This is a genomic window from Cohnella candidum (assembly GCF_003713065.1).
In the GTDB taxonomy this organism is placed as follows: Bacteria; Bacillota; Bacilli; order Paenibacillales; family Paenibacillaceae; genus Cohnella; species Cohnella candidum.
In genome coordinates this window covers 998051-1223536 of sequence record NZ_CP033433.1, presented here as the reverse complement: position 1 = coordinate 1223536, position 225486 = coordinate 998051, and the positions used below count along the sequence as shown (strand labels likewise).

The 225486-nt window shown below is 58.8% G+C and carries 237 protein-coding genes, 2 pseudogenes and 1 riboswitch (2 of these 240 only partly in view); of the genes and pseudogenes, 22 read left to right on the top strand and 217 right to left on the bottom strand.

Annotated elements, in window-relative coordinates; all coding sequences use genetic code 11:
* From EAV92_RS25030 to EAV92_RS05760, 4 genes are all read right to left on the bottom strand, one after another.
* Window positions 1-242 carry the start of an efflux RND transporter permease subunit gene (locus EAV92_RS25030; RefSeq protein WP_277424224.1) on the bottom strand. It extends 1201 nt beyond the left edge of the window, so only the first 242 of its 1443 coding nucleotides appear in the window; the start codon lies at window positions 240-242; the stop codon falls past the left edge of the window.
* Between the two features lie 40 nt (window positions 243-282).
* Window positions 283-1902 (bottom strand): efflux RND transporter permease subunit, encoded by a 1620-nt coding sequence (locus EAV92_RS25025; RefSeq protein ID WP_277424223.1) that lies wholly within the window; start codon window positions 1900-1902, stop codon window positions 283-285.
* A 146-nt stretch (window positions 1903-2048) separates the two neighbouring features.
* Window positions 2049-2417 (bottom strand): DoxX family protein, encoded by a 369-nt coding sequence (locus EAV92_RS05765; protein WP_123040181.1) that lies wholly within the window; start codon window positions 2415-2417, stop codon window positions 2049-2051.
* Between the two features lie 122 nt (window positions 2418-2539).
* Window positions 2540-4339 carry an ABC transporter substrate-binding protein gene (locus EAV92_RS05760; protein WP_123040180.1) on the bottom strand — a complete coding sequence of 600 codons (1800 nt, stop codon included), beginning with the start codon at window positions 4337-4339 and terminating at the stop codon, window positions 2540-2542.
* A 119-nt stretch (window positions 4340-4458) separates the two neighbouring features.
* Here EAV92_RS05760 and EAV92_RS05755 point away from each other — a divergent pair, with 119 nt between their 5' ends.
* The 3 genes from EAV92_RS05755 to EAV92_RS05745 all read left to right on the top strand — a co-directional run bounded on the left by EAV92_RS05755 (window position 4459) and on the right by EAV92_RS05745 (window position 5202).
* Window positions 4459-4656 carry a hypothetical protein gene (locus tag EAV92_RS05755; RefSeq protein ID WP_123040179.1) on the top strand — a complete coding sequence of 66 codons (198 nt, stop codon included), beginning with the start codon at window positions 4459-4461 and terminating at the stop codon, window positions 4654-4656.
* Window positions 4657-4780: 124 nt separating this feature from the next.
* Window positions 4781-4978: a hypothetical protein gene (locus tag EAV92_RS05750; RefSeq protein ID WP_123040178.1), complete on the top strand. Its 198-nt coding sequence runs from the start codon at window positions 4781-4783 to the stop codon at window positions 4976-4978.
* 26 nt (window positions 4979-5004) lie between these two features.
* Window positions 5005-5202: a hypothetical protein gene (locus EAV92_RS05745; protein WP_123040177.1), complete on the top strand. Its 198-nt coding sequence runs from the start codon at window positions 5005-5007 to the stop codon at window positions 5200-5202.
* Window positions 5203-5250: 48 nt separating this feature from the next.
* Here the strand turns inward: EAV92_RS05745 and msrA are convergent, their stop codons facing one another.
* From msrA to eutL, 47 genes and pseudogenes are all read right to left on the bottom strand, one after another.
* Window positions 5251-6240 carry a peptide-methionine (S)-S-oxide reductase MsrA gene (msrA, locus tag EAV92_RS05740; protein WP_123040176.1) on the bottom strand — a complete coding sequence of 330 codons (990 nt, stop codon included), beginning with the start codon at window positions 6238-6240 and terminating at the stop codon, window positions 5251-5253.
* An 80-nt stretch (window positions 6241-6320) separates the two neighbouring features.
* Window positions 6321-6983 (bottom strand): molybdate ABC transporter permease subunit, encoded by a 663-nt coding sequence (modB, locus tag EAV92_RS05735; protein ID WP_123040175.1) that lies wholly within the window; start codon window positions 6981-6983, stop codon window positions 6321-6323.
* Between the two features lie 15 nt (window positions 6984-6998).
* Complete coding sequence (locus EAV92_RS05730; protein ID WP_123040174.1) at window positions 6999-7502, bottom strand: GNAT family N-acetyltransferase; 504 nt, start codon at window positions 7500-7502, stop codon at window positions 6999-7001.
* A gap of 16 nt (window positions 7503-7518) precedes the next feature.
* Entirely contained in the window at window positions 7519-8016 is a 498-nt protein-coding gene (locus tag EAV92_RS05725; protein ID WP_123040173.1) for a hypothetical protein, read from the bottom strand.
* A gap of 65 nt (window positions 8017-8081) precedes the next feature.
* Complete coding sequence (locus EAV92_RS05720) at window positions 8082-8375, bottom strand: antibiotic biosynthesis monooxygenase family protein (RefSeq protein WP_123040172.1); 294 nt, start codon at window positions 8373-8375, stop codon at window positions 8082-8084.
* Window positions 8372-9097, bottom strand: a complete 726-nt coding sequence (locus tag EAV92_RS05715; RefSeq protein ID WP_123040171.1) for a class I SAM-dependent methyltransferase — start codon at window positions 9095-9097, stop codon at window positions 8372-8374. The genes EAV92_RS05720 and EAV92_RS05715 overlap by 4 nt, the downstream gene beginning before the upstream one ends.
* A 21-nt stretch (window positions 9098-9118) precedes the next feature.
* The gene (locus EAV92_RS05710; RefSeq protein ID WP_123040170.1) at window positions 9119-9616 is read right to left on the bottom strand and encodes an HIT family protein; all 498 of its coding nucleotides are present in this window, start codon (window positions 9614-9616) and stop codon (window positions 9119-9121) included.
* A gap of 27 nt (window positions 9617-9643) precedes the next feature.
* Window positions 9644-10276, bottom strand: a complete 633-nt coding sequence (locus EAV92_RS05705; RefSeq protein WP_123040169.1) for a class I SAM-dependent methyltransferase — start codon at window positions 10274-10276, stop codon at window positions 9644-9646.
* A 14-nt stretch (window positions 10277-10290) separates the two neighbouring features.
* On the bottom strand, window positions 10291-10845 hold the full coding sequence (locus EAV92_RS05700) for a GNAT family N-acetyltransferase (protein WP_123040168.1): 555 nt from the start codon (window positions 10843-10845) through the stop codon (window positions 10291-10293).
* Window positions 10842-11306, bottom strand: a complete 465-nt coding sequence (locus EAV92_RS05695; protein WP_123040167.1) for a DinB family protein — start codon at window positions 11304-11306, stop codon at window positions 10842-10844. Before EAV92_RS05695 ends, EAV92_RS05700 begins: the two co-directional genes overlap by 4 nt.
* A 5-nt stretch (window positions 11307-11311) precedes the next feature.
* Complete coding sequence (locus EAV92_RS05690) at window positions 11312-11884, bottom strand: DJ-1/PfpI family protein (protein WP_123040166.1); 573 nt, start codon at window positions 11882-11884, stop codon at window positions 11312-11314.
* A gap of 42 nt (window positions 11885-11926) precedes the next feature.
* Window positions 11927-12358 carry a VOC family protein gene (locus tag EAV92_RS05685; protein ID WP_123040165.1) on the bottom strand — a complete coding sequence of 144 codons (432 nt, stop codon included), beginning with the start codon at window positions 12356-12358 and terminating at the stop codon, window positions 11927-11929.
* 13 nt (window positions 12359-12371) lie between these two features.
* Window positions 12372-12908 carry a hypothetical protein gene (locus EAV92_RS05680; RefSeq protein ID WP_123040164.1) on the bottom strand — a complete coding sequence of 179 codons (537 nt, stop codon included), beginning with the start codon at window positions 12906-12908 and terminating at the stop codon, window positions 12372-12374.
* Window positions 12909-13008: 100 nt separating this feature from the next.
* Window positions 13009-13761, bottom strand: a complete 753-nt coding sequence (locus EAV92_RS05675; protein ID WP_338134397.1) for a GNAT family N-acetyltransferase — start codon at window positions 13759-13761, stop codon at window positions 13009-13011.
* Entirely contained in the window at window positions 13758-14612 is an 855-nt protein-coding gene (locus tag EAV92_RS05670; RefSeq protein WP_123040162.1) for an NAD-dependent epimerase/dehydratase family protein, read from the bottom strand. The genes EAV92_RS05675 and EAV92_RS05670 overlap by 4 nt, the downstream gene beginning before the upstream one ends.
* Entirely contained in the window at window positions 14609-15073 is a 465-nt protein-coding gene (locus tag EAV92_RS05665) for an SRPBCC family protein (RefSeq protein WP_123040161.1), read from the bottom strand. Before EAV92_RS05665 ends, EAV92_RS05670 begins: the two co-directional genes overlap by 4 nt.
* Window positions 15074-15089: 16 nt before the next feature.
* Window positions 15090-15548 (bottom strand): RidA family protein, encoded by a 459-nt coding sequence (locus EAV92_RS05660; protein ID WP_123040160.1) that lies wholly within the window; start codon window positions 15546-15548, stop codon window positions 15090-15092.
* Between the two features lie 27 nt (window positions 15549-15575).
* Window positions 15576-16187 (bottom strand): FMN-binding negative transcriptional regulator, encoded by a 612-nt coding sequence (locus EAV92_RS05655; protein WP_123040159.1) that lies wholly within the window; start codon window positions 16185-16187, stop codon window positions 15576-15578.
* A 67-nt stretch (window positions 16188-16254) separates the two neighbouring features.
* Window positions 16255-16695 (bottom strand): pentapeptide repeat-containing protein, encoded by a 441-nt coding sequence (locus tag EAV92_RS05650; protein ID WP_123040158.1) that lies wholly within the window; start codon window positions 16693-16695, stop codon window positions 16255-16257.
* 98 nt (window positions 16696-16793) lie between these two features.
* Entirely contained in the window at window positions 16794-17102 is a 309-nt protein-coding gene (locus tag EAV92_RS05645; protein ID WP_241158447.1) for an NUDIX domain-containing protein, read from the bottom strand.
* Window positions 17103-17558: 456 nt separating this feature from the next.
* Window positions 17559-18332, bottom strand: a complete 774-nt coding sequence (locus EAV92_RS05640; RefSeq protein WP_123040157.1) for a DUF1883 domain-containing protein — start codon at window positions 18330-18332, stop codon at window positions 17559-17561.
* Between the two features lie 308 nt (window positions 18333-18640).
* Window positions 18641-19315: a hypothetical protein gene (locus tag EAV92_RS05635; protein WP_123040156.1), complete on the bottom strand. Its 675-nt coding sequence runs from the start codon at window positions 19313-19315 to the stop codon at window positions 18641-18643.
* A complete protein-coding gene (locus EAV92_RS05630; RefSeq protein ID WP_123040155.1) occupies window positions 19315-19797 on the bottom strand; it encodes a TIR domain-containing protein in 483 nt (160 codons plus the stop codon). The genes EAV92_RS05635 and EAV92_RS05630 overlap by 1 nt, the downstream gene beginning before the upstream one ends.
* 262 nt (window positions 19798-20059) lie before the next feature.
* Window positions 20060-20863 (bottom strand): hypothetical protein, encoded by an 804-nt coding sequence (locus EAV92_RS05625; RefSeq protein ID WP_123040154.1) that lies wholly within the window; start codon window positions 20861-20863, stop codon window positions 20060-20062.
* Between the two features lie 666 nt (window positions 20864-21529).
* Entirely contained in the window at window positions 21530-21868 is a 339-nt protein-coding gene (locus EAV92_RS05615; protein WP_123040152.1) for a hypothetical protein, read from the bottom strand.
* A gap of 172 nt (window positions 21869-22040) precedes the next feature.
* A pseudogene (locus EAV92_RS24810) lies at window positions 22041-22814 on the bottom strand (DUF3891 family protein).
* 28 nt (window positions 22815-22842) lie between these two features.
* Window positions 22843-23547 (bottom strand): annotated as a pseudogene (locus EAV92_RS05600) (MBL fold metallo-hydrolase); the annotation flags it as partial.
* A gap of 265 nt (window positions 23548-23812) precedes the next feature.
* On the bottom strand, window positions 23813-24316 hold the full coding sequence (locus EAV92_RS05595; RefSeq protein ID WP_123040149.1) for a GNAT family N-acetyltransferase: 504 nt from the start codon (window positions 24314-24316) through the stop codon (window positions 23813-23815).
* A gap of 21 nt (window positions 24317-24337) precedes the next feature.
* Complete coding sequence (locus EAV92_RS05590; RefSeq protein WP_123040148.1) at window positions 24338-24949, bottom strand: LysE/ArgO family amino acid transporter; 612 nt, start codon at window positions 24947-24949, stop codon at window positions 24338-24340.
* A gap of 40 nt (window positions 24950-24989) precedes the next feature.
* Window positions 24990-25757 (bottom strand): GNAT family N-acetyltransferase, encoded by a 768-nt coding sequence (locus EAV92_RS05585; protein WP_338134396.1) that lies wholly within the window; start codon window positions 25755-25757, stop codon window positions 24990-24992.
* 24 nt (window positions 25758-25781) lie between these two features.
* A complete protein-coding gene (locus tag EAV92_RS05580; RefSeq protein WP_123040147.1) occupies window positions 25782-26387 on the bottom strand; it encodes a LysE/ArgO family amino acid transporter in 606 nt (201 codons plus the stop codon).
* A 118-nt stretch (window positions 26388-26505) separates the two neighbouring features.
* Window positions 26506-28065 carry an amino acid permease gene (locus tag EAV92_RS05575; RefSeq protein WP_123040146.1) on the bottom strand — a complete coding sequence of 520 codons (1560 nt, stop codon included), beginning with the start codon at window positions 28063-28065 and terminating at the stop codon, window positions 26506-26508.
* 50 nt (window positions 28066-28115) lie between these two features.
* Window positions 28116-28244: a hypothetical protein gene (locus tag EAV92_RS25020; RefSeq protein WP_277424222.1), complete on the bottom strand. Its 129-nt coding sequence runs from the start codon at window positions 28242-28244 to the stop codon at window positions 28116-28118.
* Window positions 28245-28367: 123 nt separating this feature from the next.
* A complete protein-coding gene (eutC, locus tag EAV92_RS05570) occupies window positions 28368-29222 on the bottom strand; it encodes an ethanolamine ammonia-lyase subunit EutC (protein ID WP_123043589.1) in 855 nt (284 codons plus the stop codon).
* 72 nt (window positions 29223-29294) lie between these two features.
* Window positions 29295-30656: an ethanolamine ammonia-lyase subunit EutB gene (locus EAV92_RS05565; RefSeq protein ID WP_123040145.1), complete on the bottom strand. Its 1362-nt coding sequence runs from the start codon at window positions 30654-30656 to the stop codon at window positions 29295-29297.
* Between the two features lie 17 nt (window positions 30657-30673).
* Window positions 30674-32176: an ethanolamine ammonia-lyase reactivating factor EutA gene (locus EAV92_RS05560; protein WP_123040144.1), complete on the bottom strand. Its 1503-nt coding sequence runs from the start codon at window positions 32174-32176 to the stop codon at window positions 30674-30676.
* Window positions 32149-32754 carry an ANTAR domain-containing response regulator gene (locus tag EAV92_RS05555; protein WP_123040143.1) on the bottom strand — a complete coding sequence of 202 codons (606 nt, stop codon included), beginning with the start codon at window positions 32752-32754 and terminating at the stop codon, window positions 32149-32151. The genes EAV92_RS05560 and EAV92_RS05555 overlap by 28 nt, the downstream gene beginning before the upstream one ends.
* Window positions 32751-34202 carry a sensor histidine kinase gene (locus EAV92_RS05550; protein WP_123040142.1) on the bottom strand — a complete coding sequence of 484 codons (1452 nt, stop codon included), beginning with the start codon at window positions 34200-34202 and terminating at the stop codon, window positions 32751-32753. Before EAV92_RS05550 ends, EAV92_RS05555 begins: the two co-directional genes overlap by 4 nt.
* Window positions 34203-34297: 95 nt before the next feature.
* On the bottom strand, window positions 34298-34738 hold the full coding sequence (locus EAV92_RS05545; RefSeq protein ID WP_123040141.1) for a EutP/PduV family microcompartment system protein: 441 nt from the start codon (window positions 34736-34738) through the stop codon (window positions 34298-34300).
* A 4-nt stretch (window positions 34739-34742) separates the two neighbouring features.
* Window positions 34743-35081, bottom strand: a complete 339-nt coding sequence (gene eutS / locus EAV92_RS05540) for an ethanolamine utilization microcompartment protein EutS (protein ID WP_123040140.1) — start codon at window positions 35079-35081, stop codon at window positions 34743-34745.
* A gap of 25 nt (window positions 35082-35106) precedes the next feature.
* Complete coding sequence (locus tag EAV92_RS05535; RefSeq protein WP_123040139.1) at window positions 35107-35385, bottom strand: EutN/CcmL family microcompartment protein; 279 nt, start codon at window positions 35383-35385, stop codon at window positions 35107-35109.
* Between the two features lie 6 nt (window positions 35386-35391).
* On the bottom strand, window positions 35392-36225 hold the full coding sequence (locus tag EAV92_RS05530; protein ID WP_123040138.1) for a hypothetical protein: 834 nt from the start codon (window positions 36223-36225) through the stop codon (window positions 35392-35394).
* Window positions 36226-37020 carry a phosphate propanoyltransferase gene (pduL, locus tag EAV92_RS05525; RefSeq protein WP_123040137.1) on the bottom strand — a complete coding sequence of 265 codons (795 nt, stop codon included), beginning with the start codon at window positions 37018-37020 and terminating at the stop codon, window positions 36226-36228. It abuts the gene before it with no gap.
* Between the two features lie 8 nt (window positions 37021-37028).
* Window positions 37029-37316 carry an ethanolamine utilization microcompartment protein EutM gene (gene eutM / locus EAV92_RS05520; protein WP_123040136.1) on the bottom strand — a complete coding sequence of 96 codons (288 nt, stop codon included), beginning with the start codon at window positions 37314-37316 and terminating at the stop codon, window positions 37029-37031.
* 66 nt (window positions 37317-37382) lie between these two features.
* Window positions 37383-38882, bottom strand: coding sequence for an acetaldehyde dehydrogenase (acetylating) (locus EAV92_RS05515; RefSeq protein WP_123040135.1), 1500 nt, complete (start codon window positions 38880-38882; stop codon window positions 37383-37385).
* 18 nt (window positions 38883-38900) lie between these two features.
* Window positions 38901-39413, bottom strand: a complete 513-nt coding sequence (locus EAV92_RS25015; RefSeq protein WP_206424284.1) for a BMC domain-containing protein — start codon at window positions 39411-39413, stop codon at window positions 38901-38903.
* 27 nt (window positions 39414-39440) lie between these two features.
* Complete coding sequence (eutL, locus tag EAV92_RS05505; protein ID WP_123040134.1) at window positions 39441-40091, bottom strand: ethanolamine utilization microcompartment protein EutL; 651 nt, start codon at window positions 40089-40091, stop codon at window positions 39441-39443.
* 348 nt (window positions 40092-40439) lie between these two features.
* Between eutL and EAV92_RS05500 the strand changes: the two genes are divergently transcribed.
* Window positions 40440-41753: an MFS transporter gene (locus EAV92_RS05500; RefSeq protein ID WP_123040133.1), complete on the top strand. Its 1314-nt coding sequence runs from the start codon at window positions 40440-40442 to the stop codon at window positions 41751-41753.
* A 14-nt stretch (window positions 41754-41767) separates the two neighbouring features.
* Window positions 41768-42673, top strand: coding sequence for a polysaccharide deacetylase family protein (locus EAV92_RS05495; RefSeq protein WP_123040132.1), 906 nt, complete (start codon window positions 41768-41770; stop codon window positions 42671-42673).
* A gap of 44 nt (window positions 42674-42717) precedes the next feature.
* On the opposite strand, the gene EAV92_RS05490 is transcribed toward EAV92_RS05495, so the two are convergent.
* From EAV92_RS05490 to EAV92_RS05470, 5 genes are read right to left on the bottom strand one after another with little or no spacing between them, the layout of a single operon-like run.
* Window positions 42718-43290: a GNAT family N-acetyltransferase gene (locus EAV92_RS05490; RefSeq protein WP_123040131.1), complete on the bottom strand. Its 573-nt coding sequence runs from the start codon at window positions 43288-43290 to the stop codon at window positions 42718-42720.
* Window positions 43291-43320: 30 nt separating this feature from the next.
* A complete protein-coding gene (locus EAV92_RS05485) occupies window positions 43321-43722 on the bottom strand; it encodes a hypothetical protein (protein ID WP_123040130.1) in 402 nt (133 codons plus the stop codon).
* Window positions 43723-43740: 18 nt separating this feature from the next.
* Window positions 43741-44163, bottom strand: coding sequence for a metallothiol transferase FosB (fosB, locus tag EAV92_RS05480; protein ID WP_123040129.1), 423 nt, complete (start codon window positions 44161-44163; stop codon window positions 43741-43743).
* A 27-nt stretch (window positions 44164-44190) separates the two neighbouring features.
* Entirely contained in the window at window positions 44191-44808 is a 618-nt protein-coding gene (locus EAV92_RS05475; RefSeq protein ID WP_123043587.1) for an NUDIX hydrolase, read from the bottom strand.
* A 23-nt stretch (window positions 44809-44831) separates the two neighbouring features.
* Window positions 44832-45188, bottom strand: a complete 357-nt coding sequence (locus EAV92_RS05470) for a hypothetical protein (protein WP_123040128.1) — start codon at window positions 45186-45188, stop codon at window positions 44832-44834.
* A 154-nt stretch (window positions 45189-45342) separates the two neighbouring features.
* Here EAV92_RS05470 and EAV92_RS05465 point away from each other — a divergent pair, with 154 nt between their 5' ends.
* Window positions 45343-46569, top strand: coding sequence for an MFS transporter (locus EAV92_RS05465; RefSeq protein WP_123040127.1), 1227 nt, complete (start codon window positions 45343-45345; stop codon window positions 46567-46569).
* Here EAV92_RS05465 and EAV92_RS05460 read toward each other — a convergent pair.
* Together EAV92_RS05460 and EAV92_RS05455 are read right to left on the bottom strand one after the other, a co-directional pair.
* Window positions 46540-48240, bottom strand: coding sequence for an ATP-binding cassette domain-containing protein (locus EAV92_RS05460; RefSeq protein WP_123040126.1), 1701 nt, complete (start codon window positions 48238-48240; stop codon window positions 46540-46542). The genes EAV92_RS05465 and EAV92_RS05460 overlap by 30 nt on opposite strands.
* On the bottom strand, window positions 48209-49078 hold the full coding sequence (locus EAV92_RS05455; protein ID WP_123040125.1) for an ATP-binding cassette domain-containing protein: 870 nt from the start codon (window positions 49076-49078) through the stop codon (window positions 48209-48211). Before EAV92_RS05455 ends, EAV92_RS05460 begins: the two co-directional genes overlap by 32 nt.
* Window positions 49079-49180: 102 nt before the next feature.
* Between EAV92_RS05455 and EAV92_RS05450 the strand changes: the two genes are divergently transcribed.
* Complete coding sequence (locus tag EAV92_RS05450) at window positions 49181-49816, top strand: biotin transporter BioY (RefSeq protein WP_123040124.1); 636 nt, start codon at window positions 49181-49183, stop codon at window positions 49814-49816.
* 43 nt (window positions 49817-49859) lie between these two features.
* Here the strand turns inward: EAV92_RS05450 and EAV92_RS05445 are convergent, their stop codons facing one another.
* The 48 genes from EAV92_RS05445 to EAV92_RS05210 all read right to left on the bottom strand — a co-directional run bounded on the left by EAV92_RS05445 (window position 49860) and on the right by EAV92_RS05210 (window position 105080).
* Entirely contained in the window at window positions 49860-51023 is a 1164-nt protein-coding gene (locus EAV92_RS05445; protein ID WP_123040123.1) for an iron-containing alcohol dehydrogenase, read from the bottom strand.
* Between the two features lie 157 nt (window positions 51024-51180).
* Entirely contained in the window at window positions 51181-51669 is a 489-nt protein-coding gene (locus tag EAV92_RS05440) for a YlbF/YmcA family competence regulator (protein ID WP_123040122.1), read from the bottom strand.
* A 17-nt stretch (window positions 51670-51686) separates the two neighbouring features.
* Entirely contained in the window at window positions 51687-53273 is a 1587-nt protein-coding gene (miaB, locus tag EAV92_RS05435) for a tRNA (N6-isopentenyl adenosine(37)-C2)-methylthiotransferase MiaB (RefSeq protein WP_123040121.1), read from the bottom strand.
* 95 nt (window positions 53274-53368) lie between these two features.
* Complete coding sequence (locus tag EAV92_RS05430; RefSeq protein WP_123040120.1) at window positions 53369-54541, bottom strand: glycerate kinase; 1173 nt, start codon at window positions 54539-54541, stop codon at window positions 53369-53371.
* 23 nt (window positions 54542-54564) lie between these two features.
* Complete coding sequence (gene pduL / locus EAV92_RS05425; protein WP_123040119.1) at window positions 54565-55143, bottom strand: phosphate propanoyltransferase; 579 nt, start codon at window positions 55141-55143, stop codon at window positions 54565-54567.
* A gap of 89 nt (window positions 55144-55232) precedes the next feature.
* Entirely contained in the window at window positions 55233-56099 is an 867-nt protein-coding gene (locus tag EAV92_RS05420) for a 2-oxoacid:ferredoxin oxidoreductase subunit beta (protein WP_123040118.1), read from the bottom strand.
* Window position 56100: 1 nt separating this feature from the next.
* Complete coding sequence (locus EAV92_RS05415; protein ID WP_123040117.1) at window positions 56101-57837, bottom strand: 2-oxoacid:acceptor oxidoreductase subunit alpha; 1737 nt, start codon at window positions 57835-57837, stop codon at window positions 56101-56103.
* Between the two features lie 183 nt (window positions 57838-58020).
* A complete protein-coding gene (locus tag EAV92_RS05410) occupies window positions 58021-58956 on the bottom strand; it encodes a dipeptidase (RefSeq protein WP_123040116.1) in 936 nt (311 codons plus the stop codon).
* 153 nt (window positions 58957-59109) lie between these two features.
* The gene (locus EAV92_RS05405; protein ID WP_007430104.1) at window positions 59110-59370 is read right to left on the bottom strand and encodes a stage V sporulation protein S; all 261 of its coding nucleotides are present in this window, start codon (window positions 59368-59370) and stop codon (window positions 59110-59112) included.
* A gap of 173 nt (window positions 59371-59543) precedes the next feature.
* On the bottom strand, window positions 59544-60338 hold the full coding sequence (locus tag EAV92_RS05400) for a TIGR00282 family metallophosphoesterase (RefSeq protein ID WP_123040115.1): 795 nt from the start codon (window positions 60336-60338) through the stop codon (window positions 59544-59546).
* An 82-nt stretch (window positions 60339-60420) separates the two neighbouring features.
* The gene (gene rny / locus EAV92_RS05395; RefSeq protein ID WP_123040114.1) at window positions 60421-61965 is read right to left on the bottom strand and encodes a ribonuclease Y; all 1545 of its coding nucleotides are present in this window, start codon (window positions 61963-61965) and stop codon (window positions 60421-60423) included.
* Window positions 61966-62224: 259 nt separating this feature from the next.
* Window positions 62225-63247, bottom strand: coding sequence for a regulatory protein RecX (locus EAV92_RS05390; protein WP_123040113.1), 1023 nt, complete (start codon window positions 63245-63247; stop codon window positions 62225-62227).
* Window positions 63248-63310: 63 nt separating this feature from the next.
* Window positions 63311-64360: a recombinase RecA gene (recA, locus tag EAV92_RS05385; RefSeq protein WP_123040112.1), complete on the bottom strand. Its 1050-nt coding sequence runs from the start codon at window positions 64358-64360 to the stop codon at window positions 63311-63313.
* A 309-nt stretch (window positions 64361-64669) separates the two neighbouring features.
* Window positions 64670-65923, bottom strand: a complete 1254-nt coding sequence (locus tag EAV92_RS05380) for a competence/damage-inducible protein A (protein ID WP_123043586.1) — start codon at window positions 65921-65923, stop codon at window positions 64670-64672.
* Between the two features lie 2 nt (window positions 65924-65925).
* On the bottom strand, window positions 65926-66555 hold the full coding sequence (gene pgsA, locus EAV92_RS05375; RefSeq protein WP_123040111.1) for a CDP-diacylglycerol--glycerol-3-phosphate 3-phosphatidyltransferase: 630 nt from the start codon (window positions 66553-66555) through the stop codon (window positions 65926-65928).
* Complete coding sequence (rimO, locus tag EAV92_RS05370) at window positions 66552-67880, bottom strand: 30S ribosomal protein S12 methylthiotransferase RimO (RefSeq protein WP_123040110.1); 1329 nt, start codon at window positions 67878-67880, stop codon at window positions 66552-66554. Before rimO ends, pgsA begins: the two co-directional genes overlap by 4 nt.
* Window positions 67881-68009: 129 nt before the next feature.
* A complete protein-coding gene (locus EAV92_RS05365) occupies window positions 68010-68501 on the bottom strand; it encodes a YajQ family cyclic di-GMP-binding protein (RefSeq protein ID WP_123040109.1) in 492 nt (163 codons plus the stop codon).
* Window positions 68502-68641: 140 nt separating this feature from the next.
* Window positions 68642-69508 (bottom strand): helix-turn-helix domain-containing protein, encoded by an 867-nt coding sequence (locus tag EAV92_RS24405; RefSeq protein ID WP_164472633.1) that lies wholly within the window; start codon window positions 69506-69508, stop codon window positions 68642-68644.
* A gap of 50 nt (window positions 69509-69558) precedes the next feature.
* The gene (locus EAV92_RS05355; RefSeq protein WP_123040108.1) at window positions 69559-70329 is read right to left on the bottom strand and encodes a DUF3388 domain-containing protein; all 771 of its coding nucleotides are present in this window, start codon (window positions 70327-70329) and stop codon (window positions 69559-69561) included.
* Between the two features lie 231 nt (window positions 70330-70560).
* Window positions 70561-70815: a DUF3243 domain-containing protein gene (locus EAV92_RS05350; protein ID WP_123040107.1), complete on the bottom strand. Its 255-nt coding sequence runs from the start codon at window positions 70813-70815 to the stop codon at window positions 70561-70563.
* A 99-nt stretch (window positions 70816-70914) separates the two neighbouring features.
* Window positions 70915-71649 carry an elongation factor P 5-aminopentanone reductase gene (ymfI, locus tag EAV92_RS05345; RefSeq protein ID WP_123040106.1) on the bottom strand — a complete coding sequence of 245 codons (735 nt, stop codon included), beginning with the start codon at window positions 71647-71649 and terminating at the stop codon, window positions 70915-70917.
* Window positions 71646-72932 carry an EF-P 5-aminopentanol modification-associated protein YfmH gene (yfmH, locus tag EAV92_RS05340; RefSeq protein ID WP_123040105.1) on the bottom strand — a complete coding sequence of 429 codons (1287 nt, stop codon included), beginning with the start codon at window positions 72930-72932 and terminating at the stop codon, window positions 71646-71648. Before yfmH ends, ymfI begins: the two co-directional genes overlap by 4 nt.
* A 3-nt stretch (window positions 72933-72935) precedes the next feature.
* On the bottom strand, window positions 72936-74216 hold the full coding sequence (gene yfmF / locus EAV92_RS05335) for an EF-P 5-aminopentanol modification-associated protein YfmF (protein WP_123040104.1): 1281 nt from the start codon (window positions 74214-74216) through the stop codon (window positions 72936-72938).
* Window positions 74217-74340: 124 nt separating this feature from the next.
* Window positions 74341-75126, bottom strand: coding sequence for a spore cortex-lytic enzyme (gene sleB / locus EAV92_RS05330; protein WP_123040103.1), 786 nt, complete (start codon window positions 75124-75126; stop codon window positions 74341-74343).
* A 92-nt stretch (window positions 75127-75218) separates the two neighbouring features.
* Entirely contained in the window at window positions 75219-77924 is a 2706-nt protein-coding gene (locus EAV92_RS05325; protein WP_123040102.1) for a DNA translocase FtsK, read from the bottom strand.
* A gap of 62 nt (window positions 77925-77986) precedes the next feature.
* Entirely contained in the window at window positions 77987-78259 is a 273-nt protein-coding gene (locus EAV92_RS05320; protein WP_123040101.1) for a YlzJ-like family protein, read from the bottom strand.
* Window positions 78256-79008: a ClpP family protease gene (locus EAV92_RS05315; protein WP_123040100.1), complete on the bottom strand. Its 753-nt coding sequence runs from the start codon at window positions 79006-79008 to the stop codon at window positions 78256-78258. The genes EAV92_RS05320 and EAV92_RS05315 overlap by 4 nt, the downstream gene beginning before the upstream one ends.
* Window positions 79009-79145: 137 nt before the next feature.
* Window positions 79146-80825, bottom strand: a complete 1680-nt coding sequence (locus tag EAV92_RS05310) for a ribonuclease J (RefSeq protein ID WP_123040099.1) — start codon at window positions 80823-80825, stop codon at window positions 79146-79148.
* 298 nt (window positions 80826-81123) lie between these two features.
* Entirely contained in the window at window positions 81124-81999 is an 876-nt protein-coding gene (dapA, locus tag EAV92_RS05305) for a 4-hydroxy-tetrahydrodipicolinate synthase (RefSeq protein WP_123040098.1), read from the bottom strand.
* A gap of 26 nt (window positions 82000-82025) precedes the next feature.
* A complete protein-coding gene (gene dapG, locus EAV92_RS05300; protein ID WP_123040097.1) occupies window positions 82026-83243 on the bottom strand; it encodes an aspartate kinase in 1218 nt (405 codons plus the stop codon).
* Between the two features lie 18 nt (window positions 83244-83261).
* Window positions 83262-84302, bottom strand: a complete 1041-nt coding sequence (locus EAV92_RS05295; RefSeq protein ID WP_123040096.1) for an aspartate-semialdehyde dehydrogenase — start codon at window positions 84300-84302, stop codon at window positions 83262-83264.
* 39 nt (window positions 84303-84341) lie between these two features.
* Window positions 84342-84938, bottom strand: a complete 597-nt coding sequence (locus EAV92_RS05290; RefSeq protein ID WP_123040095.1) for a dipicolinate synthase subunit B — start codon at window positions 84936-84938, stop codon at window positions 84342-84344.
* A complete protein-coding gene (gene dpsA / locus EAV92_RS05285; protein ID WP_123040094.1) occupies window positions 84935-85834 on the bottom strand; it encodes a dipicolinate synthase subunit DpsA in 900 nt (299 codons plus the stop codon). Before dpsA ends, EAV92_RS05290 begins: the two co-directional genes overlap by 4 nt.
* Before the next feature lie 429 nt (window positions 85835-86263).
* Entirely contained in the window at window positions 86264-86707 is a 444-nt protein-coding gene (dut, locus tag EAV92_RS05280; protein WP_123043585.1) for a dUTP diphosphatase, read from the bottom strand.
* Window positions 86670-87950: a M16 family metallopeptidase gene (locus EAV92_RS05275; RefSeq protein ID WP_123040093.1), complete on the bottom strand. Its 1281-nt coding sequence runs from the start codon at window positions 87948-87950 to the stop codon at window positions 86670-86672. Before EAV92_RS05275 ends, dut begins: the two co-directional genes overlap by 38 nt.
* A gap of 85 nt (window positions 87951-88035) precedes the next feature.
* Window positions 88036-89025: a polysaccharide deacetylase family protein gene (locus EAV92_RS05270; RefSeq protein WP_420888822.1), complete on the bottom strand. Its 990-nt coding sequence runs from the start codon at window positions 89023-89025 to the stop codon at window positions 88036-88038.
* 112 nt (window positions 89026-89137) lie between these two features.
* Window positions 89138-91237: a polyribonucleotide nucleotidyltransferase gene (pnp, locus tag EAV92_RS05265; RefSeq protein ID WP_123040091.1), complete on the bottom strand. Its 2100-nt coding sequence runs from the start codon at window positions 91235-91237 to the stop codon at window positions 89138-89140.
* A 182-nt stretch (window positions 91238-91419) separates the two neighbouring features.
* Window positions 91420-91689, bottom strand: a complete 270-nt coding sequence (gene rpsO, locus EAV92_RS05260; RefSeq protein WP_123040090.1) for a 30S ribosomal protein S15 — start codon at window positions 91687-91689, stop codon at window positions 91420-91422.
* A 153-nt stretch (window positions 91690-91842) separates the two neighbouring features.
* Window positions 91843-92832 carry a bifunctional riboflavin kinase/FAD synthetase gene (locus EAV92_RS05255; RefSeq protein WP_241158446.1) on the bottom strand — a complete coding sequence of 330 codons (990 nt, stop codon included), beginning with the start codon at window positions 92830-92832 and terminating at the stop codon, window positions 91843-91845.
* Between the two features lie 38 nt (window positions 92833-92870).
* Window positions 92871-93839 (bottom strand): tRNA pseudouridine(55) synthase TruB, encoded by a 969-nt coding sequence (gene truB, locus EAV92_RS05250; RefSeq protein WP_241158445.1) that lies wholly within the window; start codon window positions 93837-93839, stop codon window positions 92871-92873.
* Entirely contained in the window at window positions 93836-94816 is a 981-nt protein-coding gene (locus tag EAV92_RS05245; protein ID WP_123040088.1) for a DHH family phosphoesterase, read from the bottom strand. Before EAV92_RS05245 ends, truB begins: the two co-directional genes overlap by 4 nt.
* Before the next feature lie 59 nt (window positions 94817-94875).
* Window positions 94876-95232: a 30S ribosome-binding factor RbfA gene (rbfA, locus tag EAV92_RS05240; protein ID WP_123040087.1), complete on the bottom strand. Its 357-nt coding sequence runs from the start codon at window positions 95230-95232 to the stop codon at window positions 94876-94878.
* Window positions 95233-95265: 33 nt separating this feature from the next.
* On the bottom strand, window positions 95266-98283 hold the full coding sequence (infB, locus tag EAV92_RS05235) for a translation initiation factor IF-2 (protein WP_123040086.1): 3018 nt from the start codon (window positions 98281-98283) through the stop codon (window positions 95266-95268).
* The gene (locus tag EAV92_RS05230) at window positions 98276-98605 is read right to left on the bottom strand and encodes a L7Ae/L30e/S12e/Gadd45 family ribosomal protein (protein WP_123040085.1); all 330 of its coding nucleotides are present in this window, start codon (window positions 98603-98605) and stop codon (window positions 98276-98278) included. Before EAV92_RS05230 ends, infB begins: the two co-directional genes overlap by 8 nt.
* The gene (gene rnpM / locus EAV92_RS05225; RefSeq protein WP_123040084.1) at window positions 98592-98912 is read right to left on the bottom strand and encodes an RNase P modulator RnpM; all 321 of its coding nucleotides are present in this window, start codon (window positions 98910-98912) and stop codon (window positions 98592-98594) included. The genes EAV92_RS05230 and rnpM overlap by 14 nt, the downstream gene beginning before the upstream one ends.
* Before the next feature lie 45 nt (window positions 98913-98957).
* Window positions 98958-100055, bottom strand: a complete 1098-nt coding sequence (gene nusA / locus EAV92_RS05220; protein WP_123040083.1) for a transcription termination factor NusA — start codon at window positions 100053-100055, stop codon at window positions 98958-98960.
* Window positions 100056-100081: 26 nt separating this feature from the next.
* On the bottom strand, window positions 100082-100543 hold the full coding sequence (gene rimP, locus EAV92_RS05215) for a ribosome maturation factor RimP (protein ID WP_123040082.1): 462 nt from the start codon (window positions 100541-100543) through the stop codon (window positions 100082-100084).
* A gap of 208 nt (window positions 100544-100751) precedes the next feature.
* Complete coding sequence (locus EAV92_RS05210; RefSeq protein WP_123040081.1) at window positions 100752-105080, bottom strand: PolC-type DNA polymerase III; 4329 nt, start codon at window positions 105078-105080, stop codon at window positions 100752-100754.
* Between the two features lie 249 nt (window positions 105081-105329).
* Between EAV92_RS05210 and EAV92_RS05205 the strand changes: the two genes are divergently transcribed.
* Window positions 105330-105758 (top strand): cupredoxin domain-containing protein, encoded by a 429-nt coding sequence (locus EAV92_RS05205; protein ID WP_123040080.1) that lies wholly within the window; start codon window positions 105330-105332, stop codon window positions 105756-105758.
* 67 nt (window positions 105759-105825) lie between these two features.
* On the opposite strand, the gene proS is transcribed toward EAV92_RS05205, so the two are convergent.
* The 51 genes from proS to topA form a co-directional block, all read right to left on the bottom strand.
* A complete protein-coding gene (proS, locus tag EAV92_RS05200; protein WP_123040079.1) occupies window positions 105826-107274 on the bottom strand; it encodes a proline--tRNA ligase in 1449 nt (482 codons plus the stop codon).
* Window positions 107275-107301: 27 nt separating this feature from the next.
* Window positions 107302-108561, bottom strand: a complete 1260-nt coding sequence (gene rseP / locus EAV92_RS05195) for an RIP metalloprotease RseP (protein ID WP_123040078.1) — start codon at window positions 108559-108561, stop codon at window positions 107302-107304.
* A 93-nt stretch (window positions 108562-108654) separates the two neighbouring features.
* A complete protein-coding gene (locus EAV92_RS05190) occupies window positions 108655-109800 on the bottom strand; it encodes a 1-deoxy-D-xylulose-5-phosphate reductoisomerase (protein ID WP_123040077.1) in 1146 nt (381 codons plus the stop codon).
* Window positions 109801-109844: 44 nt separating this feature from the next.
* Entirely contained in the window at window positions 109845-110645 is an 801-nt protein-coding gene (locus tag EAV92_RS05185; RefSeq protein ID WP_123040076.1) for a phosphatidate cytidylyltransferase, read from the bottom strand.
* 4 nt (window positions 110646-110649) lie between these two features.
* A complete protein-coding gene (locus EAV92_RS05180) occupies window positions 110650-111459 on the bottom strand; it encodes an isoprenyl transferase (protein ID WP_123040075.1) in 810 nt (269 codons plus the stop codon).
* Window positions 111460-111531: 72 nt separating this feature from the next.
* Complete coding sequence (frr, locus tag EAV92_RS05175; protein ID WP_123040074.1) at window positions 111532-112086, bottom strand: ribosome recycling factor; 555 nt, start codon at window positions 112084-112086, stop codon at window positions 111532-111534.
* On the bottom strand, window positions 112087-112815 hold the full coding sequence (gene pyrH, locus EAV92_RS05170) for a UMP kinase (RefSeq protein WP_123040073.1): 729 nt from the start codon (window positions 112813-112815) through the stop codon (window positions 112087-112089).
* A gap of 74 nt (window positions 112816-112889) precedes the next feature.
* Window positions 112890-113540: a translation elongation factor Ts gene (gene tsf, locus EAV92_RS05165; RefSeq protein ID WP_123040072.1), complete on the bottom strand. Its 651-nt coding sequence runs from the start codon at window positions 113538-113540 to the stop codon at window positions 112890-112892.
* A 133-nt stretch (window positions 113541-113673) separates the two neighbouring features.
* Window positions 113674-114372, bottom strand: a complete 699-nt coding sequence (gene rpsB, locus EAV92_RS05160) for a 30S ribosomal protein S2 (RefSeq protein WP_123040071.1) — start codon at window positions 114370-114372, stop codon at window positions 113674-113676.
* A 457-nt stretch (window positions 114373-114829) separates the two neighbouring features.
* Window positions 114830-115375 (bottom strand): hypothetical protein, encoded by a 546-nt coding sequence (locus EAV92_RS05155; protein WP_123040070.1) that lies wholly within the window; start codon window positions 115373-115375, stop codon window positions 114830-114832.
* A complete protein-coding gene (locus EAV92_RS05150; protein WP_123040069.1) occupies window positions 115368-115949 on the bottom strand; it encodes a DUF6115 domain-containing protein in 582 nt (193 codons plus the stop codon). The genes EAV92_RS05155 and EAV92_RS05150 overlap by 8 nt, the downstream gene beginning before the upstream one ends.
* Window positions 115950-115985: 36 nt before the next feature.
* Window positions 115986-116303 (bottom strand): hypothetical protein, encoded by a 318-nt coding sequence (locus EAV92_RS05145; RefSeq protein WP_123040068.1) that lies wholly within the window; start codon window positions 116301-116303, stop codon window positions 115986-115988.
* Window positions 116304-116337: 34 nt separating this feature from the next.
* On the bottom strand, window positions 116338-117759 hold the full coding sequence (locus tag EAV92_RS05140; protein ID WP_123040067.1) for a DUF342 domain-containing protein: 1422 nt from the start codon (window positions 117757-117759) through the stop codon (window positions 116338-116340).
* 10 nt (window positions 117760-117769) lie between these two features.
* Window positions 117770-118558 (bottom strand): FliA/WhiG family RNA polymerase sigma factor, encoded by a 789-nt coding sequence (locus tag EAV92_RS05135; RefSeq protein ID WP_123040066.1) that lies wholly within the window; start codon window positions 118556-118558, stop codon window positions 117770-117772.
* A gap of 16 nt (window positions 118559-118574) precedes the next feature.
* Entirely contained in the window at window positions 118575-118985 is a 411-nt protein-coding gene (locus EAV92_RS05130) for a hypothetical protein (protein WP_123040065.1), read from the bottom strand.
* Window position 118986: 1 nt separating this feature from the next.
* A complete protein-coding gene (locus EAV92_RS05125) occupies window positions 118987-119481 on the bottom strand; it encodes a chemotaxis protein CheD (protein ID WP_123040064.1) in 495 nt (164 codons plus the stop codon).
* A complete protein-coding gene (locus EAV92_RS05120; protein WP_420888821.1) occupies window positions 119478-120065 on the bottom strand; it encodes a chemotaxis protein CheC in 588 nt (195 codons plus the stop codon). The genes EAV92_RS05125 and EAV92_RS05120 overlap by 4 nt, the downstream gene beginning before the upstream one ends.
* 29 nt (window positions 120066-120094) lie before the next feature.
* Window positions 120095-120562, bottom strand: a complete 468-nt coding sequence (locus EAV92_RS05115; RefSeq protein ID WP_123040062.1) for a chemotaxis protein CheW — start codon at window positions 120560-120562, stop codon at window positions 120095-120097.
* 30 nt (window positions 120563-120592) lie between these two features.
* Window positions 120593-122635, bottom strand: coding sequence for a chemotaxis protein CheA (locus EAV92_RS05110; RefSeq protein WP_123040061.1), 2043 nt, complete (start codon window positions 122633-122635; stop codon window positions 120593-120595).
* 43 nt (window positions 122636-122678) lie between these two features.
* Window positions 122679-124184 (bottom strand): protein-glutamate methylesterase/protein-glutamine glutaminase, encoded by a 1506-nt coding sequence (locus tag EAV92_RS05105; protein WP_123040060.1) that lies wholly within the window; start codon window positions 124182-124184, stop codon window positions 122679-122681.
* A gap of 72 nt (window positions 124185-124256) precedes the next feature.
* A complete protein-coding gene (locus EAV92_RS05100) occupies window positions 124257-125117 on the bottom strand; it encodes a MinD/ParA family protein (protein ID WP_123040059.1) in 861 nt (286 codons plus the stop codon).
* Window positions 125110-126555, bottom strand: coding sequence for a flagellar biosynthesis GTPase FlhF (gene flhF, locus EAV92_RS05095; protein WP_123040058.1), 1446 nt, complete (start codon window positions 126553-126555; stop codon window positions 125110-125112). The genes EAV92_RS05100 and flhF overlap by 8 nt, the downstream gene beginning before the upstream one ends.
* A complete protein-coding gene (flhA, locus tag EAV92_RS05090; protein ID WP_123040057.1) occupies window positions 126552-128585 on the bottom strand; it encodes a flagellar biosynthesis protein FlhA in 2034 nt (677 codons plus the stop codon). The genes flhF and flhA overlap by 4 nt, the downstream gene beginning before the upstream one ends.
* 103 nt (window positions 128586-128688) lie before the next feature.
* Window positions 128689-129783, bottom strand: a complete 1095-nt coding sequence (flhB, locus tag EAV92_RS05085; protein ID WP_123040056.1) for a flagellar biosynthesis protein FlhB — start codon at window positions 129781-129783, stop codon at window positions 128689-128691.
* A gap of 33 nt (window positions 129784-129816) precedes the next feature.
* Window positions 129817-130593 carry a flagellar biosynthetic protein FliR gene (gene fliR, locus EAV92_RS05080; protein ID WP_338134419.1) on the bottom strand — a complete coding sequence of 259 codons (777 nt, stop codon included), beginning with the start codon at window positions 130591-130593 and terminating at the stop codon, window positions 129817-129819.
* Between the two features lie 27 nt (window positions 130594-130620).
* Entirely contained in the window at window positions 130621-130890 is a 270-nt protein-coding gene (gene fliQ, locus EAV92_RS05075; RefSeq protein WP_123040054.1) for a flagellar biosynthesis protein FliQ, read from the bottom strand.
* A 33-nt stretch (window positions 130891-130923) separates the two neighbouring features.
* Window positions 130924-131628: a flagellar type III secretion system pore protein FliP gene (fliP, locus tag EAV92_RS05070; RefSeq protein WP_241158530.1), complete on the bottom strand. Its 705-nt coding sequence runs from the start codon at window positions 131626-131628 to the stop codon at window positions 130924-130926.
* Between the two features lie 38 nt (window positions 131629-131666).
* The gene (locus tag EAV92_RS05065; protein WP_123040052.1) at window positions 131667-132215 is read right to left on the bottom strand and encodes a flagellar biosynthetic protein FliO; all 549 of its coding nucleotides are present in this window, start codon (window positions 132213-132215) and stop codon (window positions 131667-131669) included.
* Window positions 132216-132234: 19 nt separating this feature from the next.
* Window positions 132235-132597: a response regulator gene (locus EAV92_RS05060; protein WP_123040051.1), complete on the bottom strand. Its 363-nt coding sequence runs from the start codon at window positions 132595-132597 to the stop codon at window positions 132235-132237.
* A 21-nt stretch (window positions 132598-132618) separates the two neighbouring features.
* Window positions 132619-133902, bottom strand: a complete 1284-nt coding sequence (gene fliY, locus EAV92_RS05055) for a flagellar motor switch phosphatase FliY (protein ID WP_123040050.1) — start codon at window positions 133900-133902, stop codon at window positions 132619-132621.
* Window positions 133892-134893, bottom strand: a complete 1002-nt coding sequence (gene fliM / locus EAV92_RS05050) for a flagellar motor switch protein FliM (RefSeq protein WP_123040049.1) — start codon at window positions 134891-134893, stop codon at window positions 133892-133894. Before fliM ends, fliY begins: the two co-directional genes overlap by 11 nt.
* Before the next feature lie 46 nt (window positions 134894-134939).
* A complete protein-coding gene (locus tag EAV92_RS05045) occupies window positions 134940-135422 on the bottom strand; it encodes a flagellar basal body-associated FliL family protein (protein ID WP_123040048.1) in 483 nt (160 codons plus the stop codon).
* Window positions 135419-135655 carry a flagellar FlbD family protein gene (locus EAV92_RS05040; protein ID WP_123040047.1) on the bottom strand — a complete coding sequence of 79 codons (237 nt, stop codon included), beginning with the start codon at window positions 135653-135655 and terminating at the stop codon, window positions 135419-135421. The genes EAV92_RS05045 and EAV92_RS05040 overlap by 4 nt, the downstream gene beginning before the upstream one ends.
* Window positions 135656-135713: 58 nt before the next feature.
* Window positions 135714-136538 carry a flagellar hook-basal body complex protein gene (locus tag EAV92_RS05035; protein WP_123040046.1) on the bottom strand — a complete coding sequence of 275 codons (825 nt, stop codon included), beginning with the start codon at window positions 136536-136538 and terminating at the stop codon, window positions 135714-135716.
* A 115-nt stretch (window positions 136539-136653) separates the two neighbouring features.
* Window positions 136654-137040, bottom strand: coding sequence for a TIGR02530 family flagellar biosynthesis protein (locus EAV92_RS05030; RefSeq protein WP_123040045.1), 387 nt, complete (start codon window positions 137038-137040; stop codon window positions 136654-136656).
* Window positions 137033-137515: a flagellar hook capping FlgD N-terminal domain-containing protein gene (locus tag EAV92_RS05025; RefSeq protein ID WP_123040044.1), complete on the bottom strand. Its 483-nt coding sequence runs from the start codon at window positions 137513-137515 to the stop codon at window positions 137033-137035. The genes EAV92_RS05030 and EAV92_RS05025 overlap by 8 nt, the downstream gene beginning before the upstream one ends.
* Before the next feature lie 23 nt (window positions 137516-137538).
* On the bottom strand, window positions 137539-138966 hold the full coding sequence (locus EAV92_RS05020; protein WP_164472632.1) for a flagellar hook-length control protein FliK: 1428 nt from the start codon (window positions 138964-138966) through the stop codon (window positions 137539-137541).
* A 47-nt stretch (window positions 138967-139013) separates the two neighbouring features.
* Window positions 139014-139922 carry a MotE family protein gene (locus tag EAV92_RS05015; RefSeq protein ID WP_123040042.1) on the bottom strand — a complete coding sequence of 303 codons (909 nt, stop codon included), beginning with the start codon at window positions 139920-139922 and terminating at the stop codon, window positions 139014-139016.
* A 31-nt stretch (window positions 139923-139953) separates the two neighbouring features.
* Window positions 139954-140397: a flagellar export protein FliJ gene (gene fliJ / locus EAV92_RS05010; RefSeq protein ID WP_123040041.1), complete on the bottom strand. Its 444-nt coding sequence runs from the start codon at window positions 140395-140397 to the stop codon at window positions 139954-139956.
* Window positions 140398-140409: 12 nt separating this feature from the next.
* Window positions 140410-141729: a flagellar protein export ATPase FliI gene (fliI, locus tag EAV92_RS05005; RefSeq protein ID WP_123040040.1), complete on the bottom strand. Its 1320-nt coding sequence runs from the start codon at window positions 141727-141729 to the stop codon at window positions 140410-140412.
* Window positions 141716-142558 carry a FliH/SctL family protein gene (locus EAV92_RS05000; protein ID WP_123040039.1) on the bottom strand — a complete coding sequence of 281 codons (843 nt, stop codon included), beginning with the start codon at window positions 142556-142558 and terminating at the stop codon, window positions 141716-141718. Before EAV92_RS05000 ends, fliI begins: the two co-directional genes overlap by 14 nt.
* Complete coding sequence (gene fliG, locus EAV92_RS04995; protein ID WP_123040038.1) at window positions 142551-143564, bottom strand: flagellar motor switch protein FliG; 1014 nt, start codon at window positions 143562-143564, stop codon at window positions 142551-142553. The genes EAV92_RS05000 and fliG overlap by 8 nt, the downstream gene beginning before the upstream one ends.
* A 14-nt stretch (window positions 143565-143578) precedes the next feature.
* Complete coding sequence (gene fliF, locus EAV92_RS04990; RefSeq protein ID WP_123040037.1) at window positions 143579-145153, bottom strand: flagellar basal-body MS-ring/collar protein FliF; 1575 nt, start codon at window positions 145151-145153, stop codon at window positions 143579-143581.
* An 86-nt stretch (window positions 145154-145239) separates the two neighbouring features.
* Entirely contained in the window at window positions 145240-145551 is a 312-nt protein-coding gene (fliE, locus tag EAV92_RS04985; protein WP_123040036.1) for a flagellar hook-basal body complex protein FliE, read from the bottom strand.
* Between the two features lie 54 nt (window positions 145552-145605).
* Window positions 145606-146049, bottom strand: coding sequence for a flagellar basal body rod protein FlgC (gene flgC, locus EAV92_RS04980; RefSeq protein WP_123040035.1), 444 nt, complete (start codon window positions 146047-146049; stop codon window positions 145606-145608).
* 3 nt (window positions 146050-146052) lie between these two features.
* Window positions 146053-146466, bottom strand: a complete 414-nt coding sequence (flgB, locus tag EAV92_RS04975) for a flagellar basal body rod protein FlgB (RefSeq protein ID WP_123040034.1) — start codon at window positions 146464-146466, stop codon at window positions 146053-146055.
* 248 nt (window positions 146467-146714) lie between these two features.
* Window positions 146715-147482 (bottom strand): GTP-sensing pleiotropic transcriptional regulator CodY, encoded by a 768-nt coding sequence (gene codY, locus EAV92_RS04970; protein ID WP_123040033.1) that lies wholly within the window; start codon window positions 147480-147482, stop codon window positions 146715-146717.
* 41 nt (window positions 147483-147523) lie between these two features.
* A complete protein-coding gene (gene hslU, locus EAV92_RS04965) occupies window positions 147524-148918 on the bottom strand; it encodes an ATP-dependent protease ATPase subunit HslU (RefSeq protein ID WP_123040032.1) in 1395 nt (464 codons plus the stop codon).
* Window positions 148919-149011: 93 nt separating this feature from the next.
* Window positions 149012-149554 (bottom strand): ATP-dependent protease subunit HslV, encoded by a 543-nt coding sequence (hslV, locus tag EAV92_RS04960; RefSeq protein ID WP_123043583.1) that lies wholly within the window; start codon window positions 149552-149554, stop codon window positions 149012-149014.
* Between the two features lie 81 nt (window positions 149555-149635).
* A complete protein-coding gene (gene trmFO / locus EAV92_RS04955) occupies window positions 149636-150976 on the bottom strand; it encodes an FADH(2)-oxidizing methylenetetrahydrofolate--tRNA-(uracil(54)-C(5))-methyltransferase TrmFO (RefSeq protein WP_123040031.1) in 1341 nt (446 codons plus the stop codon).
* A gap of 30 nt (window positions 150977-151006) precedes the next feature.
* Window positions 151007-153103, bottom strand: a complete 2097-nt coding sequence (gene topA, locus EAV92_RS04950; protein WP_123043582.1) for a type I DNA topoisomerase — start codon at window positions 153101-153103, stop codon at window positions 151007-151009.
* A gap of 342 nt (window positions 153104-153445) precedes the next feature.
* On the opposite strand from topA, the gene EAV92_RS04945 reads away from it, so the two are divergent.
* A complete protein-coding gene (locus EAV92_RS04945) occupies window positions 153446-153646 on the top strand; it encodes a PLDc N-terminal domain-containing protein (RefSeq protein ID WP_123040030.1) in 201 nt (66 codons plus the stop codon).
* 9 nt (window positions 153647-153655) lie between these two features.
* On the opposite strand, the gene dprA is transcribed toward EAV92_RS04945, so the two are convergent.
* The 3 genes from dprA to sucC form a co-directional block, all read right to left on the bottom strand.
* Window positions 153656-154759, bottom strand: coding sequence for a DNA-processing protein DprA (gene dprA, locus EAV92_RS04940; RefSeq protein WP_123040029.1), 1104 nt, complete (start codon window positions 154757-154759; stop codon window positions 153656-153658).
* A gap of 150 nt (window positions 154760-154909) precedes the next feature.
* Window positions 154910-155839, bottom strand: coding sequence for a succinate--CoA ligase subunit alpha (sucD, locus tag EAV92_RS04935; protein ID WP_123040028.1), 930 nt, complete (start codon window positions 155837-155839; stop codon window positions 154910-154912).
* Between the two features lie 32 nt (window positions 155840-155871).
* Window positions 155872-157032 carry an ADP-forming succinate--CoA ligase subunit beta gene (gene sucC, locus EAV92_RS04930; protein WP_123040027.1) on the bottom strand — a complete coding sequence of 387 codons (1161 nt, stop codon included), beginning with the start codon at window positions 157030-157032 and terminating at the stop codon, window positions 155872-155874.
* A 390-nt stretch (window positions 157033-157422) separates the two neighbouring features.
* On the opposite strand from sucC, the gene EAV92_RS04925 reads away from it, so the two are divergent.
* Window positions 157423-158958 carry a YifB family Mg chelatase-like AAA ATPase gene (locus tag EAV92_RS04925; protein ID WP_123040026.1) on the top strand — a complete coding sequence of 512 codons (1536 nt, stop codon included), beginning with the start codon at window positions 157423-157425 and terminating at the stop codon, window positions 158956-158958.
* 21 nt (window positions 158959-158979) lie between these two features.
* Here EAV92_RS04925 and EAV92_RS04920 read toward each other — a convergent pair whose 3' ends face one another.
* From EAV92_RS04920 to EAV92_RS04790, 27 genes are all read right to left on the bottom strand, one after another.
* Window positions 158980-159357, bottom strand: a complete 378-nt coding sequence (locus EAV92_RS04920) for a YraN family protein (protein ID WP_123040025.1) — start codon at window positions 159355-159357, stop codon at window positions 158980-158982.
* A 36-nt stretch (window positions 159358-159393) separates the two neighbouring features.
* Window positions 159394-159696 carry an EscU/YscU/HrcU family type III secretion system export apparatus switch protein gene (locus EAV92_RS04915; RefSeq protein WP_123040024.1) on the bottom strand — a complete coding sequence of 101 codons (303 nt, stop codon included), beginning with the start codon at window positions 159694-159696 and terminating at the stop codon, window positions 159394-159396.
* The gene (locus EAV92_RS04910) at window positions 159693-161522 is read right to left on the bottom strand and encodes a hypothetical protein (RefSeq protein ID WP_123040023.1); all 1830 of its coding nucleotides are present in this window, start codon (window positions 161520-161522) and stop codon (window positions 159693-159695) included. Before EAV92_RS04910 ends, EAV92_RS04915 begins: the two co-directional genes overlap by 4 nt.
* Window positions 161523-161606: 84 nt before the next feature.
* Window positions 161607-162236 (bottom strand): ribonuclease HII, encoded by a 630-nt coding sequence (locus EAV92_RS04905; RefSeq protein ID WP_123043581.1) that lies wholly within the window; start codon window positions 162234-162236, stop codon window positions 161607-161609.
* Window positions 162237-162382: 146 nt separating this feature from the next.
* Complete coding sequence (gene ylqF / locus EAV92_RS04900; protein WP_123040022.1) at window positions 162383-163273, bottom strand: ribosome biogenesis GTPase YlqF; 891 nt, start codon at window positions 163271-163273, stop codon at window positions 162383-162385.
* Window positions 163274-163343: 70 nt separating this feature from the next.
* Complete coding sequence (gene lepB / locus EAV92_RS04895; protein ID WP_123040021.1) at window positions 163344-164075, bottom strand: signal peptidase I; 732 nt, start codon at window positions 164073-164075, stop codon at window positions 163344-163346.
* A 119-nt stretch (window positions 164076-164194) separates the two neighbouring features.
* On the bottom strand, window positions 164195-164536 hold the full coding sequence (gene rplS / locus EAV92_RS04890) for a 50S ribosomal protein L19 (protein ID WP_123040020.1): 342 nt from the start codon (window positions 164534-164536) through the stop codon (window positions 164195-164197).
* Window positions 164537-164683: 147 nt separating this feature from the next.
* Window positions 164684-165454: a tRNA (guanosine(37)-N1)-methyltransferase TrmD gene (gene trmD / locus EAV92_RS04885; RefSeq protein ID WP_123040019.1), complete on the bottom strand. Its 771-nt coding sequence runs from the start codon at window positions 165452-165454 to the stop codon at window positions 164684-164686.
* A 2-nt stretch (window positions 165455-165456) separates the two neighbouring features.
* Window positions 165457-165978 carry a ribosome maturation factor RimM gene (gene rimM, locus EAV92_RS04880; RefSeq protein WP_123040018.1) on the bottom strand — a complete coding sequence of 174 codons (522 nt, stop codon included), beginning with the start codon at window positions 165976-165978 and terminating at the stop codon, window positions 165457-165459.
* A 140-nt stretch (window positions 165979-166118) separates the two neighbouring features.
* On the bottom strand, window positions 166119-166352 hold the full coding sequence (locus tag EAV92_RS04875) for a KH domain-containing protein (RefSeq protein WP_123040017.1): 234 nt from the start codon (window positions 166350-166352) through the stop codon (window positions 166119-166121).
* Between the two features lie 77 nt (window positions 166353-166429).
* On the bottom strand, window positions 166430-166702 hold the full coding sequence (gene rpsP / locus EAV92_RS04870) for a 30S ribosomal protein S16 (protein ID WP_123040016.1): 273 nt from the start codon (window positions 166700-166702) through the stop codon (window positions 166430-166432).
* A 39-nt stretch (window positions 166703-166741) separates the two neighbouring features.
* On the bottom strand, window positions 166742-168130 hold the full coding sequence (gene ffh, locus EAV92_RS04865; protein WP_123040015.1) for a signal recognition particle protein: 1389 nt from the start codon (window positions 168128-168130) through the stop codon (window positions 166742-166744).
* Between the two features lie 71 nt (window positions 168131-168201).
* On the bottom strand, window positions 168202-168546 hold the full coding sequence (gene ylxM / locus EAV92_RS04860) for a YlxM family DNA-binding protein (RefSeq protein WP_123040014.1): 345 nt from the start codon (window positions 168544-168546) through the stop codon (window positions 168202-168204).
* Between the two features lie 153 nt (window positions 168547-168699).
* A complete protein-coding gene (locus tag EAV92_RS04855) occupies window positions 168700-170208 on the bottom strand; it encodes a DHA2 family efflux MFS transporter permease subunit (RefSeq protein ID WP_123040013.1) in 1509 nt (502 codons plus the stop codon).
* 2 nt (window positions 170209-170210) lie between these two features.
* The gene (locus EAV92_RS04850) at window positions 170211-170654 is read right to left on the bottom strand and encodes a MarR family winged helix-turn-helix transcriptional regulator (RefSeq protein WP_123040012.1); all 444 of its coding nucleotides are present in this window, start codon (window positions 170652-170654) and stop codon (window positions 170211-170213) included.
* Window positions 170655-170799: 145 nt separating this feature from the next.
* Window positions 170800-171798, bottom strand: a complete 999-nt coding sequence (gene ftsY / locus EAV92_RS04845; protein ID WP_123040011.1) for a signal recognition particle-docking protein FtsY — start codon at window positions 171796-171798, stop codon at window positions 170800-170802.
* A gap of 19 nt (window positions 171799-171817) precedes the next feature.
* Window positions 171818-175390, bottom strand: coding sequence for a chromosome segregation protein SMC (gene smc, locus EAV92_RS04840; RefSeq protein WP_123040010.1), 3573 nt, complete (start codon window positions 175388-175390; stop codon window positions 171818-171820).
* Window positions 175391-175429: 39 nt separating this feature from the next.
* On the bottom strand, window positions 175430-176122 hold the full coding sequence (rnc, locus tag EAV92_RS04835; protein WP_123040009.1) for a ribonuclease III: 693 nt from the start codon (window positions 176120-176122) through the stop codon (window positions 175430-175432).
* A gap of 89 nt (window positions 176123-176211) precedes the next feature.
* The gene (fabF, locus tag EAV92_RS04830) at window positions 176212-177453 is read right to left on the bottom strand and encodes a beta-ketoacyl-ACP synthase II (protein ID WP_123040008.1); all 1242 of its coding nucleotides are present in this window, start codon (window positions 177451-177453) and stop codon (window positions 176212-176214) included.
* 78 nt (window positions 177454-177531) lie between these two features.
* Window positions 177532-177765, bottom strand: a complete 234-nt coding sequence (gene acpP, locus EAV92_RS04825) for an acyl carrier protein (RefSeq protein WP_123040007.1) — start codon at window positions 177763-177765, stop codon at window positions 177532-177534.
* Between the two features lie 109 nt (window positions 177766-177874).
* Complete coding sequence (gene fabG, locus EAV92_RS04820; RefSeq protein ID WP_123043580.1) at window positions 177875-178621, bottom strand: 3-oxoacyl-[acyl-carrier-protein] reductase; 747 nt, start codon at window positions 178619-178621, stop codon at window positions 177875-177877.
* Between the two features lie 55 nt (window positions 178622-178676).
* On the bottom strand, window positions 178677-179600 hold the full coding sequence (gene fabD / locus EAV92_RS04815) for an ACP S-malonyltransferase (protein WP_123040006.1): 924 nt from the start codon (window positions 179598-179600) through the stop codon (window positions 178677-178679).
* A gap of 37 nt (window positions 179601-179637) precedes the next feature.
* Complete coding sequence (locus EAV92_RS04810) at window positions 179638-180624, bottom strand: beta-ketoacyl-ACP synthase III (RefSeq protein WP_123040005.1); 987 nt, start codon at window positions 180622-180624, stop codon at window positions 179638-179640.
* A 10-nt stretch (window positions 180625-180634) separates the two neighbouring features.
* Complete coding sequence (plsX, locus tag EAV92_RS04805; protein WP_123040004.1) at window positions 180635-181624, bottom strand: phosphate acyltransferase PlsX; 990 nt, start codon at window positions 181622-181624, stop codon at window positions 180635-180637.
* Complete coding sequence (gene fapR / locus EAV92_RS04800; RefSeq protein ID WP_123040003.1) at window positions 181608-182213, bottom strand: transcription factor FapR; 606 nt, start codon at window positions 182211-182213, stop codon at window positions 181608-181610. The genes plsX and fapR overlap by 17 nt, the downstream gene beginning before the upstream one ends.
* Window positions 182214-182393: 180 nt before the next feature.
* Complete coding sequence (gene rpmF, locus EAV92_RS04795; protein WP_123040002.1) at window positions 182394-182567, bottom strand: 50S ribosomal protein L32; 174 nt, start codon at window positions 182565-182567, stop codon at window positions 182394-182396.
* Between the two features lie 54 nt (window positions 182568-182621).
* Entirely contained in the window at window positions 182622-183134 is a 513-nt protein-coding gene (locus tag EAV92_RS04790) for a YceD family protein (RefSeq protein ID WP_164472631.1), read from the bottom strand.
* 125 nt (window positions 183135-183259) lie between these two features.
* Here EAV92_RS04790 and EAV92_RS04785 point away from each other — a divergent pair, with 125 nt between their 5' ends.
* Both EAV92_RS04785 and EAV92_RS04780 read left to right on the top strand, forming a co-directional pair.
* Entirely contained in the window at window positions 183260-184492 is a 1233-nt protein-coding gene (locus tag EAV92_RS04785; protein ID WP_123040000.1) for a nucleotidyltransferase, read from the top strand.
* Window positions 184493-184569: 77 nt separating this feature from the next.
* Window positions 184570-185820: a hypothetical protein gene (locus EAV92_RS04780; RefSeq protein ID WP_123039999.1), complete on the top strand. Its 1251-nt coding sequence runs from the start codon at window positions 184570-184572 to the stop codon at window positions 185818-185820.
* Window positions 185821-185830: 10 nt separating this feature from the next.
* Here the strand turns inward: EAV92_RS04780 and coaD are convergent, their stop codons facing one another.
* Window positions 185831-186355: a pantetheine-phosphate adenylyltransferase gene (coaD, locus tag EAV92_RS04775; protein WP_123039998.1), complete on the bottom strand. Its 525-nt coding sequence runs from the start codon at window positions 186353-186355 to the stop codon at window positions 185831-185833.
* Complete coding sequence (gene rsmD / locus EAV92_RS04770) at window positions 186352-186960, bottom strand: 16S rRNA (guanine(966)-N(2))-methyltransferase RsmD (protein WP_123039997.1); 609 nt, start codon at window positions 186958-186960, stop codon at window positions 186352-186354. Before rsmD ends, coaD begins: the two co-directional genes overlap by 4 nt.
* A 410-nt stretch (window positions 186961-187370) precedes the next feature.
* On the opposite strand from rsmD, the gene yjcZ reads away from it, so the two are divergent.
* The 4 genes from yjcZ (at window position 187371) to EAV92_RS04745 (ending at window position 189581) form a co-directional block, all read left to right on the top strand.
* A complete protein-coding gene (yjcZ, locus tag EAV92_RS04760; protein ID WP_123039995.1) occupies window positions 187371-187469 on the top strand; it encodes a sporulation protein YjcZ in 99 nt (32 codons plus the stop codon).
* 115 nt (window positions 187470-187584) lie between these two features.
* Complete coding sequence (locus EAV92_RS04755) at window positions 187585-188370, top strand: protein-glutamine gamma-glutamyltransferase (RefSeq protein ID WP_123039994.1); 786 nt, start codon at window positions 187585-187587, stop codon at window positions 188368-188370.
* A gap of 172 nt (window positions 188371-188542) precedes the next feature.
* Complete coding sequence (locus EAV92_RS04750) at window positions 188543-188767, top strand: hypothetical protein (protein ID WP_123039993.1); 225 nt, start codon at window positions 188543-188545, stop codon at window positions 188765-188767.
* A 622-nt stretch (window positions 188768-189389) separates the two neighbouring features.
* Complete coding sequence (locus EAV92_RS04745; RefSeq protein ID WP_123039992.1) at window positions 189390-189581, top strand: hypothetical protein; 192 nt, start codon at window positions 189390-189392, stop codon at window positions 189579-189581.
* Between the two features lie 62 nt (window positions 189582-189643).
* Here EAV92_RS04745 and EAV92_RS04740 read toward each other — a convergent pair whose 3' ends face one another.
* The 6 genes from EAV92_RS04740 to EAV92_RS04715 all read right to left on the bottom strand — a co-directional run bounded on the left by EAV92_RS04740 (window position 189644) and on the right by EAV92_RS04715 (window position 194600).
* Window positions 189644-190660: a Gfo/Idh/MocA family protein gene (locus EAV92_RS04740; protein WP_123039991.1), complete on the bottom strand. Its 1017-nt coding sequence runs from the start codon at window positions 190658-190660 to the stop codon at window positions 189644-189646.
* Between the two features lie 166 nt (window positions 190661-190826).
* Complete coding sequence (locus EAV92_RS04735; RefSeq protein WP_123039990.1) at window positions 190827-191624, bottom strand: TatD family hydrolase; 798 nt, start codon at window positions 191622-191624, stop codon at window positions 190827-190829.
* On the bottom strand, window positions 191614-192408 hold the full coding sequence (locus EAV92_RS04730; protein WP_123039989.1) for an ABC transporter ATP-binding protein: 795 nt from the start codon (window positions 192406-192408) through the stop codon (window positions 191614-191616). Before EAV92_RS04730 ends, EAV92_RS04735 begins: the two co-directional genes overlap by 11 nt.
* A complete protein-coding gene (locus tag EAV92_RS04725; protein ID WP_123039988.1) occupies window positions 192405-193193 on the bottom strand; it encodes an ABC transporter permease in 789 nt (262 codons plus the stop codon). The genes EAV92_RS04730 and EAV92_RS04725 overlap by 4 nt, the downstream gene beginning before the upstream one ends.
* A complete protein-coding gene (locus tag EAV92_RS04720; protein WP_123039987.1) occupies window positions 193183-193482 on the bottom strand; it encodes a thiamine-binding protein in 300 nt (99 codons plus the stop codon). The genes EAV92_RS04725 and EAV92_RS04720 overlap by 11 nt, the downstream gene beginning before the upstream one ends.
* 32 nt (window positions 193483-193514) lie before the next feature.
* Window positions 193515-194600 carry an ABC transporter substrate-binding protein gene (locus EAV92_RS04715; protein WP_241158444.1) on the bottom strand — a complete coding sequence of 362 codons (1086 nt, stop codon included), beginning with the start codon at window positions 194598-194600 and terminating at the stop codon, window positions 193515-193517.
* A gap of 138 nt (window positions 194601-194738) precedes the next feature.
* Window positions 194739-194850, bottom strand: a riboswitch (TPP riboswitch).
* Between the two features lie 177 nt (window positions 194851-195027).
* Between EAV92_RS04715 and EAV92_RS04710 the strand changes: the two genes are divergently transcribed.
* The gene (locus tag EAV92_RS04710) at window positions 195028-196560 is read left to right on the top strand and encodes an FAD-dependent oxidoreductase (protein WP_123039986.1); all 1533 of its coding nucleotides are present in this window, start codon (window positions 195028-195030) and stop codon (window positions 196558-196560) included.
* Window positions 196561-196617: 57 nt separating this feature from the next.
* Here the strand turns inward: EAV92_RS04710 and EAV92_RS04705 are convergent, their stop codons facing one another.
* Both EAV92_RS04705 and EAV92_RS04700 read right to left on the bottom strand, forming a co-directional pair.
* The gene (locus EAV92_RS04705; RefSeq protein ID WP_123039985.1) at window positions 196618-197091 is read right to left on the bottom strand and encodes a YhjD family protein; all 474 of its coding nucleotides are present in this window, start codon (window positions 197089-197091) and stop codon (window positions 196618-196620) included.
* Window positions 197088-198359 (bottom strand): DNA polymerase IV, encoded by a 1272-nt coding sequence (locus tag EAV92_RS04700; protein WP_123039984.1) that lies wholly within the window; start codon window positions 198357-198359, stop codon window positions 197088-197090. Before EAV92_RS04700 ends, EAV92_RS04705 begins: the two co-directional genes overlap by 4 nt.
* Before the next feature lie 176 nt (window positions 198360-198535).
* Between EAV92_RS04700 and EAV92_RS04695 the strand changes: the two genes are divergently transcribed.
* Window positions 198536-199213, top strand: coding sequence for an SOS response-associated peptidase (locus tag EAV92_RS04695; RefSeq protein WP_123039983.1), 678 nt, complete (start codon window positions 198536-198538; stop codon window positions 199211-199213).
* Window positions 199214-199296: 83 nt separating this feature from the next.
* Here EAV92_RS04695 and EAV92_RS04690 read toward each other — a convergent pair whose 3' ends face one another.
* From EAV92_RS04690 to EAV92_RS04670, 5 genes are all read right to left on the bottom strand, one after another.
* Complete coding sequence (locus EAV92_RS04690) at window positions 199297-200727, bottom strand: NAD-dependent malic enzyme (protein WP_241158443.1); 1431 nt, start codon at window positions 200725-200727, stop codon at window positions 199297-199299.
* 42 nt (window positions 200728-200769) lie between these two features.
* Complete coding sequence (locus tag EAV92_RS04685; RefSeq protein WP_123039982.1) at window positions 200770-202296, bottom strand: tripartite tricarboxylate transporter permease; 1527 nt, start codon at window positions 202294-202296, stop codon at window positions 200770-200772.
* Window positions 202297-202308: 12 nt separating this feature from the next.
* A complete protein-coding gene (locus EAV92_RS04680; RefSeq protein WP_123039981.1) occupies window positions 202309-202773 on the bottom strand; it encodes a tripartite tricarboxylate transporter TctB family protein in 465 nt (154 codons plus the stop codon).
* A gap of 70 nt (window positions 202774-202843) precedes the next feature.
* Window positions 202844-203908, bottom strand: coding sequence for a Bug family tripartite tricarboxylate transporter substrate binding protein (locus tag EAV92_RS04675; RefSeq protein ID WP_123043577.1), 1065 nt, complete (start codon window positions 203906-203908; stop codon window positions 202844-202846).
* Window positions 203909-204127: 219 nt separating this feature from the next.
* Window positions 204128-204820, bottom strand: coding sequence for a TerC family protein (locus EAV92_RS04670; RefSeq protein ID WP_123039980.1), 693 nt, complete (start codon window positions 204818-204820; stop codon window positions 204128-204130).
* 267 nt (window positions 204821-205087) lie between these two features.
* Here EAV92_RS04670 and EAV92_RS04665 point away from each other — a divergent pair, with 267 nt between their 5' ends.
* From EAV92_RS04665 to EAV92_RS04655, 3 genes are all read left to right on the top strand, one after another.
* Window positions 205088-206665, top strand: coding sequence for an ATP-binding protein (locus tag EAV92_RS04665; RefSeq protein WP_123039979.1), 1578 nt, complete (start codon window positions 205088-205090; stop codon window positions 206663-206665).
* 13 nt (window positions 206666-206678) lie between these two features.
* On the top strand, window positions 206679-207389 hold the full coding sequence (locus EAV92_RS04660) for a response regulator (RefSeq protein WP_123039978.1): 711 nt from the start codon (window positions 206679-206681) through the stop codon (window positions 207387-207389).
* A 175-nt stretch (window positions 207390-207564) separates the two neighbouring features.
* Entirely contained in the window at window positions 207565-208725 is a 1161-nt protein-coding gene (locus EAV92_RS04655) for an MFS transporter (protein WP_123039977.1), read from the top strand.
* A gap of 79 nt (window positions 208726-208804) precedes the next feature.
* On the opposite strand, the gene EAV92_RS04650 is transcribed toward EAV92_RS04655, so the two are convergent.
* The 5 genes from EAV92_RS04650 to EAV92_RS04630 all read right to left on the bottom strand — a co-directional run bounded on the left by EAV92_RS04650 (window position 208805) and on the right by EAV92_RS04630 (window position 214844).
* On the bottom strand, window positions 208805-209098 hold the full coding sequence (locus EAV92_RS04650; protein ID WP_123039976.1) for a stage VI sporulation protein F: 294 nt from the start codon (window positions 209096-209098) through the stop codon (window positions 208805-208807).
* Window positions 209099-209619: 521 nt separating this feature from the next.
* Window positions 209620-211671 carry an ATP-dependent DNA helicase RecG gene (gene recG, locus EAV92_RS04645; RefSeq protein ID WP_123039975.1) on the bottom strand — a complete coding sequence of 684 codons (2052 nt, stop codon included), beginning with the start codon at window positions 211669-211671 and terminating at the stop codon, window positions 209620-209622.
* Complete coding sequence (locus EAV92_RS04640; protein ID WP_123039974.1) at window positions 211668-212519, bottom strand: DegV family protein; 852 nt, start codon at window positions 212517-212519, stop codon at window positions 211668-211670. Before EAV92_RS04640 ends, recG begins: the two co-directional genes overlap by 4 nt.
* Before the next feature lie 20 nt (window positions 212520-212539).
* On the bottom strand, window positions 212540-214360 hold the full coding sequence (locus EAV92_RS04635) for a DAK2 domain-containing protein (RefSeq protein WP_164472630.1): 1821 nt from the start codon (window positions 214358-214360) through the stop codon (window positions 212540-212542).
* Window positions 214361-214484: 124 nt separating this feature from the next.
* Entirely contained in the window at window positions 214485-214844 is a 360-nt protein-coding gene (locus EAV92_RS04630) for an Asp23/Gls24 family envelope stress response protein (protein WP_123039972.1), read from the bottom strand.
* Between the two features lie 237 nt (window positions 214845-215081).
* On the opposite strand from EAV92_RS04630, the gene rpmB reads away from it, so the two are divergent.
* Window positions 215082-215270, top strand: coding sequence for a 50S ribosomal protein L28 (rpmB, locus tag EAV92_RS04625; protein WP_123039971.1), 189 nt, complete (start codon window positions 215082-215084; stop codon window positions 215268-215270).
* 235 nt (window positions 215271-215505) lie between these two features.
* On the opposite strand, the gene spoVM is transcribed toward rpmB, so the two are convergent.
* The 10 genes from spoVM to priA form a co-directional block, all read right to left on the bottom strand.
* Entirely contained in the window at window positions 215506-215586 is an 81-nt protein-coding gene (gene spoVM, locus EAV92_RS04620; RefSeq protein ID WP_123039970.1) for a stage V sporulation protein SpoVM, read from the bottom strand.
* A 131-nt stretch (window positions 215587-215717) separates the two neighbouring features.
* Window positions 215718-216365: a ribulose-phosphate 3-epimerase gene (gene rpe, locus EAV92_RS04615; RefSeq protein WP_123039969.1), complete on the bottom strand. Its 648-nt coding sequence runs from the start codon at window positions 216363-216365 to the stop codon at window positions 215718-215720.
* Between the two features lies 1 nt (window position 216366).
* Window positions 216367-217272, bottom strand: a complete 906-nt coding sequence (gene rsgA, locus EAV92_RS04610; protein WP_123039968.1) for a ribosome small subunit-dependent GTPase A — start codon at window positions 217270-217272, stop codon at window positions 216367-216369.
* A 37-nt stretch (window positions 217273-217309) separates the two neighbouring features.
* The gene (gene pknB / locus EAV92_RS04605) at window positions 217310-219382 is read right to left on the bottom strand and encodes a Stk1 family PASTA domain-containing Ser/Thr kinase (RefSeq protein ID WP_123039967.1); all 2073 of its coding nucleotides are present in this window, start codon (window positions 219380-219382) and stop codon (window positions 217310-217312) included.
* The gene (locus EAV92_RS04600) at window positions 219379-220143 is read right to left on the bottom strand and encodes a Stp1/IreP family PP2C-type Ser/Thr phosphatase (RefSeq protein ID WP_338134395.1); all 765 of its coding nucleotides are present in this window, start codon (window positions 220141-220143) and stop codon (window positions 219379-219381) included. The genes pknB and EAV92_RS04600 overlap by 4 nt, the downstream gene beginning before the upstream one ends.
* Window positions 220144-220150: 7 nt before the next feature.
* Window positions 220151-221236: a dual-specificity RNA methyltransferase RlmN gene (rlmN, locus tag EAV92_RS04595; RefSeq protein WP_241158442.1), complete on the bottom strand. Its 1086-nt coding sequence runs from the start codon at window positions 221234-221236 to the stop codon at window positions 220151-220153.
* Between the two features lie 59 nt (window positions 221237-221295).
* On the bottom strand, window positions 221296-222792 hold the full coding sequence (rsmB, locus tag EAV92_RS04590; protein ID WP_123039964.1) for a 16S rRNA (cytosine(967)-C(5))-methyltransferase RsmB: 1497 nt from the start codon (window positions 222790-222792) through the stop codon (window positions 221296-221298).
* Window positions 222793-222959: 167 nt separating this feature from the next.
* Window positions 222960-223913 carry a methionyl-tRNA formyltransferase gene (fmt, locus tag EAV92_RS04585; protein ID WP_123039963.1) on the bottom strand — a complete coding sequence of 318 codons (954 nt, stop codon included), beginning with the start codon at window positions 223911-223913 and terminating at the stop codon, window positions 222960-222962.
* A 1-nt stretch (window position 223914) separates the two neighbouring features.
* Window positions 223915-224403, bottom strand: coding sequence for a peptide deformylase (def, locus tag EAV92_RS04580; protein WP_123039962.1), 489 nt, complete (start codon window positions 224401-224403; stop codon window positions 223915-223917).
* A gap of 16 nt (window positions 224404-224419) precedes the next feature.
* Window positions 224420-225486, bottom strand: partial view of a primosomal protein N' gene (gene priA, locus EAV92_RS04575; RefSeq protein ID WP_123039961.1) — the 3' end only. It continues 1423 nt past the right edge of the window; the window shows 1067 of its 2490 coding nt (coding positions 1424-2490); its start codon lies off the right edge, out of view; the stop codon is at window positions 224420-224422.

Genomic DNA, 225486 nt, shown 5'->3' with positions numbered 1-225486 from the left:
TGCATGCGGTTAATGAACGCATTGACGTCTTTTTTGTTTTTCAGCGATACCGACAGATTGGCGACGTTCGGTTGTTGAATATACCCTCCGCCTTGGTCGAACACGTCGTCCGCCTGCGGCGTAAACGAAGAACCGAATGTCGAGGAGTAGGAATCGACTTGGCTGTCGCCTTGAAGAACGTTTTCCACTTTCCTGACTTCCGCGTCGACGGCCGTGAGCGGACTGCCTTGAGGCAATTCCACTTGAATGGCGACTTGTCCGGAAGCCGCGCTCGGCAGCAGGTTAAAAGGGAAGCTGGGTCGCGAAAAAGACGGCAACGGCGAATACGACGAACGAGATCCCGGCAACGGTTTTCTTATGCTTCAACGATGCGGTCAGCAAAGGTTTCATGACCGGCTCGAGGGTCACGGCTTTGGACTTGGGCGCCTTCCATCCCATGAAGGCGAGTGCCGGGATGACGAGCATGGCGACCAGGAACGAAATGACGAGCGCAATGACCACCGACCAGGCGAAACCGGAATAGGACGCGCCGATAATCCCGCCCACCATCGCGATCGGAGCGTATACGGCGATGGTCGTAGCCGTGGATGCGAAGATCGCCGGGAGCATTTCTACGGCTGCGGAGGCAAGGACGCCGATAATCGGCTTTCCATCGCGCTCTTGCATTCGCCGATGCATATTATCCAGGATAACGATTGCGTCATCCACGATACGGCCCATGGCGACGATCAGTCCGGAGATCGTCAGGATGTTCAAAGTAATGCCCATCGATTTCAGAATCGCCGTTGTGGCGAGAAGAGAAATCGGCAGCGAAACCGCGATCAGAAGCGTCGAACGGACATGCCGGAAGAAGAGCAGCACGCAGAGCATGGAGAACACGCACCCGAGAATCCCCTCGCGCAGCAGGCCCAGCAAGGAAGCATTCAAGTCTCGGCCCCGGTCAAGCGTAAGATTCATGTTCACGTCGCCGTTTTTGACCTCCGCGATTCGGCTTACCCTCTCTTTGACCTGAGCCGCCACGGTCGTAATATTGGCGGAAGGCGTTTTGATGACGTTTAGCAAGACGCTCGCTTTTCCGTTCGTACGGGAAATCGTTTTGACGTCGTTCAGCGATCGGGAAATATCGGCGACCGCCGACAACGGAACGCTGATTCCGTCTTTGTTTTTAATGGGCAGGCTGCGCAACTGCTCTTCGCTCAGATCCCAGCCTTCGACTCGAACCGGGAAAGAGGCTTTCTCGTTCGCGATCGAACCCTGAAGACTCGGAATATCGGCGGCGATCGACTTGTTGAAATCGTCGACGGTCATGTTGTTTCGGGCAAGATCCTGGGTACGCAAGCTCACGACGTACCCGTTCTTCGCCCCGCCTACCGTCTGCACGTCGGAAACGCCCGGTACGGATTTAAGCTGTTTCGCGATGGCCGCCTGCACGGTGGATTGAAGGGCGATGTCGTCGATTTTCGCGTTCCCGGAAGTCAGGCTGTAGCTCAAAATGGGAAACGTGCTGTTGGTCAGGCGGGATACCGCGGGCCGGTTCGTTCCGTCCGGCAAATCCGCCTCGTTCAGGGCTTGCTTGATTTGATTTTCCGCTTTGACCATGTCGTAGTTCATCGGGTAATACAGATTCATCAGAAGCCCGCCGTCGTAGGACGTCGTCTCGATGTTGGAGATGCCGTCCGTTCTGCGGATCGCGTCCTCGAGCGGCGACTTGATATCCCGCTTGATTTGATCGGCTTGCAGGGAAGAAGCGCGCAAGGATACCATCAAAGTCGTGTTGTTGATGCCGGGGAGATAGTCCCTTTGCATTTCGATTGCGGCATACGCTCCCCACGCGACGATGAGAAGCATACAAATCAGCAGGATCATGCCCCGCTGCATGACGGCTTGCAGGATTTTGTTCATGAATGAGTCCCCTTTGCGTTGTGAATAACAGAAAGGACTCCGCGTTTGTCCGGATTGTTCATTGGCTTTTTATGGATTCGAAAAAAAAATAAAACCGGCAGCCTTATCGGCCGCCGGCTTGCTGCTGTATTCCGAACTTACCTGCTTCAACCGAACAACTGATCCAAGTCGGGCCCTTGAATCAGCAGGACCACGACGGCGAGGATCAACAAAACGACGGCCGGAACCGTATTTTTCGCGGTATCCCGGATTCGCACATGGACCAGTACGCCAACCAGCATCGTGATGCCCAGCAGGATGCCCGCCAGCGCCGGTAAGCCCTTCACCCAAATGCCCGCCAGCATCGCCGCGCCTCCGGCCAGTTCCACGATCCCGGTGATCGGGCGGAACCATTGGGGCAGCTTCCAACGATTGAAGTTGTCGACATGCATTTGCACCCCGGCGATCTTCATGATTCCCGCCATGACGAACGCGAGTCCTAACAGCGCTTCCAAAACGATGGCCAATACGTTCATTGTCCCTGCACCTCTCCCTGAAAACGAAAATTAACTGTATGTATTACGGACACAGTATAACACTTTAACTGTGTCCGCGTCTACAACAGTTAATGCAGGAGAGCGAACATTCCCTTATTCCGTTATTTCGAGCTTTGCACCCAAACGGTTTTGAAATCGATCCATCCGAACGGGCTCATCGTGACGCCCTTGATGCCTGGCTGGTACGACGTGTTCACCTTCTTGTGCGTGAGGAACATCACGTGCGCTTCTTCCCTTAATCGCGTCTCGATGCTCGCGAGGTGCACCCTGCGCGCTTCCGTGCTCGGAGCGGCAAGCGCCAAGTCGACTTGATCCCTTGCCCACCTGCGCATATCCGGATCGAGATGTTCCTTCAAATAGCTGCCGACCTGCTCGTAGGTTTCGATCTCGCAGACGTCATCCTCGGCGAAAACGAGCCCGTAGATAATGCCATCCACTTCAGAGTAATCGAACACTTCGGCCTTCTTCTTCGGGATGGACAGCACTTGGATCCGGATCCCATGTTCCGCGCAGCGCTTGCTGATCCACTCCGCGTCTTCCGCATGAACGCCGCGCGCGAGCAGCGTAACCGGCGTGCCGTCATACTCGATTTCCCGAAGGAGCTCCAGCGCGCGATTAAAGTCCGTGCTGTCCCGCCTAATCGGCGTTGAGTCGTCGGGCCGGAAGCCCTGCGCGGGATACATCCGGTCGCCGCCGAGCTCGCGGATCATCGCGTTCCGGTCGATCAACAGGTCGACCGCTTTGCGGAATTGCGGCGAGCGCTGCGGGCCCTCCTTGACCAGGTTCCAGGTCAGCATCGTACAACCTTTGCACAGGGTCTCAACCGTTTGCCAATCTTCTTCCGCCTTCGAATCCGGCAGCTCATGGTCCCACACCAGCTTCTCCCAACTTCTCCGCGAGCAATCCCCTTGGGAGTCCGGCATGAACGCGATCACGACGCCGTCCAGATGCGCCCTTCCCATGAAATAGCCGGTATGGGCGGCCATCACGAAGCGGTCCTCCGTCCATTCCGTCGCCATGAACGGACCGCTTCCCACCGGGCATTTCCAGAAACGCTCTTCATCCTGCAGCACCAGATCCCGGGGCAAAATCGAAACCGCAGCCGAGCTCATGAAGCGGTGGAAAATCCGGTTCGGCTTGCTGAGCTCGAAGCGAATCGTCCGCGTATCCACGATCTCCAGCTTCACCAGCGTACGCAGCATCCAGCTGTGGCTCTTGCCGAAGCGCAGGCGCTCGATCGTGAAAATGACGTCATCCGCCGTCAACTCGCGTCCGTGGTGGAAACGGACTCCTTTGCGCAGGTGGAATTGCCATACCGTCGCGTCGGCGTTGCATTCCCAGGTGTGCGCCAGCATCGGAAGCACCCGGTTCGTCGTGGGATCGTACTGTACCAGCCGGTCGAAAATCTGCCTGAGCATGTGGGCGTCGAACGCGTTATACACTTCCGCGGGATCCAGCGTAAGGATCGGCGTATGCACCGGCAGGCGAAGCGTATCCACTTCCCGTTTGCCGTCGGGGGTTTCCGTCCGATAGCCGAAATGCAGGTCGAGCCATTCCGAGAACCGCTCTTTCACCGAGGTTCCTTCCCCATGCGAATGAATCAGCTCGAACGCCTGCTTGTAGTCCCCGCGCTGGGCCATTTTTTGGGCGATATCGAGCAAGAGCGTGTCCCTGTCCGATCGGAAAACCAAGCGCGACCGATTGCCCCGCCCCCTTCCCGGAAGCCAGTCGATCCAGCCGTCTTCCTCCATCTTGCGAAGCACGAGCTTCACGTTCCGCGTCGTGCAATAGAGAGTGTCCGCCAGCTCCTCCAGCGTGACCTCTACGGGCGAGCCGATTGCCGACCCGCCGACGAATCGATGGTACATATCCAAATAGCGTTCAGCCGTTGCCGTCTGCATGGGTGGGTGTTCCTCCTCAGTGGAAAAAAGGGGAAATCATTTACATTGATTCTACACTTTTTATCCTCTTTTGACGAGGGCATAATTGGCAATGTAAACAAGACGGAGGTGAAAAATCCATGATCCAAAACAGCACGTACCCTATCGAAAAAATGATGCAATTCCGCCAAGCGGAGATGAACCGGAAGGCTCGTCGGGGACAGTATATGCGGGAAATCGTTCCCGATCCCCGGACTTCCGAAGTATCGTCCTCGAACTCGCGAAGCCTTTGGCAGCGCTGGTTCACCGGCAGGCGGCTCACCACTTCCTTGAAGTGATGGTCGCCTTTTTTGTTGCCGTAAACCCGGTGAAAAAAAGAGGAAATAGTTTTCATTGAGTTTACTCTTTTTATCCCCTTTTAGCTGGCGCATAATGGGATTACAGGGAAGGAGGTCATACGAAATGATTCAACACCACAACCACTACCACGTTGAGAAAATGATGCAATTCCGGGAAGTAGAGATTCAAAAAGGTTTGCGCACGCGGCATTACGCCGATCGAGCTACCTCACGTCAAACGGAACGGGATGCGGCTGCGGATTGCCCGAACCGCGGCTTCTGGCACAGATGGTTCGGCGGCAGGCGCCTGGGCACTTCCTAATCCTAAAATAGAAGGAGAAATCGAAAATGATTCAAAACCAAAGCACTTACCATATCGAGAAAATGATTCAACACCGGCAAACGGAGATGGACCGGAACATTCGCCGAGGATTGTACCTGAAGACGATCGTAGCGGACCAAGCGGTAAGCAGTGATCCGAAAGCGGGAGCGGAACGGGGATTTTGGCACAAGTGGTTCGGAAGCAAACGGCTGCACACTTCGTAGAAGTGACAGCCGTTTTTTCATGCCTATAGAAGGAGTTACAGACCTCGATTACGCTTGTTCCCCGGAATTTTCGAAAAGGCCCCGGTACGCCCCATAGCCTTCCTCTTCCAGGCGATCAACCGGAATAAACTTGAGCGCCGCGGAATTGATGCAGTAACGCAGGCCTCCCCGATCTCTCGGACCGTCCGGGAAAACGTGGCCCAGATGAGAGTCGGAAGCGCGGCTGCGGACCTCGGTTCGAATCATCCCGTGCGAGAAATCTTCCAATTCTTCGACCGAGCCGGCTTGAAGCGGCTTCGTGAAGCTCGGCCAGCCGCATCCCGAATCGAATTTATCGAACGAAGTGAACAGCGGCTCGCCCGTCACGACGTCGACGTACAGCCCATCCTCGTGGTGATTCCAAAATTCATTGCGAAACGGCGGCTCCGTCGCGTTGTTCTGGGTCACTTCAAACTGCATGGGAGTCAACTTGCTTCTAAGCTGTTCGCGGTCCTTCGGCGTGTTCCAGTGGCGCGCGATGAAGTCCGGGCGTCCGGAGCCTTTGCTGTAATATTTGTAGCGGATGGGATTTGTCTTGTAGTAGTCCTGGTGGTAATCCTCCGCAGGGTAGAACGTGCTTGCCGGTTCGATCGCAACGGCAATCGGTTTGAGGAACCGGCCGCTCGCTTCGAGCTCCCGTTTTGAAGCTTCCGCCTCTTCCCTCTGGCGCTCGTTGTGATAGAAAATCACCGGCCGGTAAGAAGGCCCGCGGTCATGGAATTGGCCGCCCGCGTCGGTCGGATCGATTTGCCGCCAGTAGATGTCCAGCAGCTTCCGGTAAGGAAAAAGCGCCGGATCGAACGTGATTTGGACCGCTTCCGCATGTCCCGTCGTCTCCGAACACACTTCCTCGTACGTCGGATTTTCTACATGGCCTCCCGTATAGCCGGAAACGACCTTCTCGATGCCCAGCATTTCATGAAAAGGCTTGACCATACACCAAAAACAGCCTCCGGCGAACGTCGCCAGCTCCAATGCTCCCTGTTGCCGATCCGTCATCTTCTTCACCTCTCGTTCTTGTCTTGCTTCTATTGTAAACGAAAACCGCTCCCCTTTCGAATTTCCGAAGGGAGCGGTCTCTATGGACATTGTTTGCGGCTGATGATGAGCAGCATGAGGAAGGACAACAGTACCGTGACACCCGCCCAGGCCCATGCCAGACTCATGTTCCCGGAATCCACGGCAATATAGATCGCGGTAGGAATCGTCTGCGTCCGGTGAGGAATGTTGCCGGCGATCATCAGCGTCGCGCCGAATTCTCCGAGGCTGCGGGCGAAACCCAGCACGTAGCCGGTAACCAGCGACCGGGATGCCAGCGGAGCCGTTATCCATCGGAACACTTGCCACTCGTTCGCCCCATATGCCCTCGCCGCTTCCTGCAGCTCGCCGTCGACTTCCTCCAGCCCCGTTTTGATCGTTCGATAGGCGAGCGGAAAAGCGACAACGACGGAAGCGATGACTGCGGCGATCCAAGAGAAAACGATCGGCTGGCCGACGAGCCATTCGTAGGCTTGTCCGATCCAGCTTCTCCTCCCCAACGCTACCAGCAGCACGAAGCCGATAACGGTCGGAGACAGCACCAAGGGAAGAAGCAGGACCGTTTCCAGCACCGGTTTGCCGAAGAACTTTGCCCTTGCCATCCCCCGCGCGGCTGCCGTCGCCAGCCCGAAGACGAGAATGCTGGAGACGAGCGCGATCTGGACGGATAGCCAGATCGGGGCGGCAAAATCGTTCCAATCCACGCCGCCGTCCCCCTTTTAGCCGACCTTCAGTCCCAAGATGACCAAATCCCGTTCCACGCCGTCCAGCACCGCCACGCCGGGCAGATGCCCCCAACGCTCGAATCCGAATTTTCGGAGCAAGCCCAGGCTTGGCTCGTTGTGCCCGAACACGAAGCCCACGAGATTCGATATCGCGAGACGCGGACACTCCTCGATCGCTCGGGCGATCAACAGCTTGCCGATTCCCTTGGAACGGTAATCCTCCGCGATATATATGCTGATCTCAACCGTCCCGTCATACGCCGGTCTGCCGTAAAAGGAAGAAAAACTGAACCATGCGGCGATTTTTCCGTCATCCTTAAGCACCCAGAGAGGCCGGCGTTCGGGATTGTGTTCGTCGAACCAGCGGCGACGGCTCTCCACCGTCACGGGCTCGAGATCGGCAGTCACCATCCGCCCCTCGATGGTAGAGTTATAAATGTCCACGATCGCCGGCAAATCCTCGGGTCTCGCGTCTTCAATGACATACTTGTCCTGCATTCTTTGATCCTTCTTTCTATTCCTTGCGGTTGCCCGATTTTCGACTATCATACCATATTGCGAGCGCTGCGAAATACCCGATGAGAATAGAAACGAGCATGCCAAGACTATAGGTCAAGTAATTGAAGTAAACCATGTTCGTATATTGATTGAACATCGACCATCCCGTGATGAGGGAATCGGGATCGCTCGGTTTGCCGCCCAGCGTGTAAAAGATGCCTTGCGCATGCATCTTCACCAGCCAGACCAGCAGGCATCCGCCGAAGAAGGCGATAATGATCCATTCCGCGAACAACTTGCCTGAGCGGAATCCCGAACGGAAAAACAGAAAAGAGAGAATGCCGAGCAAGAGGACGAATGCGAGATAAGCGGGCACGAACACGAATATCGCAAGCAAGGCCGGATTGCCGTTGCCCGACATATGTCCGACCGGGTTCGGTTTAAACGTCAGCAGGTCCACCAAGCCGAGGAGTGCGGTGCTCAGGAAGAACAACGTGGTCAGCCAAAGCAGCATTAACCGGTAACGAGCGAATGTCCCTATGACGGCTCCCCCCGTTTATTCGCTTATCTATGCCGTTATTACAGCTTGATCTTGACGTAGTGCTCCACGGTCGGGAACGGATCGTAAAAATGGTGGAGCAGCGCTTTCCACTCCTGATAACCTTCCGACTGCCGGAAACCGACCACGTGGTCGGTCAGGGTCTCCCATTTGACGAGCAGTATGTACTTGTCCGCCTCTTCGACGCATTTTTGCAGCTCATGTTCGATATAGCCATGCATGCTGGAAATGATTTTGGACGCTTGGCGAAAGCTGCTTTCGAATTCGTTGGCCATTCCCGGTTTAACGTTCAAAATCGCGACTTCTAAAATCATTGGGATTCCCCGCTTCCATTCGTAGGTTTCGTTTTCCACCAAATCCCCGTGCACTCCGGCACCACGCTCGATTGCCCTTCGCGAATCCGATCCCCAAGCTCGTCCCCGAAGAAATCCCGGCACAGCCGCTCCGCTTGCTCCTGAGAGTCGAACCGATAATCCGTCCGGATCCACCGGTGACGGAAGCCGTATTGTTCGACAAGCGCGGAATAATAGGCTGCAAGACTTTCGGGCACGGCCGGCTCTTCGTTGCCGGTTCCCAGCGTTTCGAAAATGATCGCCGCACCGCCCGGCCTGAGAATGCGGTCGATCTCGTCCATCACCCGGCGCAAATCGGTTTCCCATCCCTCATTATTCGAGCTGCCGAGGTAGCAGATGCTCCAACCGGCCGTGACGACGTCCGCCGAACGCTCTTCCAGCGGCAACTGTCTGGAGTCGGCCACCGAGACCTTCCAGTTGGACAGCCCCATGCCCGTTAGCTTGTCTGCCGCAATCCGCAGCATGTCGGCCGCGAAATCGAAGGCGGTTACCCCCCTAGCGTTCGGGGCGAGCATACAGGCTAAACGCCCGGTACCGGCGCCGATATCGACGATGTCCTTGCCCGTGACGTCCACGATTTCCTCGATGGCAGCCGAAATGTTGCCGTCCAGATCTTCCTTGCTGACGAGCAACTCGTAAGGCTGCTCGATCGATTGATGATAGGCGTCGTCATGGTTCAGCATGTATCGGCCCCTCCTTTATTTCTAACGTTTGAAATCCTTCAGTCCTTCGCGGAGGATTTCGATGCTTTCCAGCACGTCCTTCAGGTTCTCCTCCGTGTTAAGTTCGTTGCGGGCGTGCAGCAGCACGGGACGAAGCGATTCGACGGAGCGACCGAACGCGTTCATCCATTCGTACCGGGGTACCATCCACAGATGAAAATGGTGCGTCGTGTCCTCGTTATAGAAATAGTAGACATGTTCGATGCCCAGCAGTTCCCGCTGTTTCTGGCGAATCGTATGAACGAGCCAGATAAACTCGGCTTGTTCCTGTTGCGTTAATTCGTCCATCCCGTAAAAGTGTCGTTTCGAGGCCAAGATGACTAAGCCGCGGATCGGATAGGCGACGTCCTGATGCGCATGGAACAGGTCCGTCTCCACGATGACGCCGCCCGTCGGTTGGATGAGACCGCCGGTGAGCGCGCAGCTCAAGCATTCGACTTCTACCGTTCTTCCATCTGCCAATTGAATCGTTCTAGCCATGTCGATGATGTCAGCTCCCTTGTTGTTTTACGCGTCGGCCGGCTTCACGGCGATCAGGCAATTCACGTCCATCGTACCGTCTTCCGACGATTCCAGACGGATGTCCGTAAATCCCGCCTTCCGCGCGAGTTCCTTCACTTGCTCCGGCTCATACAGGGTGAAACCGTGGCGGGCGAGATCGAGCTTCTCCATTTTCTCCTTGGAACGGAAAGCAATCAGAAGCCGGCCGCCGGGTTTGAGAATCCTCCGGACCTCCTGGATATCCGAGTCAGGATTCGGCCAGAAGTAGATCGTATTCACGGTGAACACCTTATCGAAAGCACCGGTATCGAACGGGATGCGATTCACTTCGCCGAGTTTGATGTCGACTACGCCTTTACGGATGAATGCGCGGTTGCGTTTCTTCGCTTGGTCCACCATCGTCCGGGAGTAATCCACCCCCGCCATCAGGCCGTTTGTCATCTTCTCGGCGATTTCGCGCATGTATTTGCCGTTGCCGAAACCGATCTCCAGGATGCGGTCGCTCGGCTGCGGATCCAGGAACCCGATTGTAAATCGATTCATGAAGTCGTTGCCTTTGTTCATGAACTTTCCGATCAACCAGCCCATAAATCCGGTCGGCTTTCTGAAATTCCGTGCGATGGATGCTTTCAAACCCATGCTCCCAGCCTCCTCTATTCAAGCTCTTCGTTCAACAAAACCATATGGATGTGGTCTTCCCACTTGCCGTTGATTTTGAGATATTTCCGAGCGAGGCCCTCATCGTTGAATCCGAGCTTCTCGACGACTTTGAGCGAGGCGGCATTCCTCGGCATGATGTTCGCTTCGATCCGGTGGAGCTTCAAAACCCGGAAACCATAATCGGAAATGTGCTTCACCGCTTCGGTCATGAAGCCCTTGCCGTTCTCTTCTTGGTCCATTTTGTAACCGAGATGGCAGGATTGGAACGCGCCCCCGACGATATTGCTCAAACTGACGCATCCGATGACCCGCTCCGGTTCGTCCCTTTTGAAAATCCATAATTTCAGCAACTGCCCCTGCTCCATGGCTTTCGTGTCATTCGTCAGCATGCGGCGCTGCTCTTCTTCCGTAAAATAGGCCGGCGATCGCAGCGGCTCCCATTCGGCAAGAAAATGCCGGTTACGGACGACGAAATCCAGCACCGCGGCAGAATGGGACTCACCGATTGTCCGCAACAGCAGCCGGGACGTTTCCAGTTTTACGCTCATGCCAAACCCCTTCCGACGAAGTTCGCGGACGGAGGCTTGATGCCCAGTTCCCTCGACCATACGGAGAGCTGGCCGACGTGATGGATTTCATGGGCGATGACATGCCGCATCACTTCACCGTATGTACATGAGACATTCGTATTCCAAGGAACGATGAGATTATGAATCTCTTGCTCATCCGTCCAAGCTTCAACGAAGGCCAAAACGTCCGGCCGATATTGTGCCTGAAGTTGTTCCACCCGTTCCAGCGAACGGTAATCGTTGAAGTCCGGTTCTTCCGGCGAGTTACCCTTCAACGCGTCAATCCAGCTGTATTCCGCTTCGACGATGTGAAACAGCGTCTTCAGGATCGAACCTACGCCGCCTGTCCTTTCCTTCAGCAATTCTTCTTGCGGCAACCCACGGCAAAGCGCGAACCACTCTTCCCTCACTTGCCAGTTATATTGGAATAACTTGAGCATGCAGATCACTCCTGCTCCTCAAAATACAGCCCCGCGCCGACCGGTTGCACCGATTGGATTACGCGTTCCCGTGTCTTGGAATCGGTCAGCCGCTCGATGATCCAGCCCGTCAACGTAATCGCGGCCAAGCAGCCCGCTGCAGTGGACACGTTGCCTTCGTTCACGAAATCCTTTTCCACCACTTCGACGCCGAATTGTTCGAGCAGTTTCTTAGCCGTCGGATAAGTAGTCGCCTGTTTGTTCCGAAGCAATCCTTTCGCCCCGAGGATCAAGGCGCCGGAGCACATGGACGCGATCAGCTGTCTCTCGGGATCGATTTGCAGCTTCGCCAGAAAATCCTCGTCCTTCATGAGCTTGCGGGTACCGGGACCGCTCGCGATCAGAACGGCGTCCGCTTGGACAACATCGCTAAGATCGCCGTGCATCGGGATGGTAAGTCCTGCGATGGAAGTATGGGTCGACGCCGTGCCGACCAGCTTCACTTGCCAATCCTTGCGGTTTACCCGATTCAGTAAGTCCCAAGGCAAGAAAACGTCGATATCCGTGAATTCGTCAAATGCCACGATCGTAACGAGCATACGGTTTTCCTCTTCTCCATGATGATAGATATGAGTGAGTGCCTAAAAAGAGAGCATGGCGCCCCGTTCATCGAAAACGGCGGTTGGATTCCAAGCCACTTCCCACGCATTGTTCTCGGGGTCGAAGAAATAGGCGGTACGGCCGCCCCAGAAAGCGTCGCTCGGCTCGCGGGTCACCCGGCCGCCGACCGTCCGGACTGCCTCGATCAGCGAATCGACCTGCTCCGGTTGCTCCACGTTAATCGCCAGCGTGATTCCTTTGAAGCCTTGCACCGTTTCATCGGCGCTTAAGCCGGCATCATGCAGAAGTTCCTGGAGCGGGAACAAAGAGAGCAACACGCCAGCCGTCCGAAACACCGCATAGCTGTCCGAGCTGACGTCGGTTTCCGCCCACCCAAGCCGCTGGTAAAATGCGCGAAGCGACGGCAAATCCCGCGCTCCGATCGTAATTAAGCTCACTCTGGCAGGTACCATGTGCTTTGCCTCCTCAGTCATTCGCATTTTGGAATTCCAGAATGAGTTTATGGCCTTCGACCCGCGGTTTCAGTCGGATCCGGCTGAGTTTCACGTACACCTGGTCCTCATGCGCGAATAGTTCAGCACCGGGATAGTAACCTTGCATCCTTCGCAAAACCTCCGGCGGCCGGTCCGGGAACGCGAACGTATAGAGACTGCCGTCCTGGCTCAAGTAATTTCGGAATACTCTGGCCCTCATGTAAGTTTCTCCGTCCAGATGCAGTAAGGGATACGGCGTATCCGAGTCGGGATACGGGGCGATTCCCTCCGCTTCCACCGGGTATTCGAGGGAGGATTGCAGAATCGTTCTTATCTGATCGTGAGTATAGGGAACGCCCAAGGAACGATGGGTGATCCCTTCCAGAAGCTCAATGATCTTGGAAAGTCCGATCAAGAGCAAACCGCCGATGACGCTGAGCAGGATGAAAATGAGGCTTTCATCTGCAATACCGATGAAAATGCCGAGAACGAAGATTAATCCGCCGGCTATCATGAGCAATATGGCCATAGGTTCCTCTCACCTCACCCCATGTTATCACAACCGCAAGCAAGCAAAGCCCATATTCGCGCGGTTTTAGAAACCTTTTAGGTCATCCGGTCCGGTCGGTTCAGCCTAGCTTCTTCTGCCTGTACCAGTAGGTGTAGATTTCCTCATAGCCCAGCTTCTCGTAGAGTCTGACGGCGGGAGCGTTGTTCTGTACGACTTGCAGGTAACTGCGGGCGGCCCCGTTCTCCCTCGCCCATCGAAGAATATGCAAAATGAGCTGTTCGCCGTATCCCCGGTTGCGGCAGTTCGGATCCGTCACGATGTCGAGCAGTCCAACGTGCCCTTGCTCGATGACGCCGAGGCCGCATGCCACCGGGACCGAGTCCGCATACAACGTGCAGAAACCTTGGGTAAGCGGGCTGCCCGTCAGCATCTTTCTCGTCACGGCTTTGCCGTGATCGGATGTACCGTTAAACCCGGCCATCGTTTCAAGCCAGCCTTCCGTGAGCGTCTCTTCTATTGTAGCCTTCGACATGGTTGGAATCTTAATGGAGTCCAGCCGATCCAGCACCCTCACGCTTGTCGGATCCAGCAGCATATAGCCTCTGTCGGCAAGCTTTGCATCCAGGCCCGAAGGTACGAAAGGAGTAATTTTGAAAACGGTGTCTAAGCCGGCTTGGGCATACTGTTCCTCGCAATAAGCGATTTTGCGATCCCAATCTACTGTCTGCTCACATCCGCCATAAATGGCTTGAACCGAATTCGAGCGCTTGGTGTATCCCTCAGCTAATCGGAGCAGCCAACCCTCGTGCACCATTGTCCGAAGGGCCGGCCAGGCGTTTAATGAGTATTCTTCAAGGTGTCTATTCATCATGATAAACTCCGGGAGAAGCCCGTTCTCCAAGTCGGATACAACGGCTCCCAGCCGTACTCGAGGCGAGCCTTGGCGTTCGATGCGCCGCGTTCCCAATGGTTGCGGCCGGACTGAATTTTAGGTTCCGGTGCTCCCAATGCCGCTGCGTATACGGGGACCCAAACCGTCCCTTGGGCTGGCTCGTCGTCGACGATGTTCACAGTGCCGGACGGCCAATCCAAAGCTAACACGGCAGCGCGTGCCGCGTCCTCCACATGAAGGAAAGAAGTGATGCCGTCCGTGGCCGGAATTTCCCCGTGCATCGTCTTCTCCGCCATCGATCCGTCTTTGCCGTACCAAGTACCTGGTCCATAGAAGGAGCCGTAACGCAAAATCACATACTCGGGCATTTCCGCGACGGCGTTCTCCAGGGCAATGACCCCTTCCACCGTATGTTTTCGCGGCACCGGAGCTTCTTTATCCAACGGATCCTCTTCCGTCGCAGGCGTATCGCCTGGCGCATAGGCAAACGATATGCTTTGCGCGATCATTTTCTTGACGCCGGCCTCACGAGCGGCGTCCACGAGATTCCGCGTGCCTTCGATCCGAATGCGCGAATTGTCCGCGAAGTTCATAGAGCCGAGTGACGTGAGCTGATGCATGACGACGTCCGGTTGTGCCACGCGGATAATGGACAGCATCGCTTCCCGGTCCAATGCGTCAGCCGCCAGGGGGGTCGCCCCCATTTTGCGAATGAGATCCATACGATCCGGATTCCGGGTCATTCCCGTGACTTCATGCCCCGCCTGAACCAGTTGAGGGAGCAGCAACCGTCCGATCGCGCCGGCCGCTCCGGCAACGAATATTTTCATTGAGAATCCTCCTTTTCGGCCAACTCTTTCAATTGTCGATTCCGGTGCTTCAGAAACCGCCTCATATAAGTCTTCAACACGAGTCTTTCGGCGATCCTGCCCAAGATGCCCAGCGGCGCTTCGAACTCGAGCGTGTCTTTCATCCGAGTCATGCTCCCGTGCGTTTCGAATTCATGAATATGCCTCAAACGCTTGAAAGCGCCCTTCTGCATCTCGTCAACGAACATATAGGGACGCCGGTATTCCGTGATTTTGGAGGTCAACCTTTGCCGAACGCCCAAATGGGTCGCTTCGAAGGTGACCGTTTCCCCCGAGTCAATCATGCCGGATACGACACCGCCGACAGCCTTCTCCCGTGTGTGCTTCCATACGGTCCGAGTATGGACGTCTATATTTGTTGCCAAATCGAAGCACCGCTCAATCGGCGCCGCGATATCCACGTGAGTTTCCACCCTTAGCACAGGCACAACGCCTCCTTTATGGCTCGATTTGAAAGATCGAATCCACAATGATCGGCAGATTGTCGCGTACTGAGACAGCACCGAATACCGACCGCGAATGAACGCCTCTCTCTCCGAACACTTCGATCAAGAGATCGGAACAGCCGTTTAACACCTTGTGATGCTCCTCAAACTCGGCGCTCGCATTTACGAAGCCCTGGATTTTAACGGCCCGCTTCACCCGGTCAAGCGTGCCCAGCGCTGATTGAAGCACGGCCAACACTTCCAATCCGGTTTGCCTGGCGAACAGATAGCCGTCTTCCGTCGAAAACTCGATGCCCAGCTTGCCTTTCGGTTTTCCCGCCGGACCTTTCCCGGATACGAAAATCAAATCGTTCACCATGACGAAATTCGCGTACTTAGCAGCCGGGTCGCTCGCCGAAGGCAGCGTGATTTTCAATTCCTTGAGCCGATCCTCAATGGATGGTGAAGTCATATATATCCCTCCTTGAGCGGGTCTTTTTTACTGATTCAAAGTATCTCTCATCAACTTCGCGATGCCCTTCGCATTGTCGCTTGGGATCCGTTCGAGTTGCTCAATCACGCGTTCCCGGCGTTCTTTCGAATGGTTTTGGCTAAGCTTCCATTTGCCTTCGATACGGTCGATTTTCAACTTGAAACCCGCGATTCCTTGGCTCAGACCGCGAACGAAATCAAGATTCGTCTCATCAATACCGTAGCCGCTGCCTGGCTCCTCATATTGCTTCACGAGATCGTTCAAACAAGCCAGCAGCTCGGCAGGATCTTCAATCAGTTCGACGGTACCGTACACATGTACGGCGACATAGTTCCATGTCGGCACGGACTGCGGTGTCTCATACCAAGAGGAGGAAATATAGCTGTGAGGGCCTTGGAACACGGCCAAAGCCCGTTGTCCGGCGATATCCTTCCACTGCGGATTCTGCCGGGCAAAATGTCCATACAGAACTCCCGAGTTCCGATCCAGCGTCAGAGGTAGATGCGTCGCAGCCGGAGCTCCGTCATGAGTCGAAAACAACACGCCGAAACCGTGATGATCGATGAAGTCGTATAAAGTATTTTGGTCTTCCTCTGCGAAGTATTTGGGCACGTACATTCGGCATCTTCCTCCCTATCAAAAAAAGGCTGCTACATCAGCAGCCTGAGGATTGAATCTGAGCGTTCTATTTTCCTTTGAGTAACTCTTCAATTAAAATACCGTTGATTTTCAATCCCGTGATATCGCAATCGATGATTTCCATATTGGATAGGTTACAGTTGCGGAAAACAATCGGTTTATACTGGCCGTCCGGGAGATAATTGCCGTCGCCTTCTTGAGGAAGTACGACGTTCGTGAACTCCGTTCCGAACAAGTGGACGTGATCGACGACGAGATGGCTCATGTTCGCATGCTCGATTCGGGCACCAGACAAGTTCGCGTCGGACATTTTAAGCTCGGACAGATTGACGTCGCTAAACGAAACTCCGCTCATATTGGCATTGTTCACCTTCGAACCGGCCAGGTTAACGTTATCGAATATAAGCGCTTGAGCATTGACTTTATCGAATGTGGAACCAGAGATGTCTGCCATTTGTAATGCTAGCTTCTCTTTTTTCAACTCCATAGACGATGAAACCTCCCCGATTTGCGACGTTGGCTTTTCCTTTATATTCCTTTATATCATATTTCAAACTACAGGTAATCAGCTATTTAGAGCCATCCTCACCAATTGCGGATATAACCTGCTCTTCTTAAAATGTGCTCGACGGATGGATTCAAGTAGGCTATCGGTTCTTCGAGAGAAAAGTATCGCAACTCCAATCCCTCTTCATCGTTCACGCGCGGCGTACCTTCTATCCCGATAGCTTCATACACAGCCGCGACGTTATAAATTTCATCTCCATGCGGGTATCGGTAATACATATCCTTGCCGGATAAGAACGTAATGAATTTCAGCGTTTGGGCTCGCAGCCCTGCCTCTTCATAAAGCTCCCGAGCAGCGGCTTCTTCCAGGGACTCCCCAAGCTCCAACGAACCGCCGATTGTCCCCCGATCAAACTTGTCCGACCGTTTTACAACAGAAGTTGGCCCGATTCGTTGAACACGATAACGCAGGCGCCAGCCATGATGAGCGGCCGAGTACCGACCAACTTCCTTAGCTCAGAAATGTAGCACATCGCTTACTTATCACTGAGATATTCAGAGGGTAGCGTATCGAACGAACTCCGGTTTCTACTGTACTTACGCAACAAATAGAGGATTACGATCGGAACCAGGTTACTAGATAGCCGCCGAAATCCGAGTTTATATAGAGGTTAAATTCACTGAGTATACCGATGAATCCGGTTGTTGAAGTGTATTTAAACAAACTTGGCCCGCCGTGTGAATACTATGTTAAGTGAAGTATCCGACATCCTTGGAATACTTAAAACATCATTGTTAAAGAAAAACACCTGCCCTCAAAAAAATAGGACTAGGTGTACGATGTTATTGCCCCTTTATTAAGGTAGATATCTCAGTAGCAATCTCTTCAACAGTATGTGTAGCAGTACTTCTGGCTAATTTATCAGCAAGTGAAGGGCTATAATCAATTACCTCTTTTTTAGTGATGTTATGCCAAATAGGTAGAATAACCTGTTCCCCGGTAACAGCTTTTGTAATGATTCCATCTAATTCGTAATTTGTCCAACCTTTACTTATAAAATAAGGGGACAATACAACAATTCCAAATTTACTTCTTGCAAGTCCTTTATCTATCTTTCTACGAAGGCTATCACCAATTCGCAATTCAAATTCATCATACCAAACTTGTAATCCCTCATTTTGTAAAGCTAACGCCAGATCACGGACAACCTCATCTTTATCTTCAGAAGCATGCGATATAAAGACATCAAAATCTCTAACGTCATCTACAGAATTTTCGTCATATACACCTTGTCTATGAATGAGTGAAGGTACTGAAGAAAGTGGTCTATCTTGTATGGTTGGTAATGGGCTAGGGAGTACACGAACTGAAGATCTCACAGATCCCCTTAAACCATTCAGATCGACCGTTACATGCCAATTACCAGAGCTAGGAACTGTTAAGTTGACAGGTGAACGTTTAGCCAGTCCACCATAATAGCGGTGATTTCGACCATTCTTGTAATTATTATAATTGCTACTATCCATTAGCCTGACATTTGCTGCATTTCCTGATAGTGTTACTTCAACAACTTGTCCTCTTTGAAGATGCCCCATGTTGTAATAGGTATAGCTCATAATATCACTCCACGATTTTTGAAGTGGTAAAAACAGGTTATTTAAAGCTTGTCATATTTAGTGACTTATTGTCAATATTGGAATACAAGCTTTCGGGTATTTCACCTAACTTTCCTCGTAGTCACGAACCTGAGAACTTAAGTCCCAACGGGGCGGCCGCGACGCGGTTAGGTTCGCAGGGTTGTCCGCCTGAACCAGCTCCCTCGATATGCATCGAGCGGACCGAGCTGCCGTAAGGCTGCGAGAATACGGTGTTATCGGACGTAACCACTTCTTGAAATGAACAAAAAACGTCCTGTTGAAGGACGCTAAAATGACGATTTCCATTTTTCTTTAAACCATGTAATAATTTTTGTTGGATTATTCGCGGGCTTTTCATGTGAAAATCTTTTGAGTTGAGTTGCGTATTTTAGGAGTTCGGTATTTACAATCTTCATATCGTCAATCAACTCATTATAGTGAGGATATTTTTTTTGGATCTCTTGTGGTGATTTGCCTTTAAACTCTTCTTTTTGTATAGCTTCATTGTACCATTTTCGATACTTGCCTTGCCATTCAGTGAGATGAGGACGTAGACCTTTATTTATGACATCTAATGCTAAAGCGATTATTTTCTGTGCGTTCTCATTTTCTTCAATATCTTTGGCTGGCATTTCAATTAAATATTCTCTTGTAGTTGTAAAGAGTTGATACCACGAGTCATATACCTCAGAAATAATATCGTTGTCATCTAAAGGGATCGAAGCTTTTCTTGTAGAAAGTTGAACATATAGTTTCCAAGCAATATCCAGTTCTTTTTCACTAAGAGTGGCCCTATCAAGCTCTATATTTCCGAGCCCAAAAGGAGCAGACAGTGATAATTTCCCTGGATTGTATGCTCTAAAAAAATCAATAGCGAAAAAAATCAAGGAAAGAACCAAGAAAAGCAAAGCAACTATTGTCAATGAACGGTTCCCCCTTTTTTTTCGTTTCCGTTTTGCCATCAGCTGTTCCGTTGTCTCCTCGTCCTTGAATTTCTAACGAGGTGGTCTTTATCTCTATTTTGAAACGCTTCTTCGATTTTGCTAGTTAGTTGCCATGAGATATTTCCCCAGTTCATCGTGACTGCGTAACCACTATTAATATTATCCAATAATCTTGCCGGTACTTCACCGTAATTAGGAAGGTAAATACCAAGAAGCCCATTCCTAGATCTACTTCCATATGGTCTTAAAGAAGAATAAATCTCCCAATCGACCCATTTACGCTTATAAGTTTCACTTCCAATAAGCACAATAGTCACGGTCGATTCTTTTAAATGATTTTGCCTTATCAATTGTAAAATGTAGTCATCATTCGCACTATCATATGCGTCAGGTAATGAGCGATCTATCAGTGTGTCGTTGGAACCATATGTATCTCTCAGATGAGTAGCTCTTGTTTGATCATTCGCATGATGATAACTTACAAATACTTTGCGCGCCACAGAAATACCTCCAATTGGTATATTATACCTATCAATTCTACATCTACTTACATCTCCCTTCAATGGTTATGTCCGATAACGTTCCCGAGTTCACGAACCCTCACCGACTTAAGGCACGAAGTGCCGGGCGCGATGCGCTTAGTCGGTGCAAGGTTGTCGCCTCAATTCGCATCCTCGAAAACCCTCCGGCGACCAAGGGACTCGGAGAGGCCCGCTGCGTGAATGCATTGTTAGGCGATGTTCGGACAGTCAATCACTCATATTAATCTTTTATTATCCAATCCTTAGCGATCATATCTTGAACAGTAAATACATAGCCAAATTTTTTATCTACGTCTCCAGAAACTATTTTTTTTATTGTTCCATGTTCTATGTCAACAACCGGTCTTTCAACACCATACTTTTCTGAAACAAATTGACCAACAATTTGGGGTAAAACAATACAAATACTTTCTGCTCTAGAAATAAAATCACTAGTAAGTTCTAATCGATAATTGGCATCATGGACAATATTATGACGTATATTAAAAAGTGTATTTATCAGTTCATACCAGTTTTGATCAAGCTCAATCAATGAAATATGTGTAACTATTCCTTTCCTAAATAGAACAAATGGTAGTTCATACTCGCTTAGAGCCTTAAAGAAACTATTACCTTCATAAAGTGGTGAAAATGCATTCTCAGTATCCTCAAGGTTTTGAAAGTTAAAAAACTTACTTACAAACTCCCCTATTGACAATTCATTTCGAATTAGGTCATCTTCTTCAACATTAATATTATTATGTCTTATGACATCTCTAAGGAACTGCTCATCAGTGGACGCTAAATAAACAAACATATCTCTGAAATAAGTCTCCCAACAAGTTATTAATGATGCGATGTATTGAGAAACAGGAACCATTATGTAATCTTTACTCGCGTTTTTAGCTAAAATATCATGCATAAATATTACATATCTGGATGAGTTACTAATAAAGTTTTGAAGAAACTCTTCTAATGTATTTCTAGTGTTTTGTAAACTGTTTAATTCTCGGATAAGACTCTCCGAGATCTTCCGTTTCTTCATTTTTCTCTCCCTTTAGCTTAGAATTTCGCCTAATGTTCTGCGTATTCACGAACCCGAGAAACTTAAGCCCAACGGGGCGACCGCGACGCGGTTAGGTTCGCTGGGTTGTCCGCCTGATTCCGCTTCTTCGAATTGCCTCAAGCGGACCGAGCAGCCATCAGGCTGCGATGCATGAATACGGTGTTATCTGATGGATACGTCCGCCTGAAATACAATTCAAAATTCATTCTCTTTCCTTTTATTCATCTCTCGTAATATCTGATTTATATCGTCTAATGATCTTTGTATTGATTCCATTCTTTTAAGTCCTGAATACTGATTTCCTATAATGCCAGCTAATCCAACGAATAAAACCACTACAAGTAATCCAATCAAATAACATCGTCCTTTCTTGGTGTTTATTTTCATTTGGTTTTTCAAATGGTTTATCATCTTTCAATCTTTAATCGTTTTTCCACGTATCTTTCATCTAACGTCTCTCGTATTCACGAACCCGAGAACCTTAAGCCCCAACGGGGCGGCCGCGACGCGGTTAGGTTCGCAGGGTTGTCCGCCTGACCCAACTCCATCGAAATGCCTCAGGCGGACCGAGCAGCCGAAGGCTGTGATGCGTGAATGCGATGTTATATGACGTACCCTCTTCGTAGCATTGCATTTCAAATTAAATTAGTTATTAGTCGATTTCAGTAAAGATGCTATGAACTGATTTATGAAGTTTTCTATGTACTTATCATCCACTTCTTCTTTGACGTACTTCATTGTTTCAATATCGCTCCACTCATTAATCTTAAGAATTTCATTAAAACCGATATATTCTTCAAGTATAAAATAAGATTCTTTTCCATCCCATACCAATCTAATTACTGAATTTGCATTTGAGAAAGTAATGTACCTACTCCCAAAGAATTCAGGAGGGTACTGCTCTTCAATAATTTCATATCCACTTAAGAATAAAATTGAGTGTATTTCCGTCTTTAATAAATTAAATAATTCGTTGCTTGTCATATAATTACACCTTCATTTTGTAGAATTTAGGGTATGTCATATAACTAATGTTCTGCGAATTCGCACAAATAATTCTACCATATCTTTCCTCTACATTCATGAAGAATCGCTTGTCAGACAAAACAAAAGGCAGCATCCAATTCAATGGACACTGCCTTACACACTATCATTCCTACTTGCCGACAAAGCCGATCTCTTGCTCCCACCACGCCGCTCTCCAATACGCTTCCTGCAACCCTTCCTGCTTGATCAGTTCCTTCGGCACAACCTTCTGCCTCAACTTCGCCGTAAACCCGCCTACAAACGGCATAGGATCAAACCCTACCTCCGCCTCACTCACCCAACATGCAACCAACTTACCTTGACCTGCAGGTCCTAATCCTTCCGACTTGCGGAATCCGTCCACGTACCAAGGATGCTCCTCTGTCTTCGTGGCTCCAGGATTGTTCAGGCACACGTAAAGCGAGATGTCATCGCACAGCTGGAGGAGCCCGAAATGCCGCCGAACGGTATCGGCAGGCGGCAAATCGATCTTGTCCGCGATCTGCCGCTGCCGCTCATGTTCCTATGCCATGAAGCGCACAATCTCCGTTTGTTCCGGCGTATGTCCTGCCATGAAGGAGCAATAATGCATGCTGCACAAAAGTGCCGCATACTCGCTCTGCGCCTGGACTTCGTCGATGCCGAGTCGGTAGTGCGTCAACTTGGGCAACAGCGGATAGTCCATGAAGCTGAACGGCTTCGCATCACGGTCGTTCCAGATCGGGGCGTCGTCGAGCCGAATCCAGCCCCTGTCGTGTTCCCGGATCGCCAACTCAACATCCGCACGATACGCACCGTCTACGAAATACGGGTCCGTAAAATGCTTCGCAATCTCACCGGACAACAGAGCATGGTCATGCTGGGTCACCATGACGAAGCTGTCTTGAATCTCGCGAATGATCATCTTCGCTCACCTGCCTCAGCTCAGGTTTCTATTCCTTGCGCTGCGCCGCCAACTCTCGGATTTTCTTCAAATTCGCCTTAAAATCGAAACGGAACAGCCAGTCGTCGTACTTCTCCGGAATGACGGCGTTCTCTACGCTCGCATCATCCGGACCGAGCTCGGCCGCTAATCCGATCATGTATTGCAGATACTCACGAGCCCCGCGCAGTGTCTCGATCGTGCAGACATCGCCATGACCAGGCACGATCGTCTCGATGCCGAGTTCTTGGATACGATCCAGGATCTTCAGCCACTCCCACGGGTTAGCATGGCTCATCGTCAAGTGATAGCCCGACAGTACCAGGTCACCGATGATCGCCAGCTTCTCTTCGGGCAAATAAACGAACGCGTCACTCTGCGTGTGTCCACCTCCATAAGTGATCAACCGAACTGACCGCTTGCTCCCGTGCAATTGCATTTCGTCTTCGAATGTAACATTAGCCGGCGTGAGACGGGCTTCAGGCAACGTGCGCATGTATTCCCGGTCGTTCTTGACTTCCCATCTCATCTGTTCGGCGATCTTCGGGTCTTGCTCTGACTCGATCCCGCGCTCGTATTGGTCAATGGACGCATTCAACTCGTCCACCTTGGCCAAATGCTCTTTTAAGCGATCCGCGATTACAGTGGTCATGATCTCTCTAGTTTTGGCGGTCGAAATAAAACGAGCCTCGGGAGCGAACACCTGATTGCCATGCGTATGGTCGGAATGCCAATGGGTGTTAAAAACATAAGTGGCCGGACGGCCGTCAACCCTTCCGCTGCCGCGCGCAAGTCTTTCGCCGCCTGCAAGTTAATCGTCGTATCCACGACCAGCGTAGTATCGCCCAAATCCACAATCGAGGCATTGCCCAACGAACCCGAGTCAGGCACGCAGATAGCCGCAAATACGCCCGATGCCACTTCCTTCAACCGAAAATACTCCGATCCCGCGAAAGACTCTACCGTTTTGTCCATTTCTCTCATCCCTCAGCTAGCGATTTTTCCATTTCGAAAACGACAACCCTGTGCGCATGCGGATGCTCGACGATTTTATACCCGCCGTTCGGCGCGAATCCGTGCTTTATGTAAAATAACATCGCCCTCGTGTTCGGATTGTGACAGTACAGCCTCAGCCGCTTGGCACCCAACTTAACGCGTGCTTGCTCTATCATCGATTCGAGCAAAAACGCCGCGGCCCCGCCGCCCCCTCTGCTCCCGGGAGCCACGACCACGTTGCCGAGCCAGCACGACGCATCTTCCTCATTCCAGTCATACAAATTGGCATAGGCGACGACCGATCCGGATTCCGCTTCGTACACGACCGTCGGAAACCGACGTTCGGAAGCCTTCTGCCACAGGTCTTCCGGCGTCGGCGGATAAGCCGATCTTGGGCTCATGTAGAACAGCTCATCCATACTCTGGGGAAACGTACAAATCACGTCCATGTCTTCCCGCTTCAACTCACGAAACAACAAGTCCACCATGCACCGACCTCCCGCTTCCCGTCATACGATCAACCGATACAGACTCGCTAAGCCGTAGATCAACAGTACCGACCCGGACAAAAGGTTCAGCCACCGCATCGCGGTCCGGCTCACCACGCGGCGCACCATCCCGACGATTCCGCAAAGCAACAGCCACCACAGCGCCGAACCGGAGAACACGCCGGTGACGAGCTCAAGCGCCGATCCCGTATCCCCGCTCACGTTCAGACCCGCGAAAATGCCAAGGAACGAAACGATCGTCATCGGATTCGTCAAAGTGAGAAACAGCGTCGTGAAATACGTCGCCGCATACCCCCGGCCTCCACCGGAACGTATGGTCTCTCCATCTTCCACGATCGGAGCCCTGAACGTCCGATAGGCCAAATACAGCAAAAACAAAGCGCCAACCAACTGAATCCAACCGGACCGCCCCACGAGGAACTGCGTCACAACCGTCAGACCCAACGCGGCAATCGCCCCATACAAACCGTCCGCCGTCGCGGCCCCGAGTCCGGATAGAAAACCGAGCAGCCGGCCATGACTCAGCGTCGTCCGAATGCACAGCAGCCCGATCGGCCCGACCGGCGCGGCGATGGACAAACCTAGCACGATCCCTTGCAACCAAGGCGTCATCCAGTCAACTCACTCCAAGTCGCCCTCACGTAACCGAGCTTCATGCCAACCCGCTCCATATTGCGATGGTGGGCGACAAGTACGCGCATTGGCTAACGACAAGGGAGCATCCATGCTCCTCCGCGACTTCCATCCGTTTGCCCAACAACGCCCGTTGCAGCCCTTTGTTCCTAAACTCGGGAAGCGTGGCGGCAAACGTAAACGAAGCGACACCTTTTCCGATGTGCATCACGCCGACCGCTGCCGGTTGCCCCTCACACCTGGCCAGATAGAATTTCCAACCCGGACGTCCGTGCAGCACCAGGTTGTTCGCCATCACGTAAGGAATTCCATCATCGGGGAGCCCGGTTCCCCGGCAGTGGATGGCGGCGTACGTCTCGAACTCGTCGCGGCCGATCTCCCGAATCGAAATCCCATCCCCAACAGCCGAATCCGCCGCCCGCTCCTGCGGAACGGCAACCATCGAAGCGTGAAACCCCGACTGGTAAAACCCCCGCTCCGCCAGTAAACGCATGACTCGTAGATCCGCCAACCCGGGCACGATCTCGAATTGGGCTTTGCGGTTTCTCTCACGATAGAAGGTGACAATCTCGTCCAACAACCCGCCATCCAACGAACGGATGCCTTTCACCGTATTGAACGCCGGCCAAGGCATCGTGGCGCTATAGTAAGCAACAGCATCTCCGAACCGCGCCACCTCGACGCCCTCCGGATTGCCCGCCCTCTCCGTGATCGCCGCCATCCTGTCGGACATATATGCGATTTCGGACCGTTCGATTCGTTCGATGAGATCAAGCGTCGGCACCATACCGCACAAACATCCTCTCAAATTCTACAATGTCTTTACCAAATAAACGGCCGCCGCCCACATGACGATCGCGGACAGCTTGTTCAGCGCGCCGACCAGCTTGCCCGTCGGATCCTTACTGCCGACAAAATGTCCCAGCGCAGCCAGGAAGAAAAACCACATCCAAGAGACCGCGACGCACGCCCCGGTGAACGCGACTTTCTCGTAACCGGCATATTGAATCGAGCTCGTTCCGATGACGCCGATCGTATCAAGGATCGCGTGCGGATTGAGGATCGAAATCATCATCGTGTAGCTGACCAGCTTCGCGGTCGTCGCGCCCGCGTGCCCATCCTTCTTGTTCGTATCCGGCTTCGCCTTCCAGGACATGTACCCCATGTACAGCAGGAATAGCGAACCGAGCACGACCAGCACCGTTTTCATCCAGACGAAATTGAGGACGACTACGGAAACGCCGGAAACGGCGAGCAATATGAGAAGCGTATCGCAGATCCCGGCCGTAACGGAGATGGGAACCGTGCGCCCGAACCGCCTAGACGCGCCCTGCGAGAATACGAAAAAGTTCTGAACCCCAAGCGGAATAATCAATCCGATGGCCAAAATAAACCCGTGGATGAATGCCGAAATCATGTTGTCTCCTCTGCTGCCGACGATTTTACAACTCTTGTAAACTCCCCTCCGATTATAGCACGAACGCAAGCGAAAAAGCCGCCGCATAACCGCGACGGCCTTCGCCTTTAGCGAGATTTTAAGCTTGGATGTGAACGCCTCCGCCGCCGGATTTGCCTTCCAGCTCTCTTTCGCGACGAAGAATTTCGTCCATCGACGTATTCAGCGCCGCTTGCGGTCCCGGGAAATGTTTCCGGTAGTAGGCGAAGTCCATGATGATCAGCAGCACGATCATGCCGGCCAACGCGTAACCGGCCATTTCGTTCGGCGGGATGACCATGACGACGCTGATGAACACGATCCACAGCAGCGAAACGACCGCGATGAAATTGCTGTATTTGCCGAGGTGCCACGGTCCGCGGTGCTTATCCTGGAACCGTCCTTGCGCTTTGGCGACCAGCTTGAGGAAGATCGGAATCCCGTAAGCGACATACAGGCCGACGACGCTGACTGCGGTCAGGAAGGCGATTGTCGTGTACGTGGCGTCCGGATTGGCCGACTTGATGAGATAGTCGATGAATGCAAGCAAGAACGAAAGAATGACGGAAAGCCAGATGGCTTTGGCCGGCGTGCGGTATTTTTTCGAAATCTGAGCCCAATGACGGCTGCCCGGCATGCCTTTGTCGCGGGAGAACGCGTACATCATGCGGGAGAACGACGTGATCGAGGACAAGCCGCAGAACCACATCGCCAGCGTGACGAGCCACAGGATGACTTTGCCGAACGTGCCGCCCAGCGCCTCGCTGATGACGTAGATGAACGCATTGTCCGCGCCGGTCGCCGCGCTCGCATCCTTGATCGACAAGGTAACGAAGGCCAGCATGATGAAGCCGAAAACGAACGAGTACGCAACCGACGTGAAAATGCCCCATGGCGCGCGCACGCGGGGGTTGACGGTTTCTTCGATCGTGTGGGCGGAGGCGTCGAATCCGGTGAAGGTCCATTGCGCCTGTAGGAGACCGATCAGGAACGCGAACATGTACGGCTTGTCGGAGAACGTCTGTCCGACGTTGAACAGGTAATCGACGCTGTTCAGGCCGCCTTTGGTGAAGAACGCCAGCGTGAACACGAGCACCGCCACGATCGCGATGTGGTACCAGGCCGAAAAGTCGTTCAGCCGGGCCACGATTTTGATGCCGATGTGGTTGAAAATGCCGTGCGTGATCAAAATGACCGTAAACGCGATCAGCGTCGAGGTCAGCGTGGAGGTGTACCCGAAAACGCTGCCGAGCAACGGATCCGCGAACAGCGCCACGGAGTAGTCGATGCCCGCCACGATGCCGATCTGGCCGATCAGGTTGATCCAGGCCGTGTACCAGCCCCAGCGCTTGTTTTTCAGGACTGCCGCCCAGTGGTAAAGGGCGCCTGCCGTCGGAATCGCCGAAGCGAGCTCGGCCATCGAAGCCGCGACGAACATGACGAACAGCGCGACGAGCGGCCAGCCGAAGCCCATCATGCCGGGTCCGCCGTATGTAAGCCCGTGGCCGTACAGCGACACCGCGCCGGTCAAGATGGAGATGATCGAAAACGAAATGGCGAAGTTGGAGAATCCGCCCATGCTGCGCATCAATTCCTGCGCGTAACCGAATTTGTTCAGGTCCTGTTTATCCTTGTCGTGGTGATGTTGAATGGCACTCATCGGTTAACCTCCTACACGTCGAATGGAAGCTACTACGAACGAACGGCGATTCACTTGCCAAGGAAGCTTTCGTACTTGCTTTCGTCGAACTCTCGCACGCTTTTGCCCGCGACCCGCACAACGAACACCGCAAACAAACAGGTAATCGCGATCAGCACGATGCCCAGCGTCAGCTCCACTCCGCCCACCTCCTTTGCCTTACCATTTTCGAAAATAGGACAAGCTTGTAAGCGTTTGCTGAGGAATCTATGAGAAAAAGCCTCCTTCGGGAAGCTGATCTCCAAGTTCATACTTCCTGTCAACTAGATGTCGAGATTGACCCCGCTCGTCTGCTGCTCGAGCATCTTCTTCAGCACGGTTCCGATATAAGCTCCCGCTTCAACCGGAGGCGTACCGCCGCGATGGATGTTGGAGATGACCGTGCGGTCGCTCTCCACCGTTCCTCGGCGCGGACGGAAGCACATGTACGCGCTCATGGATTGCGACGACACGAGACCCGGCCTCTCACCGATCAGCAGGACAAGCACTTCCGGCTGCAGGATTTCGCCGATGTGATCCATCACCGCAACGCGGCCGCCGCGTACGAAAAACGGGGTTCCTGCGCTTAGGCCGTAAGATTGCAACGAATCCATAAGAGCTGGATATACGTCCCGCATATTGGCGTCCACCGCATTCGCGCTCAAGCCGTCGGAGACGACCACTTGGACCTGCGGCTTCATCTTGCACCTGCTTCGGATTAACTCCACGCCTTCGTCGGTGACGATTCGGCCCATGTCCGGCCGTTTCAAATAGTTCTCGGTGTTGCCGTACTTGGTGTCGACCGAAAACAGGCTGAAGGCGTCCAGCAGCGCTTGGTCGACCGTGCCGTACACGGAGTCGATGGCCGCGGCATGGTCGCAGCGGAATTTGAGGATTTCCTTCGTGAGCGGCCTCGTTCCGGTCCGCCAGACGCCGATCCTGGCGGGCGTGCTGGAGAGGAGCTCTTGCATGCCTTCCTCCCATTTGGGGTCGGGGACATGGGAACTCGGTTCGCCTTCGAAAACGGACGGGACGGGTTCAGCCGTCGCAGCGGTGACGGGCACGATTGGAGCAGTAGCAGTGGCAGTAGCAGTGGCCGGCGAGGCAATCGACGCTAGCTTCCGCTCCAGCTCAGCCATCACTTTGTCGACCAATTGATCGAGGGGTATCGTCGGGTTCGGGTTCACGCCTTCATTCCTCCCTTCGCACTCTTACATGAAGAGGGTCGGATCGCCAGCCAACTCCGTCAGGCGGCCGTTCTCCATGATTCCCATTTTCTCCAGCCACTTCTCGAAAGCCGGAGCCGGTCGTAGCCGCATCGTCTCCCGCAACGTGGCGATATCGTGGTAGCTGGTGGATTGGTAGTTGAGCATGCAGTCGTCCGCCATCGGAACGCCGATGATATAGTTGACGCCCGCTGCTGCGAGCAGAACGGCGAGATTATCCATGTCGTTCTGGTCGGCCTTCATATGGTTCGTGTAGCAGACGTCGACGCCCATCGGAATCTGCTGCAGCTTGCCCATAAAATGATCCTCCAGCCCGGCCCGGATCACCTGTTTGCTGTCGTACAGGTATTCGGGACCGATGAAACCGACGACCGTGTTGACGATGAACGGCTTGTACTTGCGGGCCAGTCCGTAGCAGCGTGCCTCGAGCGTTACCTGGTCGATGCCGTGGTGCGCTTCGGCGGACAGCTCGGAGCCTTGCCCGGTCTCGAAGTACCACAGGTTCGGGCCGGTGCCCGTGCCTTCGCGTTGGATGAGTTCATCCGCCTCGTCAAGCAAAGCCACGTCAATGCCGAACGCCGTGTTGCCGTCTTGCGTGCCGGCAAGGCTCTGGAACACCATGTCGGCGGGCGCGCCGGCGCGGATCGCTTTCATCTGCGTTTTGACGTGGGCGAGCACGCAGTTCTGCGTCGGGATCTGCCACTTCTCCATGATTTCCTTCGTGGCGACGAGGATCGCCTTCACGCTGTCCGCGGAGTCGATGACCGGGTTGATGCCGAGCACCGCGTCCCCGATCCCGTAGCTTAGCGCCTCATATAAGGAAGCCTTCATCCCCTGGATGTTGTCGGTCGGGTGGTTGGGCTGCGCACGCCCGGCCAACACGCCCCTTTGACCGATCGTGATATTGCAGTGGGACGTCACTTCCATTTTGGAGGCGGCCTGCACGAGGTCGAGGTTCGTCATCAGCTTGGCGGCCGCAGCTGCCATCTCGCTCGTGAGACCCCGGCTGATCCGCCGGATCTCATCGCTGCCGGTCCTCTGCCGCAACAGGTATTCGCGTAATTCGGCGACGGACCAGTTGCGGATTTCGGCATAGATTTTTTCGTTGACCGCCTCTTCGATCACCCGGGACACTTCGTCCTTTTCCGGCGGGAGCAGCGGATTTTCCCGGATATCTCCAAGCGTCAGGTCGGCAAGCACCAGCTTCGCCGCCATCCGTTCCTTGGCGTCCTCCGCCGCGATGCCCGCCAGCTGGTCGCCGGATTTCTCCTCATTGGCCTTGGCCATCACTTCTTTAAGGTCCTTGAATTGAAACGTCCTTCCGAAAACCGCTGTCGTCAGCTTCAAACGTCCGTCACCCCCGTTCACTTGTTGAATGCCAGCGTCTTCACGACGACCGGAACCATAACGCCCGAGATCGGTTCGCCCAGATCGACGTAATCCCCGAGCTCGACTTGCACCTGATCGATGCAGACCACTTTCGGCGAACTTCCGAACCGGCGTTCCAGCGATTGTCCCAGCGCTTTGGCGATATCGTTTTCGCAGATCGCGGCGAACACCCGGCTGTCCGGGAAATAAGCGCGGAAACCCTCAACCAAGCCGTCAGCCACGCGCTGAACCTCCGTATATCCCGCGCTTCCTAAGCCGGACAAGGCGAGCACGAACGGCGGCGAGTTTTCCCGGCCGAACAGGTTCGCGCCTTGGCTCATGATCTGCCTAAGCGAGTCGGACAACGCTTCGGGCTGCCAAAGCAGCGCCGGCGTCAGCTCCGCCTTCAGCACGGGCAGATTGCGGAGCGGGAGCAGCGAGGCGTCCAGATGGACCGTCGCGCCGCTGATTTCGGTCGTCTGCATCCCGGCGCCGATGACCGTCGCCCGGACGGTCTGTTCCGGCCGTCCGAATCGGATGGCCGAATACCGTAGCGCCTGCTCCTTCAAGGCGTGGGCGAGCAACGGCCCGACATCGCCATGTGCCGCCGTCTCGGCCAAGCTCATCGGCTTCCTTGCATCCATTAATTCCCCGACGCCGCCCGAGAATGTCCATTCCTCGATCGCAGGCATCGGCACCAACGGGTCACCGAGCAGCAGCGCGGACAGCGAAGCTCCGTCCGCCCCGGCGTAACCCGCCAAGTAATCGAGCATATCCCGGCTCATCGCCTCGCAGATTTCATGAAGCAGCGCAAAATCCGCTTTATGCCCGGCCTCCAACCGGAAACCGCAAGCTTGCAGCCATGGCCTGAGCGATGGGGATACCGCCTCCACCGTTCCGTCGCGGCCCACCTGGATCAACCGGCCGCCGACATGGAACGTAACGGTGCCGATCGGCCGGCCCCTCAAGAACACTGCCGCGTTCGCGGTGCCTCCTCCGACGTCGATGTTCGCGACGGCGCCCCGCGTCTGCTTGGAACGCTCTTCCGCGCCGGCCCCCTTGCCGGCCAGAAGCCCTTCCAAATCGGCGCCCGCCGTCGCCACCACGAAATCGCCGGAACGTTCCGCGAGCAGGTGCAAGATGTGCCGCGCATTCTTCTTGTTGGCCGTCTCGCCGGTAATGATGACGGCGCCGGATTTCAAATCCCGCGGCGTAATCCCGGCCGACGCGTACTCCCGCTCCAACAGCTGCCAGATCCGTTCGGCGTCGACTTCGTCGGTGCTCTTTAACGGCGTACTGTAAATCGGACTTTCGTAAGAGAGCAGCCGCTCCGCGATGCCGTAGCGCGGGAGGCTGAGCGCGCTCGAGGTGCGAACGAGCTTGAGCCGGCTCACGATCATCTTGGTCGTGCTCGTCCCGATATCGATGCCGACGCTCGTAATCCAGCGCTCCTCGTCCCCTCCCGAATTCGTCACGCGTTTTTCTTTTGGCTGAACCATGGCTTCACACCGTCCGACAGAATACGCTGCGCCAGCTGGGGCATCTGGATCCGCTCCGCCATACTGACTTCCCGGAGCTTGCAGTACGCCTCGTCCTCGCTCAGCGCGAGTTCTTTCATGAGCGTACCTTTGGCTTTTTCCACCAGCTTGCGATCGTCGATGGAACGCTTCAGCGCTTCGAGATCTTTTTTGAGCGACGCCATCTTCTCCCGCTGGCTGAGCGCGATTTCCACGGCCGGGATGAGATCCTCTTCGGACACCGGCTTCACGAGATATGCCGAAACGCCCGCTTCCCTCGCCTCCTGCACGAGCTCCTTCTGGCTGTAAGCCGTCAGAAGCAGGATGGACGTGTCGCGTTCCTGCAGCCGGCGGATGATCTGAGTCGCTTTGATCCCGTTCATTTTCGGCATCTTCACGTCCATGATCACGAGATCGGGCTTGAGGTTGGCGACCAGTTCGACCGCTTCCTCCCCGTTCTTCGCCTCGCCGGCCACGTGGTAGCCTTCTTCTTCGAGCATTTCACGGATGTCCAACCGGATAATCGGGTCGTCATCCACCACGACGATCGACGCACTCATGGAAGACTCTCCTCCCTCGGCAAAACTTTGGCGATCGGAAACGCAATCAGAACGCTCGTGCCTTCCGCATCCGACGTGATGCTTAAATATCCTCCCAGGTTCTCCTGAACGAGCGTCTCCGCGATTCGAAGCCCCAAGCTGTTTTTGCGCTCGCTCCCGCCGTCCAAGTCCATCCCGACGCCGTTATCCGATACCCGCAAACTCGCCATGGAATTGCTGCGGCCGATCGCGATCACGATTTCACCCGTCTCCCGTTCCCCGAACGCATGCATGACGCAGTTCTGAATGAGCTCGTTCGCGACCAGGGCCAAAGTCGTCGCCATGTCGGACGGAAGCTCCAGCATCGTGCCGACAATGTTCGCGCGGATCGCCTGGTCCGGCTTGGTCATGGATGAAATCACGTTTTTCGCGATCCGGTCGACGACGTCGTGAAACGGAATCGTCTCCACGCCCTCGTACGCCAGCATTTCATGGATGACCGCGATGCTGTTGATGCGGTTGATGCTGTCCCGGTAAACCCTCTCCACTTCCGGCAGTTTCGTTCTGCGCATCTGTAGGCGAAGCAGGCTGGACACGGTTTGCAGGTTGTTTTTGACCCGGTGGTGGATTTCCTTGATGACGGCCGATTGGATGACGAGCCGCTTATCCTTCTCGACCAGATCCGTAATGTCGCGGATCAGCATGAGCCCTCCGACGGCCCGCTGATCCCGGTAGATCGACACCGCCTTCAGAACGAAAGCCGCGCCGCCGAACTGGATTTCCTGCTCCAGGACGCTTTGGCGGTCGAGCACCCGGTCGCGCTCCAGTTTGCCGTAAAATAATTCCGTCAGGCCGGCTCCTTCCAGCGAACCCGTGTGCCCGATTTTCCGAAGCATCGCCGCCGCCCGCGGATTCGTGTACGTGACCCGTTCCGACTCGTCGAATAAAACGATGCCCTCATGCATGAGCGACTGCATGCTGCCTTCCGACATCGCGACCGTCATCAGCGTTTCGCTGAGCTGCTCCGTCGTCTCCATCAGCCGCTCCACGTTGCGCTCCTGCTCCACTTTCTCGCTGATGTCCTGCTCCATGATGAGCGCGCCGATCAGCTTGCCTTGCGGCGACCGGATCGGTACCACATTTTGCTGGATGGCGATCTGTTCCTGCGAAATCCCGCGCGAACCGACGACGGGCTGCCCCGACACCAGCGTGAACAAAACGGCCGGCTCGTTGCGCGCATAAGCCAATTGCCCGACGACTGTCGTCTTGTACAGTGACGGAAACGTAGACGGCTGCGCTTGTGCGACGACCAAGGCGGCACGCGGATCCGCGGTCGGACAATCGATGAACACGTCCGATTGGGACACGTCGGCGATCAGTTGCAGGCTGCGCGCCAAATCTTCGATGCTCCGGGCTTCCACTTCAGACAAAACCGTTTGCGAGAGGCACATTTCCGTAATCGATGCCATGGCCATCCTCCCATGGTTGTCTTACCTTCGATTGTATTGTCCCATAGGCGGCGCCATGCATGAAAGCCCTTACATGACATTTGCTTACAATTGTGCTAATTGACTAGAGTACGAAGCTTCACCAGCAATTCCTCAATGCCCGTGCCGTTCTCCGAGGACGTCGGAAAAATGTCGGCTTCCGGCAGCGATTGCCGAAGCAGCGAAACCGCCCGTTGCACGTTCGCCTGGGGATGGTCGATCTTTGTCACCGCACCCAAGGCCGGAATCGGAAACCCGCCCGCGAACCCGGGAGGAAAATAGTTGCGATCGCGGGTCGAGTCCTGAACCATCAGTACGGCTGCGGCTTCATGCGACGTGGCCATAAGCGAGCGGTAGTACAGCGGGTTCTCACTGTATTCGCCCGGCGTGTCGATGATCCAGTCGCGGTAGACGAGGCTTTGCGTTTTCACGGCCTTCTTCCCGTCGCCGAACAGCGCTTGCACCAAGCTCGATTTGCCCGTTCCGACGGCGCCGATGATCATGATTTTCTTCTTCATGCCGTTAAGACCTCGTAAGAGGTGCCGTCGAGAACTTCAGCTTCTCTTCCAGAAACGTGTTCACCGCTTCGAGTGCCATTTCGACGGCCGACACTTCGCCGACGATGACGAGGGAGCCGGTAAACCGGTCCAAATACCCGATGTCCACGCTGGCCGCCTTCGTCGCGATATCCGCGGCGATGATGGCCGTCTCCGTCGGCGTGAGCGTCAGGATGCCGATGGCGTTCGCCTGCTCGATGCCCAGCTTCGTGTACAAAACGGGGTCGGGGTTCGCGATCACGTGCGCGAGCGTCAGCTGTTTGCCGGGCACGTATTCCTGGATCACCCTTTGCTTCTGCTCCATTCCGCGCCCTCCTTCCCGAAACCCGTCATTCGGGCTCGATGCCGATTTCGTAGCTGTCGACGATGCCGACGATCATCGCGTCCACCGGCACTTGCTTGCCGCTGAACAGGATGCGGGCGGGACTGCCGCGGGAAACGATGACCTTCTCGCCGACGCCCGCGCCGATGCGGTCCGCCGCGATGACCGTCTGGCCCGATTCCCGTTCTCGTAAATCCAGCGGCTGCACGATCATCAGCTTCAGGTTGTCCATGCCTTCTTCCTTCTGGGTGGCCCATACGCTGCCGATGACTTTGCCCAGGAACATCGTTAATCACCCCTCGTCCGCGTAGTGGACGGCTATGCGTTTTTCTTTCAGCAAATCCTTGGCGAGCGGCGATACGAGCGTACCCGGTCCGATCGTCAGCCGGGTGAAGGCGGGATCCTTCAGCCGCTGCTTAACCCAATCCGCAGAAACGAGCCGGCCTTCGAAGCGGTCGGCAGCGCCCGCGGTGCGGGCAGCCTTCGCGGTTGCGTTGCCTTCTTCCGCTGCCGCCGAAGCGTCCCGTCTGCCCCAGAGCCCCACCGCGATCTCAGCCAGCTCGGCTCGAAGGCCGAACTGGGCGCCGTACATCGTAAGCTCCTGTTTGTAATAGTCGAACAGGTTCTGGTACGGCTTAGGCAGCGTCAGCGTCTTCAAAGTCCGCCGGTCGGCCCTTTTGAGGCCGGGTCCGTCCGCGCCGATGAGCACCGGCTTACCCGTGACCAAAGCCGAGAAAATGACGTCCGACAGCACCGTTCCGCGGATGCCGAGCGTCGCCCGTCCCATGTTATCCAGATCGATCTCCGGGATGACGATGCCGGCATATTCGAGCGGGACTTCCAGCGGCGCAGGCGCGAACTCGTCAACCGCGATCACCTTACCCGGTCCGCCGCTTTCGATGCGGTGCTTGCCGAGCCAAGCCGACGTTTCCCCGTCCAGGAACATCAGGTCATGGCCGACTCCCCCGTTGTGCAAAGTGATCCAATGATCCGAGTAGGCTTCGTGCGCCGTGCCGTCCCCGAACACGTACAACACTTTCGTTTTGGGCCGCCGTTCCGCTTCCGCCTGCTGCAGCGAGCCGACGATTTCGCGGACGATCGACTCTACCAGCTCTTTCATTTCCATCTATGGCTGCCCCCTTAAGGCACCCCGGATTTCCCCGTTCCGCCCGACCAGGCGGACCGCGTCCCCCGTTTTCAAAGACGCCGCATTCGCTTCGTCCGTATCGAGGTGAAGATCGAGAGAATAGTTCGGATGCACGCGGACGATAACGCCCGCGAACAGGACTTTCCGTTCCCCGAGGGATTGCACGATCAGGCTGTCGCCATTCTGAACTCCGTACTTTTGCGCATCTTCGGGAGACATGTGCACGTGGTTCCGGGCGACGATAAGGCCCTCCTGCATGACGATAACGCCTTTCTCACCCGCCACCGTGACGCCCGGCGTGCCCGCGATGTCGCCGGACAGCCGGACAGGCGGGTGAATGCCGAGAGCGAAGCCGTCCGTCCGCGAGATTTCCGCTTGCGAGGCGCCGCGGGCCGGGCCGAGCACGCGCACGCCGGTCAGCATGCCTTTCGGCCCGATCAGCGTGACGGTTTCCCGCGCGGCGAACTGCCCTTTCTGCGACAGCTCCTTCATCGGCGTGAGCCGGTATCCCGGCCCGAATAGGGCTTCCACATGCTCCGGGGAGAGATGGATGTGCCGGTTGGACACGCCAACGGGAATGTCCGCCGGCAAGACCTGCACGGAATCCCCGGCCGGGCTGGACTCGCCACTCGCCAACCGCAGCAAGGAAATTCCCCGGCTTTTCAGGAAGTCGGCCGCCGCCGGCGTCAGCCGGTCATCCGCCGCGAGCGGAAACGGATCCGGGAGACCGCCGGCCAGGCGGGCGCGCAGACTCGTCTCCGTAATCAGCGCCATAGGGCGGATCAGCCTTCAAGCTTCGGAAGGATGAATTCGATGTCCCCGTGCGGGCGCGGGATGACGTGGACGGAGACAAGCTCTCCCACTTTCTCCGCCGCTGCCGCGCCCGCGTCGGTTGCGGCCTTCACGGCTCCGACGTCGCCGCGGACCATGACCGTCACCAAACCGCCGCCAACGTGTACCTTGCCGATCAGCTTCACGTTCGCCGCCTTCACCATGGCGTCCGCCGCCTCGATCGATCCGACCAAACCTTTCGTTTCCACCATGCCCAGTGCCGCGAGTTCTCCTGCCATTTGCGTTATCCTCCTCGTGGGTGCGGGATCGTCTCTAAACGCCCGCTTCCTTGGTTATTTAACCATTTATTTGACCTGCATTTCGGAAAGCACGCTCTGCACGATTTTCAGCACTTCTTCCCTCGTGATTCCGAGTTTCCCTTGGCCTTGCAGCGCCTGTACCGCTCGGTCTGCCGCCGTCTGCACGGCGGGGGCGTTCTCCGCATCCGGCGTCTCCATCTCCTTCAACCCGAAAGCGACCCGTTTGATGTTCAGCAAATGCTGAGGCCCGATGTTGTCCGAGGTGATGTTGTTGCCGAACGATCCGCAGCCGAGCGTCATCGAAGGCTGAATGCCGGTCGTGGCGCCGATACCGCCGAACGTCGTGCCGGCGTTGACGATAATCCGGGATGCCGGCTTCTCCAGCCCGAAAGCCTCGATGATCGGCATCTCCTCGCAGTGGATCCCGAGCGTATGCCCGAGCCCGCCGAGCTCCAGCAGGTCGATGCAGCGCCGGCAGCCTTCCTGCCAATCATTCACCGTGTACAAGGCGAGCAACGGACTCAATTTTTCTACCGACCACGGATGGTTCAAGCCGACTTCCGACTCTTCCGCGATCAGCACTCTGGCGTCCGCCGGAACGGAAATGCCCGCCATGCCGGCGATGACCTGGGGGGATTTGCCGACGATGCGCGGATTGAGCCCCTTGCCGATCATGATGACCGACGCGACCTTGCGCTCTTCTTCCTCGTTCAGGAACCAAGCGCCCTGCCTTTTCAGTTCGTCGACCAGCCGAACCTTCACCGCTTGATCGACGACGATCGCCTGCTCGGACGCGCAGATCGTTCCCCAATCGAACGTTTTGCTCTGCAGGATTTGGCGGACCGCTCTCGGCAAATCCGCGCTTCGATGCACGTACACCGGCACATTGCCGGGTCCGACGCCGTAGGCGGGTTTGCCCGAGCCGTATGCCGCTTTCACCATTGCCGTGCCGCCGGTGGCGAGAATGACGTCGGTCAGCTTGTGTTTCATGAGCTCGTTACTCGCCTCGATCGAGGGCTGCGACAGGCAGTGGATCAGGCCCGGCGGCGCTCCTGCTTTCTCCGCCGCTTGCCGCATCACCCTCGCCGTTTCCTGGCAGCACCGGAGAGCGGCCGGATGCGGGCTGATGACGATGGCGTTGCGGGCTTTGAGCGCGATCATGCATTTGAAAATGACGGTCGACGTCGGATTCGTGGAAGGAATGATGGCGGCAACGATGCCGACCGGCTGGGCCACTTCCCATACCCGGCGGCTTTCGTCGCGTCGAATGATGCCGACCGTCGGCATGTCTTTGATCGCGCCATAGACGTCCCGCGCCACGAACAGGTTCTTCGCCTTCTTGTCGGCAGGCTTGCCGTACCCCGTTTCCTCCGTCGCCAGCGCGCCGAGCCGCTCCGCCTCCGCTTCCGCCGCGTCTGCCATCGCCTTTACGATGTCGTCGATCTGCCGCTGCGTCATGCGTTCCAGCTGTTTCTGCGCCGCTTTCGCTTCATGGAGGAAATCGCGAACCTCCTGAATCGCCTGCAGATCGGTATCCAGCTTCATGGGGTTCCGTCACCTCCTTCACTCGTCCTTCTGCAGCAGCAGGCGAATCAGCACCGCTTTGCCGGCCGTGCTGATCTGTCTGCCGGACAGCGGGAAGCCTGGCTTGGCACGGGCCATTCTGCGCAGTTCCTGTACCGACAAGGTATCCAGATCCGGCGATTGCTGCTGCGGCCCGGTGTCCGGTTGTTCGGCGGCAGACGCCTCCGTTGCCGTCCCCGCTGCCGGCACAGCCGACGGCTCCTTCTTCGAAGGAGGCCGGAGCATTGCCGCGATTTCGGCGTCGGGCCGTGGAATCACGTGCGCCGAAATCAGCTTCCCTACCTTGCGGGCCGCGGCCTCGCCGGCTTCCACCGCCGCTTTGACCGATGCCACGTCTCCCCACACATACACCGTGACGAGACCGGCGTCGGCTTTCTCGTAAGCGGTCACCTTCACGTCCGCCGTCTTCGCGGCCGCATCGGCCGCCGCGATCAGGGCGGGAACGCCCCATGTCTCAATCATGCCTAACGCGGATGGATAGGCGCTTTCCATTCGTCACACCCGCTTTCCCGTTTGGCGTTATTTCCTCGGCTCGGCCGCTACGCTTCTCACCGCCGCGGCAAAGGCTTCAGCCGCCGCCGTACAGGCGGATTGACTCCCTGTCAGCAAGCCGCCGGCGAAGTTCGTCTCGGTAGGCGGGCCGTAAAATTGGCACAGCCTGACGTCGGCCGCTTTCAATGCCGCATCCAACCCGAACACCGCTTCGAGAGGAGGCGCGATAAGATAGGCGAGCGGCTCCCCTTCGCGGATGCCGGCCACGGTGGATAAATAAGATCCGGTCCGCGACACGACGTGCGCGTAGTACGCATGCGTGGCTTCCTCGTTCAACGCGAAGAAGCAGGCGCCATGCTCCATCAGTTCGATGGCTGCTTCCAGCCCGCTTCGCACCTCCGCCGGCGTCTCACCCCCGAGAATGCCGATAAACTCGCCCGACAGGGGACCGGAGGCATGGGCCGAACCGGCGTAAAACGATTTCGCGTACACGACCTCGACCGCCGCTTTCTTGGTCGCTTCGTCGATCGCCGTATATCCGACGTCGTCGATGCTGGAAGTCAACAATCCCAAGCTTCGGATGCCCGGCTTCAATTTCAATTGCCGCGCCAGCCCCGCGTCCACGTTCGGAATGACGCGGACCGCGAGCGGAACGGCGCGGATCGGCGTAAGGCTCACTCCCTTCACCTCGCTGACGGATTGGACCCGAAAAGCAAAAAGACGCCCAGGTTCAACAAGCGGATTTCTCCGCTTCTCTCACCAAAGGCGCCATTGCCTTCAAGTCTATGATTTTTTGAGGTCCTTCTTCCCCTAATTTAACCGATGGGACTCGCATTTGCAAGCGCTGTCATTTAGTATCCTTTCTAAAATATATATACACGGCAGCGACGACCTCGAACAAAGATTTTTAAGAATAACTTTAACCGATACCTCGGCTTGAATAGCAGGAAAAAGATGGAATTTCGTCGAATAGGTATCCGGTAGCGCCGTATGCCGCATTTCATTAGAAGCGTGGAGGGTCATTCGATGAACAAGAAGTGGATCAACTCGTCATTCGCTTACGGACTGGGCATGTTCGCCATGATGATCCCCAGCCAGGCATTCACCAGCTTCTACAGCTATTACTACGTGGAGAAGTTGGGTCTCAGCCTCGGCTTGATTGCGCTCGCCAGGCTGATCTACGCCATCTGGGACGCGGTGAACAATCCGATGATGGGCTACTTCTCCGACCGGACACGAACGCGTTTCGGCCGCCGCCGGCCTTGGATCGCCGCCGCGATTCCTCTCTTCGTGCTGACCTTCGTCATGATTTTCTCGCCGCCCTCGGGACTGGAAGACCAAGGGCTCTTCTGGTGGCTTCTCGTCGGGCTCATACTGTTTGAAGGCGTCGCCACGATTCTGTGGGTGAACTACGGCGCCATTTTCCCGGAAATCTTCCGGGGCGACCGCCTGCGGGCCAAAGCATCCGCCGTTCAGCAAGGCTATCAGATCTTGGCGATCCTCATTGCCACCGTGCTGACCCCAATCGTGTACAAGGCTATCGGATTCTCGCAAATGTCCATCCTTTACGGCGTAGCGTTCGCAATGTTCATGCTGCTGTGCATATTAGGAGTACGAGAAGACGAAGAAGCGTCGAAAGAACAGCCGCTTCCGTTCCTGAAGGCGTTCAAGGAAACGCTGAGCAACCGCGATTTTTGGGTATTCAATTTCGCCAACTCATTCGCGCAGACGGTGAACGGCATGCTGAGCGCCGCCATTCCGTTTTATGCCAAATACGTGCTCCACATTCCGGAATCGCAGGTTTCCATCCTCATGGCTTCCGTTTTCGTATCGGTCATCCCCCTCGTCGGCGTTTGGTATCTCATCGTCCGCAAACTCGGCGGCCTGAAGGGCTGGCGCCTTTCCCTGCTTGCCTACGGACTTTCCGTCATTCCGCTCTGGTTCGGCACCGATCTGTACAGCGGTATCGCGGCCGGCGTGCTCGTCGGGTTCGGGCTTTCCGGCTTCCTCGTCAGCCCCGCCGTGCTGAGCGGGCAAATCATCGATCGCGACGCCGAGAGAACCGGACGCCGCCGCGAAGGCATCTACACGGCCGTTGCCGGCTTCATCACCCGTTCGAGCGGCCTGATCTCCGCGCTTGCGTTCTGGTTCGTCGGCCAAGTATTCGGGTACGTCAGCGGTGACGAGCCGGGGCCGGATCCGAAATCGACTTTCCTGTACCTGATTTGCGTCATTCCGCTGATTCTGCTGGCGATCTCTTACATCATTTCGTTGTTCGTGAAAGGCTACGGCCGCCCCGAAGAGCCGGGCATTTCGACATCGGGAAAACTCGAGGCGTAACGGAGGCATCGTTCATGAAGCTGCTCATCTTGAACTGCGACGATTTCGGCCAAAGCCCGGCGATCAACCAAGCGGTCATGCATCTGCTGGAAGAGAGGAAGGTTTCCTCCGCCACCATCATGACGCCTGCGCCCGGCTATGAAGAAGCCGCGGCGTGGGCGCGCAATAACAAACACGCCTCTATCGGACTTCATCTCACCTTCACGAGCGAATTCAGCGCGCTGCGCTGGCCGAGCTTGACCGGGCATCCGTCCTTGCAGGACGCCACCGGCAACATGCCGATGACGGTCAAGGAGTTCGAAATCCGGTCGGACGCCGCGGCCGTCAAGGTGGAGATTCTGGCTCAGTTCGATAAAGCCCGCAAATCCGGTCTGACCCTGACCCATGCCGATAACCATATGGGAAGCCTGTACGGCTTGGAGACCGGGCGCAGCTATTTGCCGTCCGCCCTGTGGCAGTGCTCGCGCAGGGGTCTCCCCTTCCGGCTTTTCCGCTATGTGGATCCAAACGACCGTTTTCTGGCTTCCATTCCGAACGTGCAGAAAACGGTGGACAAGGTCGTCGCCCTGGCGGATACGCTTGGCGTCGGCGTGCCCGACTACCTGCTGAGCCATCCTTTCCACGTGGAAGACGGGGAGACGTACGACTCGTTCAAGCAATCGCTGATCGACAAGCTGTACCGGCTGCCCGAAGGCGTCGTGGAAACGTACATCCACCCTGGCGTCGAAGACCCCTGGATGCTCGAAAACATCCCTCATTGGCGCAAAAGGGTTTGGGAGTACAAGCTCATGCTGGACCCGGATTTCGGCGACGCCATGAGGGATGCCGGGGTGACGCTGACCGACTACCGTTACGTGAAAGAAAACTTAAGGAGGCCCAGACTCCGGTCCGCGGCCTCCCTGCTGAGATCTCTCCTATAATCGAATCGGATAACCTGCCGGATCGGAAACTCGGTCCGGCTTTTCTATTGCGCCGCTTCTCTTTCCTCCGCAGACTTTTGCTGCTCCCATTCGTCCTTGAGGATGCTCATTTGAATGACGTCCCAGTAACGGCCGTCCCGGAAAAGCCGTTTGCGAAGGCGCCCTTCCTCCACGAAGCCGCAGCTCAAGTAGCACCGGAACGCTCTCTGGTTAAACTCGTAAACGTCGAGATGCAGCCGGTTCAAGTTCAACGTGTCGAAAACGAATTGCTGCAGCAGCCCGATCGCTTCCCTGCCGTAGCCTTGGCCGTGATATTCCTTTCTGCCGATGACGATGCCGAGCGAAGCCGCCCGGTTTCTCCAGTCGATCGCGTTCAAGTCGATCTGCCCGATGTACTCCAGCGTATCGCGAAGGCTGATGATGAAGCCCTTTCTGTCGGTCTTCCCATCCACCATCGCGTTCAGAAACGATTCCGTTTCCGTGTCGGTTTGCGGATATAAAAAGTTGTCGTACAGCGTGCCCGTGACCTCGTGATCGTTCACCCATTCGCGCATATAGGACAAATCTTCGTACCGGTACTCCCTCAGCGTAATGCGTTCGCCGTGCAGATGGCCCATTCGCTTCGCTCCCCTCGCCGATCCCGCGGTTTACCGATGCCACACGCTCTCGATTTTTTCGCGTTTGTAATCATATACGTACAGAAGCTTCGAGTCGTTCTCCGTCAGCGTCAATTTGCTGTAATACTCGGTTTTGCTTCCCGGTTGGGCGGCCGTCAGATCTTCGCTGAACCCGTGAATGACGATATACGGCACGTCACGATTCAACTCGTCGATCTTGAATTCCCCGCGGGACAGCGTTTCCGATTGATAGACGCCCACCGTCTCGACATTGTCCTTCAAATCCAGCGTGTACGTTTCCCCATTCTCCTCGTATTTCCACGTTCCCATAAAACGCTGCAAGAATTGGTCATCCGATTCGTGCGACGTGCGGCAGCCGGCCGCGAGCAACAAAACAACCGCGAGTACGATTCCCGTCAACGCGCGTTTCATGACGCCGGCACCCCCGTTTCACTCCGGATAGAATTCCATGTGGTCTTTTTCCGCGCGATAGTAATCCAGACGGTCCTGCAGGCTTCCGGTATGGAACTCGAACAGATGTCCGTCCGGGTCGCGGAAATAGACGGAACGCTTGTCCCGCTCGTCGCGAGCACGCCCCGGCAAATTCTCCGCCCCCGCCTTTTCCAGACGATCCCGAAGCGAGTCGAAATCCTCCTCCGACACGGTAAACGCGATATGGGTATAGCTGCCGTTCGTACGGCTTCGGTCGATGTCTTCCTGGTTCAGCGCGATCCATAAGCCGTTCAAGTCGAAATACGCCAGCTTGCGGCCTTTCACGAGAAGCTTCGCTCCGAACGCTTCCCGGTAGAACGCGATCGAACGGTCCAAATCCGCTACCGAAAAACAAAAATGATTCAGTCCCTGCACTTGCATCTCCCCGTCATCTCCTGTTGCGCATATTCAGTCCAGCAAGGTTTCCGCGTTTCCGGATCGGACGGCTTCGAACAGCCAGCGGATTTGCCGCTCCGTGTTCCGTTCCGTGGACAGCTCGGGCAGCTCGTCTTCCCCGAAAAAATCCACCTGCAGCGTCTCCATGCCCGATTCGGCCTTGCCGCCTGCGATCTCGCACAAAATGAACATTTTATACACGTGCCAGGGGGAAGGAGGATGATCGTGGCATTTTTTGTCCAGCACCCCGAGCAGCCGCACGGGCGTTACGTCGAACCCGGCTTCCTCTTTCACTTCCTTCGTGACGACCTCTTTCGGCGTCAGGCCGATGTCGGCCCACCCGCTGGGCAGCGCCCATGCGCCGTCGATCCGCTCGCGCACGAGCAGGATTTTGCCGTCCCGGAACACGACTCCCCGTACGTCAACCTTAGGTGTGGCATAGCCGGTTTCCCCGGCGAACAGTTCCGCGATCTTCTCGGTTTCCACTTCCGTATACTCATGCAGGATATTGACGCTGAGCTCCCTCAGCATCTGGAACCGTTCCAAATCGTAGGGGTCCTTCGAATATTCCAGTCCCGCCTGGCTGATTGCCTGAATCTGTTTCGCCCACTCCAGCCATTTCAAAGGCATGTTCTCCACTCCCCGTTCGCTCGTCACAACTTATCCGTGAATTTGCGGATCCATTCTTCCTCGCCAAGGGAACGCCATTCTTCCGCGCGGACGATCGTTTCATGCTCCAGCTTGTCCAGGTCGTGACGGCCTAATAGCGTCATGCGAAGCGTCCGGACGATGGCGCTTCCCTTGCGGTAGGAACGCAGGATGAACTTCTGCGCTCTGCCGTCCCAAGTAAGACGGACATGGCCGGAGGGACGGCTGAATATCGTATATCTCGTACCCTCTGCATGAGCGATGAAATCCTGCTTGGTGATCGCGTAACCCCGGGCTTGCAGCCGGGCGCCGACTTCTCTCTCTATTAACTCAAACGTACGCTGGGGATCAAACGCGTCCATCGTACCCTCTCTCCTTCATGCGGGGATATCTTCCATCTTATCAAAAATATACGGGAACCGGAAAAGAAGAAACGGCCCTCTGCGTCTCTATGGTGACGGATCGGGCCGTGAGGTATATAGTAGGGGAAGCGAATTTTCCGGGAGGAACGGAAGGATGTCTCAGCTTGGAACTTCAACCGAAAATGACCGGACCCGCCTGGTTCTTCTCAGCGCGGCGACTTTACTCTATTGGGCGTGCATGTATGTATACGTGCCGATCTTGACGCCATACCTGGAATATCGCGGCATTTCCGTCGGCATGATCGGCTTCGTGCTGGGCAGTTACGGCCTGACGCAAATCGCCGTGCGCCTTCCGCTCGGCCTCTACTCGGACGCCATGTCGAGAAGGAAGCCTTTCCTGATCGCCGGCATGCTCGCCGGCGCGGTGAGCTGCGCGCTCTTCCTGCTGCCCGGTACGTGGGGCGGTCCGCTGGCCGCACGGTTGATCGCCGGCCTCTGCGCATCGGCCTGGGTGCCTTTCTCCGTGCTGTACGCCTCTTGCTTTCCAAGCAGCCGCACCGGTCAGGCGATGGGCACCTTGCAGTTTCTGACGGTATCGGGCCAACTGGCCGGCATGCTCGGCAGCGGCTGGCTGACCGATTGGGGCGGGTACGACGCCGCGTTCAAGACCGGTATCGCGGTCGCCGTTCTAGGCATACTTGTCGTGCTGTGCATTCGCGAGCCGGCGGCGGCAGGCCCGGTTTCGGCGAAGGTGACGACCGAGGAAAAACCGGCCGTTTCCCGCGTGTTCCGATCGGCCGCATTATGGAAAGTGTCTTCCCTCTCGCTCATGGCGCACGGCATCCTGTTCATTACGATGTTCGGCTTCACGCCGCTGCAAGCGGTGAAAATGGGGGCCGGCGAAGCCGGGCTGACCGGCATCGTCGCCGCTTTCATGGTCCCCCACGCGCTCGTCTCCCTGATTGCCGGGCGTTACTTAGCTCCCAAGCTCGGAAATCGCCGCATGATCATCGCCGGCTTCCTGCTCGCGGGAGCGTTCACCGCGGCCATTCCTTTAACCCATACGCTGGGCTGGCTGGCCGTCACCCAAGCGTTCAACGGCGCGGCACAAGCGCTGTACTTCCCGCTCCTGCTCGGCATGGCCATTCAGGATTTTCCCCCGTCGCTGCGCGCGTCGGCCATGGGATTGTACCAATCGGTCTATTCGGTCGGCATGTTCCTCGGCCCCTATCTGGCCGGCGGTTTAAACGCGCTCGGCGGCCTCGAAGCGGGCTTCCTGTTCGGCGGCGCCTTAGGCTTGGGCGCTTCCATACTCGCGGCATTCTATTTCCGACGCCGAAGCCTGGTCGCTTCAGCCGGCGAACCACAGCAAGCCCGCTAAAATCGCCGCGCACGTCGCCAAAGCGGTATCCTTCGCCCGCCATTTCAGGCGGGAGCTCCGCGTCGGCTGAACGTCGCCGCGCACGCCTCGGCTTTCGAGGGCGACCGCTACCTCGTCGGCCAGCCGGAACAACGCGAGCAGCAGCGGCAGCGTAACTCCCCGCAGCCGGCGGAACCAAATTCCCGGCGAGCGGCCGGTCTCCTTGCCCCTGGCGAGGAAGATCCGGCCGAACCGTTCCCACTCCGCGAGGAGCACGGGAACGAACCGTACGGTGAGCGTTACGGTCAGCACGATCCGCTGCCAGAACGCGGGAACGCGGTCCTTCCGCGTCGCGAGCTGCTCCAGCGCCCTTCGCAGCGACAGCGGCGTCATGACGAGCGGCACCCCGAGCCCGATGAGCAGGACGGTCAGCGTCCGGGCGAACGGAAACATCGTCCCCGCGAATACCTCGAAATCCCATCCGACAAGCCCGCTTCCCGGCGGGTTGAAATCCAACGCCGCCCATGCGGCGAGCAGGGTTCCGAAAACGATGAATCCGGCGATGATGCCTCTCCAGCGCAGCAATGGAATCCTCGCGGCCGCGAGGATCACACAGACGACCGCCAGACCGGCGGCCAGCCCTCCCCACGACGACAACGAAAACAATCCGACCGACAACAGCACGTAGCCGAACCAGATCGCGCGGGGATCGAACCCGGTCAGCGGGCTCGTACGCGCTTCTTCTTTGCGGCGCTTAGGCATTCCCAGCTGAGCGAGTGCTCCGGCCCGATGCTCCGGAAGCTCCCGTGCGACTGCCGCCTGCGATTCCGGGCGGCACAATGCTTCAGCGGCCTCAGCCGGATGCCAACCGCTTGCCCCATCGATGCCCAAGCCCGCTTGCCATGCCCGCCTGAGAACGCGCATCCACGCCGGCACCTGCATGCCGGCGCGTTCCAAGCGTTCCGGTTCGGCAACCAGCTGCTCCGGACGGCAATCCGACATGCCGCCGTCCGGGTGGATCAGCAGCACCCGATCAGCCAGTGGCAGCGCCCAATCGGCATCATGGGACACGAGCAGAATCCCTCTTCCGTCCCGTTTCAGCCGTTCCAGATGTTCCCCTAATACACGATGTCCGTCCCGATCCAACCCGGCCGTCGGCTCATCGAGCAGCAGCCAAGGCGCCGGAGTGGCGAACAATGCCGCGAGCGATGCCCGGCGCCTTTCTCCGCCGCTCATCCGAAACGGGTCTCTCGTAAGCCAGCTTTCGTCCCAGCCGACCGCGGCCAGGGCGCCGGCGGCCGCATCGCCCGTAGAGGATTTGCGGGATCCGGCGGATTTCTTATAAGGCCGAAGAGAGTAATCGATCTCCTCTTGTACGGAGCGCAGGAAAAGCCCCTGCTCCGGCGATTGTCCGGCATAACCGAAGAGCAGCAGCGCTTTCGGATTCAATTTCGGGCGGCCCGTGACGGACGACCGAATCCAAAGCGGCTCCGCGCCATAGCGAAACGCCAGCCCTTCGGGCTCGCGCAAACCGGCCGCCTTCTCGAGAAACACCGTTTTGCCGGCGCCGTTTGCCCCCATGACAAGCGTCAACGTGCCGGGCTCGAGCGTCAGCTTGGAGGTCCCTTCTAACGTTAATGCGATTCCCCGGAATCCCCCGTCAATCGGCGATTCCCGTTCCGTTTCCGCCACTTCCCCACACCTCTTGCCATTCTTGATCGCTCAGCGGAAGAGGATCGGCCAGCCGTCCTCTTTTTTTCAATTCCAAAGCCAAAGACGCCAGATAAGGCAACCGCAGCCCGCAGGCTTCGCAAGGGGAAAGCCGTTCCCCGTTACCATAGAAAAACGCGCGTCCGTCTCCGTCATAGAGAATCCGTCCCCCGTCCATGGCGACGACGCGCTCTTCCGGGCCGAGCTCATCGAGCCGCTGCGTCACCCAGACGACCGCCGTCCCCGCGCGCTGCATCTCCTTGGCGAGTTGCTTCACCCGCATCCGGTTGGCGTCGTCGAGCATCGACGTGGCCTCATCGAATACGATGAGCGGCGAAGCGACGCTGGCTGCGGCCGCCACGGCGGCGAGCTGCTTCTGCCCGCCGGACAACCCTTCCCATCTTGTATCCGCATATTCCGTTAACCCGACCGCGGCAAGCGACCGCTCCGTCGCCGAGGGCATCCGTTCCGGCGGCACCTCGCGCCATTCCAGCGCGAAAGCGACCTCTTCGCGAGGGGTCTCCCCGAACAACTGCGCCTCCGGCCGCTGGAGCACCATTGGGGATGCCGTATCCCCCGCGAAGCCGCGTTCGAACGTGCCGCCGCTTCCTTCCACATGGAGTCCGGCCAGCAGCCTCGCCAAAGTCGACTTCCCGCTTCCGTTGACGCCGGCCATGTTCACCCATTCACCGGCATTTACCGTGAGCTCGATCTCTTCCAGCAGCGGGACCGTTTCCCCGTCATCCAGGGCGGCATATACCGAAACGCCGCTGAACCGAAGCGGATGCTCCGAAACGGCGACATAGGCTGATTGTGCCATTTTTCCGAAAACCCTCTTCCCAAATCCGGTTTCCCCATGCTACAATCCGAAATGTTAACCAGTTCGTTACGACAAGGTTAACATTTGAAAGGAGATTTGACAATGACCAAACCAGAATCCGCAACACCCTCTACGGCCCGCTCCCGCTCTTCCGCGGCGGACGCCAGCCGGTGGATCCGGGGCATCGTGTTCGTCGCCCTGTTCGCCGCCTTGTTCATCGGAGCCAGCTTCGTCAAATCCGCTCCCGGAGCGGCGGTTCCTTACTCCCTTCAGACTTTCGCCGTCATGCTGGCCGGCGGATTGCTCGGCGCCGTCTACGGCTTCTGGAGCATCTTCCTCGTCGTCGTTCTGACCGCCGTCGGCCTTCCGCTCATGAACGGCCCCGGAGGCTTCGCCCAAGTGTTCGGCCCGACCGGCGGTTTCATCTGGATGTTCCCGGTGTCCGCCTTCCTGATCGGATGGGCCAGCGACCGCGTGTTCGCGGGACGGAAAAAGCTGAACCCGACGAGATTCGCCGTTCTTCTGCTCGCCTTGCTCGCCTTCGGCGTGCTCCTCGTTTACGTCACCGGCGTGCCATGGCTCGCACACGTCTCCGCCAAGCTCGATTTCGCGGGCGCCGTACAAGCGGGCATGGTGCCGTTCCTGCCGGCGGATGCCGCCAAAGCGGTCGTCGCCGCCTTCGTCATCGCCGCGATCCGGCCTTCGGTGCCGGCCGTCAGACCTGCCAAAAAACGCTGAACCCTAACGCAAAGGGGCCGACTTCGGCCCCTTTCGCGTTCTTTTATAGCGCTTTGCGGTAAATCCCCGCGATATCCTCCAGCGTCAGCTGGACATAACGGCCGATCGTTCCGAAGATCGTGGCCTTCCCCGCCATCGTCACCAGCTTCGAGTCGTCGATACCGTAATCCCCCAGCCTCGTCGGTGCGCCGATGGAGCGCCAGAATTCCCGCAGCTCTTCGATGCCTTCACGTCCGACCTCGAGCGTGCTTTTCCCGTCCGGCTCCACGCCGAAGACGTTCACGGCCATTTGGGCGAAACGCTCCGGATGCCGTTCCACCGCCAAGTCCATCCAATGCGGGAACAGGATCGCAAGCCCTCCCCCGTGCGGGATGTCGTATACGGCGGATACCGCGTGCTCCATGTCGTGGTTCGCCCAGTCCCCCGTTACGCCCATCGAGAGAACGCCGTTCAACGCCATCGTTCCGCAATACAGAATCGTTTCGCGCAGCTCGACGTTTTCCAGGTCCTGCACCAGCTCCGGCGCGGTCCGAATGATCGCCCGAAGCACGGATTCGCAGAAGCCGTCCTGCACCGGCGTCATCGCGTCGTGGTGGAAGTACTGCTCGAACACGTGCGACATCATGTCGACGATGCCGTACACCGTCTGGTCCTTGGGCACCGAAGCGGTGTAGGCGGGATCCAAAATCGAAAAACGCGGATACGTATGGATGCTGCCCCAGCCGAGCTTCTCCTGCGTTTCCTCGTTCGTGATGACCGAGCCGCCGTTCATTTCCGAGCCGGTCGCGGCGAGCGTCAGCACCGTGCCGAGCGGCAGCGCTCCCTGCGGGGAACGCTTATGGCTGACGACGTCCCAGAAATCGCCGTCGAACACGGCTGCCGCGGCGATCGCTTTGGCGCAGTCGATGACGCTGCCGCCGCCGACGGCCAGCACCCATTGCAGGTTGTTATCCCGGCACAGCTGGGCTCCCTTGCGGACCGTCGAGATTCGCGGGTTCGGATCGACGCCGGACAATTCAATGACTTCCGTGCCGGCATCGCGAAGCGCCTTCATGACATCCTCATACACGCCGTTACGCTTGATGCTTCCTCCGCCATATAGCATCAGCACGCGATCGCCGAGTTTTTTGGCTTCGTTGGTCAATTGCTTGATTTGATCCCGGCCGAAGATCAGCTTCGTCGGGTTTTCGAACACGAACGGTTTCATGCGAACACTCCTTTATCCCTCATCATCCGTCTTGCGCGCGGGCATTCTGGTTTCCCGTATCCTATCATGCCAATAAAACGCCGCGCAAATCATCGCAACCCGCGGAACGAAAAACCGCACATCCCAAGGATATGCGGTCTGACTCGCGGGCTGACTCTTATTCGCCGTATCCGTCGGCAGGTGCCTCGGACGGCTTGGCCGCTTCCACGTCGACCTTCTCGGCGACGGTGTCGCGGATGATCGATACGATGGACTGCAGCAAATAGTTGACGTCCACCTGGCTTTGCTGGAATTGCTGAACGACCGGCATCGTGTCCAATTCGTCCTGAAGCTCGTCGATTTCCTTCTGGATTTTCTCGACCATCTGCTCGTTCTTGAACGTCGTCTCGAACGCGACCAGCTCTTTTTGCTTTTTCTTCATGAGGGCGATCAGCCCTTGGACCTTCTGGTTGTTCTGGATCAGCCGCTCGGCACGCTGGTACAGGCTGACCTCTTCGGTCGTCGTGATCAGGTGCGCCAGCTCTTTGGCCCGGGCCAGAATGTCCTCGCGGACGATCAAATCGCGGTTATCGAAGACGGGAACGGAACAGCCTTCCCCGTGTTCATGGTCATGGTCATGGTCGTGATCGTGCGCATGTGCGCTCATTTCGGTCAGCTCCTCTTTTATCCTGCGTTGGCGGCCGTTTCCGCCGTCTCTTGGCCCACCGCTTCCGCGCGGATATACCACGTTTGCGGCGTCGTGACGCGAACGTTCACGAATTGCCCGATCCATTCCTTCGGACCTTCGAAGTGGATCAGCTTATTCGAACGCGTCCGGCCGGACAGCACGCCGGCTTTCGTTTTGCTTTCGCCTTCGACCAACACCTCGACCTCTTGCCCGGCCAGCTCGAGGTTGCTCTCCAGCGACAGCTCGGCGATCAGGTCGTTCAAGCGCAGCAGGCGTTTTTGCTTCGCATCGTAAGGAACGTCGTCCGCCATCTCCGCGGCCGGCGTTCCTTCGCGCGGCGAGTAGATGAACGTGAACGCGGATGCGAATTTCGCTTCGCGCACGAGCGACAGCGTTTCTTCGAATTGCTCTTCCGTTTCGCCCGGGAACCCGACGATGATGTCGGTCGTCAGCACGGCGTTCGGAATGGCGGTCCGGATTTTGCGTACCAGCTCCAGGAAGTGCTCGCGGGAGTATTTCCGGCTCATCCGCTTCAGGATCTCCGTACTGCCGGATTGCACAGGCAGGTGGATGTGCTCCACCAGGTTGCCGCCGCGGGCCAGCACTTCGATCAGGTGATCGTCGAAATCCCTCGGGTGCGACGTCGTGAAGCGGACGCGCGGGATGTCGATTTTGCGGATATCGTCCATCAAGTCCCCGAAACGGTAATTCCGGTCCGAGAAATCTTTGCCGTACGCGTTCACGTTCTGGCCGAGCAGCGTAATTTCCCTGAAGCCTTGGCGAGCGAGCTCGCGAACCTCGGCGATGACATCCTCCGGCAGGCGGCTGCGCTCCTTGCCTCGCGTGTAGGGAACGATGCAGTACGTGCAGAACTTGTCGCAGCCGTACATGATGTTCACCCAAGCGCGAAGGCCTTCGCGTTTCTTCGGAAGGTTCTCGATGATGTCGCCTTCCTTGGACCACACCTCGACGACCATTTCCTTGCCGAAGTGAGCTTCCTGCAGCAGCTGCGGCAGACGATGGATGTTGTGCGTGCCGAAAATGATGTCGACGTGCGCGTGCTTCTGCATAATGCGGTTGACTACGGAAGCTTCCTGCGACATGCAGCCGCAGACGCCGAGGATGAGCTCGGGCTTCTCCGTTTTCAGCGTCTTCAGGTGGCCCAGCTCGCCGAACACCTTGTCCTCCGCGTTCTCGCGGATCGCGCACGTATTCAGCAGGATGACGTCCGCTTCGGCGCGCTCCTCCGTAGGCGCGTAGCCCATTTCTTCGAACAGGCCGCGCATCACTTCGGTATCGTGCTCGTTCATCTGGCATCCGTACGTGTAAATCAAATATTTTTTGCCTGCTCCGAGCGTCTTGAACTCTTCCGGCACGGCTTCTTCGTAGTGGACCCGGATATCCTCCTTGCCCCGCCGTTTCTCGTCTTTGTACGAGGGAGCGGAATGGACGGTCACCTCTCTGCCGCCGATGCGGTAGGTCGTTTTGCCGTCGTGCTCCTTGACGACTTTGGCGGAGGAGAAATCGAAGTATTTGGAATAATCCTTCCCGGACTTCGGATCCGGAGCGTTCTCCTTCGTCATGTCTATTTTCACGTCCTTCTCAGATCGCAATGTTCAATCCTAGGCTGCAAACCCAATAAAAAATTATAGCATATAAGCCTCGGTTTGTCGCCGTTTTACGACCTTGGGAGACGGTCGGGGTCTTTCCTGACCGCCTGTCTCCCTGAGAGAAGAATGCGAAGGATTTGCCCGGTTTGCCGCCGAGTCCAGGCGGCGACATGGACCGTCGCGTCTTCGAGCGAACACGGTCCGGGCAAGACGGAGAATGCCGCGAGGAGACCCATCTCTTCGATCTCCTCCGCCGATACTTCCAAACTGCCGCACAGCGCGATGACGCTCACGTCGTACAACCTTGCTTTGCCGCAGATGCCGGCGATCGCTTTACCGAATTTCGTCTGCTTGTCCAGCCTGCCCTCGCCCGTGATGACGAGGTCCGCGGTTCGCAGATGCTCTTCAAACCGGGTGAGTTCCATGACCCATTCGATTCCCGGCCGGGATTCCGCCTTCAGCACCGAGAGCAGCGCCGCTCCCATTCCGCCGGCGGCGCCGCTTCCCGGAAGCTCCGCGACTTCCGTCCCTGTCGCCTGCGAGAGAACCTTGCCGTACCGTAAGAGTCCTTCGTCCAATTGCCGAATCATTTCCGGCGTTGCGCCTTTCTGGGGACCGAACACCGAGGAGGCGCCTTGCGGCCCGCAAAGCGGGTTCGAGACATCGTTTGCCATCTTGAACTCGGCTTCCGCCAGCCGCGGATCCAAACCGGATAAATCGATGCCGGACAGCTCCGCCAACGCGCCGCCGCCATCCGGCAGAGGTTCGCCGTCCGCGTTCAGCAAGCGCATTCCAAGCGCCCTCAACATCCCGGCTCCGCCGTCGTTCACGGCGCTGCCTCCGAGGCCGATGAGGAACCGGCGGTATCCCGCTTCGAGTGCGTGCAAGATCAACTCGCCCGTTCCATAACTGCTCGTCAGCAGCGGATTCCGCTCCTCCGGCTTCAGCAGCGTCAAGCCGGAAGCTTGGGCGGCCTCGATGACGGCTGTTACCCCGTCCCCGAGAACGCCGTATGCCGCTTCGACCGGGCGTCCAAGGGGATCGGACACGCGGCGACGGATCGTCTTTCCGCCCGTAGCGAGAACGAGGTTGTCCACGGTGCCTTCCCCGCCGTCCGCCATCGGCATCAGGATCGCTTCCGCGTTCGGATCGGCGTCTTGGATGCCGGCCCGGATGCATTCGCATAACTCTCGAGCGGTGGCGGAGCCTTTAAACGAATCGGGAGCCACGATTATCCGCACAGATCGGCTCCTCCCTTAACGGATTAGTCCAAAATCTCTCCGAATTCGCCCGTCGTGACGCCGGCCGCGTTCCCCTCGTCGGTGTCGATGTGCATGTCGAGCGCGAAGTTGTCGGAGACGCGAGCCAGCACTTTCTCGAAAACGACTCCCCGTTCGCCTCCGATTCTCACCCGCAGCATCTGCTTGTCCTGAATGCCCCATCTTTCGGCATCGGACGTATGGAAATGAATATGGCGGGCGGCGACGATAACGCCTTCGTTCACCGTCACTTCGCCGGCCGGACCCACGATACGAACGCCGGGCGTATCGGCGATATTCCCGGATTCGCGGACCGGCGCTTTTATCCCGAGAACGAAGGCGTCGGTACGGGAAATTTCCAACTGGGTCAAGTTTCGGGCCGGACCGAGGATGCGGACTTTCGGAAACGAGCCTTTGGGGCCGTATACCGCTACCATCTCGTTCGCGGCGTATTGCTTGGGCTGGGAGAGCGGCTTGAACTCGGTCAATTTGGCGCCCGGGCCAAACAAGATTTCGACATGCTCCTGCGTCAAGTGGATGTGGCGAGCCGAGACGCCAATCGGCACTTTTTTCGGTTCCTGCATGGGCTCCACCGCCTTTTTTCTTCCATTGTAACGCAAGAAGCGCGCGGGTCCAAACCCGCGCGCTTCGCAATTCCGATATTTTCAGGCGATTACTTGAATTCGGTCAACAATTTGTCGAAATCTTCGCGGGACAGCTCCAGCTTCTGCTTGGCCAGGCCTTGCTCTTTGAAGCCGACGGCCAGATCCTCGTAAGATTTGCGTGCTTTGTCCTGATAGATCAGGCCCGTCAGCATGCCGTGCGTCTCCATGATTTTGTTCATGGCCGCAACGCGGTTCGACGGATCGTATTCCGGGAATTGCTCCAGGTTGACGATGTTTTCCTTGAACCAGTCGTACGTGTTGACTTTGTTGAACGTTACGCAAGGGCTGAACACGTTGATCAGCGAGAAGCCTTTGTGCTTGATGCCCTCTTCGATCAGGGCCGTCAGCTGCTTCAGATCGCTGGAGAACGATTGCGCCACGAACGTCGCGCCTGCGGACAGGGCGATTTCGAGCGGGGACAGCGTGGTCTCGATCGAGCCTTCCGGCGTCGATTTCGTTTTGAAACCTTCGGCGCTGCGGGGGGACGTTTGCCCTTTGGTCAGGCCGTAGATTTGGTTGTCCATGACGATGTAGGTCACGTCCAGGTTACGGCGGATCGCATGGACCGTATGTCCCATGCCGATCGCGAATCCGTCACCGTCGCCGCCGGAAGCGATGACGGTCAGCTCGCGGTTCGCCAGCTTCACGCCTTGCGCGATCGGAAGAGCGCGGCCATGGATGCCGTGCAGGCCGTACGCGTTGATGTAACCGGAGATCCGGCCGGAGCATCCGATACCGGAAATGACGGCCAGCTGCTCAGGCTCGAGGCCTACGTTCGCAGCCGCGCGCTGGATCGCCGCCTGAACGGAGAAGTCTCCGCAGCCCGGGCACCAGTTCGGCTTGACGTTATTGCGAAACTCTTTGAATGTCGCCATCTTAGTTCAGCTCCTTGCAGGCTTTGTAGACTTCCGAAGGCAGGAACGGCGTGCCGTCGTATTTCACGACGTTTTGGATCTTATCGTGGTAGCCGAGGTTTTGCTTGATCAGGTTAGCCAGCTGTCCGGTCGCGTTATTCTCGAGAACGACGACTTTCTTCGCCGACTGCAGATGCGGCTCGAGCAGCTCGTTCGGGAACGGATGCATTTGGCGAACCGTCACGTGCGCGGTTTTGACGCCGTCTTGCGTCAAACGATCGCGGGCTTCCTCGATCGTGCCGCCGGTCGAACCCATGGCGACGATCAGGATGTCGGCGGTCGGATCTTCCGCGATCACTTTCACCGCGTTGGTCACGCGGAGCGATTGAACTTTGCCGAGGCGTTTGTCCATCATTTTCTGACGGTTCAGAGCGTTCTCGGAAGGACGGCCTTCCTGGTCGTGCTCGACGCCGGTCACGTGGTGGATTCCGTATTTCATGCCCGGAACGACACGCGGGGAAACGCCGTCTTCGGTGAACTCGTAGCGCTTGAACATGCGGTTCTCTTCCAGAGCCGGCAGTTCGCCTTCGATGAGTTTGCCGCGGTTGAGTTGAATGGAATCGAAATCCAGCACGTCGCAGGATTGCTTGCCGAGCGACAACTGCAGGTCAGTCGCGACGATGACCGGGATTTGGTACTGTTCAGCCAGGTTGAACGCTTCGATGACATCGTAGAAGCACTCTTCGATGGTGCTCGGAGCGACGACCAGCTTCGGAATCTCGCCGTGGGTACCGTAGATCAGCGCGTTGATGTCGGATTGCTCCTGCTTCGTCGGAAGGCCCGTGGAAGGACCGCCGCGCTGGGTATCGATGATGACGAGCGGAGTTTCCGTCATGCCGGAAAGGCCGATCGCTTCCATCATCAGGGACAGGCCCGGACCTGCGGAAGCGGTCATCGTGCGGACGCCGGCGTAGTTGGCGCCGATCGCCATCGTGACGGCGGCGATTTCGTCTTCCGTCTGGACGACGGTACCGCCGAATTTCGGCAGCTTCTTGATCAAATATTCCATGATTTCGGAGGCAGGCGTGATCGGATAGGCGGACATGAGGCGGCAGCCGCCGGCGATCGAGCCCAGGGCCATCGCTTCGTTGCCGATCATGAACAGCTTTTGCACGCCGTCGGCAGGCTCGAGCTTGAACTCTTCGAGCGGTCCGCCGGCTTGCTCCAGCACGAATTCGGATCCGCGGCGCACCGCTTCGATGTTCTTCTCGACGATCGCGGGTCCTTTACGTCCGAACTCTTCTTCCACCGCTTGGTTGAACACTTCGATCGGCAGGCCGAGCAGCGCCCAGGACGCGCCGGATGCGACCATGTTCTTCATCAGGGATGTGCCGAGCTCTTCCGCGATTGCCGTGATCGGAACGGCGAACAGACGCGCTTGGATGCCTTCGGGAAGCGTCGGCGAGAATTTCGCGTCGGCGACGACGACGCCGCCGGGACGAAGCTCGCCCGCGTTCAAATCGATGCTCTCCTGGTCGAATGCCACCAGGATGTCCAAGTCGTCCGAGATCGCGCGAATCGGCTTCGTGCTGATGCGGATTTTGTTATTCGTGTGTCCGCCTTTGATCCGCGAGGAAAAGTGACGGTACCCGTACAGGTAATAACCCAGCCGGTTCAATGCGGTCGAGAAAATACGGTCGGTACTCTCAACGCCTTCCCCTTGCTGGCCGCCAATTTTCCATGACAGTTGACTGATCACAGTGTCCATCTCCTCTTAATCTTTTCCGTGACGGTAGTGCGATGTATGATGATAAATTTTTAACATTAACCATATAAATTTTATGTTTCGGTCTAACAAAATGCAAGACAAATCGTCGGGATTAAAAGATAGTTCTTTTCGATGGAAACGATATCGGAAAGAGATGGATGTGAGGCCGACAATTCAGTTTGGGAGATTTTTTGAGAAGAATCGTTTGGCGTTTCCGCCCATGAATCCTCTCACCTGATCTTCAGGGAATCGCTTCAGCAGCGCTTCGGCCAGGACCGGGTATTGGCCGGGTTGGGCCAAGCCTCGAGCGTGCCGTTCGATCCCGTCGAAATCGGAGCCGAACGCGACGTGCCTCGGCCCCGCGATCGAGCACACGTACTCCACATGGCGGAGGACGTCTTCGATTCTCGCGGGCTCCTGACCGGTCAAAAACCAGGGAACGAACGTGACGCCGATCACCCCGTCCACCGCGGCGATCGCGCGGATCTGGTCGTCCGTTAAATTCCGCGATTGCGGCACGAGCGCCCGAACGTTCGAATGCGAAGCGAAAAACGGCCGCCGTGCCATGTTGGCCAAGTCCCAAAAGCCCCGATCCGACAAATGGGACACATCCAACAGGATACCCAACCCTTCGCACTCGGCAACCAGTTGTTTGCCGGCCCGGGTCAAACCGCCTCCGCGCGGCTCCGTCGCGCCGTCGCAGGCCCAATTCGCGTGGTTCCATGTCGGTCCCAGCAAGCGCAACCCAAGGCGATAGAGCAGCCTCAGCGCCCAAAATTGGCCCTGCAGGCCGTCGACGCCCTCCAGGGAAAGCAACGCCCCGATCGGCTCCTTACCAGTGACGACGTCGACGTCGGAACCTCGCAGCACGGGCCGAATATCCGGATGCGCGAGCACGCCGCTCCAATACGCCTCCGCGGCCCGGAACACCGTCTCCGGCTGTTTGGGCAGCGCCTCGGGGAGGTACAGCGCGAACACCTGCAGCTCCACGTTTCCTTGTTTGAGCCGCTCTGCGGTCACGTCCAGCCGATCGTCGGGCTGGAGCAGGCTCAGGCCGGGGTGCAGCAGCATTTTACTGATGACGTCGCAATGAAGGTCGGCGGTAAACATACGACATTTCCTCCTTCCGCGGGTTCCCTGATTTTATCGAATCACACAAAAAAACCTGTCAGGCGTCTTCGGGTTACGGCAACGCGGCACGTGGCTGCGGCCGGCTCGTCAGAACGCTGGCAGGTCGTCGTTTATTCGGTTCGCTTTCTTCTTTCAGCGAGGCTCTACGATCAGCTTGATTGCCGTCCGATCCTCCCCGTCGATGACGATATCCGTAAAAGCCGGGATGCAAATCAAGTCGACCCCGCTTGGTGCCACAAACCCTCTCGCGATCGCCACGGCTTTAATCGCCTGGTTCAGAGCACCCGCCCCGATCGCTTGTAGCTCGGCGTTTCCGCGTTCGCGCAGGACGCCGGCGAGCGCTCCTGCAACGGAGTTTGGATTGGATTTTGCGGAAACTTTCAAAACGTCCATGTCCAGTACCTCCTCTTGGGAACCGGCCGACATGCCGCTAATGCCGGCATGGTCTGACCGACTGCATCGGAATCAAAGGTTGGGCTCACTAACGGATACTATTCGGTGAGCCGACCAATAATTCCTTCTTTCCAAAAGGGCGGTAAGCGGAAATTGCAGAAATTTTTAGAAAATTACGTCGCAATCCAAGAATCTTCATCCGTGCGGATCAATTGGACCTTCTGAGCATGGCCGGTAGCCTCGTCGATTTCGACGAAAACGCCGTTTAACGTCCATTTGCCTTCGTCCACCACGAACCGGGAAGGAAGACCTGTCAGGAATTTGCGCAGCACGCCTTCCCTCTCCATCCCCAGCACGCCGTCGCGAGGGCCGGTCATGCCGGCGTCCGTGACATAGGCCGTACCTTGAGGGAGAATGCGGTTGTCGTGGGTTTGCACGTGGGTGTGCGTTCCGACGACGAGAGACGCTCTGCCGTCCAGGTACCAGCCCATGGCGATTTTCTCGCTCGTCGCTTCGGCGTGGAAGTCCACGAGAATGCATTTCGTTTTCTTCCGCAGCTCGGCGATCAGCTCGTCCGCCGTGCGGAAGGGATCGTCGGATGGCGGCAGGAAAGTACGACCCATCAGGTTGACGACACCCAGCTCCTTGCCGTTCGCTTTGATGAGCATAGAGCCCTTACCTGGAGATCCGGCCGGCAAATTCGCGGGACGGACCATTCGCGACTCGTCGTCGATGAAATCGAAAATTTCCCGGTTGTCCCATGTGTGGTTGCCCATGGTGATGCCATGGACGCCCCAATCATATAAGTCTCGCGTAATGGCGGCGTTGATTCCCCGGCCTCCCGCGGCGTTTTCCCCGTTGGCGATGATGATGTTAGGATGATACTTCTCCTCGATCCATGGCAGCAGACGTTTGACGGTATCCCGGCCGACGTTGCCGACGATGTCTCCGATAAACACGACGCGCATGACGACATTCTCCTTCCGTTAAGAAAGAAAAGTGGCTGCTTGTGCCGCAGCCACTTTCCAGCATTCCCGGTATAACCTGTTTTTATTTCGCGTACTCGACGGCGCGGGTTTCCCGAATGACGGTGACCTTGATGTGACCCGGATAATCCAGCTCGCTCTCGATCTTCTTCGTGATGTCGCGCGCCAGGCGGAACGCTTCCGTATCGTCGATCTTCTCCGGTTGAACCATGACGCGCACTTCCCGGCCCGCTTGGATGGCATAGGATTTCTCCACGCCTTCGAACGATTCGGAAATGTCCTCAAGCTTCTCGAGCCGTTTGATGTACGTCTCAAGCGTCTCGCGGCGCGCGCCCGGACGGGCTGCGCTGAGCGCGTCGGCGGCGCCGACGAGCATCGCGATGACCGAAGTCGCTTCCACGTCTCCATGGTGGGAGTGGATGCTGTTGATGACGACCGGATGCTCTTTGTACTTCTTGGCCAATTCAACGCCGATCTCGACATGCGAACCTTCCACTTCGTGGTCGAGCGCTTTGCCGATATCGTGCAGCAAGCCGGCGCGTTTGGCAAGCGAAACGTCTTCTCCCAATTCCGCAGCCATCAGTCCGGTTAAGTAAGCGACTTCCATCGAGTGCTTCAGCACGTTCTGGCCGTAACTCGTCCGGAATTTCAGGCGGCCCAGGATTTTGATCAAATCCGGATGAAGACCGTGCACGCCGACCTCGAAGGTCGCCTGCTCGCCGTATTCCCGAATCCGTTCGTCCACTTCCTTGCGGGACTTCTCCACCATTTCCTCGATGCGGGCCGGGTGAATCCGTCCGTCCGCGACCAATTTCTCCAGTGAAGTTCTCGCAATTTCGCGCCGAATCGGATCGAAACCCGACAGGATAACCGCTTCCGGCGTGTCGTCGATGATGAGGTCGATCCCCGTCAACGTTTCAAGCGCACGGATGTTGCGGCCTTCGCGGCCGATGATCCGGCCTTTCATCTCTTCGTTCGGCAGCGTTACGACGGAAACCGTCGTCTCCGCCACGTGATCCGCGGCGCAGCGCTGAATGGCGAGCGAGATGATGTCCCGGGCTTTCTTGTCCGCTTCGTGTTTCGCTTCTTGCTCGATATCCTTGATCATTTGCGCGGTCTCGACGCGTACCTCTTGTTCGACCGTCGACAAAATCAGCTGCTTCGCTTCTTCCGTCGACAGGTTGGAAATGCGCTCGAGCTCCACCACCTGACGTTTGTGCAGGATTTCGACTTGTTCCTGGGATTCTTCGACTCGTTTCTCTTTGTTGGCAACTTGCTCCTCTTTACGTTCCAACGCTTCCAGCTTGCGATCCAGCGACTCTTCCTTCTGTAACAGCCGCCTTTCCTGGCGTTGAATTTCGTTGCGGCGTTCGCGAATGTCGCGTTCCGCCTCGTTACGGAGCTTATGCACCTCGTCTTTGGCTTCCAGCACCGTTTCTTTCCGAATCGCTTCCGCGTCTTTCTTGGCGCTTTCGACAATTCGGCTGGCTTCTTCATTGGCGCTGGAAATCTTCGCTTCCGCAATGGATTTGCGCACGACATAACCGATCCCAAAGAAAAGCGCGCCAACAACGAGAACGATCAAGACCCAGATCCAGGTGTCCAGCATGGTCTCACCTCCTCGTTGCATCACCAAGGCAAACGCTTGGGATACTTATGAAATTGTTGTTTGCCGGTTTCCAGACCGTTTACTTTCCTTGTTGGCAAAGCATAAGAATAGGGTCGAAAAAAAACGTTCCGAATCATTTTTTGGAAGGAAAAAGGGTTCGGAATGGGAAAATGGAATACAGACTCATTTTATCTTTAGCGAAAATGAGTTGTCAAGCAATGCCGCCGGCGGGCAGGCGCCTTCCGGAAGCCGCCGCGGCTTAATCCAGAGCGTCCGGATCGGCCGCTTCGTTCATCTCCCAATCCAGACTCCCCATATCTCCATCTTCTCCATCGTACCCGATGCCCCATCCGCGCTCTTCGGAGTCCGACGCGTCCGCGATCGCGCGGTCCATCGCCGATCGAACGACGCCGTTCGGATATCCTCTTCTCATCAGGAAAGCGGTCAGCTTCATTTTGCGTTCCCGAAGCTCGCCTTTGAGCTGAGGCCATTTTTTGCGGGCTAGCGCGTACGCGGCTTCCAGCTCTACGTCCGTGTCCAGATCGCCGAGCGCACGGTCGGCGTCTTCCTTGGCAATACCCCGTTGGAGCAGCTCCTGCCGGATCAGCCGCCTGCCTTTGCGTTGTCCCGTTGCCCGTTGTTCGGTGTACCGCTTGGCATAGGCCGTATCGTCGAGCATCCGTCGCGAGCGCAACCGATCCAAGCAGCTTTGGATGACGTCCGCCGCGAAGCCTTTGCGTTTGAGCGCGTCCGACAGCTCCCGGCTTGTCCTCGCTTTGCGTTCGAGGATGTTCAGAGCGGCGCGGTAGGCTTCTTCTTGCGCTTCTTCCTTGCGCAGCGTTTCCCATTCTTCCGGCGACAATCGCCGCCCTTTCAACAAACGCATGCTCACGAGCGTATCCTCGTGCACCGTGATGACGGTTTCGTGACGATCGGCGGCGGAAGCGGCCGACGCGCCGGCAATCAAAGCGTCGACTTCATCATTCCAATCTTCGGTATTCGATGCCGGCGGTATAGAGAAGTTTGGCTCGAATTCGTCCGAATGATCCGGTTTCAATTCACCGAGCAGCCGGATCGCGATTCGGTACATGCCCGGCTGCTTCGGATGCGATTCGACGGCGGCCACTTCCGCTTCCGTGATCCGAAGGAATCGGTCCGCAACGGACGGTTCGCCGGACGAACCTTTTTGCGGGCTTTCCGTCTTGGAGCGCTTGCCTTTCGCCGCCGTCTTCCTCGCGTTTTCCGAACGCTTGCCGGATCCCCTTTTGCCGAATCCGTTCAAATTTCATTCCTCCTTATCAAAAGCAAAAAAGCGGCAGGCGAAGCTGCCGCTGGATTGCATGAATTATTCGAAGTCCGGTTCTTCTTCGTCGTCATCGGACGAGAATGCCGCCGGTTTCGCCGAAGCCGCAGCGCTCAGGGTCGCTTCGCGGATCTGCTTCTCGATCTGCCAGGAAATCTCGGTATTGTCCTTCAGGAACTGCTTCGCGTTCTCCCGGCCTTGTCCCAAGCGTTCGCCGTTATAAGAGAACCAAGCGCCGCTCTTCTGGACGATATCCATCTCGACGCCGATGTCGACGATGCTGCCTTGCTTGGAAATGCCTTCTCCGTACATGATGTCGACTTCCGCTTGCTTAAACGGCGGCGCGACTTTGTTCTTGACGACCTTGATGCGGGTGCGGTTGCCGACGACGTCGTTGCCCTGCTTCAGGGATTCGATGCGGCGGACGTCCAGGCGCACGCTCGCGTAGAACTTCAATGCGCGGCCGCCGGGAGTCGTCTCCGGGTTGCCGAACATGACGCCGACCTTCTCGCGCAGCTGGTTGATGAAGATCGCGATCGCCTTCGACTTGCTGATGGCGCCGGACAGCTTCCGCATCGCTTGCGACATCAGGCGGGCTTGCAGGCCGACGAAGGAATCTCCCATGTCGCCTTCGATTTCCGCTTTCGGAACGAGAGCCGCTACGGAGTCGACGACAATGATGTCGACCGCGCCGCTGCGTACGAGCGCTTCCGCGATCTCAAGCGCCTGTTCCCCCGTATCCGGCTGGGAGAGCAGCAGTTCGTCAATGTTGACGCCGAGCTTGCTGGCGTACAGCGGATCGAGCGCGTGTTCGGCGTCGATGAAGGCCGCTTGTCCGCCGGCGCGCTGCACCTCGGCGATGGCGTGCAGGGCGACGGTCGTCTTACCGGACGATTCCGGTCCGTACACTTCGATGATTCTTCCGCGCGGGAATCCGCCGATCCCGAGCGCGATATCCAAGGCAAGAGATCCGCTGGAGCACGTCTCTACTTGCATTTGTGCGTTTTCTCCGAGTTTCATGATGGAACCTTTACCGAATTGCTTCTCAATCTGGCGCAGGGCCATCTCCAATGCGGCGCGACGATCTGACAACACACCCACATCCTTATCTCGTTTAATAAATTCATCATAGCCTTTTTTCTATCGTTTGCCAAGCATTTTGAGAACATTTGTTCGTTTTATTTGCGAAAAAGAACCGCAGCAAAGTATTCTTCGCTACGGTTCTTCCGCAACTTTCGATAAAACTTTACCATACCGTCGTTCCGTTGACAACCGTTTTTCGCAATTTTTTGGTCCCGGCGGGACAATAATAGACCCAGTATAGCGAAATGTAAAAGGATAAGTAACGCTCGTTTACTTAAACCCGGCCGCAAAATCACCTAACCCGTGCCAACGCCGCGCTTATTCCCGGCCGGTCAGCGCCAGCCACAACCGATAGAGCGCGCGCTTCGACGCGCGCAGGCGGATGCCCTCGCGGTCGCCGGACAGCTGCAGCTTTTCCGTACGGGTCGGTTTCCCGCGTTCGGCCAGCCCGAGGTACACGAGCCCGACGGGCTTGCCTTCGGACGACGCGGGACCGGCCACGCCGGTCACCGACACGCCGAAGTCCGAATCGGCAAAGCGGCGCGCGCCCTCCGCCATCGCGGCGGCCGTCTCTTCGCTGACCGCGCCGGGCGCGCCCTCCCCCTCGAGCAGCCCTTCGGGCACGCCGAGCAAATCCCGCTTCACCGCGTTCGTATAGCTGACGACGCCTCCCAGGAACGCATCCGCGCTTCCCGGCACCGTCGTCACCATCTCCGCGACCATGCCGCCGGTGCAGCTCTCCGCCAGCGCGAGCGTGCGCCGCTGCCGGAGCAGCAGCCGCATCACTTCCGTCTCGATCGGGATATCTTCCTCCGCGTACAGGAAACGATCCGTCCGGCGGCGGATTTCGACCAGCGTCGATTCCATCTTCCGCTGCGCCTCTTCGGCATTCGGCGCCTTGGTGGACACGCGCACCGCGACTTCGCCTTCCTTGGCATACGGCGCGATCGTCGGATCGCTCTGCTCCCGCACGAGATCGATCAGCAGATCCTCGAGCGCGGACTCCCCGATCCCGGCGAAACGCATCATGACGGAATGCAGCGTATCCGCCTGCCCGAGCAGTTCCCTCAACCATGCCGAGGCGTCGTTCTCGAACATCGGCTTCATTTCCCTCGGCGGTCCGGGGAGCAGCAAATAATGCGTCCCGTCCGCCGACAAAGCGTTGCCGATCGCGAGCCCCGTGTTGTTCCGCAGCGGCGTCGCGCCCTCGACGAGCAGCGCCTGCTTGCGGTTGCTCTCGATCAACGCGGCTCCGCGGCCCGCGAACATCTCCTCCAGCTTGCGCATCGTCGGCTCATGCTCTTCCATGCCGCGTCTCAAATACGCGGCAACCGCGTCGCGGGTCAGATCGTCCATCGTCGGGCCCAGCCCTCCCGTGAACACGAGCAAATCCGCCCGTCCGCGCGCCAATTCGATCGTTTTCAACAGCCGGTCCATATTGTCGCCGACCACGGTCTGATAGTAAACGTCAATGCCCAGCTCCGCCAAACCCCGCGACAGAAACTGGGCATTCGTGTTTACGATTTGACCGAGGAGCAGCTCCGTGCCGACCGACACGATTTCCGCTCTCAAGCTCATACGTTTCGGCGCACCTCTTTCTCAGCCGGGCCGGACGTGCCTGCCGGCGGATCGGATACCGGAATGAGATTTTTGTTTTTGACGAAGTAGTCGATCCCGGAATAGACGGTAATCAGAACGGCCGCCCATACGGCGATCAGGTCGATACGAACGTCGATGAAGTTAAACGGGAAATTGTTGATCAAGAGCACGATGATCATCGCGATCTGGATCGCCGTTTTCCACTTGCCCCACTGGCTGGCCGCCACGACGGTACCGTCGAGCAGCGCCACCTGGCGAAGGCCGGTGACCGCCCATTCGCGGCTGATGATGATAATGGCGACCCAAGCGCCGAGTTTGCCCATCTCGACCAGCGAGATCAGCACCGCCGCCATGAGCAGCTTGTCGGCCAGCGGATCGAGCAGCTTGCCGAGGTTCGTCACGATTTTGCGCTTGCGCGCGATATAGCCGTCCAACCCGTCCGTGCTCGCCGCGATGATGAACAGGAGCAGCGCGACGATCTGGTTATAGGAGATGGAGTAATCCCCCATGACCAGCACGCCGAGATCCAAACGAACGAGCAGAACGAACGTGATGATCGGAACGATGAAAATGCGGGCAAGGGTTATCTTGTTGGCTAAGTTCACGCGATTCCCTCCCCGGAAAGGTCGTATTCGTAAGCGTGGGTGATGCGGACCCGGCGGATGTCGCCGATTTCCGCGCGGATGCCGCTGATGTACACTTCGCCGTCGATTTCTGGCGCGTCGAATTGGCTGCGGCCGATAAAGACGTCGCTCCGTCCGTCATACCGCTCGACGAGCACTTCCAGCGTGCGTCCGACGTATTTCGAGGCGTTCTCCTGGGCGACTTGGCGCTGGATTTCCATCAGCGTGCTGGCCCGGGTTTCTTTCACCTCGTCCGGAATTTGATCCGGCAGCCGGCTGGCCGGCGTATCCTCTTCCTGCGAATAAGTGAACACGCCGAGGCGGTCGAATTTCATTTCGCGGACGAACTCGCACAGTTTGGCGAAGTCTTCCTCCGTCTCGCCGGGAAAACCGACGATCATCGAGGTGCGAAGCGCGACTTCCGGGATGCGCGCGCGGATTTTGGCGACGAGCTCGCGAACGTCGCGCTGCCTGCCGGGGCGTCTCATCCTCTTCAGAATGGCATCCTCGCTGTGCTGAAGCGGCATGTCGATATATTTGCAGATTTTCGGATTCGTCGCCATCGTCTCGATCAGCTCGTCGGTGAAAAAGCCCGGATACGCGTAGTGCAGCCGCACCCATTCGACGCCTTCCACCTCGGAGACGCGGTTCAGCAATTCCGGCAGCTTGAAGCCCTCGTACAGGTCCACGCCATAGTTCGTCGAGTCCTGCGCGATCAGGCTGATTTCCTTCACGCCTTGTGACGCCAGGTTCTCCGCTTCCGCCACGATCGATTCGATCGAACGGCTGCGGAATTTGCCTCGCATGATCGGAATGCTGCAGAACGTACAAGCGTTGTCGCAGCCTTCGGCTATTTTAACGTATGCAGTATGGCGGGGCGTGGAAAGCAGCCGAGGCAGTTTTTCTTCATAAGTAAAAACGGGGTTGCCCACGTAAACCGGCTTGCGTCCGTGGAGCGCCTCGTCGATGATCCCGTTGATGTTGTGGAAATCGCCCGTTCCGACAATCCCGTCGATTTCCGGCATTTCCTCCATCAGGACCTGCTTATAACGCTGAGTTAAGCATCCCGACACGATCAGGGCTTTCAGCTTGGCCGTTTCCTTCAATTCCGCGAGGCTGAGAATCGTGTTGACCGATTCTTCCTTGGCGGCGTCTATAAATCCGCAGGTATTGACGATTACGACGGTCGCGTCTTCCGGCTTCTCTACAAGGGTAAATCCCCGTTGGTGAATCAGTCCGGACATGATTTCCGAATCGACCAAATTTTTCTCGCAGCCGAGCGTGACGACGCTGACTTTCTCCGGCATCGATGACTTCCCCCAAACGTTCGTCCATTCTTGTCCCCAACAGTATAATCCCATGGCCCTAGACGTGTCAAAAGACGCGCGGGCCGCCGTTTCGCGGGTTAGCGGGCGGCCCGGCGAATCACGCATCCATTATCGATAGTTCGTGAATTGCAGTTCCAACGGCAAATCGGCGCCCTTGAGCAGCGACATGACGGACTGCAGATCGTCCTTGCTTTTCCCGGTTACGCGGATTTGGTCGCCTTGGATTTGGCTTTTCACCTTCAATTTGGAGTCGCGGATCAGGATGTTGATCTTTTTGGCGTTGTCCTGGTCCACGCCCTGGCGGAGCTTGATGTTTTGCTTGACGGTCGCCCCCGAGGCCGGTTCGATTTTCCCGTAGTCGAGGTTGCGGATCGGAACGCCGCGTTTGAGCAGCTTTGTCTGCAAAATGTCGATGACGCTTCCGAGTTTATAATCGTCGTCCGATCGGACCACGATCTCTTCTTTTTCGAGAACGATGCTGCTTTTGCTGCCTTTGAAATCAAAACGGTTTTCGATCTCTTTCATCGATTGCGTAATGGCGTTTTTGACCTCTTCCATGTCGACTTTCGAAACGATGTCGAAAGAATATTCCGATGCCATGGGACGACTTCCTTTCCGGTTTCCTGTTTTTCCCTACATTATAACATGAGGCGGATTTCCGCCCAAACAAGTGCAGTTCCCAGCCCGCAAAAAAGGCCCTCCGAAGAGGACCGTGCCGTACCGGGTCGGAATACGAAAATTTAAGGCTGCGCGGCGGCGTCGACCGGCGTGAAAAGGAAACGGGCGCGGTCCGCCTTGTCCCCGTCGTCGAACGGCGTGCCGTCGATCGTCACTTTCGCGTTGTCCGCGCGGCCCATGTTGACGTAGATCGGCTGCGTCAAGTCGAAGTAAAGCGTCTGCGGCGCGTCGGCCGCTCGGATCATTTTGCTGTACAGCGATTTGCCGGACCGGCTCTTTTCGTTGACGTCGATCCAGCAATCCCCGGTTACTTCCAGCACCAGCTGGCGCGCGCCTGTCGTCGATACGTCCACGTACTGCACCGTTCCCGATTTTTTGCCGAGCGTGTACGTCACGGCAGGAGACGGCGGGGCGGAGGACTCGGACGGTGACGGGCTCGGCGTTACCGTTTCGGAAGGAACGGGCGTCGAAGCGGACGGCGTAGCGATTTCCGTGGAAATCGGATTATCGTTGATCTCGCTTGGCGTCTTGTCGGCGTTTTGCTGCAGATACACATAGATGACGGCGACGATGAGGATCGGGAACAGCCACATGAGCAGCGTCACCGAGACTTTGCCCCAACGGTCGTTATGCTGGGTGCTTCTCCGGCTTTTCTTCATCATGGGTTCCGCCGGAATCGCTTCGACCGACGCCGGTTTAGGAAGCTCTTTCTGGTAGAGGCGCAGCACTTCCTCCGCGTCAAGCCCGACGGTTTCGGCATAGGTTTTGACGAATGCGCGCACGTAGAAAGACCCGGGAAGCACTTTATAGTCGCCCGTCTCGATCGCTTCCAGGTACCTTTTGCGGATTTTGGTCGCTTCCTGGACGTCGTCGAGCGTGTAACCCCGCTGTTCGCGCGCTTTGCGAAGCAGGGCTCCCAAATCGGACATGTCTCTCACCTCCTGGGGGTTTCTCCGTCCGGAAAGATGTTATGTACGGTTCAGAAATCGTCGTTCAAGCCGGCCGTCGTGAAGTTCTCATACGTGATTTCCTCGTCCGGCGAATTGCGGAGTTCCACGATGCAGTCGAACAGGTCGTAATCGTATTCCGACTCGCGGATGAAGATGTCGGGGTGCTCGATGACCTTGACCGAAGGCATGGCCATCAAATCTTTGAGCAGGTTGTAATGCTTCTCGTTCGAACGGATCGTGCTCACGATGCCGTCGATGATAAACACGTTGCTCGGGTTCATTTCCTCTTCGGAGAGCTGGCTTCTCACCGTCTGCCGAAGCAGCGTGGAAGAAACGAACGTCCAGCGCTTGCCCGCGCACACGCTTCCCGCGATGATCGATTCGGTTTTGCCTACGCGCGGCATGCCGCGAAGGCCGATCGTCTGATTGCCTTCCATCTTGAACAGCTCGCCGAGAAAATCGACCAGCAGCCCGAGCTCGTCGCGCGTAAAACGGAACGTTTTCCGGTCGTCGGAGTCCCGTTCGATGTAGCGTCCGTGCCGCACGGCCAAAATATCCGTCAGCCTCGTGGGACGGAGTTTGTTGACGGTGATGTTCTCCACCTTCGTCAGCATTTTGCCGAGAAGCTCGATCTTCTCTTCGTCGTCGGTTTGCAGAAGCATGCCGCGCGCGCGGTCCTCCACCCCGTTGATCGTCAAAATATTGACGCCCAGCATCCCGAGCAGGGAAGCGATATCCCCGAGAAGGCCGGGCCGGTTTTTGTGAATTTTATATTCCATATACCATTGTTTCGGCTCCATGACGCACCTCATCCGATGAACAGAACACATTCCGTATTCGTTATTTCTCTTTTATTCTACAACGCTCCCCATTCTCCTGCAAAATAAAACGACGCGATAGCGCCGAAAGTCCCGATTTTAAGCCCCGCGGACAGAAAGCCTCCCGAAGGAGGCTTTCAGATGAATCCCGCAAAGGCGACGATCCCCTTCGAATGAGTACCGAATGGCTCACGCGGGTTTCGGCGGAGCGCGTTATTGGTTCTGTTCGGCCAGCTTGACCATCAGGCTCGCCATGCAGTGGCGTTCGGATTCGCTGCCGACGTCCCAAAGCTCCTTCAGAACGCGCTCTTCCTCGTTCTTCGGATCGACTTTGTTGTCGAGGAACTCGCCGATCTCAAACGCCAGCTTGGTGATCGTGTCTTCGCCGATGCCTGCGTTTTTGGCGGCCGCCACGCGGTCCCCCAAAAATTTCTTCCAGGTGTCGAAACTGCTCAGTACCGTCGACATCGAGATGAGCCTCCTTCGCGTTGTGTCAGCCTGCGTTCCCTCATGCCGAAGCAAACGGGAAACAAGCCTTGACGTTACTATTCCCACGCGAAGAAGGCCTTATGCCGACCAGCCGCCGTTGATGCCGAGAACCTGGCCCGTGATGTAACCGGCGTCGTCCGACGCGATGAAGCGGATCAAATCCGCCACTTCGTCGGGCCGCCCCAACCGGCCTAAAGGAACGTCCCGGCAAATCGCGAGCCGATCCTCCTCGGTCAGATCAGCCAGCATATCCGTCTCGATCGCTCCGGGAGCAACCGCATTCACCGTGACGCCGGACGAAGCGAGCTCCCGGGCCATGGATTTGGCGAAGGCGTTCAACCCGCCTTTGGCAGCGGCGTAAGCCGCTTCACCCGAGGCCCCGATGACGCCCCAGATGCTGGACAAATAAACGATTCTCCCCCACCGCCTCCAGGCCATGGCCGGAGCGAACAGGCGGGTCAAGCGGTAGGCGGCCTTCAAATGAACGCCCATGATGTCGTCCCATACGTCTTCCCCGCAATCCCCCAGCAAGCCGTAAAACGCCGTTCCGGCGCTGTGAACGAGAATGTCCGGGGCCCATTCCATCGCGTCGAGGCTCGATTTCAATTCGGCGAGCGAAGCGCCGTCCCTGACGTCGGCTCGGACGACTTCCGCGCGTGCGCCGAGCTTACGGCAGTCTGCGGCCACGCGTTCCGCGGCGTCACCGGAGGCGAAGTAGGGGATGACGATGTCGGCCCCTCCCGCCGCCAAACGGCGGGCCGCGGCGGCACCGATGCCGCGCGATCCGCCGGTGACGAGCGCTTTGCGGTTCACGCGGAACCGCTCCGGACGACGGAGACCGCCAGCCGGTCTTCGGAGACGTGCTCGCGGAGCCTGGCGTTAATATCCTCCGGCGTCAGGCTTTCGATCAGCTCCACGACGCGGAACAGGTCGCCGCCCTTGTGACGGTAACGCGTGAATTCCCCTGCGATCGCTTCCGGGCTGTTCATCATGCGGAGAAACGTGCCGATCCGTTTGCGCCGCGTTCGTTCGAACACTTTAGGGTCGATTCCCCGCTCCGCCGCTTCGAATAAAGCGCCGCAAACCCGCTTCCTCAGTTCTTCCGGATCCCGGGTTTCCCCGCCGATCACGGAGAATGCGAACCCGGGCCCCGTATTGTACTCGTGCCCGAAGTTGTCGGAGATCAGATTGTCGTCGTACATTTGCTGGTACAGGGGAGAGCTCGGCCCCAGCAGCGCCTCGAGCATCAGCTTGCTCGCCAATTCCCGGCGGATCGTCTCTTCGCCCGCCGAAGGGCCCGGATCTTCCTTGAAGCCGAACAAGCATTTCGGCAGCGAAACCGGCAGCTCGATTTGGCGCAGCGGCTCCCGAACCTGGGCGGGTTCCTGCTCGAATATCCGCTCGATTTCGCCGCCGGGCGAGAACGATTTCGCCGCTTGGTTGTTCTTAATCAAGTCCATCGTGGAGGCGGGATCGATTCCTCCTACGACGAACAGGGTCATGTTGGAGGGATGATAAAACGTGTGGTAGCAGTCGTAAAGCATCTCTTTCGTGATCGACCGCACCGTTTCGGCCGTTCCGGCAATGTCGATATGCACCGGGTGCTTCAGGTAAAGCGCTTCGATCAAGCCGAAATAAACCCGCCAATCGGGATTGTCGCGGTACATGTCGATTTCCTGGATGATGATCCCTTTTTCCTTCTCGACGTTTTCGTCCGTGAAATAGGGATTTTGCACGAAATCGATCAGCGTAACGAGATTCTCCTCGATCTGCCCGGTTGCGGAGAAGAGGTAAACGGTGCGATCGAAGCTGGTATACGCATTGGATGATGCGCCTTGGACGGCGAACCGGGAGAACACGTCTCCTTCCGGCTCTTCGAACATTTTATGCTCAAGGAAATGAGCGATGCCGTCCGGCACGGAGATCGGTTCCCCGCCCGGCGGCCGAAAACGGTTGTCGATGGAGCCGTATCGCGTCGTGAAGGTTGCGTAAGTTTTGGTGAAACCCGGCTTCGGAAGCAAATAGACCTCGAGCCCGTTGTCCAGCTTCTCGTGCCAGATCGTCTCCTGCAGTTTGGGGTATTCCAGCTTCTCCATCTCTTAAGCTCCCCCTTTCTTGTCGCGCAGGAAGTAGATCGTGTCCAGCTTCACGCCCTGGGCCGCAGCGACGATCTGCTCCGGCGTTACGGCTTCGAGATCGGCGATGAATTGATCCGCCGTTCTCTCCTTGCCCGAAACGATCGCATTGTAATCGAAACCGATGCGCTCGAACGCGGAATCCTGGATTTCCCTCAGCTGGTTGGACAGCATCGCCTTCGTGCGGCCCAAGTCGTCCGCGGCGAATTCGCCCCTCTTCATCGCGGCCAGCTGTTCGCGGATAATGTCCACCGCTTTCTCGTAGTTCGGGATCTCGATGCCCGATTGGATCGTCATGAGCCCCTTGTGGCCGTCCAGACGGGAAGAGGCGTAATACGCCAGGCTGGCTTTCTCCCGTACGTTGACGAACAGTTTCGAGTGCGGAAACGCGCCCAGCAGACCGTTGTACAACAACAGCGCAGGATAATCCTCGTCACCGTAAGTGCTGGCGACGCGAAGCCCCATGTTCAATTTGCCCTGCCCCACGTCCAGCCGTTCGACGATCGTCTGGACCTGCTCCCTCGCGGGAACGAGGACGGGCTTGGAGTACCCGGACGGCGTTCCGTCGGGCAACCGAAAAGCCTGTCTGGCGAAGGATTCCACTTCCTCCAGGGTCGTGTCTCCCGCGACGTACAGGTCGAAGGCCGCCTTCTCCAGCCATTGCCGGTAGTGGGAATAGAGCGAAGCCGCGTCGATACCGGCCAGCTCTTCCTTGCGGCCCAGCGACGGCAGCCGGTACGGATCGCCCTTGCACATCTCTTCGGTGCAGCGTTCCGCGGCATAACGGATTTTATCGTTGATGATCGCTTCGATCCGTTTGGTCACGGTCGTTTTCTCGGCTTCCACGTAACGGGAACGGAAACGGCCGTCCTCCAGGGCAGGCGCCGTCACGGCTTCGCCCAAATACCGGAGGGCTTCTTTCAGCAGCGATTCGTTGGTGGAGACAAACCGGTCGTTGATCATGTCGATGCGGAATTGGACGACCTGATGGTCGCCCCGTTTGTACAGGTCGAATCCGAATCCGGCGCCGTATAACTCATCCAGCTTTTCCCGGAAAGCGATCGTCTCGGGATAGCTCTCCGTCCCCCTCCGAAGCACGAAAGGGGTGAGCGCCGTCGGCGTCACCCCGGATTCGGACAGAGGAACGCCCGCGAACAGCGAAACGGCGAACGTTTTGAAGCGTTTTGTCGGCAGCACGTGAAGGCGGAGCCGCCCCAGCGTGCCGCGTTCAAATTGTTCCGGCATGGTCCCTCAAGCCCCTTTGCGTATAAGTCGCTTCCCGTCTCCAAACCGGTACGGGTGCACAGTCAGCCCCATTCTAACCGATGGGACAACCGGGAAGCAAATGATGGAAAAGCCGGGGCGCCGCTTAACGGCAAAAAATATGTTTGCCGATCGTTTTATACTGCGGCCGCGACCAAATCCACTTGGAAGTGGCGGTTTCCGGGTTGAAGTAATAGAGGCAGCCGTCGGTCGGATCCCATCCGCTCAGCGCGTCTTTCACCGCTTTCAGGGCGTTGGCGTTCGGAGTCAGCCAAATTTGGCCGTCGGAGACCGCGGTGAAAGCGCCCGGCTGGAAAATGACCCCGGTCGGCGTATTCGGAAATTCCGCATCGCGGACGCGGTTCAGGATGACCGCCGCCACGGCGACTTGCCCCTCGTACGGCTCGCCGCGGGATTCCCCGTAGACGGCGTTGGCCATCATTTTCAGGTCCTTGTCCGTAAAGCCGTTGTTGTTCGAGGCCGGGAGCGATTGCGCGCGTTCCGTTCCGCCGGCTCCCGCTTTCCCTCCGGCTGCGCCGCCCGCGGTTCCCGGAGGCAGTTCGGCGGCGGTCGGCTTCCAGTCCTTCGTCGCTTTCCAAAGCTTCAGCTTCGTCTTGGGCCCCACGACGCCGTCCGCTTTCATGCCGAACTTCCATTGGAACCACTTAACGGCGTTTAATGTCGAGGAGCCGAATTGGCCGTCCACTTTGCCGTTGAAGTAGCCGAGATGCTTGAGCCGACCTTGGAGTTCATAAATATCTTTACCGGACGACCCTTGCTTCAATATCGTCGTTCCGAACGTTTCGCGGCTGTGGTTGGCATGGTCGAGCCTGAACAAAGCCAGCAAACCGAAAACGAGGCAGAACGTCAAAATCACGAGACGATACCTCACCTTGCGCTCACGCCTTTCTCATCACATGGGTTGTCGCCCGTTAGTATGAGAAAGGAGAAAGGCTCTTATACCCAATTCCGGGCAAAGGGAGCTTAGGATGGGATGCGCTGTTGGTACTGTTCCATGGACATCAGCACTTCGCGCGGTTTGCTGCCCTCATAAGGCCCGACGATGCCTTTGGCCTCCATCGAGTCGATCAGCCGCGCGGCCCGGGTATAACCGATCCTCATCCGGCGCTGGAGAAGCGATACCGAAGCTTGTTTCGCCTCGAGAACGATTTGCACGGCTTGGTCGAACAGCTCGTCCATGATTTCGTTTTCGGCTTCCGCCTCCGTCTCGTCGATCTCCGGCACGAGCTCTTCATTGTATTCGGCTTCGGCCTGACCGCGCGCGTGGCCGACGACCGCTTCCACTTCGCTGTCCGATAAGAAAGCGCCTTGCACGCGGATCGGCTTGGACGCCCCCATCGGAAGGAAGAGCATGTCGCCGCGGCCGAGCAGTTTCTCGGCTCCGACCATATCCAGAATCGTTCTCGAGTCCACTTGGGACGACACGCCGAACGCGATCCGGCTCGGGATGTTGGCCTTGATGACGCCGGTGATGACGTCGACGGAAGGCCGCTGCGTCGCGATGATCAGATGGATGCCGGCCGCGCGCGCCATCTGCGCGAGGCGCGTGATGGCGTCTTCGACGTCGCCGGCCGCGACCATCATGAGATCCGCGAGCTCGTCGACGATGACGACGATGTAAGGCAGCACGCCGTCGGGGTTGTCCCCGCTCAGCATGAGCGCGTTATAGCCTTCGATGTTGCGCGTCGCCGATTTGGAAAACTTCTCGTAGCGCTTTTCCATTTCCACGACGATCTTCTTCAGCGCGAGAGAGGCCCGGCGGGGATCGGTGACGACCGGCGCCAGCAAATGCGGAATGCCGTTATACACGTTCAACTCGACCATTTTGGGGTCGATCATCAGGAATTTGACTTCGTCCGGCTTCGCTTTGTACAGCACGCTCGTAATGATGCCGTTGATGCACACGGACTTACCGGAGCCCGTCGCGCCCGCAACGAGAAGATGGGGCATCTTGGCGAGGTTGCCGACGATCGGCTGTCCGGAAATGTCGCGCCCGAATGCGACCGTCAGCTTCGACGGCGCTTCCTGGAACGCTTGCGTCTCCACGACCTCGCGGAGCGTAACGACGCTGACCTCGTTGTTCGGCACCTCGATGCCGATCGCGGATTTGCCCGGGATGGGCGCTTCCATCCGGATATCCTTCGCGGCGAGCGCCAGCGCGATGTCGTCGGTCAAACTGACGATGCGGCTGACCTTCACGCCGACGTCGGGCTGCAGTTCATATCGCGTGACGGCCGGGCCTCTGGCCACGTCCAGCACTTTCGCGCGAACGCCGAAGCTCTCCAGCGTCGCCTCGAGTTTGCGGGCCGTGTCGATATAGTCGTTGGCGTTGCCGGATTTGCTGCCGGCGGCCGGCTTGTCCAGCAGCGAAACGCCTGGAAGTCTGTAGGGTTTCGGTTTTTTCTTGGGTGCCGCAGGTTTCGCGGCCGGTGTTTCCGCAGCGGAATCGGCCTTCTCAGCTTCGGGCGGCACTTCTCCAGCCTCGACTCGGGAATCCGGATCATCCGGCAAGCCGGCCTCGTCGTCCCCCCACTCCGCATGCTCTTCCGCTTCGTCTTCCTGCCATGGAGCGGCGGTCGTTTGCGCTTGGACCGTGAAGTCGGTGAACCGCGGACCGGACAGCTGTTCCGGCGCATGCGGCGCATCCGCTCTCTCCGTGTCGATCTTCTGCGTTTCTTGGCGTTTGTCCGGGCGCGCCCCGGGAGCGGAAGCGGAAGCGCCGTTCCATTCCGGTTCCTCCTCGTCTTCCCAAGCGTCTCCCGGACGGTCTTCCGTTTCCCTTTCCGGTTTGCCATGGAACAGCTGGAAAAACAAAGGCGTTTTGCGTTGCTGAGGCGTGAACGGAAGCTCGTCCAATCCGTCGTCGTCCGGCAGCGGTTCCGGCGCGATCTGCGCTTCGCGTTTGCCGGCCGGCGCCACGGGTACCGCCTTCGCGGATTGCAGCTTGCGTCCCGAAGACAAACGGGCGGCCAACAATGGCATGACGCGCAGGAGGAACAAGCGGATCGAGCGGCCCATTTCTACGTAAGAGCGGTTCGTGATCAGCAGAATCGAGATCGCGAACTGTATGTACATGATGAATTTGGCGCCATAATAGCCGAACATCCAATAAAACACGGAATATTGGAGGGCGCCGAGCATGCCGCCTCCGATGTCTTTTTCCCAAGGCTTGAGTTCTGCGGCGGAAACGACGGATGGGTCCGTTGCCTCGCCCGTCCCCTCGCCTGTTCCGTCTGTCTGAATTTCAGTTGTGTCTTCCGGCGCGGCGGGATCCGGAGGATTGAGGACTTGACTGCTGAGCGCGGAGCCCATCTGCTTGATGATATTGGGAGCGCTCACAGCTTCGACCGGGGCGAGCCGGCTTTGCGCGAAGGAGATCGTGCTCATCAGCGTGCACGCGAGGCAGAACAAGAGAAAGCCCGACCGCCTGGGCGTCCACCCTCGCGGCCATTGCCTTTTCATCATGACGTACAACCCGATCCAAATGCCCAAGAGGGCCATAAGAAAATAAAATTTGCCCAGCACGAGGCTGGACAGGCTGGTCAAGGCCCAAGCGCCGCGGCCTTCTCCATAGAAGGTGATGACGGAGAGGGTGATCAGCAGGATGCCGTATATTTCGTATTTGAGGTTCGTTCCGAACGAAGCCCTTTTCTTTTTGCGTTTGGCCAATCATGCCACCTCCCGGTTCAACATTATACCACAGTTGGCGGGAGGTTGGCAGACGCGGCGCCTTATGGCAGATAAGGAGAAGCCTCGAAGCCCGAGTCGTACGAAGGCGACGGGGCCGGGTCATCGGTATAGCTAACCGTTTGTCCGGGAGCGAACTCCGGCTTCAGGTAACAATCGAGCGGCGCGCTCAGCAGCCGTTCGATCGTTCCGATGCCTGGCGCCACCGGACGGACCCGCATCGTGACCCCGCGCACGGTAATATCCAGGAATGGACCAGGCGCATGATCCCAGCCGTCAAAAACCAATTCGTGCGGCATTACGGTATACAGGCTCATTGGACCACGTTCCCCTGTGTCATTTTGCGTTCCGCGATCAGACGGTTCAAATGGCGAAGGGCGTCGCCCAGGCCGCCTACCGCATTGATGAGCCCGTGTTTGACCGCATCCGCCCCGATGACGGTCGTGCCGATGTCCCGGGTCAGTTCTCCCGTTTTGAACATCAGTTCCTTGAATGTCTCTTCGCCGATATTGGAATGACGGGTGACGAACCGGACCACGCGCTCTTGCATTTTCTCCAGGTATTCGAACGTTTGCGGAACTCCGATGATCAAGCCGGTGAGCCGAATGGGGTGGATCGTCATCGTAGCCGTCTCCGCGATCAGCGTATAATCCGCGGACACCGCGATGGGCACCCCAATGGAATGACCGCCTCCAAGCACGATCGCCACCTTGGGCTTAGACATGGAAGAGATCATTTCAGCCATGGCCAGGCCAGCCTCGACGTCTCCCCCCACCGTATTGAGCACGATGAGAAGCCCTTCGATTTTCGGATTTTGCTCCGCCGCCACCAGTTGGGGAATGACATGCTCGTACTTGGTCGTCTTGTTCTGAGGCGGGAGCATCATGTGCCCTTCGACCTGGCCGATGATGGTGAGACAGAAAACGTTGCTTTCATTGGTCGGGACGACCGTCTGGCCCAGTTGAACGACCGAGTCGACCGCGGACGAATTCCGGCGTTCTTCGGCGGGATTCAAGCCGGGATTCGGCTGCTCGCCGCTGTTGTTTTGGATCGTGATCGAATCCATCGCTGGATGCCCTCCTTTGGCCCTTTATGGCAGGCTTAGTATGAGCCAAAGAACAGAAAAAAACCGTTTCCCCCGGCCCTGACGGCCGAGCGGAAACGGTTTTCATGAGTGTTGGCGGTGCTCGTGATCGGTAATCCTCACACTTCCATAATGATTGGCAGGATCATCGGTCTTCTTTTTGTTTGTTCGTACAGGAAACGTCCGAGCGCGTCTTTGACGTTCGTCTTCAGCGACGCCCACTCGTTCACGTTTTCGTTCATCAATTTATGCAGGGTGCCGGTCACGATGCGGTTCGCTTCCTCGAGCAGCCCTTCGGATTCGCGCACGTACACGAAACCGCGCGAGATGATGTCCGGTCCGGACAGAATCGTGCCGTCTTGCTTGCTCAGCGTGACGACGACGACCAGGATGCCGTCCTGGGACAGCAGCTTCCGGTCGCGGAGAACGATGTTCCCCACGTCGCCGACGCCCAGTCCGTCGATCAGCACGTTGCCCGCCGGGATTTTGCCGGCTTTGCGGCCGACGCCGTTCTGGAATTCGACGGTATCGCCGTTGTCGATCAGGAAAATTTTATCCTTCTCGATGCCGACGGCCTCGGCAAGCAACCCGTGATGCCTCAGCATCCGGTATTCGCCGTGGATCGGGATGAAATATTCCGGACGGATCAGGTTGAGCATCAGCTTCAGCTCTTCCTGGCTGCCGTGGCCGGAAACGTGCACGCCGGATACCGAGCCCGGTCCGTAAATGACGCTGGCGCCGAGCCGCATCAATTCATCGACCGTGCGGCCGACGTATTTCTCGTTGCCCGGGATCGGCGTCGCCGAAATGACGACCGTATCCCCCGGCAAAATGTCGATCTTGCGATGCGTAGAGCGAGCCATTCGCGTAAGCGCGGACATCGGCTCGCCTTGGCTGCCCGTCGACAGAACGACGACGCGGTCCGCGGGGAGCTTGTTCACTTCTTCAGGCTCGATGAGCATGCCTTCCGGAATGTTCAGGTAACCGAGCTCCGAAGCGATCGTCACGATGTTGACCATGCTGCGGCCGATGACCGTCATCTTGCGCCGGGTTTCCATCGCCGCATCGATGACCTGCTGGATCCGGTGCACGTTCGAAGCGAACGTCGCCACGACGACGCGCTGCTTGGCACGGCGGAAAATCTCCTCGAATTCACGGCCGATGTTGCTCTCCGACGGCGTGAAGCCGGGGCGTTCCGCGTTCGTGCTGTCCGACAGCAGGGCGAGGACGCCGCGCTTGCCGATTTCCGCCATCCGCTGCAGGTCGGCGTACTGCTCGTTCACCGGCGTATGGTCGAATTTAAAGTCGCCCGTATGAACGACGATGCCTTCCGGCGTTTCCAGACAGACTCCGACGGAGTCCGGAATACTGTGGTTCGTGCGGAAAAAGCTGGCTTTGATCGTACCGAGCGTCAATTCCGAGTCGGCGTTGATCAAAATGCGCTTCGTGTCTCCGAGCAGTCCCGCTTCCTTCAGCTTGTTCTCGATCAGGCCGAGCGTCAGCTTGGTTCCGTACACCGGGACGTTCAGATGTTTCAGGACGTAAGGCAGGCCGCCGATGTGGTCCTCATGCCCGTGGGTAACGAGGATCCCTCTTACTTTTTCGCGGTTATCCGTCAAGTACGTGATATCCGGAATGACGACGTCGATGCCGAGCATTTCCTCTTCCGGGAATTTCAGGCCCGCATCCACGACGACGATGTCGTTCGCGTACTGGATGCAGTACATGTTTTTCCCAATCTCGCCGACGCCTCCCAGGGCAAAAATCAGCAATTTGTCTGCGTTGTTCTTCTTGGACAAGTCTAGTACCTCCATATCATTTCGACGATCCTTACCATATGAAATTGTCAAGTTGCAAATATTGGCCGCACCCAATCACTCGCAACCATTATACATGAAGGGAAAGACCAATTACAAGGTGGTTCCGCTTACCGCGGATTGTTGCTCCGTAAGCATAATGTCCCCATCCGAAGGCCAATCGAAACCGGATACGCGCGGGCAATTCCGTCCAAACCGGGCACCGTTTTCGATAAATAAAACGAAAAACCGGCGCCGATTGGCGCCGGTCCGTATCATCGTGAATGCGTATGAAGGCCGTTTAGCCGAGTAGTTCGCGGAGGAATGCGGCTTCGTCTTCGGTGACGTCGACAAGCGGCAAACGAACGCCGCCGACAGGCAGTCCGCGAAGCGTAAGCGCGTATTTGACCGCCACCGGATTCGGCACGGGATGAGGGCAGCTGAACAAACCCTTGAACACGGGGAACAGTTCTTGGTTGATCGCGATCGCTTCATGGACGCGGCCCGCCTTGAACGTCTCGATCAGGTCTTTCATGCGCGGACCGACGATATGGCTGGCGACGCTGACGATGCCGTAACCGCCTACGGCCAGCGTCGGCAGCGTGAGGCCGTCATCACCGGAATACAGGACGAAACCCTCGGGCGCGCCTTTGATGATTTCCGTCATCTGCTCCAGGGAAGCACATTCCTTGGTGGCGACGATGTTCGGGATCTGGGCGAGCCTCAGCGTCGTTTCGACCGAAATGCTCGTCACCGTCCGGGACGGCACGTTGTAGATCATGATCGGCAGCCTCGTCGCTTCCGCGATCGCCTTGAAGTGGCGATAAACGCCCTCTTGAGAAGGTTTATTGTAGTAAGGAGTAACGAGCAGCGCTCCGTCGACGCCGACTTCTTCGGCTTTCTTCGTCAAATGGACCGAGTGCGCCGTTTCGTTGCTTCCCGTGCCCGCAATCACTTTGCAGCGGCCTGCGACGTGTTGGACGGCGAAGCGATACAGGCTGATCTTCTCTTCGTCGGTGAGCGTCGGAGATTCGCCGGTCGTCCCGGAAACGACGATGGCGTCGGTTTTCTGCTCGTCGATCAGGTAATCGATCACCTTGCCGGTCATGTCCCAATCGATTTCCAGCTTGTCGTTGAAAGGAGTCACCATTGCCGTGATCAATTGTCCGAAGTTCATCTGTCTATATCCTCCTCAGTGAAACCCTATGCGATGTGCAATTCGAACGCGGCATGCAGCGCTTCGAGCGCCGCGGCCATCTCCGTCTCGGAGACCAGCACCCAGATGGTGGTGTTGGAATCCGCCGATTGCAGGATCGAAATCTGCCGGTTCGTTAAAGCTTCCACGATTTTGGCCATGACGCCGGGCTGACCGTTCATGCCTCCGCCGATGACCGAGAGCTTGGCGCAGCCCGGAATAACGCGGGGTTCGAAGCCGAGCTCGCGGAGCAGCCGGATCGCCGCGTCCGTATCGGCTTCCTTCACGGTGTAGTGAACGGCGCTCGGCATCACGTTGATCAAATCGACGCTGATGCCGTTCGCCGCCATCGCCCGGAAAACCCGCAGCTGCAGGTCGTAAGGCGCATTGTCGGACGTAACGCTCAATTGGGTTACGCCTTGAAAGTGCGCCAGCCCCGTCACGGTGCGGTCCGTCCATCCCGGACGGCTGCGCGCGGCTTCCGAATACGTCACAAGCGTACCTTCACCGTCGGAGAAGGTAGACCGAACGCGAATGGGTACGCCGGCCTTCATCGCGATTTCGACCGCCCGCGGGTGAATGACCTTGGCTCCGTTATGGGCCATGTTGCTGATCTCTTCGTAGCTGACGACCGGAAGCGGCCGCGCATCTTTCACGACGCGAGGGTCGGCCGTGAGGATTCCATCGACGTCGGTGAAAATGTCGACGACTTCCGCATGCAGCGCGGCCCCCAAAGCGGTGGCCGTCGTATCGCTGCCTCCACGCCCGAGGGTCGTGATTTCCCCTTCTTCCGTCCGGCCCTGGAAGCCGGCCACGACGACGACTTTCCCGGTCTCCAGGTGAGACCGGATCGCCGCCGGTTTGACATCCAGAATGTGCGCCGAGCCGAACCGGCCGTCGGTGATGATGCCGGCTTGCCCGCCGGTCAACATCGTGGCGGGAATGCCTTCCGCGTTCAGCAAGCTGGTCAACGCGGAAGCCGATATGATCTCGCCGCAAGAGAGAAGCAAATCCCTCTCGCGGTCCTGCAGTCCGTTGCCGTTGCGCCGGATAAGGTCAAGAAGCGTATCCGTCGCATAAGGCTCGCCGCGCCGTCCCATGGCGGAGACGACGACGACGAGCCCCCGATCGTTGTTTCTTTCCCGAACAATATGACGGAGGACGTGGCGCCGGCCGATCTCGTCGGACACCGACGTTCCCCCGAATTTTTGGACGGTCACGATCATATGGAAATTCCTCCGCTCTTACGCTTGCGGAATGGCGATATATTCGGCGATTTGCACCGCGTTCCAGGCCGCGCCTTTAAGCAGGTTGTCGGATACGATCCACAGGTTGAGCGCGCGCGGGTTCGAGAGATCCCGGCGAACGCGGCCGACGAATACGTCGTTCCTTCCGGCTGCGTCGGTGGCGAGTGGATAGCGCTGGTTTTCCGGATCGTCCACGAGGGTGACGCCCGGAGCGTCCGCCAGCAGGGCTTTCACTTCGCCGATATCGAATTCTTCCTTCAGTTCCACGTAGACGGATTCGGAATGCCCGTAGACGACCGGTACGCGCACGCACGTCGCCGTCACTTCGATCGAATCGTCTCCCATGATTTTTTTCGTTTCCTTGATCATCTTCATTTCTTCCAGCGTAAAGCCGTTGTCCTGGAACTTGTCGATCTGCGGGATGACGTTAAACGCGATCTGGTGTTTGACCGGCAGCGAACCGACCGGCAGAATGTCCGGGTTGGCTTCGTTGCCGTTCAGCACCTCGCGGCTTTGGCGGAGCATCTCGTTGATCGCTTTGGCGCCGGCGCCGGAAACGGCTTGATACGTGGACACGATGATGCGGGAAATGCCGAAACGGTCGTAAAGCGGCTTAAGAGCCGCGACCATTTGGATCGTGGAGCAGTTCGGGTTGGCGATGATGCCTTTATGTCCGCTGATCTTGTCGATGTTCACTTCCGGTACGACGAGAGGCGTCTCCGGATCCATGCGGTAAGCGTTCGTATTGTCGATGCATACCGCGCCGTGCCGAACGGCGTGCGGAATCAAAGCGCGGCTAACGTCTCCGCCGGCGCTGAACAGCGCGATTTCCACGCCTTCGAAGCTTTCCGGAGTCGCTTCCTCTACCGTCAGCTCCTGCCCCTTGAAGGGGATCTTGGTGCCGGCGGAACGGGCGGACGACAAAAGCTTCAAAGATTGGATCGGAAAATCGCGTTCTGCGAGAAGTCTAAGAATCTGTTCCCCGACGGCGCCCGTAGCTCCCACTACGGCGACGTTAAACAACGTTTGATCGGACATTTGGTCTCCCTCTCTCCTATGCGTACGGCAAAAAATATATTAAGCGTTTTGGAAACGCTCAATGAGCATGGGCTGTAACTGTTTCCCTTGCAGTGCGGCTTCGCAAGTCTCCATGACGAGATCCATGCGGGCGACCAGAGAGTTGGGCTTTCCCTGCGGATTGTCTTGGCCAAAGGGGACGAAGTACACGTTCTTGGTCACCAGAAGCTTGGCGATGTTCGCCGCGTTCAGACCGAGACCGTCGTTAGTGGAGATTGCGAGCACGAGCGGCCTGCCGTTACGCATCTGCGCCTTAGCCGCCATCAGGACGGGGCTGTCGGTCATCGCGTTAGCCAGCTTGCTGGTCGTGTTCCCCGTGCAGGGAGCGATGGCGAGGACGTCGATCCGTTTGGACGGACCGAGGGGTTCGGCATCCACGATGGATGAAATGAGTTCGTTGCCGGTAATGTTGCGGAGCTCGGTTTGCCAATGCTCCGACGTGCCGAAACGGGTATCCGTCGTCATGATCGAAGTCGATACGATCGGGATGACCTCCGCGCCGGCGTCCACGAAACGCTGAATATGCGGCATGACTTCCGGCAGCGTGCAATGCGAGCCGGACAGCGCGTAGCCGACGGTGATTCCCTGCCAATTCATGGCGCACTCCCCCGTTGCCCTTTGTCTTCCAGAATGATCTGGGTCAGACTGTTGGCGATGATGCGACCTGCCGTTTTGGGTGCTACGATGCCGGGCAAACCGGGCGCGAGAAGCGCCTTGATTCCCCGCTTCTCGGCGAAGCGAAAATCGGTGCCCCCAGGCTTCGAAGCCAGGTCAATAATGCAGGCGCGCAAAGGGAGTTGGGCGATCACTTGTGCTGTGACTATCATAGTCGGAATCGTATTAAAAAGCAAGTCGATATTCCCCGATTGCCGCGCCAGATCAGGCATGTAGAAGGGTTCGAAGCCCATCTCGAAAGCCCTCGCGAACGAGTCTTCCCGACGGACTCCGGCCTTGATTTTAGCCCCCAAACCTTGCAGCGTTCTCGCGAGCGTCAGACCCGTGCGTCCGAGGCCGAGAACCATGCATTGGGAACCGTGGATGGTAATGTCCGTGTTCTGGATCGCCATCATGACGGCGCCTTCCGCCGTCGGGATGGAGTTGTAAATAGCGACGTCGTCCCTCTCGAACAGTTCTACCAAATCCGTATGGTGTTTTTCGCAGAGCTTCCTGAGAAAAGGCTTCGCCATGCCGCAATAGATTTTAGAGGATTTGGGAAGCGCCGACAGATGGGCGTCGGTCAGCTTCATCTCCCGGTCGGTGAACACGGCGGATACCGTGCCGTCGTCTTCCGTTCCGACCGCGGGAAGCAGCAGGGCGTCGGCCTCGGCCAAAATGTCCGGCGACCATTCCGCCTTGACGACGCCGGGAAACGGCATGTCGAGCCGGTCGAATCCCGCGATGGTGACCGATGCGTCCAATTCGGTCAGCCGCCGGATCACCTCGAGCTGCCTGGCGTCGCCGCCGGCCAGCACGACTTGCACTCCCGTTAGCATGAAGGGTCGATCCCTCCTTCCGTATGCTTGCAAGCATATAGCACATCGTATGCAAGGGCCCAGATTCGGGTGCCATTCCCAGCGCCGGGACGGGAGGAACTGTTGCTGAAGAGGGATGCTTGGTGTGGTGGGAGTGAAGTTCTTTTGGTCGTAAATGATGGATAGTCATGCAGGCAATCGCATGCGGTAAGTGGGTTTTGCACAATTACAGGAGAGAAGTCGCGGGAAACGCCGCTGTAAGTAGGATTTGCACAACTGGAGGAGGATTTTAAAGTGAGATTCGAAAAAGCGGCCTTCCAATTGTGTTTTTTCGAACTAAGGCACCTCCTTCCCGTTCCAAGGGTCGAATAATTGTGCATTTCGGACTTACAGCATTCCGCGCAAAAAAAGCCGCCCGGACTCTTGGTCCGAACGGCTTGCTGCTATGCCTTATTTCCCCGTATGCCCGAAGCCGCCTGCGCCGCGAACGGTGTCCGGCAGCTCGTCGACCTCTTCCAGCGACACCTGCGGCACCCGCTGGAACACGATTTGGGCGATCCGCTCTCCCCGCCCGATCGCGAACGGCTCCTGCCCCAGATTGATCAACAGCACCTTCACCTCGCCGCGGTAATCGGCGTCGATCGTGCCCGGCGTGTTCAAACACGTGATGCCGTGTTTGAACGCCAGACCGCTGCGCGGCCGGACCTGGGCTTCGAGCTCCCGCGGCATCGCCATCGCGAAGCCCGTCGGGACGAGCGCCCTTTGCCCGGGCGCCAGCACCAGCGGCTCGGCTACCGCCGCATGGACGTCGAATCCGGCTGCCCATTCGGACATTTGCTTCGGCAGCGGGATGTCCTCATTCCCCGGAAGCCGCTTCAACTGAACTGGATACAACGAACTCCCTCCCGATTCCCGACAACACTTTCTCCTGCCCGCCGACCAGCGCGATCGCGCAAGGCGCATCCATGAGCTTGTTCATCATGCCGCGGATGTCGTCCATCGACACGCGGTCGATGCGTTCGAGCATCTCGTCGAGCGTGTAATGGCGGCCGAGCATGAGCTCGTTTTTGCCCAGCCGGTTCATCCGGCTGCTCGTGCTTTCCAGGCTAAGGATCAGGTTCCCCTTCAGCTGCTCTTTGCCCCTGGAGAGCTCAGCTTCGCTTAATCCGTTGGCGTGCACCTCTTGGAGCACTTCCATCGTCAAATCGTAAACGTCCTTCGTCTGCTTGGGCGCCGTTCCGGCGTAAACCGTAAACAGCCCGCTGTCCGCATAGGACGTATGGTAGGAATAGACGGAATACGCCATGCCGCGTTTCTCCCGGATTTCCTGGAACAGCCGCGAGCTCATGCCTCCGCCGATCGTATTGTTCAGCAGGATCATGGCGTACAACTTGGGATCCGAAATCGAACAGCCCGGAAACGTCAGGCACAGATGGTTCTGCTCCGTTTTCTTGCGATGGAACAGGCTGCCCGAGCGGAATACCGGCGCCTCCCATTCCCCTTCCGAGCCCGTCACGTCGAATTGCCCGAAGTGCCGTTCGATGAGTTCCAGCACTTCCTCGCCGACGTTGCCGGCGATGCTGATGACCGTGTTGTCCGTCCGGTAGCGCTGGTTCATGTACCGGCGAAGGTCCTGCGGACCCATCGGTCCCAAACGCTCGGCCGTTCCCAGGATGGAGGCGGCAAGCGGATGATCCCCGAACGCGGCGCGCGAAGAAAGGTCGTGCACGGTGTCGTCGGGCGTATCCTCGTACATCGAAATTTCCTCGAGGATGACGTTTTTCTCCTTCACCAGCTCGGTGTCGGCGAGCTGCGAGTTGAAAAACATGTCCGCCAGCACGTCCACCGCGATCGGAAGGTGCTGATCCAGCACTTTGGCGTAATAGCACGTATATTCCTTGGAAGTAAAGGCGTTTACGTTGCCGCCGATCCCGTCGAAGCGGTCGGCGATATCCTTGGCCGAATGACGTTCCGTTCCCTTGAACAGCATATGTTCGACAAAATGGGAAATGCCGTTGTCATCCGGGGATTCGTTGCGGGAGCCGGTTTTGACCCAGATGCCGAACGAGACCGACCGGCAAGTCGGAATCGGTTCGATCATGACGCGCAAACCGTTTTTCAATTGATACTTGTTCACCCGTTTTCCCCCTCGCGATGATTGAATTCACTATACCAAATTCCGACAATTGCCACAACCGAGGCGATACCCGTTCGCCGACAGGTTAACGGGAAGGCGAATCGACGCGGACGGCCGATAACGTTTCCGAAACCGTGCCCAATCGGTAGCCTTTTGCTTGAATCGTCGAGATGATTCCCTTCAGGGAATCGCGGGTGGATGCCGTCGGATGCATGAGGACCAGCTGTCCGGGGCCGATTTTTCGGGCGATTTTGGCGATGACGGAGGCAGGCGGCGGATTTTTCCAATCCACCGTGTCGACCGTCCACAGTACCGTTTTCAGCCCGAACTCCGCCGCCGCCTTGACCGTCCTCTCGTCGTAATCGCCGGAAGGAGGCGCGAACCAGCGGTTGCGGACGCCTAATTTTTTCAGCAGTTCTTCCGTTCTGCCGATCTCCCGGCGCTGACGCGCCATGTCCAGTCGGCTCATATCCGGATGAGTATAAGCGTGATTGGACAATTCGTGGCCTTTGGCCAGAAGCTGCTTCGCGGTCTCCTCATGCCGGGAAAGCCAGGACCCGTCCAGGAAAAAGGTAGCTTTCACGTTTTCCGCATCCAGCGTGTCCAACATCGAAGGCAAATATTCGTCGCCCCAAGCCACGTTGATCATGAGGGCGACCATCGGCTTCGCCGGATTCCCCCGGTAGATCGGCTGAAGGGGAAGGTCGTCCAATCCGACGGCAGGAGGAATGTCGCGGTAGACCCAGGGAAAGCCTTCGTCGTCCGGCATCAATCCCGAAGCTTTGGCTTTCGCGTAGGTCGCAGCCGTATCCACGATACGTCCATTGTACCCCGGAATGGCCTTCCAGACCCGGTCGATGACGGCGTTGGAAGGTTCGATCTTCCGTTTGGCCGCTTCTTCTTCCACCCACTGCCGCAGGGTTTTCCCGGTCCGGCCATCCTCCCCGAACGCGGCGATGCCGGTTTCGCGCTGTTTCACCGCATGAATGTACGGAGCCATCGGTCCGTAAGCGCCGGCGAGCCAAACCGCGGACAAGACGACCAGCATCGTCGCCAGCCTGCCGGGGGATTTCATCTTCATGGCCAGGAACACCTCTTGTCCGTATTCTCCCGTATCCTATGCGGACAAAAACAAAAAGAGACCTTCACAGTCTCTTTTGCCTTCCAACATATGGGAGATGCGTGCTTTAAACCGACACTTCTTCCGTGCCGAGCAGCGCTTTGCGGGACAAGTTGATGCGGCCCATGTTGTCGATCTCGGTGACCTTCACGACGATCTGGTCGCCGATGCTGACGACGTCCTCGACTTTCGCCACGCGCTCGTTGGCGAGCTGCGAAATGTGGACGAGACCGTCCTTGTTCGGAAGGATTTCCACGAACGCGCCGAATTTCTCGATCCGCTTGACCGTGCCGGTATAGATTTCGCCGACCTGGACTTCCTTCACGATGCCCTCGATGATCTTCTGGGCGCGGCGGTTGGCTTCTTCGTCCGTCGAGGCGATGTAGACCGATCCGTCTTGTTCGATATCGATTTTGACGCCGGTCTCCTCGATGATCTTGTTGATGATTTTGCCGCCGGATCCGATGACGTCGCGGATTTTGTCCGGGTTGATTTTCATCGAAATGATCTTCGGAGCGTATTTGCTCAAGGAAGTGCGAGGCTCTTTCATCGTCTCGAGCATTTTGCCCAAGATGTGCATGCGGCCTTCCTTCGCTTGCTGCAGGGACTGCGTCAGGATGTCGCGGTCGATGCCGTCGATTTTGATGTCCATTTGGATGGCGGTGACGCCCGCGGCGGTTCCGGCCACTTTGAAGTCCATGTCGCCGAGATGGTCTTCCATGCCTTGGATATCGCTCAAAATCGAGAAGTTGTCGCCGTCCTTGATCAAACCCATCGCGATGCCCGCAACCGGCGCTTTGATCGGAACGCCCGCGTCCATCATCGCCAGCGTGCTGGCGCAAATGCTGGCCTGCGACGTCGAGCCGTTCGATTCGAGCACCTCGGAAACGAGGCGGATCGCGTAAGGGAATTCCGTTTCCGACGGAATGACTTTCAGCAAGGCGCGTTCACCCAGCGCACCGTGGCCGATTTCGCGGCGTCCCGGCGGGCGCAGCGGACGGGCTTCGCCGACGGAGAACGGCGGGAAGTTGTAATGGTGCATGAAGCGCTTGGAATCTTCCAGGCCGATGCCGTCCAGGATTTGCCCTTCGCCGAGCGGTCCGAGCGTGCAGATGCTAAGCGCTTGGGTTTGTCCGCGCGTGAACAGTCCGGAACCGTGCGTACGGGGAAGCAGTCCGACGTCGGTCGAGATCGGACGGATTTCCTCCAGTTTGCGGCCGTCAGGACGCACTTTGTCGTGCGTGATGAGGCGGCGCACTTCGTTTTTCACGATGTCGTACAGAACTTCCTTCACGTCGTCCAGCTTGTCCGGCGCTTCGGCATAGACGGATTGGAAATGCTCCACCGTCTCCGCGTTCACGGCGTCGATCGCCTCTTGGCGGGCGTGTTTCTCCGCGATTCGGACCGCTTCCACCAAGCGGGACTGCGCATAGGCTTGTACGTCCGCTTCGACGGAAGGATCGACCGCGTGAAGCTTCACTTCCATTTTCGGCGTGCCGGCTTTGGCGACGAGGTCGTCGATCAACGCGACGATCTTCTTGATTTCTTCATGGCCGAACATGATCGCTTCGAGCATTTCGGTTTCCGGCACTTCTTCGGCTTCCGCCTCGACCATCATGATCGCGTCGCGGGTGCCGCCGACGACGACGAACATATCGCTTTTCTCTTCCTGCTCGACGGTCGGGTTAATGACGTACTGTCCGTCGACGCGGCCGACGATGACGCCACCGATCGGTCCGTTAAACGGAACGTTGGAAATCGCGAGCGCTGCCGAGGTGCCGATCATGGCGGCGATTTCAGGCGAACAGTCTTGGTCGACGCTCATGACCACGCTCACAACCTGAACGTCGTTGCGGAATCCTTCCGCGAACAGCGGCCGGATCGTGCGGTCGGTCAGTCGGCTGGACAAAATGGCTTTTTCGCTGGGACGGCCTTCCCGTTTGATGAATCCTCCGGGAATTTTGCCGACGGCATACATGCGTTCTTCATAGTTCACGGTAAGCGGGAAGAAATCGAGATCCTTCGGTTCGGAAGAAGCCGTCACGGTAGACAGCACCACCGTCTCGCCGTATCGGACGACGACCGCCCCATTCGCCTGTTTGGCCAAACGGCCGGTTTCGAGGGCGAACGGCCGTCCGCCGAGCAGCATTTCCACGCGTTGCTCCATACTGCTAACCTCCTTCAATCTGACTTATGTACATTCGACACTATTTCCATTATTTCCTGCCTGTCCAAGGCTTAGGCATCTCCGGTCCGGAATTGCCCTACAAGGGAAAAAAGCAACCCGGTACCGGTCGGGACGTGAAACATCCCAAGCGACTCGGCCAGGTTGCTTTGCAAGGCAAGAAATTAGCGGCGCAGGCCGAGTTTCTCGATCAGGGCGCTGTACCGTTTTACGTCTTTGTTCTTCAGGTACGCCAGCAGCTTACGGCGCTGACCAACCATCTTGAGCAGACCGCGGCGGGAATGGTGGTCTTTCTTGTGCTCCCGCAGGTGAGTCGTCAAGTTGTTGATGTTTTCCGTAAGGATAGCGATTTGGACTTCCGGGGATCCGGTGTCCGAAGCGTGCGTCTTGTGCTGTTCGATCAGCTCTTGTTTACGCTCTTGAGTCAATGCCATCCTGTTCACCTCCTTAATATTGAGAATCGCCGTTAGCCTCGCCGCCGACGGTGAGATCGATCGGCCAAGCCAAGGTTCTATGCCGCGCGGATTCGCGCAACGTGTATTAGTATAGCACAACCCGCGGCCGAGATACAACGACCGTCTCGTAGGTTAGCGATTTTTTAATTCTTCTAAAAGAAGACGGGCTCGTTCCGCGTCTTTGCCGATCTGGCCGACCAACTCATCCACCGAGCCGAACTTCCGCTCTTCCCTTAAGAATTCATGGAACGCGAGGCTTATCGTGCGGCCGTACAAATCTCCGGAATAGCCGAACAGATGGGCTTCCAGTCTGAGCTCGCCCATAGGCGTCTCGAAGGTCGGGCGGAACCCGACGTTCAGAACCGCATCATAGGTTCCTTCTACATCTCCGTCTTCTCCGAGCAGGTCGACCGTAATGGCGTAAACGCCGGTTCGAGGGATGACATATGGCTGTTCGGGCATCACGTTCGCCGTCGGGAAACCGATTTGCCTGCCTCTCGCATCGCCGTGAACGACCTTGCCTCTCAACGAGTAAGGTCGTCCCAGCAGACGTTCGGCGGACTTGCAGTCGCCTTCGGCCAGCTCCTCGCGAATCCGCGTGCTGCTTACTTTGTCGCCGCCGCCTTCCACCGGCTCCGCCACGATCACGTCGATCTCGCCTTCCCCGTAACGCCGCATCGTTTCGGCTTTGCCTTCCCCCCGATGGCCGAAGGAAAAATCGAAGCCGACGACCGCGGTTTTGACGTTAAGGCCGAGCAGAATTTCGCGGATGAACGTTTCCGCGGTTATGGCCGAGAAGCTCCGGTCGAAGGAAATCACGTACGCGGCTTCCACGCCCAGCCCTTCCAGCAAGGCCAGTTTATCTTCGAGCGGCGTCAGCACCGTGCGGTAAGAATCGCCTTGTCCCAAAACCGCCCGCGGATGGGGATCGAAGGTCATGACCGCAGGCGTCTGCCCGCGTTCCTTACCGTATGCCACCGCCCGGCGGATCACTTCGGCATGTCCCAGATGGACGCCGTCGAAAAACCCGATCGCCAGCGACAAGCCGCCCGGCTTGCGCGCCCCCGCCGGCAAGGATAATCCGCCGCTGACCGATTCGGCCGTCAATTCGTAGAGTTCCACTGCCATTCCCCCTGCCGCGGACTGTTCGCCTTATCGGCTCAATCCGCCTCTTTGCCGTCCGGCTCCCGTTCCCCTTCGGGAGGAAACACTTTCACCGCCCGAAGCCGGCCGGACTCCTCTTCCCATTCGAAAATGCCGAGAAAACCGCCGTCCTCCCGGTCCACGAGCCACAAGCGCGATCCCGACGGGACCGGCTGCAGCCGCGCTGCCGGAATCGGCTTGCCTTGGATCGCGTGAAGGCACTCGAGCGAAGCCGCGGTCGTTCTCGGCAGATGCGTCAGCAGGCGATCCCCGGGAATGAGCTTTTCCGCAAGCTCTCCGCTCTGGACCAGCGCGGGGATCTCCTCCAGGGTCACGCAATCTTGACGCCGAAGTCCGGCGCTCTCGGTGCGGATCAGCGATGCCATGACGGCCGGCACGCCCAAACGCCGGCCGATGTCCACGCAAAGCGTACGGATATACGTGCCTTTGGAGCAACGGACGGAAAACCGGATCTCCGGACGAGGGCTACCCGCGGCCACGTGAAGGATGTCGATGTCGTGGATCGTTGCTTTTCGCGGTTTGCGCTCGACGGTCACGCCTTCGCGCGCGAGCTCGTAAAGCCGCTTGCCGTTCACCTTCACGGCGGACATCATCGGCGGTATCTGTTCGATTTCGCCTACGAAAGAGAGCACCGCATCCCGGATTCGCTCCTCGGATAGATGGGAAGCGTCGGCCTCTTCGATGACCTCGCCTTCGAGATCCTCGGTGTCGGTCGCGAGCCCGAACCGCAGCACCGCTTCGTACGTCTTCGGCATTTCCTGCAAATATTCCACGAACCGGGTCGCCCGGCCCACGCAAAGCGGAAGCACGCCGGTCACCGCGGGATCCAGGGTCCCCGTATGGCCGATGCGCTTCACGCCGAGCAGCCGCCGGGCTTTGGCCACGACGTCGTGCGACGTCCAGCCTGCCGGTTTCCAAATCGCCAGGACTCCGTCCATTCCGGGCGAAGCTTGCCGTTTGCTCATAGGGCGTCCAGCTCTTTCTTCAAATAAGCGATGACTTGTTCCATGGCGTCGGCCAGCGGGATCGTCAACCTGCAGCCTGCGGCGCGGACATGCCCGCCTCCGCCGAAATGCTGGGCGGCAGCCGCCACGTTCACGCGTCCCGCCGAACGCATGCTCACCTTGACCGATTTCGTCCCGTTCTCCTTGAACAGAACGCCGACCTCGACCCCTTCGATATTCCGGGGGTAATTGACGAGGCCTTCCAAATCCTCGTTCGTCGCGCCGGTTTCCGCCAAATCCTCGGAGGTCACCCAAATCCAGCCGATCCGCTGGTCATCGGTGAACGCCAGCCGCGACAATCCCCGTTGAATCATGCGCATTTGGCCCATGGACATCCTCTCGAGCAGCTGTTCCGCCAGCACCGGCCCTTGCGCGCCGGCAGCCAGCAGCCGCGACGCCGCCTCCATCACGAACGGGCTCGTATTGGCATAACGGAAACCGCCGGTGTCCGTCAGCAGCCCGGTATAAAACGCGGTCGCCGCGTCGGCGTCGAGAGCGAGGCCCAGGTGCCCGGACAATTCGTAAAGGATTTCCGCCGTCGCAGCCGCGTCGAAGCGCAGCAGGTTCTCTTTGCCGTACGCGTCATTGGTCGGATGATGGTCGATATTCAGCAGCTCGAAGCCCTCTTCGAACCATTGCTGCGTCGGACCTACGCGGGAAAAATCGGCGCAGTCCACGGCGATCACGTTCCGGTATTTGCGGGTCGGCTCGCCTTCCGCGCATTCCACGATGCTGCCGCAGTTCCATAAAAATCGGAGCCGGGACGGCACCGGTCCTTCATTCATCATCGTGTATGACTTGCCGAGTTTGTCCAGCATCCAGCCGACCGCGACCGTCGAACTGATCGCGTCGCCGTCCGGCTGCACGTGGGACACGACGAGAAAATCGTCACGTTCCCGTAAAAAAGCCGCGGCCAACGCGAGTTGCGCTTCCCACATCCGTTTTCCCCCAACCGCATATTAGGAATGCCTGTATCTGGCAAAGAAACCGGGACGCGTCAAGGCTGACGCGTTTCCCGGTTAATTTGCTGCAGCAGCGACTCGATGTGGCTGCCGTATTCGATCGAACTGTCGAACCGGAATTCGATTTCCGGCGTGTGGCGCAGCCGAACGCGGCGGCCGAGTTCCGTGCGAAGGAATCCCTTCGCACGGCCGATCGCATGAAGCGTCGCTTCTTTCTGTTCTTCGCTGCCCAGAATGCTGAGATACACGCGGGCTTGCGACAAATCGCCCGTCACGTCCACTCCGGTCACGGTGATGAACCCGATGCGGGGATCCTTCAGTTCGGTCTGGATAATGCCGCTGATTTCTTTCTTGATCTGTTCCCCGACCCTGCCCGTACGGAATTTGGCCATGATGTATCACCTCTTATAGGTTCTCTGCCGCGATTATCGCTCGACCGACTCCATGACGTACGCTTCGATGACGTCGCCTTGCTGCAGGTCGTTGAATTTCTCCAGCGTGATGCCGCACTCGTAGCCTTCCGCCACTTCGCGAGCGTCATCCTTGAACCGCTTGAGCGAATCGATTTTCCCTTCGTATACGACGCTTCCGCCGCGGATCAAGCGGGTTTCCGCCGCGCGGGTGATTTTGCCGTCGGTGACCATGCAGCCGGCGATCGTGCCGACTTTGCTGACTTTGAACGTCTCGCGCACTTCCGCGTGGCCGATGATTTTTTCTTTGAAGACCGGATCCAGCATGCCTTTCATGGCGTGCTCGATTTCCTCGATCACCTTGTAGATGATGTTGTGCAGCCGCACGTCGACTTTTTCCTGCTCGGCCGCTTGCGCCGCGCGGGGCTCCGTGCCGACGTTGAAGCCGATGACGATGGCGGAAGAAGCCGCCGCCAGCAGAATATCGGACTCCGTAATGGCGCCGACGCCGCTGTGAATCGACTTGACGCGAACGCCTTCGACCTCGATTTTGGCAAGCGAGCCCTTGAGGGCTTCCAAGGAGCCTTGCACGTCGGCCTTGAGGATGACGTTGAGGTCCTTGATCTCGCCTTCTTTGATCTTGTTGAACAGATCGTCGAGCGTCACCTTGGAGTTCGATTTCATCGTTTCCTGACGCGTCTTGATCGCGCGTTTGTCGGCGATTTCGCGGGCTTTGCGCTCGTCTTCGAACACCATGAACGGATCGCCGGCTTGCGGCACTTCCGTCAGTCCGGTGATTTCGACCGGCGTAGAAGGTCCCGCTTCTTTGATGCGGCGGCCGCGGTCGTTCGTCATGGCGCGGATGCGTCCGAAGCAGTCGCCTGCCACGAAGGCATCGCCTACTTTAAGGGTACCGTTCTGTACCAGAACGCGGGCAACCGGACCTTTACCCTTGTCGAGCTCGGCTTCGAGCACGGTGCCGCGGGCGCGTTTGTCCACGACCGCTTTGTAGTCGTTGACTTCCGCCACGAGCAGGATCATGTCGAGCAGTTCGTCGAGATTTTGGCGCTGTTTCGCGGAAATTTCGACGAAGACCGTATCCCCGCCCCAAGCTTCTTGTACCAAGCCGTACTCGGTCAGTTCCTGCTTCACGCGGTCCGGATTCGCTTCCGGTTTATCGATTTTGTTGACGGCGACGATGATAGGCACGTTCGCCGCTTTGGCGTGGTTGATCGCTTCCACGGTCGTCGGCATGACGCCGTCGTCGGCCGCCACGACGAGAATCGTGATGTCCGTCACTTGGGCGCCGCGGGAACGCATGACCGTAAACGCTTCGTGGCCCGGGGTATCGAGGAACGTGATTTTCTTCCCGTTCGTCTCAACCTGGTAGGCGCCGATGTGCTGGGTAATGCCGCCGGCTTCGCCTGCCGCGACTTTCGTTTCGCGGATGGCGTCGAGCAGCGTCGTTTTACCGTGGTCGACGTGACCCATGATCGTGACCACCGGTGCGCGGGTTTCCAACGCATCCGGATCGTCGTTCTCTTCTACCGTCTCGAAATTCGTGTCTTCGACGACGATCTTCACTTCGGTCTCTACGCCGTATTCGCCGGCGACGAGCAGGACGGTATCGAGGTCCAACTCTTGGTTGATCGTGACCATCGTGCCCATCATGAGGAGCTTCTTGATGACTTCCGAAGCGTCCTTATGCAACAGTTTGGCCAATTCGCCGACCGTCATTTCACCGCGCACGATAACTTTCTTCGGCGTGTTGTCGATTTTCTCGCGCTGCGGCTGGTTGCCGCGGCCTTTGGCGTTTTTGCCGCCTTTGCCTTTACCGCTTCTAAACCCGCCGCGGCCTTCATCGAAACGTTTGCCGAAATCGTTGCTGTCTTTACGCTTGCCGTCGCGGTTGAACCCGCCTTCACGGCTTTTGTTGGCGTCCGGACGTCCGCCGCGGTTGTCGCCCGGGCGTCCCCCGCGTGCTGCCGGCGCCGGTGCGCCGGCCGGAGCCGCGCCGCGGTTTCCGCCGAATCCTCCGCCGCCGCCTTGGCCTTGCGGACGGCCGCCGCCGAAACCGCCTTGACCCTGTGGACGGTTACCTTGATAGCCGCCGCCTTGACCGCCTTGGCCCTGCGGACGGTTGCCTTGGTACCCGCCGCCTTGACCGCCTTGACCCTGCGGACGGTTACCTTGATAGCCGCCGCCTTGACCGCCTTGGCCTTGCGGACGGTTGCCTTGGTATCCGCCGCCTTGACCCTGCGGACGATTGCCTTGGTACCCGCCGCCCTGACCGCCTTGGCCCTGCGGACGGTTGCCTTGGTACCCGCCTCCTTGACCGCCTTGGCCCTGCGGACGATTGCCTTGGTACCCGCCGCCTTGACCGCCTTGGCCCTGCGGACGGTTGCCTTGGTATCCGCCGCCTTGACCTTGCGGGCGGTTGCCGTCGCGGTTGCCTTGATATCCGCCGCCCTGACCTTGCGGGCGGTTGCCGTCGCGGTTGCCTTGATATCCGCCACCCTGGCCCTGCGGACGGTTACCTTGATAGCCACCGCCTTGACCGCCTTGACCTTGCGGGCGATTGCCTTGGTACCCGCCGCCTTGACCGCCTTGGCTCTGCGGACGGTTGCCTTGGCCTTGCCCTTCGTGGCTCGGCGCGGATGCAGCCGGTGCCGTTCCCGCCGGCGCGCTCGTTGCGGCCTGCGTCACGGCTTGCGGCTGACGCGGCGCTTGCTCCTCCGGCTTCCGCTGGTTTTGCGCAGGCGCAGGCGAAGAAGCCGGTGCTCCCGCCGGTTTCGGCGCGGCCGGCTTGGCTGCGGATTGCGCCATCTTGGCTGCGGCATTGGCTTTAACGTCGCGGAAGAACTTCTCGACCGCGCCGACCATGCCGTCTTCCATCACGCTCATGTGATTGTTGACCGGCATGTTCTGCCTTTTGAGAATCGTGATGATTTCCTTGCTGCTCATGTTGAGCGATTTGGCATATTCGTAAACGCGAAGCTTATCCTTATTGTCGTTCGTGTCTTGTTTACTCAATATTCTCCACCTCCGAATGTTGGACCCAGCCGCCGGCAATCATGTCCGCGAAACCTTGATCCGTCACGGCGAACATGACGCGCTCGGGCTTGCCGACGGCCCAGCCCAGCTCGTATCGGGTAAACCCGACCACGAGCGGAACGCCGTAGCTGCCGCATTTGTCCGCCATTTTCTTCCCCGTGTTGTCCGAGGCGTCCTTCGCCAGCACGACCAATTTGGCCTCGCCGCCGCGGATCGCCTTCAGCACCGTTTCTTCCCCCGACACCAGCTTGCCTGCCCGCATGGCGAGACCGAGACGCGACAATACCTTATTCGCCGTCATCTTCATCCTCCTGCAGCAGTTTGCCGGCTTGAAACTCGTCTTCCGCTTTTATGAAATCATCCTCAAGCCGGTCGTAGATTTCCGGCGATACGGGCGCTTTGAGCGCGCGCTCGAACGCCTTCGATTTCTTGGCCAGCTTGAAGCAGCTTCGTTTGCCGCACAAGTAAGCGCCGCGCCCCGGTTTTTTGCCGGTCAGGTCGATCTGGATGTCCCCTTGCGGCGAACGGACGATGCGGATGAGTTCTTTTTTCGGCATCATTTCCTGGCAGGCGACGCATTTGCGCTGCGGTATTTTTCGCGGTTTCAAGGCGATTTCCCCCTCCCGTCCCAACGCGGCTTCCGGCTGTCCGGCTTAGTCGATGGACACGCTGTCCTGATGCATGGTCGCGCCCGTCGATTTCGGGCGTCCGTATTCCTGCTCGGCCTGCGTCTCGCTCTTGATGTCGATTTTCCAGCCGGTCAGCTTGGCTGCGAGCCGCGCGTTCTGGCCTTTGATTCCGATCGCGAGAGACAACTGGTAGTCCGGCACGATGACGCGCGCCATTTTCTCGGCCTCGAACACGATAACCTCGAGTACCTTAGAAGGGCTGAGCGCATTCGCGACGTATTCCTCGACGGAATCGGACCAACGCACGATGTCGATTTTCTCGCCTTTGAGCTCCGTGACGATCGTCTGGACGCGGACGCCCTTCTGACCGACGCAGGAGCCGACCGGATCGACTTCTTCGTTCCGCGAGTACACGGCGATTTTGGACCGGAATCCGGCTTCGCGCGCCACGGAACGGATCTCGACGGTACCGTCGAAGATTTCGGGAACTTCAAGCTCGAACAGCCGCTTCAGCAAGCCCGGATGCGTGCGGGACAAAATGATTTGCGGCCCTTTGCTCGTATTCTCGACTTTCGTGATATAGGATTTGACGCGGTCTCCCTGCTTGAACTTGTCGGTCGGCATCAATTCGGTGAGGGGCAGAGCCGCCTCCACTTTGCCGAGGTCGATGTACAGGTTGCGCAAATCCATCCGTTGGATGATGCCCGTGACGATGTCTTGCTCTTTGTCCACGAAAGCGTGGTAGATCAAGCCGCGCTCGGCTTCGCGGATGCGCTGCGTAACGACCTGCTTGGCCGTCTGCGCCGCGATGCGCCCGAAATCGCGCGGGGTGACTTCGATTTCCGCGATGTCTTCCATTTGATAGTGGGGATTGATCGCGCGGGCCGCTTCGACCGAAATTTCCAGGCGAGGATCCAGCACTTCCTCCACGATCGTTTTGCGGGCGTATACTTTGATTTGACCCGTCATCCGGTTGATGTCTACACGAACGTTTTGTGCCGTATTGAAGTTTCTTTTGTAGCTGGAGATGAGTGCCGCTTCGATGGCTTCGATCAGGACATCTTTGGCGATGCCCTTCTCTCGCTCGATTTCGGACAGCGCTTCGATAAACTCCATGCTCATGTCGGAATGACCCCTCCTTCGGTGGATTAGAATACGATGGCCAGGCGTGCCGAGGCCACTTTATCGTAAGGGATGGCAACCTTCTTGCGGCCGATGACGATCGTCATCGTGTTGCCGTCGAAGCCGTCCAGCCTTCCTTCGAATTCCTTGGCGCCGTCGATTTGTTCATAAGTCGTTACGAAAACATGGCGTCCGACGGCCTTGGCCACGTCATCCGCTTTCTTGAGCGGACGTTCGGCTCCGGGCGAGCTGACCTCGAGGAAATACGCTTCTTCGATGGGATCCAGTTCGTCGAGCTTCGCGCTCACGAATTCGGAAATACGGCCGCAATCGTCGATGTCGATGCCGCCGTCCTTGTCCACGAACACCCGCAAAAAGCGGTTGCTCCCTTCCTTGACGTATTCCACGTCCACCAGCTGAAAACCGTGTTCCTCCAGGTACGGAACCGCGAATTCTTCCACGATGGATTTGATGTTCGTTGCGCTCAAATGCCCAACCTCCCGTGCTTCCAAATGGATCCGCCGCAGTGCCGTATACCCGAAAACCCCCATGGCAAAACGGAAAGAGTGGGTTTCCCCACTCTTCTGCAGACAGTGATATCCACATGATTACCAAAAATAGTTTAGCATATTCCGGGCATTCTGGCAACGGGGGTCACGCGCCCATTCGCAGGCGGACCCCCGTACCGGGATCCGATCAGAACAGCATCAACTGGTTGCTCTCAGGCAGTCCGCGGAAGCATCCCATGCCGTTCAGCAGCTCGACGATCGTCTTGCTCGCCTTAGAGCGTTGCTGGAAGTCCTCGATAGAGAGGTAATCGCCGTCTTCGCGGGAAGCCGCGATGTTCTTGGCCGCGTTCTCGCCGATCCCCGCCACGGCGGAAAACGGCGGGATAAGCGAATCCCCGTCGACTTTGAAGCGCGTCGCGTCGGAACGGTACAAGTCGATCGGCTTGAACTTGAAGCCCCGAGCGGTCATCTCCAGCCCCATTTCGAGAATGGAGATCATGTTCTTCTCTTTCGTCGTCGCCTGGAAGCCTTTCGCCTCGATCTCGACCAGCATCTTCAGGATCGCGTCATAACCTTGACAGAACAGCTCGACGTCGAAATCCGCCGCGCGAACCGAATAATACGTCGCATAGTATTCGATGGGATAATACAATTTGAAAAATGCCGTCCGAACGGCCGAGATGACGTAAGCCGACGCGTGCGCCTTCGGGAACATGTACTCGATGCGCAGGCAGGAATCGATGTACCACTGCGGCACCCCGCAGCGCTTCATTTCGTCGATCCACTCCTGCGTAAGCCCTTTGCCTTTCCGCACGCTTTCGGTGATCTTGAACGCCAGCGACGCGTCCATTCCTCCCTTATAAATGAGGAACAGCATGATGTCGTCACGGCAGCCGATAACGGTCTTGATCGTGCAGGTGCCGTTCTTGATCAGCTCCTGCGCGTTGCCGAGCCATACGCCCGTGCCGTGGGACAAGCCCGAAATCTGCAGCAGGTCGGCGAACGAGGACGGCTTCGTCTCTTCGAGCATCTGCCGGACGAAACGCGTGCCCATCTCCGGCACCCCGTAGGTGGCGACGTTCGTGCGGATTTGCTGCGGCGAGACGCCGAGCGCGTCGACCGAGTTGAACAGGCTCATGACCTTCGGATCGTTCATCGGGATCGTCGTCGGGTCGACGCCCGTCAAATCCTGCAGCATCCGCATCATCGTCGGATCATCGTGCCCCAGGATATCGAGCTTGAGCAGGTTCTCGTCGAAGGCGTGGTAATCGAAGTGCGTCGTCTTCCACTCGGAGCTCGTGTCGTCCGCCGGAAACTGGACCGGCGTGATGTCTTCCACATCGATGTAGTCCGGCACGACGACGATACCGCCGGGATGCTGGCCGGACGAGCGCTTGACGCCGGTGACGCCGGCCGCGATCCGGTTCAGCTCCGCCCCGCGCCACGATTTGCCGTGGTCCTCTTGGTATTTCTTCGCGTAACCGAACCCGGTTTTCTCCGCGACGGTGCCGATCGTGCCGGCCCGGAACACGTTTTTCTCCCCGAACAGCACCTTCGTGTAGTTATGCGCGTGCGGCTGGTATTCGCCCGAGAAGTTCAAATCGATATCGGGAACCTTATCTCCCTTAAACCCGAGGAACGTCTCGAACGGAATGTCCTGGCCGTCGCCCCTCATCATTTCCCCGCAATTCGGGCAGGGCTTGTCCTTCAGGTCGAAGCCGGAAGGCACGCTCCCGTCGGTAATGAATTCGCTGTATTTGCAGGCCGGATTGCGGCACAGGTAATGCGCGGGAAGCGGGTTAACTTCGGATATTCCGAGGAACATCGCGACGACGGAGGAACCGACGGAACCCCGGGAACCGACGAGGTAACCGTCCGCATTCGACTTTTTCACGAGCCGTTCCGAAATGAGATAGTTCGCCGAGAAGCCGTATTGGATGATCGGCTTCAGCTCTTTCTCCAGTCGGGCGGTCACGATCTCCGGAATCGGATCCCCGTACATGTTGCTCGCCGTTTCATAGCATTTCGAACGGATTTCCTCGTCCGCGCCGTCGATGATCGGCGAGAATAGGCCGTTGTCGGTCGGGCCGCCCTTCTTCGGGAACATATCGAACGGCTCGAAGCGGTCGGCTAATTCGTTCGTGTTTCGGACGACGACTTCGAACGCCTTTTCTTTGCCCAGGAATGCGAACGCCTCCAGCATTTCGTTCGTCGTACGGAAATGCGCGTCCGGTTTTCGTTGGTCCTTCAGCGGGCTGAAGCCGGTAATTCCGTGGATCGTAATATCGCGGAACAGCTTCTCGCGCGGGGTCAAATAGTGGACGTTGCCCGTCGCGATGACCGGCTTGCCCAGCTTGTCGCCAATGCGGCATATTTTGCGGAGCGACTCTTCCAGCTCCGCTCGGCTGCCGACGAGACCCTTGTCCAGCAAATGCATATAGAAGTCCAGAGGCTGGATCTCGAGCACGTCATAGAATGCGGCCACCTCTTCGGCCTCTTCCAAGGACTTGTTCAAGACCGTCTCGAAAAATTCGCCTTTCTCGCAACCGGAAATGACCAGAAGCCCTTCCCTCATTTCGATCAACTTGCTTCTCGGAATGCAGGCAACGCGATGGAAAAACTCCGTATGCGAGAGCGATATGAGCTTGAACAGGTTTTTCTTGCCGACGGCGTTCAGCGCGTAAATGCCGCAGTGGAACGGCCTCGTCGTTTTCCAGCTGTTGCCGTTCACATGGTTGAGCTGGTCCAGTTCCGTCACGCCGCGAGTCTGGGCGTCCTTGAGAAGGCCGTTCAGAATGACGCCGAGGGCAATCGTATCGTCGATGGCGCGGTGATGGTTCTCCAGCGACACTTTGTAGAGGTCCGCCAGCGTATTCAGCCGGTGGTTTTTCATCGTCGGATGCAAATAACGGGCAAGTTCCAGCGTATCGAGCGCGGGATTGGGCACCGGAGGATGCCCATTCTGTTTGCAAGCGTGCTGGATAAAGCCGATATCGAACCTCGCGTTGTGCGCGACGAGCACGGCGTCCCCGATGAAATCCAGGAACTCCGCCAGCTTCGGCGCCAGCTCCGGAGCGTCCTTCACCATTTCGTCATTGATGTTGGTCAGCTGTTGAATGTTATAAGGAATGGGCTCATGGGGATTGATGAACGTCTCGAAACGCCCGATCTCCTGCCCATCCTTCATTTTGACGCCGGCAAGCTCGATGATTTTGTTGGCGGTGACGGACAACCCCGTCGTCTCGATATCGAAAACGACGTACGTCGCGTCAAGCAGGCTTTGTTCCCGCGGATTCAGCACCATCGGCACGGCATCGTTGACGACGTTCGCTTCCACCCCGAACAGCACCTTCATGCCGTGCTTCTTGCCCGCCTTCACCGCATCGGGGAAGCATTGGACGTTGCTGTGGTCGCTGATCGCGATCGCCTTGTGTCCCCATTTGGCCGCGGTCTTGATATAAACATCGACGGGAGTGACGGCGTCCATCGCGCTCATCGTCGAGTGCACATGGAATTCGACCCGTTTCTCCTCGGCTTCGTCCTTCGGCTCCGGCGGCGCCTTGACCTCTTTCAGGTCGCTCGGCATCATGACGAGCTCGGGAGGATTGAGGAAACGGTCGTATTCCACGCGGCCTCTCAGCTTCAGCCACTTGCCGTTGGCGAGCAGCCCGAGCACCTTGTTGTCGTCCTTCGTTTTGCCGAACACCTTCACGGTGATCGAATCCGTATAATCGGTTACGTAGAACTGATAGAGCGTGCTGCCGCTCCGCAGCTCCTTCACGTCCAGGCCGAACACGGTTCCTTGAACCGTAATCTTCTTCTCTTCCTCGAGGATCTGCTGAATCGGCACCGGCTCGTCTTTGATCTCGTAGCCGTGCTGCAAAATTTCCGGCGCGTCTCCCTCCGGCGGCGCATCGACTTGGGCGCTCGCCATCAGCTGCTGGACGGCCTCTCCGTTTTCCTGCCGGATTTTCTGCTGGAATTCGTCGTACGCTTCCTGGCGCGACTCACCGACGGCCAGTTTGACGCGGCACGTCCTGCCGAACCGTTCCTCGAAAAATTTAGCGGCATGGGTATCTACCGATTTGCGTTGCGCCAACCCGAGCGACATCTCGTCGAGCATGTACAACGTCAGCATGTCGTTTGCCGCTTCGATCCGCGCTTTGGCCAGCCATCCGTTTACGGAAACGAACTCCGATTGCATCCACGCCACGAAGACCGGCCAGTACTCTTCCACGATCGAAGAAGTCGGCACGTTCTCCTCGTAACCGAGAAGCACGGAAATGTTTGCGAGGTGACCGAGCTTGCCTTTAAGCTTTTCGATCCAACCCGCGTATATGGACGCCGGAAGCGGCGTGCTTTTCACGAAAAAGAACTTCCATTCCTTGCGCGTTTTGCTGATTTCCACCTTCTGGATATAGCCGTCCGAGAAATATTCCGAGACCCATTGAGCCGGAATTTCCGCTTGCTGCAGCAGCAGCTCGAATCTTTTGCGCCCATCGGCCGCATGATGCATGTTTACCTGCCTCCCAGATCGCGAAAAAGCAAAAGCTTCCGCGAATGGCGGCACCCTTCCCGTTCTTCGGGCCGGCTTGCCTCTTCCATTCGGAAGCTTGTCTGTTATCTATCATTTTAGCTTAAGAGAATCCAAAAGGGAATACGAACGCGGAAAGGACGATCGCGAAAATTTTCGTTGACGGCTCGAACCGTATCGCCGGACTACGCGTTACTTCTTGGGAATCATCGGAAAAGGGGGCCACAAAAGATGTGGACGGGAAAATGGCGGAATCGCGCGGCGGTTGCGGGAATAGGCATCGTCCTGACGTTGGCGCTGGCCGGGTGCGGCAAATCCGATTCCGGCGGGGATGCGGCGCCGCCGGCTGCGGTTTCAGCCGACGCAAGCGACGCCGGCGCTTCGAACGCGGCGGTGGTGAACGTGACGGCGTCGAATTTCAAATGGACGCTGGACAAAACCGAATTCACGGCGGGACAGCAGATCACGTTTAAGCTGTCCGGCCAGGACGGCGCGCACGGCTTCTCGATCGTCGGGCAGGACGTGAGCCATCCGATCAAAAAGGGAGAAACCGCAGAGGTGACCTGGACGCCGGATCAACCGGGCACTTACACGATCAAATGCAACATCATGTGCGGTTCCGGCCACCGGAACATGGAAACGACGTTCACGGTGAAGTGATTGAAACGATGAAATCCCCATGAGGTCCTTGTACGGGACCTTCATGGGGATTTCGTTTGACTTCGGCTTAGTACGCTCTCGCGAAAGCGACGGTATGTTTGGAAGGATCGCCGCAGACGAGGCACTGGGTCTTCGTCTCGGCCGGTTCGAACGGAATGTTCCGGCTCGTCGCGCCGGTCTCGTCCTTGACCTGCTTCTCGCAGGCTTCGGAACCGCACCAGCCGGCGAGCGCGAAGCCGCGCTGTTCTTCCAGCTTCGCTTTTAGCTCATCCAGCGTTTCGACGGAGAAGAAATGCTCCTTGCGGAATTCCAAAGCGCGTTGGAACATCTCTTGATGGACTTCGTCCAGCATCGCTTTGACTTCGGCGACCAAATTGTCCAACGGGACTTGCTTCTTCTCGCCGCTGACGCGGGAGACGAGCACGCAGACGCCGTTTTCCAGATCGCGGGGCCCGAGCTCCAGGCGGATCGGAATGCCGCGCATCTCGTATTCGTTGAACTTCCAGCCCGGCGAAACGTCGGAGCGGTCGTCCACGCGGACGCGGACGCCGGCTTTCTTCAGCTCGGCATACAGCTCGTCCGTTTTGGCGATTACTTGCTCCCTCGTCTTCGGCGGACCGATCGGGATCATCATGACCTGCGTCGGCGCGACCTTCGGCGGCAGCATGAGTCCGCGGTCGTCCCCGTGCACCATGATCATGGCGCCGATGAGGCGCGTGCTCACGCCCCAAGAAGTCGTGTGGCAAAATTCCTGCGTATTCTCGCGGCTCAAATACTTGATGTCGAACGCAACCGCGAAGTTCGTGCCCATGTAATGGGACGTTCCGGCTTGCACGGCGCGTCCGTCGCGCATCATCGCTTCGATGGAGAACGTATCCACGGCGCCCGCGAATTTCTCGGAAGGCGTCTTCTGGCCTTTGATGACCGGAATGGCCAGGACGTTCTCGACGAAGTCGGTATAGACGTCCAGCATCCGCATCGTTTCGCCCCGTGCATCCGCTTCATCCTCATGAGCCGTATGGCCTTCTTGCCAGAGGAACTCGCTCGTGCGCAGGAACGGAAGCGTCCGCTTCTCCCAGCGGACGACGTTCGCCCACTGGTTGATCAATACCGGCAGATCGCGGTACGAGTTTATCCATTTGGCGTACATGTGCCCGAACATCGTTTCGGAGGTCGGACGGATCGCCAGCTTCTCCTCCAGCTGCTCTCCTCCCGCTTCCGTCACGAAAGGCAGCTCGGGGTTAAACCCTTCGACGTGCTCTTTTTCCTTTTGGAAGAAGCTCTCCGGGATGAACAGCGGGAAATACGCGTTGCGGTGTCCCGTGTCCTTAAAACGCTGATCGAGCTCGCGCTGCATATGCTCCCAAATCTCGTAGCCGTCGGGACGGAATACGATGCAGCCGCGAACCGGCGAATAATCCATGAGCTCGGCTTTTTTGATGACGTCGATGTACCAACGGGAAAAATCTTCGCCCTGAGGCGTAATTTCCGTAACGAATCCTTTGTCCTTCGACATAACGGTTCTCCAACCCCTGACAGCGTCTTATTTTCTGACCAAACCTAAAATATCGTTATAGGTGACGACCACCATGAGCAGCATGAGCATCGCGAAGCCGATGAAGTGAACCATGCTTTCCCGGTTCGGGTCGATCGGCCGTCCGCGGACGGCTTCGATGCCGAGGAACAACAGACGGCTTCCATCCAGCGCCGGTATCGGCAGCAAGTTGAAAATGCCGAGATACAAGCTGAGAATGGCGGCCCAATTCGTCAGATACGGCAGCCCTTGGCGGGCGATATCCAGCGTGACCTTCGTCGTGCCGACCGGTCCGCTCATGTCCTTGAGGCCGACTTCGCCGAAGACGATTTTGCGGAAACCGTCGAAAATGACCTTCGTCCAGTTCACCATCGATTGCCCGGACAAACCGAGCGTTTCGCCGAAGCCGGGCTGCCTCTTTTCCGGACCGGGATAGATGCCGACTTTGCCGTCCGAACCCGGCGTTACCGTCAAAGGCACTTCAGCCCCGTCGCGGTTGACGACCCATTTCATCGGCTTGCCGGCGGAATCGCCGATCAGCTTGACGAAAGCGTCGATGTCCCCGCCGATTTCCTGACCGTTGACCGTGATGACCCGATCGCCTTTCTTCAAACCGGCTGTCGCTGCCGGCGAAGGATCCACCACTCCGGTAATGAAAACTTTCGTCGGATGGTCGACCACGACGCCGTTCATTTGAAGGGCGACGCCGAACAGGACGAACGCCAGCACGAAGTTCATGACCGGCCCGGCGAAAATCGCGAGCGCGCGCTGACCGACGGTTTTGCTGCCGAACTGGCGGTCGATCGGCGCGATTTGCGTTTCGCGGCCTCGGGCGACCACCAGCGCTTGCTTATGCAGGTTAAGCCGCATCTCTTCGCCGTCAACGTCCAAGCGGACGTACAGATCGCGCTCGAGGTCGATCGCCTTCACTTCGCCGCGGAGCACGTTCGACCGTTCGTCGAGCCGGTCCAGGTAAAGCTTCGTGACCCGATCGTCTTTGACCCGGACGGCGATCGTCTGGCCCGGCTGGACCTCCACGACCTCCGGATCTTCGCCCGCCATCCGGACGAAGCCGCCGATCGGCAGCAACCGGATCGTGTACCGGGTTTCGCCCTTCTTCACGGAGAACAGCTTCGGCCCGAAGCCGATCGCGAATTCCCGAACCAGAATGCACGCCCGGCGTGCGAAATAAAAGTGTCCCCATTCATGGAGGGAAACAAGAAGGAAAAACATCAGAACGGTCGCGAGAACGACCTGTATATTTTGCATGCCATCAACTCCCGTCGCCTCGTACGGCTGTCCTTAGATTAACATTATTCTCCGGGCCGATACAAGAGAATACGGACGGGACAAGAAGCGGTGTCAACCGCCGATGGAATCTGCTTCCAAACGGGCCCAGCGGTCGGCATCCAGGATCGCCTCCAAATCCGGCGATGGCGCGGCCGCATGGCGGCTAAGCACGGTTTCCACGATATCCTCGATCGCGAGGAACGGAATTTCCTTGCGCAGGAACCGGGCGACGGCGGTTTCGTTCGCCGCGTTGAACACGGCAGGCGCCGTACCGCCCGCGCGGCCGGCCTCGTAAGCGAGCCGCAGGCAAGGATAACGGCCGAAGTCCATCGGCCGGAAATGCAGCGCTCCCGCAGCCAGCAGGTCCAGCGGCGAAGCCGGCGATGGCCGCCGTTCCGGGTAGGTGAGCGCGTATTGGATCGGCACCCGCATGTCGGGGTTGCCCAGCTGCGCCATCACGCTCGTATCCTCGAACTCCACCATCGAATGGACGATGCTTTCCGGGTGGATCATGACGTCGATCCGGTCGTACGGGACGCCGAACAGCCAATGGGCTTCGATGACCTCGAGGCCTTTGTTCGCCATCGTCGCCGAGTCGATCGTCACTTTCGCGCCCATGCTCCAGTTCGGGTGCTTGAGGGCATCCTCTACCGTAACGTCCTTCAGTTGGTCCCGCGTTTTGTCGCGGAAGCTGCCTCCGGACGCCGTCAATATCAGGCGTTTGAGCGCTTTGCGGTCTTCCCCGTTCAGACATTGGAACAACGCGGAATGCTCGCTGTCCACCGGGAGGATCTTGACGCCTTTCTCGGCCGCCCGGCTCATGACGATATGGCCGCCGGTGACGAGCGTTTCCTTGTTCGCCAGGCCGATCGCGGCCCCGGCATCGATGGCCGCGAGCGTCGAGATGAGTCCGAGACTGCCGACGAGCGCGCAGACGACGTAATCCGCTCCCGCGTTCGCGGCGATTTCATTTAAGCCCTCTTCGCCGTGCAGCACGCGGGTACCCTCCGGGACGCGATGGCGGATGGAATCCGCAAGCTCCCGGGTGGCGACGGAGACGTAAGGCGGTCGGAACTTGGCGGCTTGCTCGAGCAGAAGCTCCACGTTCGTCCCGGCGCCCAGGCCGACGACTTCGTAAGCTTCCGGTTCCCGGGAGACGACGTCCAGCGTTTGCGTGCCGATCGAGCCCGTACTGCCGAGAATGGCGATTTTCTTCATGCGTCTATCTCCTTGCTATGTAACTTCAAAGCTTCAGCACTCAATTAGTTTACCGTCAGCAGTCCGAGCAGGTGGACCAAAGGAAATACGATCAGCCAGCTGTCGGTGCGATCCAGGATGCCTCCATGGCCGGGAAGCAATTGGCCGGAGTCCTTCACGCCCCGCCATCTCTTGTAGGCGGATTGGATGAGATCGCCGAGCTGTCCCGCCACGGCGGCGACTGCGCCGATCGCGGCGGCTTGCGCATATCCGAGCCACTCCGGCCGGCACCAGGCGAAGATGAGCCCGGCCACGATCGCCAGAACCAGGCCGCCGACGGATCCCTCGATCGTCTTGTTCGGACTGATGGCCGGCCAAAGCTTCGTCTTCCCGATCGCTTTGCCGACGAAATAAGCTCCGGCATCCGAAGACCAGATACAGACGAAGGTGATGGCCGACCAGAAGATGCCATGCGGCATTTCCCTCGTCGCGAGCATGTAATGAAAGCCCGTTCCAACGTATACCGCGCCGAGGAACAGCAGGGCGGCGTGTTCCAGGGTCGTTTTGTTTTTGCTGAATACGGTAGCCGACAACAGCAGGAACATGAGAATCCAGACAACCGTTTCGAATGAGGGCAAGTCGATCCCCCAGCCGTCGGGCAGCCGGGTCAGCGTGAGCAGCAAAACGCCGACGAATGCCGCAATGACATCCCATCTGGCCCAGGCTTGTCCGTTCAGCTTGACGTATTCGTGATAACCGATAAAGGCCATGACAAGCAGCAGGGCGGCATAATACCAGCCGCCGAGCCACAGCAATCCGGCGAAGGCGGCGCCAGCCACCACGCCGGTTACGATGCGTTGAACCATGGGGTCACAGTCCTCCGTAGCGGCGCGCGCGCCGCTGGTACTCGCGGACGGCGGCGAATAAATGTTGTTCGGTGAACTCCGGCCAATAAATGTCCGTGAACCAAAATTCGCTGTAAGCGAGCTGCCACAGCATGAAATTGCTTAAACGAAGCTCTCCGCTGGTGCGGATGAGCAAGTCCGGGTCGGGCAGGCCGGCCGTCAGCAGCCGTTTGCTAAACGCTTCATCGTCGATGGATTCGGGATCGAGCTCATGGCGGGCGGCTTCGCGCGCCAAGCTTCGGGCCGCCTCCACCATTTCGGCGCGGCTGCCGTAGTTAAGCGCGAAATTAAGAATGAGGCCCGTATTGCCTTCCGTCCTGCGGACGGCTTCGTTCACCGCGGCCAGCGTATGATCCGGAAGGCTGTCCAATTGGCCCATCATGCGCACCTGAACATTGTTCTCGATCAGCTCCTCGAGCTCGATGGAGAGGAATTCCTGCGGCAGCTTCATCAGGAATTCGACTTCGGCTTTCGGCCGTTTCCAGTTCTCCGTGGAAAATGCATACAGCGTGAGGACTTCCACTCCGATACGGTCGGCCGCTTTCGCGATCCTCTTGACCGCTTTCATGCCGTTGTGGTGGCCCGCGATCCGGGGAAGCCCCCGCGATTTCGCCCAGCGCCCGTTTCCGTCCATAATGACGGCGACGTGGCGGGGAATGTTGTCGCCCGACGGCACGGCGTCATCCGCCGATGCGTCCGGGCTGCCGGCGCCCTCCGGCCGGGCGGAACCGGATATGAGCTTGCGGAGCCAACCGCCGAACAAACGGCCGCTCATGGCTGTTCCCCCTTCGAGTGTCCTGACAAAAGAGAATAAACCCCACCTGTCGGAGGGGTTGATCCGTTAAGCTTACACTTCCATGATTTCTTTTTCTTTGGCGGCGAGGATTTTGTCCACTTCGGCGACGTAACGGTCGGTCAGCTTCTGGACGTCATCCTGGTGCCGTCTGGATTCGTCTTCGGAAATTTCGTCTTTTTCTTTCTTCTTGATGTCATCGTTGGCATCCCTGCGGATGTTGCGGATGGCCACCTTCGCTTCCTCGCCGAATTTTTTCGTTTCCTTGGCGAGATCTTTGCGGCGTTCCTCGGTGAGCGGCGGAATCACGATCCGGATGATCGTGCCGTCGTTGGCGGGATTGAGTCCGAGATCCGATTTAAGGATCGCTTTCTCGATCGCCGACAGGGCCGATTTGTCCCACGGCTGGATGACGAGCGTCCTGGAGTCCGGCGTCGTGATGGAGCCGAGCTGGTTGATCGGAGTGGGCTCACCGTAATACTCGGCGGTCACCCGCTCGAGCATGGCAGGGGATGCGCGTCCCGCGCGCAGAGTGGACAAGTCGCGTTTCAAGGCGCCGAGCGCCTTCTCCATCCGTTCTTCCGCGTCTTTTTTGATCGCTTGAGGCACTTAGTCTACACTCCCTTTTACGATCGTGCCGATCTTCTCGCCCATCACGGCACGTTTAATGTTACCTTTCTCGGTAATCGCGAACACGAGAAGAGGAATATTATTGTCCATGCACAGAGAAGAAGCCGTGGAATCCATGACGCCGAGGTTTTTGTTCAGCACGTCCATGTACGTGAGCTGATCGTATTTCTCCGCGGTCGCGTCCTTGAACGGGTCGGCGCTGTAGACGCCGTCCACTTTGTTTTTGGCCATCAGGATGACTTCCGCTTCGATCTCGGCGGCGCGCAGGGCGGCCGTCGTGTCGGTGGAGAAAAACGGGTTGCCGGTGCCGGCCGCGAAAATGACGACGCGCCCTTTCTCCAGGTGCCGGATCGCACGCCGGCGAATGTAAGGCTCGGCGATTTGCTGCATCGCGATCGACGTTTGCACGCGGCTGGGCACATCCATCTGTTCCAGCGCGTCCTGCAGGGCCAGCGAGTTCATGACGGTTGCCAGCATGCCCATGTAATCGGCCGTGGCACGGTCGATGCCCTTCTGGCTTCCGGCGATCCCCCGCCAAATGTTGCCGCCGCCGCAGACAATGGCGACTTCGACGCCGAGTTCGATGACTTCTTTCACTTGCTCGGCGATCGACAGGATGGTCGCCGCGTCGATCCCGTATCCGTTCGTGCCGGACAAAGACTCGCCGCTCACCTTGAGCACCACGCGTTTAAATACGGGACGTTCCAATTCCGTTACCTCCATCGTGTCGTGGGTTTAAAAAAGAGGGAACACAGGCGTGTTCCCGAAACGGCGATCGCTTATTACAGCTTCGCCTGGGCCATGACCTCTTCGACGAAGTTGTCTACTTTTTTCTCCAAGCCTTCGCCCAGTTCGAAACGGGCAAAGCGGCGGATGGAGATTTTCTCGCCGATGGCGGCGATTTTCTCGTTCAGCAGCGTCGTGATCGTTTTGTCCGGATCCTTCACGAACGCTTGCTCCAGCAAGCAGTTTTCTTCATAGTATTTGTTCATGCGGCCTTCGACCATTTTGTCGACGATTTTCTCCGGCTTGCCTTCGTTGAGGGCTTGGTTGCGGAGGATTTCCTTTTCCTTGTCGAGTTCCTCTTGGGAAACTTCTTCGCGGGCCAGGAATTTCGGGTTAGCCGCCGCGATTTGCATCGCGATGTCTTTCACGAAAGCGCGGAACTGCTCGGTTTTCGCAACGAAGTCGGTTTCGCAGTTGACTTCGACGAGAACGCCGATCCGGCCGCCGCCGTGGATGTAGGATTCGACGACGCCTTCCGTCGCGATGCGGTCGCCTTTCTTAGCTGCTGCCGCAAGGCCTTTCTCGCGAAGCAACTCGGCTGCTTTCGTCAGATCTCCGTTCGCTTCTTCCAACGCTTTTTTGCAATCGAGCATGCCCGCTCCGGTTCTTTCGCGAAGCGTTTTAACGTCTGCTGCATTGATAGCCAAGTGGATTCCCTCCTGATATTCGCGCTCTATGTAGCGTGCTCAAGCGCACGCTGAGCGACACTTATGTTTTTAAAAAAAGGGCGGTGAGAAGGTTCGCTTCTGACCACCCTTTGACTGTCTGTAATGGTTTCCCTTACGCCGTCGTTTCTTCGCCTTGGTGAGCTTCGACGATAGCGTCGGCCATTTTCGCCGTCAGCAGCTTAACGGCGCGGATAGCGTCGTCGTTGCCCGGGATGACGTAGTCGATCTCGTCAGGGTCGCAGTTCGTATCGACGATGCCGACGATCGGGATGCCGAGCTTGCGAGCTTCGGCGACCGCGATGCGCTCTTTGCGCGGGTCGATGATGAACAGCGCGTCCGGAAGTTTGCGCATGTTTTTGATGCCGCCCAGGAATTTCTCCAGGCGCTCTTTCTCCTTGCGGAGAAGGATGACTTCTTTCTTCGGCAGGACTTCGAACGTGCCGTCCTCTTCCCACTTGGCCAGTTGATGCAGACGGTCGGTCCGCTTCTGGATCGTGGAGAAGTTGGTCAGCGTGCCGCCGAGCCAGCGTTGGTTGATGTAGTACATGCCTGCGCGTTCCGCTTCGTCTTTCACGGAGTCTTGCGCTTGTTTCTTCGTGCCGACGAACAGCATCGTGCCGCCGTTTTCAGCCAGCTGGCGTACGAAATTGTAAGCCTCGTCGACTTTCTTGACCGTTTTTTGCAGGTCGATAATGTAAATGCCGTTCCGTTCCGTAAAGATGTACTTGTCCATTTTCGGGTTCCAACGACGAGTTTGGTGGCCGAAGTGTACCCCAGCTTCGAGAAGCTGCTTCATGGAAATTACTGCCATCTTCACTGCACCTCCTGATAAAATGGTTTTTTGTAGGTGAATCTCCTCCGCCGCTCGCATCTTTCGCCAAAACTCCCGGTGGAGGCATGCCTGCTTTGGGAGCACCGTTGACGAAATTGAACGACGTGTGTTTTTTCACACCGACAGATACTATACCATATCCGTCAGCCCTGCGCAATGCGGTATTTCCGCCTACCCCCTAGGGATATCGCCAACCCCCTAAGTCCCCCTTCCCCGGAAGGGGGATTCCGAGGCGCTGCGCCCTCTGGACACCCGCTCTTTGGCTTCTGGAGTTTACTAGTTACGACGTGGATAATGTGCTTTCGAGCGCCTTTGGGACGATTCTGGATACGTAAGACGCTCCGACCGTATTCGCATGATACGAGTTTTTCTGGGTGTTCGACCAAAAGAAAAACCTGTTGAGCGGCTCAACAGGATTCATGATACGGTGCTTCGATCACTTTTTGCGGGTGAGCTCGGCTATGATTTCTTTGTAGGTCGGTTTGCCTTTGAATTCAGCGGTGCCGACCTCCATTTTGCGGCTGATCGAACGGGCGGCTTCCGTGAAGTCGTCGGCGTCTTCGATGAGGCCGAGCGCTTGCAGGCTCAGCGCGACGGTCCGCAGGCTCATCCCGTTCGTGATGTAGAGCGCCTTGACGCTTTCGCCGCCCCCGTCAGATAGTGCAGAGCCCGCCGGAGAGGCGGAAGCAGACGGCGCAGGGGAAGCAGACGGAGACGCTTCTCCGGTCTGATTCGTCGCGGCGGCGTTACCCGGCTTTACGGCGGCAGCGCTGGACGGCGTCGGATCGGGCAGCTTGTTTTTGGCTTCCTCGAGCGCTTTGGCGACTTCGTCATCCAGTTGCTGCTGGGTGTAGGTTTTCGCCCCGTCCGCCACCATCATTTGCTGATCCTGATCCTTCGCGAACTGGATCAACTGCAGCATGCAGGCGCCGACGATAATGCCGATGCCGAAGCCCATCAGCCATTTACGGTGTTTACGCAAGCTGCTCTTCCTCCCGCCGCGCCAGTTGCAAAATCAATTGCACTTCGCCTTTGTTCATGCCCGCCGTTTTCGCGATTTGCTCGACGGACCGGCCTTTATCGTGGAGGGCGAGCAACTCCGCATAGCGGACCCGAATGGAAGTCGGCTGGAGCGCCTCCTCCTCCATCCGAGCTTCGACCGTGACGGACGGCGCGGGTTCGGGAGCCGCCGGCGGCTGTGCCGGTTCGGCTACCGCTTGCGCGCTCATTTGCGCGGCTGGCGCAGGGACCGGCTGCGCGGACGCTGCCGTAGCCGCCGCCGCGGCGGCGGCGCTCTGCTCGGCGACCGATTTCATTTGATGTTCCAGTTCGACGATTTGCTTGACGAGCCCCTTCACCTTATCATCCTGCTCCTGCTTGAACTTGGCGACGGCGTCCAGCAATTCGCGGTTTTCCGATTCCAAATCCTCGAGCAACCGATCATAGGCGGGATCGCTCCCTCCTTCGGCGCGGTCGTCCCGCGGACGTCCGGGCGAAAGCCACGAAAAACCGAAGACGGCCACCCCGAAAAGTACGACGCTTAACCACGGTGTCATGGTTTCCTGTGTCCCCTTTCCCGGCGGCGTTGATGTTTATCCCATGTAGTCGATATGTTTTCCCTTGTAAGGATGCTCGGAGCGGTTTCCCTGCTCCTGTTCCGAACCGCCGGACGGCTTTCTTCCTTGGCCCGGCTGCCTGTCCTGTCCCCTCTGCTGCCGATCCTTGATTTCCCCCTTGGCGGAGGATTCGGATTTGGTCATTCGCTGGGCTTGCTGTTCCGCGGTTTTGACGGTTTGCTGGGCCAGCATGGCTTGATCGGAGATGGGACGGTGTTGTTGCTGCTGGGCCAACGGCGTAAGCTCCGCCGTCCGTGGAAGCGAGGTTTGCAGATCGATCGATTTGTAGCTCACGGCCGATCTCCTCCCTTCAAGGGATAAAGTACGGTCAGTTGAACGGCACCATCGCGATGTCCCCGTCCATGAAGCGGAACGACACGCGCTGCACGCTGTCCTTCACGAACCGGGTGTACCGTCCGACGACGATTTTGGTGCCGCCGTAAATCGTGTGGGTGACGTCGACCCGGGATGAGGTCGCGTCTTCCAGCGTTTTCTCGATTTCCAGTACCCGTTCTTTGGCCGTTTGCATCTCTTCTACCGCTTGTTTCTTGGTGGCGGTCAATTTGACGCGAAGCGCCAGCTTATCAGGAGCCAATTGGCCGACGGCGGCCATCTGGTCAAGAAGGCTGAGCGCTTTCTCCGTTTTGTCCAGATTCTCCGACAGCCCGCGGAGCTGCTGGCGCAAATCCAGCAGTTCTTGGCGAAGCTCCGGCCGTACGCCCACTTCGACGGATGTAGCGGTCGACATCGTGTTGCCGATGACCCGGGCCGTCACTTTCTCCCCCGCCTGGACGATGCCCCCGACAAGCAGGCCTTTCGTGCCGACGCAGTCGACGTTGCGGCCGGCGCGGACGTTGGAGTGCATGATGCTCTGGCTCACTAAAATGTCTTCGCCCGCGTGGACGTTGCCTTCCAAGATGAACGAGCATTTCACGTTGCGGCCGGCTTTCACGTAACCCTTGTTGCTGCCGATGATGCCTCCGGAAATGTCGATGGAGCCTTCCGATTCGACTTCCGCGCCTTCGACGCCGCCGGTCACCCGGATGTCGCCGGAAGCTTTGACCCGGAATCCGGTCAAGATGTTGCCGCGGATGACGACCGTACCGACGAAATCGATGTTGCCGATATTGTAGTCGACGTCCCCGTTCACTTCGTAGACCGGGAAGACGTTGAGCTTTTCCTTCTCCGTTTTGGTGACGAGACCGTCGATCGCCGCGTACATCGCGGTTTTTTCGGGATTGACGACGACGTTTTTCCCGATTTTGAAATTCACTTCCTTGCCTTCCTTGCAAGACACGTCTTCCCCGGTTACCGCTTTTCCCGGTTTTCCGGGAACGGGGGGAACGCGTTCCGCGATCAGCTGCCCGGCTTTGACGTTGGCCAACTGGCTTACCTGCTTGAAGTCGACGCTGCCATCCTCGCGTTCGGACGGACGGTTGTTTTTGAGATCTTCCAGATCGTACAGGAGGCGAATGCTGCCGTCCAACCCGTTCGTGGGGGGCGTGCCGACGGCGACGGCGTTCTGGTTGAAAAAGAAGTCTTGCGGCCGTTGCGAGATCAAATAAAGCAGATCCTGCTGCAGCCCGAACTTGACTCCCTGGGAAGCGAGGTAGTCCTCCAAATCCCGCACCGTCAGCCTGACTTCGCCTTCCACTCTGCGGAAGATCAAATAGGCGTACATTTTATCCTCGGAAACCGTTACCTGAAGCAAGTCTTGGAGTTGCGTCGATTCATGGCCAGCCAAGAGCAGCGCCTCCTTATCATCCGTTGTGCAGCAGTTGTTCCTTTTGTTTGGCGAGCGCGCCCCGGAGCCTCAAAATCGCTTTCGAATGAAGCTGGGAGATCCGGGAGGGCGACAGGGACATCACCTCGGCGATTTCGCTTAACGAAAGGTCCTCGTAGTAAAACAAGGAGACGACCGTGCGTTCTTTTTCCGTCAATCGTTCCAAACCCTGCATGAGCGTCTCTTTCAAGTACGTCTCATGGACTTTGGATTCCGGATTCAGCGCCTTATCGTCAACGAGCAGCGACAATCGGGTCTCGGACTCTTCTTCCCGGATCGGATCCTCCAGGGAGCACACCGCCGCGACCGCCACTTCCTGCAGCATTTGCTGAAACTCTTTCTCGGTTATGTTCAGGTAGCCGCACACTTCCTCGTCCGTCGCCGAGCGGAGATGCCGCTGTTCCAGGACGGCGTATGCGTCTTCCATTTTTTTCGCTTTGTCACGAACCGATCGAGGAACCCAGTCCCCATGGCGCAGCCCGTCGATGATCGCGCCGCGAATGCGCCAAGAGGCGTAGGTTTCGAATTGCAACCCTCGCCGATAGTCGAATTTCTCGATGGCGTCGATAAGCCCCATGACGCCATGGCTGGCCAAATCGTCTTTGGTTACGTTTTTGGGCAAAGACGCGGCCATTCGGCTCGAAACATACTCCACTAACGGCAAATAATGCTCGATCAGCAGCTTTCTGGCGTCCGGATCGCCTGCTTCTTTCCAGCGCATCCACAAATCTTGGTGGGATAACCTGGATCGGGGTTGATCGACCATTAATGCTTCACCTTCCTTATTCGTCGGTCAGGCGGCGTATCGCCTGAACCACTTCCTCCGGATTGGGATTGTCCAGCGATACGAGCCGTTTAGGCTGCAAAGGCTGAAATCCGCTTACCGGGCTGTCTTTACCGTCGGACCATTGTTCCTTCAGCATTTCGCCCAAGGATTCTTCCTCGCCGGGGGTTACCAGGTCGAGGACGTTGCCGCGGTCTTCCTCGAGTTGCGTATCTCGATCGGGACGGGACGACGGGAGCAGCTGGGCGAGCACAAAACGTAAGGCGAACGTCAAAATGGCGAATGCGATGAAGGCGTAAACGGATCGAATGAGCGTAGTCAGCAGCGGGTTGTTTCCCAGCGAGATGAGAAAAGTCAAAGCCGCGCCAAACCCGCCGAACGCGGCATTCCAACGCCAGGAACCGATCATGCTAAATCTCCTTTACTCCGAACTGGACGCTCCGGATGGTGAAGATACCGGTTCCGCTGTCGATTTCCACCGTCCGGCCGTAATTCGCGCCGGTATCCTCGGCGAGAAGCGGGATACCGAACGATTCCAAAGCGAGCTTGGTCGATTCGACGTTGCGGGGGCCGATCCTCATCGAATCGCTGCCGCCGGCAAAGGCGAACATTTGGGCCCCTCCCGCCATTTTGGCGACCAAACGCTTCGGATCGGCTCCGATGGACTTCATGCGGCGGATCAGCTCCGGAAGCGCCGTATCCGCGTATTTCGCGATGTTGAGCTGCCCTTCGCGGGCGATTTCGGACGAAGGCAGCATGATGTGGGCCATCCCGGCCGCTTTCACGGCGGGATCGAAGAGCGTGACGCCGACGCATGAACCGAGCCCCGTCGTTTTCAGCACCGCTCCGCCGCTTGCGACGTTCAAATCTGCCATTCCGACTTTGACGATCGTGGATTCGGTCATTCCACCGGCACCCCAAGCGACCGGAACAGCTTTTCGAAAGACTCCGGATCCGGAATGAGGAAGAAGTGGCCTTCCGCCTCTTGATTGCCCTCCAGGAACGTCGTATCGATGAGCAGCGCGTCGTCGCCCATCGTTCCGAATTGGAGCAAACCGTAACTCAGAATCGCCCCGGCCATGTCGACGGCGATGGAAGGCACCGACGGCGACATGTAAAGCCCCGTCAAATCGCCGAGCGAAGACAAGTACGAACCGGCCAGAATGTTGCCGATTTCGCAGAGCGCGGAAAGCTCCATCTCTGTGTATTCGTCTTCTTCTCCGGCTTCGAACGAAAGCAAGCCCTGTAGGATGCGGCGGGCCGAATCCTTCGAAATGATGAAGAACATGTTCCCCGGAGCGTCTCCGTCCACCCGGAGGAAAATCGCCACCACGATGGCTTCCGAGCCGCCGACGCGCTCCGAGATTTCCTCGAACGGAAGCAGGCTGACCGTCGGAACCGCCATGTCCACGGGTTTGTTAAGCAGCCGGGACATGGCCGTCGCCGCATTGCCCGCCCCGATGTTGCCGACTTCGCGGAGCACGTCCATCTTAAAGTCGGCGTCGTTCTGGAACAGGCTCACGATTCGCTCCCGACGCGTTCCAGCTGGATGATCTCGGAACGATTCAGCACTTCCGCCAAGTGCAGCAAAATGAGCAGGCGGTTCTCGCCGACTTTGGCGACGCCGCTCAAATATTTGGCTTTCACGCCGCCGACGACTTCCGGAGGGGTTTCGATCGTGTCGCTCATGACGTCGAGAACGTCGTTCGCGGAATCCACGATGAAGCCGACCTCAAGCTCGTCCGCCGCAACGATGATGATCCGGGAATTGTCGGTCGGCTCCGTCTCGGGAAGGCCGAACCGCCCGCGAAGGTCGATGACCGGAATGACGACGCCTCTCAGGTTGATGACCCCTTTGACGAAAGGCGGGGTTTTCGGAACCCGGGTGATCGGGGACATCCGTTCGATCGTTTTGACCTTGTCGACCTCAATGCCGTATTCTTCGTGCGCCAACGTAAAGACAATGACTTTCAGCTCTTCTGCCATGCGTGCTCCTCCTCCGTTTGGGCTTCCTTCTTACTTGATCAAGGCGTTGGGGTCGATGATCAGGGCCACCTGGCCGTCACCGAGGATCGTCGCGCCGGAAACCATTTCCAGGTTGGTCATGTACTTGCCGAGCGTCTTGAGGACGATTTCGCTTTGACCGATGAACTCGTCTACCAGGACCGCGGCCAACTTGTCTCCCTTGCGGATGACGAGCATTTCGGTTTCCGTTTCCCCTTCGTCGCGGTAGTCCGGCGATTGCACCAGCTCCGCCAGCGAAACGACGGGAACGATCGACTGCCGGTATTCCACGATCCGAGTTCCGTGAAGGGTCCGGATGTCGGCCCGTTTGACGGTCGCCGTCTCAACGATGGAAGACAGCGGGAATGCGTATTTCTCGGAACCGAGCTTGATCAGCATGGCGGAAATGATGGACAGCGTCAGCGGCAGCTGAATCGAGAACTTCGTGCCTTTGCCGAGCGTCGAGGTGACGGAAACGTGACCGCCGAGCGACTCGATTTTGGATTTCACCACGTCGAGACCGACGCCGCGTCCGGAAATGTCGGAGACCTTGTCCGCCGTGCTGAAGCCCGCGGCGAAGATCAGCATGTTCACTTCGTCGTCGCCGAGCGTTTTGGCCGTTTCGGCGGTCAGCACGCCGCGTTTGATCGCGGTTTCGAGCACCTTGGCCCGGTTGATGCCGCGGCCGTCTTCCTCGATTTCGATGAACACGTGGTTGCCGCTGTGGTAAGCGCGAAGATGCACCGTGCCCGTCTCCGGCTTGCCGGCCTGAAGCCGGTCCGCGATCGGCTCCACGCCGTGGTCGACGGCGTTGCGGATCAAGTGGACCAGCGGGTCGCCGATCTCGTCGATAACCGTCCGGTCAAGCTCGGTTTCGGCGCCGGAAATGACCAAGTCCACTTTCTTGTCCAAGGAGCGGGCCAAGTCGCGCACCATGCGGGGGAACCGGTTAAAGACGCTGTCCACTGGCACCATGCGAAGCTTGAGCACGATGTTTTGCAGATCGCTGCTGACGCGGGCCATGTGTTCCACGGTTTCGGTCAGGTCGTTGCGCTTAACCTCCGAGGCCAGCTGTTCCAGCCGAACCCGGTCGATCAGCAGTTCGCTGAACAGGTTCATCAGAGAATCGAGGCGCTCGATGTCGACGCGGATCGTACGGGGAGCGGCGCTACCGGAAGCCGCCGCCGCAGGCCGTGGAGCCGCTGCGCCTTCGGCCGCAGGCGTTGCCGGAGCGGCCGGCGAAGCTGCCGCAGGGGCGGCGGTCGGTGCCGCTTCTTCCGGCGCACGGTTCATTTCCTCGATCGAGGACTTGTCCACCGCGGTCATCTGGACGGATTCGATCTCGGAGACGCGGGAAACTTGGTCCTTTAACGTCGCTTCGTCCGTTTTGGTAATGTAATAGACCGAGAAACTCCGTTCGAATTTCTCCTGCTCGATATCTTGGACGGACGGGTGCGATTTGACCACTTCCCCGTTCCGTTCCAGCACGTCGAACACCATATAGGCGCGAGCCGCTTTGAGCAGGCAATCCTCTCGGACCGTTACATCGATGTAATAGGCTTGGTGTCCGCTTTCCAGCGATTGGATCAACACGGACTGCTGATATTGGTCGAGCATAAGCGACGCGGAGGTTTCCGGCGCGGCGGGCTTGGCTGCCGCAACCGGAGCAGCGGCTTCGCCTTTGACGATCGCTTTGAGGCGGGTAACCAGATCGGCGACGTCGCGTTTGCCGGTTCCCCCGGCGACGACGTCTTGAACCATGCCTTCCAGCGCGTCCAGGCATTTGAACAGCGTATCGAAAATCGTACCGTTCATCGTAAGCTTGCTGTTCCGAACCAGATCGAGCACGTTTTCCATTTCATGCGTCAGGGAAGCGAGATCCTCGAATCCCATCGTCGCGGACATCCCTTTGAGGGTATGCGCGGAACGGAAAATGACCTGCACGATGTTGATGTCTTCCGGCTGCTGCTCCAGGCGGAGCATATTCTCGTTAAGGGATTGCAAATGATCGTTGGCTTCGTCGATGAAAATCGACATATACTGATTCATTTCCACTGGCCGGACACCTCCTGTTAGCGTCGACTGACTTGCCTGACTGTCATTTGATACGGGACCTTACTTCGCGTACGAGAACCGAAGCGATCTGAGGAAGCGGTACGACGTGCGAGACGGCCCCGAGCTCCACCGCGGAACGCGGCATTCCGTAGACGACGCAAGTCTCTTCCGATTCCGCGATGCGGGTTTCCGCCCCGTCTTCCTTCAGCGCCTTCATGCCCTTGGCCCCGTCGCTTCCCATGCCCGTCATGAGCACGGCATGTCGATTCAGCCCTCGATGTCCGACCAGCGATTCGAACAGCACGTCCACGCTCGGCATGTGCCCGCTTCGCGGTCCTTCCTCCGTCAGCTTGATCCGGTACTTCCCGGATGCCTCCTTGGCGACCGACATCTGCTTTCCGCCCGGGGCGATGTAAGCCGTGCCGGTCTCCAGCAGCTCGCCCTGCTCTGCCTCGCGCACTCGGATCGCGCTGAAGGAATCCAACCTCTGGGCCAGCGAGTGGGTGAACTTCGGCGGCATGTGCTGGACGACGAGAACCGGAGCTTCGAAATCTCCCGGCAGCTTCGTCAGCACTTCGTGCAGCGCGCGCGGACCTCCCGTCGAGGTCCCCAGCGCCACGATTTGGGTGAACGTGGACGACCTCTTGTTCGGCTTGGCCTCGTCCGGCCGATCCGGCGGATGTTGTGCCGGAGCCGGCAGTTTGGCCGGAGCTTTCTGCTCCGCGGGCGCCGCCGTAGACGTACGCGCCGCGTCGATCCGCGGGGGCTCCGGCTTGCGGAGCTTCTGCCCGGTTGACGGAGGTTCAGCCGGCTTGCGCGATTCTGCCGGCTTTGCCTGCCGCTCCGGCTTGGCGGCCGCTGCAGGCGGGCCGTTCTTGCGAAGATCCGCCGTTCGCTTCGCGCCGCCGGGTTCTGGCCTTATCGCGGGAGCGGCCGCCGGGGAAACGCCGGCCGCGGGTTCGTCCGGCGGTACCTTCTTTACCGCGCTGATCTTCGATTCGCTTAGAGTAGGAGCCTCGTCGCGTCCGCCGGGCGGTCCCTGCGGCCTTGCCTCCTCCCCGTCTTGCGAAAGCGGCGGCGTATCCGAATCCGTTTCACGCTCGGGCTTAAGCTCTACCGCCGGCAGCATCCGCCACGAGCCGCTGCGGATCGATTCCGCAGCGATTCGGAGCTTCTCGAGCAGGTAGTCGCTCACTTCTCCGATGTCCAAGTTTACGGAGCGATCCGGCTTTCGAACGAAGTCGAATGCCCCGTATTGAAGCGCCTTGATGGTCTCGCGGGTTCCATTGTCCGTCACCGCCGACAGCATGATGACGGGAATCGGATGCACCGACATGATCCGCTGCAAGGCCTCGAGACCGTTCATCCGCGGCATTTCCATATCCATCGTGATGATGTCCGGTTTCAGCTCGAAAGCGAGCCGGACCGCATCTTCCCCGTCGGAGGCCGTAGCCGCCACCGTGAAAGCATCGTCCGCGTTGACCATATCGCTGAGCACTCTGCGCATGAATTTGGAATCGTCGACGATCAATACGCGATGAACGGTCATTTCACTTGGCTCCTTTCGCGGCGGATTCGAAATGCCGGAGATCACTTTAAGATGAAGCGACGAAATGTCGGGTTAAGTCCACAGCCGTTTCATTCGCTGCAGGAAACCGGTCACGCCGCGCGGTTTCGCCCTTTCTTCATGCAGGAAGTTCGCGGCGATCCGATCGATTCCCCTTGTCGCAGCGCTGTCCGGGAAAGCCGACGTCAACGGCGTTTGCCGTTTGACCGCCTTGGACACGTTCGTATCGTCGGGGATGTAGCCCAGCACCGGCAGCTCGATTCCCAAATACTTGGCCGCCACCTGCTGGATGTTGTCGGCCGTCTGCTTGCCCTCCCGATCATCTCCCACCCGGTTGACGACGAGGCGGAACGGGACGTCGTTCCCCATCGACTTGACCATTTTGATGAGCGCGTAAGCGTCGGTGATGGACGTCGGTTCCGGCGTCGTCACGACGATCGTTTCTTCCGCGGCGAGGATGAACCGGAGCGTTTCCTTCGACAATCCGGCGCCGGTATCGAAGAGCAGGAAATCCACGTGCCCGTTCAGCAAGCCGACCTGCTCGGCGAAATATTCCAGCTCTTCTTCGGTGAGGCGGAGAAGCTCCTGGAATCCCGAACCGCCGGCGATGAATTGAAGTCCGCTCGGCGCAGTCTGGATGATCTCCCAGATCGTTTTTTCCCTCTTCAGCAAATGGAACAGATTGTATTGGGCAGGCGTTCCTAGCAGCACGTCGATGTTGGCCATTCCGATGTCCGCATCGAATACGAGCACGCTGTAACCCCGTTTCTGCAAGGCCATCGCGAAATTGAGGCTGAAGTTGGACTTCCCGACACCGCCTTTGCCGCTGGTGACGGTCACAATCCGCGTCGTGGTGATTTTGGGAAGCTCGCGCGTATGTACCAATTGCCGGAGCGCTTCTGCCTGATCATTCATGCGGCGGTTCCCCCAAAAGCTTGCGGACCCACTCTTCCGGTTCGAACGCTTTGATGTCGTCCGGAACGGTTTGTCCGCAGGTGATATACGAGATCGGGAAGGAGAAATCCCGAACCAGGTTGAGCATGGAGCCGTAGGTATCCGTCTCGTCCGCCTTCGTCAGCAGGACGCGGCGGATGCCGTACTTGGCGAACTGGGAGGCGATCGTTTTCATGTCCGCGTATTTATGGGTCAGGCTCAGGACGAGGAACGTTTCCGTCTTCTCTCCCGGAGCGAGCAAGCTGTTGACTTCGGAGACGAACAGTTCGTTCCGGTAGTTGCGTCCTGCCGTATCCATGAACAACAGGTCGCGGTCGGCCAGCTTCTTGTAGGCTCTGGCCAGTTCTCCCGGGGAAAACACCACCTCGAGAGGAACGTTGAGGATGTCGGCATAGGTCCGAAGCTGGTCTACCGCCGAGATCCGGTACGTGTCCGCCGTAATGAAGCCGACGGTCCGCCGGTGGGAGAACGCTTGGTCCGCGGCCAGCTTGGCGATCGTCGTCGTCTTGCCGACGCCCGTCGGACCGACGAAATGAACGATTCGAGTGCCTTGGCCGATCCCCTCACCGGCGTACGGCACGAGCCATGACCGGAGAACTTCCTTGGCGGCCTCATAGGCAGCGGCTTCGTCCGGTTCCCCTTGCTCGCTCAGCCGGTTCTTCACCTCTTCGGCGAACTGCTCGACGTGAGCCGGATCGACGCCTTGTTCGGCCAGCCGCCGGCTCCATTTGAGCACCGATTCGGGAAGGCTGCGGAACGTTTGCTGGCGAGCCATCTTGGCCATCATGTCCTTCATCGAACGCAGCTCTTGAAGCAGCGCGTTCGTCTCGGCGGCCTCGGCAGATTCTACCGGCTTCGGCGGTATGGTCGGCGCGGCCGGAAGGGACGTGACCGGCTCCACCGTAGGCACGGACTCTGCTGCGGCCGCTTTCTGCAGTTGCAACAAAGCGTCCGCGAACGATTTCGAGAGCGATTCCTCCTCTGCCGGCTCCGCGACGGCAAGACCGGCTGCTGAAGGCGCGGGCGCTACGGCGGGTGCCTGCGGCACCGGCGCTTCTGCCGCTCCGTTGCCCTTGGCGTAAAGGTTCCGGACGGCTTGCCCCGGCATCGGCACCCGGACATCCGCGAGCTCTTCCGCGGGACGCTGCGCCGCTCGGCGTTCCGGCTGCTGTGCAGGCGGCTTCGCAGCCGGACGTGCCGGCTGCGGACGCGGCGGCGATTTGCGGGAAGCCTCGTCCACGGCGGCGATCACTTCCACCTTCTTCTTGCGGAACATCCCCAGAAACCCGCCGGTGCGGATTTCTTTGGTGTTCAGGATCACCGCGTCGGAACCGAGTTCGTTGCGGATCATCTGCACCGCTTCCGGCAAGCCGTCGACCAGATATCGTTTTACCTTCATGCACTCACCACCCCAACGCTCTGCACTTCAATATTCGGCTCCAGTTCGCTGTAGGAGAGAACCGGAATGTCTTGCATGCTGCGCTCCAGCAATTGGCGCATGTACATGCGGATCGTCGGAGAAGTCAAAATGATCGGCTGCTGACCGGATTGCACGAGGCGGTTCACCTGCTCGGTCAGCTTCTGGTAAATCGATTGCGTGGAGACGGGGTCCATCGCCAAGTAGCTGCCTTGGTCGGATTGCTGGACGGCCTCCGCGATTTTCTTTTCCGTGTTCGGACTGATCGTAATGACCTTCAAAGGCTCGCTCGCCTGCGCGTATTGCTGCGTGATCTGGCGGGACAGGCTTTGGCGGACGTATTCGGTAAGCACTTCCGGGTCTTTGGTGTACTTGCCGTAATCGGCGAGCGTCTCGAAAATGGTCACCAAATCCCGAATGGAGATTTTCTCTTTCAGCAGCTTCGCGAGCACCTTCTGGACATCGCCCACGCCTACGATGGAAGGAATGAGCTCCTCCACGAGCGCCGGGTACGTTTCCTTGACGCTTTCGACAAGCGCCTTCGTTTCCTGGCGGCCGATCAGCTCGTGCGCGTGTTTCTTGATCACTTCCGTCAAATGCGTGGCGACGACGGAAGGCGGATCGACCACGGTGTATCCCGCGAGTTCGGCACGTTCCTTGGTCGCTTCGTCGATCCAGAGGGCCGGCAATCCGAACGCCGGCTCCTGGGTCTCGATACCCGCGACGGAATCGTCCTCGAACCCGGGACTCATGGCCAGGTAATGATGTAACAATAATTCGCCACGAGCCACCATATTTCCTTTCATTTTGATGACATATTCGTTCGGTTTTAGTTGAATATTGTCGCGAATTCGGATAACGGGGACGATCAAGCCCATTTCGAGGGCGCACTGTCGTCGAATCATGATGATCCGGTCCAGCAAATCTCCGCCCTGCTGCGTATCCGCCAAAGGAATGAGGCCGTAACCGAATTCGAACTCGATCGGATCGACCTGCAGCAGGCTGATGACGCTCTCGGGGCTGCGCACCTCTTCGATTTCCTTCTCTTCCACCATCAGCTGCTCTTCCTGCTTCCGCCGGTCGAGGTTTTTCTGCAGCCGGTAACCGGCGATGACGAGTATGAGCGCGTACGGCATGGTGGTGATGAACGGAATCGGCGTCGCCAGGCCGAGGAGGGCGACCGTGCCGGCGACGATATACAGCAGCCGCGGATACCGGAAGAGCTGGCTGGACATGTCGTGAGCCAAGTTGCCTTCCGATGCGGCGCGGGTCACGATGATACCGGTCGCGGTACTGATGAGCAATGCCGGGATCTGGCTGACCAATCCGTCACCGATCGACAGGACGGAATACGTGCTGAGGGCTTTCATGATGTCGAAGCCGTGGACGGCCATGCCGATGATGATGCCGCCGACCAGGTTGATCGTGACGATGATGATGCTGGCGATGGCATCCCCTTTAACGAACTTGCTCGCACCGTCCATCGCGCCGTAAAAATCGGATTCTTTCTCGATTTTCTCGCGGCGCTCGCGGGCTTGCTGTTCGTTGATCATGCCGGCGTTCAGGTCGGCGTCGATGCTCATCTGTTTGCCGGGCATCGCGTCCAAGGTGAAGCGGGCCGCAACCTCGGCCACCCGTTCCGAACCTTTGGTGATGACGATGAACTGTACGACGACGAGGATCAGAAAGACGACGAAGCCGATGGCCAGCTGGCCCCCGGCCACGAAGTTGCCGAACGTCTCGACGACGTGGCCGGCGTTCGCGTCCCTCAAGATCAATCGGGTCGTCGACACGTTCAGGGACAGCCGGAAAACGGTCGTAATCAGCAATAAAGTCGGAAAAATCGAAAAATGCAGCGCGTCGGTCGTGTTCATCGCGATCAGCAGGATCATGAGCGCCGTCGAAATGTTCAGCACGAGCAAGACGTCGAGCAGCCAGGTCGGGATCGGAACGACCATCATGAGGACGACGCCGATGATGCCGATCAAGATGCTGAGGTCCTTAAGTTTCATGTTCGATCCCTCCCCCATCAAGAATTGAAGTTTTTCACACCGGGGCCCCCGCAAAGTAATCGGAATAAGCTTCAGAGCTTAACGTCACTTTGTGGGGACGAAGTTACGCGCGACGGCGGCCTTTGAGGCGGTATACGTATGCCAGCACTTCCGCGACGGCTTGGAACAGGTCGCCGGGGATCGCGTCCCCGACTTCGGCCCGTTCGTACAGCGCGCGGGCGAGCGGCTTGTTTTCCATGATCACGACATCGTGTTTCTTGGCGATTTCCCGGATGCGAAGCGCCAAGTAGTCTTGGCCTTTCGCGACGATGACGGGCGCTTCCATCTTGGACCCGTCATATTGCAGCGCGACGGCGAAGTGGGTCGGGTTGGTGATGACCACGTCGGCCTTCGGCACTTCCTGCATCATGCGCATAAGCGCCATCCTGCGCTGCTTTTCCTTGATCTTGCCTTTGATCAGAGGATCGCCCTCCGAAAGCTTGTGCTCGTCCTTGATGTCCTGCTTGCTCATTTTCAAGCCTTTTTCGTATTCGTACCGGGAATAGAGATAATCGCCGATGGCGAGGACGAACAGTATCGCCGCGACGATCAAGCCCAATTGGACGATCAGCCTGGCGGTAAAAGCGAAAATGCCTCCGATCGGCACGTGCGCCAGATCCAGAAACTGCTGCTTTTTGGTCCAAAGCACCCAGTAAACGATCAAGCCGATAAGCGTCAGCTTGAGCATGCTTTTCAGCAATTCGATCACCGAGCGCAGCTTGAACATGTTCTTAAGGCCGGAGAGCGGATTCAGCTTCGACAGGCTCATCTTGAGAGGCTCCGTCGTGAACAGCCACCCGATCTGCACGTACGTCGAGGCGAACGCGATCAGAATGGCGACGATCAAGATCGGCGATAACAGGATCAAAATTTGCACCACATAATGGTAGAACAGCTGCAAGACGTTTTGGTCCGTGATGTCCATGTTCAAACGATGCAGGAAAATGTCCCCGAACAGCCTCAGGATCCGATCCTGGAAAAAAGGACCCAGCATGAGAAAACAACTGAGCACGCCAAGCAGGATGAGGGAACTGGAAATTTCGGCGCTTTTGGCGACCTGCCCCTTGTTGCGGGCATCCTGCCTCTTCTTGGGAGTCGCCTTTTCCGTTTTTTCGCCGGCGAACATCTGCAAATCGAGCCGGTGGCGAAAACGGGGCATGCGGCCCACCTCCCTTAGGTCATTCCGTATTCCTTAAGTCGCGTGATCCTTCAAAATCGACAACAGCTTGTTGATCGATCGGAACATGTCGTCGAACAGCATAGAGAACAATCCTCCGAAACCCGGGAGCAGTACGATCAACAACGCCAGGCCGACCAAAATTTTGACCGGGATGCCGATGACGAACACGTTGTACTGAGGTGCCGTTCTCGCCAGCAGCCCGAGCCCTACGTCCGTCAGGAGCATCGAGACGACGATCGGCGCCGAGATTTGCAAAGCCAGCATGAACGTGTCCGCGAACGTCCGGATCAGGAAATCCGAGACGCTGCCGTCCGCGATTCCTCCGAATAGCCCGTTGTCGAGCGGCAGCCAGCGGTAACTGTCCATGATGGCGGCGAGCAAATAATGATGCCCGTTCATCGACAGGAAGACGAGAATCGTCAGCATGTACTTCAAGTTCCCGAGCATCGGAGCCGATACGCCCGTCAGAGGGTCGACGATGTTCGCGATGCCGAACCCCATCTGCATATCCATAAGAGCGCCCGAGGTCTGGATCGCCGCGAAAAACAGGCTGGATACGTAGCCGATCAATAAACCGGCCAGCACTTCGCGGAACACGGCGAGTATATAAGTCGCGTCCGCCGTCACTTTGGTGTCGAAGCCGATCGTCAGGAAAACGATGACCGAGATGAAAAAGGCCAAGCCGATTTTCACTGTTCTCGGCACGTTGCGCGTTGAGAAGATCGGCGCCGAAACAAAAAACGCGCTAATTCGACAAAAAACAAGCAGAAAAGCAGGAAACACCTTCATGATCGCATCCGTTGTCAGCATGAGGCGTTATCCGATGTAGCTGGCCAAATTGCCCAACAGGCGGCTCGTGAAATCGACCATCACATTCAGGATCCAAGGGCCGAAAATGAGAATCGCCAGGAACACGGCCACGATTTTGGGGACGAAGGCCAGCGTTTGCTCCTGGATTTGCGTCGTGGCTTGGAAGATGCTGACGATCAAGCCGACGATCAAGCCCAGGCCCAGCATCGGGGCGCTGACTTTCAGGACGGTATACAGCGCTTGGCCGGCAAGGCCGATGACGAACTCCGAACTCATGGTTACCTCCCGCTTGACGTCAATCGCCAGGGATTAAGTATGGAAGCTGGTGAGCAGCGACCTGACGATCAAATACCAACCGTCGACCAATACGAAAAGCAAGATTTTGAAAGGCAGCGAGATCATGACCGGCGGCAGCATCATCATCCCCATGGCCATCAAGGTACTGGCGACGACCATATCGATGACGAGGAAAGGAATGAAGATCATGAAGCCCATTTGGAAGGCCGTTTTCAATTCGCTCAGCGCATACGACGGAATGAGGACCGTAATCGGAATGTCTTGAAACGTCTTCGGTTTTTCCGTTTTGGTGTAGTTCAGGAACAGCAGGAGGTCTTTCTCCCTCGTATGCTTGTACATGAACTCCTTCATCGGAACGGACGCTTTCTGCAGCGCCTCGGTTTGGCTGATTTGGTTTTTCAAATAAGGCTGCAAGGCGTCCTTGTTCACTTGCGACAACGTCGGCGACATGATGAACAGCGTCAGGAACAGCGCAAGACCGATCAGCACTTGGTTCGGGGGCATTTGCTGCGTCCCGAGCGACGTCCGCACGAAGCCGAGCACGATGACGATCCGGGTAAAGCTGGTCATCATGACCAGAATCGCCGGAGCCAAGCTGAGCACCGTGATGAGCATCAGCAGCGACAACGCCGACGCTCCGACCGGCTGGGAGCCGTCGCCTAAGGTGACCCCGACGATCGGCTCCGCGTACGCGGAACCTTCAAAGCCGAAAAACATCGCCGACAAGGATAAAATGCCGATCCATAATCTTTTCTTCATGGGTTGCCCGACCGATCTTCGTAAGGTTTATCCTCCAGCAGATCTTCCGCCCGCTGGCGCCTCTCCGCCAACTGGCGAAGCCGGTTTTCCAGCGTCCGCTCGAAGCTTTGGCCGAAATCCGCGCCCTCGGCCGGATTGCCGCCGGCCTGAGGTTGATTTTTCCGGCTCCATTTGCGGAGCCAATCGGGCAGCTGGGCTGCCGACGATTCCGCCTGCGTATCGTGTTCCGCGAGCAGCGCGGCCACCGTCTCGGGATCGGTGATCGCCTCGATGAGCGAGACGTCTTCTCCGACGCCGAGCACGTAGATCCGGCCGTTCCACTCCACGATCTGCATCGATTTGTTCGTTCCGAGCGGGAATCCGCCGAGCGAACGGAGAGAGCGGTTCGTCCCCCATCCCCGGTTGCGTTTGGCCAGAAAGCGGAGCAGCAAGATGATGAGTCCGACGATGACGGCCAGCACGAACAGGATCCACAGAAGATCCCAGACGGAGCCGGCCGGGTTCGCGTCCGCGAAATCGTCAGCCGCGTAAGGTAAACCTTTCATGCCTTTCTTCGCTCCCGACTTATCCGAGTGTTTTCTTGATGGCTTCGATGACGCGGTCGGCTTGGAAAGGTTTCACGATGAAATCTTTTGCTCCGGCTTGGATAGCGTCGATAACCATCGCCTGCTGGCCCATTGCGGAACACATGATGACTTTCGCGTTCGAGTCGAGTTTGCGGATTTCCTTCAGCGCGGTAATGCCGTCCATCTCGGGCATCGTGATGTCCATCGTGATGAGGTCCGGATGAAGTTCCTTGTATTTCTCGATCGCTTGGGCGCCGTCTTGGGCTTCTCCCACCACTTCGTATCCGTTCTTGCTGAGAATGTCGCGGATCATCATGCGCATGAATGCAGCGTCGTCAACAATGAGAATGCGGTTAGCCATTTCGTTTTCCTCCCGAGGGTCTTATTGGATTTTTTGGACGCGATCCCATTGGCTGACGATGTCGGTGACGCGGACGCCGAAGTTTTCATCGATGACCACGACCTCGCCTTTGGCGATCAATTTGTTGTTTACCAGGATGTCGACCGGTTCCCCGGCCAGCTTGTCCAGCTCGATAATAGAACCTTGGGACAATTCCAAAATCTCTTTGATCTGCTTCTGCGTCCGTCCCAATTCCACCGTGACTTTCAGCGGGATGTCCAGCAGCAGGTTCAGGTTCGTCTCGTCGGCCTGCGACAGCCCGCTGCCTTGGAAGCTGGCGAACTGGACGGGATTGACGTTGACGTTGCGGCCTCCCGCCGCGCCGAGCGTCTGCGGATACGACGGCATCGGAGCCCCGTAACCCGGCGGCATGGCAGCCATCGGAGGCATTTGGTAGGCTTCCTGCGGCGGCATTTGGTAGGCCGGCGGCATTTGCTGCGGCGGCATTTGCGGCGGCATCTGCGGAGGCATTTGCTGCATCGGCTGCGGAGGCGGCGCGACCGGAGCCGGCGCAGGCTGCGCTTGCGGTGCTGCGTATTGCGGCGCGGGCGCCGGTTCCGGCGAAGCGTCGCCCATCAAGGAGCGGACGAGCTCTTTCGCGAACGGTACCGACAGCAGCTGCATGATCGTCGAATCGATCAAGTCCCCGATTTTGAGCCGGAAAGAGATTTTGACGAACATGTCCTCCATCGGGATATTGCCGATCCCCGACCCGTTCGGCACGTCCATGATGTCGATGCCCGGCGGGGAAATGTTGACCATGCGGTTGAAGATGGTCGACATGGAGGTCGCCGACGAACCCATCATCTGGTTCATCGCTTCCTGTACCGCGCTGATATGGATTTCGTTCAATTCCTCCGACGTCACGTTGCCTTCGCCGCCCAGCATGAGATCGGCGATGACTTGCGCGTCGTGCGTCTTGATGACCAAGGAATTGATGCCTTCAAACCCGTCCACGTAACGAACGTGAACGGCCACGTGCGGTTTGGGGAATTCCTCGTTGAACTGGTCCCTCGAGATCGCGGAAACCTGCGGCGTAGTGATGTCGACTTTCTTGCCGAGCAACGTGGACAAAGCCGTCGCCGCGCTGCCGAACGTGATGTTGCCGATTTCGCCCAGGGCGTCCTGTTCGATCGGCGTCAGCAGGTCGTCCAAAGTCACTTCGCCGGCGAAATCGAACGAAGCGGGCGTCTCCGGCTCTTCGCCGGACGACTGCCGCAGAAGCGCGTCGATCTCTTCCTGGGATAAATAATCCTTACTCGTCATTGTTTTCTTCCACCCCTTCGCTGACGATTTCGTGAATTTGGATCGCCATCTTGTCCCTTACCGTACCGGGACTGGCGATGAATTTGACCTTGTCCCCGACCTTGACTTCCAATCCTTCGTCGGTCGGCTTATGTAAGGCGATGACGTCTCCGACGGACAAATTCAGGAATTCATGGACCGAGATTTGCGAGAAGCCCAGTTCGGCGACGACGGGCAGCTTCGCTTTGCTCACGCGTTTCTCGAGCATTTGCTGCTCTTCCGGCGCGCGCATCTTCTTCTGGGAGGCGAACCATTGATGGACCGACAGCCTCGGCATCACCGGTTCGATGACGACGTGCGGGATACAAAGGTTGATCATGCCCGTCGTGTCTCCGATTTTCGTGCTCAGGGAGATCAGCGCGATCGTCTCGTTGGGCGATACGATCTGCATGAACTGCGGATTCGTCTCCAGCGCTTCCAGTCTCGGCTGCATGTCGACGACCGTTCTCCAGGCTTCCTGCAAACTGTCGAAAGCCCGGCTGAAAATCCGTTCCATGATGATCGTCTCGATTTCGGTCAAGCTTCCGATCTTCGTCGGCGCCGCGCCCGCGCCGCCGAGCACGCGGTCCAGCATCGCGAACGCGACGTTGGGGTGTACCTCCAGAACCATCCGGCCTTCCAAAGGCTCCGCTTCGAAAATGTTCAGGATCGTCATTTTCGGAATGGAACGGATGAATTCGTCGTAAGGCAGCTGTTCCACCTGGACAACGTTAATCTGAACGAACGTCCGGAGCTGGGCGGAAAAGTAGGTGGTCAAATAACGCGCGAAGTTTTCGTGGATTCGGGTCAAGCTGCGGATGTGATCCTTGGAAAAACGCACGGCCCTTTTAAAATCGTAGGAGCGTACCTTTTTCTGCGTATCCTCTTTTTTGAGTTCTTCCGCATCCATTTCGCCGGACGACAGCGCCGCTAGCAGCGCGTCGATCTCGTTCTGCGATAAAACGTCTACCATTTGCTCTCACCCCTTTCAAAGCCCCGAATAGGAAGTCGTCCGTCCGTCAAACTTGCTGCATGATGAAATCTTTCAGTTCGACCTTAGTGACTTTGCCTTCCGTCAGCACGGCGTTGATCGAATTGATCAATCCCGCGTACAGCTGGTCCTTGCCCTTCGTTCCTTGCAGGTCTTCCGGCTTCATCACCCACAGCGCGCGGTTGATGATCGGCCTGACCACGATATCCTTGATTTTATCGAACTCTTCCTTGCTCTTCTCGCTGTCGAGCTGGAAGATAAACCCGGTAACGACGACGTAGGTGGTGTCCGCGATGTTCGTTTTGATATCCGTTAACTCGGATGTGACCTTGATGAGCTCGTCCGCGGAAAGCGGCTTGGCCTGAACGTCCTTCACGCTCTCCTCCGCCTGGGCCACCGGGTCTTTGGAGTCGCTGCCGTTCAGGTAATGGTTCCAAACGTAAACGCCCACCGAGACGATCAACGTGATCGCCAGCAGCAGCGAAACGAGCCAAGGTAACATTTTCTTCATGACGAAGCTCCCTCCGATTGCGTATCCGCCGATTGGCCGGTCAATGCGGCCATGATGCCGATACTGCGCAGATAGTGCCGGATGGAACGGATCACATCCGATGAATGTTCGGTAACAATGTATTTCTTGCCTGTCGTGAGCGTAATCATCGTATCCGGCGTTTGTTCCACCGTTTCGATCAGCAAAGCGTTGACATGGAATTGGCTGCCGTTCAGTCTCGTGACGGCGATCATGGAGATCCCCCCGATCCGCGGAGGAGAGGGCCTAGCCCTCTCCCGGCGGAGGCGTCAATTATCGTTTCAGATTGACGACTTCTTGCAAAATATCGTCCGAAGTGGTGATGATTTTGGAGTTCGCTTGGAAACCGCGCTGTGCGACGATCATTTCGGTGAATTCGTTCGTCAGGTCGACGTTCGACATTTCCAATTGGCCGGAAATGATCGCGCCCGTGCCGAGTTCGGCGTTCGCCGCCGTCGTCGGTTCGAACGTGCCGTCCGCGTTGGCGTTGGCCGTCACGCGGTACAGGTTGCCGCCGACTTTCTCCAGGCCGCCCGGGTTGGTGACCTTCGCGACGCCGATGAAGGTGCCGGTTCCGGTCGCATTGCCGTCGGCGCCGATCGCAACGATCTCGCCGCTTTGCGAAATGGAGAATGCCGTAACCGCCTCGTCGAGCTGGATCGGCACTTCTCCCTCGGAGGAAGCGACCAGCATGCCGTCGGCGTTAACCAGCTGGCGGTTCGCGTCGAGCGTGAAGTTGCCGGCGCGGGTCAAGTAGCTGGCGTCGCTTTCGGAGGACGGTTTCACGATGAAAAATCCGTCGCCGTCGATCCGAAGGTCCGTCGGGACGTTCGTCGTCATGGCACTGCCCGGCGTGTGGATCGTGTCGATCGCGGAAACCGCGACGCCCAGGCCCACTTGCTTGGCATTCACGCCGCCGGTCGTTCCCTCTACGGGAGCCGTAACGCCGGACATCGATTGGCTCAGGATGTCCTTGAACATGACGCGCCCTGCTTTGAATCCTACGGTATTGACGTTTGCGATGTTGTTGCCGATGACGTCGAGCTTCGTTTGGAAGCCGCGCATGCCGGATACGCCGGAATACATGGAACGCAACATGGAAATTGCCTACCTCCTAAATTGATTGGCTTCTGGCCGCTTCAGTCGGTCCGCGGCCCGGGGCCCCCTTCAGGCAGGACCAGCCCCTCTTGCAATTACGAAACGTCTTTTCCGTCTAGCTGACGACGACAGCGCTGTCGATTTGCGTGAAGACATGCTCTTTCATCGAAGTGCCGTCCAAGGCCGTTACCACGGTACGGTTCGGCACGTTGACGATCATCGCGATGTCCCGGTACAGGACGAGCGAGTCTTTCGCTCCTTTGGCGGCCGCTTGGTCTACGGCGCCGGCGATCTTGTCCAACTGGTCGGTGTTGAGCACGATGCCTCTCTGCTGCAGCCGCTGCTCCGCGTGATGGCTGAATTTCAGTTCTTGGCGGTTCAACAGTTCGCGGAAGGAAATCCCGCCGTTCGGCGTTCCTGCCGATTTAGCCGTTGCCCGCGTCCCCTGGAGAGATGCCGCGCGCGTAGCCGCCAATTGCCCGACGGTCATGCGTTCACTCATTGCCGGTCCCTCCCGTGCTGGACGAAGCCGTTGACGTTTCGTTCGCAGGCGTCGCCGAAATGGACAGCAAATCGTCGATTTTCACTTCCGAGGTTCCGATTTTCACGTATTGCACATTGTCGCGCCGAATGATGGCATCGACAACGCCCGTACGATCGACGACCCCGGTTTCGGTCGTTTCTTGCCAGCCGACCGTTTTGCCGATCAGATCGGCCGACATGCCCGCCGATTGGCGAAGCGCGGCCAAGCTGTTGGCCATGTTCATCGTCTGTTCCAAGGAGGAGAATTGCGCCATCTGGGCGATGAAATCCTTATCCTCCAAAGGCTGCATCGGATCCTGGTTTTTGAGCTGGGTGACGAGGATTTGCAAAAACTGGTCCTTGCCGAGCTCTTTCACCGGTTTGCGAGCGGCCGTCTGAACGTTTTGCGCCGAATAGTACGGCCAAATGTTCGTCGTTCCGGTAATGTCCGCCACCGGAATATCACCTCCTAGCGGGATTATGCGGTTACGTTAAGCGAGCTGCCGTAGCCGATCTCGCGAAGGAACGAAGTCCTGTCGAGTTCCGCTTCGAATGCCGCCGGGTCTTCGTAGACGCCCTTGGCGCCGCGATCCCTGGACTGGCCGCCCTGGGAATTCGAGCCCGAACGTCCCTGGAACTGCTGGAAGAAGGCCGCGGATTCGGCTCCTGCCGATTGCTGGACGACTTCCATTCGGTCGACTTGCAAGCCTTGTCCTTGAAGCGCGGAGCGAAGCTGAGCCATCTGATTCTCAAGCAGGTCGCGGGCCGCTCCGTTCTCCGCCGTGAATTGCGCGGTAAGCAGGCCGTTCTGGATCATGATCTTGATGTCCACTTGCCCCAAATGCTCCGGATGCAGCGAGATTTTGGCCTCCGCCGTCCCGTGCCCTTGCGTCAGGACGAATTGTTTGACCAGGAATTTGCCCATCTGCTCGGCGAATTGCTGGACCGGCACTTGCGCGGGAACCGACGCGTTCGCGGTTGATGCCGCGGCCGTCAAGTTGTCGGCCGACTTCAGCAGAGTCCAGACCGGTACGGAGTTCTGGCTCGAGGCGTCCGTGTTTTCGACCGCCGTTGCCGGAATTTGCCCTTCCGTTTGCGGGTTCGTTTCTTTGGAGGATGCCGTCGCATACTGCCATGCCGGATTCCGGAAAGGAACGGCCGCTTTGCGGACTTCGGCTTGAACCTCCGCCGGAGCGTTGCCGCTTTGCTGGTCAGCCGCTGCGTTCGCTGTCGACGCGGCACCGGATGCGGTGTCGACCGCCGAAGTTCTCGCTTCGACGACGCCAGCCGTCTTCGACGCGGTCTTGTCGCCTTGGAGCTGCTGCAGCGCGTTTACCGCTTGTTGCAGCGATTCTTTCACTTGCGGCGCCTGGGCGTCCAGCGTGGAGTCGGCTGCCAATCGGTCCGTCAAATTCTGAGCGGTTTGCTTCAATGCCGCGATCCATCCGAGCTGTGCGTTCGATTGCGATTGCAGCGCGTCGGTCCCGTCGATCGACGAAGTCAGAACGGCCAAAGCATCTTGCGGATTATCCGGCATTTCGGATGCTGACGGATTCAGCAGGTTCTGAAGCATGACAAGCAGCGCGGCGAGCTGGTCTTGCAGCTCATCCGGAAGCTTCGCGTTCGGATCCTGCGCGTCCAATGCCTTCGTCAATCCCGCGAGCAATTCGAGCAGTCCTGCGGAAGAAGAGTCTTCCGATGGGGCGGAGAAAAGTCCGAGCAATCCTGCAAGGCCTGCCGTGATTCCGTTGCCTGCCGAAGCCGTTCCCGTGCTCGCCGTTCCGCCGATGGCTTGGACAAGCGCGCCCGCGAAACCGCCGGACGACCCGGTTTTCCCGGTTCCCGAAGCCGAAGCTGAGGTTGGCGATGCGGTATTTACCGCGGATACGATTCCGAGTGCGTTCATTTTGTTTTCACCTCCTTTCATTGAGTGCCTGTGCCGCCTGGTGAACCTTAGGGGTTCGCAGGCATCAGCTTGCTGACGAGAGAAGCCGTTTTCTTGCTGTCCTGGTTCGCCATCGCCGCCAGCACCTGCGAACGGGCGCTGTCGTCCATGGAGCCGAGAATGAGCAGCGCTTTGGACTGGCTCGTGCTCGACATGGTCAGCAGCAGCGTCGCGGCGTCGGCCGCTTTCATCGAGGAGAACGTCTTCTTCAGCTCGGAAACGTCCAGCGTGGAAGCGCCTGCCCCCGTCGCCGTTTCGAGTTCCTTGACCCGTGACTGCAGCGCCGCGATCTGCTGATCTTTCGCGGTGACGGAGTCCTTCAACCGGATCGAAACGTCGGCGGCTTTCTGCGGCGTCATTTTCTCCAGCACGCGGGTCCGTTCGGTATCCGCCATCGCGCCGAGAATCAACGACGTTTCTTCGACCGTCATGCTTTCCAGGATCGGCGCGGCTTTGCTCGGCGTCATCTTGGCGTACACGCCGGCGAGCGATTTGATTCGCGCCGCGTATTCGTCGTCCGACAACGTCTGCTGCTGTTTGTCTTGGGTCAGCTGCTCGACTTGGGCTTTCAGGCTCTCGATCTCTTTCTTCTGGTCGGTCGTCTCCTGCGTCGCTTTCTTCAAGGAGGCTTCCCGGTCGGCCAGCAGCGCTTGCAGCTCATCCACTTTCTGTTTCGCGTTGTTGACGGTGATGTCCGCGTCCGTGCCGGTCGGCGGCGCCGAGGATGCAGGATCCGGAAGCACCGCTTTCAGCACGGGGACTTTGTTTCCGATCTCCAGCGCCTTGTTTCTCCACTCCGTATTGAACAGGAGCAGCAGCATGCCCAGCAGCACTGCCGTGAAGAGAATCGGCGTCAGAAAAAAGAGAAAACGCTCGAAGCCGCTGTAGTTGCTTTTTTCCGTATTGGCGTCGGCCACGATTCCTCCTCCTTTCCTAACGTTTCGTTCGTCAGCCCCGAGCGGACGCGGCGCGGACGATCGCCATCTCGTCAAGCTCGTTCTGCTGTTTTGTCAACCAGTCGTTCCGATAGAGCTGATAGGCTTTGTCGCGTGCGTTCAGCCAAACCTTCTCTTCCACCGATCTCTCGGCCAGCTTGCTTCTTTGCAGCCTGACTCCGGCTTCAGCGGCTTCCACGCCTCTCATCCGGCCGCGGATCCTGCCTTCCAGCACGTCGAGATAATGCTGCAGGGAAGCCAGTTCCGCCAGCATGACGCCGGAGACGGCGGCGTTCGACAGAAGCTCTTCCAGCTCGGCCCGTTCGGCAAGCAGCTCGCGGAGCCGCTCCTCTTCCTCTCTCAACCGGCCGATAGACGCGGCATATTCCCATTCCGCCATCGACTTTTCGCTGCCCTTCAGGTCCACGATTTTCTGCAAAGGATAATGAAACCGCATGGCCGTCTATCCTCATCTCCTGTAAAAATCGATAATCAGCCGTTCCGTCGCCTCGTCGAGAGACAATTTCTCGTCGGTTCTCTGGCGCGTGTAGGCATTGATCAAATCGATGAACTGGATGGATTTATCGATTTCCGGGTTGGAGCCTCTCTGGTACGCCCCGATATTGATCAAGTCTTCCGAATCTCTATAGATGGAGAGCAATCTCTTCAACTGTTCGGATGCGTTCCGCTGTTCTTCCCCGACGATGTTGTTCATGACGCGGCTGATGCTGGCCAGAATGTCGATGGCGGGGAAATGGCCCTTATTCGCAAGATTCCGGTGGAGCACGATATGGCCGTCCAGGATGCCGCGCACCGCGTCGGCGATCGGTTCGTTCATGTCGTCCCCGTCCACCAGTACCGTATAAAACGCGGTGATGGAGCCGGTCGGCCCCGTGCCCGCCCGTTCGAGAAGCTTGGGCAGCGCGGCGAACACCGAAGGCGTGTAACCCCGGGTCGCCGGCGGCTCTCCGATCGCCAGCCCGACTTCCCGGAGAGCCATCGCGTAACGCGTGACGGAGTCCATCATCAACATCACGTTCAGGCCTCTGTCCCGGAAATATTCCGCGATCGTCGTGGCGATCAGAGCGCCCTTGATGCGGATCAGCGCGGGCTGGTCCGAAGTGGCGACGATCACGACCGATCGCGCCAAGCCTTCAGGTCCGAGATCTTTCTCGACGAATTCGAGCACTTCCCGGCCGCGTTCCCCGATCAGCGCGATGACGTTCACGTCCGCCGCGGTGTTGCGGGCAACCATGCCGAGGAGCGTGCTCTTGCCGACGCCGGAGCCGGCGAAAATGCCGACCCGCTGCCCCTGCCCCACGGTCAGGAGACCGTCGATGGCGCGAACCCCGGTGCCCAGCGGCTCGGTGACGCGCGGGCGATCCAGCGGGTTCCCGGGCTTCCGGTGCGTCGAGTAATGCGGCATACGGGCGGGCAGCTTGGAGCCGTCGAGCGGCTGGCCGAGTCCGTCCAGCACTTTGCCCAGCAGCTCCGATCCGACCTGGACCGTGAGCGGCCGTCCCGTCGCGACGACGTCGCAGCCGGGGCCGATGGCGTGCAGCTCTCCCAAGGGCATGAGCAGCAGGCGATTGTCGCGGAACCCGACGACCTCGGCCAAAATCGGCGTTCCGCCTTTCATCGGGTGGATGGCGCAAACTTCGCCGACGCTCGCGTCAGGCCCTTCGGATTCGACGGTGAGCCCGATGACTTGCGTCACCTTGCCGTTCACGCGGACCGGATCCAGGTTCGCGAGCGCTTCTTCGTAGCGGGACACGTCAAGAAGCGCCATCGGAGATCCCCTCTTCCGCGGCGTGCGCCGCTACTCTCAGCAATTCCGCGCGGATCGCGGCGAGCTGCGTGTCCACTCTCGCGTCGATGCTTCCGAAGGAAGAACGGACGATGCAGCCGCCTTCCTCCACGGTCAAGTCCGGTACGATCTGAAGTTCAGCCTGCGAATCGAGAGATAACGTCAGTTCGTCCTTCGCCGCCTGGACGAAATCGAACTGGGACGGAGCCACGCATAACGTGATGACTCCCTGCTCTTTCCGCCGCGCGAGCGCTTGGCCGAACAACCGGATGACCTTCTCCGGCGCTTCGGCCAGGTGGGCCGAGACGAGTTTTCCGGCGATCGCGCAACTCAGATCGACGACGAACGTTTCGGCTTCCGCGATCACTCGTTCTTTCGTCACGTAAGCTTGCTCGACCACTTGACGGGCTTCGTTCAACCGGGCATCCCATTCGTTCATCAGGTCGCGCGCCGCCTGTTCGGCTCCGGCGGCATAACCTTCCCGGTAACCGTCTTGGCGCGCTTGTTCCGTCACGGAGTCGTCCTCATCCCGGCGGGACTCCCACCAGGATTCGACTTCCCGCTCGGCAGCCGCCCGGATTTCGGCGGCTTCCTCGCGGGCCCGGTTCAGCATCTCTTGGGCCGTTTTTTCGGCGTCTTCCAGAATGCGTTCTTTCAAAGATTGAGTTTCGACATCGGGCCCCCCATTTCCTTCGAATTCCGCGTCGGAACCTGAAGTATTTTGGGTTTTGGGGATGAAATGGCGGATCAGTTCCAGCTGCTTGAGGTCGTCCACAGACACGACCCGTCCGGATTTGATCAGATTAGACAATGATATCGTCTCCTCCGCCGCGAGCGATGATGATCTCTCCCGACTCTTCCAATCTGCGGATCGTGCCTACGATGCGGGTTTGCGCTTCTTCGACGTCCCGCAAGCGAACGGGACCCATGTATTCCATTTCTTCCTTGAACGTATCGGCCATGCGTTTGGACATGTTGCGGAAGATCGCCTCCCGCACTTCGTCGCTGGCCACCTTGAGCGCCAGCTGCAGGTCGGCGTTCTCGATGTCGCGAATGATCCGCTGGATCGAACGGTTGTCGAGGTTGACGATGTCCTCGAAGACGAACATCCGCTTCTTGATCTCTTCCGCCAGCTCGGGATCCTGGATTTCGAGGGAATCGAGAATCGTCCTCTCCGTTCCGCGGTCGACCCCGTTCAGGATCTGCACGATCGCTTCGATGCCGCCCGCGTTCGTGTAATCCTGCGTGACCGTCGCCGACAGCTTCTGTTCGAGCACCCGTTCAACCTGCGCGATGACTTCCGGCGAAGTGCTGTCCATCAGCGCGATCCGGCGGGCGACGTCCGCCTGCTTGTCTTGCGGAAGCGAGGAGAGCACCGCCGACGATTGCTCCGGCTGCAAGTAGGAAAGCACGAGCGCGATCGTCTGGGAGTTCTCGTTCTGGATGAAGTTCAGGATTTGCTGCGGTTCCGCTTTGCGGGCGAAGTCGAACGGCCTTACCTGCAGCGTCGCGGTCAGCCGGTTCAGGATATCCGAAGCCCTGCCCGAACCGAGCGCCTTTTCCAAAATTTCTTTGGCGTATGTAATCCCGCCCTGGGAGATATATTCCTGCGCGATGCAAATTTGATGGAACTCGGACAGGATGTTTTCCTTTTCTACGCTGTCCACCTTGCGAACGTTGGCGATCTCAAGCGTGAGCTGCTCGATCTCCTCGTCCCGCAGTTGCTTGAAGACGTTGGCGGAAACTTCCGGTCCCAGCGTGATGAGCAGGATGGCCGCTTTCTGCCGGCCGGAAAGTTGGATTCCTGATTTCGCCATTTGTGCTGCCACCCCTATTCATCCACCAGCCAAGTCCGGAGCAAGTTGACGAACTCCTCCGGTTTTCTCTTAGCCAGATTTTCAAGCTGCTTGCGAACCTGGCTCTCGTTCGAAACGTTGTCGATATCGATCGTCGGCAGCTCCACGCGCGGCACTTCCGCGGCGGCCAGCTCGGCTGCTTCCCGTGCCGCTTTCCGGCGGCGGTAAACGTAGTAACCGCCTCCGCCGAGCAGCGCGGCTGCCAGCACGCCGAGACCCGCCAGCCAGTAAGCCGAAACCGTTAAACCGGACGATTGCGCCGCATTCGCGTTAAACGTCTGCGAGATGACGGACACACGTTTGGCCAAATCTTGGTCGTTCAAAGTCTGGCCCGATTCCGCGAGCAGCGTACGTACGCTGCCGACCAGCATCTGCTGGATCGCCGCGGTCTTTTCCGGCGTCATCTGCGTGGAATCGATCCCGACGTTGATCGAAACGTCCTTTACTTTGTAAGGAGCCGACTCGATGAGATCCTTCACGCGGCTCGGTTCGTAATTCACAATATCGTGCGTGGATTCCGATGTACTGGTAGAGGAGGACGAACCGCCCGGGAAGTTGGTGACGTCGGTTTGTCCCGTTCCCGCGACTCCGCCCGCCGAACCGTCTGTGCCGGTGGAGGATTCGGTCGTCGATTCCTTGCTGATGACGATCCCGTTGTTGTCGTTGTTCGGAAGCGGCACGACCGTATTGGCTTCGGTCGACTTCTTGTCGAAGTTCAACGTCGACACGACGCTGATGACCATATTATCCATGCCGACCATCGGAATCAGGAACTGCTGGATGTTCTTTTTCACTTCGTTCTCGAATTGGTGCGTCAATTCGAACTGGGATTGCACGGCGCCGGAGGAAGAAGAGGAACCGCCGACCTTGTCCGAAGGCTCCAGTTCGCCCGCCGTCGTACTCGCGATCGTGATGCCGTCCATGCTGAGGTTCGGTACGGCCGTTTTCACGAGATTGAAGTAACTGTCGACTTCCTCCTGCTTCGGTCGGAAGCCGGGTTTGAACGTCAGGACGACGGAAGCGCTTGCCTTCTCTTTGTCTTCGTCGCTCGCGAAAACCGTCTCCTGAGGCAGATTGATCAGGACCTTAGCCCGCTGAACGCCCTGCTTGCTTTGCAGCAATTGCTGCACTTCCCCGTTCAGCGCATTGCGCAGCTTGACCTGGAATTCTTCCTGGGTCGTCCCGATGGACGAGCTCGACTCACTCAATTCCTTGAACCCGATCGAACCGTTCACCAACAGCCCCTGGGACCCTACGTCCACCCTCGCTCGAGCGGCAGACGCGCTCGGCACCGAAATGCTCGATCCGTCGGCGCTCAGCTTATACGAAATCCCTTGACCGTCCAAATACTGCATGATGGCGGCGGCATCCGTGCTGTCCAAATTTTGAAAGGCGACCTCGTATTGCGTGCGGGTCAGCCATGAAGTCAATAGAATGACGGCAAGCAGCAAAAAAACGGCCGTCGAGGCGAGCACCCATTTCTGCGTCTTGCTGTACTGGTTCCAGAAGCTCATCAGCCTCTCGCGAACCTGTGCCCATCTCTCGTTCACGTTGTCACCTCACCTGCGGATAACGCAGCCGGATCCCGACGGTTCGGGATCGCCGGCTGCGGGTTGTTGCTAGGAAAACGCCCCGATTACATCTGCGTCCGCATGATTTCCTGGTAAGCCTCGATGACTTTGTTGCGAACTTGCGAGGTTAGGGACAGACTCAGTTCGGCTTTGGAGGAAGCGATCATGACGTCGTTGATGTCGGCTTGCCCGACGATGAATTGGTCGGTGACCTTATGTACGTTCTGCTCCTGGGCGGCCACCCCGTCGAGCGCGGTTTTGAGGAAAGACGCGAAGCTGTCGGTCGCTTCGGCGGGCGTTGCCTTGGCGGCCGTCGTCTGCTGCAAGGCTGCCGAAGTAATCGGCGTAATCGGAGTTAAAAGCATATTTTGAATCATGGGAATCCCACCATTTCGGTATCTTTTACAATGCGGTCAGTCTGCTTCGGCGGATTAACGTCCGATTTCGAGTGACTTGGTGAACATAGCCTTGCTCGCGTTCAGAGCCGTAACGTTCGCTTCGTACGAACGCGTGGCCGAGATCATGTCGACCATTTCCTTCAGAACGTCCACGTTCGGCATGCTGACCATGCCGTTCGCGTCGGCGTCCGGATGGGTCGGGTTGTAGACTTGCTTGAACGGCGTGGAATCTTCTTTGATCGCCGTGACTTGCACGCCCTGCGCCCCCGCGGCATTCAATTTCTCGTCGAGCAGGCTGCCGAATTTGGTTTGGACTGGAGCGACGACGACTTCCTTGCGGCGGTAAGGGACGAATTTCCCGTTGACGTATTCGGCCCGGGTCGTCTCGGCGTTCGCGATGTTGGCCGAAATGACGTCCATGCGAAGCCGTTGGGTGGTCAAAGCCGAAGCGCTGATATCGAATCCCGAAAGCCTCATCCGTTACGCCCTCCCGTCGATGCCTGTCCGCATCATTTTCACGTCGTGATTCACTTGCTGGATAAATAGGTTATATCTTAATTGATTCTCCGCGACGAGCGACATCTCTTTGTCGATGTCCACGTTGTTGCGGTTATTGTTGTATACGCTGTTCTTATCGGTGACGACCGTCGGCGCCGGATTGGAAGAAGTCCCTCCGTTCGAGAGGTGACGGGCGTCCGTCGTTTTGAGAGACAAAGTCGACTGTCCGCCGGCCCCCATGGCTTTGGAGAGCATCTCTTCGAAAACGACGTCGGATCTTTTAAAATTCGGGGTATCCACGTTGGCGATGTTGTTGGCTAAAACTTGCTGTCGCATGGATGCGGCATGGATCGCGCCTTCCAGACGCTGAAACGAAGCACCGCTCAAGAGATCCATTCGGGATGGCCATCCTTCCGTACTGAAAATGAGAAAAAGTTCATGGATATCTCCCTATATTTCAACGCCGATCGGTCAAATTCCTGCTGATTTCGACAGGAGTTTCATTTTTTATTAAAAAAATGAGGAATGTTGCCGATATAATTACAAAAACTATCATCTCTGAGACATGCCCCTAAAACAATAAGAAAAAAGCCCTAATCTTGGATAAGATCAGGGCTTTCGTTTGTTAGAAAAGTGTTAGGGTCTTAATTTTTCTTCCGCTCGATTTCGTCCAGCAGTTGGGAATTCAAGATCCGGATGTACGTCCCCTTCATGCCGAGCGAACGCGTTTCGATGACGCCGGCGCTTTCGAGTTTGCGGAGCGCGTTCACGATGACGGACCGCGTAATCCCCGCCCTGTCCGCAATTTTGGAAGCGACGAGCAATCCTTCCTTGCCTTCCAATTCCTCAAAAATCTGTTCGACCGCCTCGAATTCGCTGAACGAGAGGGAATGCACGGCGACGGAAACGATCGCCTTGTTCCTCGCCTCCACTTCCCGCTCCTCCGCGCGGTCGCGCAAAATCTCCATGCCGATTTGCGTGGATCCGCATTCGGCCAAGATCAGGTCGTCTTCCGCTAACAATTCGGATTGACGCGATAGTACCAGAGTCCCAAGTCGGTCTCCGCCGCCAATAATTGGTACGATGGTCATGATCCGATCGCGGAACGCTTCCTCCAACTGACCGAGCGTTTCGGCCTTCGGCACATCCACCGCCGTCTCTCCGAACGTCAGGAACGCCTCGTTGCATTCCTGGGGAAACCGAAGCTCTCCCGGATCCTCCCGGCGAAGCCACATCTCGGGAAAATCGGGCGACAGCGCGCTTCCGAGCACTTTGCCCCTGCGGCTGACGACCATAATGTCCCCTAGGATCGTTTCCCGCAGCACTTCGGCCATTTCGCCGAAGTTCAGCGGTTTTCCGGCCGCCTTCTGCAAAAGCCTGTTCAAGGACCGGATTTTTTCCAACAACGTCATGATAATTCTGTTCCTCCTAATTCGACAACACGCAAAGCCTCTTACAAGATATATTGACTTAAATCGCGGTTGCTTGCAATGGTGGCGAGTTTCTCCCGGACGTATTCCGGCGTGATGCTCATTTCCTCGAGCTGCAGCTCGGGCGCTTCGAAGCTCAAATCCTCGAGAAGCTTCTCCAGCAGCGTATGCAGGCGGCGCGCTCCGATATTTTCCGTATTGCGGTTCACTTCCTGCGCCATTCGCGCGATTTCGGCGATGGCGGGTTCCGTGAAATCGATCCGAATGCCTTCCGTTTCCAGCAGCGCCGTATATTGCTTCGTCAGTGCGTTCTGGGGCTCCGTCAGGATGCGGACGAAATCCTCGTCGGTCAAGCTGCTGAGCTCCACTCGGATAGGGAACCGGCCTTGAAGTTCAGGAATCAGGTCCGAAGGCTTGGCGACATGGAACGCTCCGGCGGCGACGAACAGAACGTAGTCGGTTTTCACCGGGCCGTACTTGGTCATGACGGTCGAACCTTCGACGATCGGCAGAATGTCCCTCTGAACCCCTTCGCGCGAGACGTCGGGCCCTTGACCGCGGCCGGTGCTGGCGATTTTGTCGATTTCGTCGATGAAAATGATGCCGGACTGCTCGGCGCGGCGGACAGATTCCGAAATCACGTCGTCCATGTCGATCAACTTGTTCGCTTCTTCCTGAATGAGCACCTTGCGGGCTTCCTTCACGGTGAGCTTCCGTTTCTTGCGGCGTTTGGGCAGGAATTGGCCGAGCATTTCCTGCATGTTGCCGAGCTGCTCCTGTCCGGGGCCGCCCAGCATATCCAGCATGGGGGAAGCGGCTTCCTCCACTTCGATTTCAACGGTTTCGTTCTCCAGGCTTCCGGCCTCGAGCTTTTCTTTGGCTTCGCGCCGTTTGGTCTGAATCGACGGGTCCGGCGTTTCCGGTTCTTCGGCCGCGTTACCGCCGTTCCCTCCGCCGAAAAGCATCTCGAGCGGATTGCGCTGCGGCTTCGACTTGGCCGGCGATGGAACGATCAGCTCGGTCAGCCGTTCGGACGCGGCCTTCTCGGCTTTGTCGCGCACCTTCTCGGTGCGTTCTTCCTTCACCATCCGGATGGACGTTTCCACCAAGTCACGCACCATGGACTCGACGTCGCGGCCGACATAGCCGACCTCCGTGAACTTGGTCGCTTCGATTTTGATGAACGGAGCATGCACGAGTTTGGCGAGCCTTCTCGCGATTTCCGTCTTGCCCACGCCGGTCGGGCCGATCATGAGGATGTTCTTCGGCACGATCTCGTCCCGAAGCTCTTCCGGCAGACGGCTGCGGCGATAACGGTTGCGGAGAGCCACGGCTACCGAACGTTTGGCTTGCTTCTGTCCGACGATGTATTTATCAAGCTCCGCCACGATTTGACGGGGCGTCAAATTCTCGCTCATGGTCCTTACCTCCCAATCAAATGGCTTTCACCCGGGGCCCCAAAAAGTAATCGGAATCAACATCGAAGGCACACGTCACTTTTTGGGGAGAAATTAGATCTCTTCAACGACGAGATTGCTGTTCGTGAACACGCAAATTTCGGCCGCGACCTGGAGCGCCTCGCGCGCGATTTCCTTCGCTTCCATGTGCGGCGCATGCCGATGCAAGGCGCGCGCGGCCGCAAGGGCGAAGCTGCCCCCCGAACCGATGGCGAGGATGCCGTCGTCCGGCTCGATCACTTCTCCGTTGCCGGAGAGCAGAAGCATGCCCGTCGCATCGACCACGATCATCATCGCTTCAAGCCGCCGGAGTACCCGGTCGGAGCGCCAATCCTTCGCCAGCTCGACCGCCGCACGCTGCAGGTTGCCGTGATGCTCCTCCAGCTTGCCTTCGAACTTCTCGAACAGCGTGATCGCGTCGGCGACGGAGCCCGCGAAGCCGGCCAGCACCTGTCCGCGATAGAGCCTGCGCACTTTTTTGGCCGTATGCTTCATGACCATGCTGTTGCCGAACGTGACCTGGCCGTCGCCGGCGATCGCGCCCTTGCCGTTGTGTCGCACCGCGCATATCGTCGTGGCGTGGAACTGACCGCTCATCGTTTGTTCCTCCTTCATGAGTCCATCATCCTCCGTGAACGCGTCGAAGCAGCGGGGGCCTGTCGGCCCGCTGCCGCTGCTTCATACGGTCGGAATGCTTGCATCCGTCTGCCATTCGCGGGCGAAATCTTCAATTGCCGCAAGCGCCCGTTCCGCGATGGTGTCGTTTTTCTCTTTTTTGCTGCGAACTCGATGCCCCAAGGGCGGGAACAAACCGAAATTCGCGTTCATCGGTTGGAAATGGCGGAAATCCGCCGTCGTGATATAGTGCGCCATGCTGCCGAGCGTCGTCTCCGCCGGCAGCGTCACGGGATCCAGCCCGCGCGCGAGCCGCCCGGCGTTCAAGCCGGCGATCAGGCCGGACGCCGCGGATTCCACGTACCCTTCGACGCCGGTCATTTGGCCGGCGAAGAACAGGCTCTCCCTCCGCTTGAACTGATAGGTCGGGAGCATCAGCCGCGGCGAGTTGATGAACGTATTGCGGTGCATGACGCCAAAGCGTACGAATTCCGCCTGCTCCAGTCCCGGAATGAGGCCGAACACCCTTTTCTGCTCTCCCCATTTGAGATGGGTCTGGAAGCCGACCAGGTTGTACAGCGTACCGGCCGCGTTGTCCTGCCGGAGCTGCACGACGGCGTGAGGCTGCTTGCCCGTACGGGGATCGACCAGCCCGACCGGTTTCATCGGTCCGAACAGCACCGTCTGTTTGCCGCGTTTGGCCATGACCTCGATCGGCATGCAGCCTTCGAAGTACATTTCCTTCTCGAAATCTTTGATCTCCGCGGTTTCCGCCGTGATCAGCGCCTCGTAGAACGCTTCGAATTCTTCCTCGTTCATGGGGCAATTCAGGTAAGCCGCCTCGCCCTTGTCGTAACGGGACGCGAGGAAAACCCGCTCCATGTCGATGGAATCCTTCTCCACGATCGGAGCCGCCGCGTCGTAGAAGTAAAAATACTCTTCGCCGAGCAGTTCCTGGATTTGCTTGGACAGATCCGGCGAGGTCAGCGGACCGGTGGCGATTACCGTTATCCCGTCCTCGGGAATGGCCGAAAGCTCTTCGTTTACGACCGTAATCAACGGATGATTCCGCAAACGGCTCGTGACTTCCCCGGAGAATCCGTCGCGGTCCACCGCGAGCGCGCCGCCCGCCGGCACCGCGTTCCGGTCCGCCGCCGAGAGAATCAGCGAATTCAGCCGGCGCATCTCTTCCTTCAACACGCCGACCGCGTTCGTCAAGCCGTTTGCCCGGAGGCTGTTGCTGCACACCAGCTCGGCGAACTTGTCGGTGTGGTGGGCGGGCGTACGGCGAGCGGGCCGCATTTCGTAAAGCGTGACGGGGACGCCTTGGGAGGCGATCTGCCAAGCCGCTTCGCTGCCGGCAAGACCGGCTCCGACGACCGTCACGCGTGGATGTTCATTCACTGAGGTGTTCCTCCTTGCTGCTGTTCCGTGTTATTCCGCGGCTTCGTCCGCTTCCGGAGGAGATTCGTCGTGCCCGCATGCCGTGCAATGCCAAGTCACGTTGCCGCGGCTGCGCTTCTCGATCATCATGCCGCCGCAATCCGGACAAGGTTTGGCCACCGGCTTATCCCAGGATACGTAATCGCATTCCGGGTAGCGGTCGCAGCCGTAGAACAACCGTCCTTTTTTGCTGCGCCGCTCCACGATTTGGCCTTTGCCGCATTTGGGACAGCCGACGCCGGTATCCTTGACGATCGGCTTCGTATTCCGGCATTCGGGGAACCCGGAACAAGCAAGGAACTTGCCGAAGCGGCCCATCTTGTACACCATCGGGTTGCCGCATTTGTCGCAGATTTCGTCCGACGGCTCGTCGCGGATTTCGATTTCCTTCATTTCGTCTTCCGCCACGATCAGCCGTTTTTCGAAAGACTTGTAGAAATCGCCGATGACGTGAACCCAATTCTCATCGCCTTCCTCGACATGGTCGAGGTTCCCTTCCATGTGGGCGGTGAACTCCGCGTCGAGGATTTCGGGGAAGAACTCTTCCATGACCTGGTTGATCAGTTCTCCCAGTTCGGTCGGAACGAATTTCTTCTCTTCGATCGCCACGTAGCCGCGTTTCTGGATCGTCTCCAGCGTAGGCGCATACGTGCTCGGGCGGCCGATGCCGAGCTCTTCCAAAGTACGGACGAGACGAGCTTCCGTATATCTCGGCGGCGGTTGCGTGAAATGCTGCTTCGGATCGATTTGCGACGTCGTAACCGTTTCTCCCGTCGTCAAAGGCGGAAGCAGGCGGTCCTCCTCCGTGGATCCGTCGTCGTTGCCTTCGACGTAGATTTTCATGAACCCCGGAAACTTGAGCTTGGATCCGGCCGCGCGGAATTGCACCGGTCCGTTGTTCAAATCCACGGTCATCGTGTCCAGCACGGCGGAGGACATTTGGCTCGCCACGAAACGATCCCAGACCAATTTATACAACCGGAGCTGGTCGCGGGACAGATACGACTTCACGGAATCGGGTTCCCGAAGCACGGACGTCGGACGGATCGCTTCGTGCGCATCCTGCGCGGTCGAGTTTTTCTTCGTGTAGACACGCGGGGTTTCGGGAACGTAAGCGGCCCCGTACTTCTCACCGATGAACGCTTTCGCTTCTTCTTGGGCCACGGGCGAAATCCGCGTGGAATCCGTACGCATGTAAGTAATGAGACCGACGGTGCCTTCCTTGCCGAGGTCGACGCCTTCGTACAGCTGCTGGGCGACCTGCATCGTTTTGGAGGCGCGGAAATTCAGCTTGCGGGCGGCTTCCTGCTGCAGCGAACTGGTGATGAACGGCGGTGATGGATTGCGCTGCCGTTCCTTTTCTTTGACCTCTCCCACCTTGAACGGGGTTTGCCCGATGCGGGAGAGCACTTCCTTGACGTCGTCTTCGCTTTTGAGCTCTTTCTTCTCGCCGTTCACGGAGTGGAACTTCGCTTCGAACGACGCGCTCTCTTTCATCAAATGCGCGGTGATGCTCCAGTATTCTTCCGGAACGAACGCTTTGATCTCATTCTCGCGGTCCATGATCAGCTTCACCGCGACGGATTGCACGCGGCCGGCGCTGAGGCCTTTCTTGACCTTCTTCCAGAGCAGCGGGCTGATCTTGTAGCCGACCAGTCGGTCCAGCACGCGTCTTGCTTGCTGCGCGTTCACAAGATCCATGTCAATCGGACGCGGGGTTTTAAAGGCGTCTTTGACCGCTTGCTTCGTGATTTCGTTGAACACGACGCGACAGGCGTCCTTCTCGTCCAACTCCAGGTAATGCGCCAAGTGCCAGGCGATCGCTTCCCCTTCGCGATCAGGGTCAGCCGCGAGATACACTTTTTTCACCTTTTTGCTTGCGTCCTTCAATTCTTTCAAAACGTTGCCTTTGCCGCGTATCGTGATGTATTTCGGTTGGAATTCGTTTTCGATTTCAACGCCGATCTGACTCTTGGGCAGATCTCGAATGTGGCCCATCGACGCCTTGACGATGAACTTGCTGCCCAAGTATTTGCCGATCGTCTTGGCTTTGGCCGGGGATTCAACGATAACGAGGGAATCCGCCACATTCATTCCTCCTCTCCTGCGGTCAACATGTCCCTTGGCCGGCGTCCCGCTCGGACGGACGGTCAGAGGGAGCGATGTTCGAACCCGGGAATCTGTCGAACCCTTATTTTCATTAGATAGCATAAACGTTCTTCGCGGCCAACGCAAACGCCGCGTATACGAGCGTTTCGCTTGCGATCATCGCACACATCGTACAGCATTCGGCCCGGCTCGGTCAAATCCCCCGGATTTTCTCTTCATTATAAGGCGAACATCGGAGGGCATGCGAGCGCGTAAAAGTCACCGCATCTTTTCGTTCCGAAGGCCGTATGGTGAGGTATCGGTGGAAAGGAGAGATCATCCATGGCTTTCATGTTCCTGATATTTTTTCTGCTTGTCCCTGCCGAGCTTTTCATTTTGCATATCGCGATCTGCGTCTGGGCGTTTCGGGACTGCAGAAGGAGAGGGAGAAGCGCCGAATTCGCTTTGATCGTGCTGATCGGATTGTTTTTCTTCCCCGTCCTGGGCCTGATCGTATACCTGCTGATTCGTAACGACGCGTGAAGTGCGGCGTTATAGTGAGGCATATTCCGAGCCCGGCAAGCGCTGGATCCGCCTCTTCATCTGCAAGGAGAGCAAAACGGCGTGAAGCTGCCCGAACGGAATTCCGACGGCCGCGGCCAGCTCGTCCACGGACCTCGGTTCTTCGAGCACGAGCCGGTAGATGACGTCTTCTTCTTCACTCATGGACTCGGCGTGCGCGTTTGCCGTTCGGGATGGCCCGTTATCGGAAACAAAAGCGTTGAATCGGCTGATCACGTCTTCGGGATCCAGAACCGGATTCGCCGTCCCGTCCTTTAACATCAACATGCCGCCTCGGCTTCTCGGTGAAGTTACCGGCCCGGGCACGACGAATACGGGACGTTCCGCCTCGATCGCTTGACTGGCCGTAATCAGCGCACCGCTTTCTTCCGGAGCTTCCGTTACCAGCACGGCGAGGGCAAGTCCCGCGATGATCCGGTTGCGGGAAGGGAACATGCCGGGGTGGTAAGGCGTTCCGGGCGGCGCTTCGGAGACGATGAGCCCTTTGTCGGCGATGTCCCGGTAGAGCTGCCGGTTTTCGGGCGGATAGATGCGGTCCACGGGCGTTCCGAGAACGGCAATCGTGCCTCCTGACCGATGGAGGGCCCCCTTGTGGGCGCACGTATCGATGCCTTTGGCCAAGCCGCTGACGACGGCGAATCCCCGCTCGGCAAACGCGGCGGAAAACTGCTCCGTCACGTGTTTTCCGTATGCGGTGGCCAGCCGCGTTCCGACGACGGCAATGGACGGCCTTGCGAACATTTCGGAATTCCCCTTGTAGTACAGAACCGGCGGCGGGTCCTCCGTCCGCCTCAGCCGCGCGGGATAATCCGGATCCGCCAATGTCACGTACGAAATGCCTTGACGCTCGAAATTCGCGCGCCTCTCTTCCATGCGTGCGGCGTCGAGATTTTTCGCCAAAGCGGAAGCCTGCTTCGGCTTGAGGCCGTAATCCCGAAGATCGCCCTCCCTCATGCCCGGCCGGATCGGAGGTTTCTCCCGGTCGGCCAGCAGGTCGCGGATCGTAATCCAGCCGATTCCGTCGGTCTCGTGAAGTGCAGCCAATGTTTCACGTGAAATAACTTTTATTTCCATGTCGACCACTCCTTAGCAAAATTTGTCGGTCTTCCGCGAAAACCGAAATCCGATGACGAAAAAAAGCAGCCCTCCGCTCCTCTTTCGAGGTTCGGAAGGCTGCTTGCCTATCCTTTGTCGAATGGCGCGGCGTGCCGCGCATTCAAACGCTTATTCGCTTTTGCACTTCTCCAGCAGGCCGCGCTCCTCGAGAACGGAGATGAGCGTCGATCCCATTTCGGAAGGCGTCGGAGCGACTTTGATGCCGCACTCCTGCAGTTTGGCGATCTTCTCGGCAGCCGTGCCTTTGCCGCCGGAGATGATGGCGCCCGCATGTCCCATGCGTTTGCCTGGAGGCGCGGTTGCGCCGCCGATGAAGCCGACGACCGGCTTCGTCATGTTCGCCTTGATCCACTCGGCGGCTTCTTCTTCCGCCGTACCGCCGATCTCGCCGATCATGATGACCGCGTAGGTGTCCGGATCTTCATTGAACAGCTTCAGGATGTCGATGAACTCGGAGCCTTTGACCGGGTCCCCGCCGATGCCGACCGCGGACGATTGTCCGATGCCGTTGGTCGTCAGCTGATGGACCGCTTCGTACGTCAGCGTACCCGAGCGGGAAACGACGCCGACGTGGCCCTTTTTGTGGATGTAGCCCGGCATGATGCCGATCTTGATTTCATCCGGCGTGATGACGCCAGGGCAGTTCGGACCGATCAGGCGCGTTTTCTTGCCTTCCATGTAACGCTTGACCTTAATCATGTCCATAACCGGAATGCCTTCGGTGATGCAGATCGCCAGGTCCAGCTCGGCGTCGACCGCTTCCATGATCGCGTCAGCCGCGAACGGTGGAGCGACGTAGATAACGGAGGCCGTAGCGCCCGTTGCCGCGACCGCTTCCTTAACGGTATTGAAAATCGGCAGGGAAACCGTGCTGCCGTTCTCGAGCGTAATGTCTACCTTCTGGCCGCCTTTGCCCGGCGTCGTGCCACCGACCATCTGCGTACCGTAGTCCAGTGCACCCTTGGCGTGGAAAAGACCGGTCGCGCCCGTGATGCCTTGGGTGATCACCTTGGTGTTTTTGTCGATCAAAATGCTCATGCTTTCACACTCCCCGGTTCAGTTCTCCCTAGTCATTTCACGAGCGACACGATTTTTTGCGCGCCGTCGGCCATCGAATCCGCAGCCACGATGTTCAGGCCGGATCCGTTCAAAATCTCTTTGCCCAGCTTGACGTTCGTTCCTTCAAGGCGAACGACGAGCGGTTTGTCCAGTCCGAGCTCGCGCGCAGCCGCCACGACGCCTTCGGCGATGACGTCGCACTTCATGATGCCGCCGAAAATGTTGACGAAAATGCCTTTCACGTTCGCGTCCGACAGAATGATCTTGAACGCTTCCGTGACTTTCTCTTTGGTTGCGCCGCCGCCGACGTCCAGGAAGTTGGCCGGCTCGCCGCCGTAATATTTGATGATGTCCATGGTCGCCATCGCGAGGCCGGCGCCGTTAACCATGCAGCCGATGTTGCCTTCGAGCGCGATGTAGCTCAGGTCGAATTTCGAAGCCTGGATTTCCTTTTCGTCCTCTTCGTCGAGGTCGCGGAGCTCCACGATGTCCTTGTGGCGGAACAGCGCGTTGGAATCGAAGTTCAGCTTGGCGTCGAGCGCCATGACATCGCCGGAACCCGTCACGACGAGCGGGTTGATTTCGGCGATGGAGCAGTCTTTGTCTTCGAACGCTTTGTACAGCTTCAGCATGAAGCCGGCTGCCTTATTGATCAGCTCGTTCGGGATGTTGATGGCATATGCCAGACGGCGTGCTTGGAACGGCAGCAATCCGGTGACCGGATCGATGACTTCCTTGATGATTTTCTCCGGCGAATGAGCGGCGACTTCTTCGATTTCCGTGCCGCCTTCTTCGGATGCCATCATGACGACGCGTCCCGTGCCGCGGTCGACGACGACGCCGACGTAATATTCTTTTTTGATGTCGCAGCCTTCTTCGATGAGCAGGCGCTTCACTTCTTTGCCTTCAGGGCCTGTCTGGTGCGTCACCAGGACTTTGCCGAGCAGCTCTTCCGCGTATTTACGGACGTCGTCCACGCTTTTGGCGATTTTGACGCCGCCTGCTTTGCCGCGTCCGCCGGCATGGATCTGGGCTTTCACGACCGTAACGGCGCTGCCGAGTTCCTGGGCAGCCGCGACGGCTTCGTCCGCGGTGAATGCCACTTTGCCGCGGGGAACGGCTACGCCGTATTGCCGCAGAACTTCTTTGCCTTGATATTCATGAATGTTCATGGCTCTTGCATCCTCCCGTTTGCACGCGATCTCCTGTGACGATCGGAGCAGGTCCGAACGGCTCGTCGCCCCTTCGTCACGGGTCAAGCTATGTAACAAACCTTACCCATTGTATCACTTTTTGTAGAAGTCTTCCTCTTTTTTTGATCATTTTTTTAGCTGTATTTGGCAATGGTTTCATCTCGTTTTGCGATCGATGAGCGGAGCTCTAGGTAGCATTTCCAAAGGGAAGAATTCCATCCAAAGATGGTCGGAATGGCCGTCTGACCGCAGTCGATTGACAGTTCGGGGAGACTGGGATTAGACTGGACTCAGCATGAAATTGCGGAAGGTTAAGGAAGCACCTTTCTCCGCCAACGGATCTCGTTGAGGGGGAGGGTGTTTTTTGTCATGTACGTCAAAATGACGGGAGCGAGCGTGCTCGGCATCGAAGGCCGGTTGATCGAGGTGGAGGTGGATATCCGCCCGGGGCTTCCCCAAGTGAATGTCGTCGGACTTGCCGATACGGCGGTTCGAGAGTCCGTCGAACGGGTGCGAGCGGCGGTTCAGAACGGTGGCCTCAAGTTCCCGATGGACCGGATCACCGTCAACTTGGCGCCGGCGGACATGCGCAAGGAAGGAAGCTCTTTCGACCTTGCCATCGCCGCGGGAATCTTGTGTGCAAGCGGACAGTTGGATCCGGCGCGGGTTGAAGACGCTTTGCTGATCGGGGAACTGGCACTGAACGGGGATGTACGAGCCGTGCCGGGCGTCCTTCCGATGACCGAACGGGCGCGCAATGCCGGCATGCGGCGCGTCGTCGTACCTCTCGGCGCGGTGGCGGAGGCGCGCTTGATCGAGGGCATTGAAGTAGAAGGCATCGGTTCAATCCGCGACTGGCTCGATGGACCGACATCCGCCGCGAGTACGGCGTCGGTGACCATGAGCAAAGAAGATTTGTCGAAAGTGCGATTTCGGCGAGACGATGAGCCCGATCTTGTCGACATCGTCGGACATGCCCAAGCCAAACGGGCGCTCATTATCGCAGCCGCGGGCATGCACAACATCTTGCTGGTAGGGCCGCCCGGTACGGGCAAAACGATGCTCTGCCGGCGTCTGCCCGGCCTGCTTCCCCCGCTCACGGACGAAGACGCGCTGGCGGTTACTAAGATATTCAGCGTCTGCGGCAAACTGGGCGACAGGCGAACCGGTTTGATCCGGGAGCGGCCGTTCCGCGCCCCTCATCACAGCATCTCTTCCGCCGGTTTGATCGGCGGCGGACCGGTGCCCAAGCCGGGCGAAGTCACGCTCGCGCACCATGGGGTGCTTTTCCTTGACGAAATGCCCGAATTTTCGCGGATTTGCCTGGAGTCGCTCCGCCAACCCTTGGAGGACCGCGAAGTGACGATCGGCCGGGCGAGGGCCGTGTGCCGGTTTCCGGCCAGGTTTATGCTTGCCGCCTCGATGAATCCGTGCCCATGCGGATTTTATGGAGGGAACTCGGCCACCGATCGTCCCTGTACTTGTTCAGAAGCCGCGGTTCAACGATATCGGTCGCGCATGTCCGGGCCTTTGTCGGACCGAATCGACCTGCAAGTCGAACTGCCTCGGCAATCTGCGAGACCCGCCGACCCGGCACTTATCACGACGGAGCAGGCGCGCGCCATGGTGATGGAGGCGTACGAACGCCAACGAGCCCGTTACACAAGGCACGGGATTTCTTGGAACAGTGAATTACAGGGGCCATTGTTGAAGAAATACGCGGCGCTTACGCCTTCCGGCGAGCGGCTGTTGTCGGATGTGTATGACCGGCTGGGACTCAGCTTCCGTGCCCATGACCGGATCTTGAAAATGTCACGCACGATCGCGGATTTGGCGGGACGGGATACCATCGGAGAAGGGGATGTCGCGGAGGCGATACAATTTCGCTGTCTGGATAAGGGGTAGGCGGGAGTATGATTCTTCATCTCAAAACGCGCCGGGAATATGGCGAAGCTCGGCCACCGAACCGTCTGCCGCGAAGGTAACGGCAATAACATCGAAACGAACCGGGCTTCCGTAGGCGCCGGTCATTTTCAGGTAGACGCCGGCCGTCTCTCGTACTTGCCGGCATTTGCGCGGGGTGACCGCTTCGACGGCGGTCCCGTAGCGGGATGGCGCGGTGCGGGAGCGAACCTCCACGAATACGAGGACGTCGCCTTCCTTCGCGATGAGGTCGAGTTCGCCCGTTTTGCAGCGCCAGTTGCGCTCGATCACGGAGACGCCCGTACCTTGCAAATGTGCCGCCGCGGTGTCTTCCGCCGCCCGTCCCGACGCCGTTCGGTTGGATCGCAATGGACGCTGCATTCTGCACGCTCCTTCGATCAGGGTAGCTTACCGGCTTCAGCCGCCCGGCCGCGCTTTTCTGTCGGCTCGGTACACGAAGCTGAGAATTTCCGCCACGAGCTTATACAGCTCCGGAGGGATTTCCTGTTCCAGGTCCAGCTTGGACAGCACCTCGACCAGGGAAGCGTCCTCTTGGACGGGCACGCCGCTTTCCTTGGCTTTACGCAAAATCTGATCCGCCATCACGCCTTGGCCTTTGGCGGTTACGACCGGAGCCGTCCTGCGCTCGGGTTCGTACTTTAGCGCGACCGCTTTTTTGGGGACCGTTCTCGCCGGCGGTTTCCGGGAATCGGGCGTCATGCTCGGAAATCCACCCCTTTGTAAGGTTTGGCGGCGTACGCCGAAGCAGCCGGATTGTCGGACCTTGCGGCTCCCTCGCCCGTCTGGGAAACGGAAGCGTCGATGGGTGTCGGGAGCGGCCTTGCGGTCATCGACAGCAATTGAAAACCGGCGGCGCCTAAAGCAGCGCCTACTTCGCCTTTTGCCTGCTCAACGAGATCCGCCATCCCGGGAAAATCGTTCATGAGCTTTACCGACACGATCCGGTCCACCACCTGCACATCGACGACCGTATCGCCGAGGTTCCGCATTTTCAGATCGAACAGGAGACGGCAATTGTCCGTATCCCATTCGCCTTTGCGGCCGCGCCGGGTTTGCACGTGGACGGCGGCGGTCGTATCCCCGTCTTGTCCCTTCATCGGCACGAACAACGTCACCAGGCTGTAAGGCTGGTTGACCTGGCGCTCTGAAGAAACCAACAGTTGCTGACCGGAAATTTGGTGAATCAGAGATTGGGCGGCGTCGCGAAGCGCCGGCGGCGTCTCGTCATGCGCGACGAGCGACAGCAAGGCGCTTTTCAGCGTATCCGCGGCATGCTTCGCGGTTTCCGCCGCATGGGGCCGTCCTTCCGCGGACGGCGCTTGAGAATCCGGCGTCAACGATGGGTCTAGCGGCAGCCGGGGTTCTGCAGCGTTCGCAAGGCGGTGCTCATGGCCGGCGCCAAGCCACTGCAGGAAGCGGCCGATCCATGCGGACTCGCCCTTGGTGGAAGCTTGACTCGCGTTTCCTGCAGATGCTCCCTGCTCCGAAGCGCCTGCCTGCGGCCTAGCGACGGGGGCTGCGTCTTCCGCGTCTGCTGCACCTTCGGCAACTACCGGCGCGACGGGCACCGTTTGCGCGGCAGACGCTTGAAGCGGCCGTGCAGCTTGGGACGAGGCCGGCGCGGACGCGCCGCCAGCCTGGCCGGCAGCAAGCCCCGGCCACCCAGCCGCAGCCGGATGTTCCCCCATGGAAACCGGCATCGCCGCAGTCCCCGAAATAGACGGCGCAGGACGGGCATGGAAGCTCGTCCGACCGTTGCTCACCGGCGCAGTGTCACTCCCGACTGCATCTCCTTTGCCCTGTGCCGACATGGGCAAACCTTCTCCTCGCAGTTGGGTTTCCCCCTCGGCAAGAAGATCGTCCCCTTCCGCCACCAGTGCTTGAAGACGTGCCGCAAGCGCCGTCATCCCGTCGGATTTCGCGCCCTCGGAACCCAGCCATTCTTTCAGCGAAGAAGCGAACGAGGCCAGTTCCTCATGAATCGGCCGTCCGGACAGCGATTGGCGCAACGAAGCGATCGTCTCTTCCGTAGCCGCCAGGCCGCGGCGGAACGCCACGCCTGCCGCGGCCATCCAGCTGGCCGCATCCGCGGAAGCTGGCTTTAACGCCGCGGCGGATAGAAAATAATCCCCCGTCGCCTTGTCCACGGAATATCCGTCCCGCTTCAGTCCCCGGACCAACTCGTAAGACCATTTTTGATCCGGCAGGCCGAACGATTTCAATACGTCTTTCAAACCCTCGTCGGGCATGGCGTCGGAGGTTTCCTGCAGCGGCTTGAGCATGACCGTCCCGCCGCTGCCGCTCGGCTGAACCTGAAGCAACGTGCCCCTGCCGACCGGCAGCTCGGCTTCGAGCTTGGCCCGGACCGAAACGCCGTTGATGTTCATCAACGCTTCCCCGTTGTCCAGCATTTCCATCAGCACGCCGCGGACGATTTGCCCGATTCTGAGCTCCAGGGTTTTGCCCTCGGACGGCGCCGAATCGCCCAGCAACGCGCGAATCATCGGCCCGATGTTCATACTCATGCCGCTCCCCTCCCTTCCGACGATACACGCTTTCCATTCTTCTACTCTATGTATCGGATTTTGCGGTTCCCGCCGTGAATCGCCTTAAAACAACTCCTGCTGTACGGCGAACAAGTTACCGAGGAAGCTTTGCCTGTGCATGGGCGTCGGCCCCAACCGGAGCAGCGCTTCCCGGTGCTCTTTCGTCGCGTAGCCCTTGTGACCGCCGATCCCGTAACCCGGATACAGCGCCTCCCACACTTCCGCGCAAAGCCGGTCGCGCGTCACCTTGGCCAGGATGGAGGCCGCTCCAATCGACTGGCTCAAAAAGTCCCCTTTGACGATTGCCGTCTGCGGCAGCTCCAAATCGACCGACTCCGCGTCGATCAGCAAATGCTCGGGCGTCACGCCCAGCCCGAGGACCGCTTGCTTCATCGCCAGCCTCGACGCTTGCCGGATGTTGATCCGGTCGATGACCGCGGCTTCGACGCGGGAGACGTTCCAAGCGACCGCTTCTTTCGTGATTTCCTCGTAAAGCTTTTCTCTTTTTTTCTCGCTGATCTGCTTGGAATCGTTGATGCCTTCCAGCACCAGCCCGCGGGGGAGAATGACGGCTGCGGCCACGACGTCGCCGAAGAGGCATCCCCGCCCCACCTCGTCGATGCCGGCGACCGCCGTCAAGCCTTGCGCCCACAGCTGGGCTTCGAATTGAAGCCGATCAATCGTTTCATCCATGTCCGCAACGCCCTTTCCTGTCGATTCCTCCATTGTCCTTCATTCCAGCCCGGCAGCCAAGCCCCCTAGGGCCAAAATTTCGCCAACATGAAGAACTTTTCATCAAAATAAAAAAGAGGCTTTTCAGCCTCTCCGTTCTTTCGACGTTATTTCGATTCTGCAGCAGCCGAACCGCCGCCCGGCTTCTCAAGCGTCAGCCGCCCCAGCTTCCCGGAGCGAAGATCGCGCAGCAAGACGCCCGCCGCTTTCTCGTAATCGACGTGTCCGCCTCCGGCCAAACAGCCCCGGCGCCTGCCGATCGCTTCCAAAACCTCCGCCGCGGACTGCGTGTCGGGCAGCTCGGCGGGCAGTTCCGCAAGCCCGTACCGCTCTTTCAGCACCTCGCCGTAATGGGGAGCGAGCGTCTGCAGGACGAAGCAAGCCACCTCGTCGATATGCAGCACGTCTTCCTTGATCGCTCCCGTCGCCGCGAGCAGGTTGCCTGCGAGGGGGTCTTCGAACTTCGGCCACAATATACCCGGCGTGTCGAGCAACTCAAGCTCCGAGCCCGACCGAATCCATTGCTGTCCCTTCGTCACGCCCGGCCGATCCCCCGTCACCGCGACATTGCGACCCGCAAGCCGGTTGATCAGCGTCGATTTGCCCACATTGGGAATGCCGACGATCAGCGCCCGTACTGAGCGCGGCTTCATGCCTTTGGCGATCTGGCGCTCGATCTTTTCGCGCAGCAGCTCGCGCGCCTTCAATGGGATTTCTTTCACGCCGCTGCCGCTGCTCGCGTCGATCGCCAGAGCTTCGTGCCCCAGCGACCGAAAATGCGCGGCCCATTCGGCCGTCCGGCCAGGGTCCGCCAAATCCGCTTTGTTCAGCAGCATGAGGCGCGGCTTGGTCCCGACGATCTCGTCGATCATCGGATTGCGGCTCGATTGCGGGATTCTGGCGTCGATCAGCTCGATCACGACGTCAATCAGTTTCAGCTTTTCTTCGATCTGGCGTTTGGCCCGGGTCATGTGCCCCGGAAACCATTGGATGGTCATGTCATCCACCCTCTTTCGGGTGCTCCTCCTTAGAGCGGCGCAGTCAAGCTGCCGCGTCTAAAGCGGAGGACTAAGATTTATGCGAAACGAAGTGGAAATCTCCCAGCGGCCAGTAAACCAGATCGGCGCGTCCGACGACCCGATCCAGCGGAATATAGCCGATCATTCGGCTGTCTTCGCTGTTCGGACGGTTGTCGCCCATGACGAACAAGGTGCCTTCGGGCACTTTCCCGTCCGGAAACTCGGCATTCGGAAAACGGCTGGAATCGCCTCTGTCCTCATTGTACACCTGTCCGGAGGCATGGGCGTTCTCGTAGGCTTCCTTCAAATAGGGTTCGTCAATCGCCTTGCCGTTAATCGTGACCGTGTCGCCTTCGACCTTCACCGTATCGCCCGGAACGCCGATCACCCGCTTAATGAAGTCGCGGCCTTCCTCCGGCACGTGGAAAACGATGACTTCGCCGCGTTTCGGCTGACGGATGTCGTAGACGATCTTGTTGACGATGATCCGTTCCCGGTCGTGGAAATTCGGCTGCATCGAAGGGCCGTCCACGATGAACGGGCTGACCAAAAACCAGCGGATGACGAAAACGAGCAGTCCCGCGATGGCCAGCGCCTTGATCCATTCCACCAGCTCTCCGGCCGCTTTCGAGCGGGGCGGTTGGCCCGGCCCTCCGTTTCCGGCGGAGCCGCCTTCCCGCGGGCCAGAACCCTCTTCCGCGCCCGAATCCGTCGCCTGACCTTCGGGTGTTCCGTTTTCCTCTTTCCATTCGTCGGACGGGGGATTCCGCCGTTCATCCATTCGTTATCGCCTCTATTCTGGCTCCGTCCGCACGGACGGGGAAATGTTGATATGTATCGGGGGGGTGAAATGCAAAAAGGAGGACTCGCCTTGAAAGCCAAGCCCTCCCAAAATGCTGCTTATCGAATTTCTTTGATACGGGCCGCTTTACCGCGCAGGTCGCGCAGGTAGTACAGCTTAGCACGGCGGACTTTACCGCGGCGCGCTACTTCGATCTTCTCGATGCGCGGCGAGTGTACCGGGAAAGTACGCTCAACGCCGACGCCGTAAGAGATCTTACGAACCGTGAACGTTTCGCTGATGCCGCCGCCGCGACGTTTGATCACGACGCCTTCGAACAGCTGAACGCGTTCGCGGGAACCCTCGACGACCTTCACGTGCACTTTCAGCGTGTCGCCGGGACGGAAGATTGGCACGTCCTTGCGCAGCTGTTCTTGCGTAATCGTTTGAAGCAGATTCATGAGGTTGTTCCTCCTTCCATCATAGACGTTCTTGCCCCGCTCCCCGGATGCCGAACACCCGGATCTTGACGTGCAGAGGACCGTCCGTATACAAACAACAGTTGAAATTCTACCATATCCCAGGCGAAAACACAACCGCTAATTCGGTTATCCTCCGTGAACTTCTTCTTCCGCCTCGGAAGCTTGTTTTCTTCGATCTTTCAGCCATTGCCGTTCCTTCGCGGCGAGCTCCGCATGCTCGAGCAGCTCCGGCCGGCGGACGAACGTCCGCTCCAGCGACTGGAGCCGGCGCCATTTGCCGATTTCCGCGTGATTCCCGGAGAGAAGAACGTCCGGTACGGTCCAGCCCCTGAACTCCGGCGGGCGGGTGTAATGCGGGTACTCCAGCAGTCCGTCGCTGAAAGAGTCCGTGACGGCGGAATTCTCGTTGCCCAGCACCCCGGGCAGCAGCCGGACGACGGAATCGATCACGACCATCGCCGGAAGCTCCCCTCCGGTCAGGACATAATCGCCGATGGAGAGCTCGTCCGTCACGAGGAACTCCCGGATCCGTTCGTCATATCCTTCATAATGTCCGCAGATGAAGATCAGATGGGATTCTTCCGACAGCTCCGCCGCTTTGCGCTGGGTGAACGGCTCGCCTTGCGGGCACATGAGGATGACCCGGGGCTTGCGCTCGCCGCCGCTTTGCTCCAGCAGGTGCTCGACGGCGCCGAATATCGGTTCCGGCTTCAATACCATGCCCCCGCCTCCGCCGTAAGGCGTATCGTCGACGGTATGGTGCTTGTTGGTAGAGAAATCCCGGAAATTCAGGGTGGACAACGAAACGAGACCGCGGTCCCTGGCTTTCCCCAAAATGCTGCTGCCGAAAACGCCCTCGAACATTTCCGGAAACAAGGTCAGGACGTCGATGCGCATCGTTACAGCAGTCCCTCCATCAGGTGGACCTTGATCCTTTTGGAAGCCACGTCCACTTCGAGCACGACGTCGTCGATGACGGGCAGCAGCAGCTCTTTGCCCGTCGCCCGCTTGACGACCCAGACGTCGTTGGCGCCCGGCGTCAGCACGTCGGACACGGTGCCGAGCGTTTCGCCGTCCTCGGTTACCACCATGCAGCCCACGATATCCCGGACGTAGTACTCTCCTTCGTCCAATGGCGCCCGTTCGGTCTCCGTGACCTTAAGCCCCCAGCCCTTCAGCTTTTCCGCCCCGTTCATGTCGTCGATCCCTTTGAGCTTCAGCACGTACACGTTTTTCTGCTCCCTGGACGACTGGATCTCGACGGGCGAAGGATTTCCCGCCTCCGGCGGGACCAGCAGCAGCTTGCTGCCGGGTTTGAACCGGAGCTCGGGAAAGTCGGTCTGCGGCCAAACCCTCACTTCGCCCTTCACTCCGTGCGTATTCACGATCGTGCCGACATTGAGCAGACGTTCTTCCGTCACGCGGCAACCCTCCTCGCATGGCTCTTATCCTAAGTAACGTTAACGAAAAAGGGGCCAGACATGCATGGCTGCATCCCTCGCCCCTGATCGGCGGCAGCCGGGACGACGGAGTCCGTCGCCAAGATCGGCCGCAGCTGAAATTATTCCGAAATGATGTCCACGATGACGCGCTTCCGCTCCTTCACGGAGGCGGAAGTAACGACCGTGCGCAGCGCTTTCGCGATGCGCCCCTGCTTGCCGATAACCTTGCCGACATCGTCGGGATGAACGGAAAGCTCGTACACCAGGCCGCGCGCGTCTTCCCTGACCTGAATCTGCACGTCTTCCGGATGATCCACCAACGCCCGGGCAATAACCCGAATCAGTTGTTCCAAGGCATATCCCTCCGGTGATTCGTACTTCGCCGAACCGGATCGGACAAGCTTCGCCGAACCGGTTAGAGCTCAGGACGTTACTTCTGGAGCTTGGATTCGTGGAACTTCTTGAGAACGCCTGCTTTGCTAAGCAGGTTGCGAACCGTGTCGGAAGCTTGTGCTCCGTCTTGGAGCCACTTGAGCGCTTTTTCCTCGTCGATTTGCACTTGTGCCGATTGAGCGACCGGGTTGTAGATGCCGATCTCCTCGATGAAGCGGCCGTCGCGAGGGGAACGGGAATCGGAAACCACCACGCGGTAGAACGGGGCTTTGTGAGCGCCCATCCGTTTCAGACGAATGCGTACTGCCATTTTAACTGTCACCTCCTTATAAAGATCTCCCCAAAAGCTTTAGAAAGGGAATTTCATTCCGCCCTTGCCTTTGCCCATCATGTTCTTGAGCGCCTTCATGCCGCCCTTCGGCCCTTTGCCGCCGGGGCCCATGAGGCCGGAAAACTGCTTCATCATCTTCTTCATGTCTTCGAACTGGCGCAGCAGCCGGTTGACGTCGGCCACCGTGGTGCCGCTGCCCGCCGCGATCCGTTTGCGCCGGCTGAAGTTGATGACATCGGGCTTCTGCTTCTCCTGGCGGGTCATCGACTTGACGATGGCTTCCGTCCGGGCGATCTGCTTCTCGTCGACCTTGAAGTTCGGCATGTTCTTGAGCTTGCCCATGCCGGGCATCATGTCGAGAAGCTGATCCAGCGGCCCCATCTTGCGGACCTGTTCCATCTGCTCGAGGAAATCTTCGAGCGTGAACTCCGCGTTGCGCATCTTGCGTTCCATCTCGGCGGCTTTGTCCGCGTCGATGTTGGCTTGCGCTTTCTCGATGAGCGACAGCATGTCGCCCATGCCGAGGATCCGCGACGCCATCCGGTCGGGGTGGAACGCTTCGAGCTGGTCGATCTTCTCGCCGGTGGAGGCGAATTTGATCGGGCAGCCGGTTACCGCCTTGACGGACAGCGCGGCGCCGCCGCGGGTATCGCCGTCGAGCTTGGTCAGGACGACGCCCGTCAACTCCAGCTTCTCGTGAAAGCTCTGCGCGACGTTGACCGCTTCCTGGCCGGTCATGGCGTCGACCACGAGCAGCACTTCGTCCGGGTCGACCGCGTCGTGGATATTCTTGATCTCTTCCATCAGCGCTTCGTCGATCTGCAAGCGGCCGGCGGTATCGATAAGGACATAATCGAGGCCTTCGTCCTTCGCCTTCTGTACGCCCTGCTTGGCGATCTCGACCGGACTCACCTGGTCGCCCAGCGTGAACACCGGTACGCCGATCTGCCCGCCCAGCACCTCGAGCTGCTTGATCGCCGCGGGACGGTAAATGTCGCCGGCGACGAGCAAAGGTTTGTGGTTCTGGGATTTCAGCAGGTTCGCCAGCTTGCCGGTCAGCGTCGTCTTACCCGCGCCTTGAAGGCCGGCCATCAGCACGACCGTCGGAGGCTTGTTCGATTTCGCGAGCTTCGATTGGGTGCCGCCCATCAGCTCGGTCAATTCCTTGTTAACGATATCGATGACGACCATCGCGGGCGTGAAGCTTTTAAGCACTTCCTGCCCGACGGCCTTCTCTTTCACCTTGGCGATGAAATCTTTGACGACCTTGAAGTTGACGTCGGCTTCCAGCAAAGCCAGCCGGACTTCGCGCATCGCTTCGTTAACGTCGTCCTCGGTCAGCTTGCCCCGGCCTCTCAGCTTGCCGAACACGTTCTGCAGCCGGGATGTCAATCCTTCGAACGCCATGCCTGATCCCTCCTTATCCGAAGAAAGGTTTCAATCCAATCGTTTCAATCGTTTCAATCATCGCATTCGTGTCAATCGCGCAATCGAGCGGCCGCTTCAAGTAACGGCCGCTGCTGGCTTGACGGCAATCGGCCGATTTCGTGCTCCAGTTGGTCGAGTCCCTCCTGCAGCTTCTCATGCCGATAAGCGAGGCCGAGCTTCTCTTCGTAATTCTCCAGCATTTGCTCTGCGCGTTTCAAGTGCTCGTATACAGCCTGGCGGCTGATTTCGAATTCCGCGGCGATTTCGCCGAGGGAAAAGTCGTCGTGAAAATAACATTTGAGGAACGTCTGCTGCTTCTCCGTCAGAAGAGGGCCGTAGAAGTCGAACAGGACGTTGATTCGGTTCGTCTTCTCGAGACTGTTCTCTCCCTGCATCAAAGGTCCCCCCTGTTAAGGAAAAACACTTTACAGTCACATGCACTACCTCATGTTACGGGAAACGCGGACGGATGTCAAGGGAAAGTACTTAACAGCAGGAAGTACATAAAAAAACGGACGGCCGCAAGGACCATCCGTCGGCAATGCCGTTTATTTCGCAACAGATTCGGCCACATGGCCTTCTTTGACGGTAACCGCCTCGACATGCGGTTTCGTGCGCCGGATGAAGAACGCCAGCACGAGGGAGGCGACCGTCATCCAAGTGGCGACGAGGAACGCGAAATTGATGCCGTGAACCGTCGCGACCGCGGTGATTTCTTTCACCTTCGCGGCATTGGCGGCGTCTTGCGGATTGATTTTCGCTTCGAGAATCAATTGCTTGCCATAGCTCGCCGCCTTGTTCGAGAAGACGGTGACGAGGAACGCGGTGCCCAGTGCGCCCGCGACGTTCCGCAGCGTCTGGGACATCGCCGATCCGTGCGCGTTGAGGCGCTGCGGCAGTTGGTTCATGCCGGCCGTCTGGATCGGCATCATCAGGAAGGACATGCCGAACATCCGGAGCGTATACAGCAAGAGCATATGTCCGTACGTCGTATCCGTCGTCAGTTTGCTGAGCTCGAACGTCGTGAAGACGGTAACCGCGAGGCCGAATACGGCCAGCCAGCGCGCGCCGATTTTGTCGAACAGCGCCCCTGCGATCGGGGACATGACGCCCATGAGCAGCGCTCCGGGGAGCAGCAGAAGTCCGGATTTCAGCGGCGAGAAGCCCAGGATGTTCTGCAGGAAGATCGGAAGAAGGATCATGCCGGAAAACATGGCCATCGTGATGATCATGTTGATGATGGTGGTGAGCGAGTACATGTCATACTTGAACACGCGAAGCTCCAGGATCGGCTTCTTCGCTTTCAACTCACGCCATACGAAGAGGATCAGGAAGACGACGCCGACGATCATGGAAGCGATGACGCGAGAGCTACCCCAGCCTTCGTCCGGATTGGAGGCATCGCTGAATCCGTACAGCAGCCCGCCGAAACCGAGCGTGGAGAAAACGACGCCGAGATAGTCCAGCTTAGGCGACGAATTGCGGGTGACGTTCTTCATGGCGAACGAACCGTAAATCAGGCCGAACAGCGTGAGCGGCAGCACGATGTAGAACAACACGCGCCAGGAATGATGCTCCACGACCCAGCCCGACAGCGTCGGACCGACGGCCGGAGCGAAAATCATGGCGAGACCCATCATCCCCATCGCTTTGCCGCGCTGTTCGATCGGAAAAATCGTCAGGAACACGATCGACATGAGCGGCATTAAGATGCCCGCGCCCGCTGCCTGAATCAGACGGCCTACCAGCAGCACTTCAAAGCCCGGAGCAACCGCGCATATGATCGTGCCTGCGGTAAACAATCCGGTTGCCGCGATGAACAAGTGGCGGGTAGTGAATTTTTCGATTAAGTACGCGCTGATCGGGACCAGGATCCCGTTCACGAGCATGTAGCCCGTAATCAACCATTGGATGGTCGTTTCGGATACTCCGAGGGAGACCATCATTTTCGGCAGCGCGACGTTGAGCAGCGTTTGGCTCAAAATCGCCACGAATGCCGCGATAAGCAAAGACGCCACGATCGGCGCCCTTCTGATTTGATTTTGTACAGCTTCCATGTTCACGAATCCTCTCTGGCTTTTTGCAAAATGTGTACGATTTGCGCGTGAATCCGCAGCAGATGTCCGATATCCTCTTCCGACAACGAAAGCAGCGGCGACAACCGTTTCAGCACCCGTTCGCTCGTCACCTCTACCAGCCGTTCCCCTTCGGGACTCAGCTTGAGCACGACGGCGCGGCGGTCCGTTTCCAATCTGTCGCGTTCGATCAAACCGGCCTGGACAAGGCGGTCTACGACCCCGCTGGCCGTGCTGGCTCCCGTGTGCATCAACTCGGAAAGCTCGTTCAGCCCGATCTTGGGATACTGCTTCAGCAAACGGAGCATCAGATACTGAATCTGGGTGATGCCGCAAGCTTCCGCTTCCTTGCGCGTCGTCTGGAAATAGGTCTGGTTCAGTTCCCGCAGTGAATTCGTTATTCGGATGATCGGATTTTGTTCATCCATTTCCTCCCATCCTTCGCACCCGAATATTTCGCATACGAAGTATATTATCGTCCGGCCTCTCCCGAGTCAAGAAATGATTACACCATAATCGCGCAAAAAAAACCGCATGTTTCCGTTTACACCGGAAACATACGGCCGTTTTTCTTTAATTTTCTTCGTTTTCCTCAATCGCGCCGGCCAAGCCGGCGAACAACGCATGCACGAACTGCTCGGCGTCGAATTCCTGCAGGTCGTCCATTTTCTCGCCGAGCCCGACGAACTTGACGGGCAGCGACATCTCGTGCCGGATCGCGATGACGATGCCGCCTTTGGCCGTGCCGTCCAGCTTCGTCAGCACGAGCCCCGTCACGCCGCTTTTCTCCCCGAACAGCTTCGCTTGCTGCAGGGCGTTCTGGCCCGTCGCGGCGTCCAGCACGAGCAGCGTCTCGTGGGGCGCCCCGGGAATTTCCCGCTGGATGACGCGATGGATCTTCGCGAGCTCCTCCATCAGGTTGACCTTATTCTGCAGCCGGCCCGCCGTGTCGCAGATGAGCACGTCGACGTTCCGACGCTTGGCTTCCTGCACCGCGTCGTACATAACGGCAGCTGGGTCGGAGCCCGCTTCCTGCTTGATCACGTCCACCCCGACGCGCTGGCCCCATACCTCCAGCTGCTCGATCGCGCCCGCGCGGAACGTGTCGCCAGCCGCCAGCAGAACCGACTTGCCCTGTTGCTTGAACCTCCAAGCCAGTTTTCCGATCGTCGTCGTTTTGCCGACGCCGTTCACGCCCACGAACAGGATGACCGTGATGCCGTCCGGATTCATCCGGATGCCGGTTTCTTCTCCCGTCCCGCGCAACATATCCATCAGCTTCTCCGACAAGATCGGCTGCAGTTCGGAAGGCTGGTCAATTTTGCGTTTCTTTACTTCGGTGCGCAGATCGTCGATCAATTCCATGACGGTATTCACGCCTACGTCGGCGCCGATCAGAATTTCTTCGAGCTCTTCGAAGAAAGCTTCGTCGATTTTCTGCCTGCGCGTGAACAGCTCGGCCACGCGGTCCGTCAGCACGGAGCGGGTTTTGGCCAAACCTTCCTTAAACTTGCTTGTCACCGCCTCCGTCTTGGATGCGATGCTTTCCCTCAATCTTTTGAAAAAGCTCATTCCAGTACCTCCAAACCGATTAAGCCGTGGCGGTCATGAGATCGTCCGTCTCTTCCAGGCGGACGGAGACGAGTTTGGACACGCCGCCTTCCTCCATGGTGACGCCGTACAGCATGTCCGCCTCTTCCATCGTGCCTTTGCGATGGGTGACGACGATGAATTGCGTCGTTTCCGAAAACTCCCGCATGTACTGCGCGTAACGGGCCACGTTCGCTTCGTCGAGCGCGGCTTCGACCTCGTCGAGCACGCAGAACGGAACGGGCTTCACGTTCAGGATCGCGAACAACAGCGCGAGCGCCGTCAGCGCCCGTTCTCCGCCGGACATGAGCTGCAGGTTTTGCAGTTTTTTGCCCGGCGGCTGCGCGACGATGTCGATGCCGCTATCGAGCGGGCTGTCCGGCTCGGTCAGGACCAGGTCGGCCCTGCCGCCGCCGAACAAGCGCGAGAACACGACGACGAAATGCTTGCGGATCTCGGCGAAGGTCGTGAGGAAACGTTTGGACATCTCCTCGTCCATCTCGCGGATGATCCCGTGCAGCTTCGTCTTCGCTTCGATCAAATCGTTCTTCTGCCCGGACAGGAATTCGAAACGTTCGCTCACGCGGGCGTATTCCTCGATCGCGCCCAGGTTGACGTCGCCAAGCATCGTGATCTTCCGTTTGAGCTCGCGGACTTCATTCTGGGCTTGGGCGGGGTCCTCCGGCACCGGATAACGCTGCTTCGCCAGCTCGAACCCGATTTCGTATTCCTCGCTCAGCTTGCGGAGCAAGTTTTCGAGCTCCACGTCGAGCCGGCCTTCGGCGATTTCGGATTGGCGCAGCGCTTCTTCGACGCTTTTCAGCTTCGTGCGCTGCTCCTTCGTCTCTCCTTCCTTGATCTCGAGCGCCTTGAGCCGCTCGGCCCGGTCGGCGCGTTTGAACTCGATCGTTTCGGTCAATTGTTTCCGCTGAATCCGCAGCTCATTAAGCCGTTCCCGCTGCGCCGTCGTTTCCTCGGCCGTCCGCGCCGATTCGGCCGCGTTCTGCTCGAGCGCTTCCGCCAGCACTTTGCGGTCGGCGGCCAAACGGGACAGCTCGGCGCGGACCCGCGACCCTTGTTCGTCCATCGCGGCCATGTCCTGCTCCAACCGCGCGATCCGAATCTTGAGCTCGGTCAGCCCGGACTGCAGCTCTTCCCTCTCGGACAACGTGCGGCGGCGAAGCTCCTCCGCTTCGCGGATCCGCTCCTGGATTCCGCGTTCCTCTTCGGTGAGCGCGGCCAGACGGGCTTCCGCTTCGCCCCGTTCCGTCGCCAGCCCGCCGGCTTCCGCTTGGAAATCCGCCTTCTCGCCGTCAAGCGCGGCGCGCTGCTCCTCGAGCTGGTTCTGCTCGTCCAGCAGCCGCTGGCGATCGGCGAACGCTTGCTGCTCGCTCAGCCGCTCCCGCTCGCCAGCCTCGCGCAGCTGTTCGATATTCTGCGCGGTCAGGGCGAGTTCTTTCTTCAGATCGTCGACTTCCGCCTTCGCGCGTTCGCGCGCCGACTCCGCCTCCGAAATTTCCTTTTCCAACTCTTCCAGTTGACGCTGGCGGCCCAGCAGACTTGCGGATTTCTTCTGCAGGCTGCCCCCGGTCATCGAGCCGCCGGGGTTGACGACGTCGCCGTCCTTCGTGACGACGCGGTAACGGTACTGCATGCGGGAAGCGATGCGGTTCGCCTGCTCGAGCGTCTCCGAAATCAGCACGTTGCCGAGCAGGTTCCCGACGATGCCTTCATATCTCTTCTCGGTGCCGACGAGCTCGGCAGCGATGCCGATAAAGCCCTCGGCTTGCTCCAGCTGCCGCCGGTCGCCGTCGTTCAAATAGCGGGGGCGGATGACGTCGAGCGGCAGGAACGTCGCGCGCCCGGACTGCCGCTGCTTCAGGTAAGCGATGGCCGTACGGGACGACTTCTCGTCCTCCATGACGATGTTCTGCAAAGCGCCGCCCAGCGCGGTCTCGATCGCCGTCTCCAGGTGGGCCGGCACGCTGACCAGCTCCGCGACGGCGCCGTGCACGCCGTGCAGTTGCCCGCGTTTGGACGCCCGAAGCACTTCGCGGACGCCGTGCTGGAACCCGTCGTAATCGTTCTGCAATTCCTTAATCGTATCGCGCCGGGACACCAGCGCTTCCCGTTTCTGCTCCCAGCGGCGGGAATTCGCCTGCGCTTCTTCCACTTTACGCTGCAATTCGCCGGACTTGGCGCCTTCGGACACGAACCGGTCGCGCACTTCGACCAGCGCCTGGGCGGCGGCCGCCAAACGTTCCTCGGCGCCGGCGCGGCGGGCTTCAAGCTCCTCCCGCTGCTGGCTCCATTTCGCCTCTTCTTCGGCGATTCTGGCCATGCGGCGCTCCAGCATTTCGCGCTGGCCTTCACCATAGCGGATTTCGTTGCGAGCTTGCGCCATCGCGTTCATGACCTCGAACAGCTCGGCCTTGAGCTTGTTCTCGGCTTCTTCGCTTCCGTCCGCCAAAGCCAGCTTCTCTTCCTCGGACGACAGGAAGGCCGCGCGTTCCGCCCGCTCGGCTTCGGCCTGGGCGCGTTTCGCTTTCAGCGTCTCCGCTTCCTCGGAAGCCTGGGCGAGCCGCTGCTCCGCGGAAGCGATCGACTCCAGCAAACCTTCGCGGTTGCGTTCCAGGTTGGTCCGCCGTTCGTTCAGCACCTCGCCGAAGCCTTCCGATTTCTCGGTTTCCTCACTGCAGCGAAGCAGCTCGTCCTGCAGCCTCGCGAGCTCCTCCTCCAGCTTGAGCAGCGTCTGGCGGTCTTCCTCGAGCATCGCGTCATGCGAACTGACGAAGGTGCCGAGCAGCGTCTCTTCCTCGCGGAGGGAGGCCAGCCGTTCGTTCAAATCTTTCCACGAAGCGTGCACGCCCTCGATTTGCTGGACGTACAGCGCGATCTCTTTGTTTTTGAGCTGTTCCTTCAGTTCCTTGAACTGCTCCGCTTTCTCCGCCTGCCGGCGCAAGGGGCCGACTTGGCTCTCCAGCTCGCTGACGAGGTCGTGGATCCGCAGAAGGTTGCCCTCCGTGTCCTCCAGCTTCTTCTGCGCTTCCTTTTTGCGGCTTTTGTATTTGACGATGCCGGACGCTTCCTCGAAAATGCCGCGGCGGTCCTCCGACCGGGTACTGAGGATCTCCTCGATCCGGCCCTGTCCGATGATCGAATAAGCTTCCTTGCCGATCCCCGTGTCCATGAACAGTTCGGTGATATCCTTTAACCGGCAAGGCTGCTTGTTGATAAGGTATTCGCTCTCCCCGCTCCGATGGACGCGGCGGGTGACGGTCACTTCGCTGAAATCGAGGGGCAAAGCCTTGTCGGTATTATCGAGCGTCAGCGACACTTCCCCGAAGCCGACCGCCTTCCGCGTGTCGCTGCCGGCAAAGATGACGTCCTGCATGTTGCCGCCGCGCAAGGATTTGGCGCTTTGCTCGCCGAGCACCCAGCGGATGCCGTCGGAAATGTTGCTCTTGCCGCTGCCGTTCGGGCCGACGACGGCGGTGATGCCGCGCGTGAATTCCAGTTCCGTACGGTCCGCGAACGATTTGAAGCCGGCAAGCTCGATTCTTTTCAAATACATGGACTTCATTCACCCCATAGTCGAATCTCTCGGAAGAGCCTATGCGTCGGACAGCGCGCGGAGCGCTTCGGACGCCGCCTGCTGCTCCGCTTCCTTCTTGGAACGGCCCGCGCCTTTGCCGAGCGCTTTCTGCCCGACGTGAACGACGGCGACGAATTCCCGGTCGTGCGCGGGTCCCCGCTCCTCGATGATTTTATAATCCAGCGGTCCCTGGCCGAGCTGCTGCACCCGTTCCTGCAGCTCGGTCTTGTAATCCTTGAGCGGAGCCATGCCGTCCCGGGGCAAATGGGGAAACATGTGCCGCTCCAGGAAATCCCGGACCGTTTCCAAACCCTGATCCAAATAAAGAGCTCCGACGAACGCCTCGAAGGCGTCCGCCAGCAGGGAGGGACGCGTTCTCCCTCCCGTCAGCTCCTCCCCTTTGCCGAGGAGCACGACCTGCCCGAATTCGAGCGCTTCGGCAAAACGGACAAGCGACGGCTCGCAAACGATGCTCGCGCGCAAGCGGGTCAGTTCCCCTTCCGGCCTGTCCGGAAACCGGCGGTACAAATATTCCGAAACCGTCAATTGCAAAACGGCGTCCCCCAAAAACTCCAAACGTTCATTGTCGGAGGTTCTGGCGCCCCGCTGCTCGTTCACGTAAGACGTATGGGTAAATGCCTGGCGCAGCAGGCCGGCATTGCGGAACGAAATGCCCGTCCGTTCCTGAAGCTTGCGAAAAGGTTCTTTCATGCTTGCCGCACCGCCTTTCCTCATCTTTCCGGAAACGACAACGACGCAAGCGGCACCGGCCGCCTGCGTCGCCGTAGAATCCGCGCCGATTAGGCTTCGTATTTGCGCATGACGATCGTCGCGTTGTGTCCGCCGAATCCGAAGGAGTTCGACAGCGCCGTCTTGACGTCCGCTTGGCGGGCTTCGTTCGGCACGTAATCGAGATCCAGCTCCGGATCCTGGTGATCCAGGTTGATCGTCGGCGGAATGACCCCGTTCTGGAGCGTAAGTCCCAGGATCACCGCTTCGATTCCGCCTGCCGCGCCGAGCAAGTGCCCGGTCATCGACTTCGTGGAGCTGACGGCGAGCTTGTAGGCGTGTTCGCCGAACGTCTTCTTGATCGCCGTCGTTTCCGACAGGTCGCCGACCGGCGTAGACGTTCCGTGCGCGTTGATATACTCGATTTCATCCGGCGCGATGCCGGCATCCTTAATGGCACGGGCCATGGAACGGGCGGCTCCGTCCGGATCCGGTTCGACCATGTCGTAAGCGTCGCCGCTCATGCCGTAGCCGATCACTTCGGCGTAGATGTGCGCGCCGCGCTTCTGCGCATGCTCCAGCGACTCGAGGATCAAAACGCCCGAGCCTTCGCCCATGACGAAACCGTCGCGGTCCACGTCGAACGGACGGCTTGCTTTCTCCGGTTCGTCGTTGCGCGTGCTCATGGCCCGCATGGAGCAGAAGCCCGCCAGCCCGATCGGCCGGATGGTCGCTTCCGCGCCGCCGCAGATCATGGCGTCGGCGTCGCCGCGCTGGATCATTTTGAAGGAATCGCCGATCGAGTGGGTACCCGTCGCGCACGCGGTCACCGCCGTCGTGTTCGGCCCTTTGGCACCCGTCAGCATCGAAACCTGGCCGCTGGCCATGTTGGCGATCATCATCGGAATGAAGAAAGGGCTTACGCGTTTCGGGCCTTTCTCCATCAAGATCGTGTGCTGGTCTTCCCAAGTGCCGAGACCGCCGATGCCGGAGCCGACGATAACGCCGACCCGCTCGGGATCCGCGTTCACGCCAAGCTCGAGTCCGGAATCCTTGAGCGCCATCAAGCTGGCCGCCGCGCCGAATTGCACGAAACGGTCCATTTTGCGCGAGATCTTCTTATCCAATCCGAAATCCTCGGGGGTCCAGTTCTTGATCTCCCCCGCGATTTTGGTCGTATAGTCTGACGTATCGAATGCCTCGATCCGGCTGATGCCGGATTTGCCCTCGAGAAGGTTATTCCAAAAGCTCGGGATATCCGTGCCGAGGGAAGTCACGACTCCCATCCCGGTCACAACGACGCGGTGTGCCAAAACCAGTTCACCTCTTCAGGGTAAAAGACGCTTTGAATGTGGAGAAGTCCCGTCTTACGAACGGGACCTTGGCGACCATTACGAATGAGATTGTATGTAATTTACGACTTCTCCCACCGTTGTGATCTTCTCTGCATCCTCGTCGGAGATCTCCAAGTCGAATTCGTCTTCGAGCTCCATCACGAGTTCTACCACGTCGAGAGAGTCAGCGCCCAAGTCGTCTTTGAAGGATGCTTCGGCGGTAACTTCCGCCTCTTCCACTCCCAGGCGTTCGACGACGATGCGTTTCACGCGATCATAAACATCGGACATCCGGTTCACCTCCCTTAACGTATTATACGTGAATCATGGACAAAAAGCCATACAAGTAAGCGTAAACGGAAACGTCGAAAGATGCAAGTTCCGGTTGACCTATAACCGTTTACATGTACATGCCGCCGTCGACGTGGATCGTCTGGCCGGTCATGTAGGACGAAGCGTCGGAGGCCAGATACAGCACCGCGGAGGCGATTTCCTCGGGCCGGCCGATCCGTCCGAGCGGGATTTCTTTCTCCAGTTTCTCCTTCATGTCGGCGGGCAGCTTGTCGGTCATGTCCGTGCCGATGAAGCCGGGCGCGACCGCGTTGACCGTAATGCCGCGGGACGCCAGCTCGCGGGCGGCGGATTTGGTCAAGCCGATGACGCCGGCTTTCGCGGCGACGTAGTTGGCCTGGCCGGCGTTGCCGAGCGAACCCACCACGGAAGAAATGTTGATGATGCGGCCGGAGCGCTGCTTCATCATGGAGCGCGTCACGGCTTTGATGCCGTTGAACACGCCCTTCAGGTTCGTCTCGATGACTTCGTCGAACTCTTCTTCCTTCATCCGCATGATTAGGTTGTCACGGGTAATGCCGGCGTTATTCACCAGAATGTCCAGCTTGCCGAACGTTTCCAGCACGGATTGGACCATGGCGTCGAACTCCGCGGCTTTGCCCACGTTCGCCTTGATCATGACCGCCTTGCGGCCGAGCGCTTCGACCGCCTTCACCGTTTCGGCGGCGGCGGCTTCGCTGCCGGCGTAGTTCACGGCGACGTCCGCTCCCGCTTCCGCGAGGGCGACGGCGATGGCCCGGCCGATCCCTCTGGACGCGCCCGTTACGAGAGCCGTTTTGCCCGTCAAATCCCACATGGCCATGTGAAGACCTCCTTGGATTAATAAACCGATTGAGCCGGGTGTAAACCGGTTACGCTTGCCCCAATGCGGAAGCGGCGGTGTTCACCGATAGGACCTGCACGGACTTGTCGACCTTGCGGATCAAGCCCGCGAGCACGGTGCCGGAACCGATTTCCACGAACGTGTCGACGCCTTGTCCGATCAGGAAGCGTACCGTATCCTCCCACAGTACGGGCGAAACGACCTGCTTCACCAGCAAATCCCGCAGCTCGGCGCCGGAAGTGACCGGCGACGCGTTGACGTTCGCGACGACGGGAACCTCGGCGTCCTTGAACGTTACGCCGGCCAGCTCGCCGGCCAGGCGGTCGGCCGCAGGCTGCATGAGCGAGGAGTGGAACGGGCCGCTGACCTCCAGCGGGATGACGCGTTTCGCGCCCGCTTCCTTGCCCCGCTCTCCGACCGCGGCGACGCCTTCGGCGGATCCCGAGACGACGATTTGCCCCGGGCAGTTCACGTTGGCCAGCTCCACGAGGCCGACTTTCTCCGACACGTCGCGGCACAGCGCTTCGAGCGGCTCACGGTCCGCGCCCAGCACGGCCGCCATCGCGCCTTGGCCGCCCGGGACCGCCTGCTCCATGAATTGGCCGCGCGCCCGGACGAGCCGAACGGCGTCTTCGAAGCCGATGACGCCCGCCGCCACGAGGGCGCTGTATTCGCCAAGGCTGTGGCCGGCAACGAAATCCGGCTTCATGCCCTGCGCCTTGAACACCTCGAGCAGGGCTACGCTGGTCGTCAGCAAGGCCGGCTGCGTGTTCGCCGTCTGGCGGAGCTCCTCCTCCGGCCCTTCGAACGCGAGCCGGCTCAGCGGGTATCCGAGCGCAGCGTCCGCGCGGTCGAAAATATCTTTCGCTTCCGGCGTCTGCTCATAAGCGTCCTTGCCCATGCCGACCGCCTGCGCGCCCTGGCCGGGGAATACGAATGCGATTTTGCCCAACCTCGTTACCTCCTAAAAATATCGATGAGACCCGAATTTACCAAACGAGAACCGAAGCGCCCCACGTAAGACCGCCGCCGAAGCCGACGAGAACGACCGCGTCGCCCTCTTTCACGCGGCCTTCTTCCACCGCTTCGGCGAGCGCGACCGGGATCGAAGCGGCCGACATGTTGCCGTAGCGGTCGATGTTGACCATCGCTTTGTCGGCAGACAGCTCCAGCCGTTCCAGCGCGGATTGGATGATGCGGATGTTCGCCTGGTGCGGAATGAGCAGGTCGATGTCGCTTTTGGCGAGCCCGGCTTTGGCCAGCGCCTCTTCGGCGGCGGTGCCCATGACGCGCACGGCGAATTTGAAAACGTCGCGCCCGTTCATCTCAAGGAAATGCTTCTTGGACGCGACGGATTCCTCGGTGGAAGGCAGGCGCGAGCCGCCGCCGCAAATGCGGAGCAGATCGCCGCCCGAGCCGTCGGCGCCGAGTTCGAAAGATTTGAAGCCCCGTCCTTCCGGCACTTCGCCGACCACCACGGCTCCCGCGCCGTCGCCGAACAGGATGCAGGTGTTGCGGTCCGTGTAATCCGTGATCCGCGACAGCGTCTCCGCCCCGACCACGAGGATGCGGCGGTACATGCCCGTTTTCACGAAGCTCGTTGCCGTAGCCAAGCCGTAAATGAAGCCCGAACACGCCGCGGACAGGTCGAACGCAGCCGCCCGCTTGGCGCCCAGCCGGTCCTGCAGCAGGCACGCCGTCGACGGGAAAAACATGTCGGGCGTAATCGTCGCCACGATGATCAGGTCGATGTCCTCGGCGGTCAAGCCGGCCGACGCAAGCGCCCGGAGGGAAGCCTCGTAGGCCAGATCGGAAGAGGCCTGCGCGGCATCCGCGATCCTCCGCTCCCGAATGCCCGTCATCGTCACGATCCAGTTGTCGTTCGTGTCCACCATTCGTTCCAAATCTTGATTCGTCAACTTGCGTTCCGGAACGTATTTGCCCGTTCCGAGAATGCCGACGGAAATGTCGCCCATGCCGTTTCTCTCACTTTCCGCTGAATTCGCCTTTAATGGCCTCGATGAGCCCGCCGGACAGAGCCGTGCGCGTCTGCTTGATCGCCGTCAGCATCGCCCGCGAGTCGGAGGATCCGTGACCCTTGACGACGAGACCGTTCAAGCCCAGAAGCGGAGCTCCGTTGTATTCGTTATAGTCCATTTTCTTCCGCACGCGGCCGAAGCCGGGCTTCAAAATCGCCGCCGCGAGCTTGGACTTCCAGGTGGAAGTCAGTTCCTGGCGGAGCACCTTGAAAATGGCGCCGGCCGCGCCTTCGATCGCCTTCAGCATGATGTTGCCGGAGAAGCCGTCGCAGACGAGCACGTCGCACACCCCGTCGAGAACGTCGCGCGCCTCCACGTTGCCTACGAAGCGGATCGGCGCGTTTTCGAACAGCTCGAACGCCTCTTTGGTCAGCTCGTTGCCTTTGGCGGCCTCCGTGCCGACGTTCAGAAGCCCCACGCGCGGCTGAGCCATGCCGTGGGCCTTCTGCCGGTAGAGACTGCCCATGAGGGCGTATTGCAGCAAATGCTCGGGCTTGGCGTCCATGTTCGCGCCCAAATCGAGCGCCAGCACGCCGACGTCATCCAGCGTCGGGAGCATCGGCGCGAGGCCCGGCCTTTCGATACCCGGCATCCGCCCGACGACGAGCAGCCCGGTGGCCATAAGCGCGCCGGTGTTGCCCGCGGAAATCATCGCGTCCGCCGCGCCTTCCTTCACCATGCGGCCGGCCACGACCATCGACGAGCCGGTTTTGCGGCGTACCGCCCGCACCGGCTCGTCGTCGGCTTCGATGACTTCCGCCGCTTTCGCGACCGTCACGTTCTTCGGCAAACCGCCGACGAAGTGAGGTTGAAGCGCTTCCGGCCGTCCGACCAGGATAAACTCGGTATCCGGCCATTGGGCGGCCGCCTGCAGCGCCGCCTCGATCTGGGCTTTCGGCGCGTGGTCCCCGCCCATGGCGTCAATGGCGATTTTCACGGATTTCGCCTCCTTCGTGTTCGGAAACTCCTGCTGACCGGTAAATGACGAAATTCCCTTGGAATACCATCTCTTCCCCGACGTAGGTAAAGACTTCGACCTTGGCTTTGCCTTTCTGTCCGCCGCTGGAACGGACGTAAGCCTTGGCGATGCACTTCTCCCCCAGCCGCGCGGGCCGGACGAACCGGATGTCGGCGGACGAGGTCAGCGCGATTTCGTCGTTGATGACCGCCACCGCGAGCGAGTTCGCTTGCGCGAATACGTGATGCCCCCGCGCGATGCCGCTGCGGGAGAACACGTGCTCGCCGGTGATTTCGAATATCGAGATGCCGCTCTTGTCGAGCTGGAGATCGACGATGTCCCCGATCACCTCGTGCAGCGGCAAAGACTTCACGGGATCGTACGAGCGTTCCGCCATCATTTTCAAACGTTCCCGCAGCTCCGGAATCGCCAGTTCAAGCCGATCCAGACGGATGGTCTGAATGCTGACCTTCAGCAGCCGGGTCAACTCGCGGTCGGTCAGAAACGGGTTTTCCTCCAACAGCTTGCTGAGCTGCTGGTGACGCTGTCGTTTCGGAACTCGTTCCAAACTCGCCACCGCGCTTTCATCAGATTAAACATGTCATTTTTGGGGAGGTTTTATTACCTGGTATTAAAAAAGTATAAAGAAAAACGCGCCCGCATGCAACGGCGATCGGCTTCCGTGCGGCCCGCACCCGAAGGTCCGTTCCGCGCCGCATCGCCGCCCGGCTGGGCGCGTCGACGGTCATTATTGCTTGATCACTTCACGCGATTTGTAGGTTCCGCATACTTTGCAAACGCGGTGCGCCAGCTTCAGCTCGCCGCATTGCTCGCATTTCACCATGCCCGGAACGACCAATTTGAAGTGCGTCCGACGCTTGTTTTTGCGGGATTTCGATGTTTTTCCAAAAGGTACTGCCATGTTCCCACCTCCTTACCGTATTCTCCGTCCCTTCGCGGGCGCGGCTTACTTGTCTCATTCGGGTTTGAACCAGTTCTGAAGCGCTTCAAGACGCGGATCGATGCGATCGGTCTTGCAGGCGCAGGCCTGTTCGTTCCGATTGGTGCCGCATTCCGGACATAAGCCTTTGCAGTCTTCCTTGCAAAGCGGCGCGAGAGGCAGTTGGACTACCAGCTCTTCTTCCAAAAAGGGACGCAAATCGATCCGTTCGCCCGTTACCGGCACCACTTCGTCTTCTTCGTCCGGTTCCGGATCGCTTTCCTTCATTACTTGGAACGTTTCCTCGAAAGGAATGACGAACAGCTCGTCGATCGGGGCCAAACAGCGCGAGCACAGCAAACGAAGCTTACAGGTCAGCTTGCCGGTCACGGCGATTCTCTTGTTCGACGCCTGGGCGGTCAATTCGTATTCCATGGGGCCGAGCGGCGACACGTCCCGGTAGTCCCGGAACAGTTCGTCCAGCTCGAGAGTTCCTCGCAGCTCCGTCGGCTTATGCCGGGAGAGCAATTCTTGGACATGAAGAAGCATAGGGATCACTCCAAACAAACAAAAATTATTATATCGAGATCGGACGTCTTTTGTCAACGTTCTTTGACGGGGGCTCTTCATGCTATAGTTAGGCGGAAGGTTCATTCGCGATCCGGGAGGGTGCCATGCGAACGGTCGGAGTCGTCGTCGAATACAATCCCCTGCATAACGGTCATCTCTATCATTTACACCAATCGAAAAAAATAACAGGCGCCGATTGCGCGGTGGCCGTGATGAGCGGCCATTTCCTGCAGCGCGGCGAGCCCGCCCTGGCGGACAAGTGGGCGCGGGCGGAGATGGCCTTGCGCGCCGGCTGCGACCTGGTGCTGGAATTGCCTGTCGCCTACAGCGCGCAGCCGGCGCAATGGTTCGCTTACGGAGCCGTGGCCGTGCTGCATGCGGCGGGCGTCGTGGACAGCCTCTGCTTCGGGAGCGAAAGCGGGGATCTTGAAGCCTTGAACGCCGCGGCCGGCCTGCTGTCGGACGAGCCGGAAGGGCTGGCGGAACGGCTTGCCGCCCGTTTGAAGGAAGGCGTCCCCTACCCGTCCGCTTACACGGCGGCGGCGCAGGAGCTGCTCGAGGCGCGCGGCCTGAAGGACATCGCCTTCTCGCTGGAGCAGCCCAACCACACGCTCGGGCTCCACTATTTGATCGCCCTGCGGCAGCTGGGCAGCGGGATCGTCCCGTATACCGTGCGCAGGGAAAAGTCCGGCTACGGCCAAACCGATATCACGGACGCCGCGATCGCCAGCGCGACCGCCCTGCGCAAGCAGATCGCGGAAACGGGATCCTGGGACGGCATCGCGCCTTACGTGCCGGCCTTCACGCTCGAAATCCTGAAGCGGGAAGCCGCGGCGGGACGGTCCCCGGTCGATTGGGAATCGTTCGCCCGCCCTCTGTTCCACGAGCTTCTCCGTTCCGACGCCGCGGGCCTGGCGAAATACGCCGAGGTCACGGAGGGCTTGGAATACCGGATCCGCCGGGCGGCATCGCAAGTTTCGGAGTGGTCAGTCGAAGCGTTGCTGGGCCGTCTGAAGACGAAGCGATATACGCGGACGAAGCTTCAAAGGACGCTGGCCCGCATCCTTCTCGGACATCCTAAGGAAGTTTTAACTCCGGAACGGCTCGCCGGCGGACCGGCCTACATTCGCGTGCTCGGGTTCACGCCCCGGGGGCGGGAGCTGCTGCGCGAAATGCGCGTTCGGGCGTCCGTCCCCGTCGTCGATTCCGCCGCGCGCGGGGACTGGGCGTTTCTGGCGATGGACGCCAGGGCCTCGGCCGTCTACTCGCTCGCTTTCCGGGATCCGGATCCGGCGCTGGCTCTCCGCGACTACACGGAACCTCCCTTAAGGATTTAACCCGAATCGGACAAGTGGTCTAACCCTCGGCCGCCAAGCGTACATTGGTAGGGAGTCGTGGCAAGGGGGAAGCCGTCATGTCGGAACCGAATCGCGCGCGCGCTCGCGCCAAACTGACCTCCGTATGGCTGGGAGGTACGGCGCTGCTCGTCGTCATAGGAATCGTCCAATCGCCCGGAGAAGCTTTCCGGGCTTCTTTGTCGGGCCTGCAGGTCTGGTGGCAGCAGGTATTTCCGGGGCTCGTCCCTCCGCTCATCCTCGCCGAGCTTCTCGCGGCCTCCGGCATGCTGCACGGGCTGGCCGTCCTGGCGGAGCCGCTTACGCGAAGCCTGTTCCGGCTGCCGGGCTCCGCCGGATGGGCGGCGGCGTTCGGCTGGGCCGCGGGCGTTCCGGCCGGCGCCAAGGAGACGGCCCGCCTGCGGGACGCCGGGCTGCTCCGGGATGAAGATACGCCTATTCTTCTGCTGCTTTCCCACGTGCCGAACCCGTTTCTGGTCGTCGTCATCGCGGGCGCGGGATTCCTCCAATCCCCCCTGCTGGGATGGGCGGTCGCCGCCGGCGTATGGTCCGCGGCCGTCCTCGGCGCCGCCGTCCTGTCCCGCCTGTTCCGCGTCGGCAAACCCGCCGCTTCGTCCGGGTACGCCCCGAAGGCGGGAGACGGCCGCTTCCGGCAAGCGGCGATGGCCGCGGGAGAGGCGCGGCGGGAGGACGGCAGGCCGCTCGGCAAGCAGCTGGCCGACGGCGTCACCCACGCGGTGGCGACGCTGATGGGCGTCGGGGGGCTGATGATGATGACGTCCGTCGTCCTCCGCCTGATTCAGCTGTGGATTCCCGGGTCGGATGCCTGGCTCGCCGTCCCCGGGTTGTATGAAATGCATCTCGGCGCATACGAAACCGGCCGATCTCCGCTGTTCGAGTCCGCTCCCGCGCATGCCGCCGCCTTGCTCGCCGCCGCGCTCGCCTGGACGGGCTGGAGCGGCCTTCTGCAGGCCCGCGCCGCTTTCGGGGCCAAGCCGGCCTTCCCGTGGGCGAAACTCATCGCCGGCAAGCTGCTGCAATCGGCGATCGCGCTGCTCGTCACGTTCCCGCTCGCCCGTGCGGCGCTGGCCGGAGAGCCTGCGTTCGGCCAAGCCATCCTTTCATTTTATCCTTTCGGCGGCTTGGCCCGCGAAGCGGCGGACGCGGGCGGCCCGCTATCGTCCGGCTGGCGCCACCTGCCCGAAATGTGGCTGTCGGGCTTGTGCAGCCTGGCCGTCTTCCTGCTGCTCGCTTTGCTCGCGGTCGTCATCCGCCCCCCGCGCAAACGCCGCCCGCCGGATCGGAAATAAAAAAGAACCGTCACGGCTGACGGTTCGGCACGTATTTGTTCCGGAGCGCGGCTTCGACGGCGGGCGGCACCAAATCCTGCACCGCTCCGTGGAACTTGGCGATCTCCTTGACGATGCTGGAGCTGAGATAGGAATATTTCGGATTCGTCATCATGAAGATCGTTTCGATGCCTTCGTCCAGCTGACGGTTCGTGGACGCCATCTGAAGCTCGTATTCGAAATCCGTGACGGAACGGATCCCCCGGATGATGATCTGCGCTTGCTTGTTCCGCATATACCGGACGAGCAAATCCCGGAAGCTGTCCACTTCCACGTTGGGCAGGTCCTTCGTGACTTCGCGCAGCAGCTCCACCCTTTCTTCGACGCTGAAGAGAGGGCTTTTCGTCGTGTTGTTGAGCACGGACACGATCAAGCGGTCGAACTGCTTGGCCGCCCGGCGGATGATGTCCAGATGTCCGAACGTGACGGGGTCGAAGCTTCCGGGGTACACGGCCACGCGGTTCTCGCCCTCTCCCCGGGCATGGTGTTGATTCATGATTCGGTTCCTCCTTCCGGGAAGTCCGGCGCCGTCTCTTCCGACGGCGAGCCGTCCCGGCTGCGATAAATGGATATCGCCGTATCTCCGTAAGCGGCGAGACGGGTCCTTTCGAAGCGGCCGATGCGGTCCGGGTAGCTTACGGCCGTATCGTGCTCGATCACCGCAATCGCGTCTTCCGCGGTTAAGCCGCGCTCCTCCAGCTCGGCGAGCAGCGAATCGCAGTTCTCCATCGCATAAGGGGGATCGAGGAAGATCAAGTCGAACGGGATTCCCTTGCGCTCGAGAAGCTTCACCGCTTTCGACGCGTCGTTGCGGTAAACCTCCGCCTTATCCGCCACTTTCGCCGCGTCCAGGTTGCGGCGGACGATCTCGACGGCGCGGGGGTTCGCATCCACGAAGACGGCGCTTCCCGCTCCGCGGCTCAGCGCTTCAATGCCGAGTCCGCCCGTGCCCGCGAACAGGTCCAGCACGCGCTCCCCGTCGAAATAAGGACCGATCATGCTGAACAAAGCTTCTTTCACCTTATCGGTCGTCGGACGCGTCGTGTTGCCGGGAACGGCTTTCAGCGGCCGCCCCTTGGCTTGTCCCGATATGACCCTCACTTGCTCATCTCCCGGCTGCGTTCCTGCCGCGGAAGCTGTCCGCTCCCGCCGGCGACTGGTGCTATGTTACCACATTCCGGTACTTTGCAAAAGCCGGGCGGAGCCGGCCTCGCCGGAATCCGGACCCTGCCGGGCAATTTTTTTCCGGAGACACGTATATTTCCCTCCCCGGAGGAGCAATATGATATTACCGGCGCCGAGAGGTGCCGGGGATAACCGCGGAGAAGACTTACGTTTCCCCATAAGCTCTTCGTCCGGTTTCTCCTCTCCCATGAAGGTGCCCCCGCAAGGGGGCATCGACTTTTTTTCGGTGATCTGTGCATTCGTCCTGTCCGGAAACGGGGCCGCGCCATATGTTAGGGGTGTGATGACAAATCACACCACAAATCCTGACAAGGTGGTGATCTCTCATGGGCTTCTCTTGTGCCGGGTTTGGCGGCGGAGCCGCATTTGTGCTGGTGCTCTTCATTCTGTTGGTGATCATCCTTTCCGCAGGTTGGGTTATCTAACGGTTGCGCAATGGCGTTGCGGCGGTCCTTGACGGACCGCCGTTTTTTTCGTTGCGCGGGTGACTCTGGCCAATCCCTCCCGCATATGCTGGCATGCGGAAAGGAGGCGGGCAGGATGATTACGGTTTCCGGCGTTCAAGCGCCCGCGGATACCTCCTCATGGTCTCCCGTTGCCTCGAAAATCTACGAACGCAAAAAAAACAGTCCGGTCACGTATCGTTATTCGTCCCTGCAGCAGCTGCGCTTCGAATTCGAGCTGAGAGCGGCCATCGTCGCCGCGGCCAAAGATTTGAGCTCCAGCGGCATGCGGTTTTCCAGCTTCAAGCGCGCCAGGTGCAATGAGCGGGTGTGGAGATTGACCAAAGAGGGCGGCTTCCGCATCCGGAATGACGTCACGCCGGCCGCGGGAATCCGGGATATTTACGAGAACGGCAGGCTTTACGCGACCGAATGCGCGACGGCCACCGTCATCGTCGTGTACAAGGGGATTCTCGATTCCATCCGCGAGACCGACTTCAATTTTCTTTTCTCCGGCTTGCTGTTGTACGACTGGCACGTCGATCAGGACTTGCAGTTGACCAAACAACCGGGCATCGAGGAGGCTTATCTGGGAGATCTTCTTTATTTCGACAACCCCGATTATTCTCCAGAAACGCCGCAGTGGCGAGGCGAGAACGTGGTAAAACTGGACGATGACCTCTACTACGGGCATCCTTTCGGCATCTTGCCGGAGCGGGCCATCGTCGCGGGTTTAAACCGGTTCCGACGGCCCGGCAGCGAGAAATCCGCTTACCTCATGGACGAAATCGTCCAGCCCGGGTACTCGTACCTCTCGCAATTTGCGTCGAATGCCCCGCGGGTCGCCATCGCGAGAATCGGAGGCCGAGTGCTCGTCCACTAGCGCCGGCTTTCTTTTTTTCTGCCTGCCGGACAAGCCGTAAACCGCGCCAAATCGCGGCCGCCGCGAAAGCGAAGCGAATTTTTCGCCCGTTCCCGTACTTTCCCGATTGCGAAAGATCTGCCATCTTGTGATAATATAGGGGTATTTCATCTACGAAAGAGAGGCAGAAGCTTTGAAAATCGCGCGCATCCCGGTCGGCTCGAAACTGCCTAACGGGTACACGTACTCGGTTGGGCCGCAGAACGAAAAATACGGAGAAATCTACGTGGACGATTTGAAGAACGGCCTGTACACGATCGAACAAAAAGCAGGCACGTTGGACCAATTGGAAGAACTGTTCGTCGTCCAGCGGGTATTTAAAGACGTTCAAGACAGGGAAGCGGCGGAAAAAAAATAAAAGCCGTTTTTTCATCCTCCTTTCAGGTTCTCTTCACTTGGCTTTCATATTCGGGGGGTAAGATTTAGACATCAACCCCACTTGATATAGATTGCCTGGACCCGCAGAAATGCGGGTCACTTTTTTTGTGCGATGTTTTCTAGCCTTTTTTCACCTGTACCACCCTGTTTCGAAAATAAGATGTTGCAGACTCGTTCATAGGTCGAAAATGCGGTCGGGGCTCCGACACTTGTTATTTTGAGTTGGGGAGTTACCGCCGGCGGTTACCGGAGAATTCCGGAAGCAGGGAATGGCTCGGGCCCCAGCCGCAACGAAAAACCGCAGTCCGTGTGGGACTGCGGTTTTCGCGCGTCTGGGCCGAAGCCGCCGTTTATCCGTTGCCTCTTCGTTCTACTGCGATCAAAGCGATGAAAGAAGCGAGGCCGATGATGAGAATGCCCAACCAATCCATTCGAAACCACCCGCTCGAACCCGTTTTCGCCATCATACCCGAAACGGGCGTCCCATTTCTGTAACCTGGATTACATTTTCGAAAATTTGTTCGCGGTTCGCGGCTTTTCTCGGCCGGATCGATCTGCTACGATAGGTCTGTTTGCTTGGCCAATGACGGGAGGGCTGCGGCGTGAGAACGGCTGACCAGATTAAACGGAAGCTTCACCAATTGTCGGCGCAAAAACAGTCGCTCGAGACTCGGCTTGCGGAAGCGCCCGGCGAAGGAGATCCCGAACTCAGGCTTCTGTTGGACCGAATCGAGGACCAGCTCCTTCTGCTGGAATGGGTGCTGAACGAGCCTTCCGGCAAGTACCACGGATAACGCGCGCGAAAAAAAGGCCGTTCCCGCTGCGGCTTCGCAGCCCGGGGAACGGCTTTTTCCCTTTAAGCGAGCGAGACCTTCCGGCCCGTTCTGGCGCTCTCCACGGCGCCGAACACCATCGCGGCGCTACGGATGTTGTCGCGGCAATCCGTCTCGGCGGGCCGTCCTTCCTCGAGCGCCGCGAACATTTCGTCCAGGCAGCCGCGGTGGCCTTCCCGGCCCGTCCACGGCTCCGGCAGTTCGGCCGCCTTCACGGGACGGTGGAAGCCGCCGGGCTGCGTTTCGTCCAGCACTTCCGCGGCCGCCGGCGCGGTGCCGTCCCATTTGGCGGTTCCTTTATCCCCGATGATTCGCCAATCCGCCTCCCACGAGGTGTTGAAGCCTTCGCTGCACCAGGAGCCCCGGTAGGTATAGACGGAGCCGTCGCTCATTTCGAAAATGCAGACGGCCGAAGCGTTCCCGCGGTACCAGGAACCGGCGGGGTTGAATTCATGGCAATAGACCGACACCGGGTCCGCCCCGGTCATGAAGCGCGCTTGGTCGAACGTATGGATGGCCATGTCGACGATCAGCGGGCTGTCCATCGCGTCGCGGAAGCCTCCGAAATGGGCGCCGATGAAGAAATCGGAATGCACCGTCCCTACCGTGCCGAGCCCGCCTGCGGCCACAAAGTCGCGAAGCGGCCGGATGTGGCGCAAATACCGGCGGTTCTGCATGACGGAATACCGTTTGCCGGAGGCTTCCGCCGTCCGGACGATCTCTTCCGCGTCGGCCATCGATTCCGCCATCGGCTTCTCTCCGAATACGTCGCAGCCAAGGCGCATCGCGGTCGTCACCACCTGCTTATGGCTCGCGGGAACGGTGACGTCGAACACGAGACTCGCTTCGGTCCGCCGGATCGCTTCCGTTAAATCCGTGAAAATAGGCACCTGCAGCCCGCGTTTCTCCGCCATGGCCCGGGCGGTCGCCTCGTGAATGTCGACCAGGCCGACGATCTCCGCATTCGCGCGTTCCGCCGCGTCGTCCAGCCAGACGTTGGACATGCCCCCGCAGCCCGCCACGACGATCCGATGCTTCATCCTCCATCTCCTCCTGCTCTTCGCCGGATTCGGTCCAGGCGTCTCCCGGCGTTCATTCTCCTCCCCATCGTACAAGGACGTTTCCTCACGCGCAACCGCGGAAAAGCCGGGAACCGCGTTCCCGGCTTGATTTCGGCGCCGCCCTGCGGCTATTCGGCCGTGACCGTCACCCCTGCCCGCCGATCGCGTAGCAGCTCCGGGTGTTGGCATCGAGCGCCGCACGGACGTCTTCCTCGTCCAGCCCTCGCAACGCGGCGATTTCGCGGATCGAATCGAGCACCATCCACGGCTCGGTCCGCATCCCGGCATAAGGGCCTTCGAACGGCCACGGGCCGTCCGTTTCCACGAGCAGCCGTTCCAGCGGGTAAATACGGGCCAGCGCGCGCGTTTCCTCGTCGTATCGGACCTCGGGAGTCACGGAAACGTAGTAACCGCCCGCGATAAGCCGGCTCACGGCCTGCGCGCTTCCCTTCCACCAATGGAAGTGGGCTTTGCGGACGCCGAATCGCTCCAGCAGGTCGATCACCGCTTCCGTATCCTCTTGGACGGCGTGAAGCACGATCGGGCGGTCCAGCTCGGCGGCCAAGGCTGCGAACCGTTCCAGCTGGCGGAAGTACGGCGCGGAGTCGAAGGAAAGCCCCGAAGATTCGGCCGCCGTTCGATTGAAGTACGGCAAGCCCACCTCCCCGATGGCGAACGCCTCGTCCCCGGGAAGCGCCGCGATCCAGGCGCACAGGGCCTCAAGCTCGTCTTCCGCCAGCGGGGGCTGCTCCGGGTGCCGGCCGTAAGCGGGAAGCACCCGGCCGGGATACCGCCGCGCCAGCGCGCGGTTCGCTTCGCAGGAAGCGAGGCCCATCGAGACGGCGACCACGCCGTCCACGCCGGACGCGAACGAAGCGCGGAGCATTTCGTCCAGCTGCGCCGGCGCATAGTGGTCCAAGTGGATATGCGCGTCATAAGGCATGGGCGTCCGCGCCCCCTTTCCCGAGCAGATTCAGGATTTCCCGCTTCAGTTCCGTGAAAGCCGGGTCGGTCCAGACGTCGGACCGGCGCGGCCGGCCGAACGGGACTTCGATCTCGCGGATGACCCGGGCGGGCGCCGGCGACAGCACGTAGATCCGGTCGGACAGCGTGAGCGCCTCCTCGATGCTGTGAGTCACGAACAGCACCGAGCGCCGCTGCGTCTCCCACAGCTGCAGCAGCCAATGCTGCATGTCGGTGCGCGTCAGCGCGTCGAGCGCGGCGAAGGGCTCATCCAAACACATCAGATCGCGCGGCATCAGGAGCGCGCGCAGGAAGGACACCCGCTGCTGCATGCCGCCCGACAGTACGCCGGGATATTCCCGCGCCACGCCGGAGAGGCCGATCCGCCCGAGCCATTCCGCCGCGGACGAACGGGCCTCTTCACGTTTGACGCCCGCGATTTCCAGCGCGGAGACGACGTTGTCCGTCACCGTCATCCACGGGAACAGCGAGGCTTGCTGCGGCATGTAGCTGATGAGCCCCGGCGTTCCCGCCGCGTCCCGGCCGCCGATGGCGATGCTGCCCCGGTCCGGCAGCTCGATGCCGCCGACCAGCCGGAACAGCGTCGACTTGCCGCTGCCCGAAGGGCCGAGAAGCGTCACGAATTCCCCTTCGCGAACGCGGATCGAAACGCCGTCCAATACGGGGAAGGGCCGGCCGTTCCGGGAATAGCTTTTGGAAACGCCGGTCAACTCCAGTTGATATTTTTCGCCTGGACTCGTCATGGCCGATCCCCTCCCTTCACCGGCCGCGTGTGGAGACGGCTTTGCACGACCCAGCGCTCCAGGAGCGCCGCCATTCCGTATAGGATCAGGCAGAGCAACACGATGCAGATGACCGCGCCGAACACGGCCGAGGTGTCGTAGCCTTTGAATTTCAAGACAAGATAATAGCCGATGCCTTTGCTGGCCCCGAGCCATTCGGCGACGATCGCGGTCGTGACGCTGTAGGTGACGGTGATTTTCAGGCCGGAGAACAAATACGGCAGCGAAGCGGGCAGCTCGAGCCGCCGCAGCACGTCCCAGCGGGACGCCCCGATCATGGCCAAATATTCGCGCAGGTGCGGTTCCGCCCTGCCGAGTCCGGCCAGCATCGACCAGGCGACCGGAAAGAAGCAGACAAGCGTAAGCAGGATCAACTTCGGCGTCAGGCCGAAGCCGAACCAGATCATGAGCAGCGGGCCGAGCGCGATGAGCGGGACGTTCTGGGACGCGATGACGAACGGCGACAAGGCCGAGCGCACGAACGGCAGCACGTGCAGGACGACCGCCACGGCCACGCCGGCCGCGACGCCGATCGCAAGTCCGGACATCGCGAGTCGAAGCGTGGCGCCGAGATGCCCGAGCAGCAAGCCGGAGTCGTCCTTCAGCCGCATCGCGATCGCGGAGGGGGCCGGCAGGATCCACGGATCGACCTTCCCGTAGCGGCAGGCCGCTTGCCAAATGGCCACGAAAATAACGAAAGCGGCGGAGGGGGGCCACACCCTCCGCCACGCCGCTTTATTTGCCATCGGGGTATTTCTCCAGCAGCCGTTCCATCGAAGCGTTCGGTCCGCCCACCAGCAGTTTCACTTGGGACATGACCGACGGGCTGCCCATCTCGAACATGGCGTCGTTCATCCGCTTGAGGATGGCGAGCAGCTCGTCGAACTCGCCTTCCATCGTCGTCTCGAGCGGTCCGACGCGGTAATTCACGCCGGACTCCTTGATGACCGCGATCGCGCGGTCCACGTAGGGGATGACGTCCTCCCCGTCCTTCGTTTTCGGCAGAATCTGCACGCTGAGAAGCGCTTGGGCCATAAGGCGTTGCCTCCTTCAGGGATTCGGTAGCGTTACTTCGGCAGGAACTCGTTCGTGAACATGGTGTCGAAATCGAGTTTCTTCTTCATGATGCCGTGGCTGATCATCCAGTCGGCGTAGCCTTCCCACACTTCCTTCTTCTGTTCGCCCCAGCGCGGAGCGTCGTCCTTGTAGCGGGGGCTGAGCCACTTCTGGCTGGCGCGCACGAGGTCGGCGTTCAATTCCGGCACCGCCTTGATCAGCACGTCGGCGGCTTCGTCCGGATGGTCGATGGCGTATTGGTAACCTTCGGCCGCTCCTTCCACGAACGCCCGGACGATGTCCGGCTTATCCTGGATCATTTTCTCACTCGTCATCAAAAGAGGCGTGTAGTAGTCCAAACGCTTGTCGTAATCCTTCATCCAGATCATGTTCAGGTTCTCTTTGCGGGTTTCGGCCTCCACGCCCGTCCAGGCGTAATAGATCCAGGCGAAATCGATGTCGCGTTTGACCGCCGTGAAGTAGTCCGCCTCGCCGATGTTGACGATTTTCACTTTGGACGGATCCGCGCCCTGCTCCTTCATGAGCGTCTCGATGACGGCCTGCTCGACCGGGGAGCCCCAGCCGCCGTACGTTTTGCCCGCAAAATCTTTCGGCGTCTTGATGTTCTTGGCGACCGGCGACGCAAAGCCGGACGTGTTATGCTGGATGATCGCCGCCAGCGAGACGAGCGGAACGCCGTTCTCGCGGCCGAGCGTCAGGTCTTCCTGGTAGCCGACGCCGAATTCCGCCGCGCCGCTGGCCACCATCTGGCTCGCGCCGGTTTCCGGCGGCTGCACGATGTCGACCTTGAGGCCGCGTTTCTCCCAGAAGCCTTGGTCCCGCGCGACATACAGCCCGGTGTGGTTCGTGTTCGGCGTCCAGTCGAGGACGACCTTCACTTCCGTAAGCGGCTTGCCCGCTTCCGGCGACGCCGACGGCGAAGCCGACTGCGACGCGGCCGGCGATGCGGAAGGCGAAGCCGACGGAGAAGACGAGGCTCCCCCGTTGTTCGCTTTGTCTCCGCAACCCGTCAGGAGCATCAGTCCCGCGAGCACCCCCGCGCCCGCCATTTTCCAACCTTTCAACCTTGCTTTCATCTTTCTCTTCCTCTCCTGTCCCTTGCCCGCTCTCGCGGAAAATGTCCAAGGGAAGCCTCTGCCGCAAACCAAAAAACGCCCCCCGATTCCGGAGGGCGTTCATCATGAAACATGAACGAATGCGCAAACGGACATGCTGCCGCCGCGCTCCCGCCTTCCTACGCTGGTACTAACCAGATCAGGTATAAGGGTCTGCATCATAGGGATGCACTCTCAGCCGGCCTCTTATCCAGCTCCCCCGGGGCTTATATGGAATTGTCGGAAACTCCCTTGCTCCCTCCATTATAGCAAACGATTTTCCGCTGTCTACCACTTGACGCATTTTGCGGACGTTCCGATAGAGCGGCACGGTGACTCCCTTACGGGGAAGATGGGCATACTTTTCCAATCGAATGTCCAATTTCGTCTGTTGAGGAGGATCCACGTGATGGATGAACAAAAAACGGGGCTGCCCCAATACCCCGAGTCGTTCTGGCTGGCTTCGGCCGAAATTCCCTCTTCGGGCAAGCTCACGGCCGATCTGTCGGTCGACGTCGCCGTTGTCGGAGGCGGAATCACCGGCATTACGCTCGCTTATTTGCTGGCCAAGGAAGGACAAAAGGTCGCGCTGCTCGAGGCGGGACGCATCCTGACCGGCACGACCGGCCATACGACCGCCAAAGTCACCGCCCAGCACGATTTGATCTACGACGAGTTCATACACCACGTCGGCGAAGAGAAGGCGCGGCTGTATTACGACGCGAACCGGCAGGCGATGGACTTCATCCGTTCAACCGTGCGGGAGCTGGACATCTCGTGCGATTGGGCGGAGGAAGACGCTTATGTATACACGGCGAGCGAGCAGAACGTCGCCAAAATCGACAAAGAATGGAAAGCGTACGAGAAGCTCGGCATTCCCGGAAAACGCGTGAACGGGATCCCGCTGCCCATTCCGGGCGTTCTGGCCGCGGTCGCGATGACCGGGCAGGCGCGGTTTCACCCGACCGCCTATTTGTCGCGCCTCGTACGGGAGTTCGTCGGGCTCGGAGGGCAATTGTTCGAGGAAACGATGGCGAAAACCGTGGAGCACGGCTCGCCCTACAGCCAAGTCGTGACGGAGGACGGCCATCGGGTGACCTGCCGCAACGTCGCTTCCTGCACGCATTTTCCGTTTTACGGCGCGGGCGGCTTCTACTTCGCGCGGATGTACTCGGAACGCTCTTACGCGCTGGGCGTCAAGCGGACGCAGGACTATCCGGGCGGCGTCTACCTCAGCGCGGACACCCCGCCCCGCTCCATACGGACGGTCTCTTACGGCGGGGAGGACCTGCTCGTCATCGGGGGAGAACGCCACAAGACCGGGCAAGGCATCTGTACCTTCCAGCATTACGAGGCGCTGGAGAAGTTCGCCCAAGAGACGTTCGGCCCCGCGGAAATCCGTTACCGCTGGTCGGCGCAGGACCTGACGACGCTGGATAAAATCCCGTACGTCGGCCGCCCCGTGGCGAGCGAGCGCAATGCCTTCATCGCGACGGGTTACCGCAAATGGGGCATGACGGGCGGCACGGCCGCCGCCCTGCTGCTCAAGGACTTGATTCTCGGCATCCGCAGCCCGTATGAGGAGCTGTATACGCCTTCCCGCTTCCATGCCGATCCCAGCGTGAAGGAGTTCCTGAGCCTGAACGCGGACGTGGCGAAACACCTGATCGCAGGCAAGTTGGAGTGGGTCCGCCGCGATCCGGAGGATCTCGGGAACGACGAAGGCGCCGCGGTTCACGTGAACGGCAAGCGGGCCGGCGCCTACCGGGAGCCCGGCGGCGCGCTCCACGTGCTGGACACGACCTGCACGCACATGGGCTGCGAGGTCGAATGGAACGACGGCGAACGGACGTGGGACTGCCCGTGCCACGGCTCGCGGTTCTCCTTCCGCGGCGAGGTGCTGGAAGGGCCGGCGAAAAAGCCGCTGAAGGTCATCCGGTAGAAAAAAAACGGGACATCCCGGCGCAGCCCGCCGCGGTGTCCCGTTTCGCGTTCAAGTTTACTTCCCGTAGTCCTTCAAAAGGGCGGCTATTTCGCTGATATAGTTCGTCAGCCTGACGCTGATTTCCGACCGCATCACCTCGCGGACCATCCCGAAACGGTCTTCGTACCCCCGGCAGACGAACCGGTGATACACGACCATATCCGCCTGCTCGTCGTTCAAAATCTTGATATTGCGCCGGCTCAGCTCGCGCTTTACCTGGTACATATCCTTGGTGACCCGGTTCATGATTAACTGCGTCAACGCGGCGAATACCTTCTTCATCACGTTCGTCGAATGCTGGACCTCTTCCAAACTGTTTTGGAGGATGGTCAAAAGATGCGGCAGCAGGACGTAATCCCGGATCATTTTCAGCTCTTCCGGCGTGGCCTGGCCTGCGGGTTTCGCATCGTTCCGCGACTCATATTGCTCTTGATGTTCGGTCAACAGCATTTTCGACTGCCAGCGTACGTTTCCCTCGAGTTTACTCACCGATAATGACCTCCGATCTGGGCTGCTCTCTCGCGGGCTACGCCCGACTCCAGCAAGGAAGACGCACGCATGATGGCGGCATCGCCGAATCGATCCTTGATCGAATCCGTGGCCCGTTCCAGGTTGTACACCGTCGTCCGGTCCTCGAACAGCGTGAGCTGATACGTGTCGTCATCGGAAAGTTGCGTGAGCGAAATGAAAAGGCGGCTGATCGGCATCCCCCGCCAATGCTGCACGAACAATTGACGCGCGGCGGCGGCCACCTCGTGGGTGAGCGACGTCGCATGCGGCAGCGTCGTTTGCCGCCCGAACGAGAGCATCCGCTCCCCGTCGGTTTCCACGGCGCCGACCGACACGACCCGGCCTTGCTTGCCCAGGCGGCGCGCCCGGCGGCAGACTTCGACGACGAGCTCAAGGAGCACCACCTCGACGTCGGCCAATTTGCGATAAAGGCGGGCGCGCAGCGCTTTGCCGTGGCTGACGGATTGCAAAGCGCCGCGAACCGAGGACACCACCGGACTGGGATCGATGCCCCGCGCCGTCTGCCAGTAGTATTCGGCTTGGATATCCGATTGTTTGCCCATTTCCTTCCGCATTTTCCGCTTAAATTCGCCGAGCTCGAGCCGGGCGATGTCGCCGATCGTCCGCAAGCCCATCCGCCAAAAATGACGGGTCATTCTGGAGCCCACCATGAACATTTTGTCGACGGACAGCGGCCAGAGTTCGGTCTCGATATTGCCGTCATCAAGCTTAAAGATGCCCTCCGAACGCTTCTTCGCGAAGTTGTCCGTCGCCATTTTGGCGAGTATTTTCGTCGGTCCCACGCCGACCCGCGACCACACGCCGGTGGACAAAAGCACCTTCGTCTGGATCTGATGCGCGAGGGATTCCGCGTCTCCCCTGCCGAGCAGGGAACCCGTCACGTCGAGAAATTGTTCGTCGATCGAGTAGGGCTCCACCAGGTCCGTGAACGATTCGTATATTTCCGTGATGAGCAGGGAAACGGTGATGTAGGTCTGCATCCGGGGGCGTATGACCACGAGATCCGGACACTTGGCGATGGCTTCCCCCACGCGTTCGGCCGTCGTGACGCCGCGGCCTTTCGCGATCGGGCAGGCCGCGAGAATGATGCCCGACTTGCGCTCGGGATCCCCGACGGCTACCGGCTTATCCCGGTATTCCGGGTGAGCGGCTTTCTCGACCGACGCATAAAACGATTGACCGTCGATCAACATGATGGTGCGATCTCGCTGTTTACCGGTCGCCATTGAAACCCCTCCGAACAAATGTTCCCGAGTGATTCTTATTATAATCAGAACGCTTGTTCGTATTCAAGTGGCATTTTCTCCAAAATTGTCGTCCGAAATAACGCCCTCCGGTTCATTCGGCGGCTCGAAACTGGTACAATCGGAAGCATACGAGCCTGGATCGGGGGGTGCGAGACATGTGCGGAAGATACACGATCACCATTACGCTGGAAGAACTGATGATGCGGTATTTCGCGGATTTGCCGGCGACTCCGTTCGAGCTGCCACGCTTTAACGTGGCGCCGACCCAGATGGTGCCCGCCGTGGTCCATGACGGAGAGCGCAACCGGCTGGGCTTGCTCAAATGGGGCCTGATTCCCCCTTGGGCGGAAGAAGAGAAAATCGGCAGCCGCATGATCAACGCCCGCGCCGAGACGCTGGAGGAGAAACCGGCTTACCGGAACGCTTTCCGCCGCAAAAGATGCCTCATCCCCGCTGACGGATTTTACGAGTGGAAAAGCGCTCCGGGCGGCGGCAAACGTCCCTACCGGATCGTCCTCCGGAGCGGCGGCGTCTTCAGCATGGCCGGCTTGTACGAGACGTGGACGGCGCCGGACGGCCGCAAGGTGAGCTCCTTCGCCGTCATCACGACGGAGCCGAATCCGCTGATGGCGGGCATCCACGACCGAATGCCGGTGATCCTGAGGCCCGAGGACGAGCCGCTGTGGCTCGACCGGCAAGTACAGGATCCCGCCCTGCTCAAGCCTTTGCTTGTCCCCTACCCGGCGGCGGAGATGGACGCCTACGAGGTGGACAAGCGCGTCGGCAGTCCCGCCAACGACGACGCCGCGTGCCTGGAGAGGATCACGGGCTGAACGCACCGAATAGCAAAAAAAACGTTCCGGTTTCGGCCTTTCCGCCGATTCCGGAACGTTTTTTTCTTGTTCGAATGCGAAACCTACCGATATTCCCTGGGGATGCGGCGCGCGACGCCCGTGCGGATCGCGGCCTCCACGACGCCGTCGCGGAGCCTCTTCACGACTTCCTGGTTGAAGACGCTCGGAATGATGTACTGCTTGTTGCGCTCTTCGTCCCGGATGACGGAAGCGATCGCTTCCGCGGCGGCCAGCTTCATTTCCTCGTTGATCTCCGAAGCCCTGCAATCCAGCGCCCCCCGGAAAATGCCGGGGAAGCACAGCACGTTGTTGATCTGGTTCGGATAGTCGGAACGCCCCGTGGCGATGACGCCGACGATGTCCTCCGCTTCCTCCGGGGAAATCTCGGGCGTGGGATTCGCCATCGCGAAGACGATCGGATCCCGGGCCATCCGCATGACGTACTCCCGCTTGAGGAGGCCGCCGGCGGACAACCCGATGAACACGTCCGCTCCCTCCAGCGCTTCCCGCAACCCCCCGCTGATCCGCCTCGGGTTCGAATGCTCCGCGTACCAGCGCCACATCGGCTGCGCGTATTCCCGATCGGCCGTCAAGATACCGTCCCGGTCCACGCCGATGATTTCCCCGACGCCGGCGGCCATCAGAATCTTGCTGCAGGCAACGCCCGCCGCCCCGACGCCGCACACGACCACCTTCGCGCTGCCGAGGTCCTTGCCGACCACCTTCAGCGCGTTAATCAAACCCGCGTAAAGTACGACGGCCGTGCCGTGCTGGTCGTCGTGGAAGACCGGAATGTCGAGCTCTTCCCGCAGCCTCTTCTCGATTTCGAAGCAGCGGGGCGACGAGATATCCTCGAGATTGATGCCCCCGAACGCCGGAGCGATGGCCTTGACGTGGCGGATGATTTCTTCCGGATCCTGCGTATCGAGGCAGATCGGAAAGGCGTCGACGCCGGCGAACTGCTTGAACAGCATCGCCTTGCCTTCCATCACCGGCATGGCCGCGTACGGCCCGATGTTGCCGAGACCGAGCACGGCCGTGCCGTCCGACACGACGGCGACCGTATTGCGCTTAACCGTCAGGGCGAACGCTTTGTCCGGGTCTTCGCGGATCGCCATGCAAACGCGGGCGACGTCCGGCGTATAGACCCTGGACAGATCGTCGCGGTTTTGGATCGGCGTTTTGGGCGTGATTTCGATTTTGCCGCCGAGATGCAGCAGGAACGTCCGGTCCGAGACGTTGACGACGCGAATTCCGCTTAATGCCTTCAAGCCGTCCGCGATGCGGTTCGTGTGGCCGTCGTCCGCCACCATGACGGTCAAATCCCGGATCGTCGTATCCCGCCCGGTCTGGATGACGTCGATGGCGACGATATCCCCGCCCGCCTCCGCGACCGCGCTTGCCACCTGGCCGAAATGGATCCGGTCCGTTTGCATTTCAAGCCGGATAATGACGCTTTTGCCGCCGGACATCCGGGCCGTGGTGAGACTCATATAATCGAACCCCTTGTTTGTCGATTGTTCGTACGATGCCGTTTATCCCTCTTCGTTCACGAGCACTTTTTTCCCGCGGAGGCGGAGCAGCATCGGAACGACCAGCCAGAGGACGGCGGCGGCGATGAAGACGGCGGAAATCGGTTTGTGCAGGAAAATCATGAAATCGCCGTTGGAAATCGTCAGCGCCCTGCGCATGTTGTTTTCGATCATCGGCCCGAGCACGAGGCCCAGGACGAGCGGAGCGAGCGGATAATCGTTTTTGGCGAGAAAATACCCGGCGACGCCGCAGCCGATCAGAAGCAGCAGATCGAATGTCGTGTACTGCACGGCGTAAACCCCGAAAACGGAAATCGCGACGATGAGCGGAATCAAATATTTGGGCGGAGTCTCGATGATTTTGGCGAAAACTTTGACGAGCGGCATGTTCAGGATGAGCAGCATGATGTTGCCGATGAACATGCTGGCGATCAAGCCCCAAGCCACTTGAGGATGATCCTGGAACAGAAGCGGTCCCGGCTGCACGTTGTACATGATGAGCGCGCCCATGAGGATCGCCGTCGTGCCGGAACCCGGAATGCCGAGCGTCAGCAGCGGGATCATCGCACCGCCCGCCGCCGCGTTGTTGGCCGATTCCGGCGCCGCCACGCCTTCGATGGCGCCCTGGCCGAATTTGTCCCTGTTTTTGCTGAGCTTTTTCTCCATGATGTAGGAGAAAAACGAAGCCATCGTGGCGCCGGCTCCCGGCAGCACGCCGATGAAAAAGCCGAGCAGCGAGCCGCGGGCGATCGGGGCCGCGCTGTCTTTGAGATCCTGCTTCGTCGGCATGACGCGGGTGATCTTCGCGAGCGTTCCGTCCGTCTGCTCCTTTTCGAGAATGGTTTTGAACACCTCTCCCAGAGCGAACAGGCCGACGGCGATCGTCAGGAATTCCAGTCCCGAATACAGGTAAGGATTATCGTAAGTGAACCGGGCAACCCCGGAAACGTTGTCGATGCCGATGGACGCGAGCAGCAGTCCGAATACGGTCATGATCAGGGCCTTGGTCATCGACTTGCCCGCCAAGCCGCTGACCGCCGCGAGTCCCAGGACCATCAGGGAGAAATATTCGGCGGGTCCGAATTTGATGGCCAGTTCGGACAGCGGACCGGCCAGGAAGATCAAGCCGATCAGCGAAACCAAGCCCGCCGCGAAGGAACCGATCGCGGCGATCGCCAGAGCGGCGCCGGCCCTTCCTTGGCGCGCCATTTGGTAGCCGTCCAGCGTCGTGACGACGGACGAGGACTCTCCCGGCGTATTGAGCAGGATCGACGTGGTGGAGCCTCCGTACATGGCGCCGTAATAGACGCCCGCAAGCAAAATGATGGAGCTGATGGCCGCCTGCTCCGGCCCGAGCCCCGCCGTCATCGAGGCGGTCACCGGGATCAGGAGGGCGACGCCGCTCATGGGACCGATGCCGGGGAGAACGCCGACGGCGGTTCCGATCAGGACGCCGATGAAGGCGAACAACAAGTTATGCCATTGGACCGCGACCGACAAGCCGTGTCCCAAATATTCGAGTGTCTGCATGTTGAACCTCCCTCAGGATAAGCCCAGCCAGCTGGGAAACCCGGGCAGCGAGCCTTTCAGAACTTCGACGAAGACGAAATAAACGACGAGGGTGAACAGCGCGGAGATCACCGCGGAAACCCACAGCTTCCCCTTCTGCATCGTTTGAAAGCCGATGACCAGGAACAGGAAAGTGGAGATCACGTATCCGATATCCTCGAGAAAGTAAGCATAAAGAATCGCGGCGCCCAGGATCACGGAAAAACGCTTGTAGTCCAGCTTCTCCTTCTCGGCTTTGCCGTCCGTCCGGTAACGGAAGGTTTCGTAAAATAATCGGAGGCTGAGAAGGACCAAAATCACGCCCAGGTACATCGGAAAAATGTCGGGCCCTACGTTGCTGCCGTAAGCGCTCTCCGATATTTTCCGGCTTTCGATCACGAACAGCGTGCCGATCGCGAGAAACGCGACGGACGCGAAACGGTCGAACGTTTTGTTCAATTTCGTCCTCTCCTTAGTGGAGCACGGGAGAAGAGCGTCAGCGCTCTTCTCCCGTATCGAGCCCTTATTCTTATTTCGCCATGCCGAGCGCGGTCAGCGTATCTTTGACCAATTTCTCTTGCTCGCCCAGGTACGCGGTGAAGTCCGCGGCGTTCTTGAAGCTGCCGGCCCATGCGTTCGCCGCAAGCTCCTGCTTCCAAACATCGGATTCGGAAAGCTCCTTCATTTTGGCTTCCCAGTAACCTTTGGCTTCCGCGCTCATGTTTTTCGGTCCGAAAATGCCGCGCCAGATGAGGAATTCCGCGTCGACGCCCTGCTCCTTCATCGTCGGGATGTCCTTGAAGTCTCCGCCCAGCCTTTCCGGAGCGGAAACGGCCAGTATGCGGATTTTACCCGCCTTCAAATATTCGCCGAGCGAGGAAACGTCCGTGCCGATCGCCTGGGCGTTGCCGCCGAGCAGCGCGGTCAAGGCTTCGCCGCCCCCGTCGTAGGACAAGTACTTCACCGTCTTCGGGTCGACTCCGTATTTGTAGGCCGGCAGAACCGCGATGATGTGGTCCATCGAGCCCGGAGCCGAACCGCCCGCGATCGTCACGCTTTTGGGGTCCGCTTTCAGGTCGTCCAGCAGCGACTTCAAATCTTTGTACTTGGAATCGGCCGCGACGGCGATGGCGCCGAAGTCTTCCGTAAGTCCGGCCAGCGGCGTGACGTCCTTGTAGCCGAACGGGCTGTTGCCTTCCTTCTTCAGGTTGTTGACCAGAATCGGAGGCGAGCTCACGAACAGCTTGTAATCGTTGCCCGCATCCTCCGCCACGTAAGAGGCAAGGAATACGGCCCCGCCGCCGCCCGGCTTGTTCTCCACCGTAATCGGCTGGTTCACCAGCTTCGTTTCCCCGAGCACTTTGGCGATGGAACGCGCCGTTTTATCCCATCCGCCTCCGGCACCGGAAGGCGCGATGATCTGAATCGGCTTCTTCGGCTTATAGCCTTCCGCCGCGGCGGATTGGCTGGATGCCGGGCTGGATGAAGCGCCTTTCCCCGCGTCTTTATTTCCGCCGCTGCCGCAGGCGGTCAACGCGAATGCCAAGGCCCCCACGATCGCGAATTTCCCGCTTTTCAGCAAACCTTTTTTCATGAAGCGATACACTCCCCGTTTCGGATAATAGGTTGCGCCGCAAATTGAAAGCGCTTTTTTGTTTGCGCTTCCAAGCATATCAGGGCTCCAAATCCGGCGGAAGTTTTCCCGAATATGTTGCATTAATCCGATTAGCGTCATTTCGATCATTTTTTTCACGGACCACGGCGACATGAAAAAAGGGCCGCATCGCGGCCCTTGCTCCTCTAAGCCGAACGGCTAGGAAGCATGTACGGCGGCTTCAGCCGCCTCTTCTTTTTTTGGCGTTTTCTTGCCGAGCGTCGCCCCGATCGCCATCACGAGGACGGCAAGCACGATCGGGATGGCATAGTGGGACAACGGTACGATCTCCAGCCAGCCGCCTGCCGCCTTGTCCTTGAGGGCCATTTCCCCCGAGGTATACCCGAGCAGGCCGGCGCCGAGCACGACCACGATCGGAAACCGCTCCATCCCTTTCATGAGCAGCTTGCTGCCCCACACGATCAGCGGGATGCTCACGGCGAGACCGAGTCCGATCAGCAGCAGGTTTCCGGACGCCGCCCCCGCGACGGCCAGCACGTTGTCCAGGCTCATGACGATATCCGCGGTCACGATCGTTCGGATCGCTTCCCTCACGTTGGATCCGGACTTCAACTTGTCGTCCGCTTCGTCGTTTTTCAGAAGCTTCACCGCGATGTACAGTAACAGAAGCGCGCCGATCAGCTGCACGTAAGGGATTTTGAGCACCCACACCGCCGCGAATGTCAAGACGATCCGCAAGACGATCGCTCCCAGCATCCCCCAGAAGATCGCCTTCTTCTGAAGCCGATCGGGCAAACCCCGGCAAGCCAGCGCGATGACGACCGCGTTATCTCCGCTTAGGACGACGTTAATCATGATAATCTGCGCGAGACCCCACCAAAAAAGTTCCATGGTTCCACCTGCTCCGCTCGTAGTAGAATGGGAATGTCCCATCGGGCCGCGGCTCGGCAGGCTTCGCGAAAATGCCGCCCGAGCCCTCAGCCGTAACAAAGTATACGGGAAGCGTTTTCAGGAGCCTACGTTTTTTTCATATTTTTTATTTGTTCGATATTTTCATCGCGCGAAACCATGGAAGCGGATTCACCCCATTTGATACAATGATAAACACCTCTCGATCAGAAAGCAGGCTGAAGCCCTTTGGAGAAAAACCGGTTCAGGATGCGTCTTCTGACCCAAATCGTGCTGCTCATTTCGGTCGTCGTACTCGTGGGCTTAACGCTTGCCGGAGCCGTGTTCTCCGTCATGCTCAACGATATCCTGACGAGAAACATCGGCCAACAGGCATTGACGGTCGCCAAGCTCGCCGCTTCCGACGACCGGATCGTCCAGGCGTTCAACCTTCCCGATCCGTCCGTCGTCATACAGCCGCTCGCCGAGAAGATCCGCATCCAGTCCGGCGCCAGTTACGTCGTCGTCGGCAATCGGCATGGGATCCGCTATTCCCATGTCGATCCGGACAAAATCGGCAAGGAAATGGTCGGCGGCGATAACGGCCCCGCATTGGCCGGAGAATCGATCGTATCCACGGCAACCGGGACGCTCGGACCCGCCTTGCGCGGCAAAACGCCGGTATTGGACGCCCGAGGCGAGGTCATCGGCGTCGTTTCCGTCGGCTTCCTGCTCGATGACGTGCATGATAGAATCGACGATTACAAGTGGAGAATTTACGGACTCGCGCTCGTCTTGCTTCCCGTAGGACTGGTCGGCGCTTACCTGATCGCCCGGCGGGTCAAGAAACTGATTTTCGGACTCGAGCCGGAGGAGATTTCGCTTCTTTTCAAGGAACGGGAAGCCATATTGGAATCGATCCGGGACGCGATCGTGGCGGTCAATACGGACGAGAAGATCGTCGGCATGAACAAGCGCGCCCGTGAGCTGCTTCGGGACCATGCGCTGGCGGTCGGCGGCACGCTGACGCATGTCCGCCTTCGCGAAGCCTTGAAAGCGGTTGCCCAGTCCGCGAGCGGAATCAGCAACCAGCGCGTCTTTCTGGATTCCGAAATGTACGCCATGAACGTTGCCCCCGTGCTTCAGGACCATCGCGTGCAAGGCGCGGTTTTCACGTTCCGGACGGAGATGGAGATCGAGCAGTTGACGAACGAATTCACCCAAATCAAAGCCTTCTCCGATCAGATGAGAGCCCAAAACCATGAATACCTGAATAAACTGAACACGATTTACGGCTTGCTCGCCTTGGAGCAATACGAGAAAGCGATGCAGCTCATTTCGGGCGAGGTGAAGGAACGTCAGGACATCATCGCTTTCTTGATGACGTCGGTGAAAGAGCCTCTCATCGCCGCCTGCCTGCTGGGAAAAATCAACCGCTCCAAAGAACTGAAGGTCAACCTGGCGATCGATCAGGAAAGCAACTTCAGCCAAATTCCGGCGAACCTCGATATCCATGCGGTCGTGACCATCCTCGGCAACATTATCGACAACGGCATGGAAGCCGCGCGGCAGCAAGGAGCGAACGCCGAAGTGCGGATTTCCTTCACCGACTTGGGGAACGAAATCGTCTTCGATATCGAGGATAACGGTCCCGGCGTTCCCCCGGATAAGGAAACGGCCATATTCATCGAAGGCTACACGTCCAAAGACGGGGAGAACCGCGGACTCGGCCTCGCCATCGTGAAACATGCGCTGAACGCGATCCACGGCCAAATTTTCATCGCCAGAAGCCCGCTCGGAGGCGCGCGTTTTACGGTCGTCATTCCCAAAAACCCAAACCATACCTGAAGGGGGAGTTCGGATGCCAACGGACGTACTGACCGTCATGATCGTGGAAGACGATCCCATCGCGGCGAAAATCGTCGAACAGTTCGCCCACAAAACCGAGCGGTTTCGCGTGATCGCCACCGCGAGCACGGGAGCGCAAGCCACGGAGCTGTTGGAGGCTTACACCCCCGATCTGATCCTGCTCGACGTCTTCCTGCCGGATATGTCGGGCATCGAAGTGCTGCGCAGGACCCGGCAATCGGGGCGAAGCGTCGACTTTGTCCTCATCACCGCGGCCAATGACACCGAGACGGTCAGCCATGCCATGCAAGGCGGAGCGTTCGGATACATCATCAAACCGATCATGATCGACAAATTCACGGCGACCTTGATCCAATACGCCGATTTCCGGGATCAGCTTTCCCTTCAAAAGACGATGGCTCAGGAAGAGGTGGACCGGCTGTTCCGGCCTGCCGACCGCTCCCTTGCCGCCTCCAAGAGCCCGCACGCCGACTCGCCGGCTTTGCCCAAAGGGATCGACAGGCTGACGCTCAAGTCGGTGAGGGAACAAATCCGGAAGCTGGACAAGCCGACCGGCGCCGACGAGTTTTCGGCGTCCACCGGCATGAGCCATTCCACCGTCCGCCGATACTTGGAATATCTGGTTTCCATCGGAGAAGCCAACGTCAAAATCGTCTACGGAACCGTCGGGCGTCCGGAGCGCAAATACGTTTGGAATCCGTAGCTCCCGTACCGTATTCTCAGGGCGCGCCGGATTTCGCTCATACTTTCGATTGTTCGCGTAATCTTCATTTCGATCATATATTTTATGGGCGCCAAGGCTTTGAAACCGCTCTCTGCCGAATCCCTGGGTGATATAATCGGGGCATTCTCCCCCAGGATCAGGCAGGTGCTCCCGGATGCTTCTTTCCAAAATCATCGCCATCGTACTCGGTTTCCAAGTGATGCTGAACATGACGCGGCCCTTGATTTCCCTTTACGGGACGGGACTTGGCGCGGACACGTTCCAGATCGGGCTCCTGACGGCGACCTACGCGTTTTTCCCGCTCGTGCTGGCGATCCCTCTCGGAAGGCTGGCCGACCGCATCGGCGACCGCATTCCCGTTGTCGCCGGGACGCTCGGCATCACAGCCGGCATTGGCCTTCCGTTCGTCTGGGACTCCCTCCCTTCGTTGTATCTCTCCCAGGCAATCGTCGGCGTGACGCAAATTTTGATGAACATTTCGCTGCAAAACATCATCGGAAACGCGGCGACGAAAGACAACCGGGACCACTACTTCAGCATGTTCAGCATGGCCGTGTCGATCGGCGGCGTGCTTGGACCGGTAGCCGGAGGGTACATGGCCGAGCGCGCTTCTTTTCCGTTCGCCTTTCTCGTCGCCGCTTGCGTCGGCCTGATGCCGATCGCGATCTCGTTCTTCCTCCCCGCAACCGTTCGCGGACGCGGGACGGGAGGCGCACCTGACGGCAGCACCCTTGCATTGCTCAAAATGCCGGTGCTGCGCAAAGCGCTTTTCTCCAGCGCGCTCGTACTCTATTCCCGCGACGTTTTCGTCGCCTATTTTCCGCTGCTCGGGCAGCAGTACGGCTTGTCCGCATCGCAAACCGGTTGGATTATCACCGTACAAGGGATCGCCATGATGGCGATCCGGCTTTTCCTGTACCGGCTCACGAGAACGGCCGGGCGAAACGAAGTGCTGCTGGTCTCCATCCTGACCGCCGGACTCTCGTTCCTGCTTGTGCCGCTCACGGAATCCACGGTGCTGCTCGCCTTGATCGCCGTCGTCATGGGAGCGGGTCTCGGCTGCGGGCAGCCGCTGTCGATGACCACCACGTACAACGCTTCGCCCCGGGAACGGACCGGCGAGGTGCTCGGGCTTCGGCTGGCGACCAACCGGCTGTCCCAAATGATCGGACCGCTGTTCTTCGGTCTGTTGGGTTCATGGGCGGGGCTCGTCTCCGTTTTCTACGTCAGCGGAATCTTCCTGGTCGGCGGCGCCTGGGCGGCCCGCCCCTCCCGCGATGACGAGGACGGCAGGGAAGAACCGAAATCCGCCTGAATGGGAAAACGCAAAAACGCCCCGTCATCCGGCTTCGGCCGATGGCGGAGCGTTTTTTTGCGGTTACCGCGGCATTGCGTTATCGGAACATCGCCCACAGTTTGATCAGATGCAAGGTGTTCTGCGGGTCGATCTTCTGCGCGAGTATGAAAGCGACGATCTGCTCTTCCTGAACGTCCGTGAGCGGCTCGTTTAAAATGCGCGAGGCGTTCCTCACCAATTGGCGCACTTTGACCCGATCCTGAAGGTCGTACTTCGTGACCCCTTCCAGCAGCCCCTTGATCCGGTCCCTGATGACCGGGTTTTTCAATTTCAGTTTGACGCGCTCCACCAGTTGAGGCTGGATGCCGAAGTTCTGCCAGCTTGCGCTCATGGCCATTTCCCCACGCCCTTTCCGCCATGGCTTTCGGTTTCATCTTATGCCGAAAAAACGCGGAAGATGAATGGCCAAGGCGGGGACGGGGACGGCGAATAGGACGTGCGCGAAAAGCCGGAAAGGAAAAAAGCGGACCCGCCGAATTAGCGATAATGGGTATCACTAAATCGCTCCGAATCCGCTCACCCGCCGAATTAACGACACTGAGTATCACTAAATCGCTCCCGACCCGATCACCCGCCGAATTAACGACATTGGGTATCACTAAATAGCTCCGTATCCGCTCACCCGCCTAATTAACGACACTGGGAATCATTAAATGGCTCCGGATCCGCTTGTCCGCCGAATTAACGATACCGGGTATCACTAAATCGCTCCGGATCCGCTCACCCGCCGAATAACGCACCTGCGTTCCGCTATTTCGTGTCTAGCGTCTGCTTTGTGCGGAATAACGTACCTCCGTGTCGCTATTCTGCCTCCTACGCCGGCTTTTCGCCGAATAACGTACCTGCGTGCCGCTAGTCGAGCGGCTCCCCTTGCGGCCGGGCCTCGCGGAGCAGGTAATCGCGCAGCCGCGCGTAGCCAGGCGAGGTCCAGAAATCTTCCTTCGCCGTCAGCTCGGCCGCGTCGTCCCGCGCCTGCTCCAGCACGGCGAAGTCGTTGACCAGGTTCGCCAGGCGGAACTCCGGCATGCCGCTCTGCTTCGTGCCGAAGAAGTCGCCGGGCCCCCGCAGCTCCAAATCGCGCCTCGCAATCTCGAAGCCGTCGTCGGTGTCGGTCATCGCCTTCATGCGCTCCTGCCCGTTTTCCGACTTCGGGTCCGCGATCAGCACGCAATAGGACTGATGCTCCCCGCGCCCGACCCGGCCCCGCAGCTGGTGCAGCTGGGACAGGCCGAACCGCTCCGCGTCCATGACGATCATGAGCGTCGCGTTCGGCACGTCGACCCCGACCTCGATGACGGTCGTCGACACGAGCACGTGCGTCTCGCCCGCCGCGAACGTTCCCATCGCCGCTTCCTTCTCCGCCGGCGTCATCCGCCCGTGCAGCAGCCCGATCTTCAAATCCGGCAGCGCTTGGCGAAGCTGCGCGTGGAGATCGATGGCGTTTTGCACGTCCAGCTTCTCCGATTCCTCGATGAGCGGGCAGATGAAGAAAGCCTGCCGCCCCGCGTCCGCCTCCCGCCGAATAAAGCCGAGCACGCGGTCCATCATCTCGTGTTTGACCCAGTACGTCTTAATCGGCTTACGCCCTTTGGGCCTCTCCCGCAGCGTGGATACGTCCAAATCGCCGAAAACGGTGATCGCGAGCGTCCGCGGAATCGGCGTCGCCGTCATCGTGAGCACGTCGGGGTTCATCCCCTTCCGGCGCAGGATGCTGCGCTGGTTTACGCCGAAGCGGTGCTGCTCGTCCGTAACGACCAGTCCCAGCCGCCGGAAAAACACGTCCTCCTGGATCAAGGCGTGCGTGCCGACGATGATGTCGAGCAAGCCCATCTGCAGGGACGCGATGATATCCCGCCGTTTGCGTTCGGTCAAGCTGCCCGTCAGCAGCCCGACCTGGATGCCGTGCGGCTCGAACAGCTTGGCCAAAGAGCGGGCATGCTGCTCGGCCAAAATTTCCGTCGGCACCATGAGCGCGCCCTGGTTGCCGTCCCTCACGGTCGCGTACAAGGAGACGGCCGCGACGACCGTTTTGCCGGCGCCTACGTCGCCTTGCAGCAGCCGGTTCATCACGTAAGGGCGTTTCATATCCGCCAAAATCTCGTTGATGACCTGCTTCTGCGAATCCGTCAATTCGAAAGGCAGGCCCCCGACGAACGCGCGGATCTCTTCGTTGTTCACGCGGTGGGCCAAGCCGTCCGGCTGCTTGCGGTTGGCCGCGCGGTAGGCCTGGAGTTTCATCTGGAACAGGAACAGCTCCTCGTACACCATGCGGCGCCGCGCTTCCTGTCCCTCCTGCGAATTTTCGGGCCGATGGATCCGCATGACGGCTTCCCGCCGAGGCATCAAATCGTGTCGGGACACCAGCTCCGCCGGCAGAAGCTCGGGAATCATCGCCCCGTATTGGGTCAACGCGCGGTCGATCGTTTTGCGGATCCAAGCCTGCGTGATGCCGCCCCCGACCGAGTAAACCGGCTGCAGCGTCCCCGTCTTCGCGGTTCCCTTGTCCGGGAATTCCGATTCGGCTACGGTCAACTGCCGCCGGCGCTGCTCCCATTTGCCCGTCAGCGTGATCTCCCGGCCGATAGCCAACTGCTCCTGCAGAAACGCCCGGTTGAACCACACCGCGGACAGCAGCAGCCCCTCCACCGTCACCCTCACCGTCAGCCGCGATTTGCGGCCGTACCGCTGCAGGACGGGCGCCGACGCGATCGTTCCTTGCACGGTGATTTTTTCCCCGTCTTTCACCTCATGGAACGGCCGGATCCGGTAATCCTCGTAACGGAACGGATAATAGTCGATCAAGTCTCCCACCGATGAAATGCCCAAGGCGTGAAGCTCCCCCGCTTTCGAGGAGCCCACGCCTTGTAGCCGTTCCACGGGAATGGCGAATAAATCGTTCATCATGCCGGAGTTACGAACACGCCGACCGTTCCCGGCCCGGCGTGCGTGCCGATCACGGGTCCGATCTCGGTTTCCACGTAGTTGCTCACGTTAAACCGTTCCTTGAGGAGCGCGGCCATATCCTTCGCGTTTTCTTCGAATCCCGGCGTCAGCGCGATCATGAGGTTGACGGGGCGGTCCCCCAGATCCGCTTGCAGAAGCTCGGCGATCCGCGCCATCGCGCGTTTCTGCCCTCTCACCTTGTCGGCGGAATTGATGACGCCTTCGTCGTCGATCGTGAGAATCGGCTTGATGTTGAGCAACGATCCGACCAAGGCCGCCGCCTTGCCGATCCGGCCGCCTTTTTGCAGGAATTCCAGCGTGTCCACCAAGAAATAGAGGCGCATCTCCCGGCGGAGCCGATGGACTTCGGCGATGATTTCTTCCTTGGAAGCTCCCCGCGCCGCCAATTCGGCGGCGGCCACGACGATCATCCCGTAGCCGTAGGAGGCCGACTTGGAGTCGATCACCGTGATGTCCGCGTCGTCCTCGAACATCGATTTGGCGATCATCGCCGATTGATAAGTGCCGCTGAACGCGCCGGATAAGTGCACCGATACGACCGATTTTCCTTCGTCGGTCAACCGCTTGAACACGTCGAAAAAGTCGGCGGGCGACGGCTGCGAGGTGGTCGGCAATACCGGCGAGCCGGTCAGCTTCCGGTAGAACTCGGCCGGCTGGAGTTCAATGTTGTCCAAATAGCTCTCGCTGCCGAACATGACCTTGAGCGGAACCATGGAAATGCCGAGCCGTTCGCGCATCCCGCGGGGGATGTCGGCCGTGCTGTCCGTAACCAATGCGACCGATGACATGAGCTTGTCCTCCCGACTTCTTAAGGTTCTACCGCAAACAAGAACGGATACAACGGCTGTCCGCCCTCGTGCACTTCAACCTCGGCATCCGGATACCGGTCGCCGAGCCAAGCCGCGATCCGCTCCGCTTGGCCGTCGTCCGCGTCCTCGCCGGTCAGGATGGTCACGATTTCCCCGCCGGAAGCGAGCATCCGCTCCAGCAGCTGGCGTCCGGCGTCTTCGGCCGTAACCGCCGTCGTGACGATCGTTTTGTCCAAAATGCCGATGTATTGCCCGGCGCGGATGTCGAGTCCGTCCATTTGCGTATCGCGAACGGCTTGCGTCACCGATCCGGTCAGCACGCGTTCGTACGCTTTGGTCATGCGTTCGACGTTCGCGGCTTCCGGCTCGTCTTCCCGGAACGCGAGCATCGCCGCCATGCCTTGCGGGAGCGTGCGGGTCTGAAGCACCGTGACCGGACGGTCCGCGAGCTCGGCCGCCTGTTTGGCCGCGAGCAGGATGTTCGGGTTGTTGGGCAGCACGATGACCGTCTGGGCGGACAGCGAGTGAATGGCGCCGAGCAGGTCTTCCGTGCTCGGGTTCATGCTTTGTCCGCCGGAGATGACGACGTCCACGCCGAGGCTGCGGAACAATTCCGCGTTGCCGTCGCCGACGCTGACCGCGACGACGCCGTATTCCGCCATTTCGTAAACGTCCGGATTCGGTTCGCTTTCCGGGGAAGCGGTGACGCCCGCAAGGGTATAGTCCGCCGCCGGAATGCCGGAAGCCGCCTCGAGCCCGAGCGCTTCCGCGCCCTCAGCCGGCTTGACCGCCGCGGGTGCCGGCTGCGAAGGCGCCGCCTCCGCGGGACGCAGCAGGTCGCGGTGCTGTTCGCGCATGTTCAGAATATGCAAATGAGTCAATTCGCCGTGGGCCAACGCGAAATTCAGGACATCGCCCGGACGGCGGCTGTGCACGTGAACCTTCACGACGTCGCCGTCTTCAATGAGAATGATCGAGTCCCCGTCGCGTTCCAGCGCCTGGCGGAACGATTTCTCGGCGAAAGGCCCCGAGGCCGCCGGACGGTGAATGAAAAATTCCATGTCGTAGGGGAAGTCGATGCTTTCGGTCTCCAGCTTGGCCTGGGCCGAAGCGTTTCTAGCGGGCATGGCCGGGACAGCCTGGACGGGCCGTGGCGCAGGGGCGGCGTAAGCAGCGCCTGCCGCCGGCGTTTCCGTTGCCGGCACGCCCGTTATATAAGACAAGAAGCCTTCGTAAATGCAAACCAAGCCTTGGCCGCCGGAATCGACGACGCCGACCTGCTTCAGCACCGGCAGCATATCCGGCGTACGGTCCAGCGTCTCTGAAGCCTTGGCGAGCACTTCCTTCATGAACTCGGCCAAATCCGCCGTGCGCCGGGCCGACACGGCCGCTTGGCGCGCGGCTTCGCGGGCTACGGTCAGAATCGTGCCTTCGACCGGCTTGACGACCGCTTTGTAAGCGGTATCAACTCCTTGTTGCAAAGCAGTTGCGAACAAGGGCACGTTCATTTCACGTTCACCCGCCACGGCGCGGGAGAACCCCCTGAACAATTGCGAGAGAATGACGCCGGAGTTCCCTCGGGCGCCCATAAGAAGGCCTTTCGACAGCACTTCGGCTGCTCGTCCGACCTCGTCGGAAGGTTTATGGTTTAATTCGGCCACTCCGGCCGTCATTGTCAAATTCATGTTCGTTCCCGTGTCCCCGTCCGGTACCGGGAATACGTTCAGCGCGTTGATGCGGTTTTCGTTGGCGGACAATCTCTCCGCCCCGGCCAGTACCATGGCCGTCCATTCCATTCCGTTCATAGAACGCCTGCTCAAGCTGACAGTCTCCTTCCTGTTGTGCGTTCGGTCCCGCTGGTCCAATTCCCCGCGTCCGAACGAGCACGGTGCGGCCGATGAAGCGACGCGATCGTTCGCGTTCGGCCGTCACGGATGCATTCGGCTACTTGATGACGCGTACGCCTTGGACAAAGATGTTGACGAAATCGACTTTCAGCCCGACGACCTCTTCCAATACGTATTTCACTTTCGATTGGATGTTGTGGGCGACTTCGGATATTTTCGTGCCATAGCTGACGATGACGTACAAGTCCAAATGCATCAGCTCTCCCTCGCGCCGGACTTCGACGCCGCGGGACAGGTTTTCCCGTCCGAGAAGCTCCGCGATGCCGTCCTTCAGTCCTTTGCGGGAAGCCATGCCCACCAGTCCATAACAATCCATCGCCGCCGAACCGGCGATCACGGCGATCACTTGATCAGCTACGTCTATTTTTCCGTTTTCCGTCGCCAGTTGCATCGGCATGGAAATTCACTCCTTTATGCCTGTATTATGGACCATATCTTATTGTACTATAAAAAAACGGGAGTTTGAAGCCGTTTTCTCCTCGGTACGGCCGAAACCGACAAAACCCGAGGTTTTAGGCTTAATCCGGGATCCTTTGTCCGCGCTGCCCGCTTGATAATAAAGATTGCGTGGGCGCTTTACCGTGTGATATGATAATGTGGTGTTTGTAAGGCTTGGGTAGGGAGGTGGATTTTAATGTCTCGCAAATGTTTCGTCACGGGAAAGAAGCCGAGCTCCGGCAATCATGTCTCTCACGCCAACAACCATAACAAGCGCTCTTGGGGCGTCAATGTGCAAAAGGTGCGCATTCTGGTGAACGGCAAACCGAAACGCGTTTATGTCAGCACCAAGGCCCTGAAGTCCGGTCTTGTGACTCGTGTATAAGGTTGATTCCCATCGAACGATTTGTCAAAAGGGCTCTGCCGCTAGGATCCGGTAAACGGATCCGAACCGGTGAGCCCTTTTTGGTTACCGTAAGAGGATCCGCATCACACGTATCCTTACCGTATGTCCTCGATAAAAACGGCATCCTCCGTCCGGTCGGGCGGCGAAGCCGTTTTCGCGTGGCCGTTTATTTCGACGTCTCGCCGGCATCACCCGCTGTCCGGAACCGGGGGCGTCAATTTTTCTGGAACGTGTTCAGAAGCGCTTTGACGAAGCCGCCCAGAAATTTCGGCAGCTTGATGGTATAAAACTTCATTCTCCCATCCCTCCTCCGGCTTTTCCGGCTGTTAATCCAATGTATGCGGCACGGATTTTGTCCTAACACACCTGAACCGGGAAAGTTCGGGCAAAAAAAAACAGACGGCCCGTCAGGGCCGTCTGCTTCGTTTATCCTCTTAAGGAAGCGATCGCCGAACGGCGGTCGGAGCTTCCGAATACATAACTGCCCGCCACGAGCACGTTCGCTCCCGCCTCTACCACGAGGGGGGCAGTTTGATCGGTAATGCCTCCGTCCACCTGGATGTCGACGTCCGGCCTGCCAAGCGCGTTCAGCTTCCCGCGCAGCTCGCGGATTTTCGGCAGCATGCCGGAAATGAACGACTGTCCTCCGAAGCCGGGATTCACCGTCATGATCAGAATCAGGTCCACGTCGCCCAGCACGTAATCCAGTACCGAGAGCGGCGTATGCGGGTTCAGCGCGACCCCGGCCGGCAATCCCAATTCACGGATTTGGTGCACCGTTCGATGGAGGTGCGTGCAAGCTTCGGCATGCACCGTCAGCCTGTCGGCGCCGGCATCCATCATCGCGGGGAAAAGCGTCTCCGGCTTCTCCGTCATCAGATGGACGTCGAAGGTCAGCCGGGTAGCCGGCCGGACCGATTGGATCACGGGCGCTCCGAACGACAGATTGGGCACGAAATGGTTGTCCATGACGTCGATGTGGATCCAATCGGCTCCGGACGCGTCCGCGCTGCGGATTTCTTCACCCAGCTTCGCGAAGTCCGCGGCCAGGATGGATGGAGCTATTTTCAACATGTCAGTACCTCCGAGGTTTCTCTTTCCACTCCGCCATGAATGCCTTGTAATTCTCGTAGCGGCTTTCCGCCGCTTCTCCCCGTTCGACCGCCTGTTGGACGGCGCACCCCGGCTCGTGGATGTGGGTGCAGCCGCGGAATTTGCAGCCGCCGGACAGTTCCCGGAATTCGCGGAAGTTGGAACCGATCTCTTCCACGCCCAGCTCCGCGAAATCCAGCTGGCTGAAGCCCGGCGTATCGGCGACGAGCCCGCCGCCGCTTAGCGGAACCAATTCGACGTGGCGCGTCGTATGCTTGCCCCGGCCGAGCTTCTCGCTGATTTCGTTCGTCTGGAGCTCAAGACCCGGCACGAGCGCGTTCAGCAGCGAGGACTTGCCGACTCCCGATTGGCCGGCGAACACGGCGATATGTCCGGACAGGCGGCTCTCCAGCTCGGCGATGCCGAGACCGGCCTTCGCGCTGGTCACCAGCACCTCGTAGCCGATGGAGCGGTAGAGGTCCCGCGCGTTTTCCATCGTTCTGCGGGCCTCGTCGCCTTCCGGCCCTTCCGGAATGCGGTCCGCTTTGGTCCAGACCAGCACCGAATCGAGACCGGCGTGCTCGATATGGACGAGAAACTTGTCGAGCAGCGGGAGGTTCAGGTCCGGATGGACGACCGAGAATACGAGCACCGCCAGGTCCGCGTTCGCCACCGGCGGGCGGACGAGCTCGGTGCGGCGCGGCTTGATTTCGTCGACCGTGCCTTCCCCGTTCTCCGTTTCGCTGTAGAGGACCCGGTCGCCCACGAGAGGCGATTCCCCGCGCTTTTTGAAAATCCCCCTTGCCCGGCATTGCACGGGCTCTCCGCCTTGATCGCCGAGCACGTAATAATATCCGCTGAGCGCCTTCATGATCGTGCCTTCCGGCATCAGCCCACGGCTCCTTCTCTTCCGTTAAGTCTCAGGGTCATTGCCCGTTTCCTTGATCGCCGTCTTGTCCGTTCTGGCCTCCATCGGCCGGCGGATTGTCCGGACTCGGATTCGGACTCGTCGTGGCCTCGGTGCCGCCGGCCGGCTGGTCGGCGTACGGCACCGGCGTGCTGTCGATGACCGTGCCGTCGCGGGACACCGTGATCTGTCCGTCCTTGCCGGGGGCCAGCACGAGCGTAACCGGGAACGTCGTCATCCGTTTGATTTTGTGCGTTCCTTCCACCTTGTTGTCGCCCGTCGCGTCCGAATAGATGATTTGGATCGTGCTTTCCTGGCCTTCCTGGGCCGGGGACACCGTCACGTTCCAAGTGACCGTCTTCGCTTCCGGCGGATAACCGGAGCTCACCCACAACGTCACTTCCGTGCCCGGGGGAACCATCTCGTTCTGTTCGGCAGGGAATTGTTTGAACACTTTCCCTTTTTCCGCCGTATAGCTGGCTTCCAGAATCACTTTGTCGTCCTTGAGCTTCAAGTCGCTCTTCTCCAGTGCGGCACGGGCTTCGTTCTCCGTTTTGCCGATCAGGTTCGGCATGGCGATCTCTTCTTTGCCCTTGCTCACCGTCAAGGTGATCTTCGCGGTTTCGGGGTCGACGAGCTCGTCCGGCTTCGGATCCTGGTCCAGCACCGTTCCGGGCTCGCTGTCGTCATACTGCTCCTTCGGCTCGATGTTGTCCGGATTGATCCCGAGGGCGCCGAGGGCGGTTTGCGCTTCCTGCAGCTTTTTGCCCGTGACGTCCGGCATCGCCGGCAGATCGGGGCCTTTGCTGACGGTCAGCGTGATGAGCGAGCCTTCCTTGACTTTAATATCCTTCTTGGATTGTTTAATGACATGACCCTCCGGCACGTCTTTGCTGGCTTCTTCGATGACCGGATCCTCGACCTTGAGCCCAGCCTTCTCCAGCGTATCGACCGCCGCTTGCTCCTCCATGCCTTCGACGACCGGAACGAGCACGTCTTTGGGCGTCAGCTCGCCTTTCAGCGCTACGACGGCCCAGATGAGCACGCCGATCAGGACGGCCGCCAGCACGCCGAGCACGGTCGGCATCACCCAGCGGCGTTTCGGCTTGTCTTCGAGTCCCCGGGAATCCCAGCGCTCTTCCGGCGCGGCGCTTTTGGCGGCCGGCGCTTCGAGCGTGTTCCTCATGTCCGGGCGGATCGCCGGAATGACGCGGGTCTTGTCCGATTCGAGGTCGTCGTCGCTGCCGAAACGGACCGGCGGTTCGTTCACCCGCTGCGGCTGCAGGCACGTTTCCAGGTCGCTGAGCATCTGCTGCGCGGACGCATAGCGCTCCTGCGGATTTTTGCGCATGGCGCGGAGAATGACGTTTTCCACGCTTTGCGGAATGTGCGGGTTCACTTTGCGCGGCTGCTCGAACGGCTCCTGCAAATGCTTGAGCGCCACGCTGATCGGGCTTTCTCCCAGGAAAGGAAGGCGTCCCGTCAGCATCTGGTACAGCACGATGCCGAGGGAGTAAATGTCCGACTTCTCGCCCGTCGCGACGCCTTTGGCGTGCTCCGGCGAGAAGTAGTGAACCGAACCGACGACCGAGCCGGTCTGCGTGATGGTGGAAGAGGTGACGGCCCGGGCGATGCCGAAGTCCGTCACTTTCACCCTTCCGTTGTTGCCGATCAATATGTTATGAGGCTTGATGTCGCGATGGATGATTTGGTTCATGTGGGCATGGTCCAACGCGTCGCAGATTTGGGAAGCGATCTTGACCGCTTCTTCGGTCTGGAGCGGCGCCCGCTCGCGGATGATTTCGTTCAAATTCGCCCCGTCGACGAATTCCATGACGATATAATGCGTATCCTCTTCCTGTCCGACGTCGTAAATGCTGACGATGTTCGGATGCGACAGGGACGCAGCGGCCTGCGCCTCGCGCCGGAAACGGCGGATGAAATCCTCGTCGTGCATGAATTGCTGACGCAGCACCTTCACGGCCACATAGCGGTTGAGCAGGTTGTCCCGGGCTTTGTATACGAGCGCCATGCCTCCGCCGCCTACTCGGGCCAGCAGCTCGTAACGGTTTCCTAGCGTTTGTCCGATCATGCTGTCTCCCCTCCCGCGGCGATGGCTTCGTCGTCCTCCACGAGAACGACGGTGACGTTATCGTCCCCGCCCGCGTCCAAAGCCATTTCGACGAGCCGGTCCGCCACCTCATCCAACGTCGCGCCGGGTTGGCCCAGCGTGGCCTTCAGCATTTGCTCCTCGACCAATCCGCTGAGCCCGTCGCTGCAAAGCAGCAGCCGGTCGCCCCGCTTCCAATCGATCGCCCGGACGTCCGGCTTGACGTCCCGTTCGGTGCCGACGGAGCGGGTCACGGCATGGCGCAGCGGGTGCCGCGCGGCTTCCTCCGGACTTAATTGGCCGGCTTTGGACAGCTCGTTGATGACCGTGTGGTCGTCGGTGAGCAGTTCGAGTCCGCCGCCGCGCAGACGGTAAATCCGGCTGTCCCCGACATGGCCGATCCAGCCGCCGTGCTTGTTCAGCACCGCGGCCACGACGGTCGTGCCCATGTTGTGGTATTGCTCGTTCAAAGACGCCGTTTCGTGCACGACCTTGTTCGCCTTGCGGATCATCTCCTGCAGCCGCACGATGCCTTCGTCCTGCGTCCACTCCGGATCCCAGTATTGCAGCGAATCCGCCAGGCAGCCGACGGCCAGTTCGCTCGCCACGTCCCCCGCGCGATGTCCGCCCATTCCGTCCGCGACGATGACGCCCGTCCATCCGTGCGCCAGCGTTCCGCTCCAGGCCCTGTCTTCATTCACCTGCCGCACTTTGCCGACATGCGTTCTCCAAGCCGTCCTCAAAATCGGATCACCCCGTCGTCTTCTCCATCTTTTCCGTTTTCTCCATATGCTTCGCCCGGAGCTGGCCGCAAGCGGCCGCGATGTCGTGCCCCTGCTCCCGGCGGATCGTCGCGTTGACGTTCTTGCTCACCAAGATGCGCTGGAACTCGAAAATGTCATCCCGCGGCGTTCTCACGTAATCCCGTTCCGGCACGTAGTTGACCGGAATCAAGTTGACGTGGCACAGCATGCCTTGCAGGACGTTCGCCAGCTCTTCCGCGTGCTCGGGACGGTCGTTTACCCCGCCGATGAGCGCGTATTCGAATGTGACCCTGCGGCCCGTCTTGTCGATATAGTAGCGGATGGCGTCCATCACTTCCTGGAACGGATAGCGGCGGTTGACCGGCATCAGCTTCGAGCGCAGCGCGTCGTTCGGCGCGTGGATCGATATCGCCAGGTTGATCTGGGTGTTCTCGTCCGCGAATTTGTACATGCTCGGCACGATGCCGCTCGTGGACACCGTGATGTGGCGCGCCCCGATGTTCAGCCCTTTGGGGTGGATCATCGTCCGCAGGAACTTCATCGTCGCGTCGTAATTCTCGAAAGGTTCGCCCGACCCCATGATCACGATGCTGGAAACGCGCTCGTTATCTTGGTCGAGCAGTTTCTGGCATTGCACGACCTGGGCGACGATCTCGCTCGGCGTCAGGTTCCGCTTCAGCCCGCCGAGCGTGGAAGCGCAGAAGGTGCAGCCGATCCGGCAGCCCACCTGCGTCGTCACGCACACGCTGTTCCCGTAGTTATGGCGCATGAGCACCGTTTCGATCGCGTGGTTATCGTGCAGGCCGAACAGGTATTTGACCGTGCCGTCCTTGGATTCGAACTTCGCGAGCTCCGTCAGCGTCACGAAGCCGAAGCTTTCCTCCAGCTTCATGCGGAAGGGCTTCGGCAGGTTGCTCATTTCCTCGAACGAACCGGCCCGCTTGACGTACAGCCAATCGTAAATTTGGCCGGCGCGGAAGGCGGGTTCTCCCTGCTCCTTCGTCCACTCCTGCAGTTCTTCCAGCGAAAAATCGTAAATAAAAGGTTTATCTAAAGTTACTTCTGTCTTCAAAACCGTCACCACCATTCGATCTATTTTACCATAAAGGGCTTCAGCCCCGAAAGATAACGCTAGCGCCTGCGCATTCTCGCGATAAAGAAACCGTCGCTGCCGAAATGGTGAGGCAGCAGCTGAACCCGCCCTTCGAAAGGCTCGGGCAAAATCCCCTTTTCCAGGAGAGGGGCAAGCACTTCCGCGGGCCAAGCCGGGTCGCCCTCGAATTCGGGATGGGCCGCCAAAAAGTTCCGGACCGTCTGCTCGTTTTCCTCCGGCGCGATCGTGCAGGTGCTGTAGACGAGGACGCCGCCGGGTTTGACGAGCTCGGCGGCCTTCTCGAGCAAGCGCCGCTGAAGGTCGGCCAGTCCGGCGATGTCTTCCGCCGACTTGTTCCATTTGATCTCCGGCTTGCGGCGAATGACGCCGAGCCCGGAGCAGGGAGCGTCGAGCAGAACGACGTCGAACGATTGCGCGGGATACCGCTTGTCCAGCTCCAGCGCATCCGATGTGGCCGTTTCGATGATCGAGAGGCCCAGCCGTTCTTTCTGCCGGTCGATCAGCGCCCTTTTATGCTCGTGGACGTCATTGGCGACGACCGTGCCGCGGTTGCCCATGATTTCCGCCAAATGCGTGGATTTGCCTCCCGGCGCGGCGCAGCAGTCGAGCACGGACATGCCGGGCTTCGGATCGGCGACCGCGGCCACGAGCATGGAGCTTTCGTCCTGCACCGTATAGCGGCCGTCCCGGTACCAGGGCATGTCGGCCAGGTTTCCCGCCTTCTCCGCGAGAATGGCGTCCGGCGTGAGCGGCGAAGGCCGGACGAACAAGCCGGCATGCGCCATTTCGTCCAGCATCGCCCGGCGGTCCGTGCTGAGCCGGTTCACGCGCACGGACGCATGGGGAGGTTCGTTGCCCGCCCGGCAGATGGCTTCCGCCGTCTCTTCGCCGTAGGCGGCGATCCATCGTTCCACGAGCCAGCGCGGATGGCTTTGCGCGAGGGAGATCCGTTCGGCCGCCGGCAAATCCGCCGGAATGGCCGGTTCGGTCCCTTCGCGAAGCAAGCCGCGCAGGACGCCGTTGACCAGACCGGCGATCCCCGCGTGCCCGCGTTTCTTGGCGATGCGCACCGCTTCGTCGACGGCGGCATGGGCGGGAATGCGGTCCAGCCATTGCAGTTGGTAGTAACTGAGGCGAAGCAAGCACCGCACCCACGGCTCCACTTTGCGGGGCCAGCCCTTGACGCGCGAGGCGAGTACGTAGTCGATCGTGTTGAGCCTCTGGATCGTCCCGTATACAAGCTCGGTCGCCAAAGCGGCGTCCGCCCGCGACAGTTCGGCCGCCGTCAGTTGCCCGTGCAGCGCGAGGCCGCTGTAGGCACCCTGCTCTTCCACCCGGCACAGCACCTCGAGCGCCAACTCCCGCGGACCGGAAGGCGCGCGCCGGGATTTAGGGGCCGCCGCCGTCGGCCGGCCTTGAGGCGGTTTGCCTTTCGCCTGTTTGGCATTCGCGGATTTCCCATTCCTGGTCTTCCCATTCGCGGGCTTCGCTCCCGGGGATTGTCGTTCCGCCATCTGTCGTACTCCTCTCGCCTATTGCCGAACCGCATGGTTCCAGTATTTCCACAAACGTTTATCTGCATTGTCCGTTACAGTCGAATCCGTGATTCCCGTCCTCTGAGGTACGCGTGCAACCCGGAAAAAGTTTCAGTGAAACGCTCCAACAAAAAACGGCGCCCGGATTACCCGAGCACCGTGCCGGGGGCAAGCCGCGCGCCTTTGGCGAATTCCGCCGCCGGCAGCGCTTTTTTGCCCGCCGGCTGCACTTCCGTCAGCACGACGCTGCCGTCGCCCGTGCGGACCCGGATGCCGAACGCACCCGTCTCGAGCACGGAGCCCGGCACGAGGCCTTCCCATTCCGGACGCATCATTTTGTCCGATCCCTGGGGGATGCGGCAGCCCCATACCTTGAACACTTCGCCGTTCCAGTAAGTGAATCCGCCGGCCATCGGGTTCAGCCCCCGCACCCGGTCGAACACTTCGCGGGCGGTGCCCGTCCAGACGATCATTTCGTCCTGGCGGGTCAAGTTCGGTGCGTACGTCGCTTCCGCGTCTTCCTGCGGAACTCTGGGCGCCGTGCCCTCCGCGATTCGCGGAAGCCACTCCCGCAGCAGCTCCGACCCGGCTTCACTCAGCTTGCCGAACATGGTGCCGGCCGTATCCTCGTCGGTAATCGGCACTTCAACGCGCGCGATCATATCGCCAGTGTCCAAGCCTTCCGCCATGTACATCAGCGTGACGCCCGTCACCTTCTCGCCGTTGATCACGCTGCGTTGAATGGGCGCACCGCCGCGGTACTTCGGCAGCAGTGACCCATGTACGTTAATGCAGCCCAGCCGGGGCATGTCCAACACGGCGCGGGGCAAAATCTGCCCGTATGCGGCGGTCACGATCAGGTCGGGCCGGAAAGCCGCGACCTGCTCCACCGCTTCCGGCGTCCGAAGGCGCTCCGGCTGCAGGACGGGCAAGCCGCGCTCCAGCGCGAACGATTTGACCGGCGGAGGCGTCAGCTCGCGCTTGCGGCCCTTCGGCCGGTCCGGCTGCGTCACGACGCCGACCACCTCGTATCCTTGCTCCAACAGCATCCGCAAAGAAGGGACGGCGAAATCCGGCGTCCCCATGAATAAGATGCGCATGTTATTCGCCGCCCTGTTCCGGAGCCAGCTTGCGGGTTTCGTACACGGACTCCGCCAAATCGACGAACAAGACTCCATTCAGATGGTCCAGCTCGTGCTGGAACGCTCTGGCCAGCAGGTCCGTCCCTTCGTATTGGACCGGATTACCGTGCCGATCCTGAGCCTTGATCACGACCTTCTGGGCCCGCTTCACGTCGCCCTGCAGGCCGGGAATGCTGAGGCAGCCCTCGGGACCGAACTGCTCGCCTTCCATGCTCACGATCTCCGGATTGACCAGCTCGAGCAATCCGTGCTCCTCGTCCGCGTCCACGACGAAAACCCGTTTCAATATGCCCACCTGAGGCGCGGCGAGGCCGACGCCGTCCGCGTCATACATCGTGTCCGCCATGTCGTCCAGCAGCTTGTGGAGGTTGGCGTTGAATTTGGTGACTTCCTGAGCCCGCTCCCTCAGCACGGAATCGGGATGTTTCACGATCAGCCGAATGGCCATTATCATCAGTCCTTTATCAAAGCATCATCTGCGGATCCACGTCGACGCCGATCTGCACGCCGCTGCGTTTCGCGTTGTCGCCCATCTCCTGCAGCACCCGCGCAGTCATGGCGCTGGCGTCGATCTCTCCCCGATATTTTACCATACATTGAAAACGGTAGCGATCCTTTAGCCGAGGAATGGGCGAAGGAACCGGACCGAGCACGTCCATGCCGGGGCGGTCTCCCGGCTGCGCGGCGGAGCCTAACCCCATGGATGCCGCCCGCTCCCGCATCAACCTCGCGAACATCTCGCCCGTGGAGAGCAGCATCGGTACCGATTCGTGCGTGAACGTCACGGAGATCAACCGGCCGTAGGGCGGATAGCCCAGGAGCCGGCGCGTATGCAGCTCTTGCCGCACGAAGCCTTTGTAATCGTGCCCTTGCACGGACGCCACCGAAAAATGCTCGGGGTCGTACGTCTGGATGACGACCTCCCCCGGCAGTTCATGCCTTCCCGCCCGGCCGGCGACCTGCGTGAGCAATTGGAACGTTCGCTCGGCGGCACGAAAATCCGGCAGGCGCAGCGCGGCGTCCGCCGCGAGCACCCCGACCAGCGTCACGCGCGGGAAATCGAGGCCTTTGGCCACCATTTGCGTCCCGAGCAGCACGTCGGCCTTCCGTTCGCGGAACATCGTCAGCCATTTTTCGTGCGAGCCTTTCTCGGTCGTCGTGTCCACGTCCATCCGGATGACCCGGATGCCGGGGAACGTCTCCGCGAGCGCCTCTTCGACCTTCTGCGTGCCGGTCCCGAAAAAGCGGATGTGCTTGCTCTGGCAGGAAGGGCACGTCTCGGGCTCCGCTTCCGCATACCCGCAGTAATGGCAGCGGAGATTGCGCGAGCCCCGGTGGTACGTCAGCGCGATGTCGCAGTGCGGACACGAGCACGTGTACCCGCACGAGCGGCACATGACGAACGTCGAGTAGCCGCGCCGGTTGAGCAGCAGCACCGCCTGCTCCTCCCGGCGGAGCCGCTCCTCCAGCGCCTGCTTGAGCGCGCCGCTGAACATCGCCCGGTTGCCGAGCCTCAGCTCCTCGCGCATGT

What these genes read in the sequence shown, in the direction of transcription:
- sucD (WP_123040028.1), bottom strand. Translation starts at nt 155,839, where the DNA reads ATGAGCATTTTGATCGACAAAAACACCAAGGTGATCACCCAAGGCATC.
- EAV92_RS04720 (WP_123039987.1), bottom strand. Translation starts at nt 193,482, where the DNA reads ATGGCCCAAGCGCTTCTCAGCGTGCAGATTCTGCCGAAAACGAAGGAC.
- EAV92_RS05710 (WP_123040170.1), bottom strand. Translation starts at nt 9,616, where the DNA reads ATGGCTAGAACGATTCAATTGGCAGATGGAAGAACGGTAGAAGTCGAA.
- EAV92_RS05685 (WP_123040165.1), bottom strand. Translation starts at nt 12,358, where the DNA reads ATGGTACCTGCCAGAGTGAGCTTAATTACGATCGGAGCGCGGGATTTG.
- fliY (WP_123040050.1), bottom strand. Translation starts at nt 133,902, where the DNA reads ATGACGAGTAAGGATTATTTATCCCAGGAAGAGATCGACGCGCTTCTG.
- def (WP_123039962.1), bottom strand. Translation starts at nt 224,403, where the DNA reads ATGGCCATTCGGCTGATCGTGAAACATCCCGATTCCGTGCTGAGGGAG.
- rsmB (WP_123039964.1), bottom strand. Translation starts at nt 222,792, where the DNA reads ATGGCGGAACGACAATCCCCGGGAGCGAAGCCCGCGAATGGGAAGACC.
- EAV92_RS05320 (WP_123040101.1), bottom strand. Translation starts at nt 78,259, where the DNA reads ATGAGCCTGTATACCGTAATGCCGCACGAATTGGTTTTTGACGGCTGG.
- EAV92_RS05470 (WP_123040128.1), bottom strand. Translation starts at nt 45,188, where the DNA reads ATGGACGCGTTTGATCCCCAGCGTACGTTTGAGTTAATAGAGAGAGAA.
- EAV92_RS05065 (WP_123040052.1), bottom strand. Translation starts at nt 132,215, where the DNA reads ATGAAAGGTTTACCTTACGCGGCTGACGATTTCGCGGACGCGAACCCG.
- ffh (WP_123040015.1), bottom strand. Translation starts at nt 168,130, where the DNA reads ATGGCGTTCGAAGGATTGACATCCCGGCTGCAGAACGTGTTCGGCAAG.
- acpP (WP_123040007.1), bottom strand. Translation starts at nt 177,765, where the DNA reads ATGTCCGATGTTTATGATCGCGTGAAACGCATCGTCGTCGAACGCCTG.
- fliJ (WP_123040041.1), bottom strand. Translation starts at nt 140,397, where the DNA reads ATGCGGTTTCATTATCCTTTGCAGAAAATCGTGGACCTGAAGGGCAGC.
- pnp (WP_123040091.1), bottom strand. Translation starts at nt 91,237, where the DNA reads ATGGAGCAACGCGTGGAAATGCTGCTCGGCGGACGGCCGTTCGCCCTC.
- EAV92_RS05745 (WP_123040177.1), top strand. Translation starts at nt 5,005, where the DNA reads ATGATTCAAAACCAAAGCACTTACCATATCGAGAAAATGATTCAACAC.
- EAV92_RS05580 (WP_123040147.1), bottom strand. Translation starts at nt 26,387, where the DNA reads ATGATTTCGGCATTCATCCACGGGTTTATTTTGGCCATCGGATTGATT.
- EAV92_RS05410 (WP_123040116.1), bottom strand. Translation starts at nt 58,956, where the DNA reads ATGTTTACCGCCGACCTTCATTGCGACGTCATCAGTAAAATGCTGCTG.
- EAV92_RS05355 (WP_123040108.1), bottom strand. Translation starts at nt 70,329, where the DNA reads ATGGAGCCGAAACAATGGTATATGGAATATAAAATTCACAAAAACCGG.
- EAV92_RS05655 (WP_123040159.1), bottom strand. Translation starts at nt 16,187, where the DNA reads ATGTACGTGCCCAAATACTTCGCAGAGGAAGACCAAAATACTTTATAC.
- dapG (WP_123040097.1), bottom strand. Translation starts at nt 83,243, where the DNA reads ATGATCGTGACCGTCCAAAAATTCGGGGGAACGTCGGTGTCCGACGAG.
- EAV92_RS05150 (WP_123040069.1), bottom strand. Translation starts at nt 115,949, where the DNA reads ATGACACCGTGGTTAAGCGTCGTACTTTTCGGGGTGGCCGTCTTCGGT.
- rnc (WP_123040009.1), bottom strand. Translation starts at nt 176,122, where the DNA reads ATGAAAGAACCTTTTCGCAAGCTTCAGGAACGGACGGGCATTTCGTTC.
- EAV92_RS05725 (WP_123040173.1), bottom strand. Translation starts at nt 8,016, where the DNA reads ATGCTGCTTTGGCTGACCACGTTGTTCTTCCTGAGCACCGCACTCCTC.
- ylxM (WP_123040014.1), bottom strand. Translation starts at nt 168,546, where the DNA reads ATGCAGGGAGAGAACAGTCTCGAGAAGACGAACCGAATCAACGTCCTG.
- EAV92_RS05450 (WP_123040124.1), top strand. Translation starts at nt 49,181, where the DNA reads ATGACCAAACCAGAATCCGCAACACCCTCTACGGCCCGCTCCCGCTCT.
- EAV92_RS04925 (WP_123040026.1), top strand. Translation starts at nt 157,423, where the DNA reads ATGTACGTCAAAATGACGGGAGCGAGCGTGCTCGGCATCGAAGGCCGG.
- pduL (WP_123040137.1), bottom strand. Translation starts at nt 37,020, where the DNA reads ATGGCGCTGATTACGGAGACGAGTCTGCGCGCCCGCCTGGCCGGCGGT.
- EAV92_RS05440 (WP_123040122.1), bottom strand. Translation starts at nt 51,669, where the DNA reads ATGAGCGCACATGCGCACGATCACGACCATGACCATGACCATGAACAC.
- rpmF (WP_123040002.1), bottom strand. Translation starts at nt 182,567, where the DNA reads ATGGCAGTACCTTTTGGAAAAACATCGAAATCCCGCAAAAACAAGCGT.
- EAV92_RS04630 (WP_123039972.1), bottom strand. Translation starts at nt 214,844, where the DNA reads ATGCCGATGCAACTGGCGACGGAAAACGGAAAAATAGACGTAGCTGAT.
- rpe (WP_123039969.1), bottom strand. Translation starts at nt 216,365, where the DNA reads ATGTTGAAAATAGCTCCATCCATCCTGGCCGCGGACTTCGCGAAGCTG.
- spoVM (WP_123039970.1), bottom strand. Translation starts at nt 215,586, where the DNA reads ATGAAGTTTTATACCATCAAGCTGCCGAAATTTCTGGGCGGCTTCGTC.
- dprA (WP_123040029.1), bottom strand. Translation starts at nt 154,759, where the DNA reads ATGGAAATAAAAGTTATTTCACGTGAAACATTGGCTGCACTTCACGAG.
- EAV92_RS05455 (WP_123040125.1), bottom strand. Translation starts at nt 49,078, where the DNA reads ATGGCACAATCAGCCTATGTCGCCGTTTCGGAGCATCCGCTTCGGTTC.
- EAV92_RS05315 (WP_123040100.1), bottom strand. Translation starts at nt 79,008, where the DNA reads ATGGATTCGATCACGATCCAAAACAACAGCGGCGAGCAGCCGAATCCC.
- rplS (WP_123040020.1), bottom strand. Translation starts at nt 164,536, where the DNA reads ATGAATCTGCTTCAAACGATTACGCAAGAACAGCTGCGCAAGGACGTG.
- EAV92_RS05625 (WP_123040154.1), bottom strand. Translation starts at nt 20,863, where the DNA reads ATGAAGAAACGGAAGATCTCGGAGAGTCTTATCCGAGAATTAAACAGT.
- eutM (WP_123040136.1), bottom strand. Translation starts at nt 37,316, where the DNA reads ATGGCAGGAGAACTCGCGGCACTGGGCATGGTGGAAACGAAAGGTTTG.
- EAV92_RS05700 (WP_123040168.1), bottom strand. Translation starts at nt 10,845, where the DNA reads ATGAGCGTAAAACTGGAAACGTCCCGGCTGCTGTTGCGGACAATCGGT.
- EAV92_RS04755 (WP_123039994.1), top strand. Translation starts at nt 187,585, where the DNA reads ATGATTACGGTTTCCGGCGTTCAAGCGCCCGCGGATACCTCCTCATGG.
- EAV92_RS05270 (WP_420888822.1), bottom strand. Translation starts at nt 89,025, where the DNA reads ATGAAATCCCCCGGCAGGCTGGCGACGATGCTGGTCGTCTTGTCCGCG.
- EAV92_RS05705 (WP_123040169.1), bottom strand. Translation starts at nt 10,276, where the DNA reads ATGGGTTTGAAAGCATCCATCGCACGGAATTTCAGAAAGCCGACCGGA.
- rpsB (WP_123040071.1), bottom strand. Translation starts at nt 114,372, where the DNA reads ATGGCAGTAATTTCCATGAAGCAGCTTCTCGAAGCTGGGGTACACTTC.
- EAV92_RS04790 (WP_164472631.1), bottom strand. Translation starts at nt 183,134, where the DNA reads ATGCTTCTTCATGTCCAAGAATTGCTCTCCCGGCATAAGCCGACGGAG.
- EAV92_RS05420 (WP_123040118.1), bottom strand. Translation starts at nt 56,099, where the DNA reads ATGGCGACATTCAAAGAGTTTCGCAATAACGTCAAGCCGAACTGGTGC.
- rpmB (WP_123039971.1), top strand. Translation starts at nt 215,082, where the DNA reads ATGTCTCGCAAATGTTTCGTCACGGGAAAGAAGCCGAGCTCCGGCAAT.
- EAV92_RS05035 (WP_123040046.1), bottom strand. Translation starts at nt 136,538, where the DNA reads ATGTTGCGTTCCATGTATTCCGGCGTATCCGGCATGCGCGGCTTCCAA.
- EAV92_RS05245 (WP_123040088.1), bottom strand. Translation starts at nt 94,816, where the DNA reads ATGTGGGAAGCGCAACTCGCGTTGGCCGCGGCTTTTTTACGGGAACGT.
- EAV92_RS05105 (WP_123040060.1), bottom strand. Translation starts at nt 124,184, where the DNA reads ATGACCGTTCATCGCGTATTGATCGTCGACGATTCCAAATTCATGCGC.
- EAV92_RS05190 (WP_123040077.1), bottom strand. Translation starts at nt 109,800, where the DNA reads ATGAAGAAAATCGCCATTCTCGGCAGTACGGGCTCGATCGGCACGCAA.
- EAV92_RS04655 (WP_123039977.1), top strand. Translation starts at nt 207,565, where the DNA reads ATGCTTCTTTCCAAAATCATCGCCATCGTACTCGGTTTCCAAGTGATG.
- yfmF (WP_123040104.1), bottom strand. Translation starts at nt 74,216, where the DNA reads ATGCCGGAACAATTTGAACGCGGCACGCTGGGGCGGCTCCGCCTTCAC.
- flgB (WP_123040034.1), bottom strand. Translation starts at nt 146,466, where the DNA reads ATGGATCTCTTGAGCGGTGCTTCGTTTCAGCGTCTGGAAGGCGCGATC.
- EAV92_RS05585 (WP_338134396.1), bottom strand. Translation starts at nt 25,757, where the DNA reads ATGGTGCCGACGCTTGATCTCATCGAACGAATCGAACGGTCCGAAATC.
- EAV92_RS05640 (WP_123040157.1), bottom strand. Translation starts at nt 18,332, where the DNA reads ATGAGCTATACCTATTACAACATGGGGCATCTTCAAAGAGGACAAGTT.
- EAV92_RS04685 (WP_123039982.1), bottom strand. Translation starts at nt 202,296, where the DNA reads ATGCAGACACTCGAATATTTGGGACACGGCTTGTCGGTCGCGGTCCAA.
- rsgA (WP_123039968.1), bottom strand. Translation starts at nt 217,272, where the DNA reads ATGCCGGAAGGCACGATCATGAAGGCGCTCAGCGGATATTATTACGTG.
- EAV92_RS04730 (WP_123039989.1), bottom strand. Translation starts at nt 192,408, where the DNA reads ATGACGAGTCCAGGCGAAAAATATCAACTGGAGTTGACCGGCGTTTCC.
- rny (WP_123040114.1), bottom strand. Translation starts at nt 61,965, where the DNA reads ATGCTGGACACCTGGATCTGGGTCTTGATCGTTCTCGTTGTTGGCGCG.
- EAV92_RS05615 (WP_123040152.1), bottom strand. Translation starts at nt 21,868, where the DNA reads ATGACAAGCAACGAATTATTTAATTTATTAAAGACGGAAATACACTCA.
- EAV92_RS05515 (WP_123040135.1), bottom strand. Translation starts at nt 38,882, where the DNA reads ATGAAGCTGGATACCGATCTGCAGGCGATTCAGGAGGTTCGCGATTTC.
- EAV92_RS05660 (WP_123040160.1), bottom strand. Translation starts at nt 15,548, where the DNA reads ATGACTTCACCATCCATTGAGGATCGGCTCAAGGAATTGAAAATCACG.
- EAV92_RS05595 (WP_123040149.1), bottom strand. Translation starts at nt 24,316, where the DNA reads ATGGTGGACTTGTTGTTTCGTGAGTTGAAGCGGGAAGACATGGACGTG.
- EAV92_RS05210 (WP_123040081.1), bottom strand. Translation starts at nt 105,080, where the DNA reads ATGCATCATGCGGCCGATGGGCGCAAAAGATTCGAGCTGCTGCTGCAG.
- fliP (WP_241158530.1), bottom strand. Translation starts at nt 131,628, where the DNA reads ATGTTTTTCGGCTTTGAAGGTTCCGCGTACGCGGAGCCGATCGTCGGG.
- EAV92_RS04675 (WP_123043577.1), bottom strand. Translation starts at nt 203,908, where the DNA reads ATGAAAAAAGGTTTGCTGAAAAGCGGGAAATTCGCGATCGTGGGGGCC.
- proS (WP_123040079.1), bottom strand. Translation starts at nt 107,274, where the DNA reads ATGTCGAAGGACAAAGGATTCGTTACGGAAATTACGCCTCAGGGCGAA.
- EAV92_RS05020 (WP_164472632.1), bottom strand. Translation starts at nt 138,966, where the DNA reads ATGAACGCACTCGGAATCGTATCCGCGGTAAATACCGCATCGCCAACC.
- EAV92_RS05715 (WP_123040171.1), bottom strand. Translation starts at nt 9,097, where the DNA reads ATGCTGAACCATGACGACGCCTATCATCAATCGATCGAGCAGCCTTAC.
- trmD (WP_123040019.1), bottom strand. Translation starts at nt 165,454, where the DNA reads ATGCGCATCGACGTCCTGACCTTGTTTCCGGAAATGTTCGAGGGCGTT.
- EAV92_RS05690 (WP_123040166.1), bottom strand. Translation starts at nt 11,884, where the DNA reads ATGCTCGTTACGATCGTGGCATTTGACGAATTCACGGATATCGACGTT.
- EAV92_RS05125 (WP_123040064.1), bottom strand. Translation starts at nt 119,481, where the DNA reads ATGACCGAATCCACGATCGTCAAAGTCGGAATGGCAGATTTGAACGTC.
- EAV92_RS05765 (WP_123040181.1), bottom strand. Translation starts at nt 2,417, where the DNA reads ATGAACGTATTGGCCATCGTTTTGGAAGCGCTGTTAGGACTCGCGTTC.
- flhA (WP_123040057.1), bottom strand. Translation starts at nt 128,585, where the DNA reads ATGAAACTTAAGGACCTCAGCATCTTGATCGGCATCATCGGCGTCGTC.
- EAV92_RS04945 (WP_123040030.1), top strand. Translation starts at nt 153,446, where the DNA reads ATGGCTTTCATGTTCCTGATATTTTTTCTGCTTGTCCCTGCCGAGCTT.
- EAV92_RS05405 (WP_007430104.1), bottom strand. Translation starts at nt 59,370, where the DNA reads ATGGACGTTTTGAAAGTTTCCGCAAAATCCAATCCAAACTCCGTTGCA.
- fliG (WP_123040038.1), bottom strand. Translation starts at nt 143,564, where the DNA reads ATGGCGAAATCAGGAATCCAACTTTCCGGCCGGCAGAAAGCGGCCATC.
- EAV92_RS04810 (WP_123040005.1), bottom strand. Translation starts at nt 180,624, where the DNA reads ATGGGCGACATTTCCGTCGGCATTCTCGGAACGGGCAAATACGTTCCG.
- EAV92_RS05485 (WP_123040130.1), bottom strand. Translation starts at nt 43,722, where the DNA reads ATGAAACGCGCGTTGACGGGAATCGTACTCGCGGTTGTTTTGTTGCTC.
- EAV92_RS04915 (WP_123040024.1), bottom strand. Translation starts at nt 159,696, where the DNA reads ATGACGCCCGATTCCCGGAAACCGCCGGCGAGAACGGTCCCCAAAAAA.
- EAV92_RS05060 (WP_123040051.1), bottom strand. Translation starts at nt 132,597, where the DNA reads ATGGCTAACCGCATTCTCATTGTTGACGACGCTGCATTCATGCGCATG.
- EAV92_RS05680 (WP_123040164.1), bottom strand. Translation starts at nt 12,908, where the DNA reads ATGGCCATATTGCTCATGATAGCCGGCGGATTAATCTTCGTTCTCGGC.
- EAV92_RS04905 (WP_123043581.1), bottom strand. Translation starts at nt 162,236, where the DNA reads ATGGATGAAACGATTGATCGGCTTCAATTCGAAGCCCAGCTGTGGGCG.
- EAV92_RS04785 (WP_123040000.1), top strand. Translation starts at nt 183,260, where the DNA reads ATGCGAACGGTCGGAGTCGTCGTCGAATACAATCCCCTGCATAACGGT.
- EAV92_RS05560 (WP_123040144.1), bottom strand. Translation starts at nt 32,176, where the DNA reads ATGGTTCAGCCAAAAGAAAAACGCGTGACGAATTCGGGAGGGGACGAG.
- EAV92_RS04710 (WP_123039986.1), top strand. Translation starts at nt 195,028, where the DNA reads ATGGATGAACAAAAAACGGGGCTGCCCCAATACCCCGAGTCGTTCTGG.
- yfmH (WP_123040105.1), bottom strand. Translation starts at nt 72,932, where the DNA reads ATGGAGAAGCTGGAATACCCCAAACTGCAGGAGACGATCTGGCACGAG.
- fliE (WP_123040036.1), bottom strand. Translation starts at nt 145,551, where the DNA reads ATGATTCAAAATATGCTTTTAACTCCGATTACGCCGATTACTTCGGCA.
- sucC (WP_123040027.1), bottom strand. Translation starts at nt 157,032, where the DNA reads ATGAACATTCATGAATATCAAGGCAAAGAAGTTCTGCGGCAATACGGC.
- miaB (WP_123040121.1), bottom strand. Translation starts at nt 53,273, where the DNA reads ATGACGAAGGAGAACGCTCCGGATCCGAAGTCCGGGAAGGATTATTCC.
- EAV92_RS05180 (WP_123040075.1), bottom strand. Translation starts at nt 111,459, where the DNA reads ATGAGCGGCCGTTTGTTCGGCGGTTGGCTCCGCAAGCTCATATCCGGT.
- EAV92_RS05555 (WP_123040143.1), bottom strand. Translation starts at nt 32,754, where the DNA reads ATGAGTGCGTCGATCGTCGTGGTGGATGACGACCCGATTATCCGGTTG.
- EAV92_RS05040 (WP_123040047.1), bottom strand. Translation starts at nt 135,655, where the DNA reads ATGATCGCCGTCACGAGACTGAACGGCAGCCAATTCCATGTCAACGCT.
- eutC (WP_123043589.1), bottom strand. Translation starts at nt 29,222, where the DNA reads ATGGCTGAGCTGGAGCGGAAGCTAGCGTCGATTGCCTCGCCGGCCACT.
- EAV92_RS04855 (WP_123040013.1), bottom strand. Translation starts at nt 170,208, where the DNA reads ATGGAAGCTGTACAAAATCAAATCAGAAGGGCGCCGATCGTGGCGTCT.
- EAV92_RS04735 (WP_123039990.1), bottom strand. Translation starts at nt 191,624, where the DNA reads ATGCCTTATGACGCGCATATCCACTTGGACCACTATGCGCCGGCGCAG.
- flgC (WP_123040035.1), bottom strand. Translation starts at nt 146,049, where the DNA reads ATGAGGCTTTCGGGATTCGATATCAGCGCTTCGGCTTTGACCACCCAA.
- rpsP (WP_123040016.1), bottom strand. Translation starts at nt 166,702, where the DNA reads ATGGCAGTACGCATTCGTCTGAAACGGATGGGCGCTCACAAAGCCCCG.
- nusA (WP_123040083.1), bottom strand. Translation starts at nt 100,055, where the DNA reads ATGAGCATGGAGTTTATCGAAGCGCTGTCCGAAATCGAGCGAGAGAAG.
- flhB (WP_123040056.1), bottom strand. Translation starts at nt 129,783, where the DNA reads ATGCCCCGTTTTCGCCACCGGCTCGATTTGCAGATGTTCGCCGGCGAA.
- coaD (WP_123039998.1), bottom strand. Translation starts at nt 186,355, where the DNA reads ATGAATCAACACCATGCCCGGGGAGAGGGCGAGAACCGCGTGGCCGTG.
- EAV92_RS05365 (WP_123040109.1), bottom strand. Translation starts at nt 68,501, where the DNA reads ATGGCATCGGAATATTCTTTCGACATCGTTTCGAAAGTCGACATGGAA.
- EAV92_RS05130 (WP_123040065.1), bottom strand. Translation starts at nt 118,985, where the DNA reads ATGATCGGTTCCTGGCGTTGGAATGCCGCGTTCGGCGGGTTTGGCGCG.
- EAV92_RS05545 (WP_123040141.1), bottom strand. Translation starts at nt 34,738, where the DNA reads ATGAAGAAGAAAATCATGATCATCGGCGCCGTCGGAACGGGCAAATCG.
- EAV92_RS05755 (WP_123040179.1), top strand. Translation starts at nt 4,459, where the DNA reads ATGATCCAAAACAGCACGTACCCTATCGAAAAAATGATGCAATTCCGC.
- EAV92_RS05635 (WP_123040156.1), bottom strand. Translation starts at nt 19,315, where the DNA reads ATGGCAAAACGGAAACGAAAAAAAAGGGGGAACCGTTCATTGACAATA.
- truB (WP_241158445.1), bottom strand. Translation starts at nt 93,839, where the DNA reads ATGAGCAAACGGCAAGCTTCGCCCGGAATGGACGGAGTCCTGGCGATT.
- msrA (WP_123040176.1), bottom strand. Translation starts at nt 6,240, where the DNA reads ATGACGGATCGGCAACAGGGAGCATTGGAGCTGGCGACGTTCGCCGGA.
- EAV92_RS05445 (WP_123040123.1), bottom strand. Translation starts at nt 51,023, where the DNA reads ATGAAACCGTTCGTGTTCGAAAACCCGACGAAGCTGATCTTCGGCCGG.
- rbfA (WP_123040087.1), bottom strand. Translation starts at nt 95,232, where the DNA reads ATGGCCAAATTCCGTACGGGCAGGGTCGGGGAACAGATCAAGAAAGAA.
- EAV92_RS04695 (WP_123039983.1), top strand. Translation starts at nt 198,536, where the DNA reads ATGTGCGGAAGATACACGATCACCATTACGCTGGAAGAACTGATGATG.
- EAV92_RS04920 (WP_123040025.1), bottom strand. Translation starts at nt 159,357, where the DNA reads ATGCAGCGTCCATTGCGATCCAACCGAACGGCGTCGGGACGGGCGGCG.
- codY (WP_123040033.1), bottom strand. Translation starts at nt 147,482, where the DNA reads ATGACGTTGTTGGAAAAAATCCGGTCCTTGAACAGGCTTTTGCAGAAG.
- EAV92_RS04725 (WP_123039988.1), bottom strand. Translation starts at nt 193,193, where the DNA reads ATGGCAAATAAAGCGGCGTGGCGGAGGGTGTGGCCCCCCTCCGCCGCT.
- EAV92_RS04640 (WP_123039974.1), bottom strand. Translation starts at nt 212,519, where the DNA reads ATGTCATCGGTCGCATTGGTTACGGACAGCACGGCCGACATCCCCCGC.
- EAV92_RS04700 (WP_123039984.1), bottom strand. Translation starts at nt 198,359, where the DNA reads ATGGCGACCGGTAAACAGCGAGATCGCACCATCATGTTGATCGACGGT.
- EAV92_RS04665 (WP_123039979.1), top strand. Translation starts at nt 205,088, where the DNA reads ATGCGTCTTCTGACCCAAATCGTGCTGCTCATTTCGGTCGTCGTACTC.
- fosB (WP_123040129.1), bottom strand. Translation starts at nt 44,163, where the DNA reads ATGCAAGTGCAGGGACTGAATCATTTTTGTTTTTCGGTAGCGGATTTG.
- yjcZ (WP_123039995.1), top strand. Translation starts at nt 187,371, where the DNA reads ATGGGCTTCTCTTGTGCCGGGTTTGGCGGCGGAGCCGCATTTGTGCTG.
- fliR (WP_338134419.1), bottom strand. Translation starts at nt 130,593, where the DNA reads ATGAAGGTGTTTCCTGCTTTTCTGCTTGTTTTTTGTCGAATTAGCGCG.
- EAV92_RS04650 (WP_123039976.1), bottom strand. Translation starts at nt 209,098, where the DNA reads ATGAGCGCAAGCTGGCAGAACTTCGGCATCCAGCCTCAACTGGTGGAG.
- dapA (WP_123040098.1), bottom strand. Translation starts at nt 81,999, where the DNA reads ATGAACTTCGGACAATTGATCACGGCAATGGTGACTCCTTTCAACGAC.
- fliQ (WP_123040054.1), bottom strand. Translation starts at nt 130,890, where the DNA reads ATGAGTTCGGAGTTCGTCATCGGCCTTGCCGGCCAAGCGCTGTATACC.
- lepB (WP_123040021.1), bottom strand. Translation starts at nt 164,075, where the DNA reads ATGGATGAACGGCGGAATCCCCCGTCCGACGAATGGAAAGAGGAAAAC.
- EAV92_RS05290 (WP_123040095.1), bottom strand. Translation starts at nt 84,938, where the DNA reads ATGAATTGGCAGGGAATCACCGTCGGCTACGCGCTGTCCGGCTCGCAT.
- EAV92_RS25015 (WP_206424284.1), bottom strand. Translation starts at nt 39,413, where the DNA reads ATGGAAAGCGCCTATCCATCCGCGTTAGGCATGATTGAGACATGGGGC.
- EAV92_RS04780 (WP_123039999.1), top strand. Translation starts at nt 184,570, where the DNA reads ATGTCGGAACCGAATCGCGCGCGCGCTCGCGCCAAACTGACCTCCGTA.
- EAV92_RS05550 (WP_123040142.1), bottom strand. Translation starts at nt 34,202, where the DNA reads ATGGCATCGATTACGGAAATGTGCCTCTCGCAAACGGTTTTGTCTGAA.
- EAV92_RS05120 (WP_420888821.1), bottom strand. Translation starts at nt 120,065, where the DNA reads ATGGACGTGCTCCGCGAAGTCGGCAACATCGGGGCGGGCAATGCGGCG.
- EAV92_RS04740 (WP_123039991.1), bottom strand. Translation starts at nt 190,660, where the DNA reads ATGAAGCATCGGATCGTCGTGGCGGGCTGCGGGGGCATGTCCAACGTC.
- EAV92_RS05490 (WP_123040131.1), bottom strand. Translation starts at nt 43,290, where the DNA reads ATGGGCCATCTGCACGGCGAACGCATTACGCTGAGGGAGTACCGGTAC.
- EAV92_RS05675 (WP_338134397.1), bottom strand. Translation starts at nt 13,761, where the DNA reads ATGATGAATAGACACCTTGAAGAATACTCATTAAACGCCTGGCCGGCC.
- fabG (WP_123043580.1), bottom strand. Translation starts at nt 178,621, where the DNA reads ATGTGGGATTTGACGGGCAAAACGGCTCTCGTAACGGGCGCGTCCAGA.
- EAV92_RS25025 (WP_277424223.1), bottom strand. Translation starts at nt 1,902, where the DNA reads ATGAACAAAATCCTGCAAGCCGTCATGCAGCGGGGCATGATCCTGCTG.
- EAV92_RS05185 (WP_123040076.1), bottom strand. Translation starts at nt 110,645, where the DNA reads ATGGTTCAACGCATCGTAACCGGCGTGGTGGCTGGCGCCGCCTTCGCC.
- pknB (WP_123039967.1), bottom strand. Translation starts at nt 219,382, where the DNA reads ATGATCGGACAAACGCTAGGAAACCGTTACGAGCTGCTGGCCCGAGTA.
- EAV92_RS05500 (WP_123040133.1), top strand. Translation starts at nt 40,440, where the DNA reads ATGAACAAGAAGTGGATCAACTCGTCATTCGCTTACGGACTGGGCATG.
- ftsY (WP_123040011.1), bottom strand. Translation starts at nt 171,798, where the DNA reads ATGAGCTTTTTCAAAAGATTGAGGGAAAGCATCGCATCCAAGACGGAG.
- EAV92_RS05695 (WP_123040167.1), bottom strand. Translation starts at nt 11,306, where the DNA reads ATGCTCAAGTTATTCCAATATAACTGGCAAGTGAGGGAAGAGTGGTTC.
- EAV92_RS05575 (WP_123040146.1), bottom strand. Translation starts at nt 28,065, where the DNA reads ATGAGTGCCATTCAACATCACCACGACAAGGATAAACAGGACCTGAAC.
- recG (WP_123039975.1), bottom strand. Translation starts at nt 211,671, where the DNA reads ATGATGAACGATTTATTCGCCATTCCCGTGGAACGGCTACAAGGCGTG.
- EAV92_RS05720 (WP_123040172.1), bottom strand. Translation starts at nt 8,375, where the DNA reads ATGATTTTAGAAGTCGCGATTTTGAACGTTAAACCGGGAATGGCCAAC.
- EAV92_RS05230 (WP_123040085.1), bottom strand. Translation starts at nt 98,605, where the DNA reads ATGACGGCGAATAAGGTATTGTCGCGTCTCGGTCTCGCCATGCGGGCA.
- EAV92_RS05670 (WP_123040162.1), bottom strand. Translation starts at nt 14,612, where the DNA reads ATGAAAATATTCGTTGCCGGAGCGGCCGGCGCGATCGGACGGTTGCTG.
- EAV92_RS04690 (WP_241158443.1), bottom strand. Translation starts at nt 200,727, where the DNA reads ATGAGTCTCACCACGGCCCGGATGTCCGGCGGCAAAAGCGTCATTATC.
- EAV92_RS05760 (WP_123040180.1), bottom strand. Translation starts at nt 4,339, where the DNA reads ATGCAGACGGCAACGGCTGAACGCTATTTGGATATGTACCATCGATTC.
- fmt (WP_123039963.1), bottom strand. Translation starts at nt 223,913, where the DNA reads ATGCGCATCTTATTCATGGGGACGCCGGATTTCGCCGTCCCTTCTTTG.
- EAV92_RS05100 (WP_123040059.1), bottom strand. Translation starts at nt 125,117, where the DNA reads ATGAATGATCAGGCAGAAGCGCTCCGGCAATTGGTACATACGCGCGAG.
- smc (WP_123040010.1), bottom strand. Translation starts at nt 175,390, where the DNA reads ATGTATTTGAAAAGAATCGAGCTTGCCGGCTTCAAATCGTTCGCGGAC.
- flhF (WP_123040058.1), bottom strand. Translation starts at nt 126,555, where the DNA reads ATGAAGGTAAAACGATATCTGGTCGACGGCTTGCCGGAAGCGGTGCAG.
- hslV (WP_123043583.1), bottom strand. Translation starts at nt 149,554, where the DNA reads ATGAGCGGTCAGTTCCACGCCACGACGATATGCGCGGTGCGACACAAC.
- EAV92_RS04850 (WP_123040012.1), bottom strand. Translation starts at nt 170,654, where the DNA reads ATGGATGAACAAAATCCGATCATCCGAATAACGAATTCACTGCGGGAA.
- EAV92_RS05495 (WP_123040132.1), top strand. Translation starts at nt 41,768, where the DNA reads ATGAAGCTGCTCATCTTGAACTGCGACGATTTCGGCCAAAGCCCGGCG.
- EAV92_RS04670 (WP_123039980.1), bottom strand. Translation starts at nt 204,820, where the DNA reads ATGGAACTTTTTTGGTGGGGTCTCGCGCAGATTATCATGATTAACGTC.
- EAV92_RS05350 (WP_123040107.1), bottom strand. Translation starts at nt 70,815, where the DNA reads ATGTCGACGGTACTGAGCAGTTTCGACACCTGGAAGAAATTTTTGGGG.
- EAV92_RS05205 (WP_123040080.1), top strand. Translation starts at nt 105,330, where the DNA reads ATGTGGACGGGAAAATGGCGGAATCGCGCGGCGGTTGCGGGAATAGGC.
- hslU (WP_123040032.1), bottom strand. Translation starts at nt 148,918, where the DNA reads ATGAGCGAGAATTTGACGCCCCGTCAAATCGTGGCGGAGCTTGATAAA.
- EAV92_RS05045 (WP_123040048.1), bottom strand. Translation starts at nt 135,422, where the DNA reads ATGAAGAAAATGTTACCTTGGCTCGTTTCGCTGCTGCTGGCGATCACG.
- EAV92_RS05730 (WP_123040174.1), bottom strand. Translation starts at nt 7,502, where the DNA reads ATGCAGGACAAGTATGTCATTGAAGACGCGAGACCCGAGGATTTGCCG.
- EAV92_RS05135 (WP_123040066.1), bottom strand. Translation starts at nt 118,558, where the DNA reads ATGGTCGATCAACCCCGATCCAGGTTATCCCACCAAGATTTGTGGATG.
- EAV92_RS04715 (WP_241158444.1), bottom strand. Translation starts at nt 194,600, where the DNA reads ATGAAAGCAAGGTTGAAAGGTTGGAAAATGGCGGGCGCGGGGGTGCTC.
- EAV92_RS04660 (WP_123039978.1), top strand. Translation starts at nt 206,679, where the DNA reads ATGCCAACGGACGTACTGACCGTCATGATCGTGGAAGACGATCCCATC.
- EAV92_RS24405 (WP_164472633.1), bottom strand. Translation starts at nt 69,508, where the DNA reads ATGTCCGATTTGGGAGCCCTGCTTCGCAAAGCGCGCGAACAGCGGGGT.
- EAV92_RS05465 (WP_123040127.1), top strand. Translation starts at nt 45,343, where the DNA reads ATGTCTCAGCTTGGAACTTCAACCGAAAATGACCGGACCCGCCTGGTT.
- rimO (WP_123040110.1), bottom strand. Translation starts at nt 67,880, where the DNA reads ATGCCGGAGAAAGTCAGCGTCGTCACGCTCGGCTGCGAGAAAAATTTG.
- fliM (WP_123040049.1), bottom strand. Translation starts at nt 134,893, where the DNA reads ATGGTAGACGTTTTATCGCAGAACGAGATCGACGCGCTGCTAGCGGCG.
- eutS (WP_123040140.1), bottom strand. Translation starts at nt 35,081, where the DNA reads ATGGAGCAGAAGCAAAGGGTGATCCAGGAATACGTGCCCGGCAAACAG.
- EAV92_RS05115 (WP_123040062.1), bottom strand. Translation starts at nt 120,562, where the DNA reads ATGGCAGAAGAGCTGAAAGTCATTGTCTTTACGTTGGCGCACGAAGAA.
- EAV92_RS05530 (WP_123040138.1), bottom strand. Translation starts at nt 36,225, where the DNA reads ATGGAAATGAAAGAGCTGGTAGAGTCGATCGTCCGCGAAATCGTCGGC.
- rpsO (WP_123040090.1), bottom strand. Translation starts at nt 91,689, where the DNA reads ATGGCATTGACTCAAGAGCGTAAACAAGAGCTGATCGAACAGCACAAG.
- rseP (WP_123040078.1), bottom strand. Translation starts at nt 108,561, where the DNA reads ATGCAAAATATACAGGTCGTTCTCGCGACCGTTCTGATGTTTTTCCTT.
- dpsA (WP_123040094.1), bottom strand. Translation starts at nt 85,834, where the DNA reads ATGCTAACGGGAGTGCAAGTCGTGCTGGCCGGCGGCGACGCCAGGCAG.
- fliI (WP_123040040.1), bottom strand. Translation starts at nt 141,729, where the DNA reads ATGGCGCTTCTTGACGTGTCCCGCTACGAAGAAGCGCTCGCGAACCTG.
- EAV92_RS05475 (WP_123043587.1), bottom strand. Translation starts at nt 44,808, where the DNA reads ATGCCTTTGAAATGGCTGGAGTGGGCGAAACAGATTCAGGCAATCAGC.
- EAV92_RS05650 (WP_123040158.1), bottom strand. Translation starts at nt 16,695, where the DNA reads ATGGAGTTGAAAAAAGAGAAGCTAGCATTACAAATGGCAGACATCTCT.
- EAV92_RS05590 (WP_123040148.1), bottom strand. Translation starts at nt 24,949, where the DNA reads ATGACGCCTTGGTTGCAAGGGATCGTGCTAGGTTTGTCCATCGCCGCG.
- EAV92_RS05750 (WP_123040178.1), top strand. Translation starts at nt 4,781, where the DNA reads ATGATTCAACACCACAACCACTACCACGTTGAGAAAATGATGCAATTC.
- EAV92_RS05535 (WP_123040139.1), bottom strand. Translation starts at nt 35,385, where the DNA reads ATGTTCCTGGGCAAAGTCATCGGCAGCGTATGGGCCACCCAGAAGGAA.
- EAV92_RS04910 (WP_123040023.1), bottom strand. Translation starts at nt 161,522, where the DNA reads ATGAGTATGAACATCGGGCCGATGATTCGCGCGTTGCTGGGCGATTCG.
- EAV92_RS05295 (WP_123040096.1), bottom strand. Translation starts at nt 84,302, where the DNA reads ATGTCCGATCAAACGTTGTTTAACGTCGCCGTAGTGGGAGCTACGGGC.
- ylqF (WP_123040022.1), bottom strand. Translation starts at nt 163,273, where the DNA reads ATGACCATCCAATGGTTTCCGGGGCACATGACCCGGGCCAAACGCCAG.
- pduL (WP_123040119.1), bottom strand. Translation starts at nt 55,143, where the DNA reads ATGCAGGAACCGAAAAAAGTGCCGATTGGCGTCTCGGCTCGCCACATC.
- EAV92_RS05030 (WP_123040045.1), bottom strand. Translation starts at nt 137,040, where the DNA reads ATGAGTGAACGCATGACCGTCGGGCAATTGGCGGCTACGCGCGCGGCA.
- EAV92_RS05400 (WP_123040115.1), bottom strand. Translation starts at nt 60,338, where the DNA reads ATGCGCGTCGTGTTTATCGGAGACATCGTCGGCAACGTCGGCCGGGAT.